Origin of the sequence: Bacillus sp. DU-106, assembly GCF_004799705.1 — a bacterium.
Lineage (GTDB): Bacteria > Bacillota > Bacilli > Bacillales > Bacillaceae_G > Bacillus_A > Bacillus_A cereus.
In genome coordinates, this window is record NZ_CP026607.1 from 4,306,611 (window position 1) to 4,537,296 (window position 230,686).

Sequence of the window (230,686 nt, forward strand, 5' to 3'; positions counted from 1 at the left end):
AACGTTTTTCATGCATTTGTTGTTTGACAATATGCAGTGCATTTTCACGATTCATACAACCCATTCCTCTCGATATATACCTGTACTTTTTCGGGAAGTAAATATTTACACGTTTTCTTCTCCTTATATCTCTCACGTAATAAGGATGAAGAAACTGCAAATTCCGGAATTTCCACTGTAGTAATCTTATATGGTGTATGCAATGTATACCCAGGTCTTGCAACTCCAACAAACGTTACAAGATTAAATAAAGCTTCAATGTTATACCACTTCGGTAAATACTCAACCATATCCCCACCAATAATAAAGTGAAACTGCACATCCGGATACTTCTTCGTCAATTGTAACATAGTGTCATACGTATAAGATGGGCCCTTCCTACTTAGCTCTTCTAAACAAATAGAAAAGTGCTCTTCTGCCTCAGTCGCGAGCTCTAACATATGTAAACGACTTTCTACACTTGTAATATTCCGCCCTTGTTTATGTGGCGGAATCTGGTTTGGCAAGAACCATACTTCTTCCAAGTTCAAAGCGTGATATACTTCATTTGCAATTAGCAAATGTCCATAGTGAGGCGGATCAAATGTACCGCCAATGATGCCAATTTTTCTCAAAAGAAACGCCCCTTCCTTTTACATACAGCAACTCTCCTCTGTTAGGAATGAAGAGAGTTGCTATTAATAAAAGTTCAATTGGTTTCGCTCTCTACATCATTACGCATAAACGATAAAAATAGCGCATGCTAGTCTTTTTATCGAGGAAGCTTAATTTGTTTATTTTCTCTTGATTCTTTGTATAAAACGATTGTGCTTCCAATTACTTGAACGATTTCAGCACGTGCACCTTTTGCAAGTTCTTCCGCAACCTCACGGCGATCAAATTCACAGTTTTGTAATACACTTACTTTAAATAACTCACGAGCTTCTAAAGTATCTGCGATTTGTTTAATCATATTTTCATTTACTCCGCCTTTTCCTACTTGAAAAATTGGTGTTAAATGATGTGCTTGTGCACGTAAAAATCTTTTTTGTTTTCCTGTTAACATATATGTTAGCCTCCAAGCTTTTCTATAACTAATTGTTTCATTCTCTCGATATTTGGCGTGCGTCCTGTCCACATTTCAAATGCAAGTGCTCCTTGATAAACAAACATATCAATACCATTTTGAATGATTGCACCTTGCTCTTTTGCCTCACATAAAATTTTCGTTTCAAATGGATTATAAATTATATCTGATACAATCATTCCTTTTTTTAACGAACAAATTTGTAATGGCGTATGTTCTACGTGTGGATGCATACCTATCGTTGTCGTCTGAATGATAATATCATAATTTCCTTGTTCTTCTGTCGCTTTTTCTAACGACAAAGCAACAGAATTAACATCGGCCGTACGTGCAGCAATAAGTTCCTTTGCCTTATCTACTGTACGATTGGCTACATCAATCTCTTTTACACCTACATCAGCAAGAGAAAAATAAATAGCTCGGCTAGCACCACCTGAACCAAGTAACAAAATACGTTTCCCTTGAAGTGGTTCATTACTAATTGACTGCAGCGCTCGAACAAAACCAATCCCGTCTGTGTTATAGCCAATTAATCTTCCATCCTTATGAACCACTGTATTTACTGCACCGATTTTCCTTGCCAATGGGTCAATCTCATCCAAATACTCCATAATAGCAACCTTGTGCGGAGTTGTTACATTAAATCCTGAAATACCTAATGCTTTTAAACCTCTTACTGCTTCCCCTAGCAATTCCTCTTCAACAAGGAACGCATGATAATGGGCATCCATATTCAAGTGTTCAAATGCATCGTTATGCATAACGGGTGATAATGAATGTCCAATTGGATTTCCGATTACACCATATAATTGTTTCATAAATCCCTCTCCATATTAAATTAAAGATTTACGTAGTGAAACACTTACTCCTTTTGGTACGTGTGCAACAATTTTTGCTCCTGGTTCGTTCACAGTAACCCATCCTAATCCAGAGAATACAACATCCGTTTTAGGTTCACGAATATTAAATTCGTATTTCACTAGCTCAGGCATATTTGCTAATTCTTCTGGCGTTGGTGGGCTTAGTAAATCCCCGGCATGATTTTTATATAATTCATCTGCTTTCTCAAGCTTTGTACGATGGATTGTTAAGCGATTCGAGAAGTGACAAGTAAATGCACGACGACCACCACTTACATAATCAAAACGTGCCAATCCACTAAAGAATAACGTTTGTTCTTCATTTAATTGGAATACCATCGGCTTAATTTCTTTTGTTGGTGTAATAAGCTTTAAGCTTTGCTTTCCAACATAATGAGCCATTTGGTGGTGGTTAATAATACCTGGCGTATCATATAAAGAAGACTCTTCGTCCAATGGAATATCAATTAAATCAAGTGTTGTTCCTGGGAAATGAGATGTTGTAATTACATTTTCAGTCTCATCACTAAATTCTTTAATCATACGATTAATAAATGTCGATTTCCCTACATTCGTACATCCAACAACATAAACATCTTTGCCGCCGCGATAATACTCAATAGCATCTGCTAGTTCAGCGATTCCTTGTCCCTTCGCTGCACTAATTAAAAAGACATCTTCTGGTTTTAATCCTAGCTGCTTTGCACTATAGCGCATCCAATGTTTTACTTTATCATGTTTTACTGACTTTGGAATTAAATCAGCTTTATTTCCAACAAGTAATACTTTATTATTCCCTACGAAACGATGTAAGCCAGGTAACCAGCTACCATTAAAATCAAAAATATCTACAATTTTGACTACTAATGCATCTGATTTTCCAATTCCATTTAAAATGCGTAGGAAGTCATCATCTGTTAACGATACATCTTGAATTTCATTGTAATGCTTCAAGCGAAAACAACGTTGACAAATAACTTGTTCTTTCTCTAAAGATGAGGCAGGAGCATACCCCACTTCGTTTTTATTTTCTGTTTGAATTTCTACACCGCAACCAATACATTTAATTGTTTCAGTCAAACTTTATTCCTCCCAGTTAATTAAACCTTTTTTCTTCATATTTTTCATAATTCTTCGTTCAATTTTTCGATTAAAGCGCGTTACTAATCCGTCCGTTTGTGCTACCGGTACAACTAAAATTGTATGAAGGCCTACTCGGTTGCCACCAAGCACGTCCGTCAGTAACTGATCTCCAATTACTACAACTTCATCTGGCTGCAAACGCATCTCTTGTATCGCACGCTTAAATGCGCGAACAAATGGTTTACGTGCACTATGAATAAATGGAATACCTAATGGATCAGCAAAATCTTTTACACGTTGCTCATTATTATTTGAAACGACCGTTACTTGAATGCCTTGCTCTTTCATTTCCAAGAACCATTTTTCAAGTTGCGGTGTTGCATTGGGACGATCCCATTCAATTAAAGTGTTATCTAAGTCAGTAATAACGCCTTTAATCCCACGTTTTTTTAAATCTTCTGGTTGAACATGATATACATTTTTCACATATTCATTTGGTAAAAATAGTTTCAATTTCTTTCACCTCTTTGAGGATTTTTCATAAAATTTTTCGACAACATTTTTCGATATATAACCTGTGGATAAAATTGTACACATTTTCCACATTAATTTTTCAGTTAATTTGGAATTTACTAACAAACTATACACACTTTATCCACCTAGGTATGTGGATAACCACTCGTTTGTGACTGTCATATTTTTTTGGTACATTAAATGCATCAACGAATCAATCCTTATATTATTAGGAGGTGACTCACCTTGAAAACAAAACATATGGAACAGTTATCCACTGAGTTACTCACTGAGTCTTATTATAAAGCAAAAGAACTAAAATTAAATCCCGACTTCATTTTACTTATAAAACAAGAAATCATTAGACGCTCATTAGAGGACAAGCTTGTCAAATCATCTTGATTACATATAAAGTGAAAGTTTAATCAGCCCTTACCAATTAAACAGTTAAAGGATAATTTATTGGATGCCCTGTAAAAAGAGCCATCCTACGATGGCTCTCGAATAAACAAGTACTCCCATCTAGGGGATTTCATCATTAAGTATCTTTGCCCATAACTCTTACTTACGGTTATAAAAGCTTTTCTTTATTTATGAGCTAAGCGAGTAGCTATTTTTTGACCAAGACGAAGCTCTTGTCCACTCTTTAATTCCTGCACTACTTCTATCATATCTTTTTCAAACAATAACACAACTGTTGAACCAAATGTAAAGTATGCCATTTCTTCACCTTTTTGAACAGTGTCTCTCTCATGCAAAAGCTCAATACTATTAACAAACATGGCACCTACTTTTACAAGAGCCATATGCTCGCCATCACTGCTTACTTCTGTAACAGAACGATAATTTTTTGACAGTGGTTCTTTCCCGTATTCCATACCAGCTGCATTTACCGGATATGATTTTCTACCGAGTACAAATCTTTCAGTCACAGAACCAGAAAGCGGACTATGAATGCGATGATAATGACTTGGACTCAAATAAATTACCATATATGTACCGCCTGCATATCGCGTTGCACGTTCTTCATTACCTAGCATATCCACAATTGAATAGCGCTTTCCTTTAATATCAAATGTTTTTGTATCCTCAATAGGACCTTGATCTGCAAAAACACCATCAACAGGACTAACGATACTCGATGCATCTGTATCAATACTACGCTTTCCTTCTTTTAGCTTACGCGTAAATAATTCATGCAATGTTCTATATTCCTTCAAACCCTTTTCCATCTCATCTTGATTAATTTGAAAAACTTTCGCATACGATGGAATAATGATAGAGCTCAAACGAGATTGTGCAAATTTACGTAATATATAAGAAGTAAAGCGACCATTTGTAAGTTCTATCATAAGTCGATATAATGTACGTCGCAAATTGCGAAACCCCCTAATCAGTCTATAACTTTAGTTTTCCCTTCTTTTCTTTCTATATCATATGTAAAATTGGTTCTTATTCCCACATATCATATAAAGCAACCTTATTATACATACAGAAAACTAAGTATGGTATTATTCTTAAATTATTTAGCACCTTCTAATATTACAGATAGAATCCGTCATTTTCAACAGTGAACATGTATTTCTTCTTAGCATAACGCGTTTTCTTTTCTTATTTACAATAAGAAAAGCAGCCCATTTTAAATATGGCTGCTTCTAATACACTTTACTCTTTCGCTTTTTTCTCTTTCTCTGCCCTTACAAACTCGTGGAACATTTTCATTAAAGCACGCTTTTCAATCCGTGATACGTAGCTTCTAGAAATACCAAGCGCCTTAGCGATTTCCCGCTGTGTTTTCTCCTTATCTAGCCCAAGTCCAAAACGTTTCACAATCACTTCTTTTTCTCTTTCGTCTAAAATATCGATATACTCTTTAATTTTTTCTAACTCCATACTAAGCTGAATCATATCAATTACATCTTCAGACTCTGATTTTAATATATCAATAAGCGATATTTCATTGCCCTCTTTATCTTGCCCGATCGGATCATGAAGTGAAACATCTTTTTTCGTTTTCTTTAGTACACGTAAATGCATCAAAATTTCATTTTCAATACAGCGTGCTGCATACGTCGCAAGCTTCGTTCCCTTTCCAGCAGAATAGCTCTCGATCGCTTTAATGAGCCCGATCGTACCAATTGAAATTAAATCTTCTGCATCTTCTCCTGTGTTCTCAAATTTTTTAACGATATGAGCTACAAGCCGTAAATTATGTTCAATTAAAAGATTTCTCGCTTGAGCATCACCTTGCTCCATTAACTCTAAGTACTTTCTCTCATCATCTGATGATAACGGCTGCGGGAACGCATTATTCTTCACATAAGAAACAAAGACAAACACTTCTCGAACCATATATCCAATTGCGGCGAATAGACTCAAACCTTTCACCTCCGCCAAAATAGTGGTCTTTATTATGTGTATGTGGGCGTGAGGTTGTTTGTGTCTGTACAGTTTATTTATAAAACTCAACACTTCCAACATTTAAAATAATTTATTGTTATATTATAATTATATAAAATTGTTATTTATATATGAATATGCTATTAAAGGGGACATTATTCATGATTACATTAGAACGATTATTAAATGTAACAATTTATTTAGGAGTATTTTTACTTTTCATTTCGTTCATTACTTTTGTTATTAAAAGAGGGCCTGATTTATTATTTTTTCAATTTGGAATTTCTTTATTTTTTGGAGCTCAAATTATAACTGGAATAAAATTTTTTCATAACTATGGTTTCTCGTTTCACTCAAAACTAGAACTACTTATCTTTATTTTCTATGTAATTGGAATTATTACATGTATACTATTGTTCTTTCATTTTCAAAATCTGTATCGAATTTTTTTATTAATTTGTAGTTTTTTATTTTTAACTGGATCCAATTATTACTTTAAAGAAACATTAAATTTTAGTAAAAAAATTCCAAAGCAACATAAAACTTTTTTAAGTACACAAGAAGACTCTTTTCCAAAAGAAGTCCGTAAATTTTCAGAGGATTACAATAACATAATAAGGAATGACTTTTATGAAATACCGATGATTCCTACTGAATTACAGATTACAAGCAAAAAAGATTCTTCCCATAGTACATCTTTCTTAGTTGAACTTCATAATAGCGAGAATGAAATTACTGATGACTCTGTACAATTAACTCCATCAGACCGTTTTTATGTGCTGTTAAATACACAAAAAACAAAAATATCAAAAATAGTATATGAAGGGCAGAATTTTTTCACATTTACAGTCACACTAAAGGCTCTTAATTTACAGCAAGAACCAGAAATTCATAATATGTTTTTAGAAATAGATAAACGTAGAGCGATAAATCTTCTTAATTTTGAAATTAAAGCCCATACTAAAGAATGGAAAGTAATATTTAAAAGTGATAGTTCTCATTCCAATCTTCCTATCACATTTACTTTTGAAAAGCGAACAGGCAAATTATAAAAATAAAAAGAGTTATTTTCTTTGAAAAATAACTCTTTTTATTTTACTTACTCCAAATCTTTCTCCCAGTTTGGGCATCAATATAACGAATTTCCCGACTACAATCAAAAGGTTCTTTATATTTTTCATCTGTCGTTTGTTTGTACAGTAGTTTGTATTTCGTTTCCTCTGCATCATGATCTACAAACCATTCTAATTTAACTCGGATAGCCGCTCTGTATATTTCTAACGCTTTTTCTTTTGTTACTTTTGGTGTTGTTTCATATGTAAGTAATTTTTTTATAAAGTTGCTAGACTCCCCCGAGTAGTGCATAACAGCACCATTTTCTGCATTGATGTTGATCATAAATTGGTTATACTCTGCCGGAATATCATTTATATATACAGAAAAGATAAATCTTTCAATCCCATCTTCTTCTGCTTCACGTTCCTCCCAAAGACGCAGATATTGTTTGATATCTGGAATAACTCGTTCTAAAAATTGAAGTGCTTTTTGTAAACATTCCTCTCTAGACAGTATTTGCTTTACTTCTTTATCATCTGTCAGTTTTATAAAACCAGTTAATTCATTGGTTAATTTATCAATTGTAACGCTAACTAAATTATTATATTTCAACATCGGTAAATGCTTGTTAAAGAATTCATTCATTAAATATGGATTCTTTTCTTCTTTCTGTTTTTGTAATTCCTCTTTCGGAACAAATTTCATCCTTATTTCATCATCATTTTCCGTCTCATCTACTTTTGTAAAACCTTCTTTATTCCAGTCAAATAATTCGAATACGTCACCTCGTTGGCTACCCCTTTTTTGTTTTCTAACAGCCACTGTTGGCGGTAATTTATAATGATCTGGTCCAAATAAATCTTTACCTGTACTTGCATCAATAAATACATGACTAGGTTCTGGTACATACACAAGGTGGTACCCTTTTACTTCTTCTCCATTTTCATATTTACATAAAGAATGTGTTAAATCTACAAATACAAGCCTCATATCTTGTTTAGCCTTTAAGTTGTCTAAAACGATATTCTCCTCAACAATCTCACTTGGCCATAACGGCTTTTCTTTTATGCTTTCTCGTCCGTTATAATGAAAATTCACAACATTCCCTGAAGGATGCACTTGCACCACACATCCTGTATCCGGTAATGGATATCCATTTACTTCTTGCATATAATTTATTTCTTTCCAGCCACGCCAATCATCCTGGATAGTTACATATGTATAAAACTCTAATCCTTCTTCCACGTGTTTTTTTATAAATACATTTGCAATCTCTCTTACCCTATTCTCCTCTATAACTTCCTTATCACTCGAAAAATAATTTCCATCATCTATCCTAAATGCAATTAAATTACCAGTATGTCTATTCAATGTAATTTGTATCGTTCTCTCCTGATCCTCTTTATGCTCCCACCATAATAGATGATACGGGTCATCAACCCCTTCTTGATCATCTACAACAAGACTATATTCATCTGGAATGTTAATAATATGAGCCACTCGCTCTTTTCTTTCTTTATCTTTTTGATTCATCATACCGCTCCCCTTATTACATTTTAAGGTAATTATAGCAAACAAAACCAAGGAACTATAAAAAAAAGACTAGAGATATCTCTAGTCTTTCACTTCGTCTCACGATGTAACGTTACTCGCTTTAATCGTGGACAATATTTTTTTAGTTCGATGCGTTCTGGATTGTTTCGTTTATTTTTCTTAGAAATGTAATTACGATCGCCGCACTCCGTACAAGCTAATGTAATATTTACACGCATATTTAATTCTCCTTTCTTTCAAAGATCGCAACTAAAACGTAATGATTACGATTTATATATTATAAAACTTCATTCTATTTGTCAATTGCAAAAACAAGAAGATTCCATTTAGAATCCCCTTGTTTTTATAGTTAAATCAATTTTCTCCCGCATTAACGGGCAGTAAGACCCCCACTAATTAAAAGTTTCACTTTATTAAAACGATTCGTATGTAACAAATTCACTAATCGGCTTTCGATATCCTCGTGGGCGAGTTTTAGTCATATCACTTTTTCCTATCGTAATCATTAAAACAGGTACTATATGCTCCGGCATATTTAATTCACTTTGTACTGCTTTTTCATCGAAACCAATCATTGGACATGTATCATAGCCATAATATTTAGCTGCGTACATAAAAGTCATCGCGCTTAACGAAGCATTTCTAATCGCTTCATCCTCCATGAAACGCTCTCCTTTTCCTTCATATAAACCTTTCGTTTGCCTAATTGTATCTTCATATTCACATTCATCAATCATTTTTAAAACTTTCATACCGAAGTAAATATTTTCAACATTTTGGTATGCTTTTTTATCACCACAAACGAGCACTACCGCTGATGCACTCGATACTTTATATTGACCGAAAGCTAATTCTTTTAATCTTTCTTTTCGCTCTTGATCACGAATTACAACATAATGTGTGTGCTGCAAATTATAGCAAGATGGAGAAAGCTTAGTTAACTCAAATATTTTTTTAAAATCCTCATTAGGGATTTCTATACCTTGTATAAATTTCATTGCAGAACGTCTAGCGATTGCTAATTCTTCAAAGTTCACCATATATCCTCCTCAATAACTATAAATTCAAATATACATTAATTTATACAAATAGATAAATCAAATAAAAACACTTTAAATCCGAATAATAATTATGATTAACAGCAAAAAAGACAAAAAGCTGAAACAATTAGTTCATACGAAATTCACACGAATCTATTACTATAGAAACTGTACATAGTGAACTTATTAACAATCACGTTTATTTATATAAAATCTTACTCGAAAGGAGTTGAAAGTATGAAAACTAAATATCGCTTTATGATCTCATCATTTGCTGCTTGCGCTTATATGATTTGGTATTTAGTATAATAACGACCTCACTTGCAAATAGGAAAAGGTGTGTATATAAATGGAATATAATCAATCAACAGTTAACTACTGGAAAGCTTTTGTATTACCATATACATTTGCTTTAGAAGAGTTAAAAACTAAATTTGAAATTATGAACCGGGAAGCTCAATTTCTAGAGGATTACAACCCGTTTGAACATATAAAAACAAGACTAAAACAACCTGAAAGTATTATTAAAAAACTAGAGCGCAAAAGCTTATTACCAACAGTTGAAAACGCTCAAACACATTTACAAGATATTATTGGTATTCGTATTACATGTTGCTTCGTAGAAGATATCTATCATTTGAAAGAAGTCATTCAAAAACGCGAAGATATGGAAGTCATAGAAGTAAAAGATTATATCGCTAACCCAAAACGAAACGGATATAAAAGTTTACACATGATTATTAAATACCCTTTATCACTAAATTCTGGTACAAAAGATGTATTTGCAGAAATTCAGTTACGTACACTAGCAATGGACTTTTGGGCAAGTTTAGAACACAAACTTTATTATAAATATGAAGGGAAAATACCGGAGTATTTAAAAGATGAACTACATGATGCAGCAATGAAAGCTGAAGATCTTGATAATAAAATGGCCACAATCCGTCAAGATATTGATGATATTGAGGCATGCTCAAATCAAATTATGCTACCACTATAAAAAAAGGTTCTCGCCAATGAGAACCTTTTTTCTACCATTTTGGGAAGTACGACTCCTACACTTATTAAAGTTTCACGTTATTTTTTCTCTATTGTTCGAACCTCTTCAATCTTCCATTTATCCTCTTCTTTTCCAAGGGCATACTGTACTTTCTTTTGAAGAGTGATACTGTCGTCTACTTCCTTTTCTTTCGTTTCAACAATAACATACCCTACTTTACTAACTTTCATATCTATATGTTCCAATTCAATTTTCTTATTTCCCTTTTGAAATGCGGCTTCTTTTTGTGTTTTTAAGTCTTCAGCACTAGGCATCTTCTTTGAAAATAACTCCATATGTTCTGCAAGATTTTTTTCATTCGTCGTTCGCACAAATGTATGAATAACATCTTGAATAGATCTCTCTTCTTCTTTTGTTATTTGTACCTTTTCCTCAGTTTTTTTAGTAGTAGATTTTTGTTCTACATTATTCTCTTCTTGTTGACATCCAACTAGTAATACTACAAATACTAAAAGGAATCTTAATTTCCTAAATAAATTTTTCATATTCCCAACTCCTAAAAAGAAAAGTGAGGCATTTCGCCTCACTTTCGCTCTTAATTAGCGTCTTCCTTTATTCGGATCGCCGCCGCCAACAATATCAAAGACACGTTTCGCTATATTTGTATTCTCTTGAACGCCAGAGAACAAGTATTTACCTGGACCAAATGCATATACGTTCACATCTTCCCCTGTATGTCCACCCGTTGTCCAGCCTGTAACCGAGCGCTTATTGAAAATATCTTCAATTGCATTATCAATCTTTGTTACATCTTTTGAAGGAGCTATATCATTTACAGCTTGAATTTCTTCTGGAGTTAATTGTAAATCAATATACTTTTTCAATGTTTCTTCTACATTTGCACCTTTTGCAATCTCATTTGCCATAAAGTCTGGTGTACGCTTTGCAGCTTTAATTGGATCTACTTTAAAGTTATACTCACCATTGGCACCTAAAGATAATCCACCAGTAGCGTGATCTGCCGTTGCAACAACTAACGTATTTTTATCTTTTTTCGCAAACTCAATCGCTGCTTTGAAAGCTTTTTCGAAGTCTTCCATTTCACTCATTGCACCAACAATATCATTATCATGTCCAGCCCAGTCGATTTGACTTCCTTCCACCATTAAGAAGAAACCATTTTTATTTTTGTTCAAACGCTCAATTGCTGCATTAGTCATTTCTTCTAATGAAGGTGTTTTCTCATTACGGTCAATCATTTTATCTAATCCACCTGGTGCAAATAAACCAAGAATTTGATCATTTTTATCATTTAACAATTGATCTCGATCCGTTACATAGCTATAACCAGATTTCTTGAACTCTTCTGTAAGATTACGATCTTTTCTAACAAAGTTCTTTACGCCGCCGCCAAGCATAACATCTACTTTATGCTTCCCTTTAATTTTCTCATCAAAATAATCATTTGCAATTGCGTCCATATTCTTACGGCTAATGTCATGCGCACCGAAAGCAGCTGGTGTTGCATGTGTAATTTCAGAAGTTGCAACGAGTCCCGTTGATTTCCCTTTTTCTTTCGCTTGCTCAAGAACTGTTTTCACTTCCGCTTTATCATTATCAACTGCAATTGCAGCATTATATGTTTTAATCCCTGCTGACATAGCTGTTGCTGCCGATGCAGAGTCTGTAATATTTTCATGTTCATCTTCTGGGTATGTTTTTTGTGTTCCTACAAGATGCTTATCAAATTCTGTAGATTCCATTTCAAAGGTTTTTGGATTATCTTTCATATAACGGTGAGCCGTCATATATGAAGGGCCCATACCATCCCCAATTAATACGATAACATTTTTAATCTTTGCATTGCTTCCGTTCTCATCTGCATTAACCTCACTAGAACGAGTAAAATTCCATGTTGCTACCGAAGTAACTGCTAATGATGCCACAACTGCAAATGGCCATGCTTTTTTCACAAACTTTTTCACTGTCTTGTCCCCCTAATTAGGTTATTCATTTCCCACTATCAAATTTAATGGAAGACTATTAAGAGAAAATTAGCTGTATGTAAATTTTTTGTTAACTTATGTAAATATCAGTTATAATTTGTATAACTTTGTCTTTTTGTATCAATCATCTCGCCCTTTACAATTTAAATATAAACAAGTTGGATTTCATTTAACGTAAATCTCTTTTTTTACATTTTGACTCTATTTTTATGAAAATAAATAGAAATGCGGTGAGCCTTTATGAAAATAGTAAAGCTAAATGAGTCTTTTATTTTTGAATTACTTAATCTTTGCAAATCTGTTGGATGGTTACACGATGAAATTTTTATGAAAAAACAATTCGAAATGTATCTTTCTATCGGCACACTTGTAGGTTACATTCATGAAAACAAACTCATTGCGACTGGAGGAGTATTTCCCTTTCCAAGTAACTTCGCTTCCATTGGTATGTTAATCGTTCACCCTAATTTTCAAGGACGCGGATTAGGGCGCATGTTGCTAAATCATTGCTTGGAACAAATTCATCCAAAACAACCCATTGCACTTATTGCGACAAAAGCTGGCGAACCTCTATACACATCATGTGGATTTCAAACAGCAACAACGATTCATCGTTTTGAAAAGCAGACTATTAAGACGTATCCTTCTCACTTACAACAAGTACAAGAAGAAGACCTTATATCTCTTACTTCTCTGGATCAAATTGCAACTGGTATGAATCGTTCTCTACTTTACTCTTTGCTATTACCAAGGGCCGTATACTCTTTTAAAATTGAAAGAAATAACTGTATAGAAGCTTTTTCATTATGCATACAAAAGGGCAATATATTATGTATCAATCCACTTATCGCCAAGCAAGAAGAAGATGCTATCCAATTATTAAAAAAGATATGTGAATGTTGGAATGGTATAGTACGAATTGATGTTCCACACTCACAATTTACATTTCGTCAATTTCTTCAAACAGAAAATTTCCAAGAAACGCTCCTTTCACCTCTTATGATAAAAAATGGTAGCCAACTTCCTGGAAATCGTAATATGCTATTTGCTATGATAGATACAGCGTTATGTTAGAAAGGAGACACCTAATTGAAGCGATTTAGCTATTTTATGGTAGGTTGTCTTACTCTTACACTATTAGTAGGATGTAGTGCAGCAGAAAAGCCAGTAGAACAAGTAAAACAAGTTAAAAATACAATTACAGCGAAACTAGCTACCGAGGAAAAAATGGTAGAAATAGATGGTCAAACCATTTACTTTAAAAAGATTGGTAATGAAAAACCACCTTTACTTATGATTCATGGCTTTGGAGGGTCATCAGATGGTTTTCAAAAGATTTACTCCGATTTAGCAAAAGATCATACAATTATTTCTGTAGATGCTTTAGGATTCGGGCGCTCATCTAAGCCAATGGATTTTTATTATTCTTTTCCAACTCATGCAAATTTGTATTATAAATTAATGAAAAAACTAGGGTATGATTCATTCGCAATACTGGGGCATTCCATGGGGGGAGAAATTTCTCTAAATTTAACATATTTATATCCTGAAGCAGTTACTCACCTTATTTTAACTGATGCTACAGGTGGTCCTCATACATTCGTTACTAAACAAGGCTCACCAAAACCACAATTGCCGACTGATTTAAATGCCGTTTCTTCTATTACTGATTATGATGAGAGCAAAGTGAAATTCAAACGTAACGATGAAGAGCATTATAACAAAATGAAACTATGGCCTAGACGTCTTAAAATTAATGCGAATGAAATGAAACAGCCGACTTTAATTATATGGGGCAGAAATGATAGTAGCGTTTCTTGGAAAGAAGGAGAAACGTATCATCAATTCTTAAAAAATAGCACTTTACATATTATTGAAAAAGGTTATCATGCACCATTTCGCCAAGAACCACAAGAATTTGTCGGGTATGTACAAGACTTCTTTAAGAACAATCCGATCAAAGTTGAAAAATAACATAAACGGGTATCTCATTTTGAGATACCCGTTTTCATATATTAAGCAGCTTGCTTTTGGCGTTTTTGAGTTTTTGATCCTAATACTTTCGGGATAACAAAGCCATCCATTCCAAATTTCCCAGCGTTCATACCGGCAACAAGAACAAACATAGATAAGATAACCATCTCAGGGTTCACACCAATTGACCCACTAAACATATAGGAAAAGTTCATTACAAGACCAAAAAAGACCGCTGTTTTTGTTAAACAGCCTACAATTAAACCAATTCCGACTAAAATTTCTCCCCATGTTACAAGCGTATTAAACAAATCTACATTTGGAATTGCAAATTCTTGTAAGAATGATGCCCACCAAGATTGAACAGCCGGTTGTGCACCTTTAGATTTTTCAATTGCGCCTTGCAAATAACCTGTTGCATCGAATCCTTTTCCTTGTAGTTTACCGATTCCAGCCATTAACCATGTGTAACCAAGATATACTCGAATTACTGCTAATACAAAAGAAACTGCTTTGTTTTCTCTTAAAAATTGAATAACCATATCTTCCTCCTAAAGTTGTAATTAAGTTAGTTACAGTTAATATAATAACATTAGTTACTCATTTTTCAAACGTTAATTATGAATAATTCATGACATGTGTATGAAACATTAAAAACTAACGTTTATATAGTAACTTTTATTACCTGTAAAAACTTGAACATATCATACCACAGGTGATAATCATTTTCATTGAAAAAAATGTAAAAAAATTGTGAGTTAAATGTGAAACACGTTTATTCGAATATAGAATAAACGTGTTTCATACTAATTATAGAATCGAAATGTATGTGTCTCCTCATCAATTAAACTCGCTTCTTGAAAGGCTTCTTCTAACGTTTTCCCATGGTTAATAACCCCATAAAATAAGCGTATAGTAAACATAAGTGCTGCATTTCCATCTACATAATCAATCGATCCAATATATGATTTCGCACCACTATGTAAAAAAGATTTTGCTAGATTTTGCTCCCCTAACGTGCACCCGCTATTTACAATATGTGTATTATGCAATTTTGCATATTTATAAATTTCTTCTGTACCAAAATACCCTCTCGGTTCATCTTGTTCATATACTTCTTCGCCTAACTCTTCCATGACAAACTTCCCTTCTTCACCATGAAAGCAAAAAATAATATAATTAATATCGTTAAATAAGTTCTTTCCAGAAAGAACTTCCACAAAATCTTTCGGTCTACCAATCCAATATGTCACAACCCTTGCACCAAAATATTCAAGAGATGCTCGGATTGATTGCGCCTCTAAATCCGAATTAAAACCAACTACTAATGCAATATTCAACATACAACCCCCATCCTATAATCAGCCCTTATCAATCAGAATTTTATGGGATAAATCCATTTCATATATGCCCGTTTCTTTCAAAAAATCTGATCTAGTTAAAACGACTTTCTGTAAATATTGCCTATATGCTGTAATTGTTCCATCGTGAGATACAATGCAAATTCTTTCAGCACCCAGTTCATAACACCAAAGAAGAAATTTATCTACTATTTGCTGAAAACTATTCTCTGAAATAGTGTTTATACCTTCCTTCCATAACTGATTATTTGAGCTTTTCTCTATCGAAAAATGCGGAAATAACTTTGTTATCATTCCCTGATCTACTATATAATCGCACGGTAATGTTCTCGCTTCTTCTCGATAAGGAAAAATACGCGGAGATACATATGGATGAACGATTTTTTGACAAGCAACTTTCGCACTCCATATTGTCGCCGTTTGCAAAGTTCTAAGTGTAGGACTAGCAATTAATATATCCGCCTCTTGTAATGGCACATTGCATTGAAGTAATTTAGCCTGATTCCTTCCTTCATCCGTCAATGGCGGATGAAGCACTTTTAAACTTGATGGCAAATCCCTTGTATGTTCTCCTTCCCCGTGCCGAACAAAGACGATTTTCATCCCCTTCCTCCTCTCATTATGAAATCCTCTTACATATTTCTTCCCTATCTCATACTTTATTCCTGCTATATGAAAACCAATATGTAAAAAACATTTGACATGAAACTTTGTAAAATATTACAATATTATATGTAAAAAACTTTTTACATATAAAGGAGAATTACATATATGAAATGGATAATTGTCTTTATTGGAATGATTGTATGGGGATATATAAACGGCTTCTTTAGTAGTGATAAAACTGCTAATCCTTGGATTACAGATGATGAACGTGAAACAAAAATTAAGCAAAAAGCAATTACGGCAAGCTGGTCCGGTGTTTTTATGTTTTGTACCATTAGCCTCTTAAATAAATGGTTAGGTTTAAGCACAAACGATAAATCACCGTACTTACCAGACACTATCGCAGCTATTTTAAAAGAAAATGTAGAGTTACAAGTTTTACTCATGCTATTTGTTATGTATGGAATATTTTACTTACATTATCGAAGAAAATTAAGTGCCTAACTTCTAACTCATGATTATCCTCCTAAATGGTTATAGTAATCATGACAAAATGAAAGGAGAGATATAAACATGAGTAACTCGAATGAATTTTTAGATACACTACATGAAAAACAAGCAAAAGATGAACAAAATAGAAAACGTCAAGGGAACGGAAACCCAGCGAAAAAGAAGCCAAATAAAACACATAAATAACAGTAAAAAACTGCCTAAAACGATCTTTTAGGCAGTTTTTTATTCTTCTTTCACCGAGATAACATTTTCCCAATTCCATTTCTCATAATACCACTCTGGTATATCTACATTTTCAATCCACTTTTTTTCATGTTTTCCATCACTATGAGCTATCCATATATTAGCTTTCTTACGATCTGAACGTATCCATATTAATTGATTGCTCTTCTTCATGAAAATTGGATGATAATCGCCTTGCTTATTAGATGACTTTGTAATTTGATATTGTTTATCGCTTGTGCTATTTATCTCATATAAAGATGGGAATGGCCTTTTTTCTGGCAGAGTTTCAAACCCTGCCTCTTTTGCTCGTGAAACGATAATTACTCTATCGTTCTTCCATACAAAATCCCAATCAACATATCCTTTCGGCGTAAATATGTTCTGCTGAAGTGCTGGCAATTCCTTTACTTTTAAATGTTTATTTTCTAATGCAACTCTTCCGCTCCCTTCAATATAAGCTAATATATTTTTTGATGGTGCCCATTGAAACCATTGTGCGTTTAATAACATTTGATCTACTTTTTCAAACCGACTGCCGTCTGCACGAACTAAGCAAAGCGTATTACTATCAGCTGACCATGAAGCTGTCGGTACTGCTAAAAATGAAATCCACTTTTGATCTGGTGACCACTTAAAGCCACTTGCTACTAGCGCTAGGAAATCATCGTGTTCATTTGGCAATGCATACAAATGCTTCATTTTGTGAGGATTCATATGTGCATCTTTTTGCACTTCATATAGCTGAGCCCCTGTCCATCCTGTTGGAAGTAAGTGCGCTTCAGAGGATACAAGAAAGTTCTTTCCATCGGGGTACCATGCATAATCCCCTACACCAGCCGATACATTTTCAAAATCTGCATTCTTTTTTTCTACATCAAATGTATGTAATGTACCTGTAAATATAAATGCAATTATATTTTCTGTTGGTGACCATTGATAATTCGATGCTTCTGAGTGAAACGGCGTAACTTTCTTTCCATCTTTCAGCCGATATAACTCAAGAATATTTTGTTTCTCCCCTTTTACATATGCCAGCCATTCTCCATCATGTGACCACTTTGGCCCTGTTATGTTCTCTCCTTTTGTAAGTTGTTTTTCTTTCCCATCAACTTTAATCCAAAGGTTATGATGACGAATAAAAGCAACTTTCACACTATTATTTTCTGCGCTAGTAATAGCGATAGAACATAAAAACATAAACAACACTACACTACTACTTACTATTAGCCTTTTCATACCATCACTCCATTTCCCTCATAGCATTCCTCACTTTCTTCCTACAATATGTGAAAAATATCGATTCGACATAATCAGAAAAAATTCCCCAAGAAATTTTCAATTCATAGAGGATTGGTATGAATTATGTCGAAAGTATAGTTTAGCCAACATTTATATGTATAAGTTCTAACTAAAATGTAAGATTATATTTCTGAATATTGGCACTTTTTATTAGGGGGAGTATCAATGAAAAAAACTACATCTACACTATTAAGCATGGCGCTTGTCTTTTCTAGTTTTGGAGCTTTAAGCGCTCATGCTGAATCACTACAAAAGGAGAAGCAATTTAGTCCACAATTAAAAACAACGATTGAACAGTGGGGAGAACATAAAATTGCTCAAAATGTTGAAACGAAAACAACAAAAGAAATATCAGTAATTGTAGAATTGCAACATGCACCTCTCGCTGCTCAAAGTAATATTCAGCATGCTCCAGATTTACAAAATAGTAATGCGCAGTCTTATCATGCTGAGCTCAAAAAAGCACAAGAAGATACGACTAAGAAAATAAAAGAAAAAGCACCTGGTGCAAAAATTAAAGAAGTGTATAATACGTTATTTTCCGGATTCTCTATTTCAGTTCCTGGAGATCAAATTACCTCTCTTGCCTCTTTACCTGAAGTAAAAGCAGTCTATCCGAACTTAACATATAAATTGCATGAAACATCAAAAAGTACTACTAACGAAGAAGCACCAAATATCGGTGGACCGACAATTGGTGCACCTGAAGCGTGGAATTTAAAAGATCCATCTGGCAAACCGCTTGATGGAAAAGGCATGAAAGTAGCCATTATCGACTCTGGCGTAGACTATACACACCCTGACTTAAAGGCAAATTATATCGGTGGATATGACACGGTTGATGAAGATAGCGATCCAATGGATGGTAACGTACATGGTACTCATGTAGCTGGAATTATTGCTGGTAACGGAAAAATTAAAGGCGTTGCTCCAAACGCTTCTATTCTAGCCTATCGTGTAATGAATGACGGTGGAACTGGTACAACAGATGATATTATCCAAGGGATTGAGCGAGCGATTCAAGATGGTGCGGATGTGTTAAACCTCTCCCTTGGGCAGGATTTAAATGTACCTGATCAGCCTGTAACATTAACGTTAGAACGAGCAGCGAAACTTGGTGTTACTACTGTCGTTTCAAATGGAAATGACGGACCAAAACCTTGGTCTGTTGATGCTCCCGGTAACGCAAGTAGTGTCATTTCTGTTGGAGCATCTACGGTTTCTATCCCGTTTCCAACATTCCAAGTAGCTGGTTCCAGCAAAACATATCAAGGGTTACCGTTATCAAAATCCGATTTTCCAATAGGAAATGATTCCCCTCTTGTATACGTTGGTTATGGCAATCCAAGTGATTATGCAAAACAAGATGTGAAAGGGAAATTCGCACTTATTTTACAAGGTACTTCTAGTACATTAGTAAAAGCAGAACAAGCGAAGCAAGCTGGGGCACTTGGTGTGTTATTAATCTCTAGCGAAAAAGAAATTAATATGATGCCGGAATATTTTTCACGTGAACATCTAGCTGTCCCAGTAATGCAATTATCAAATACAAATGGGGAAGAATTAAAAACTTTAATTACAAAACGAAAGAAAAATATAAAAATTGGACAACCAAAGCAAACAGAACTTATCGGTAACTTTAGTTCAAGAGGACCATCACAAGGAAGTTGGCTAATAAAGCCTGATGTTGTTGCACCTGGAGTACAAATTACTAGTACAGTACCGCGAGGCGGCTATGAATCGCATAACGGAACAAGTATGGCTGCTCCGCAAGTAGCTGGAGCAGTTGCCCTCTTGCGTCAAATGCATCCTGATTGGACGACAGAACAATTGAAAGCGGCTCTTGCTAACAATGCAAAAACATTACATGATGTCAATGAAAATACATACCCTGTTATGGCACAAGGATCAGGTTTAATTAACATTCCGAAAGCAGCTCAAACAAATGTATTAGTAAAACCTAACAATGTCAGCTTTGGTCTTATTAAGCCAAATAGCGGAAAAGTAAAACTGACGCAAAATGTTACATTACAAAACCTTTCTAGTAAAAAGAAAAGTTTTTCAACTCGTGTGGAATTACTAGATGCAAACACAAACACAAAAGTAAGAGCTTCTGTCCCTTCATCGATTAGCATACAACCAAATAGTAGTACCGAAAAACCATTTACTATCAATGTAGATAGCTCACTACCACAAGGTGTGTATACTGGAAATGTATATGTAAAAGAACAAGGGGCAAAAGAAGAAATTCGAATTCCATTCACATTTAGTATCGATCCTAAAGATTATAAACGTATCGATGGACTTGAAATTATTAATTCTACTTTTAGCCCAAATGGCGACCACGTACTAGATGATAATCTCATCAACTACTATTTAGTTGCGCCTGTGGATGATGTCACATTGCATGCAAATTTAGTTACGAAAGAACGTGTAACGTATCAAGGGATTATCCATCAAGCTAAAAATGCAACTCCTGGATACAAACCTTTCAAATGGAATGGTACAAAAGCCGATGGCACTCCTTTAGCTGACGGGCTATATCAAATCGAAGCAGTTGCTTCTAATTCTGGCGGAGAAACAAAACAAACAGCTGCTGTATTTCTTGATCGAACTGCACCTAAGTTAACATACGAAGTTGACCAAGAAAATCTCGTAATTAAAGGAAAGGTTGATGATATTCTACTAGATTGGATGTCAGAATCTGGTTGGATAGCACCTGGTATTCCAGTGAGAATGCAATATGAAATTAATGGAAATGGTGTATGGGACCAGGCATTCCTGAACCCTTGGGAGAAAAGCTATGACATTTATTTCGATCGTACTCAATTACAAGAAGGAAAAAATACTATTCACATTGTAGCAACTGATGCAGCTGGCAATACCTCTAATTTAACTGTTAATTTAGAAGTGAAATAAAGTGAAACTTTAATCAGTGGAGATTTCGTTCATCCCCACTGATTATTAGCCTTCACCAATCGGGAGTTACGGGCAGTTAATCTCCCCTCTCACTTCTTTACTCCAACCGAATTTTGAGGTAGGAATTTTACTGCTCATTAACACGGGATAAAAAATTTTTGTTGACAATTTTTTTAATATAGTTTTATAATACAAAACATAGTTTAGTTGAACGAATTATATATCGGCTTTGAAGGAATACTAGTAGCGACTTATATCACTGTCTCAGAGAACTGATGGTTGGTGCGAATCAGTACATATACAAGCGTGAATTACAATTCTGGAGCTTCTTTCCCGTAATGCTTTTTATGCATGAAGAGAAAGACGGATCTTTCCGTTATCGTAAAGTGAGTGGTAAACAATTAGTTGTTTACAAATAGGGTGGTACCGCGATTTTTATCGTCCCTATCGGATTTTCCGATAGGGACTTTTTTGCGTCCATCCTCTTACACAATTTCATATATACGCGTTGAAAGAATCGCAGTAGTATCTTATATCCCTGTTACAGAGAGCTAATGGTCGGTGGAAATTAGCACATATATAAGTATGAATTACAATTCTGGAGCTTCTTTTTCGTAGTGCTTTTATGCATGAAGGAAAAGACGGAATTTTTCCGTTATCATTAATTGAGATGTAAGTATATTTTCACTTACAAATAGGGTGGTACCGCGATTCTTTCGCCCCTATCGGACTTTCCGATAGGGGCTTTTTCTATTTCTCACAGAAACAGATGTTAAATAATTCCGAATCTTATGATAAAATTTTATAAGCGCTTACAAAAATGAAAGGAGGTGATACAAGCTATACGAAATCGATATTCAATTTTATTGAAAAAAAGGAGGATGTCTAAATGACAAAGAAAACAGAAATTCCATCACATTTAAAACCATTCGTATCCACACAACATTATGATCAATACACACCGGTGAATCACGCTGTGTGGCGTTATATTATGAGACAAAATCATAGCTTCTTAAAAGACGTTGCTCATCCAGCCTATGTGAACGGACTACAATCATCTGGTATTAATATAGATTCAATTCCAAAAGTAGAAGAAATGAATGAGTGTTTGGCACCAAGTGGCTGGGGTGCTGTAACGATTGACGGACTTATTCCCGGCGTAGCATTCTTCGATTTCCAAGGACACGGATTACTACCAATCGCAACAGATATTCGGAAAGTAGAAAATATCGAGTACACACCAGCGCCAGATATCGTACACGAAGCCGCAGGACACGCACCGATTTTACTTGATCCTACATATGCAAAATATGTGAAACGTTTTGGGCAAATTGGTGCAAAAGCTTTCTCTACAAAAGAAGAACATGATGCATTTGAAGCTGTTCGTACATTAACGATAGTAAAAGAAAGCCCTACTTCTACTCCTGATGAAGTTAAGGCTGCTGAAAATGCTGTAATTGAAAAACAAAACTTAGTTTCTGGTTTATCAGAAGCTGAACAAATTTCACGTCTTTTCTGGTGGACAGTAGAATATGGATTGATTGGAAATATAGATGATCCAAAAATATATGGTGCTGGTCTCCTTTCTTCTGTTGGCGAAAGCAAACATTGCTTAACAGACGCTGTAGAAAAAGTTCCATTTTCTATCGAAGCATGTACAGGGACAACTTATGACGTAACAAAAATGCAACCACAACTATTCGTTTGCAAGTCCTTTGAAGAATTAACAGATGCGCTTGAAACATTTTCTAAAACAATGGCCTTTAAAACAGGTGGAAAAGAAGGTTTAGAAAAAGCAATTCGCTCTGAGAACTATGCAACAGCTGAGCTAAATAGCGGATTACAAATTACAGGTACATTTAGCGAGACAATTGAAAACGATGCAGGTGAATTAATTTACATGCGAACAAATTCGCCAACGGCATTAGCACTTCATAATAAACAGTTAGCGAATCATTCTACTTCTGTACACAGTGACGGATTTGGAACACCAATTGGATTACTCACTGAAAATATTGCATTAGAAAATTGTACAGACGAACAACTACAATCATTAGGAATTACAATTGGAACTATCGCTGAGTTTACTTTTGCAAGTGGTATTCATGTAAAAGGAACAGTAACAGATATTGTAAAAAACGATAAGAAAATTGCTCTTATTTCCTTTATCGATTGCACAGTTACTTATAACGCCCGCGTTTTATTTGATGCTTCATGGGGCGCATTTGATATGGCTGTTGGCTCACAAATCACTTCAGTATTCCCAGGTGCCGCAGATGCAGCAGCATTTTTCCCAATGGATGAAGAAGTTCAAGAAATTCCTGCTCCACTTGTACTGAATGAACTTGAACGTATGTATCAAACAGTTCGAGATATTCGAAGTGAGGGGATTTTACACGAAGCGCATATCGATCAATTAGTAGCAATTCAAGAAGTATTAAATAAATTTTATGCGAAAGAATGGTTGCTGCGCCTTGAAGTATTAGAGTTACTTTTAGAGCATAACAAAGGGCATGAAACATCTGCAGCATTACTACATCAACTTTCTACTTTCACAACTGACGAAGCTGTAACACGCCTTATTAACAATGGTCTTGCGTTACTTCCAGTAAAGGATGTGAAAAATGATGCTAAGATTAACTGAAGAAGAAGTTCACGAGGAATTATTGAAGGTAGATAAATGGATGGTAAAAGATGAGAAATGGATTGAACGAAAATATATGTTTTCCGACTACTTAAAAGGAGTCGAATTTGTCTCTGAAGCCGCCAAACTATCAGAAGAACATAATCACCATCCATTTATCCTTATCCAGTATAAAGCAGTTATTATTACTTTGTCATCTTGGAATGCAAAAGGTTTAACGAAACTAGATTTTGAGCTTGCAAAACAATTTGATGAACTATTTTTACAAAACGAAAACGCAATTATAAGAAAATAAAAAAGAGAAGCCTTTTTAGGCTTCTCCTTTTATTTTGAAATGGATACAATGTCCAAATGGATCCTCGACTTGTAATATTCCATCTTTGTACGTAGCAATCTTGCCAATATTTTTTAAGCTTTCACATACTTGCTCTTTTTGTTTTTCATCCGCTAGTACAATTGTGAAATATTTTAAACCAACAGAACCTGGCATTTGCGGTGGTACCCCTTCACCTTGCCACGTATTTAAACCGATATGGTGATGATAACCACCTGCTGATACGAACAACGCTCCATTACGAGCTGGGATCGTTACTTCAAAACCAAGACCATCAACATAGAAACGTTTCGCTTCCTCTAAATCAGCTACATGGAAATGAATATGCCCCATCACAGTACCAGCTGGAAAGCCATTCCATGTACTTCCTTGCTGTAATAATTCTTCACCAGCTAACGGGTTACTAACAAATGGGAGTTCTCCATTCTCATCACGCCAAACTTCTTTTTGTCGATCATGATAAATTTCAATCCCGTTTCCATCTGGATCAGCTAAATAAAGAGCTTCACTAAAGTAATGATCGGCTCCGCCATGTAGTGGATATACCATCTCTACAAGATGACGAAGAACATTCGCTAAATCCTGCCTACTTGGTAATAAAATTGCGTAATGATATAATCCTGTTCTTCCTCTTTGTTTCGGAAAAGCTTCTTTCTTTTCTTCAATGATAAGAAGTGGTTCATCATTTTCATTCCCAAATGTAACGACTGCTTCTTCTTCTTTTAGCACCTTCATACTTAGTACTTCCGTATAAAACTCTAGTGATTTCTTTACATTAGATACGTATAAATGAACAACATCAAGTGTTGTATCGGGATGAAGTTGAAAACTCATCTTGTTAGCCCCCCCATTTAAATTAGTTCTTCTTTGACATTTTTTCTTTTAAGAAATTATCTACAAAACCATCAGCTTTTGCAACAAATAAATATGCACCCATTGCTAATAATGCAAGTTCTAATTCGAAACCAGGATTTTTTCCATCTCCCAATAAACCAGCTGACCATTTCACTTTTACGATTGCTCCAACCATAACAAGTGCAAATAATAATCCAATATATCTTACACCTAAACCTAGAATTAATAATAGGCCTCCAACTAATTCAAATGTTGCTACACCGTATGCAAGTCCTCCTGGTAAACCAATGCTTGTAAACCACCCTGCAATATTGTCAATTCCTGATTGGAATTTTGTTAAACCGTGCATGAAGAATGTTACCCCTAACACGATACGAATAATTAAGTTACCAATATGTTGATTCATTTCTTTCTCTCCTTTATAGTTTTCTTATACAAAACTTTTATTCACATTACAAAACATACACTAATTTTTTTTATTCGTCAATTCATTTTCACTGGGAAAAAATATATTTTTTTTGCTATGATACAAATAGTTGTTTACAAAAAGGAGCTTGATTTTATGAATATTGGTTCTGCAATACGTGAAATTCGTCAACGTAGGGGCATAACAATCGCACAAATTTGTGAGGGAACAGGTCTTTCTAAAGGATTTATGAGTCAGGTTGAAAATAATAAAACATCACCATCTATCTCAACTTTAGAAACGATCTCCAATTTTTTAAACGTTCCCCTTCCCTATTTATTGTTAGAGCAAAAAGATCGATTAAAAATTGTCAAAAAAGAAGAACGGAAATACAGTGTATACGGCAAAGATGAGCAAAGAATTGAACATGTTGCGGAGCAAGGGGGCCTTCGCCTATCTTTAGTAGAAATCCCTACTGGATTCCCGAAAGAAAATTCACCAAATGCCCATGAAGGGGAAGAATGTCACCTTGTATTACGCGGAAAATTAGAAGTTCAGCACGGTGAAGATATTGCAATTGTAGAAGAAGGTGATTCTTTCTCATGGAATGCATGCGTTCCTCATATTGTTCGTAATATAGGAGAAGAAACTGCATTATTACTCATCTCTAGTTATGCGGAAAATCGAAAACGTGTTTATTAAATAATAAAAAAAAAGAAGCCTGTTAAACAGGCTTCTTTTTTATCCCCTTATAATTCCATAACTTGTCCCAACTAGTACAGTCTTTTCATGCTGATTGCGATAAACTGACTCGATTGAAACTTTTTTATAGCCTTCCATTTGCTCAACATTTGTTAAAGTTAGTTCACAAGTGATCGTATCTCCTGTGAAAACTGGTCTAATAAACTCACTTACTAATTCTCTTGCTATGTAATGTAACTCTTCTCCCACTTTCGTTCCAATGCTAGCAGTCAATAAACCATGAACCATTAATCTTCCATTTTCATCGTATTCCACATGGTGTCTACCTTTATCACCGGTAATATTTGCAAAATCAAAAACTTCTTCCTCAGTAAATCTTCTTTCATATTTAAATACATCCCCAGCTTTTACACTCATTTTTATCCCCCTAATAATAAACAGAATTTTCTTTTATTTTATCATAAAACGAGCCTCAATCCATTCTCTATTATCAAAAGTCTCAAAATTACCTCGCTATACTTTTTTACTTTCCATTCATTTATCGGTGACCATCTCTTTTCGCGACTTGGTATCCATAATACGCACATGTTCCATTTCTCGATAGCTCTCTAACTTCAAATCCACAACTTCTATAAAAATCAAAATTGTTCGCTGATGTATGCGCAAACCAATCACCGTGGGGAAGTTTTTGCAGGCAAAGAGCTACAAGCTTCTTACCTAATCCCTTCCCTCTATATTCACACTTCACAACTAAATTTACTATGTTCGCAATCATAATTCCATCAGAAATGACTCTAACCATCGCAATCATCTCTTCCTCATCCCAAATTGTGAAAGCCCATGTTGAATTTTCGAATGCTATCGTAAATTTTTCAAATTGCCAAGAAGGGATATTATCATTACTCCAACCGGCATCTTCAAATAAAGCTTTAATTGCATATGCTGGTACACTACTCGTTCCCTCACGAATAATAAGTCCATTATGATAAATGTACATGTAACCCCTCCCTTTATTTTCATATACCATTCTTCAAAAAATGCAATTTACCTTTAAAAAAGTAATTTTTTCATCCAACACGCTTAATAGAATAAACTAGAGCATCGATTCCATGAAATGACGTTGTTTTCTCGTAGCTGAGCCCAGTTTTTCTAGCAACAAATATTGAGGCAGGATGATTCGGATTAATAAGAGAAATTAATTTATTCATTCGTAATGCTTGGAAACCATAGTCACGAAATGCTGCCGCCGCTTCTTTTGCATACCCTTTTCCCCAATACTGAGGAAGTAACCAATAACCAATTTCAATTTCCTCTTTTCCATCTATTTTCTGCTTTACCAGCCCTGCATGACCAATTCTTGTTCCCGTTTCCTTTTCAATCAATACAAATAAACCGAGACCGTTTTTATAGCTAGGAATCACCCATTCCTCCAGACTTTTTTTACACTGCATATATGTTTTTAATGTCCCATTTCCAATATAACGCATTACCTTCTCGTTCCCCCATAGTGAAGCGTAGAACTGTAAATCATCCATTGTATATTTGCGAATTTGTAAACGTTCTGTATGAAACATGCTGGCACTCCTTTCCACTAATTTATTCTTCATTTCACGATCATGTTTTGTATGTATACGGTATGTTACTATTTATTATAAAGTGAAACTTTAATCAGTGGGGAATTTTGTTCACCCCACTGATTATTAGCCTTTACCAATCGGACGTTTACGGGCAGTGGATCTCCCGTCTAACTTCTTTGCTTTAACTGAATTTTTAGGCAAGAGTCTTACTGCCTGGAAAATAGCGGGATAAATGAACCAACGATAAAATACACAATATTCATTCCAAATAACTAAAAAAAGCAGTAGACAAATATTGTCCACTGCATCCATATCATAACTAGCATAAAGAAAACTACAATTGAGGGGGGTGTAGGATTTTCAAATATACTAGATACTTATCCCGTTCTAACGGGCGGTAAACTTTCCAATTGTTTCAAGTGAAAAGTTTACCGCTCATAAGAACTTCCTTCGTTCATTAAGATAGTATTGCTAGATAATCATATACACGCTTAGATTTCTCTCCACCCATTCGTGCATGTTGAAGAAGAGAAATACCATGAGGGCCAGATGCACGCAATGCTTCTGGTTGAGCTACTAAAATAGCTTGTACAACTTCTAATTCACCAAGCATAGCTGCTGCAAAAATATCCATCCGAGCACCCTTTTCTAGTAAATAAAGAGCAATATCTTTACGACCTACATGTGCCGATGCGCCTAACGCACTTTCCCAATCTGATCCACCCCAATTATAAGAAGCGTGAAGTAAGCTTGGTGATTCAACCAATAGCTCTTGTACTTTCTCTAAATCCCCGTGAGCTGCCATAACAAATTCTCTTACTAATTCAGTGGTAATACGCTCTTCTGTTTGCATCGCTCTTCTCCCCTTTTAGAAATTCGTTTCGGTGTAAAAAAATGCTTGTCACTTCCCTGAAAAATATCTACATCTATGCCAAATACATGTTGAAACATTTCATGGCATAGTACTTCTTCTGGTATACCATCATACTGAATCTTTCCTCGCTTTAATACAAGTAAACGATCACTATATTGAGCAGCTTGGTTAATGTCATGTAAAACCATTATAATTGTCATTCCAAACTCCTCATTTAATCGTTTCACAAGTTCCATTACTTCCAACTGGTGAACGATATCTAAAAAGGTTGTTGGTTCATCCAATAATAAGACATTTGTACGTTGCGCTAGCGTCATCGCAATCCAAGCACGTTGCCGTTCCCCTCCTGATAAAGAATGTAAAAGACGATATTCATACCCTTCAAGATTTGTAACAGACAATGCCCAATCAACAATTTCTTCATCTTCTTTATTTAAGCGGCTACTCCATGATTTATGTGGACCTCTTCCGAACTCAATTAGTTCTTTCACTGTTAAGTCTAATTGATGATCATGCATTTGTGGTAACATTGCTAATTGCTTCGCTACATCAGCACTCTTCATCATATGAATATTTTTCCCATCTAAAATGATGTCCCCTTCGCTTTGTTTCAGTAGCCTTGCTATTAAACGAAGCAAAGTAGATTTTCCCGATCCATTCGGACCAATTAAACTAACGATTTCTCCAACCTTAATATGTACATTCATATTTTGCATTTGAAATCTTTCAGAGTGTGCGTAAAACACTTTGTTAACGGAAATCACTTTGTTTTCCTCCTCTATGAATTAAATATAAGAAGAACGGACCACCTAAGAAGGACAGTAAAATACCAACAGGCAATTCGATTGGGTCAAACCAACTTCGAGCTATTGCATCCGCAAAAACAAGTAATACCCCGCCGCCAAGGCATGATAAAGGTAGCAAATATCTATAATCATTTCCAACTAATAAACGTAGCATATGTGGTACGACAAGACCGACAAATCCAATAAGACCAGACACACTTACTGCAATTCCAGCTAATAATGTACTTACTACGATTAAATAAAACCGACTTTTTTCCACATTATGTCCTAATAACTTTGCCATTTCATCTCCAAGCATTAACACTCGAATATGCTTAATACCAAAGAAAGCTAGTATAATGGCGACTATTGCATAATAAATAATCATGTTTAAATGTGCCCAACTTACACCACCAATACCGCCCGCTAACCACGGTAACACCGATTGTACTTTGTCACTATGTAATAACATTAATGCTGACGTTGCTGCACCAATTAATGCATTGATCGACACCCCTACTAAGACGATCCTTGAAGGTGGTGCCCCTTTTTGCCATGATAAAGCATAAATAACCATCGCTGTTATGAAAGCTCCTAAAAACGCCCCTAGTGGTAAAAAAGCTATATGCTGTGGGAATAAAATCATGATGACAATTGCTACAAAGCCTGCTCCAGATGAAACTCCGATAATACCAGGATCTGCAAGAGGGTTTCTCATAACCCCTTGTAGCAGTGTACCAGATGCAGCTAAACATGTTCCTACTATAAACCCAATAAGCACTCTCGGTATGCGAAGATCCCATACAATTCGATGAACTGTCGAACCTTCCTCTTGTATACCTGTTAAAATATCTCGTATAGAAAAGGATAAACTTCCTGCGAAAAGACCGTACAAGAGACCTAGGATTGTTAATATAACTAAAGTAACTGCTATTATCCATCTTTTTTTCGCAAAAGGATGTTCCTTTTCTCTTACTACTTCACTACTTTCCATACGTATCATTTCCTTACATCTTGTATACTTTTATACATAAAGTCCATTGCTTCTGTAACTTTTGTACCAGGATTAGATCCAAATAAATCAGGTGGCAAAATAACTACGCGGTTTTGTTTTACTGCCTCTAAATTTTTCCACGCTTCATTTTTCATCATTTCGCCTTCGAATGCTTTTTTCACACTTTTTGGATCTCCGTGTGTAATTAAATAAATCACATCTGGATTCGCCTCAATAATACGTTCTACACTTAGCTGTGCATATTGCGGATATTCTTTCGTTTCTGGAAAATCAGAAGCAATATTTTTTCCGCCTGTTTTTTCTAAAATATCACCTGATAAAGATGTTGGTAATGCCGCTAAATAAGTACCTGGTGCGCCATACACTAGCAATGCTTTCACATCGCTCTTTTTCTCATATTTCTTCATTTGATCATTCATTTTTTGATTAATTTCTTTTGCTTTATCTTCTTTCTTCATTACCGTTCCATATAATTCAATATTCTTTTGAATATCTTGTACAGAATTCGCAGAAGAAATGATAACTTGCGTTCCTTGTCCTTCAACCGTTGGCACATTCTTTTGGAATCCATTGTTAGCAACAAGTACATCGGGCTTTAAACTAGCAATTTGCTCAAAATTCGGTTGATGTGCATTCCCAATTACTTGTGCTTTCTTTAACTCCTCTGGAAGAGTTAATTTCGTATCCGGGCGACCTACTATTTTTCCACCTAAAGCATGAATAATATCCATGTCCCCCATACTTAATGTTGCAAAACTTTCTGGCACTTTATCGAATGTTACCTTTCTTCCTGATAGGTCGGTAATTTCGATTTTCTCTTTTCCTTTTTCTGTTTTGGTTGCAGACGCTTTTTCGTCCCCTTTGGCACTGCAACCTATTAACAAGAAAAAAATAGATAAAATCGCTGTAAATAGCGTAATAGATTTTTTCATTCCTTCACCTCTAATTGATAATGATAATCATTAACTACTATTCTACTTTAATTGATAAGGATTATCATTGTCAACACGAAACGCATACATTTTTCTACAAAAAACAAAAAGCGTGACAAAAAGATTTTTTCTTTTCGCCGCGCTCTAGTTAACAATATTATTCACATTCATTTTCCTCTAGCTGGTCACGCATCACTTTCACACGCTGAAAGAAAAAGAACGATAAACTTAAAAATATAACGATGCTCCCCATCATAACAAAAAATTGGATTGTCTCTTTTTCTCCATTCGGAATCAACAAGCCAACCATTAACAATGTACTTACAGCGAGAAGAATTTGTCCGAACCGAGTATAGTCTTCTATTTTTCCTTTTAATTCTTTCATTATATTCTCACTCCTCCATTTCACTGTATCATATTCTATGAAACTGAAAGACCAGTAAATACAGGCATTCTGGGAGATGTTTTCCAATAAAAAAAGAGCCGCTTTACTGCGGCTCTTTTTTAATCATTATTCACCTTTATATGCTTCCATATAAATTTCTTTCAGTTCTGAAATAAGCGGCAACTTTGGATTAGCAGTTGTACATTGATCTTCAAAAGCTCTTTCTGCTAATACTCCAACAACCTCTTCAAATTGCTCTTTATCTACTCCTTGTCCTGCAATACTCATATTAATATTTAAGCTTTTTCCAAGCTCAATAATTGCTTTGACGAGTGATTCCACCCCTTCTGCTGCCGAGCTTGCTGGAAGCCCGAGCATTCTCGCTATATGTGCATATCTTTCATCTGCCACAAAGTGCTCATATTTTGGGAACAATGCGTGTTTTCTTGGCTTAATAGCATTATAGCGGACTACATGCGGCATTAGAATGGCATTTGCGCGTCCGTGCGGAATATGGAATTCTGGTCCAATTTTATGTGCTAAGCTGTGATTAATACCGAGGAAAGCATTTGCAAATGCCATACCTGCAATTGCAGAAGCGTTATGCATTTTTTCTCTTGCTTCTTCATCATTTCCATCTTTATATGCTCTCAGTAAATATTTGAATACGAGATCAATAGCTTTTAATGCTAATCCATCTGTATAGTCATTTGCCATAACAGACACATACGCCTCAATTGCATGTGTTAAAACATCCATACCAGTATCTGCTGTTACATGTGGTGGTACTGTCATTACAAATTGCGGATCAACAATTGCTACATCTGGTGTTAATTCATAATCTGCAAGCGGATACTTTATATTATTTTTCTTATCTGTAATAACCGCAAATGGTGTCACTTCTGATCCCGTTCCTGATGTCGTTGGAATCGCAACAAACTGCGCCTTATTTCCTAATTCCGGATATTTACATGTACGTTTTCTTATATCTAAAAACTTCTGTTTAATGCCATAGAATGTCGTTTCTGGATGCTCATAGAATAACCACATTCCTTTTGCTGCATCCATAGCTGAACCACCACCAAGTGCGATAATTACATCTGGCTTAAAGCTTCTCATCATTTCCGCACCTTTAAAAACAGTTTCATCTGATGGATCTGGTTCGACCTCAAAGAAAACTTCAACTTTCACATCATTTGCATGCTTGTTTAAATAGTGCGCGACTGTATCGACATAGCCATGTTCAACCATTCCAGGGTCCGTTACAATAAATGCACGTGAAATGTTAGGCATATTTGCTAAATAAGCTGTAGCATGTTTTTCAAAATAAATTTTTGGTGGCAATTTGAACCACTGCATATTCTTTTTTCTATTTGCCAGCCTTTTTATATTTAATAAATGAGTGGCTGTTACATTTTGGGAAACTGAATTCTTTCCGTATGAACCACAACCAAGTGTAAGTGATGGAATAAATCCATTATATATATCCCCTATTCCACCTTGTGATGAAGGTGCATTTACAATGAGACGGCAAGCTTTCATACGTAACCCAAATTGCTTTTGCACATCTTTATTTGTAGAATGGATAACTGCTGAATGTCCTAAACCACCGAGGTTCAACATTTCTTCGCAATATGTAAATCCTTCTTCTAATGAATTCGCCTTCACACAAGCTAATACTGGACTCAGTTTCTCACGAGATAACGGATATGCTGCTCCGATACCTTGAATTTCAGCTACAAGCATTTTTGTATGTTCAGGAACAGTAATCCCAACTAAATCGGCAATATACTGTGCTGATTTCCCTACAATATCACTATTTACTGCACATGTATTTTCATTTATAACAAGCTTTTCTAATTTTTTTCTTTCTTCTTCTGTTACAAAGTAACAATTGTTTTCAATCATTTCTGTTTTAACATCATCATAGATTTCTTTATCGACAATGATTGCTTGTTCCGATGCACAAATCATACCGTTATCAAATGTTTTCGATAAAATTAAATCATTAACAGCTCGTTTTACATGTGCTGATTTTTCTATATAACACGGTACATTACCAGGCCCAACGCCTAACGCTGGTTTTCCAGTAGAGTAAGCTGATTTCACCATACCAGCGCCTCCAGTTGCTAGAACGAGTGCTACACCATCATGGTTCATTAATTGTTTCGTCGCTTCAACAGACGGTCTTTCAATCCATTGAATACAGTGTTTTGGTGCACCAGCTTTCATCGCTGCATCATATACTGTTTTCGCCGCTGCCACAGAACATTTTTGTGCGGAAGGATGAAACGCGAAAATAATTGGATTTCTTGTTTTTATCGCAATTAACGCTTTAAACATTGTTGTCGACGTTGGATTCGTTACTGGCGTTACCCCAGCTACTACACCGACAGGTTCCGCGATTTCTATTATTTCTTCATGAGAATCTTCGTGAATAATTCCTACCGTTTTATCTTGCTTTATACTATGCCAAATATATTCAGTGGCAAAAATATTTTTAATGCATTTGTCTTCATATACACCACGGCCAGTTTCTTCAACTGCTAATTTTGCTAGCGGCATATGTTGATCAACACCTGCTAATGCCATTTCATGAACAATGTTGTCAATTTCCTCTTGTGTAAAACTTTCTAATGCTTGTAAAGCTTGTTGACCATTATTTACTAGCGTATCAATCATCTTTTTTACTTCCTGCATTTCATTTACAACTTTCTCTTTGACTACCATGTAAATTTCCTCCTATTCTACTATCACGGTCCTTATATGTCCCTATAGGTCAAAATAAGTCCCAATTAACATAAAAAAATAGAGATGCTTTCCTACATGAATTTCATTGTTTGTGAAATATTTCACAAATTTGTTCGTGAGTAACATTTCCTGAATTCAATATACATGAAATCATTTCGTTTGTGTATGTCTATTTTGTGAAATATTTCACAAAATAATGTAATAAAAAAACGCACTGCTAATATAGAGCAGTGCGTTTTTTTATTATGCTAGCGCTTGTGCTAAATCTTCAATTAAATCTTCACCATCTTCAATACCGACAGAAATACGAATTAATGTATCTGTAATTCCTAATTCTTTGCGGCGATCAGCTGGGATTGATGCATGTGTCATTTGAGATGGAATAGAAATTAAACTTTCTACTGCTCCTAAACTTTCAGCAAGTGTAAAGTACTGCAATTTCTCAAGTACTTTATTTAATGTCTCTTCACTATCTACATCAAATGAGATAATAGCACCAAATCCATTTGCTTGTTCTGTTGCTAATTCGTGGTTTTGATGTGATTCAAGACCTGGGTAATATACTTTATTTACTTTTGGATGATTATTTAAGAACTCAGCAATAGCGCGTGAATTCGTTTCATGTTCTTCCATACGAATTCCTAACGTTTTTAAACCACGAAGTAGTAAGAAGCTGTCTTGTGGCCCAAGAATACCTCCTGTTGAGTTTTGTACAAAGTGAAGATCTTCTGCTAGTTGTGGGCTATTTACAACTACTAGACCTGCAACTACGTCACTATGACCTCCTAAATATTTCGTTGCACTATGAAGCACAATATCTGCTCCTAAAGAAATCGGCGACTGCCAATATGGCGTCATGAATGTGTTATCAATAATTGTTAATAAGTCTTTCTCTTTAGCAAGAGTAGATATTTTCTTAATATCAGTAATTTTTAGTAGTGGGTTCGTTGGTGTTTCTACATAAATTGCTTTCGTATTTGGACGAATCGCTTCTTCAACTTCCTCTAAGTTTGTTGTATCTACAAATGTATGCTCAATACCGAAACGGTTTAATACTTTCGTAATAACGCGGTATGTTCCGCCATACACATCATCTGTTAAAATAACGTGGTCACCTTTTGAGAACAACATAATTGTCGCTGTAATAGCAGCCATTCCTGAACCAAATGCAAATCCAGCATGCCCATTTTCTAATACAGCAATCATTTCTTCTAAAGCTGCACGTGTTGGGTTACCTGTACGTGAATATTCATATCCTTGATGCTTACCAACTGCTTCTTGTTTGTACGTACTTGTTTGATAAATCGGTACGTTTACAGATCCAGTTGAAGGTTCTCCTATGCGAATACCATGAATTAACTTTGTCTTTGCTCTCATTTTTTATTCCCATCCTTTGTATATGTCTTTACTTAAATAGCGCTCACTGCTATCTGGAAAAATGGTTACAATATTTGTACCTGGTGCTGCCTTCTCTGCCTCAAGTAAGCTCGCATGAAATGCTGCTCCTGAAGAGCTTCCAACGAGAAGTCCTTCTTTTTGCGCTAATTCTTTCACTCGTAAAAATGCATTTCGATCAGAAATCGTATGAATTTCATCAAAATAAGATGTCTTCAAAAATGGGGGGATAAATTCCAGTCCAATTCCTTCGGTCTCATGTGAACCAGCCTTACCACCATTTAAAATAGATCCTTCTGGCTCTACGATAACTGTTTTAATATCTATATTTTTTTCTTTCAAGTAAGATGCAGTCCCCATAAACGTACCGCCAGTTCCTGCTCCAGCAACAAATATGTTAATCTCTCCATTCAATGCGTCCCACAGTTCAGGTCCTAATGTTTTAAAATATGCACGAGGATTTGCCTCATTTGCGAACTGACTTGGAGAGTATGAATTCGGTATTTCATTTACTAATTCTTTTACTTTTGCAATTGCACCGGTCATTCCTTGCTCAGTCGGTGTATGCACGACCGTTGCACCTAGTGCTTTCATTAATTCTTGTTTTTCAATACTAAATTTCTCTGGTACACAAACGATAACACGTAAATCATGTTCTAATGCTGCAAGTGCCAGTCCAATACCAGTATTCCCAGCAGTCGGTTCAATAATTGTTCCACCTTGGGTAACAAGCCCTTTTTCTAGCGCATCTTCGATTAATTCTCTTCCTAAACGATCCTTAACGCTTCCGCCTGGGTTATAAAATTCAAGCTTTGCAAATAAGCGGACCCCTTTCGGAAGTGAAAAACGAGTAATTTCTACAATTGGTGTATGACCAATTAACTCATGAACTCCACGATATACATTCATCGTGTTCTCCCCCTTGTTTGCCAATAAAGAAAAGGCAACTGTATGTATTTTCTTTATATGAGACAGTTGCCTTTTTGTTACATTACTTTAACTCTTCTAACACTTTTACGATAAAGTTTGTAGAATGAAGAGCTGCTTGATCTAAAAACTGATCAAATGAAACATTTGATTCTTTACCAGCAATATCAGAAAGTGCGCGAATGATAACAAACGGAACTTCATATTGGTGGCATACTTGTGCGACAGCTGCTGCTTCCATTTCTACCGCATAAAGATTTTCAAATTTATCACGGATGGCTGCAACGCGATTCGGATCACTCATAAATGAATCGCCTGTTGCAATCATGCCTTTTACAACTTGAATATTTTCTTCAGTTTGCATACATTTCTCAGCTAATGCAACTAACGCCTCATCAGCTTTAAATCCAGGCGGCATTCCTGGTACTTGACCATATTCATAGTTAAATGCTGTTACATCTACGTCATGGTGACGAACTTCAGTGGAAATAACTACATCACCAACGTTTAGAGAATGATGGAATCCACCAGCTGAACCAGTATTAATTACTTTTTCAGGCTTATATTTTTCTAATAAAATTGTCGTTGACATCGCTGCATTTACTTTACCAATACCAGACTTTAACAAGATTACTTCATGTCCTGCTAATAGTCCTTTCGTAAATTCACAACCAGCAACCGTTTCTGTTTCTGCTTGTTCTAATTTGTCACGTAAAATACGTACTTCTTCTTCCATTGCTCCAATTACAGCAATTCTCAATCTAATCCCTCTTTCTATTGCTTAGTTGCCTCCATTACCCAAACGAAATGATTTAATCTCGTAAACGTTACATGGAAGCCATTGTTTTCAAAAATAGTCTGCATAACTGGAATACGTGTATAGTATTCCGTTTGCAAATCGTTTGCTAACTGGTGAAAACCTCTTTGTTTTGCTGTTTCAACAGTCTTATCATATGCATCTTGATCTGCAAATATCGTATCAGCAAACACTATTTTACCACCTTTGTTTAGCAATTGACTATACTTCGCAACCGCTACATTTTTTTCATCATCTGTTAAATGATGAAATGCATAGGTGCTTACAATGGTATCAATTGAATTTGGGACTTCAAACGAAAGAAAATCACCTTCTGTAATCGAAAATTCTTTTGGCAATTTCTCTTTTGCAATCATACGCATTTCACGCGACGGTTCTATACCGTAAACTGTGCGGCCAGCAAGTAATAATTTATTTGTTAAATTACCTGTACCGACACCAAATTCTAATACATTACCAAATGACTTGTTAACTACATCCTCTAGAATATCCTCATAATGGGCGAAAACTTCTTTATATTGTATATCCTCGCCTTGTACGAATGAGTCGTACGTATGAGCCCACTCATCAAATAAACCATTAAATTCTGTGCCCATAAAAATTCCCCTTTTTCTTATCGGTTTTATCAGTATGATATTCCCTCTTTCTAAAAATGTCAATTGAAATGTACATGGTATTTCCTTCTTTTCTTTGTTACACTATAGTTGATTACATAGGAGAGGGGCCGTCTTCATGTCATTTACCTTTGAAATGTTAGAAGATAAAGTAGAATTTTTTGAAGCGGGAGACTTAGCTTCTTTAGAACGAAAAATTAGTGAACAAATCGATAATAATAAAGCACTTATGCTTGAAGTTCATCACATCTCTCATCAAATGGTTATGGATCCTGAAAGCAAAAGACCGTATTATAGCGCGGTTGTTCATTTTAAATTAAAGAAATTGCGTTAACAAAAAAGAGAAGCTCCTAAGGAGCTTCTCTTTTTTAGTTTAGAGTTTGAACAAGTACTGGTTTCCAGCCCTCATTGTCTACCCAATCAATATTTACGTAATATCTTTTCCCACTTTGCTTATCTTGAACATCACCATAAGCTTTGCTCTTTCCAGTTTTGTCTCTTCCAACAAAATGGAATACTAATTGCTCTTTCGGTATCTCAACACCTGCAGCAATTGCACTTTGCATCTCATTCCAATCTGATGACCCTTGTTTAAACGTCATCGCCGGTGATGAACCTTGTTCTGTTCCTACAGCTTTCCAAGAAGGTTTTGTGTAAGCCTCTTTTGCCTTAGATACAGTTTTTTCAGCTGATACTTTCTCGTTAGCTTTCGCTTCTTCTTCAGCTTTTTTCTGTTCTTCTTCAGCCTTTAGCTTCTCTTCTTCAGCTTTTTTCTTAGCTTCTGCTTGCTCTTGTTCTTTTTCTTTTTTCTTAGCAGATTCTTTATCTTCTGATTTTCCAGCTTTCTCATTCTTTGTTGTTTGTTGAGAGACTTTCTTATCAGTAGAAGATGCTTGCTCTTTCGTACTAGGAACGAACAATTGATATGCTACAATAGCTACTAATAGTAATACAATAGCGATTGCAATATTTAAAACACCGTTTTGACGACGTTTTTGTTGTTTCTGTTGGAATCTTGATCCTCCTGCCATTCTCCAAACCTCCATGCAGTTTTTCCTAATTGCTATTGTAACATTAAATCTAGAAAGGTTGAACATTTACAATGATATTTTCATGAAATGAAGACATTTCACTATAAATTGCAAGATTACTTTTCATTCTCTAATTGATAGATTGCTCCCACCATATCTTTAAAAGTAGGTGTAACTTTATTCACTTTGCTATCAGTCTCTAGATCAACAACAACTAAAGCATATCTTGGATTCTCATACGGAAAATAACCTGCAAACCAGCGATTCACCCTCGTCCCTTTCCCCGTTTGCGCTGTCCCGGATTTTCCAGCGACACTTAGTGGCAACGAACGGAATGCCGTTCCTGTTCCTTTCTCCCTTGTTACAACGCCTCTTAATAACTCTTGTAATGTTTTCACTGTTTCATACGAAAGCTGTTTTCCATTTAACGTATGGCTCTCAAATGTAAAAAAATCCGCTCCATTTTTATATACTATTTTTTCAACAGCTTTCACTTCCATCTTTTCTCCATTCCTCGCAATCGTCGCCATCATATTTGCAATTGCTAGAGGTGATATACGTACATCTTTCTGTCCAATCGCTGTTTGTTCTACCGCTTTTTTATTACTTTTATTTTCTTCATCCCCCCAAATAGTAGTGCCTTTCTCTTCTGGCATTTGCTCAAAATGAGGTGTATGAAATACAGAACCTTTCCATCCAACCTTTTCATTTGCTCCTAGAGCTGCTACGTATGTTTCTAACACCGTCCTATCCTTTTGTAATAGCTCGTTACCTAACTCGGAAAATGTCCTGTTACAGCTCCTAGCAAAGCTCTCTTTAAAGTTAAGCGTACCCATCCTAACTTGCGGGTCGTTTTCACCATATAAATCTTTATTACAGTTAAATGTCCGATTAAACAAATTTACTTTTTGATCAATGACTGCAGCTGCAACTACTGTTTTAAAAACAGAGCCTGGAAAATGTGGCGTTAACATTTGATTTTCAAGTGTAGTTTTATATAAATTCTCATCCCTTACTTGTAAAGACGGCTTACTAACCATCGCTAATATTTCATTTGTCTTTACATCAAGTAATACTAATCCCCCCTTCTTTATTTCGTTTGCTTCAATCACTTCTTCTGCTTTTTGCTGCAACTCTTTATGTAAAGTAGTTTGAATCCTAACTGGATAAAATGGATTTCCTGGTGAAGTGTATTTCGCTTGCTTTCCGAAAATTGGTTCTCCTTGCCGATCTACTTGATATAATACTTTTGCCTCTCCATCAGTCAATAGAAATTCATCAAATGATTGCTGTAATCCTGAAATACCTATCGGCGTTTGTTTTGAAATTTTTTTCAATTCTCCATATCGCTTTTGAAATTCTCTTTCGTTCTCCCCTACATCACCAATTAAATGACTTATCTCTCCAGTTTGTTTTAATCGCACTTCAGCTGCTACAATACCTAATACATGTAATTCATTTACCTTCTCCATCTGTTCTCGTGTCACTCGAAATGGAGCAGTTTCTCCTTGTAGGGTAAATGCATTTTTGTTATTTTTCATTTGTCTTCTAATCTCTTGTCTCGACACACCAATGATATGCGCGATTTTCTCTAACATGTCATTTTTTATTTGTAAAAATGGAAAAATAATTAAAACAGGATATTTTTCCTCACCTATTTCTTTACCATTACGATCTATAAACTGCCCACGTCCATCGTCTACTGTAATGGATTGTGTGCGTTGCGTAACACTTTTTTCAATTAAATTTATTTTGCGATCAGTAAATGATTCTGTATCTATAATTTGAATTTGGATTAAACGACAAAGCAATAAAAACATAACGCTCATAAAACAAATTAAAACAATTGTAATTCTCCGTTTTATTTTCATAAAAAACACCTCGTCTATTGTAGTTTAGACGAGGTACTATTTTATTTATACAAGCTCCAAAACAAAAATAGATATTATATAAAGCTATTATTGTTTTTTTGGCTTCTCTAAAAATTTCGTAAGAAGCGATTTAAATTCAGTTTCATTCACTCCAGTGTTTTTAGCAACTTCAATTACAGTAGTTGTTACATTAGCCGCTACTTTTAAATAGTCCTTACTGAAATTATCCATTTCATTTCTTTTTTCTTTTGCATTCTCAACTGTTACAGAATCAATACAAGTAATCATCTTATCTACAATATGTAAATAATTATTTTGTGCATCTATTATTTTTTGAACGTCATCTTTATTACTTACTTTCGATTGTTTTAAATATGTATATGCTTGATTCACTTCATCTTTTAAAATTTTATCATTATTTTTCGCCTGTTCTTGTAACATATTCTTCATATCATCTATTGTTTTTTGATCCATCGAATCTCGCAATAAATAATCTGGATTCCCAATCGCATAATCGTACTTAATCGTTACATCTTGAAATATTTTCATCACAATAGCTAATTGATACGCTACATCAAAATCATTGAATTCCTTTTTATCTTGTGGATTTGCTAAGGCTTTTGAACTCTCAGTTGCTTTAATATCCTGTTTTTCTTCTTGCTTCACTTTTTCTCCCTTTGATGATGTAGTTTCCTCTTTCGTTCCGCAGGCAGCAAGTCCTAATATAGAGATACTACAAACCAATCCTGTAAAGATTTTATGTTTCATAATTAGCCCCTTTTCCCTTTTAAAACCTATATTCTCCAATTATGATATCAAAGTTTAAAATGTTTTTTTGACATTTTTTGTCGAATCACTCTAAGGTTTACACAATTTTTTCTATTCTACAGATAAAGTGAAACTTTAATTAGCCCTCACCAAGCGGGCGTTTACGAGCAGTCCGACGCCCACCTAACTTCTTTACTTCCGCTGAAGTTTGAGATAGTGGTCTTACTGCCTGGCAAATAGCGGGATAAAAAAAAGATTCTCCCGATAGGAGAATCTTTTTTTTTATTTTACAGAGACAATCTCTACTTGCATTTCTCCGCCTGGTGTTTGGATTGTTACTTTCTCACCAATTTGCTTACCTAATAAGCTTTTTGCGATTGGAGAATCGTTAGAAATTCTTCCTTCAAATGGGTCAGCTTCCGCGCTACCTACGATTGTGTACGCTTCTTCATCTCCATTTGGTAATTCTTTAAATGTTACTGTTTTACCTAATGTAACAACAGTAGATACTTCGCCAGTATCTTTAATGATAACTGCGTTACGAATCATATTTTCTAATTGTGTAATACGTCCTTCTACGAACGCTTGCTCATCTTTCGCTGCATCGTACTCAGAGTTCTCAGAAAGGTCCCCGAAGCTACGTGCGATTTTAATACGTTCTACTACTTCTTTACGTCTTACTGTTTTTAATTGCTCAAGTTCGTTCTCTAGTTTTTGCTTACCCTCTTGCGTCATAGGGTATGTTTTTTCTGTTGACATATTTTCCACTCCTTTTATATACCAATCCCCCGAAAAAAAGAGGAGTTCCATATGAAAACTCCTCCGCTTCCATTGTTAGCGGAGGTTTCTAGTACCCTTGCACTAGCGGAGTTGTCACATACAACCCCGTATTTCCAATTCTTCTTTATATAAAGAAGATATGTATGGAAAGTTGATATAAATATGCCCTCACCTATATATAGATGAGGTTGCATGTTTCATTGTATTCGATAGGAAGGGAAAAAATCCCTTCCTACCGTATATCTTTTACTATGCTATTACAAATTTACTTTTTGTTCAAGAATTGTTGCAATTTTTGTCACCATAATATCAATTGCAACGTGGTTTTGTCCACCTTCAGGGATAATAATATCCGCAAATTTCTTAGAAGGCTCAATAAATTGATTGTGCATTGGACGTACAACATTTACGTACTGATCAATAACTGAATCCATCGTACGACCGCGCTCTTTAATATCACGCTGCATGCGACGCAGAATACGAAGGTCAGCATCCGTATCAACGAATAATTTAATGTCCATTAACTCGCAAAGACGTGGGTCTTCTAAAATAAGAATTCCTTCTAAAATAATTACATCTTTCGGCTCAACTGGAATAATTTCTTCTGAACGCGTATGCAATGTATAGTCATATACAGGCTTATCAATTTGCTCATATGCAAGCAACTGCTGCAAATGTTCAATTAACAGATCATTATCAAACGCAAGCGGATGATCATAATTTGTTTTTAAACGCTCTTCCATTGGTAAATGGCTTTGATCTTTGTAATAATAATCTTGCTCTAAGATTAAAATAGAATGACCTTTAAAATGGTCAAAAATCGCTTTCGTTACACTCGTTTTACCTGATCCCGAACCACCAGCAATTCCAATTACAACAGGCTTATTCGTCCCCATTCGACTATCACTCTTTCTTATTGAAGTATGCTTTTGCGCATCATATTATTCACATACACTCGTTGATCCACTTTGAATTTCACGATTTGCAACGGATGTCTCGCTGCATCTAATTCGTTTCCATCCTCATCCCAAATTTTCTCCACCGTTTGCGTAAAGTTTTCTATTTCTGGTCCAAAGAACTCCACTTCATGTCCTGGTTTGAAATGATTACGTTGCTCAATCGTTACGATGCCCGTTTCTTCATTATAATCTAACACTAAACCAGCAAAATCATACGTTGTTTTCTTACTATGATTTCCAAACATTTGCTCTTGATGTCCTGGAACCCCTTCAAAGAATGCAGGAGCTGTATCACGATTTGCACATTTATCAAGCTCATCTAACCATTCTTGTTTAAACTCAAAGTTATCTGGATCCGCACAATAAGCATCAATTACTTTACGATATACAGTTGCTACAGTCGCTACGTAATGGATTGATTTCATACGTCCTTCTACCTTTAAGCTATCGATTCCGATTTCAATCATTTTCGGAATTGATAAAATTAAATTTAAATCTTTTGGACTCATCGCAAAGTGAGCATCTCCTTCTTGGAATAGAGGAAGCTCTTTTGCATCTTTATGTTGTGATACTGTTTGAACTAAATCATAATCCCAGCGGCAAGATTGGCAACAACCACCACGATTAGAATCACGCGCTGTCATATGGTTACTTAATGTGCATCTTCCTGAATATGCGATACACATTGCACCATGTACGAATGCTTCAATTTCAATATCCACTTTTTCTTTAATTTCTTTCATTTCTTCATAGCTTGCTTCACGAGCTAATACAAGACGATGTAAACCTTCTTCTTTCCAATACTGTGCTGCTTTCCAGTTGGATAGTGATTGCTGTGTGCTTAAATGCACCTCAACAGAAGGCGCTACGCGTTTACAAGTCTCAATGATAAGCGGATCAGCAACGATAATTCCCGTTACGCCAGCTTTTTCAATCCCTTTTAAATATTCCTCTAGCCCGTCCATATTTTCATTATGTGCAAAGATATTTGTTGTTACGTATATTTTTGCTCCATACTTCTTTGCAAACTCAACGCCTTCTGCCATTTCTTCTAGCGTAAAGTTACCTGCATTCGAACGAAGACCAAATTCTTGTCCACCTAAATATACAGCATCTGCCCCGTAATGGATAGCTACTTTTAATTTTTCTAAGTTACCCGCAGGGATTAACAGTTCAGGTTTCTTCACAATAACACGTTTGCCATCGATCACTCGTGAAATTTCTTGTACAGTCATTTCCTACACCCTCCTCGTTTAGTAAACCGTTTCTTTAAAGAAGAATCCTGTATCTAACGGACGATTTACTGGTTGCATTTCTTCTATTTCTTTATATAGATCATCTTTCACGTCATAATATGCATCACGATCTTCTACGCATAAATCAATCGCTTGACGATATTTCTTCGTTACTTCAATAATGTATTCAGAGCTTTTTAGTACACCGTCGATTTTTAAGCTATCAACTTCAGCTTCGATTAGTTCCTCTAATTCATCGATGAAACAAATATCATTCGGACTCATAATGTGAGTACCATTTTCATCTTCATAAATTGGATATTTATTGTTACGCTCTGGGTCATATAAGAACATATTCTCTTCATATTTTTTCTTTTCAATGTCAAGATTACGTCCTTGATACTCAAAGTAGTTTCCTACTAATGAACGCTTCGATTGGAACATACAAGTCATACCGTGAATTTGTACTTCTAGTTCCACTTCAGCATTTTCTTTTAAATCAACAATTTCATCTAAGCTCAGCTCACGAGCTAATACAGCGCGCTTCGCTCCTCTTTGTCCCCAGTAGTTACAAGTGAACCAGTTTGTTGCTGTCGTTTCTGTATTCCAGTGCAACTGCATATTTGGTGCTACTTCGCGAACAGCCATTAATACCGCTGGATCTCCGAAAACAATTGCATCTACATTTACTTCGTTTAAAAATGAAACGTAATCTGTTAATTCTTCTACTTTATCGTTGTGGAACATAGCGTTCATGGCTACGTATACTTTCACACCATTTTCATGTGCAATCTTCACAGTTTGTTTTACATCTTCACGTGAAAACTCCCCTGCTAAACGTAAACCAAACTTTTGCTCACCGATCATTACCGCATCTGCTCCTGCTTTCGCAAGAGGTTCGATATCCACCACCGCTCTTGGCGTTACTAACAATTCAGGTTTCTTCATACCTTGGTCACCCTCTCTTTTTACTAACAGCTACTCCATCACCAATTGGGAAAATCGTTGTATCATATCCTTCATGATTCATAAGCCACTCATTGTACGTCTTAATACGACGGATTAAACCACGTGTACGTCTGTTTTCAATTTTCTCTTTTGTCGTTACAAGACCGTGGTACATAACATTATCTGAAATAATTACTCCACCAGGATTTAATAACGGTTCATATAAGTCAAAAAAGCGACGATACTGTCCTTTTGCTGCATCAATAAAAATAACGTCAAATGTCCCGTGTTCTTTTACTTGTTCACCTGTCTCTAACGCATCACCGTAAATAACTGAAATACGATCTGTTACTGGGGAACGTTCTATATATTCAAGTGCTTTTTCATATCGCTCACGATTGCGCTCAACTGTCACAATACGTGAATTTGGAATAGCTTGCATCATACGAATACTAGAATAACCGATTGCTGTTCCAAGTTCTAAAATGCTTTTCGGTCCAATTAAACGTAAAAATTGCAGCATAAATTCCATTCCAAGTCGATCCATAATCGGCACATGATTTTCTGTTGCATATTCTTCCATTTCAAGAATTAATTTATCTTTCGGATCAATAAATGATAATAGGTACTCGTTAACTGCATCCTCCATAAATGGTCCTCCTTATTTACATGGAGAAGTGCCTCTATGACGTCTTTTCACACATAGAATGCAATAAAAATACAAGCCAGCTTTACCCTTAGCTTGTACGTCCCGTTTTGATATTAAAAACGATTCTTCTGCCAGTTTTTAACCCGATATATTTTACCACAAAAAAGAGGGATGTGCGACTTTTTTCGCTATCCCTCCCCATTTCACTGTTTTTTTGTAATGTATTTTTGCTTTAATGCATTATGCTCTTCTAATGTTTTCGCATAATACACTTCACCACTTGGTGCAGCTAAGAAATAATAATAATCTGTTTGCGCAGGTTCTAACGCAGCTTCCACTGAATGTTTACCAGAGTTTGCGATCGGCCCTACCGGCAATCCTTTTACAACATACGTATTATACGGTGAGTTGACCTTTAAATCTTCGTATAATACACGTTGCTTATGCTTTCCAAGTGCATATAATACCGTTGGATCCGTTTGAAGTGGCATACCTTTTGTTAAACGATTATAAAAGACACTAGAGATCTTTTGACGATCTGTAAAACCAGTTGCCTCTTCTTCAATAAGTGAAGATAATGTTAAAAGCTGATGAACATCCCAATTCTTCGCTTTCATTTTCGCCTCATTTTGAACAATGATTGCATTTGTTTTCTCAAGCATTGGAATTACAATTTCTTCTAACGTTGTATCTTTCTTATAAAACGAATACGTTGCAGGATATAAATAACCTTCTAATGGGTATTTAATATTACTATCAAAGATTTTATCCGTTAATAACTTCGGATACTTTTGCTGCATTTTTTGAATAAATGCTTTATCGTTTAATTGACGCGTAACATCATCTTTATTCCACTTTAGTTCTGTCGCAATCGTTTCTGCAATTTCAGTTACTTGCGCCCCTTCTTTAATCGTCACTTTATAAAGAGCTGGACGATGCACGTTGCCAGATGACATTTGTTCGATAACATCTTCAGCATTCATTGAAGGATTTAATAAATATGTACCTGCTTGTAAACTTTTCGATTTAGCCTTTGTATAAAAACTAAAAACTGTACCGTTTTTTACAGCGCCTTTTTCTTCTAAAATTTCTCCAATTTTACTTGTAGATGATCCTTTCGGAATTTCTACTTCAATCTCTTTTTTATTCCCGCTATCAACTGGTCCTAATGCGGATGAAATATACGCATAGACTGAACCACAAACTAAAAGCAGTGCAATAATCGAAAATAAAAAGATGCGTCTACGCTTCTTTTTCACTTGATTCTCTATCAAAACATTTCCTCCTTACTTAATTGTAGACCGTATGTACACCTTTCTATACAGCACGATGTAAAAACGCAACAAATTCACTTATCTTTTTTAATTGACACTTTATTTTTCTACAATCCGTCTCATTATACTACAAAGACTTACACAGTTTCGACAAAAAATCTTTCATTTTACATATAAATACAAAAAAAGATGGACTGTATGTCGTCCATCTTTTCAGTACTTATTATTCAGCTTCTTGCTCATCAGCTAGAGTGTTGAACATTTCTTGTACCATTTCCCACTCTTCTTCAGATTCGATTGGAAGTAAAGTTCCGCCCTCTTCTTCATTTTGCTCATAAGCCATTGCATCATAAATTTGGTCTCCATCTTCGTCTACTTCACCGATTGGAGAGAAGACTACGTATGATTTTTTGCCAAATTTTTCAGCGTCAAAAGTGAAAATAATTTCACATAAATGTTCGTTACCTTTTTCGTCTACAATTGTAATTTGATTTTCTTCCATTTTGGTCACCTCTTATTTACTATCTAAAAATCCTTGTAAGATTACGACTGCAGCCATCTTATCAATTACTTGCTTTCGCTTCTTACGGCTTACATCGGCTGAAATGAGTAGACGTTCCGCTGCCATTGTTGACAAACGCTCGTCCCACATTACAACGTCTAATTGTAACAGCTCTCGTAGGTTTTCTGCAAATTGTTGGCACGCTTCACCACGTGGGCCAATTGTACCATTCATATTTTTAGGTAAACCTACTACTATTTTGTCCACATTGTACTGCTTTACTAACTCAGAAATACGATCAAAACCAAAGTGACCTCGTTCTTCGTTAATCTTAATTGTTTCTAATCCTTGTGCTGTCCAGCCCATCTCGTCGCTAATTGCAACTCCGACTGTTTTTGTACCTACATCTAAACCTAATATCCGCATAAACTACTCCTCACGATGATGTTTCAAGTAAGACTTCACAAGCTCTTCAATTAACTCATCACGTTCAAGCTTGCGAATGATGCTACGTGCATCTTTATGGCGAGGTATGTATGCTGGGTCTCCACTTAATAAATAACCGACGATTTGGTTAATCGGATTATAGCCTTTTTCTTGAAGTGCATCATACACAGTTAAAAGTACATCATTTACATGGACACTCTGTTTTTCATCTTGAATGCTAAACTTCATTGTTTTATCAAAACCGTCCATTTCAAGCACCTCACTTATATAGTAAGTATAGGGAGAAGAACTTCTCCTCTCCCTACCATTGTACACTACTATCTCTTTATTTTGAAACAGATTTAACGTACTCTTGTACAAATGCTAAAGCTTCTTCGACTTGAGCTGGGTTTTTACCGCCTGCTTGTGCCATATCAGGACGGCCACCACCGCCACCGCCGCAACGAGAAGCTACTTCTTTCACAAGTTTACCAGCATGGTAACCTTGGCTAATTAAGTCTTTCGTTACACCTGCTAGGATGTTTACTTTATCGTCATTAACAGACGCTAATACAACAACTGCTGACTCTAATTTATTTTTCAGATCATCCATCATCGTACGTAAGTTGTTCATATCTGCAACATTTACTTTCGCTGCTAATACATTCACACCATCAACTGTCATTACAGAATCAGTTAAGTTTCCAGCTTCGATATTGCTTAATTTCGCAGCAAGAGATTCATTTTCTTTTTGCAGTTGTTTCACTTCAGCAAATAGACCATCAACTCTTGTTAAAATATCTTTCGGATTTGTTTTCATTTTTCCTGCTGCTTCTTTTAATAAACCTACTTGATCGTTCATTAATTCGTATGCAGACTTACCAGTTACTGCTTCAATACGACGAGTTCCTGCACCAATACCAGACTCAGCAACGATTTTGAAAATACCGATAGAAGCTGTATTATCAACGTGACAACCACCACAAAGCTCTAAGCTGTAATCGCCAACTTGTACAACGCGTACAACATCTCCGTATTTTTCACCGAATAATGCCATTGCGCCCATTTCTTTCGCTTCTTCGATTGCTTTTTGAGAAATCTCAACATCAATACTTTCCCAAATTTTTTCGTTTACCATACGCTCAATTTTTTCTAATTCGTCAGCTTGTACTTGACCGAAGTGAGAGAAGTCAAAACGTAGACGTTCAGAAGTTACAAGAGAACCTGCTTGGTTAACGTGTGTTCCAAGTACGTCTTTTAATGCTTGGTGTAGTAAGTGAGTTGCTGTATGATTTTTTACAATGCTACTACGGTTTTTCGTATCGATAATAGCTTTTACAGCCGCATCTTTCGTTAATGTACCTTCTTCAACAACAACTTTATGCAAGTTTTGGCCGTTTGGTGCTTTTTGTACGTCTTTTACAAGAACTTTCACACCATCTGCAAGAAGGTAACCACGGTCTGCAATTTGTCCACCACTCTCAGCATAGAATGGTGTTACATCAAGAATTAACTGTCCTTCTTCACCAGCTTGTAAGCTGTCTGTGTATTCGCCGTTTTTCACAAGTGCAACAACGTTACTTTCTGTTGCAACTGTACCGTAACCAACGAATTCGCTCGCTACTTTAATTTCTCCAAGGACACCACCTTGAACTTGCATAGAATCAACGTCTTGACGAGCAGCACGTGCACGCTCACGTTGTTTTTCCATTTCATTTTCAAAGCCTTCATGATCAACTGTCATGCCAGCTTCTTCTGCATATTCTTCTGTTAATTCAATTGGGAAACCGTATGTGTCATATAGACGGAACGCATCTACTCCAGAAATAACAGTTGTTTTTTCTTCTTTTGCTTTTGCAATTACTTCAGCTAAAATCGCTTCACCATCATGAAGTGTTTCATGGAAACGCTCTTCTTCGTTCTTCACAACTTTCGCAATGAAATCTTTCTTTTCAAGTACTTCTGGATAGAAGTCTTTCATTACTTCTCCAACAACCGGTACTAATTCAAACATAAATGGACGGTTGATGTTTAATTTCTTCGAATAACGAACAGCGCGGCGTAATAAACGACGTAATACATAACCACGGCCTTCGTTAGATGGAAGAGCACCGTCACCAACAGCGAATGTTACTGTACGGATATGGTCAGCAATTACTTTGAATGCCATATCTTTTTCTAAATCGCCATTACGATATTTTTCACCAGAAATTGTTTCTGTTGCACCAATCATCGGCATGAATAGGTCTGTATCAAAGTTCGTAGGTACATCTTGAACGATAGATGTCATACGCTCTAGACCCATCCCTGTATCAATGTTTTTCTTAGGAAGTGGTGTATATGAACCGTCTGGATTATGGTTAAATTGAGAGAATACAAGGTTCCATACTTCTAAGTAACGCTCGTTTTCTCCGCCTGGATATAATTCTGGGTCACTAAAGTCATTACCGTAAGCTTCTCCGCGGTCATAGAAAATCTCTGTATTCGGTCCACTTGGTCCTTCACCGATATCCCAGAAGTTTTCTTCTAAGCGAATAATACGCTCTTTTGGAACGCCCATTTTCTCATTCCAAATTGTGAATGCTTCTTCATCTTCTGGATGGATTGTAACTGATAGTAATTCTTTATCGAATCCGATCCATTTGTCGCTCGTTAAGAATTCCCAAGCCCATGTAATTGCTTCTTCTTTGAAGTAATCACCAATTGAGAAGTTTCCTAACATTTCAAAGAATGTATGGTGACGAGCTGTTTTCCCTACGTTTTCAATATCGTTTGTACGAATTGATTTTTGAGCATTTGTAATACGTGGATTTTGTGGGATTACACGTCCATCAAAATATTTTTTTAATGTAGCTACACCACTATTAATCCATAAAAGAGATGGATCTTCATGCGGAACTAGTGATGCACTAGGTTCTACTGCATGTCCTTTTTCTTGGAAAAAGTCTAAAAACATTTGACGAATTTGTGCGCCTGTTAGTTGTTTCATTGTATTTTCCTCCTTAAATATAAAAAACTCCCGTCCCTATAAAAGGGACGAGAGTTAACTCGCGATACCACCCTAATTATGAATTGATTACAATAACAATCAATTCATCACCTCATGGTGCCGTAACGTGGCAAGACGGCAGTGATTAGCTGCTCTCAGGATTAGCTTTCTGTTACCCTTCATTTAAAGCTTCTTTCAGCCATATGGAAGCTTCTCTCTATAAATGGACTGTAACGTACTTGTTCCGTCATTGATTTAATGTATTATATGACTAAATATAATAGAATTCTCTTAAGTTTGTCAATGTAGATAATCATTTATATTGTATTAATTGCTTATTAATCATAGGTATTCTACTATTCATTCTTAACAGCCTTTTCATATATTATGCGTTTATTAACAAATCGGAATCTCCTTATAAGAATGATTTATAAAAATTCCTAAATATTACTTTTTTTGCTACAATTAAATTATTGTTAATAAAATAAAGGAGCGATCACAATGACAACCTTACTTAGCAAAGCTAAAAACATATTAGCGACTGACGAAACGATATTATTTTACGCAGCATGTTCATTAGACATATTTATTTATCGTTCCGTCGCAAGGCCAGGATTGCTAATTTTAACGAACAAAAGACTATTCTTTTATGGGCCAGATGTAAGTAAGAATCCAATATTTGAAGAGTACTCTTTCGCAAAAATTTCTAATCTAAAAGAACAAAAGCGTCTTTTCAACAATCAAATTATATTTATGTATGATAACGAATGGAAAAAAATAAAACATATTCAAACAAATGATGTGAGCTCCCTCGTTCAAAAAATACACGAGCAACTTTCTAAATAAATATATGATTAGCCCTCTATTTCTTACATAGAGGGCTTCTATACTTACACATCTTCTTTTTTCAAGAGCGGTCTCACATGAACAATGACAGTGCGAATAACTGCTAAAACCGGAACCGATATTAGCAATCCTACAATCCCAGCTACCTCTCCCCCAACTAGTAAGGCAAGCATAATAATAACGGGATGCATACGAAGTGACTTACCAACGATGTAAGGCGATAAAATGTTACTCTCCACAAATTGCAAAATCGCAATCGTGATCCCCGCCTTAATAAGTAAACTCGTTGATACTGTTGCTGCAATCATTAACGTCGGGATCGCTCCTAAAATAGGACCGAAGTATGGGATTATATCCGTTACCCCAATAATAATGCCAAGCAATAATGGATATTTCATACCGATAAACCAAAAAGAAAGAGCTGATACTCCCCCTAATACTAAACAAACAAATAACTGTCCTCGAATATAGCTTCCAAGTGACTTATCAATTTCTTTCGCAAGCATTTGCCCCGTACCTCGCCATTTACTTGGGACTAGTTTCCAAAAGATATGATAAAACTCACCATAATCTTTTAATATGTAAAATACAATGAACGGTATTAAGAAAATAATGAGCAATGAATCGAGTACACCACGAGCTGTACTCATCACTTTATTTAAAAGCGCTTGAATCTTCGTTTCCACACCCACAAAAAGTTGTTTCACCTTTTCATGAATGAACGAAGGGAAATTCGCTGTTTGTTCTGTAACGCCATCCATCCACGAATCGTACATCTTTGTAAACTGGGGAAATTGTTCATTAATCTCTTGTAACTGTTTAATAACGACTGGTGTTCCTTTATAAATCCCATAACCAATTCCGCCAAAGAAAAGGATATAAATGAGCAAAATGGCAAGTGTACGGGGCATCCCTTCCTTATGAATTTTTTCAATTAAAGGGTGCAATAAATACGCAATAAAACACGCGATAAGAAACGGCGTGATTGCTACTTTAAATACAAAAATAATCGGTGCCCATAGCGGCTTAATTTTTAAAAAGACGAGCAGACAAAGAAAAACAAGTAACAATAATCCTAAACGATATATCCAAATGATTTTAAGATTCTTCACATGAAAAACCTCCTCCACCTTTATTTTGAAAATAAATGGGGTAGGTTATGTGCGAAACTTTTAAAATCTTTTCATACGGACCATACTGTTTTTTAAAGACGTACATATAAATAACATAACAAGGACAACCACCCCTGAGAATACAGCATGAATTAATATAATCAGGAGGGCTAATTATGGTTTTGTTTATGCTTGGATTATCAGCACTTTTTATGATTCTTGAATGGATTTGTATCGGGTTCGGTATTTGGAAGGGGTTCTTTATTCATTCCTCACGTAAAGAAAAAGCGAAGCAATTATGGCAGTATGGAATACTTGGCGTTGGCTGCTACGGTCTATCTTATCTTTTCTCAGAGATCGGACTTTTTTATTTGCATATGGGTGCATAAAAAAACTCCCTTGTCTACAAGGGAGTTTTTCAATTTATCGAAATGATTATAAGTAAGACTTAATCATCTTACGTGCTTTTTTCATATTGCGTTTTGAAAATACATCTTGTTTACGAGCATATTGATATGCTGCAGCTCCAACACCTAATGCGATTAATGAATTGCGTAGATTCAAAGTAAATCCCCCTTTTCGTTATCCGATCGTTCTTTCATTCTCATCAAATAAATCATCAAGAGAGCTTAATGAACCGTCTTCCTCAACTTGATGTGTATGGATTTTCCCCTTTGAAACCGATAATTCGATATAACAATTCCAGCAATAAAATTGGTTGACACCTATTTTTCCAATGTCTTTCCCTTTGCAATTTGGACAAATGAACATATGGCTTTCATCTCCTTACAGTCTCCCAGATTCTATTCGCCATTATGTCCAAACTGCATTCATTTATACATTACTGGAGCCTTTCAACGCTATGCGTTTGAAAGTTTCACTATATAATTTCACCTTGTTACATGAAATCATACGGTGAAATGTTTTCCACGTCCATTTCCTCGCCATTAACTGTGACCATCTGTACTTCTCCTTGTGATTCTTGCAAGCGACTAGCTAAAGTTGTTTGACGCATTGCATCATCAAGGCGATTTACACCAGATTGGAAAGCTGCTTCCTCCCCGCAAATAATAAGGAACTTCTTACTTCTTGTAATACCCGTGTAAATTAAATTACGACGTAACATACGGTTGTAACTTTTCACGATTGGCATAATAACAATCGGAAATTCACTACCTTGTGATTTATGAATGGAACAACAATATGCATGCGTAATTTGATTTAAATCGGGCTTCGTATACGTTACCTCAATTCCATCAAATGAAACGATAATCATATCTTGTTGCTCAACGTTTTCTTTTGCATAAAACACCGAAACAATTTCCCCAATATCACCATTAAACACTTGGCTCTCCGGCTGATTCACGAGTTGCAGTACTTTATCACCTCTTCGGTACACAACATCACCGTAAGCAATTTCTTTACTCTTTTCCCTCTTCGGATTAAATACTTGTTGCAGCGCTTCGTTTAATACATTAATACCAGCAGGCCCGCGGTACATCGGTGCTAATACTTGAACATCCCTTGCACTAAAGCCTTTTGTTTTAGCATTTTCGCAAACTTTTTTCACAACCTCAACAATTTGAGCCCCTGTACAGCTGATAAACGAACGATCTTTTTTGTTTTGCGCTAAATCTGGTGGTAGAGTTCCATTTTTTATCGCATGGGCAAGTTGAATCACTGATGAGCCTTCCGCTTGACGATAAATTTCAGTAAGCTTCACTGTCGGAACTGCGCCTGCATTTAATAAATCTTTTAATACTTGTCCAGGTCCTACAGATGGCAACTGATCTTCATCACCTACAACGATAACTTGAATATTCGTCGGCAACGACTTAAATAGCTGATTTGCAAGCCAAATATCAACCATTGAAAATTCATCGATAATAAGGAGCTTACCTTGGACAGGATCCGTTTCATTACGCTGGAAAGATCCTTCTGGCGTCCAACCAAGTAAACGGTGAATTGTGCAAGCTGGAAGTCCTGTCGATTCACTCATCCGCTTCGCTGCTCTTCCTGTTGGAGCTGTTAATAGTATTGGAAATGGATTATCATCACTGTATTCATTCGGATTTAACGATAATCCGTGAAGTGACGCATACATTTCAACAATCCCTTTAATAACTGTTGTTTTCCCTGTTCCTGGTCCACCTGTTAATAACATCATCGGTTTATGAAGTGCCGTTTGAATTGCTTCTTGCTGAAACGGTGCATATTGTACGTTCAGTTGTTCTTCAATTTCACCTAACGTTTTTAACACTTCCGCTTCTGGAAATGAAGGTGTTTCTTCTTGATTCATAAGCCTGCGAATAGACTTTACAACACCTTTTTCAGAGTAGAATAACGTCGCTAAATACACTCGTTCTTCTTCTATGATGACTTTCCCTTCACTTTGCATCGTTTCAATACAACCTATAATATCTTCCTCAGTCACTCTTCCTTCTTGATTGTTTAAAAGTGACATCGTTTCTCTTACAAGTTGATCTTTCCTCATATAAACATGACCAAGTTGTAATGAGACATTCTCTAATGTGTAAAAACATCCCGCTCGTACACGGTCGTCATGATTACCCGATATCCCTAACGCACGCCCTATATCATCCGCTCTTCCAAAACCAATCCCGTCGACTTCTTCAATAAGTTGATACGGATTATTACGAATCACTTCTAATGTCATCTCTTTATATTGCTGGTAAATCTTAATAGAAAGTTTCGTTCCAAAACCGTAGCCATTTAAAAAGCTCATTACTTTCTCTAATCCTTGATGTTCAACAATTGTCTCATATATTTCCTGAGCCTTTTGTTTATTAACAACACCATTTAATGCCTCAGGGTCATCCATAATTTTAGAAATAGCATGTTCTCCGAGATGGTCCACAATTTTTTCAGCTGTACGCTTTCCTATCCCTTTAAATAAATCACTCCCTAAATATTGCACCATACCTGCTTTTGTTTGCGGCAATTCTTTTTTAAATGTTTCAACCATATATTGTTTTCCATACTTTGGATGGTCCTTAAAATGACCAGTCAATGTAAACACTTCATCTTCATGCATGCGGGGAAAATGACCGTTTATCATTACTTTCTTTTCGTCATACGTTTCATTCGTTTCAATGACTTTCATACTGACAACGGAATAGAGGTTTTCTTCGTTGTGGAAAATGGTATGAAGAACTTGCGCTTTTATAAACTTTTTCTCTTCCTCAAACAAATCCATTGCATGTTGATTTCCCATCTTTCCTCTCCTTTCCGATATTTTCACTTTAATGAGCAGTACATCCCCCACCTTTTTAGATGAGGGATAACTACCCATTAAACTATATTTTTATCTTATTCAGCTTCTTGCTCTAATAAACGAATGCCATTACCCGCTAAAAAGTGATCTGGCTGAATTTCAGTTGCTTTCTTAAATAAAGCGAGAGCCTTCTCATTATTTTCCTCAAATACGTACGCAACACCTAAATTGTAATACGCATCTGCATGCTCTTCATCCATTTCTAATACCTTTTCAAAATAAGGTTTCGCCTCTTGAACATGTTCTAATCGCGCGAAGCAAAGTCCGCACTGGAATACAGCTTCTACATCGTTTTCATCTAATTCTGTTGCTCTTTGTAAGAATGGTAGTGCAAGACGATCATTTCCAAGCTGTACATGTGTGATACCTAACATAAATGTTACATCAGCTGATTGTAATCCAGCTTGCATTGCTTGTTCAAATACAGCTTTCGCCTCAGTAAATTGCTCTTGGCCATAATATACATTTCCTAAACCATAATAGGCAGCTGCAGATTTATCATCTAACTCTAGTGCGCGTTTATAAAATAAAATCGCTCGCTCGCTATCACCTAATACGTCTAATAAATTTGCAAAATTAATGTATCCAAGCGCATCTTTCGGATTTTCTTCGATTGCTTCTGTAAAATTTTTAGCTGCTTCTTCCCAGTTTCCTTCTTGCATATATTGAATACCTGTTTCAAGTTTGTTTGACATGTCCTTCACCTCTACAACAAATTATAACAAAGAATGTATTTTCCAAGCGAACGAAAATTCGCTTTATGTAAAAGAAACCTCTAACCGCTAATCGGCAGAGGCTTCTCGTTTATCCTAAATAATCCAATTTCTTACCACTACGGTATACTTCATCAATTGTAGCACCGCCTAAGCACTCATCTCCATCATAGAAAACGACTGCTTGTCCTGGTGTAATTGCACGAATTGGCTCATCACAAAGAATACGAACTGTATTTTCATCAACGATTTGAACCGTTACTTTATTGTCTTCTTGACGATAACGGAATTTCGCCGTGCACTTAAATTCTGTTTCTTTTTCTTTGTTACTTACCCATCCTACATTCGTAGCAATAACTTCATCACCATATAGAAGTTCGTTATGGAATCCTTGATCAACATATAAAATGTTTTCTTTTAGATTTTTCCCAACAGCAAACCATGGATCACCATTACCACCAATTCCAAGGCCATGACGTTGTCCAATTGTATAATACATTAAACCGTCATGCTTCCCTTTTACTTCACCAGATAATGTTTGCATTACACCTGGTTGTGCCGGTAAGTAGTTACTTAAGAAATCTTTAAAGTTACGCTCACCAATGAAGCAAATACCTGTACTATCTTTTTTCGCCGCTGTCGCTAAGCCAGCTTCTTTCGCCATTTCACGAATTTGCGGTTTCTTTAATTCACCTAACGGGAACATTGTTTTTGATAATTGCTCTTGGCTTAATTGATTTAAGAAATATGTTTGATCTTTATTGTCATCAACGCCGCGAAGCATTTTATATTCGCCGTCCATATAAGCAACGCGTGCATAATGGCCTGTTGCCACATAATCCGCACCAAGCGCAATTGCATGCTCTAAAAATGCTTTAAATTTAATTTCTTTATTACACATTACATCTGGGTTTGGTGTACGACCAGCTCGATACTCATCTAAGAAGTACGTAAATACTTTATCCCAGTATTGTTTTTCAAAGTTTACTGCATAATACGGAATACCAATTTGGTTACACACTTCAATTACATCATTGTAATCTTCTGTTGCTGTGCAGACACCATTCTCATCTGTATCATCCCAGTTTTTCATAAAAATTCCGATTACATCATAACCTTGCTCTTTTAATAAAAGTGCTGCTACAGATGAATCGACGCCACCGGACATTCCGATGACAACGCGTGTTTCGTGAGGTAGTTTGTTCATCATGTCACCTCCCATGCTAATTTTGTGTTAATCGCTTCACGATTTTCACTGTTTCGTACGCCGCTTTTTCAATTTGCTCTTTCGTATTTCCAAGTCCAAAACTAAAGCGTACGGATGAACGTATTTGATCGGAGTCTTTTCCAAACATCGCTACTAATACATGTGATGGATCAATCGAACCAGCTGTACAAGCAGAACCGCTTGATACTGCAATGCCAGCAAGGTCTAAGTTCACAAGAAATGGTTCAATGTTCATTCCTGTAAAACTTACATTAAGTACATGCGGTAAGCGATGTTCTAAGTTTCCGTTTACCTCGAAAGTAATGCCTTCATTTTTGAAGACAGATACCATTATATCTTTAAACTCTTCATATTGGGCATTTTTTTGCTCACGAGTTTTTTCAGCTATAAGAATTGCATGCTGAAGCCCAGCAATACTAGGCACATTTTCCGTACCAGCACGGCGTTTTCTTTCTTGCTCTCCGCCTATTAATAACGGTTCAAATTTCACATTTGCACCAGCGTATAAGAACCCTACACCTTTTGGCCCATTAATTTTATGAGCTGAAATTGATAATAAATCAATTCCAAACTCTTTCACATTAATTTCTACTAAACCGTAAGCTTGTACCGCATCTGTATGGAAATAAGCTTGATGATCTTTTAGCAACTTTCCTATTTCCACAATTGGTTGCATTGTCCCTACTTCATTATTCCCAAACATAACAGATACAAGAATCGTCTCTTCTGTTAATGCCTTTTGTATGTCAGAAACTTGAATAAGCCCTGTTTCATCGACAGGTAAATATGTCACTTCAAACCCTTCACGCTCTAACAATTCGCACGTATGCAAAATCGCATGATGTTCAATTTGCGTCGTTATTATGTGGTTACCTTTATGACGGTTCGCACGTGCTACACCGATAAGCGCTAAATTATCAGCTTCTGTACCACCGCTCGTAAATATAATTTCATTCGGATTCGCATGAATGCTGCGTGCACACACTCGTCTCGCCTCATCTACTGCATGGCGAGTTTGACGTCCATAAAAGTGAATACTAGACGGGTTCCCGAATATTTCTGTCATATATGGAATCATCTTTTCGACCACTTCTGGGTGAGTCGGAGATGTCGCAGCATGATCTAAGTAAATGCGTTCCATTAAATCTCCTTCTTTCCAAATCGTTTCACAAGGAATTAAATGTAAAACATATAGCCCCCGTGATTTTCTTCCTCATAACGTACTAAATCTTCTAACGTTGTACTATCTAACACTTCTTGCACCGCATCACGAACACGCATCCATAACTGGCGCTGTGCTGGCTCTTCTTCTTCTATCATTTCTACAACACTAATCGGTCCCTCTAATACACGGATTACATCCCCAGCTGTAATGTTAGCCGGTTGATCAGATAATACATATCCGCCGTATGCCCCGCGCGTACTCTTTACAAGACGAGCGTTACGAAGTGGTGAAATTAATTGCTCTAAGTAATGCTCGGATAAGTCATGCGCCTGCGCAATTGATTTTAATGAAATCGGACCTTCACCAAACTTTTTTGCAAGATCAATCATAATTGTTAAGCCATAGCGGCCTTTTGTTGAAATCTTCATCTATTTTGCACCTCTTTTCAAATTTTCACTTCTATTGGTTATATCTTATTTATAAAAAGAACACAATTTAAAATCCTATGAAATTATAGCATAATATAGTATTATAAGAAATTTCAACTTGTGTATCAAAATGATAACATAAAATCACATTGAAAAACTCGGAAATTATTACAATTGAAAGAAAAATGAAAATATTAACCTTCATTTTTCCCATAAAACAGCATCCTATTTCAAATTCCGTAGAAAAAAATGATACGATAGAACGAGATTATATATTAAGGGAGACGGTCCAAATGAAACAACCACTCGCACATCGAATGCGCCCTACAAATATTCAAGAAATTATTGGGCAACAACATTTAGTTGGTGAAGGAAAGATTTTATGGCGAATGGTCCAAGCCAATCATTTTCAATCTATGATTTTATACGGTCCTCCAGGTACAGGAAAAACATCCATTGCCAGTGCAATTGCAGGAAGTACCGGTACCCCGTTTCGTCTATTGAACGCTGTTACTCACAATAAAAAAGATATGGAAGTTGTCGTACAAGAAGCGAAGATGCATCGACACCTCGTTTTAATTTTAGATGAAGTTCACCGTCTAGATAAAGCAAAGCAAGACTTTCTATTACCTCACTTAGAAAGCGGACTTCTTACTTTAATTGGTGCTACGACAAGTAATCCATTCCATGCAATAAACTCCGCTATTCGAAGCAGGTGTCAAATTTTCGAATTACACGCACTAACAGAAGAAGATATATTAATTGGGTTAAAAAGAGCTTTAGAAGATAAAGAAAAAGGGCTTGGAGAATATGCAGTAACGGTAACAGATGAAGCACTACATCACTTTGCAAACGCCTCTGGTGGTGATATGCGTTCCGCTTATAACGCACTTGAGCTTGCTGTATTATCTAGCTTTACTACAGACGATCAAGCGGCTGAAATCACACTCGAGATTGCAGAAGAATGCTTACAAAAGAAGAGCTTCGTCCACGACAAAGGCGGCGATGCTCATTATGATGTATTATCAGCATTTCAAAAATCAGTGCGCGGAAGTGATGTAAATGCAGCACTCCATTATTTAGCACGCCTTATTGAAGCAGGTGATTTACAAAGCATTGGCAGACGCCTTCTTATTATGGCTTATGAAGATATTGGACTTGCTAGCCCACAAGCTGGACCACGTACACTAGCTGCAATTGAATCAGCTGAACGAGTTGGATTCCCAGAAGCACGCATCCCACTTGCAAATGCCGTTATCGAGCTATGCTTATCACCAAAATCAAATTCAGCTTATAAAGCACTTGATGCTGCATTACACGATTTACGCAACGGTCAAACAGGTGACATTCCAAGCCATTTAAAAGATAGTCATTACAAAGGCGCAGAATCACTTGGAAGAGGCATTGGATATTTATATCCGCACGACCATCCAAACGGCTGGGTAAGGCAACAATACTTACCTGATAAAATAAAAAGCAAGCAATATTATAAACCGAAAACGACAGGAAAATTTGAGCAAGCACTTTCTACTGTTTATGAAAGATTACAAACTTCGAATAAAACGAAAAATAAAGGGTAACATAAACGAAAACGTCACCATTATGGAGGCTTCGCTTATGAAAACACGTCAAGATGCATGGACAAAAGAAGATGATCTCCTTTTAGCAGAAACTGTTTTACGACATATTCGCAGCGGAAGTACACAAATAAAAGCATTTGATGAAGTTGGCGATGCGTTGAACCGGACTTCAGCAGCTTGCGGCTTTAGATGGAATGCTGAAGTAAGACCGAATTACGAAGATGCGGTGCAGCTTGCAAAAAAACAACGTAAAGAATTAAAACGTTCTGAAGCTAATATAGAAAAAAATCGGTTCACGAAAACGAAACAACTCGTAATTGACGCCGATTTTTCAGAAGATATTACGCCAAGTAAACAAGATCTTACAATGCAAAATGTCATTTCATTTTTACAAAATTTAGAACATAAAAATCCTTCACTTGCAAAGTTGCAAACTGAAAATGATGTATTACAAGCTCAACTCACCTCTCTGCAAAAAACGAATCATGAACTTGAAACGAAATTAGCGGTACTCACAAAAAAACAACAAGCAATCGAAGAAGATTACGCGATGCTTGTTCGAATTATGGATCGTGCTCGAAAACTTGTTTCGGTTGAAGAACAAGAAGAGCAAATTGCCCCGATTTTCAAAACCGATCAAAATGGGAATTTAGATATTATTTATTCTGCAGAGAATTAAAAACAGGGATGTCACTTTTTAACTGAGTGACATCCCTGTTTGTTTTCGGTGAACCATATATAGATATCGGTAAATGAAATTATATTAACGGTTTTTCGAATATATCTATCACAACTTGCAATATATCAACGATTTTTCAAATATATCTATCACAACTTACAATATATCAACGATTCAATAAAGGATATCGATTTAACGACAAAGATTGACAATAACATTCCTCCTTGTCATACAAGGAAACTCCTAAAACGTATTGGATATTTTTTACTAAAATGTTATTATAAACATATACCTTTAAAGGGAGATGGTTGCTATTTCATTAATAATCTTCAAAATAACTCTTGGCCTTCTCGTCCTAACTTTAGCTCTTTTCACCATTAACAGTCTAAAAAAGACATCCGCCTATAAATCAGATAAATATGATTATTGCTTACTAACCTTACTTACATTTGAACTAGTAGTGATGCAAATATTCATATTTCTTTAATACATATAAAAAAGCATATATCCAAAATGGATATATGCTTTTCTTTTATTCTTGCCCTACACGTTTCACTTCTACGTTTTTAATGCGTTCACGTACAACGTGACTTGCCATAATTAAGCCTGCCACAGATGGTACGAATGCATTTGATGAAGGCGGTAATTTCGCCTTACGAATTTTTGCATTCTCGTCTGGTACAATTTCTTTACGTACTTCTTCACGAATTACGATTGGGTTTTCGTCAGAGAAGACAACTTTTACACCTTTTTTAATACCCTCTTTACGAAGCTTCGTACGAATGACTTTCGCAATTGGATCTGTATGTGTTTTAGAGATGTCCGCAATACGGAAACGAGTTGGGTCCATTTTATTCGCTGCACCCATACTTGAGATAATTTTAATTTTACGACGTAAACATTGTTTAATTAAATGAATTTTGAACGTAATCGTATCAGATGCATCCACTACAAAGTCTAAACCGTACTTAAAGAACTCTTCATATGTTTCATCTGTATAAAACATTTCTAGTCCAATTACTTCACACTCTGGGTTAATGTCCGCGATACGCTCTTTCATTAATTCTACTTTTGAACGTCCTACAGTAGATACTAAAGCGTGAATTTGACGGTTTACGTTTGTAATATCTACAACGTCTTTATCAACTAATACGAGACGTCCTACGCCAGAACGTGCTAACGCTTCAGCTGCAAAAGAACCTACACCGCCAATTCCTAAAATACCGACTGTACTATTTTTTAATATTTCAAGTCCTTCTTTACCGAAGGCTAATTCATTACGTGAAAATTGATGTAACATTCAGCTCTACACTCCTATTACAAAAATGGTCTACCATGTATTCTAGCGTTTTTCCGACTATTTGTATAGAAAAAGTTATAGAATTCCTAAAAATACATATTTCGAGAATGAAAACATAGACCAGAATTTTATTTCTTCCTAAATACACGTTTAAAAAAGAGGATTTAGAGAACCGAGCAGATCGAGGCGCTGAAGCCAGGAGGAGCGCAGTGTAGAAACACTACTCGAGCACCGGACTGGCGAAGCAACGATGAGATGCGACAGTTATCTGAACCAGACTTTTTAAACTTCCTTTCAATACAGGTTTAAAAAGGAGGATTTAGAGAACCGAGCAGATCGAGGCGCTGAAGCCAGGAGGAGCGCAGTGTAGAAACACTACTCGAGCACCGGACTGGCGAAGCAACGATGAGATGCGACAGTTATCTAAACCGGACTTTTTAAACAACCTCTCAAAAAAAGTCTAGACGGTTATAGTATAACCATCTAGACCCTATTCTTACTTCTCTTCTTTCAAGCTTAATTTTAAGTTCAGTTCTTCAAGCTGCGCTTCTGCAACTGGGCTTGGAGCTTCTGTTAATAAGCAGCTTGCGCTTGCTGTTTTCGGGAATGCAATTGTATCACGAAGGTTTGTACGGCCTGCAAGTAACATAACAAGGCGATCTAAACCTAATGCGATTCCGCCGTGTGGTGGTGTACCGTATTCGAATGCTTCTAATAAGAATCCGAATTGCTCTTGCGCTTCTTCTTGTGAGAATCCAAGTGCTTTGAACATTTTTTCTTGTACGTCACGCTCGTAAATACGAAGTGATCCACCACCAAGCTCATAACCGTTTAATACAAGGTCATATGCTTGTGCACGTGCTTTTTCTGGTGCTGTTTCTAGTAACTCAACGTCTTCACGGAATGGCATTGTGAATGGGTGGTGAGCTGCGAAGTAACGATCTGCATCTTCATCGTACTCAAGTAGTGGCCAATCAGTTACCCATAGGAAGTTAAATTTACTTTCATCAATTAACTCAAGCTCTTTACCTAGACGTAAACGAAGTGCGCCTAAGCTATCTGCAACAACGCTCTTCTTATCTGCTACGAATAGTAATAAGTCGCCAGCAGTAGCTTCTAATGTGCTCATTAACACATTTGCATCTTCTTCACCGAAGAATTTCGCAATCGGTCCTTTTAGGCCGTCTTCTTCAACTTTAAGCCAAGCTAGACCTTTTGCACCGTATACTTTCACGAATTCAGTTAATGCATCGATGTCTTTACGAGAATATTTACTTGCAGCACCTTTTGCATTAATTGCTTTTACTTGTCCGCCGCTTTCTACAGCACTTGTAAACACTTTAAAGCCACAATCTGCTGCAAACTCAGATAAGTCTGTTAGTTCCATTTCAAAGCGTGTATCTGGCTTATCAGAACCGTAGCGAGCCATTGCATCAGCATATTTCATACGAGGGAATGGTGCACTCACTTCTACACCTTTTGCATCCTTCATAACTTTCGTCATCATACGCTCCATCATATCTAAAATTTCATCTTGTGTTAAGAATGAAGCTTCGATATCGATTTGCGTGAATTCTGGTTGACGATCCGCACGTAAATCTTCATCACGGAAACAACGTGCTACTTGATAGTAACGCTCAAATCCGCCGACCATAAGAAGCTGTTTAAATAACTGTGGTGACTGTGGTAATGCATAGAATTCACCATCATGTACACGACTTGGCACTAAATAGTCACGAGCTCCTTCTGGCGTGCTTTTCGTTAAAATTGGTGTTTCTACTTCTAAGAACTCTTCTGTATCTAAGAAGTTACGAATTGTTTTTGTTACATCGTGACGCATTTTGAATGTGTTGAACATTACAGGACGACGTAAGTCTAAATAACGATATTTTAAACGCACATCTTCTGATGCATCTGTATCATCAGCAATGATAATTGGCGTTGTTTTCGCTGCATTTAGTACATTTACTTTTGTTGCTTGTACTTCAATACGACCAGTTGCCATATTGTCATTAATTGCGCCTTCACCACGTTCAACAACTGTACCTTCTACGTGTAATACGTATTCGCTACGAATTGTTTCTGCTACTTCTAACGCTTCTTTTGATGTTTCTGGGTTAAATACAACTTGTACGATACCTGTACGGTCACGTAAATCGATAAAGATTAATCCACCTAAGTCACGGCGTTTTTGTACCCAACCTTTTAATTGAACTGTTTGTCCAACAGCTTCTACTGTTACTTTTCCACATGCATGTGTTCTTTCAGCCACTGTAAGTTCCCCCTATATTAATTTCTCTGCTACGTATGAAGCAAATACATCTAACGCTACTTCTTCTTGTTCACCTGTTGCCATATCTTTTAAGTTAATGATGCCTTTATCTAGCTCATCTTCTCCTAATACAGCTACAAATTTCGCCTTTAGACGATCTGCTGATTTAAATTGTGCTTTCATTTTGCGATCTAAATAATCTTTTTCAACTGACAATCCAGCTTTACGAAGATCGAACGCAACTTTTGCAGCATGGTCTTTCGCTTTTTCGCCAAGCGCTACAACGTAACAATCAATGCTATGTTCAAGTGGTAATTCAATGTTTTCAGCTTTTAGCGCCATAATTAAACGTTCAATACTCATTGCAAAACCGATACCTGGCATTTCTGGTCCACCGATTTCTTGTACAAGTCCGTTATAACGGCCACCACCGCTTAATGTAGTGATCGCACCGAAACCTTCTGCCTCACTCATAATTTCAAAAACAGTGTGTTGATAGTAGTCTAAACCACGCACTAAGTTCGGATCTTTTTCAAATGGAACATCCATCATCGTTAATAGTTCTTGAACTTTGTCATAGTATACTGCTGAATCTTCGTTTAAGTATTCTGTAATAGATGGTGCTGTTCCCATTAATTCATGGTTACGGTCTTTCTTACAGTCTAAAATTCGAAGTGGGTTCTTTTCTAAGCGAGATTGACAGTCAGAACAGAATTCGCCGATACGTGGCTCAAAGTGTGCGATTAATGCATCACGGTGTGCTTGACGGCTCGCTGCGTCACCTAAACTGTTTAATACAACTTTAATATTTTTTAAGCCCATGCCGCGGTAAAATTCAACAGCAAGTGCAATTACTTCTGCATCAATTGCAGGGTCATTACTGCCGATTGCTTCGATACCGAATTGTACGAATTGACGATAGCGACCTGCTTGTGGTCTTTCATAACGGAACATTTGACCGATATAGTATAATTTCGTTGGTTGTGTCGCATCACCAAACATTTTATTTTCAACGTAAGAACGTACAACAGGTGCAGTACCTTCTGGACGTAATGTTAAGCTACGCTCTCCACGATCTTGGAATGAGTACATTTCTTTTTGTACGATATCTGTCGTATCACCAACACCGCGTAAAAATAGCTCAGTGTGTTCAAAAATTGGTGTACGAATTTCTTTATAATTGTAACGACGGCAAATTTCGCGTGCTTGCCCTTCGATATACTGCCATAACTCAACAGTGCCTGGAAGAATATCTTGCGTTCCGCGTGGGATTTGAATAGACATATTCAGTTCCTCCTCAAATTGTTTTAATCTTAATAAAAATAAAAAAACTCCCGCCTCTACTGTTTAAACAGTAGGGACGAGAGTATTATACCCGTGGTGCCACCCTAATTGAAGCACGTATGCTTCCACTTTTTTAATAACGCTTAAATATGCGTTCATCCCTACTAAGCATATATGCCGTTCAAGTTGAAACCTCTAGAGTGTCATTCAATCAGTCATCATGCAGAAATGTTTTCAGCCTAAGACATTCCTTCTCTTTCCATGTGTGTCTCATTTACTCTTCTCTATCAACGGTTATATTCATATGTAAATATAAAATTACTATACGTTTGTTAAGTAGGATTGTCAAGTGCTCTAAGAACGTTCAATCTGCTTCTTTAAACGCTTTACATCTTGAAGAGAAATCCCAAACTCCGAAGCAAGCTCCATTGAAGTATTGTTTTGCTCTTTTGAAATAAAATCATGAAAATTCACGTTAAACAGTTGATTTGCACCATTTGTAACAGAATGCCCTTTTTCATTCATACGCATACGTATATCCCTCACATTCAATATGGATGTTTTACTTTTTATTGTTCCATATTGATGAGAGAGTTATACATAACCGAAACTGCTATTGATTCCAAATAAATGAACAAAACATACAACAATGTATAAAAAAGAGAGGATTATATAACCCTCTCTTTTTTATGAACACTATTTACTTTCTACAATTAAGGTCACCGGACCATCATTGATTAAAGAAACGTCCATCATTGCTCCAAACTTCCCTGTTTCCACATGTAATCCTTGTTTACGAACTTCTTCATTAAAGAAATCGTATAAACGCTCTGCATAATCAGGTTTCGCAGCATCCATAAAGTTTGGACGTCTGCCCTTGCGGCAATCTCCGTATAATGTGAATTGCGAAATAGATAGAACTTGTCCTTCTACATCAAGTACAGAATGATTCATCTTTCCGCTCTCATCTTCAAAAATACGTAAGTTTGCAATTTTTTCCGCAATGTAAGTTGCATCTTTTTCTGTATCTTCGTGCGTAATGCCAACTAGTAATGTTAAACCGAACGGAATTTGTCCTACGATCTCACCGTCTACTGTGACAGACGCTTTCTTTGATCGTTGTAAAACAACTCTCATCTTTCTACACTCCCTATTAATGCATCATGCGTCGTACTGCATAAATTTCTGGAACGCGTTTAATGCGTTCTACTACTTTTTTCAAGTGTTGTAAGTTACGAATCGAGATTGACATATTAATTGTTGCCATCTTATTACGGTCACTTCTACCAGAAACAGCTGAAATGTATGTTTTCGTCTCTGTAACAGCTTGCAGTACTTCATTTAATAAACCGCGGCGATCGTAACCTGAAATTTCAATATCAACGTTATACTCAATTTCTTTTTCAGGGCTACCTTCCCACTCTACCTCTAATAATCGTTCTACAGCTTCTTCTGTATGAACATTTACACAATCACGGCGGTGAATTGATACACCTCGGCCTTTCGTAATATACCCAACGATATCATCGCCCGGAACTGGGTTACAGCATTTCGATAAACGGATTAATAAATTATCAGCACCGCTTACCTTTACACCAGAATCCCATTTTCGAATTTTCATCGGTTTACGGACTTCTTTAACTTCAACAATTTCTTCTTCTTCGCGTTGTTTGCGGAACTTGTCCGTTAGTCGCGTAACAATTTGCGAAGCTGTAATTCCGCTATATCCAACTGCTGCAAACATATCTTCTTCATTTGCAAAGTTAAATTTCTCAGCGACGCGTTTTAAGTTATCCGGCGCCAATACTTCTTTCATCTCATACTCTAGACCACGTACTTCCTTTTCAACAAGTTCACGGCCTTTTTCAATATTTTCGTCTCTACGTTGTTTCTTAAAGAATTGACGAATTTTATTTTTCGCATGAGATGTTTGAGCAAGTTTTACCCAATCCTGGCTTGGGCCATATGAATGTTTCGACGTTAAAATTTCAATGATGTCGCCTGTTTTTAATTTATAATCCAGCGTCACCATTTTCCCGTTTACTTTTGCACCAATTGTTTTATTCCCAATTTCCGAATGGACACGATACGCGAAATCAATTGGAACAGATCCAAGTGGTAATTCCATTACATCGCCTTTCGGTGTAAAGACGAATACCATGTCAGAGAATAAATCAATTTTTAATGACTCCATAAATTCTTCTGCATTAGAAGCTTCATTTTGCCATTCTAATATTTGACGGAACCATGTGAGTTTCTTCTCTAATGTACCTGTTGTTTCTGCTGTTTTTCCTTCTTTGTATGCCCAGTGTGCCGCGATCCCAAATTCTGCAATTTCGTGCATTTCTTTCGTACGAATTTGCACTTCAAGTGGATCACCTTTCGGTCCAATTACAGTCGTATGAAGAGATTGATATAGATTTGCTTTTGGCATTGCAATATAATCTTTAAAACGACCTGGCATCGGCTTCCAGCACGTATGAATAATTCCAAGCACAGCATAACAATCTTTAATACTATTTACAACGACACGTACAGCTAATAAATCGTAAATTTCATTGAACTGCTTATTTTGCAGTGCCATTTTACGATAAATACTGTAAATATGTTTCGGTCTTCCAGAAATCTCAGGTTGAATTGCAACTTCTTTTAATTTCTCACGAATACCAGTCATTACTTCGTCTAAATATTCTTCACGTTCTGCACGTTTACGCTTCATTAAATTTACAATACGATAATATTGTTGTGGATTTAAATAGCGAAGTGACGTATCCTCTAGCTCCCATTTAATAGTACTAATTCCGAGTCTATGTGCCAAAGGTGCAAAGATTTCTAACGTTTCATTCGCTATGCGACGCTGCTTCTCTTGAGGCAAATGTTTCAATGTACGCATGTTATGAAGACGATCAGCTAGTTTAATTAAAATAACTCGAATATCTTGAGCCATTGCAATAAACATTTTGCGATGGTTTTCTGCTTGTTGTTGTTCGTGAGATTTATATTTGATCTTCCCAAGCTTTGTAACGCCATCAACAAGCATAGCAATTTCTTTGTTAAATTCCCGTTCAATATCTTCTAATGTAATCTCTGTATCTTCCACTACATCATGTAAGAAACCTGCTGATACCGTAGCTGGATCCATGTGTAAATCAACTAAAATACCTGCAACTTGAATCGGATGAATAATATACGGTTCACCCGATTTTCTATATTGTTCGCTATGCGCATCACGTGCATATTCATAGGCACGTGCCACTAGCTCAATATCTTCATCCGCTAAATATTGACTTGCTTTCTCGAGTACCTGTTCAGCTGTTAGTACCTGCTCATTTGCCATCGAATCACCTTTTATTGAAAATTGACTTTATCTTTATTTAATAGAATAAATTATATTCTATCATTATAACCCAATGATTGTGAATTGTGAAAAGGAAAAGATTTTACTGACATTTCACCATAATTTTTTGTTCAATTATACAAAAGTACCCGCTCCTCTCCAAGAGATTCACGGGTACTTTTTATCACCGTAGTTTTACCTATATAGTGATTAGTATTTTTCTAATACTAATACATCGTAACCATCTAACATTTTACGACCATCTAAGTAAGTAAGTTCTACTAAGAATGCAATTCCTGCTACAACTCCGCCTAGCTCTTCAACTAACTTAATTGTCGCTTCGATTGTTCCACCTGTAGCTAATAGATCATCTGTAATTAATACGCGTTGACCTGGCTTAATTGCATCTTTATGGATTGTTAAAACGTCTTTACCATATTCTTTACCGTAGTCAACTGTAATTACTTCACGTGGTAATTTTCCTAATTTACGAACTGGCGCAAATCCTACTTCTAACGCATAAGAAACTGGGCAACCGATAATGAAACCACGAGCTTCTGGTCCTACTACAACATCGATATCTCTTTCTTTTGCGTACTCAACGATTGCGTCTGTTGCTGCTTTGTATGCTTTACCGTCATTCATTAAAGGTGTAATGTCTTTAAACACAATACCTTCTTTCGGATAATCCGGTACAATTGCGATATGTTGCTTGAAATCCATATTTCTGAATCCTCCTCAGATCTAAAAGGTTTGTAAATACAAATCCTTTACCCTAACTGTTCTACTTCTTTATGATTACGAATCGTTTCAAACCATGTATATAGTTGCTGATATGTGCTATAAACCAATTCTTTTTCTAATTGTAAGTGGTTCATTTTCTCACGATATGTGTTCGATTCAATTAAATCACGCTTTTGTTTTTTGTCTGCCATAAAAATGACGCCATCTTTTATTGTAACAAATTCTAACTCAAAAAACACCTGTGTCATGAAATTTACTGTATCTTTTGACCAACCTTTATGACGACATAGTTGTTCTCCATATTGTCTTAAAGAAAATGGTGTTTTTTGGCTTAAGAAAGAATAGTACCATTTAAAGTGTTCTCTCGTCGGAACTGTACTAAATAAGTGGTTATTCTCTTGATAAAATAGCGTATAAATTCGCGCTGGGAATCCTACCTTAAATAGCTCACGTAATTCATCTGTTCCTTTTGGTAAATCAAGTAACACGATATATTGATCATCTAAATGCGTTACTTCTGAAGCATGCATGAGCTTTTCTTTATAGCTCTCTAAAGAAAATTTATTCAATACCTCTTCAGAAAAATACACCATTGTTATTTTTTCTTTCGGAAGTTCTGCTAAATTTGCTTCTGCATTACGCATACTACGCCAATCAAATAATTGCCACGCCTCTACAGCAATATCTTGTACCATTAGTTGTGGCTTCTTAAAGTTATTCCATTCATTAATAGACGCTTCTCCTATTACAGATACTTTTGCAACTGGAGAGATTTCTTTCGCATATGCACCAAAGCCAAATCCAATTGTATCCAGTGTTGCTTGTCCATCACGAAGAGCCATTTTTAAATGAGAGCCATCTGATCCGATTGCGCGAATGCTTTCTAACTCTGCATCTTTTACTGCAATACGTGGTTTCGGATTTCCAACACCAAACGGGGCTAGTTTTTGCATATCTTCAATTGCCGCTAGCGTTACATCCTCTACTTTACAAAAAACATCAACTGCTGTAATTGGAATAAAATCTTCTTCTGTTAAAATTGCATCTGCTTGTTCATTTAAGCGGCGACGTAATTCATCTACATCATTCATATGTAGCGTCATTCCCGCTGCCATCGGATGCCCTCCGAAGTGTGGTAATAACTCTCTACAATCTGATAAATTTGCAAACAAATCAAATCCTGCAATACTACGTGCTGAGCCTTTTGCTGTTTCTTTTATAGGATCAATGCTTAATACAATCGTCGGACGATAAAAACGTTCAACTAATTTCGAAGCAACAATTCCAATTACCCCTGGGTTCCAGCCTTCTTTCGCAAGTACTAATACTTTATTTTCTTCTGGTGGGAAGTTATTTTCCACTTCAGCGATAGCCTCTTCTGTAATTTGCTTTACAATATCTTTTCGCAGTTTGTTCAGCTCATCAATTTCTTCAGCTAGCTCTTTCGCTTCCTCTGGATCATCTGATAATAAAAGGTGTACAGCCGGCGCAGCATCTTCTAAACGCCCAACCGCATTAATACGAGGTGCAATTGAGAAACCAATACTCTCTTCGGTAATTTCACTTTGCGAAACGTTAGCAACTTTAAACAATGCCTTCAAACCAATATTTCTCGTCATACGCATATGTTTTAAACCGCGTTTCACTAGCAACCTATTTTCACCATGAAGTGATACTAAATCGGCTACTGTACCAATTACTGCGATCTCTAATAAATGTTCTGGTACACGGCCTAATAGTGCATGCGCAACTTTAAACGCAACACCTACACCAGCTAAATAGTGAAACGGATATACACCGCCATCTAATTTCGGATGTATAATCGCAAGTGCTTCTGGCAATTCTGGCGGTGGCTCATGGTGATCTGTAATAATTAGATCTATTCCAAGCTCTTTCGCTACATTCGCTTCATGTACCGCTGCAATACCAGTATCGACAGTAATAATTAGCGAGAACCCTGCGCTATGCGCCCAACGAAATGCTTCTTCGTTCGGTCCATACCCTTCTGTAAAACGATTTGGAATGTAAAATTCTACTTCTGCACCTAATTCTTGAAGAGCAAGATATAAAACTGTCGTACTACTTACTCCGTCCGCATCGTAATCACCAAATATTAATATTTGCTCTCCATTTTGAATCGCCTTATTTACACGTTCTACCGTTCTATCCATTCCTTTTAATAAAAATGGATCATGAAATTCTTGATTTTCTGTATTTAAAAAATCTAAAATCTTATCTTCTGTATCGAGTCCTCTACCGAGGAATAACGAAACGACAAGTGGCGATAACTTTAATTTACTTGCTAATTCACTCACTCGCTCGTCATTATATTCTTTTTCTTTCCAACGCGTCTTCGGTTGTAACACGAAATCACCCCTTAACCTGTTCATTATACAAGACAGATTAAGGGGTGACAATATAATGCAAACTACGATGCAATATCTATATACTAAAATGTTAATGATGTTTAATTTGGAGAATACGGATTTATATGTACGAATACATTTTGTACATTATCTTGTTTCATAAGTATTTCTTTCACATGTTTTCCAATACGGTGTCCTTCTTCTACAGTAATGTATGGATCTACGGACACTTTAATATCGACAATAACATAATGACCATGCTCCCGTGCATATAAAGAACCAATTTTTTTCACACCATCTACTTGAAGAACTGCTTCTCTAAGCGGAATAACATCCTCCTCATGAAGAACATGGTCAAGCGTTGCATGAATTGCTTCCGCTCCAATGCTCCATGCCATTTTTACAACAAGAAGTGAAACAACTAATCCCGCAATTGGATCAGCGTATACAAGCCAGTCTATACCAAGCTTACCACCTATTATAGCTGCACAAATACCGATTAAAGCTGCAATTGAAGAAAATACATCCGAACGGTGCTCATATGCATTTGCAATAATTGCATCACTGTTTACTCTTTTCCCTAATCGGAATTTATATTGAAACATTCCTTCTTTCACGACGATTGAAAGAACAACAGCAAATATCGTAATTCCTTTCGGCGGTTCTAGTTCTTGCGAAAAAGCTTTTATAGACGAAATCGCGATTTCAAGTCCCACAATAAATAATAATACCGCAACAATAATCGCTGAAATCGATTCCGCTTTACCATGACCATACGGATGATCCTCATCAGGTGGCTGCTTTGCCGCTCGCAATCCAAAAAGTACAGCTAGCGAACCTATTACATCTGATGCAGAATGCACGGCATCCGCTAATAGCGCTTTACTGTTCCCAATATAACCAATTACCGCCTTTACAATCGCTAATATAATATTACCAACGATCCCGACAATAGCACCAAACTCGGCCTGTTTAAAACGTTCATCTTTTTCCATAATTAAAATCCCTTCTTTTCTTAACCTATCTTTTTATTTTAACAAAAACAGCGATAACACCACCACTTTCTTCCATCTTCTTTCTGTTAAAAAGTTGCTATCTTATTGTATCCACAAACGAAAAAAGAGATGCCTCATAAAGAGACATCATCTTTTCTATACTTGCGGTTCAGATTCTACTTTCTCAACCTTCTTCTTGTTTCTTCCCTTTTTCAAACGACGGTTTTCAAGCATTAACCAAATTTGAGAGGCAACGAAAACAGAAGAGTACGTACCTACAATTAATCCAACAAGTAGCGCAAACGAGAAGTTACGTAGTGACTCACTACCGAAGATAAGCAGTGCAATTACTGGGAATAACACTGTTAATACGGTGTTAATCGAGCGACCAAGCGTTTGGCGAATACTTGCATTTACGATTTCTTCTAGATCTTTTATATCGCGCACTCGTTTTTTCTGTTTGTATAATTCACGGTTTCTATCAAATGTAACAATCGAGTCATTAATAGAATAACCGATGATTGTTAGTACTGCAGCAATAAACGTTAAGTCTACCTCTAGTTGGAAAATACTAAACATAACAATCATAACGAATGCGTCATGTAATAATGCAAGTACTGCAGATAACGCATACGTAAATCGGAAACGAATACTTACGTATAAAATGATAACCGCAGAAGCAATCAGTACTGCGATAAATGCATTTCGTGCAATTTCTTTACCGATTGTCGGTGAAACTGTACTTACGTTTGGATCTGTACCATATTTATCGTGGAAGAATGTTTTTGTTTTCGCAATTTCATCTTTTGATAAAACACCTAATGTACGAACTGCGAAACCTTTATTGTCATCTCCAGTCGGTACAATATTTTCTTCCTTCACATCAATGTTCAATTCTTTAAAATCTTTATGAACATCAGACACAGTAACGGCTTGTTTTGATTGCAAGTCGATACGTGTACCACTCGCAAAGTCAATACCAAGATTCAATTTGAAAATTGGTAAGATAATTGCACCCGCAATTACAACTACAATCGAGAAGATAAGGAATTTATGACCGATATTTACGAAATTAATACGATCAAATCTTGTTGGCGGATGTACTACACCTTTTGTTAATGGAATAATATCCTTTTGTTTCACACCAAAATATCCTGGTTTTTTATCAAAGTAACGGCTCTTTACAAGTAGACCTAGTAAGAAACGAGTACCGAATACGTTCGTAATAAAACCAACTAAAATACTTACGATTAAACTTGTTGCAAATCCTTTTACAGAGCTATTACCATAAACGAATAACACACCAGCTGCTGCAAGAGTCGTAACGTTTGCATCTAGAATTGTTGCTAATGAACGATGGTTACCAGCACGGAATGCCGACATCATTGACTTACCAATTTTCAGCTCTTCTTTCAGTCTCTCGTACGTAATAATATTTGCATCAACTGCGATACCTACCCCGAGCACTAACGCTGCAATACCTGGCAACGTAAGAACTGCATGCATCCAGTTAAAGACAAGTAATGTAACGAAAATGTATAACCCTAACATAATAACCGCTACAAGTCCTGGTAAACGGTAGAATACAAGCATAAATAAGAAAATAAGAGCGATACCAATCGCACTAGCGAAAATCGTTTGCTCTAACGCTTGTTGACCAAATTTCGCTCCAACAGATGTTGAATACATTTCTTTTAAATCAACAGGAAGTGCACCTGCATTTAATAAAGATGAAAGTTGTTTCGCACTTTCAACTGTGAAGTTTCCACCTACGATAGATACTTCAGCTTGGTTAAATACTTGGTTTACTGTTGCTGCTGATAAGAATTTCGGATTCGGTTTTGCAGATTCTGCTTTATACGAATCTTTTCCTTCTTCAAAGTCAAGCCAAATTACCATTAAATTCGTTGGTGGTGGCATTTTAGAAATTTTTTCAGTTACTTCACGGAATTTTTCAGCACTTTTTAGTGTAAGACCTACGCTCGCACGGCCTTGCTCATCAAATGTTTGCTTCGCTCCGCCGCCTTTTAAATCCGTTCCATCCATAAGAAGGTTATCATCCACATCACGGAATGTTAATTTCGCTTGTGTTGATAACATTTCACGTGCTTTTTGCTGATCTTGTACACCAGCAAGCTGTACACGAATTCGATCTTGCCCTTCGATTTGAATGTTCGGCTCACTTACACCGAGAACATTGACACGATTTTCAAGAGCACCTACTGTACTTACAAGTACATCTCGATCGATTTTATCACCTTTTTTGGCTGGTTTTACTTCATACAGAATTTCAAAACCACCGCGAAGGTCTAGTCCTAGACTAATTCCTTTTGCTATGTCTTTTCCTGCCGCACCAATTACTCCACCGATTAATAAGACGATGAGGAAAAAGGCGGCAATTCTCGTACCACGCTTTGCCATATGTACCCTCTTTCTGCTACTAACACTTTCAATAAATCTCTTACGATTCACTGCTATACGTGTGCATACGCCTAGTTAGTAGACTTCCTTTCTATAATTTTTGCTAGTTCATCACTAGCTCTATAGGTAAGCTTTTACACTACCTACACTTCCATCATTTATTTTCCTCTTCACTACCTCCTTTATATATAATCTTAGACATAATTATTTCCTCTTTATCAATACATATCATTATACTGCAAAAGGAAGAACAAACCAATTGCAGTCGGTTATTTATTTTCGTACTCATCAAATGACCAAAGTGGCGCTTGGTAAGCTTCAACAGTTAAATATGTCATATATTCATTAGCTGTTACTGTTAATACGTCATTAACTAATTCATACAATCTAACATCGCTGTCTATCTTCTTCCACTTTTTCACTTTAAGAAACTTCCAAATGTCATCATCTGTCACTCGGTCGTAACCGAACATTTGAAACTCTTCTACTTTACTTTCTAAAACGACTTGTAACTGTCCGCGGTATGATTCTACCAAAGCCTCTCTATCTAACATCTATAAACATCTCCTTCTTATTTCAGCACGAAAAAGTCGCTTTAATCCCGCTCTAATGGACAGCAATAACTACTTTCAAGAGCACTATCATACTTCACTCTCTTAAATGCTTGTCATTCTTGTCTCGTACGTGCATATAAATTATTGTAAATCATTCCATTGATTTTGAGAAGGTAGGAGAAGAACATGACGAGACAAAGCTTTTTAAAAGGCGCATTTATTTTAATGATAGCCGGCTTTATTACAAAAATACTCGGCTTTATCAACCGCATAGTAATGGCACGTATTTTAGGAGAAGAAGGCGTTGGTCTTTATATGATGGCCGTTCCTACATTCATTTTAGCAATTACATTGACACAAATTGGTCTTCCTGTCGCAATCGCAAAATTTGTAGCAGAAGCGGAAGCTGTGAACGATAAACAAAGAGTTAAAAAAATATTAACCGTATCACTAGCTGTTACATCCGTTATTAGTATCATTTTAACAATCGGAATTATGTTCCTCACACCTATTTTAGCAAAAACATTATTAACCGACGAAAGAACCTACTATCCATTAATGGCCATTTTGCCCGTTGTTCCTGTTATTGCTGTTTCTTCTGTGTTGCGTGGTTACTTTCAAGGGAAACAAAACATGAAACCTAGCGCTTATGCGCAAGTTCTAGAACAAGTCGTCCGCATTACCATTATCGCTATATGCATTCAATTATTTTTACCTTACGGCATAGAATATGCTGCAGCCGGCGCTATGTTATCAGCTGTTCTCGGTGAAGTTGCATCCTTATTATTTTTACTCACGTTATTTCAGCGAGAAAAACATTTATCAATACGCTCTGGATTTTTCACTACTGTAAAGGAAAGCAAAGGGACATTTTATTCTCTGATGGATATTGCCCTTCCAACTACAGGAAGTCGTTTAATCGGCTCCGTTTCATATTTTTTTGAACCTATTGTCGTTATGCAAAGCTTAGCAATCGCTGGTGTCGCTGCTTCTGTTGCAACCCAGCAATACGGTATATTAAACGGTTATGCATTCCCGCTCCTATCACTACCTGCCTTTATTACATACGCTCTCTCTACAGCGCTCGTTCCTTCTATTAGTGAAGCAATGGCAAAAAGACAACATAAATTAGTAGAGCACCGTTTACAACAAGCACTTCGAATTTCATTAATTACCGGCGGATGGTCTGTCGTTATATTATACGTATTCGCTTCTCCTGTTTTAACTCTTATGTATGGATCAGACAGCGCAACAGCATTCATTCAACTTCTTGCGCCTTGCTTTTTATTTCATTATTTCCAAAGTCCACTTACCTCTGTTTTGCAAGCTTTAAACTTAGCAAGAGCCGCAATGATGAATACATTTATTGGTGCCATCGTGAAATTAATCGTTATTTTTGTACTAGCATCAAGGCCAGAGTTTCAAATGATGGGGGTTGCACTTGCTATTGCTGCAAATATTGTAACAGTAACATTTCTTCACTACGCTACTGTTTTAAAAAAGATTACATTTACCATTTACGCAAAAGACTATATTTTCGGCGGACTTGCCATCGGTATCGCAGGCGCCTTCGGTTTTTATCTTCATAAATATATTATTTTCTCTCATTCCCTTGGCATACAAACATTATGGGAAATCACTTTAACAACAATTGTTTATATCGTACTTCTCTTCACTTTCAAACTCATTCGAAAAGAAGAGTTAAGTCGTCTCCCTATCATTCGTAAGCTTTCATTTTTGAAATAAGGTGAAACTTTAATCAGTGGGGTAATCTCCACTGATTATTAGTTATACTAATCATCCTTACTCTTCCAAAGGATAAGTCTCTAATTTTCTTTTACATCAACAAAAAATTGTCCATTTTGAAAACTACAGTATAAAATTTGTGTTATATCGTTATAACCTAAGTTTTTTAATTTCTCAATAAGCCATTCATCTGTATGCTCAATCATTTGTAAATGACTAGATTGAATTTCTCCATCAATAATAAGAGGAAGCGTAAACTGCAATGTATCTTGTTTATTTTTTTGTTTTTGAAAGACAGATAACTTCCCAGACGGTTCCAAAATAGCATATTCTACATCCCGAATATCTCCAACTCCTTGTTCCCTTAATTGCATCATTAAATCATCAATATTATATCGTTGGTTTCTCATCTTTTTTTCATCAATCTTTCCCGCATTAATAATAATTGCTGGTTCACCTTCTATTAAATGCCGAAATCGTTGAAACTTTAATGAAATGACTGACAAAATGATTTGTATGCACATAAGAAAAGTCATCGGAACTAATTGATGCAAAAGTGATTTATCGGTATTTTCAATTGCTACTACAGCCATTTCTCCAAGCATAATAAATACGACTAAATCTAATACACTTAGCTCTCCTATCTCACGTTTACCCATAAGACGAAAAATAATTAAGATGATGATATACAAAAGCATTGTCCGTCCAATTACCGATATCCATTCCATTTCTACATCTCCTTTTTTACGTATAGACTCCCCTATAAAAAAGAAACTAGTCTAACTTGAGCAAAAGGAAAATATGCTTGTATTAAAAAGGGGGAATGCATAAATGGATGGAACGAAAAAATTATCAACTGCAATTGGCTTCGGTATTGTTACGCTACTAATTCTCGCATCTATTACTAGTATGATTATGGCTCTTTTATTAAAGTTTACGAATATAAATGAAGGGACATTAACCGTTACTATTTTTATACTCGCTCTTTTATCTATGCTTATGTCTGGATTTACTGCCGGCAAAAAGGCTCAAGGAAAAGGTTGGCTAGTAGGTTTCACAACAGGGCTCACGTTCACTATACTCGTCTTTCTAGTTAACTATTTAGGCTTTTCTCAAACCTTATCGAACTCACAATTACTATATCAATTAGCATTAATGGGGGCGAGTACACTCGGTGGTATTTTCGGTGTAAATATGTCAAAGCAAAGTAACTAAAAAAGGCCCTGCACATTTCATGCAGGGCCTTCCACATTAGTTTTTCACAACTTCACGAATCGCATTGCGATCGAAAGTTAAGTGTGAACCACCAGATTTAATAACGATTTTTGTCTCATCTACTGATTCGATTGTACCGTGTAAACCACCGATTGTTACGATAGCATCACCTTTTGCTAACTCACTTTGCATTTGAGCAACTGCTTTTTGACGTTTTTGTTGCGGGCGAATTAATAAGAAATAGAAAATCGCAAACATCGCAACGATCATAACGATATTCATCATACCTGCATTCATCTTTTGTTCCTCCTTTTAAATTATGTATTAGAAGTTTTTAGCATTCGGTTTATTAAAGCCATACTGTTCAAAGAACTCTTCGCGGAAATCGCCAAGACGGTCTTCACGAATAGCTTGTCTCACCTGCTCCATTAAGTTTAACAGAAAATGAAGGTTGTGATAAGACGTTAAACGAATTCCGAACGTTTCATCACATTTCATTAAGTGACGAATGTACGCACGTGAGTAGTTTTTACATGTGTAGCAATCACAGTTTGGATCAAGCGGACCGAAGTCTCTTGCGAATTTCGCATTTTTTACAACAAGGCGACCTTCACTTGTCATACATGTACCATTTCGAGCGATACGAGTTGGAAGTACACAGTCAAACATATCAATACCACGAATTGCGCCATCGATTAACGAGTCAGGAGAACCTACACCCATTAAGTAACGAGGCTTATTATCTGGAAGAAGTGGTGTTGTAAACTCAAGAACACGGTTCATAATATCTTTCGGTTCACCAACAGATAAACCACCTACAGCGTAACCAGGGAAGTCCATTGAAACAAGATCTTTCGCACTTTGACGACGAAGCTCTTCGTACTCCCCGCCCTGTACAATACCGAATAAACCTTGATCTTGCGGACGTTCATGCGCTTTTAAGCAACGTTCTGCCCAGCGGCTCGTACGCTCTACAGATTTCTTCATATATTCAAAAGTAGCTGGGAATGGTGGACACTCATCAAATGCCATCATAATATCTGAACCTAATGCATTTTGGATTTCCATCGCTTTTTCTGGTGATAAGAATAATTTATCTCCATTTAAGTGATTACGGAAGTGAACGCCTTCCTCTTCAATACGACGGAAGTCACTTAAACTGAATACTTGGAAACCACCAGAGTCTGTTAAGATTGCACGATCCCAGTTCATAAATTTATGCAAGCCGCCTGCTTCACGAATAATTTCATGACCTGGACGTAGCCATAAATGATACGTATTACTTAAAATAATGCCAGAATCCATTGCTTTTAATTCTTCTGGTGACATTGTCTTAACTGTTGCAAGTGTACCAACTGGCATAAATGTTGGTGTATCAAATGAACCGTGCGGCGTATGCACACGACCTAAACGGGCACCCGTTTGTTTACATGTCTTAATAAATTCATAACGAATTGCTGTCATAACTTACTCCTTTTATTTGTTTCTCATTTTAGCGTGAGATGCAACGAACATTGCATCACCGAAGCTAAAGAAACGATATTTTTCTTTTACTGCTTCATTATAAGCATGAAGTACATTATCTCTATTTGCAAATGCACTTACAAGCATAATTAATGTTGATTTCGGTAAATGGAAGTTTGTAATTAAACCATCAATTGCTTTAAATTCATATCCCGGATACATGAAAATATCTGTCCATCCAGAAGCGGCGCAGAGCTTACCGTCATGATCTGTTGCAATTGTTTCTAACGTACGAGTTGATGTCGTACCTACAGTAATAATACGTCCACCATTCTCTTTCACACGATTTAATAATGCCGCTGTCTCTTCAGACATATGATAATATTCTGCGTGCATATGGTGTTCTTCAATCGTGTCTGCAGAAACTGGTCTAAATGTTCCAAGTCCTACGTGAAGTGTAATGAATGCTAACTGAACGCCTTTTTGCTTTAACTTCTCAAGTAACTCTTCTGTAAAGTGAAGTCCCGCAGTCGGCGCTGCTGCTGAACCGATTTCTTTCGCATATACTGTTTGATAGCGATCGCGATCTTCCAGCGTCTCTTTAATATATGGAGGAAGCGGCATTTCCCCAAGTTCATCTAAAATTTCATAGAAGATGCCATCATATGAAAATTCAAGCTGGCGTCCACCTTGATCTGCAGTTCCTGTGCAAGTTGCTTTTAATTTCCCTTCGCCAAAAGAGATAACAGTTCCTTCTTTTACACGTTTCGCTGGCTTTACAAGCGTTTCCCACTTATCACCTTCTTCTTGTTTTAAAAGAAGTACTTCAATGTGCGCGCCTGTATCTTCTTTCACACCGTGCAAACGAGCAGGCATAACTTTCGTTTCATTTAAAACTAAGCAATCCCCCTCATGTAAGTAAGAAAGAATATCCGTAAAATGTTTATGCTCAATATCACCTGTTTCACGGTCTAACACCATTAATCTTGATGTTTCACGATCTTCTAACGGGACTTGTGCAATAAGTTCTTCTGGTAAATGAAAATCAAACAGATTTATATCCATAGCTATATCCACCTATTTCTTATTTAAATCGATTTATTATATACATAATAAAAGATAATACAATACTTAACACAATACATGTAATGATAGGAAAATAAAAGGTAACGTTTCCTTTTTTCACAAAAATATCGCCTGGAAGCCTTCCAATGAACTTCCAAGCTAATCCAACAACGATGAGTAAGATCCCGGCTGTAATAAGCAGCTTTGGCATCTCCGTCATACTTTTGGTATCTCCATTCCGAAATGTTCATACGCAAGCGGCGTTACAATTCGGCCCCTTGGCGTTCGTTGTAAAAAGCCAATTTGTAATAAATACGGCTCATACACATCTTCAATCGTATGAGATTCTTCTCCAATTGTTGCTGAAACCGTTTCTAATCCAACTGGACCGCCACGGAATTTCTCAATAATACCAAGCAGTAATTTATGATCAATATGATCTAGACCTAATTTATCTACTTGCAGTAGCTCTAATGCCATTTGTGTAATTTCCATCGTAACCGTTCCGTTACCACGAACTTGCGCGAAATCACGTACACGTCTTAAAAGACGATTCGCAATACGAGGTGTACCACGAGCACGTCTTGCAATTTCTAATGCAGCTAACGAATCGATTTCAACTTCAAATACTTCTGCTGTACGTTCAACAATCGCAGAAAGCTGATCTACTGTGTAGTACTCTAACCTTGAAAGTACACCGAAGCGGTCACGAAGCGGTGCCGATAATGCTCCAGCACGTGTTGTTGCTCCAACTAATGTAAATGGCGGTAAATCTAGGCGTACAGAACGTGCTGAAGGCCCTTTTCCAATTACAATATCAAGGCAAAAGTCTTCCATCGCAGGATACAATACTTCTTCAATTGATCTATGCAAACGATGAATTTCATCAATAAATAATACATCCCCTGGCTGAAGCGCTGTTAATACAGCAGCTAAATCTCCTGGTCTTTCAATTGCGGGACCTGAAGTTGTTCTAACATTAACGCCCATCTCATTGGCAATAATATTCGCAAGCGTCGTTTTACCAAGACCTGGTGGTCCATATAAAAGCACGTGATCTAACGTTTCTTCACGCATTTTCGCCGCTTCAATAAATACTTCTAAATTATGTTTTGCTTTATCTTGGCCAATATACTGACGGAGCGTCTGTGGCCGTAATGAATATTCTAAATCCGCATCTTCATATGCAGATTCCCCTGAAAGGAGACGTTCGTCCATTATACTCACCTCTTACCATTTAGTAAAAGACTAAGTGCCTTTTTAATATACTGATCCGTCGTTAATGATTCTTTTAATAACTCTGGTACAACACGAGAAACTTCGCGTTCTGCGTATCCAAGTGCGCGGAGAGCTTCCAGTGCCTCATCAAGCTCAGCTGATGAACCTTTCTTCTCATCAAAACGTTCTGTGTCTGAGAATAAATCAACAAATGCATCTGGTACGACATCTGCTAGTTTTCCTTTTAAATCTAAAATCATTTGGCGTGCTGTTTTCTTTCCGACGCCTGGGAATTTCACTAAAAACTTCTCATCTTCATGCTCAATCGCTTGAACGACCTGTCCTGTTTGACCAGAAGCTAAAATTGCAAGAGCTCCTTTTGGCCCAATGCCAGACACGCCTAACAACTTTGTAAATAATAAACGCTCTTCACGTGTTTTAAACCCGTAAAGTGCCATAATATCTTCTCTCACATAATGATATGTATAGACACGGATTTCTTGCTTACTTCTTTGAAATACATACGGATTTGGTGTGAAAATTTGATAACCAATTCCATTATGATCAATTACGACATATTCCGGCCCTACATACTCCACGTAACCTGTAACATATTCAAACAAAATACGATCTCTCCCTCTTAAATCATGTATTCCATTTTAACATATTTAATGATAGAAAAGCGAGACTACCCCAACAAATGTTCTCCACTTGAAACTTCTGTTATTTTCCATTGACAGAAAGGTTAAAGCACCTTAATATACAGAAGTCGATAATGATTATCAATACTAATTAAAGGGGTTACATCAGGATGAAACGTAAGCTATTTATTTTATTTACTATTATGCTCGTTGTTCTTTCTATCGTTGGCTGTTCTTCTCAAAAAGAAGAATCGAAGGCAAAAGAACAACCGAAAACAAAAGTTGTAAAACATGCTAAAGGTGAAGCTACAATTCCAGTAAATCCAAAGAGAATTGTTGACTTATCTGGATCAACAGAAGAACTATTACTTCTTGGACACAAACCTGTTGGTACAGCAAATACATATAAAGATAAAATCCAAAATCACTTAACAGACAAGTTAGATGGAGTAAAAGCAGTAGGTTGGTACTGGGCACCTAAAGTTGATTTAGAAGCTGTTACTGCTTTAAAACCAGACTTAATTATTTTAAACAACCGTCAATTAAAAATTTATGATCAACTAGAAAAGGTTGCACCTACAGTTGTTCTAGAAACAAACTTAGAAGACTGGCGTGGTAAGTTTAAAGAAGTAGGTAAGCTATTTGACGAAGAGAAGAAAGCAGACAAATGGATTGCAGACTACGATAAGAAAGCAGACTCTTTATCTAAAAAAATTAAAGAGAAAACAAAAGATGAGAACTTTATGTTCGTTGCAGTTACACCACAAAACTTCCGTGTATACGGTAGCTTCGGATACGGTGACATCATCTTTAATGACTTAAAACTTCCAGCAACAAAAGGTACGGATTTAAAACAAACGATGGCGCAAGTATCACTAGAAGGTCTAGTTGCATTCCAGCCTGACCAAATGTTTATTGTAAACTTCGGCGGCGAAGCTGATAAAGTTTACGAAGACTACAAAAACAGTGCCGTTTGGAAAGACAATAAAGCAGTTAAAAATAATCACGTATATGAAGTATCAAATGAAGTCTTCAATACGAAAGCATTCAATCCAATCGGAAAAGATATGCTAATTGATGAAATCGCAAAAGAAATTTTAGCTAAAAACAAATAAGAAAAAAAGCAGCTCACCATGAGCTGCTTTTTTTCTTACTTTGAACTGCGTATTGCTTCATTTTTTCAATCGTCTTCACAAAACCTTCTTTTGATTTAATACGAATGCCACGTTTCAATTTCGCACGTTCATAGCTCTCAAGCTTTTTCATATCAATTTGAAAGAAAGAATGGATCGCATTATCACTTTTCGGTACACCTTTGAAAATTTGTAATATCCCTTCCTCTGAAACACCAAAATACCCGCTCGTTTTCAATAACGGAGAAATATCATCAACTTTCTTTTGCAATACAATTTGTACATCATCACGATCAACGAGCTGCCATTCTTTATACTGCTGTAAAAACTTTTCTAAATCCGTCACTTTTTCTGTAAGTATTTCTTCGCTTACTTCGCCATCAACATACATACGCTCTAATAAAATTGTAACCTCAGGTTCTTTTTTCGTTACTTCTGATACTGGCCCTTCCGCCTTCACATTCGTTCCATAAACGAAACAAAACATCATAACGAAAGCTTGCATCGCAATCAGTATCCATTTCATTTCCGTTCACCTCTTTTAGGCAAGATCATACTTTCATTAGTAGTTTTTCCGGAAATGGGGGTTTTATCCATATTACATTTCTTTCGAAAAATAAAAAATGCAGATAAGGGTTTACCTCATCTGCATGTATCATTTACTTTTATATAAAATGAAAGACGCCTGCAAAGCAGGCGTCTTGATGCGTTTACGGCGAGAGACCAGGCGACCACATTCGCGTGTTTAGCACTTAAGCATATCTCTCGTCTTACGTAAATTAGCTCATCGCTTTGCTAATATAACATTAATAAAGTATAAGTGCAACATGTTTATAAAAATATTTTATTTCCTCTTTCATCCAAATTATTTTATGTAAATTATAAATTGATAATTGTAATATATATGTTACAATTAATGTGACAGCGAAATCATAATAAGCAGGGGATGAATATTATGAAAAAAATAAAGGATGAACGCCTCATTCTTCAAATGTTAAAAAACATACGTATTGTCTTTCTTTTTCAATACATTGGCGTAGTTGGAATTTTAGGCTATATCGGTTTCACTGAAGGCATTGATCAAATTACGAAATCTCCATTGTGGCTATTATTTATGTTTACAAGTATTTTACTTGCTTATTTACAGTTAAGTGTTTCAATCGATGTAGAAGAAGGCGAAAAGGAAATACAGTTAACTCCTTATTACAAACTTGTCTTCCACTCCCTTATTGTAGGAATCGTTACGGCTATTATTTATATTATTTTCAGTCCAGAAAGACCTCTATTTGAAGCTATTTCAACAGGTAGTATTCTTTTCATATGCTTTTTAGTTTCTTATTCCGTTAGTTATTTTATTAAAAAACGTCGCTTACAAGACAACGATGAATAAAGAGGAAGGGCTATCCCTTCCTCTTTTGTTTTGTTATCGCACTGTACCAGTTAAACCGTAACGAATGTCTCGGAACATATTCACTATGTCACGATTAAAATCGTTTGTAACTGTACCGTTACGTAGACGCGTACTCATTGCATCGACACGAGTAAACATATCATTTCTTACAGAAACATATACGTTTCTGTTTCCAACTTCATTTGCAACAGCTTGACGAATTTCGTTAGCCATCGCCGTTTCATTTGTCACTGTGTTACGTGGTTTTACCGCAATCGCTACATCGTTTCCATATACAACTGTAGACACACGGTCTACGTTATTCATACGTTTCACACGATTTGTTATTCTTTCAGCTGTTTTACCATCATTGTTAATGTATGAATTGTTCATTGTAATATTACGAGTTGGATGCGGATTAGCAATTTGTCCATTGTAATTTACATCTCGATAATAATTGTATCCTGTATCGTTACGACCATTTCTATATGTTACATAATCTGTATAACGATCATTACGTGTCACATTATCACGATACTGGTGTGTATCATTATAAGATGTACGCTCGTAATTGTAGTTACGTCCATCCATTGCATTGTTATCTTTCGGTGTACCACATGCAGCTAATGCACTGGTAACTAACAAAGAAGCAGCAATCACTTTTACTTTCGTATTCAATACAAAAACCCCCTCTGTTAGAATGAGCTTCTCTACTGAAAAGCTCCCTCTTATGATGAGTAACCGAGAAGGTTTTTACACTGTTAATATTTCACTGGGAATTTTCTAGCACTTCATAAAAAAACTTCATTTTCTTAATTAACAGGAATGTAAAAAAGGCGGGAATACTCCCGCCTTTTTAAACTTCTTCTTCGTCCTCTTCTTCTGAAACGGGCTCTCCAAATACATTCGGTGGATCTGGTTGATAATACATCGTTCCTGGCTGTGGTGCATATGCAGACTGAGTTGGTTGGTAATATAAAGGATTCGCATATTGCGGACCGCCTGGTTGTGGACTATATAGTCTACTTTCTCCTCCGCATCCACAATCTTCCTCACCCTGCACAAGCGGCGGCATATTATTATCCATTGGCATCATATTCTGGTTGGGCATAGACGTATATTGCGGTCCAAACGGCGCTCCTTGCTGATATGGCATTTGATATGGATTTGGTTGTTGATAATACGGATTCGGCGGCATCATGGGCTGTTGATACGGCATTTGATAGGGCATCATATTGGGTGGTTGATTGTTATCCATAATCGGCATCATATTCGGCATTTGATTGTTATCCATAATCGGCATTATATTCGGCATTTGATTGTTATCCATAATCGGCATCATATTCGGCATTTGATTGTTATCCATAATCGGCATCATATTCGGCATTTGATTGTTATCCATAATCGGCATCATATTCGGCATTTGATTGTTATCCATAATCGGCATCATATTCGGCATTTGATTGTTATCCATAATCGGCATCATATTCGGTATTTGATTGTTATCCATAATCGGCATTATATTCGGCGGCTGGTTGTTATCCATAATTGGCATTATATTCGGTGGCTGGTTGTTATCCATAATTGGCATTATATTCGGTGGCTGGCTGTTATCCATGATTGGCATTATATTCGGTGGCTGGTTGTTATCCATGATTGGCATTATATTCGGTGGTTGGTTGTTATCCATGATTGGCATTTGAATATTTGGCGGTATGACTTGTGGAATAACCACATTTTCTTTCGATACATTTGGCGATACTATATTCCCTACGTTTTCTTTTTTCACTTGCGGTGACACTATATTCCCTACATTTTCTTTTTTCACTTGCGGTGACACTATATTCCCTACATTTTCTTTTTTCACTTGCGGCGATACTATATTTCCTACATTTTCTTTCTTCACTTGTGGCGATACTATATTTCCTACATTTTCTTTTTTCACTTGCGGCGATACTATATTTCCTACATTTTCTTTCTTCACTTGTGGCGATACTATATTTCCTACATTTTCTTTCTTCACTTGCGGCGATACTATATTTCCTACATTTTCTTTCTTCACTTGCGGCGATACTATATTGTTTTTTTTCGTTTGCGGAGAAATGATATTGTTAGGTTTCATTTTACTAATTTGAGGAGCAATTAACTCGCTTCCTTTTTTTATTACATCTGAAATTTTATATTCTTTTTTCGGTTTTATTGGTGGTTGTGGCGGCTGCGGTAATACATTTACCGAAAACTTCGTGTTTTCTTTTTCCGCCGGTTTTTGTTTTTCTATCACAGGTGGTTTTTGAATAACAGACGGTTTTTCAACTGGTTTTTCTTTTTGAATTGGCTGTTCTTTTTGCACCTCTTTTTGCGGTTTCACCTGTACTTCTTTTTGTGGCTTTACCTGCATCTCCTTCTGTGGTTTCACCTGTACTTCTTTTTGCGGCTTTACCTGCATCTCCTTTTGCGGTTTTACTTGCACTTCTTTTTGTGTTTGTTGCATAGCTGGCTGCTGTGTAATTGGTGCTGATTGATACGTAACTTCTTCTTCATCTTCTATTCCAAGCGGAGTTGGTGTTGCTGCAAATTCTTTTTGCTGCACTTCTTTTACGTATTGCTTTGGAGGCGCTGAACCTGCTCCAGCCTGTTGTTTCATGTGAACACTCTTGGATGGCACTTTAATTTTCATACCTGGCATAATTAAATCTGGATTACTAAGTTGTGTATTTGTTTTTTTCAACGTGTCAAAATCCACTCCGTACTTTTTCGCAATTTTCCAAAGGGTATCCCCTTTTTGCACGATATGAATTTTCAAATTTTCCCCCTCCTGTATAACTTATCTATAAGTAACAAATCTCATGAAGTAACTCTTTCTAAATAACATTAACTTCTTTTCACTTTTATCACTTCTTCGATTTTCAATATCATTCGAAGCGGAATAAGCATAAAGAACCACAATGATTTCTTCAAAACAATGTATGCCCATTTCGTTCTCGTTATGATTATATGTATGAAAAAAAGCAACAGGAATACCGTTGCTTTACACACGCTCTAACATACGATTTAATGCAAGAACCGCTTCTGCCGTTACTTGTTTGTCTACGCTAATAACGTTAATTTCTTCTCCTCTTTCTATCGTTTCAAGTGCCCATAATAAGTGAGGCAGATCAATTCGGTTCATCGTTAAGCACGGACACATAAATGGATTAAGTGAAACAATTTCTTTATCTGGATGTTGCTGAATAATTCGGTTCACTAAATTCATTTCTGTACCAATCGCCCATTTGCTACCAGATGGCGCTGATTCAATCATATCAATAATATATTTCGTTGAGCCTGCATAATCTGAAGCAGCTACAACTTCATAGCAACATTCTGGATGTACAATAATATTCATATCAGAATGATTTTTTCGTACGCTCTCAATGTTCTTCACTGTAAAATTTTGATGAACAGAACAATGCCCTTTCCATAAAATTACTTGAATTTCTTCTATATCCCCATCGTACTCTAATGAATCTGTGTGTGGGTCCCATACTGCCATTTTATCTAACGGGATACCTAAATCGTACGCTGTATTTCTCCCTAAATGTTGGTCTGGTAAAAAGACGAGACGTTCTTTTTGAGTAAACGCCCAAGATACCATTTGCTTTGCATTAGAAGATGTTACTGTTGCTCCTCCGTTACGACCACAAAACGCTTTAATTGCAGCTGTAGAGTTCACATATGTTAACGGAATCATCGTATCTCCAAATAATTTCGTGAGCTCTTTCCATGCTCTTTCTGTTTGTTCAATATCTGCCATATCCGCCATCGAACAACCTGCACGCATATCTGGTAAGATGACAACTTGATCATCTGTCGTTAACATATCTGCTGTTTCCGCCATAAAGTGCACCCCGCAAAACACAATATATTTTGCGTCTTTATTGCTCGCTGCAACTTGCGCAAGCTGAAGTGAATCCCCTACTGCATCTGAAAATTGTACCACTTCATCTTTTTGATAATGATGCCCTGGAATGAATAACATTTTCCCCATTTTCTCTTTAATTTCACGAACACGCTTTTCCATATCTTCCGTTGACATCGTGTAATAACGCTCTGGTAACATCGTTTCAATTGGCTGTACTTGTTCTAAAATACTCATATACGTTTCTCCCCTCTAAGCCACTTTCCTTATCCTTCAATATTGAAACTAATATCAAGTGCTTTCACTGAATGTGTTAACGCTCCAAGTGAAATATAATCTACTCCTGTTTTTCCGTATTTCGGTAAATCTTCAATTGTGATGCCCCCTGAAGCTTCTGTAACGATAGCACTTGGTACAATTTTTGAAAACTCCCGGATTTCATCTAGCGTACGATTATCGAACATAATAATATCAGCACCAGCAGCAACAGCCTCTCTCACCTGTTCCTCATTTTCTGTTTCTACTTCTACTTTCACCATATGTCCTAACTTCTCTTTCACTGATGTAACAGCTTTTGTAATAGAACCAGCAAACGCAATATGATTGTCTTTAATCATGACACCATCATATAAACCGAAGCGATGATTAAATCCACCGCCGCACACGACTGCATGCTTATCAAACATACGTAGTCCTGGCATCGTTTTTCGCGTATCACAAATGCGAGTATGACTGCTATCTAAAGCAAGAACCGCTTTACGCGTCATCGTCGCTATTCCGCTCATACGCTGAATAACATTTAATATAACGCGCTCTGCTGTTAATAACGATGCAATTGGACCTTGCACAGTTGCAATGATTTCGCCTTTTTCTACAAGGTCCCCATCTTTTTTATGAAGCTCTACTTCAATTCTCTCATCAATTAATTTAAATCCTGATTCAATTACTAAACGTCCTGCAAAGACCCCTGTATCCTTCGCAAGAAATGTTCCTTTCGAAAGCAAGTTATCTGGAAAAATAAGCTGAGATGTTACATCTCTTTCCCCTATATCTTCTAAAAAAAATCGATTTAATGCTTCTTTAACTTTTATCGTGTTCATAAAGCCCCTCTTCCCCTCATCACACAAGTTGTCGTTTTCTCTTTACTCGAACAATCTCTTTCTTTCCTATATTTCTATCTGGATAATCACTCCTGTAATGCCCGCCAATACTTTCTTCTCTTTGCAAGGCTGACACAACTATAAGCTCACAAACCGTTAACATATTAATAAGCGTTATCTCTTCATTCGTAAGAACATCATGTTGTAATATCATATTTCGAACACCATACTTACTAAGCCATCTCTTCGCATAAGATAAACTTTGCTCTGTTCGCACAATCCCAACATATTTCATCATGCATTTTTGTATTTCTTCTTTCGTCGGTAAATGATTCAGAACGATAAACTTTGCTTCCTTTTCGGCTAGCATGTTCACCTTTTCTTTTGTCTCTCTAGATAAAATGTGTCGTCCGATTCTTTTTCCAAACACAAGACCTTCTAATAATGAATTACTCGCTAATCTATTTGCACCATGAACCCCGTTACAAGCTACTTCACCGACTGCGTATAAGTTCGGAATAGACGTCTCTCCATCACAGTTCGTTTTCACGCCGCCCATGTGAAAATGAGTACCAGGCACGACTGGAATAAGTTTTTTATTTATATCGACTCCATTTGTTTTACATATCGATGACACGGTCGGAAAGCGTTGTTCAAAGTTTTGAATCATTTCGATGTTTAAGTACACTTTTTCACCCGCAAGTAGCTGTTCATGAATAGCCCTTGCGACTACATCACGAGGCGCTAAATCCTGTTCGGAATGTATATCCATCATAAAGCGCTGCCCTTTTCCATTTACAAGGACAGCTCCTTCTCCGCGAACAGCTTCGGACACAAGACCAGAACAACGCCCACCCGCGTATAACATCGTCGGATGAAATTGTATAAACTCTAAATCTACAAGCTCTCCGCCTGCACGGTACACCATTGCAAGTCCATCGCCTGTAATCGTCTCATCATTAGAAGTAAAGGCGTATAAACCGCCAATACCGCCTGAAGCTAACACCGTATAATCTGCATTGTAACGTTTCAATTCTCCTTTATTGTTGCGAGTTAAAGCCCCAACACATTTATCTTTTTCTATAATAAAATCGAGCACCATTTCCTGTTCCACTACCGTAACGTATGGAGCTACTTCTTGAATAAGATGCTCTAATAAATTCTTTCCTGTTGCATCGCCACCTGCATGTAAAATACGACGTTTTCGATGCGCTCCTTCTTTTCCAAGATGAGGACCTGTTTCATCTCCATCAAATTTCATTCCATTTTCAATAAGGTTATTAATTTCTTTCGGTCCTTCCTCGACTAAATAACGGACCACTTCTTCATTGTTATAATGACACCCTGCTACTAGCGTATCTTCAAAATGATCATTAGGATTGTCGTATGTAGCTACCGCTGCGGCAATTCCACCTTGGGCTAAATGTGTATTATTATTACGTTCCGTCTCCTTTGTGATAATAATCACATTCTTTTCGTGACAAATCTCTTTTGCAACACGAAGTGCCGCAACGCCACTTCCAATAATTAAGACATCTGCGCTTGGCATAATTGTTGCCTCCTACTTTACACTTTTCAACTGTCTTGACACCTATATTTACATAGTTTTAAAATAATGACAAGAGTTTTTTTATAATTCTTATTTTCACTACCATTTAAAAAGTAAAAGAAATGTAACTCTTACTAGAGAGAGGAACTTACATGATGATATATCTTGACTATGCAGCTACTACACCTATGAGCGAGGAAGCGTTACAAACATATATGAAAGCAGCATCGCAATACTTCGGAAATGAACAAAGTTTACATGATATTGGAGGAACGGCTTCTTCTTTATTACAAGTTTGCCGAAAAACATTTGCGGAAATGATTGGAGGCAAAGAACAAGGAGTATTTTTCACAAGCGGTGGATCGGAATCGAACTATCTTGCGATTCAATCACTTCTAAATGCCCGAAATAAGAAGCATATTATTACGACACCTATGGAACATGCATCCATTCGAAGTTATTTTCAATCTCTAAAATCAAAAGGCTATACGATCACTGAAATTCCTGTTGATAAAAATGGACTCATTTGTTTAGTAGATTTAGAGGCAGCTATTACGGAAGATACTGTGCTAGCAAGTATACAGCATGGAAACTCTGAAATCGGAACCGTTCAAAACATTACAGAAATCGGGGCACTTTTAAAAAAATATAATGTTTTATTTCATACGGATTGTGTGCAAACGTTTGGTAAACTGCCTATCCATGTTTTTGAGATGGGGATTGATAGTCTTTCTGTTTCAGCACATAAAATATACGGACCAAAAGGTGTCGGCGCTTGCTACATAAATCCGCAAACTCGCTGGGAACAAGTATTTCCAGGAACTTCTCACGAAAAAGGATTTCGCCCAGGTACAGTGAACGTTCCCGGCATCGCATCTTTTTTAACAGCTGCTGAAAATATATTAAAAACTCAATGGGAAGAAAGTTTACGTTTTAAAGAGTTACGATCCTACTTTTTAGAGCAAATACAAACACTTCCGCTAGAAATTGAAGTAGAAGGTCATTCTACTTCTTGTTTACCACATATTGTTGGGGTTACAATAAAAGGAATAGAAGGTCAATATACTATGCTAGAATGTAATCGCCATGGTATCGCCATTTCCACCGGAAGTGCTTGCCAAGTCGGTAAACAAGAACCTTCGAAAACTATGCTTGCAATTGGAAAAACGTATGAAGAGGCAAAACAATATGTCCGCTTCTCTTTCGGACAACAAACAACGAAAGATCAAATTGATACTACTATTCATGCACTACACACAATTGGAAATCAATTTTATAGAGGTGTTAAATCATAATGAAACAAAATGAACAAAAAAAGATTTTAGGTGAAGAAAGACGACAACTTATCCTCCAGTGGCTTCTTGCTGCAAATGAACCGTTATCGGGGAATGAACTATCGAAAAAGACGAACGTAAGTAGACAAGTTATCGTGCAAGATATTTCCTTGCTTAAAGCACGAAACGAACCAATTATTGCGACTGCTCAAGGTTATTTATATTTAAAGCCACAAGAGAAGCAACAAACTTTTGAACGCGTAATCGTATGCCAACATAAACCAGCAGAAGTACGTCAGGAACTTACAATGCTTGTTGACCATGGCGTTACGATTAAAGACGTAAAAGTTGAGCATCCTGTATACGGTGACTTAACAGCCTCCATTATGGTAAGCAATCGCTTTGATGTAGAGCAATATTTACAAAAAATCGAAAACACAAATGCTTCCTATCTTTCACAACTAACAGATGGTATTCACTTACATACAATCGAGGCAGATTCTAAAGAAAAATTAGATGCTGCTTGTGAGGCGTTAGATAAAGCAGGATTTCTCGTTTATTAATGTAAAGCACAGAGTTTTTATCATTCTCTGTGCTTTTTTAATGCTATAATATTGTAATCAATCGTAAAGGAGATCAAATATGGGAATTGAACTCGTTCACTTTAGCATTGGCAAACCGAAACAAATGAAATATGGCGAAGATAAAGAAATGATAACAGGTATATGTAAAGATCCTACAGAAGAGGCCTTTCTCTCAAAAGACGGATTTCGTGGTGATGACGTAGCGGATTTAAAACATCACGGCGGACCTGATCGCGCTGTTTGTGTGTACCCACACGAGCATTACGCACTATGGGAAGAGGAATTTCAAACTACGCTTCCCGCTTCCACATTTGGTGAAAACATTACCGTAACAAATATGTTAGAGCATGACGTATGCATCGGAGATACATATCAACTAGGCGAAGCAATCATTCAAGTAACGCAAGCTCGCGTACCTTGTAGCACAATTTCAAAACGTCTTGGCATCCCTGGCATACTGCCGCGTATTGTAGCAACTGGATTTACTGGCTACCTATGCCGCGTTCTTCAAGAAGGTACTGTACGTAAAGATTCAAAAATTACATTACTAGAACGTCCATCAAGCAATGTTTCTGTTTTATTCTCTAACGAAATTTATTTTCATAATAGAAAAGATAAAGATGGCATCGAGAAGATTCTTGCTGTTCCAGAACTAGCTGATATTTGGCGTGGTCAATTAGAAGATCGTCTTGCGAAGTTAAAATAAAGTGAAACTTTAATCAGCCCTCACCAATCGGGCTGCCCGGCAAATAGCGGGATAAAGAATCCCACCTTTTGCAGGTGGGATTTTATTAATCTATCAAAAAATATACTAGGCAATGAAATGATATGGACGATTAGGCAAATACAAATATTCCATCTACATCTTACAACCAATAAGAAGAATAACTCCCCAGTACAGTAACAGAAAAACCGAGTGCTTCAAGTTCCATCGTTACGCCTGGCAATAATACGTCATCGTATGCTTTATCGACATCGATTAAGAAAAAGTAATTTCCAAGACCTGTTTTCATCGGACGCGATTCGATTTTTGATAAGTTTAATTTTCTCCATGCGAAAGCTGATAACACTTGATATAGGGCACCTGCATAATCTGCAGGTAACGTTATCATAAGCGTCGTTTTCTCTCCGCGGTTCTCTCCGTTATTCGGGAGTACTGCTTTCTTTTTCTTATGGAGTACTAAGAAACGTGTGTGATTATTTTTATGCGTATGAATACTACGTCTCACAATTGTTAATCCGTATTTTTCTGCAGCCGCTTCATTTGCAATAGCGGCAATTTTCTCTTCAGGATGTTCTTTCACATATTGTGCAGCAGCACTTGTAGATGTCATATCTCGAACAGTTACTCCTTTTAATTCTTCATTTAAAAATTTATGGCACTGTGCAATGGCATGCGGATGAGAATGCACTGCATATACTTCTTCCCACACTTCTGCATACTGCGGATGTACAAGTAAATGCTGCTGAATTGGTACTGTAATTTCTCCTACAATGGAAAGCGGCTGCTCATGTACAAGGTAATCAACCGTTATATTCACTGAACCTTCTATTGCATTTTCTAACGGTACAACTGCGAAGTCTACATTTTCATTTGCAGCTGCATCTATACAATCTGGAATCGTTCGATACGGTACATGCTCTGCTTCCGGAAAAAAACGACTCACCGCCATATTTGTAAATGTTGCTTCTGGTCCTAAATATCCTACTCGAATCATCGTCTTTTCCCCTCTTTTTCGTTTTCTTACTGTTATACCATACTTTTTTATATTCTTCTATGTAAATTTCGAATATTTAAAAAAGACTAGCATTCGCTAGTCTAAATGTTTCTTATACTCTCTTTGAGCGAAGAAGAAATAAATGATACATGCTGCGATATAAAACAGAATGAACAAACCTACTTTTCTGAATGATCCATCCATAAAAAGCGTATTATGAAACGTATATAATGCAACTGCACTATGCATACTCCCTACTATAATTGGCGCAAAAAATAGCATACATAATTGCCAACGAGAAATTTTCCATACTTCTTCCTTCGTCATTCCAAGTTTAGAGAGTGCACCATACTGCTTTCGGTCCGATGCAATATTATGGAACCATTTAAAATACACGATACTACATGAAGTGAGAAAGAATAATATACTAATAAATGAGCCTACAAATAGAGTAATATCGCCGCCTTCTTTCATATTTACATACAACTCCATATTGCTTCGAAATGCATTATTATTATCTTGTTTTATATGTCTCCGTAAATCTTCATTTAATTTCTTCGTCTTTTCGATATTTGATAATGTGTAGCCTCTATATATCATTTTTTCAGAATCAGGAACCTGATTTGCTATACTGTCAAAATCTTCATCATTCATAACGAAGAACAGACCATTAATGTACGAAGGGTGATGGTTAAATTGAACCCCTTCTTTCTGACCGTTAAATACGAATTGATATGGTTGATTCATTACTTGCAATTGAATCTCTTTTTGATTATATACATTCGAATTATTGTATTTATTATAATAAACGAGTGTCACTGTACCTTTTTTAGGACGATACGTTTTCTGTCTTTGTTTCCTTGCTTCTTGGTTATATTCACTTTCTTTTATAAGCGGTACTATTGTTGTTTCTCCCTTATTAGACTGAAAGGATGCATAAACTCCAACAAAACTCATATATTGAAAATCATCATACTCATATTGATGCAGTAATTTTTCAACCGCACCTTCCTCAAAGACTTCATGAGTAGAAATACCTTTTTCTATGTACGAAAACGAGTGTACCCCTCCAGTTCGCCACATATCTTGCATGCTAGAAAAATATAAGAACACCGTACCTGTTGCTGTAACTACAAACGTCGTTGCCATAGACATCAGAAAGAAAAAGCGACCATTTTCCTTCATTCGATGTGACAATTGATTCACTATAAATAAATACGGATATGTATACATAATCTTTTTATTTCGCTTTATCATTTCTAACACTTGGGTAGCTCCATGTGTAAAAGAAAAGTACGTTCCAAAAAAGACAAGTATAGACACAGGGAAAAAGTATATTGCTATCGTAGTCATCGTCACTTGTAGCGCCAACGCATACCCGCCCACTAAACAAGCAAAACCAAATAAACAAAGCCACTTTGATGTTTTCTTCTCTTTTTTATCTGTTCGAAATTCTTTCAATAACCGAATGATTTTTATATTCCATATACGTAAAGCACTTATAAAAGATAACAAAATAAAAACGACCATATATGTAATAAATGTTACACCAATCGCCCTTACGTCAAATATCACAGGGAGTTCTTTCGGAAGCCCCAGTAACATACTAAATACCATGAAGAAGAGCTTTAAAAAGATCAAGCCCAGCCCTATACCGAAAATATTAGCAAAAATTCCAATTAATATTTGCTCGGTCATAATTACTCCTATTACGTTAGACTTCGTTGCTCCCATTAACATATATAACCCTAATTCTTTCTTACGTGCTTCTATGAAAATAGAAGTAGAGTACAAAATAAATATGACGAAAAAAGAAATGATTATAACATTACATATGATAAGTCCCCAACGTACGTTTTGATACCACATCGTCTCTTGCATATACGGATGCACAATGACAGACATATATGCGTAAGAAGCAAATATTGCAAAACAACTACTTAAGAAAAACACTTTATAATTACGCCAATTTCCTTTTATATTTTGCAGCGCTAGTTGCCAAATGTTCATCTATCGTCCTCCTGTAACTTACTACATAGGCAAAAAGCTAGAGGTTCCCCTAGCTTTTTACGTGTTTTAAATATCCTCTTTGCGCGATCATAAAGTAAATGGCAGAAGCTAAAATGTATGCTCCAATGACAAGCGCACCTGATTTCCATAAATCAATATAAAGCATTTTCCCTAACGTATGAAGAGCAACTCCACTATGAATGGAACCGATTAAAATTGGGATAAAGAAGATAACTCCCATTTGTCGAATCGCAATTTTGCGAATTTCTTTATCTGTCATACCGATTCTCTTTAACGATTTAAATTGAATACGATCTTGTTCTTTATCGTTAAACCATTTAAAGTATGTCATACTACAAGCGAAGAAGAAGAACAGTACCGCTACGAAGAAACCGATGAACATTGTAATTGCTCCACCTTCTCTTATATCCTTATACGCAAACACTGAATTTCTCAATTCTCCTTGCTTTTCTGGTGCAATTTCATTTTTCAAATCTAATACAAGATTTTCTGTATTTTTCCAATCCTCGATATAATAACCGTAATATTTCGTCTTTTCTTCATCTGGTACGAGTTTTGCATATTTCTCAAAATCTTGATCATTTACAATAAGATATTCACTATCATTAAAAACAGAATACTGCGTTGGATTATTTAATTGAACAGACTGCTTTTGCCCGTTAATTGTAAATTCATACGGTTTCGTACGATCTATCTTCATCAGTTCATTCGACATATCAACCATAACCATCGTTGCACTACCTGGTGCATTATGAACTTCTGTAGGTTGCTCTCTCTTTTGTTTGCGCACTTCTGCATTATATTCTTTTTCTGAAATAATCGTCATCGGTACTTCATGTTCACTATTAAACAACGTTATTTTCTGTGTTGCCGGTAGTTTAACGTAGGTTACTTTTCGCGCATCTTCAAACCCGTGTCTCTTCACAAGCTCCTGTACCTTTTCTTCATTAATAAGATTATGCGTATTTAACCCCTTTTCCTCATATGAAATAGCATGTGGTGTAAGTTCTACCGTTTTCGCACTCATATTTTCAAAATATACGTACAGTGTACCTACTGCTGAAGATACTACCGCCGTAATAATAGAAATTACAAATAGAAAACGAGCATTATCTTTCATTTTATAAATAAGATTGCTAAGAACAAACATATTTGGATACGTATAGAAAGATTGCTTTCTTTTTTGTAATGCTTTTAATACAACTGTACTACCTTGTGTAAATAATAAATACGTTCCGCCAATTGTCAGTCCTACCACCGGTAAAAAGAGGATGAGGAAATTCAGAAACGTTACTTGGAAGCTAAGTACATATGCAGCAATAATACATCCTATACCAACTACACATAACCATGTAAATGCAAACGGCTCTACTTTTTGCTTTCTAGCTTCTCTTAATAAATCAATAATTTGCAAGCGTCCTACCGTCCAAACGCTAAACAATGATAGGATTAAAAATAGGATAAAGTATACGCCAGCTGTAATAAGAACTGCTTTACTATTCCAAACAAGTGGAAGTGTCTTATCTATTTTCAATAATACGCTTAACGCTTGGAAAAATAATTTTGAACAAAGCATTCCAACCCCAATACCAATTACAATTGCAATACTACCTAACATCAGTTGCTCTAATATAATCATTCGGCCGAGCTGCGATTTCGTTCCGCCTATTAATGTTAGTAGACCAAACTCTTTTTTTCTTGCTCGTAAAAACGTTGAATTTGCATATAAAATAAAGAGTGCCGAGAAGATGACCACAATATAATTCATCGATTCTAATCCTTTTGTGATCATCTTTCTCATACTAATATTACCGCTTACGACATCTGGATGATAAATAAAAGAAGCATACATGAAAAATACGACAATCGATAAACAACTACTTATAAGAAACGCTTTATAGTTACGCCAATTTCCTTTTACGTTATTAAGCGCGAGCTGGCGAAAGTTCATGATATTCTCCTCCTAGCATCGCAAGTACGTCCAGAATTTCTTGGAAAAAGGCTTGTTTCGTTCTTCCTTTATGTATTTCCGAGAAAATTTCCCCATCGCGTATGAAAAGGATACGTTCACAATAACTAGCCGCTACTGGATCGTGCGTAACCATTGCAATCGTTACTTTCTTTTGCTCATGTAAATCTTGCAGAGCGCCCATTAGCGATTTCGCTGACTTCGAATCTAAGTTTCCAGTTGGCTCATCTGCTAAAATTAACGTCGGTTCATGAATGATTGCTCTCGCTGCTGCTGCACGTTGTTGTTGTCCCCCAGATACTTCGTATACTTTTTTATTTAAAATTTCTTCGATGTTTAAAAACTTCGCAATTTCCAGTACTTTCGCATCGATTTCATTTACAGATTTCTTCGCCATTACAAGTGGTAAAATAATATTTTCTTTAATCGATAGCGTATCAAGTAAATTAAAATCTTGAAAGATGAACCCTAAATGTGTACGGCGAAACTCCGCTAATTTTGCAGCACGCATTTGATTAATTTCTTCACCATTTACAAGCACATGACCTGAAGTTTGCTTATCAATTGTTGCTAATAAATTTAAAAGCGTCGTTTTCCCGCTTCCTGAAGGACCCATAATCCCTACAAATTCGCCTTCTTCTATTTTAAAATTTATATCGTTTAAAGCAGTCGTCGCTACTGAACCTTTTGATTGGTACACCTTCGTTAATCCTTTTACTTCAAGAACACTCATTTCTAATCCCCCTACGTGTTTTCTTCTTACATTTACTATAAGAAAAATAAGAAAAAGAAACGAGTGATTTCCCTTACAAAACGTTTTGTTATCTTACAGTTTTGTCATTTTTCTCATCAATGTATGATATTCTTCATCTTTTGCAAATTGGAACGTGAATGTTGTCCCTTCTCCTTCAGCCGATTGAACATACATTCCATGATGTAAATTATCGCAAATTTCCTTCGTAATATATAAACCCATTCCAGTCGCTTCTCTCGTTTTACGGCCATTTACCCCCGTAAAGAATGGATCAAATATACGCTTTACATCTTGCTCTGGAATACCGATTCCATTGTCCTTAATATGTAATAACACCTTTTGGTCTTTCTCTTCAATTTGAAATTGAATTTCTTTTTTCTCTGCCGCTGAAATTTTTGTATACTTAATTGCATTTACAACAATTTGACCTATAGCAATACTTAGCCATTTTCTATCAGAGGCAACCATACAAGTATCTTCTTCAAACATCACTTTCGGAAATACAGACGATTGAATGAAGGATTTCCGATTTTCATTAATAATACCTCGCACGACATCTATAACATTTACTACTTCTACCTTATAATCTTTCGCAAACTGCTCTAGTCTTGCCATATGTAACGCTAAATCTAAACCATTTAGTATACGATTATTTTCTTCACGAATACTTTCAACTGTTGCTCTTGCCTCACGATGCTCTTTGCCAAACTTTTGCAGCAATAATTCAATAACAGATACTGGTGTTTTCATTTGGTGAATCCATTGGTTCATAAATATCATTTGCTGTTGCTCTTTCGCATGCTGTTTATGAACTTCATTCATATATTGCTGTCTTAATAACGTAAAAGATTCAACGACCATTTCTTGCTCTGATGTATAAGATTCATCAATAAGTAAAGAGTCATGTAATGTATTTCCACCAGTAACATACTTTTCGATCCTCTTTAAAAACACACTCCGTTTTCGGTAATCGTAAATGAGGTATACAGTAAACACAACTGTTCCTAATAAAAGTCCATATAACCATGTACTCCAATCAATGGATCGCTTTTCTAAAAGACTTTGCAACTGTAAAACGAGCCCAAATAAACAAAGGCTAACAATATAAGAAAGAATTAAAGAAAAGCGGTCCATGAGGTAAATTTTAACCTTCATGCCCTTCGCCCCACTCCGTAAGAAGCGCATAACCATATCCACGTTTCGTTACAATTGCATTTTTAATGCCTAACTCCTCTAGTTTCTTCCTTACACGTTTTACATTTACGGTTAATGTATTATCATCCACAAATGCTACTTCATCCCATAGAGCTTCTAACAGTTCTTCGCGCGTTACATATTGATTCACCTGTTTCATTAAACACTCTAATAAGTAAAACTCATTTTTTGTCAGTTCAGTTTGTTGTCCTTGCCACTCAACAATATGCTGAGACGGGAATAACAACAGTCCATTTACACCTAAACAATCACTCTCAGCAGCAGAAGCATACTCTCCGTAACCACGGCGAAGCGCACTCTTCACCTTTGCCATTACGATATCTAAATGGAATGGCTTCGTAATATAATCATCGCCGCCATTTTCAATCGCCATTACTTGGTCCATTTCTCCTGTTCTTGCAGAAACAAAAATAATTGGCGCATTCGATACAGTACGAATTTGACGACACCAATAAAAACCGTCAAAGTACGGTAAATTAATATCAAGTAACACGAGATGAGGATTCACTTTTACAAACTCATCTTTTATTTGACGTAAATCACTTGCTCTAAATGATTGATAGCCATATCTTTCTAAATGCTCTTCTAATATTCCCGCGATTTTCTCATCATCTTCTACAATTAATATTTTATACATGTTCGTTTTCTCCCCATAAAAAATTCTTCTAAAAACCACTCCCTTTTTATTATAAATTGAAAATTTAATTAGTGGGGATTTTTTCCTATATAAATCCGATTTTTACGATATAAAAAAAGACTGCCGTATTTCGGCAGTCTTAATCGATAAATTCAAATTCATATTCAAGAATTTTTACAATATCTCCGTCTTTTGCACCACGTGCACGAAGCGCTTCATCAATACCCATTCCGCGCATTTGACGAGCGAAACGACGTACAGATTCATCACGTGAGAAGTCTGTCATCTTGAATGTTTTCTCGATATCGTAACCAGAGATAACAAACGTGCCATCACTTTCACGTGTAATTTCAAATTTAACACCTTCAGTATCAAATTTGTACATTACACTTGTATCAGACTCATCCGCAACTTCATGTATTGGGAATTCTGGTGTTGTTTCTATTAAGTTCGCTACTTCAAACAGTAAGTCACGAACACCTTGTCTTGTTACAGCTGAGATTGGGAAGATTTTTACTTCGTCTCCCACTTTCTCTTTAAATGCTTGTAAGTTTTCTTCTGCATCTGGCATATCCATTTTGTTTGCAACAACAACTTGCGGACGCTCAGTTAAGCGAAGATTGTATTCTTTCAATTCATTATTAATCGTTACGTAATCTTCATATGGATCACGGCCTTCTAAACCAGACATATCAATAACATGCACGATTACACGTGTACGCTCAATATGACGTAAGAATTGGTGTCCAAGTCCGACGCCAGCATGTGCGCCTTCAATTAGTCCTGGAAGGTCAGCCATAACGAAGCTGCGGTTATCACCAGTTTCAACAACACCAAGATTCGGAACGATTGTTGTGAAGTGATACTCTGCAATTTTCGGACGCGCTGATGATACAACAGATAATAATGTAGATTTACCTACACTTGGGAATCCAACAAGTCCAACGTCTGCTAGTACTTTAAGTTCTAGAATAACATCACGCTCTTGACCTGGTTCCCCGTTCTCAGCGATTTCTGGCGCTGGGTTCGTAGCTGTTGCGAAACGTGAGTTACCACGGCCACCACGGCCACCTTTTGCAATTACAGCAGTTTGTCCATGCGTTACTAAATCGGCAAGAATTTGACCAGTTTTTTCATCTTTTACTACTGTTCCTGGCGGAACCTTTACAAGTAAATCTTCAGATTTACGTCCGTGCTGACCTTTACTCATTCCGTGCTGACCGCGATCAGCTTTGAAATGACGTTGGTAGCGGAAGTCCATTAATGTACGTAAGCCTTCCTCAACTACGAAAACAACATCTGCACCTTTACCTCCGTCGCCACCTGCTGGGCCACCTTTTGGTACATACTTCTCACGACGATACGCAACCATACCATTACCACCGTCGCCGCCTTTTACATATATCTTGACCTGATCTACAAACATTATTTCACCACACTTTTTTCAATTGGTTGTAATATAACTGAGACTTCTTCGTCTCGCACTGTATAAGAAATGGAATACCATTTATTGTTTTGGGTCGCAAGCCAATTCTGTAGTTCTTCTACACTCGTTAGCTTACCACGAAAATCAAAAAAGAAACGAGCATTATCCGCGTCACATTCAATTGTGATACAAACATAATTTTCAACATATACGTCTAAACTATGCTGAAGCATCGAGAAAAATTGATTCGTCCATGTACATACAGTCTCATCTAAGTGAGATAAGTTATGTAATTTCCCTAATACTTCGTACTCCAATAAGCACGGCTGCTGTTTCCAATTATATGTTAAAATCCACTCTGAAAATAAAGGCATTGATAGCCCCATCAGATTGGATTCTTGTCTCGCTTCTTGGACAAAACGATCGATGAGACTATGAATTTCTTCCACTTTTCCAAGGGAAAGGTTTCCTTTCACCATCTGCATACGATTGAGCCAATCATGTCTTGAATGGCGCAATGCATCTATAATTGTCCATTTTTCATTCATTTAGATACCCCTTAATATAGAAAAACTCTAACCTGCACTCAGGTTAGAGTTTTCCGTGAGTTCTTATGCTTCTTGAGCAACAGGATATACGCTCACTTGTTTGCGGTCACGACCAAGACGCTCAAAGCGTACTACGCCGTCAACTTTCGCGTATAAAGTGTCATCGCCACCACGACCAACGTTAACACCTGGATAAATTTTTGTACCGCGTTGACGGTAAAGAATTGAACCACCTGTAACCGTTTGACCATCTGCGCGTTTAGCACCAAGACGTTTTGACTGAGAGTCACGACCGTTCTTTGTACTACCTACACCTTTCTTAGATGCGAAAAACTGAAGATCTAATCTTAACATACGTTACACCTCCTGCACTTTTTCTATTAAACGGATATACTTTCCGTAATCAAGTTCGATCGTCTTAAGCGAAACAACTAATCCTTCTAAAAGCGTTTGTGCTTTTTCTGCTGCATGAACGTCTAAATCATTAGGCAATTCATACGTTAAGAATCCGCCATCACTTCCGAGTTCAATAGTTGCTTGCACATTACAAAGTTCTTCCACTGCATTTATAGAACCAAACACAACCGCTGTAGTTCCAGCACAGACAAGGTCTTGTCCATGTGGCGCATAATCGGCATGTCCAGTCATTTTAAATGATTGGATACTTCCTAATTTCGTGCGACTTATCGTAATTTTAATCATGTTAACCAGAATTAAGCGTTGATAGCTTCAACAACTAGCTTAGTGTAAGGTTGACGATGACCTTGTTTCTTACGATTGTTCTTTTTCGCTTTGTATTTGAAAACGATGATTTTCTTAGCGCGACCTTGTTTTTCAACTTTCGCAGTAACTGTTGCACCTTCTACAACTGGGCTACCAACTTTAACGTTTTCGCCACCAACGAAAAGAACTTTGTCAAAAGTAACAGTTTCACCAGCTTCAACATCTAATTTTTCAATGTAGATTGCTTGACCAGCTTCAACTTTAATTTGTTTTCCACCTGTTTCGATAATTGCGTACATACTTGCACCTCCTCTTAATTACTAAGACTCGCCAAAAACGAGGTAGACATAAATGCCTTTAGGGAACCTGTCTTGTGCGGTTGTAGCATATAGCCGTTTAGGTGCTATAAACTATAACATAAAGATGTTATCATGAATCATAGACGGTTGTCAATAAATGTTCTGCTAACTATTTTTTCCGTTCTACAATTTCTTTTTTACTTCCAAAACGAACGATAGCATACTTTTCGATAATATCATCTTTGAAATAAATTTCAAATGGAATATTTTTTTGTAATCCTTTTTGCAAAAACTGTTTTTGCAGTTCTTTAGGCGCAGCGATTAATACTGCTTCATCTTCTATATTGCCATATGTGATTAGTTCTCTCTCTAACTCATACGCAATTGTTTCATGCGACATCACATAACCCGTCGCTTTGCAAGGTACACACTCTTTTAATAATACGTCCCGTAAAGAATGCTTTTTACGTTTACGTGTCATTTCCAAAATCCCTAGCTCCGTAAAGCCGAGCACCCTTGTATATGTTCGGTCATCTTGCATAGCAGCTATGAGACATTCTCTTACCTTTTCTTTATCTTCTCTTTTTTTCATATTAATAAAATCAATTAATATCATACCACCAATATCACGAAGTCTTAATTGGCGTGCAATTTCTTCAGCGGCTAGCTCATTTGTGCGAAGTACTGTATCTTGTAAATTTTGTTTTCCCGTAAACTTGCCCGTATTCACATCAATTACAGTCATCGTCTCCATTTGTTCTACAATTAAATAAGCACCATTTGGAAGCCAAACAATTTTTTGGAGTGCTTTCTCAATCTCACGCTCTATTCCAAAATGGTTAAACATCGAAGACTTTTCATTATAAAAAGATACTTTTTCTTTTCCAACTTTGTCTTCTAATTCCTTTACTATACTTCTTGTATCTACAACTACTTTTTCAATTGTTTCAATTGGGTTCTCTTGAAATACACGATCTAAAAAGGTCGCCGGTCGATGAAGTAATAACGGCACCTTTCCTTGACCCTCTTTTCTTTTTAACTCTTCATACAACTGTTGTAATCCTTGCATTTCAGCTTGTATTTCTTCAATTGCTCCTTTTTCAGAAGCAGAACGGAAAATGTACCCCCCCGTTCCCTCTATTTCAATTTGGAGTAACTGTTGTCTTCTTTTATTATTTTTTATTTTTCGAGAAACAGCGCGCATCTCATCAAACGGCATATAAACGACATATTTCCCGGTAAATTCTATATTCGCTGTCAATTTAGGCCCTTTCGTATCAATTGCCTCTTTCACAACTTGTACGAGTATCGCTTGCCCTTCATGTATACGATAAGAAGATGGTACATCATCGTATGAAAGGTAAGCATGTTTTTCTAAACCGATGTTTACAAAAGCTGCATTCATTCCAGCAATTGTTCTTACGACACGTCCAACATAAATATGCCCAACAATCTCTTGCTCTTCATTACGTTTCCATAAAAACTCAACAATCTTTTTCTTCTCTTCAATTGCAACGCGCTTTTCCGAACCAGCGTAATTCACATATAACGTTTTCAAAATTATTTCCTCACTTTATAATCTTCTTTGCTTTTACAATAATAAAAGGTTAGTGCTATCGTCAACACTAACCGATTAATTCTTCAACTGATGAAGTTGTTCGTTTTTCAGTAAAATATGCATAGAGCAATTCATTTTCATCCAATGTGTAATGCTCTTTATATTTTCCACGGACGATAATAGAATGCTTATATCCTCTACGAAATTTTGTGAAAATCGTATATAAACGATCTTCCGTTTGCACTTCAATAGGTGCAATCTTTTCGATTCCTCTTTTGTTTCCATAATAACGTTCTAATAAAAAACGCATAAATGCATACCGTCTTTGTTTCCACTCTTGATATAATGACACTGCTAAAAATATGAGTAGTACCCACATCATAATATTGTTACTATTCCAAAGTAACTGCCATCCTAATATTACACTAAAAAAAACACATGACAATTGCATCATCTTTTCATGTGCTTGTAAATAAGGGAAACGATATGATAATACATTAAACAATACTTTCCCGCCATCTAACGGCCAAATAGGAAGTAAATTGAATGCTAAAATAATTATATTATTCCACATGAAGAAATAATATAAATCTGCATTCAGCCAACCAGCTTTGAACAACATATAACCTACCAGCATCATCCAAACATGTTGAATCGGTCCTGCAATTACGACAACAAGTTCCTCTTTCAATGACTTATTACCATGTTCCTCAAGCTCGGCAACGCCACCAAACGGCAAAAGCTGAATTCTTTTTATACGCCAATTATAGTGTGCTGCTGCAAAAGCATGCCCAAGTTCATGAATAAGAACAATACAAAATAACAGTAGTAACTCTTTAAAACGCGCAGTAAAAATACCAATGACAATAATAACCCAAAATAATGGATGCACGGAAATTTTCGTTAAAACGTCCCTATATTTAATCAAATGATATCACCTGGATCGGATCAATAAATTTCTCATTCTTTTTTATCGCGAAATAAAACTTTCCATTTTTATCATTTGTATCATTACTCACCGTTCCAATTTTTTGTTTCTTTGAAACGTAATCATATAATTTCACTGACATATCGTTTAAGTTTGCATACCATGACTCCGTACCATCTGCATGTTGAATTTGAACTGTATTTCCAAGTTCCTCTTTCTTGCCTGCAAAAACAACTAACCCTTCATTTACTGACTCCACTTTTGCATTTGTAGCTGTTTGGACAAATACACCTTGGCCATTTTTTTGAAACCCTTGCATTACCTTTCCAGAAGCAGGAATTGCATAATCTTTTTGCTGAATACTTCCTTCTTTTTTCTCGTTCGGCGAATAGAATACAAGCGGTTTTCCAAATTGCTTTTCGTACCATTTCGCTACAGTAGCAAACTGAAATTCCTCTTTCATTACTTTTTCTGTAACAGCTTTAGCTCCATTGAATGAAGAAGGAGCATTCTTATATAAAATAGCAACCGAAAGAACTAATATTGCTGATAATAAAACTTTGAAGAAAAAGACTTCCTTTCGAAATAAAGGATGCATTTCCTTTTCTCCATCTTCAATAAATACTGCTTCACTATCAAAATTCCCTCCGTTAAAATACTGCTCTTCCTCCATCCTTTCTTGCTCGGCCTTCCTTTTTGCAATCCGCTTTTTAATTTCTTCTACGCGTCTATTCTTCATACTGTCTCCTTTCTTTCGTTAAGCTAATTTCATTAGAAACAGTTGTATACAGTTTGTACATATGTATGAGCTAAGAAAGAAAGATATTCGTGTGAAGAAAAAAGAAAGCACCTCGCATATGTGCGAAGTGCTCTTAACGGATTCCAAAGAAGTTTTTCACCTTTGCAAATACCGATACCTTTTCTTGTTCAAATGCTTGTAATGGTACATTCTCACCTAACAAGCGTCTTGCAATATTACGATAAGCCAACGCTGCTTTTCCGCTTGGTTGCAACGCCACAGGTTCACCTGTATTTGTAGCTCGAATAACTTCATCGTCATCTTCGACAACACCAAGAAGCTCGATTGACAATGTACGTACAATTTCATCAACATCTAACATATCCTGTTCATGAAGCATATGACTACGTACACGGTTAATAACAAGTTTGGGTGGTTCAATATCCTCTTTTTCTAAAAGCCCAATAATACGATCCGCATCGCGCATTGAGGATACTTCTGGAGTCGTAACAACGATTGCTTTATCCGCACCAGCTACCGCATTTTTAAATCCCTGCTCAATCCCCGCAGGACAATCGATTAATATGTAATCATAATCTTGACGTAATACTTGTATTAATTCATCCATTTGTTCAGGTGTTACCGCTGATTTATCACTCGTTTGTGCTGCAGGTAATAAATAAAGATCATCAAAACGTTTGTCTTTAATAAGAGCCTGAGGTAAACGGCAACGCCCTTCAACGACATCAACAAGATCAAATACAATACGATTTTCCAGCCCCATTACTACGTCTAAATTTCGAAGACCGATATCTGTGTCAATTAAGCACACTTTCTTTCCAGATAACGCTAGGGCCGTACCAATGTTCGCAGATGTAGTAGTTTTACCTACTCCGCCTTTTCCAGATGTAATTACTATTGCCTCTCCCACAGCTATACAATTCCCCTTTCTAACTTTGTTAAATTAGGTCTAAGATGAGTGAGAAGTTGCAGGCGATCGACAACAATGTGATTGTTCTCATTAATATACGCACATTCTGCCGCCTCCGCTCCGTCTTCTTTCTCTTCCGGAGCCCGCATTGCCACATCACTAATTCGAAGTTGCATCGGGTTCATAACAGATGCAGCGATTACAGCATCCGAATCCCCATAATACCCAGCATGTGCAATTCCTCTTAATGATCCTACGACAAAAATATTCCCCCCAGCGATAACCGTTCCGCCTGGATTAACATCTCCAATTAACAACAAATTTCCTTTTACATGTAAAACTTGTCCAGAGCGAACAATTTTGGAAATAGGGACAATTTCTGTTTCTTCTTTCCAAGCTATTGCTTCTGCTTTAGTGATAACATCACTTTCAATTGAATCCACAACAAGATTCTTTTTATTACGAATTAACGTACGAATCTCTTCTTGTTGGACTTCTGTTAAATAACGATTTCCTACTTTCACATGCACTTCAATTAAAGAGCGCCCATCACCATCGTAGTAATGTGTAGAAAGTTTTTCGTCTAATTCCATCAATAATTCTGAGAATGAACAACAATCATCTAAATGAAGCGTTATCCCATCTTTTGTCCCTTTTATCGTTACATTTTGTTGCTTTTTTTCTTCCACTAAAGTTCACCCCACCGATTCAATTCGACATAAAATTAGAAAATCCTTTTTTCTTTTTCTTCCATCGCTTTTGAAAGACGCACTATATATCGTCTCAGTGGGAAACAAACTATCAATAAGAAAATAGCATTTAACAATAAAGTAGAAAGGAGACGATCTGTGAAAAAGACATACGCTGGCATATGAGTACGTCCTAATAAAGTTAAGAATCCATACACATAATACTCTAGTGCTACAACGCTAGCTAATATGATAGAAACAACAATAAATAAATTCAATTGTAGTACTTTCATCACACTATATACTAAATAAGCTAAAATCGGATAAGCAAAAATATATATCCCGACAAGTTCTGTGTATACGGTATCAAATAAGAAGCCAAATAATAGTCCGTAATAAATCCCTTGGACCGGACTATAATACACTGTAATAAAACATAAGACGATTATAAAGAAATGCGGTGCTGCTATGCTGTCTTTCCAAAATACATCCGTTGGAACAACAGTAGCAAACATATTTTCAAATAGAAACACAAAAAGGAGCAAAAGAGGAAGAGCTGCTCTTTTTAATATCTTCATCATCTCTTCTTCTCCTCCTATTCTAATGGCGCTGAAGGTGTTGCACGTTTAGCAACCGTAATATGCTCTACGTCATTTAAATCAGCGGCAGGTTTTACATAAGCTGTTTTTGTTAAGCCATATGCATCCGGCTGAACTTCAACGATTTTTCCAATTACAAGACCTTTCGGGAAAATATCACCCAGTCCAGATGTTACAACTAGTTGATCTTTCTCTACCGGTGCATCAGAGCCAATCTTTGTGAAAAGAAGTAATTGCTTTTCTTTGTCATAACCTTCAATCAATCCAAAGATTTTCTCTTGCCCTTGTACAATAGCAGAAACGCGATTTGTTCGGCTCATAGAACTTAGTAATTCTACTGATGATGTAAACTGAGATACACTTTTCACTCTTCCAACTAACCCTTGTGAAGTTACTACAGCCATATCTTTTTTAATTCCTTGCTGTGCCCCTTTATCAATTCCAATTAAATCGTACCATTTATCTGGATTACGAGAAACAACAGTAGCTGGAATTTCAGTATACCCGCTATTTAACTCTTTTTTACCAGTTAGCTCTTGTAACTTCTTGTTATCATCTTCTAATTGTTTTACTTTCCCTGATAGACCTGCATAATTATCTAATTTTGCTTTTAATTCTTTATTCTCTTCATACGTGCGCTTTACATCCTCTACATTTTCGAAGAATCCAGCTACGTATTTCGCTGGCTTTTGGAATACACGTTCTACAACACCGACAGTATCTTTAACAAACTGCTCTGGCCATGTTAAACTGTTCCGTTCTTTCAATGAGATTCCAATCAATGCCACGAGAAGAATAATACTAACCAACAAAACAATTAATCTTTTGTTTAAGAAAAACTGTGGCACGTTCACACCCTCTTAATTTCACTGATTTTTATTTTGCAATATTATCGAGCAGCAGTTTTGAAAAGATCGATATTGTCTAATGCTTTACCTGTTCCAATTGCTACGCAATCTAATGGATCTTCTGCAACAAGAACTGGCATTTTCGTTTCTTCACTAATTACTTTATCTAAATTACGTAGTAATGCCCCGCCACCTGTTAATACGATACCGCGGTCCATAATATCAGCCGCTAATTCAGGTGGAGTTTTTTCTAACGTATTTTTAACTGATTCTACAATCGCATCTACTGTATCTTTTAATGCATCTGCAATTTCTTCTGGCTGAATTAGTACTGTTTTTGGTAAACCACTTACTAAATCACGACCGCGAATTTCCATAGGCTCGATACCTTCTGGCTCGCCTGCAGAACCAATTTCTAATTTTAATGCTTCAGCTGTTCTTTCACCGATCATTAAGTTATAGCTTTTCTTAATGTACTGAATGATTGAATCGTCCATATCATCACCAGCAACACGGACTGACTGGCTTGTTACAATACCACCTAGAGAAATAATTGCAACTTCTGTTGTACCGCCACCGATATCAACAACCATACTACCAGTTGGTTCCCAAACAGGTAAGTTTGCACCAATTGCTGCTGCAAATGGCTCTTCGATAGGATAAGCATCACGAGCACCCGCTTGACGAGTCGCATCGATTACTGCACGTCTTTCTACAGCTGTAATACCAGATGGTACACATACCATTACATACGGCTTACGTGAGAAGAAACCGTTTGATTTTTGAGCTTGTTGAATGTAATATTTCATCATTGTTGCAGTTGTTTCATAATCAGCAATTACACCGTCTTTCATCGGGCGAAGTGCCACAACGTTCCCTGGTGTACGACCAATCATTTGTTTTGCATCGCTACCTACAGCAACGATTTGTTTCGTATCAGTTTGTAACGCAACTACTGAAGGTTCACGTAAAACTACACCTTTTCCTTTTACATATACAAGCGTGTTCGCAGTTCCTAAGTCTATTCCAAGATCGCGAGTAAATCCACCAAATCCAAACATATTATTTATCTTCCTTTCTTGTTTTCACGGACTCATTTTTTCTTACTTTATATTATAAAAACAGTACGTTTTTTATATCTTTATCCTTTTTGTAGATAAATTTCTACAAAAAACTCATAAATCACATTATAAAACAAAATAAGTAAAAAGCATAGTCTTAAATATGACCTTTTTCCTTTAAACTCACGAATTTATGGTCACCTATTATAATATGATCAAGCACTTCAATTCCGATAATCTGGCCGCATTCTACTAAGCGTTTTGTTACTGCAATATCTTCACGGCTCGGCGTGGGATCTCCTGAGGGATGGTTATGAAGACATATGATAGAGGCTGCTGCACGACGGAAGGCTTCTTTAAAAACTTCCCTCGGGTGTACAATTGACGTGTTTAAACTTCCAATAAAGATCGTTTGCCTATGTATAACTTGATTTTTTGTATTTAAATATAAACAAACAAAATGCTCTTGTTGTAAAAAACGCATTTCTTCCATCATGTATTTCGCACAATCTTCTGGACTTCGAATACTATATCTATTTTGATATTCTAAACGTACCATTCTTCTGCCTAATTCAAAGGCTGCCATAAGTTGCGATGCCTTTGAAATCCCAATACCATGTATACTAATTAGCTCTTCTAATGTTGCATCTTTCAACATACGTAAGCCATCAAATTGATGTAAAATTTTATCTGATAACTTTAAAACTGTTTCTTCTTTAGAACCTGTTCTGAGTAACACTGCGAGAAGCTCTCGATTTGATAAACTTCCAGCACCTTCTAACAATAAACGCTCCCGTGGCTGTTCTTCTCTTACAACATCACGAATACCGTTCATCTCTCCACCCCTTTATTTGTTCTCTCAAAGAAAACCCCATGCAATTTTACGCATGGGTTACATCAATATCAAATTGTTTTAATTCCCGAACGAGACGTGCAATTGGTAAGCCAACTACACTATAGTAGTCCCCTTGAATATTTTGAACGAAAATAGATCCTTTACCTTGAATCCCATAACTACCGGCTTTATCAAGAGGTTCTTTCGACGCGACGTATGTATCAATTTCCTCTTCTGTTAACTCCCAAAATGTAACTTCTGTACGCTCATAAAAAGTAACCGTTTTTTCTTTTGCTATAATTGCAACACCTGTATACACTTCATGTGTTTTCCCTGATAGTAATTGCAACATCTCTTTCGCCTCATCCTCATTAGAAGGCTTACCAAGAATACGCGACTCATATGTAACAATTGTATCTGCACCTAACACAATGTGATCACTATTATTTTCTGCCACCGCTGATGCTTTTTGCAAGGCAAGCGACATTACAATATCAGAAGGCGATGAATATGCACCAATTGTTTCCTCTACTTCACTTACAACGATTTCAAATGGCACACTAGCTAACTCAAGCAATTCCTTCCTCCGAGGTGACCCTGAAGCTAAAATTATTTTTCTCATATTTTCTCCTTCCTTTCTCACATGAAGCAGAACAATTTATATTAATCGTATCAAAGGAATAGTTTGTCCACAAATGAAAGAAATATTAATTTCTCTAACTAAAATAACACTTCTTTATTGCATACGATTATATTCCTGTCATAGAGAAAGCACTTTGCTCTAAATTCAAAAGAAAAGAAAGAAGTACATGTACTTCTTTCTTACTCATTTTATTATCCTATCATTTCACTTTCTACGAAACAATTTTTTCATACGAGAGTAAACCATCAATAATAACTTGATTTAATTTCGCCAAAGATTCCTTATCCATCTTCCCATCTTTTACTGTTTGTACAGCTACCGACGTATACATATACAGTTTCTTTGCTTCTTCTTGTTTCATACTTTTCCCTTCTTTTTCAACCTTTTTCCATTCTTTTTCAATTACTTCTATATCTTTTGCGCTGCTTTTTCCACCAACTTGTACGCTAGAAGCATATTTTGCTAAATGAGTGTATAATGGCTGCACTTTTGTTAAAAATGTTCCTACTTCTTTATCATCTTTCAGCAATGCTTTATCTGTTATATCCCAGTTCTTTTTTAAAACGGAGACACCATCATTTTTATACTTAGTCATTAATTGATTTATAGACTGTTCATCGCTAGCAATACCAACAACTATTGCATACTTATCACCGCTCGGTCTTAAAGCACCAATGCCCCCATTGCCTTTCCATTCTTCAAGAGCTGCCTGTCCCTTTTCTTCAGAAGAATAAAGCCCCCCTTGAACAAAAAATAATTTCATTGGATCCAATGACGTTCCTGCTTGTGCTTTTTGTTTTTCTTCTTTCGGTGCTGGTGTTTGTTCTGCCGTTCCACCCACCTTTGATTCTCCATTTCCAGTCGGCCTTGAAGCTGTCACTTCACTTCCTCCTGTCGTTCCTTGTCCAGTAAGTAAATGAAGCATCCCCATTCCAAACGCCGTACCGATAATGATTGCAGTTGCAACGATTACAATTAATGTATTACTCCACTTCTTTCGGTATTTTTCCACAGACATTGATTTCCCTTTTTGAAACGGAACAACATTTTTCGGTCGTTCATTTTCTACTACCATCCATTCAAATTCATCTTTCTTTTTTTCCTCATACTTCGCTTCTGTTCCATTCACTTTCACTGAGATCGTTCGTGATTGCTTGTCCATACACTCACACCTCACCTCTTATCGTTGTCCGCATCATATCATATTCATTTCATAAAAAAACGAGATATTTGTCAGAGGAATTCGCCAAATAACCCTATATATTTATCTTATATGTATGCATTTGACTTCATTTGTAGAACAAAAAAACTAGATAGCAAAGACTATCTAGTTTTTCTCGCAAATATATTTTCGTACTTCAGAAATGAAATAAAGAGAACCTGTTATAATAAAAACATCATTTTCTGCTATCATTTCAACTTTTGTATCAATTGCCTCTTTCCAATTTTCAAAAACTAATTTTGATTCTTTCTGTGAATATGATGCAAGCTTATCAGCAGAAATAGCACGATCAAAGGCGAATGTTGTAAAAATAATTTCATCTGCAATGGTTTCTAATTGGCCTACCATGTTATGTAATTGTTTATCACCAAGGGCAGTAAATAACACTATTACATTTTTATCTTTGTAATGCGCTTCTACTGTTTTCACAAGGCTTTCGATACCTTCTGGATTATGAGCACCATCTATAATAATATCTGGATTACTTTGCAGTTTTTCAAAGCGCCCCACCCAATACGCTTCCTGTAATCCAGTTCTTATTTCTTCTTCCTCAATTAAAAATGATAAGTATGTTCTTACATACATGACTGCCATAAGCGCAAGTGCTGCGTTTCCTACTTGGTGGCTGCCTTTCATTGTGATTCGCACATCTTCAAAAGAGGCGAAAGGACAAGTGAAATCGAACTGTTCTCCATCTTCACTAGACTGTTTATGTAATGCTGTAAAATGGTTGCCCATCTCGTATAAGTTTGCATGATTTTCCTTTGCAACATTTTGAATGACTTGCAAAGCTTCTTCATCTTGTACACCAGTAATTACCGGCACGCCAGACTTAATAATCCCCGCCTTTTCATATGCAATTTCTCCTAGTGTATTTCCTAAAATATGCATATGATCGTGACCGATATTCGTAATAATCGTGAGAACAGGGTGTATAACATTGGTAGAATCAAAACGTCCACCAAGCCCTGTTTCAAATAAAACAACATCACAGAAATTGAATTTGCCGAAATAGCAAATCGCCATAACAGTAATAATTTCAAACTCTGTCGCTTCCCCTAAATCCGTTTCATCTAGTTTTTCCACGACTGGTTTTACCAGCTTTACAAGTTCAGTAATCTCTTCGTCTGCAATTGGTGTTCCATTCACACTAATGCGTTCATTAAATGATTCGATGTAAGGAGAGGTAAACGTTCCTACCTTATATTTCGCGCCTTCTAACATGTAACGCATATATGTTAACGTTGAACCTTTTCCATTTGTACCAGCAAGATGAACACATTTGATATGACGCTCTGGATTTCCAAGTTCTTCTAACATCCATCTCATTCTTTCTAATCCTGGCTTAATTCCAAATTTCAATCGGCTATGGATCCACCCTATCGCTTCTTCGTATGTATGTATCACGTATATTTTTCCCCTTTCAAAAGACAACTTTCATAGTTCTATTATACGCAAAGAAAAGAGACTCACCAATATAGTGAGTCTCTAAAAACATTTTTACTTTTCAAGATCTGCTAGACGTTGACGAACTGCTTCGCGTTTTTCTAGGTAATCTTGCTCTTTCGCACGCTCTCCTTCAATAACCGCTGCAGGAGCTTTCGCTACGAAACCTTGGTTAGAAAGTTTCTTCTGTACACGTTCTACTTCTTTATCGAACTTCTCAAGTTCTTTCTCAAGACGAGCTCTCTCTTCATCAAGATTGATAAGATCAGCTAACGGTAAGAATAACTCTGCACCTGATACGATTGCAGTCATTGCCTTTTCTGGCGCTTGTAAGTCTGTTTGAATTGTTAATTCGCTTGGGTTACAGAAACGCTCAATGTAAGAGCTGTTTTTCGTAAGTTGAGCAAGTACAGCCTCATCTTTTGCTTTAATTTGCATTTGAACTTTTTTGCTCATTGGCGTATTTACTTCTGCACGGATGTTACGAACAGAGCGAATGATATCAACTAGAAGGTGCATTTCTGCCGCAGCCTCCGTATCTTGTAAATCTTCGCGAACTGTTGGCCACGCAGCTACTGTAATAGACTCGCCTTCATGCGGTAAATGTTGCCAAATTTTCTCTGTTACGAATGGCATGAATGGGTGTAATAGACGCATTGTTTGATCTAATACGTAAGCTAAAATAGAACGAGTTGTTTTCTTAGCTGCTTCATCTTCACCGTATAGTGGAAGTTTCGCCATTTCAATATACCAATCACAGAAATCGTCCCAAATGAAGTTGTATAATGAACGACCAGCTTCACCGAACTCATATTTATCCATGTTACGTGTTACGCTTTCGATTGTTTCGTTTAAGCGAGTTAAGATCCACTTATCCGCAACTGATTTTTCGCCAGTTAAATCGATTTCTTCATACTTCATATCATCCATGTTCATTAATACGAAACGTGATGCGTTCCAAATTTTATTAATGAAGTTCCAAGTAGATTCTACTTTTTCCATGCTGAAACGTAAATCTTGACCTGGTGCACTTCCTGTTGATAAGAAGAAACGCATCGCATCTGCACCGTACTTCTCGATAACATCCATTGGATCAATACCGTTACCAAGAGATTTACTCATTTTACGACCTTGCTCGTCACGAACTAAACCGTGAATTAATACATCTTTAAATGGACGCTCGCCTGTAAACTCTAAACCTTGGAAAATCATACGAGATACCCAGAAGAAGATAATATCATAACCCGTTACTAGTGCATCTGTTGAATAGTAACGTTTGAAGTCTGCTGAATCTTCATTTGGCCAACCAAGTGTGGAGAATGGCCATAATGCTGAACTGAACCATGTATCAAGTACATCGTTATCTTGATTCCAGTTTTCAATATCTGCTGGTGCTTCTGTACCTACGTATACTTCACCAGTTTCTTTATGGTACCAAGCTGGAATACGGTGTCCCCACCATAATTGACGAGAAATACACCAGTCATGAATATTTTCCATCCAACGTAAATATGTGTTTTCAAAACGCTCTGGTACGAACGTTACTTTTTCTTCTTCTTTTTGTTGAAGCGCTACTGCTTTTTCAGCAAGTGGAGCCATTTTTACGAACCACTGTGTTGATAAATAAGGCTCAACAACCGCACCGCTACGCTCACTATGACCTACTGAATGCATATGTGGCTCGATTTCTACTAATACGCCAGCTTCTTGTAAGTCTTTTACTAATTCTTTACGGCATTCGAAACGATCCATACCGTTATACTTACCAGCTTTTTCGTTCATCGATCCATCTTCGTTCATTACTAAGATGCGTGGTAAGTCATGACGGTTACCTACTTCAAAGTCATTCGGGTCATGAGCTGGTGTAATTTTTACAACGCCCGTGCCGAAATCTTTTTCTACGTACTCATCAGCAATAATCGGAATCTCACGGCCTACGATTGGAAGTGTAACTGTTTTTCCGATTAAATGTTTGTAACGATCGTCTTCTGGATGAACTGCTACTGCTGTATCACCAAGCATCGTTTCTGGACGAGTAGTAGCAAGACGAATGTGACCAGAACCATCTGTTAACGGATAGTTCATATGGTAGAATGCACCTTGAACTTCTTTATGAATTACTTCAATATCAGAAAGAGCTGTACGTGTTGCTGGATCCCAGTTGATGATATATTCACCACGGTAAATTAAGCCTTTTTCGTATAATTGAACGAATACTTTATTAACCGCATCTGATAAACCTTTGTCTAATGTGAAGCGTTCACGAGAATAGTCTAGTCCTAAACCAACTTTCCCCCATTGTTGACGAATGTGAGAAGCGTACTCTTCTTTCCACTCCCAAGCTTTTTCAAGGAATTTTTCACGGCCAAGATCGTAACGTGAAATACCTTCTTCACGAAGTTTTCCTTCTACTTTCGCTTGTGTTGCGATACCAGCATGGTCCATTCCTGGAAGCCATAGTACATCGTATCCTTGCATACGCTTCGTACGAGTTAAAATATCTTGAAGAGTTGTATCCCAAGCATGACCTAAGTGTAACTTACCAGTTACGTTCGGAGGTGGAATTACAATTGTATACGGTTGTTTCTTCTCGTCTCCTGTTGCTTCAAAATATTTGCCTTCAAGCCACCATTGATAAAGGCCTTCTTCAACGGACATATGATCATATTTAGTTGGTAAATTCTTTTCCGTGTTTGACATTATTTTCCCTCCTTAAAATAAAAAATGTCCCTCATCCAAAAAGGACGAGGAACATCGCGGTACCACCTTTATTTACAAACAAATTCATAATTTGCTTATACTCTTAATTTGATAACGGACAAATCCGTCTTTTCCTAATAAGAACTATTCCGTTCAGAAAAGATGCTCCAGGGCTACCTTCTAACATAACTATCTAGAGAATCTCCCAGCTAATGATTCTCCTCTCTGAAGACGTTTCATGTTATACTCTTCCCCTTCAAGGCATTTATATGATTGTTAATTATTATATACAATAGTGTAAAAAACGAAACCTTATTCGTCAAGATAAATTTAAAACTACAGCTTTTGGTGCCAAAAAGAAGATAAGTAGAATCCTCTACTTATCTTCTTTACCCCGCTATTTGTGGGCAGTAAGACCTCCACCTCAAAACTCAGCTGAAGCAAAGAAGTTAGATGGGAGCCCTGGTGCCCGTAAACGCCCAATTAGTGAAGGCTAATCATCAGCGGGGAATGTTTACTTTATCCGTTCCCTTGCTGGGCAGCTTGTAATTGTGACAGGAAATATTCTATATTGCTAACGAGCCAATGCGATTGTTGCAAACTCTTTACTCCGCGCAGTTCATTTTCCTCGTTACGATTATCTCTTCTTTTCTTATAAGACTGGATTTGCCGAATAAATTGCGATGGATACGTCATATACGCAAACATAAGTAGTTGCTCTTCTTTCGTAAAAGGGAAATTTTTTTGATACATTTGAAACCATTCAAACCGATCACTTCTTGCGATTGGATATGTGTTTAAAGACCGTGAATAAAAACCTACTATATCTTGCACAGGCGTTGCAAACTTCGATTTTTCTAAACTAATAAAATAGCCATTCCGTTCATAGTCAAATAAAAAATGATTCAGTGACACATTACCATGCACAAAAGTAATACGCGTTTTCTCCTTTTCTTTCATCGCATCGTTCCACTCATTTAATTGCTTCGTTGCAAATTCACGCGCTCTCATTACATGATGATAGTACGTACAATATTGCAATTCAAACGGGGACATATACCATTTTGATTCAGATTCTACGAGAAACTCTTCTAACATCTCACCATCATTTTCCCAACGATCGGATATACTTGTATAATGTTTTTCTAAATCTTCTTCCGTATACGTTTCTTCCTTCACAGTTTTTTGATGCAACGTTCCAAGTGTCTGAAACATTTTATGGTATTGATCATTGTCCTCACCGTTTCCTTCTGCACGTTCTAACCAAGGCATTAAATAATAATTATACGTCCCGTCACTTAAAATATAACTTCCATCCGTCGCATGATATATAGGTACATAATTTGAAAAACCTTTCTCCTTCAAATATTGAATATGATGCAGAAAGTTATTCCGCTCTAACTTTCTGCCTTCTATTTTCTTGAGTGCATATGGACCTTGATTCGTATAAATTTTCATTACATTTCCGTGCTCTTCCATATGCTGCGTATCCAATCTATATTGCCTCACGATAGGTTCATAGTGATTTCGCAACTCAATATCCATACGAATAACCCTTTCTATTCAAAACATAGCCTCTAAGAAAGGAAGTGAGTGAAAACACTCACTTCCTTATTTCGCCTTTACCCTTGAAACGGGAATATAAATAATTTGCCCCGTATTTAAAAATATATCTTCTGTTTGATTGACACGGTATAAATTTTGTACAGACGTTTCATAACGGTCTGCAATAGATTCAATTGTATCCCCTTCTTGCACGAAATACATTCTTAACTTTGTAAATTCTTCTTCCGGTTCTTTCGTAAATAGTTTTGTTAAATAAAGCGCATTTTCATCTCGCTGTGAGTACTCTTCTTCTTGTTCTTCCTGCTTTTTCGCTTTTTCTTTCTTGAAATCTTTTCGTCCGAACAGTTCAAATTGCGGCGTTGTTTCTTGCTCCTCTTCACGTTCCACAAATTCATGTTCTTCTATTTTCTCTTCTTCTAATTCCTGCTCTTTTCTTTCCTCTAATTGGAACGGTTCAAATGCGTAATCTTCCCACTCATCTGATTCCTTATATGCTGGTTCTTCTACATGCGGCGCCGGTCTATTTTCATCCTCTTGCGCTGAATCTTCTTCTAACTCAGCATACACCGTTTCTTCCTCTTCAACTTCATCCTCGCTTCTCTCTTCATCACACAAACCGGTAATAGATATATCCGCTAATAATTGTAAGCAACCATTTTCCTTTAATTCATAATCAAATTCCTCGATTGATACATATAGCTCTTCAATTACTTTCACTCGATTTCTCGGAATTGATATTTCAAGTGGAAAGGAATGAACAAGTTCATTAACCCCATCTTCTCTTGTTTCTACATAATCAATTGACTTTGCTGGCGATAGTTCTCTTAATGAATACGCGGAATCATCTTTTCGTGCAACATACTCTCCCGTTAAATCTAATTGTCCTCTCACGATTACTTCATGATCAAGCTCTTCTATCTCAACGTCTGGATCTAACGAAATTGACAAAAGTTCTTCGACTTCCTGTCCTTTTTGGAACCACACAGATTCTTTTAATGAAAATCGTAATGAATGATCTGTAGCCACTTCTTTTCCCCCTCCCAAACTATATGTCATTACAGATTTATGTGTGGGAAGCTTACTTTATGAATAAAAAAAATCGCTCCCCTTATGGAGAGCGATTTTCTCTAATACACTACGCTTTTAATTTTGACATTGCAATTTCAGCTGCTGCAATCGTCGCTTCAATATCTGCATCACTATGTGCTGTCGATAAGAATAAACCTTCGAATTGAGATGGTGGTAAGAATACACCTTGTTCTACCATTTCACGATAGTAAGCCGCAAAGAATTCTAAGTTTGAAGATTTTGCTGCATCGTAATTAATAACGGGTTCATCTGTAAAGAAAATACCAATCATAGAGCCTGCACGGTTAATATGATGCGGAATGCCATGTTTTTCAGCTGCTTTACGTAATCCAGCTTCTAACATTTCAGCTTTACGCTCAAATTCTACATATGATTCTGGCGTTAACTGTACTAACGTTTCATAACCTGCCGCCATTGCAAGTGGATTACCTGATAAAGTACCAGCTTGGTAAATCGGTCCGCTTGGCGCAACTTGGCGCATAATTTCTGCTTTACCACCGTATGCTCCTACCGGTAAACCACCACCGATTACTTTACCTAGGCATGTTAAATCAGGCGTTACGCCATAATAACCTTGGCCACAATTATAAGCTACTCGGAACCCTGTCATTACTTCATCAAAAATAAGCAATGCACCGTTTTGTTCTGTTACTTCACGAAGACCTTCTAAAAATCCAGGCTGCGGAGGAACAACCCCCATATTTCCTGCTACTGGTTCTACAATTACACAAGCAATATCATCACCGAATTGTTCAAACGCGTATTTTACGCTTTCTAAATCGTTATAAGCTACTGTAATCGTATTTTTCGCTACACCTTCTGGTACACCAGGACTATCTGGTAAACCTAAAGTCGCCACACCAGAACCAGCTTTAATTAATAACGAATCACCATGACCGTGGTAACAACCAATAAATTTCAAGATTTTATTACGACCTGTATAACCACGAGCTAAGCGTAGTGCACTCATTGTTGCTTCCGTTCCAGAGTTAACCATACGCACAATCTCAATTGATGGCACGCGCTCAATAACAAGTTTTGCCAATTTATTTTCAATTTCTGTTGGTGCACCGAAGCTTGTACCTCTTTCAGCAACAGATTTTAACGCTTCTACAACACGATCATTTGCATGACCATGAATTAAAGGACCCCATGATAATACGTAGTCGATGTATTCATTCCCATCGATATCATATACTTTAGAGCCTTTTCCACGCTCCATAAACAACGGATTCATCCCAACAGACTTAAAGGCACGAACCGGGCTATTTACGCCACCAGGCATTAAGTCTTGCGCCTCTTCAAACGCTGCAATTGACTTATCAAACTTTTTCATTATTTAGCGCCTCCTTCTTGTAACCATCTTGCTGCATCTTTTGCATGATACGTAATAATTAAATCTGCCCCTGCACGTTTCATACTAATTAATTTTTCAAGAACAACTTCTTTTTCATTAATCCAACCATTTTGCGCTGCCGCTTTAATCATCGAATATTCACCACTTACATTATAAGCGACAACTGGTAAATTAAAGTTATTTTTCACATCACGAACGATATCTAAGTAAGAAAGAGCTGGTTTTACGATTAAGAAATCTGCACCTTCCATTACATCTGATTCTGCTTCACGGAATGCTTCCATACGGTTTGCCGGATCCATTTGATATGTTTTACGGTCACCAAATTGCGGTGCACCGTGCGCAGCATCACGGAATGGTCCATAAAATGCTGATGAATATTTCACAGCGTACGACATAACTGGCACGTGTCCAAAACCATTTTCGTCTAATGCATGACGAATTGCTGTTACGAAGCCGTCCATCATGTTTGATGGCGCAATAATATCCGCTCCTGCTTTCGCTTGACTTACAGCTGTTTTCGCAAGAACTGCAAGAGACTCGTCATTTAAAATAATCCCATCTTCAATTACACCGCAATGACCATGGCTTGTAAATTGACATAAACATGTATCTGCAACTACTACTAGCTCAGGGAAATCACCTTTAATTTGCTGAATAGCACGTTGTACAATTCCATGATCACAGTATGCTGATGATCCAACTTCATCCTTTTCAGCAGGTAAACCAAATACAATAACAGAAAGAATACCTAAATCAACAACTTCTTGCATTTCAGCTTGCAATAAATCTAAAGACATTTGATATACGCCCGGCATAGAAGGAACTTCATTACGAACATTTTCACCTTCTAATACAAAAATAGGGTAAATAAAATCTTCCGTATGTAAAAACGTTTCACGCACAAGTGCACGCATGCCCCCGCTTTGTCTTAAACGACGATGACGATTAAATTGTAAAGAGTTCATAGATTTCTATCCCCATTCTTTCATTTTATAGATTCACAAACATATTGTAGTAATGCTTCTACAGTGTACTCTTTCGGCACAATAACAGACGAAAAATAAAGACTTGCCTCTTTTTCCGTAATAGGTCCTATACAAGCAATTGTACATTTTTTTGTCCATTCTCTCCAGTTTGTACCCTCAAGTAAACGAACAAAACTAGTAACAGTTGAAGGGCTCGTAAATGTAATAATGTCTACTTTCCCTAACTTCAATGCTGCTATAAGTTCTTGCTTTTTTTCTATATTCACTTTCGTACCGTATACGATTAGCTCATCTAGAGAAACACCAATTTCCCGAAGTGCAACCGGAATTACCTCTCTTGCTAAATTCCCTTTCGGAAATAAAATACGTTCGTTTCCACTTAATTCTTTTAGAAACTCTTCTGCAAATGCTTCTGCAACAAATGAAGTCGGAACAAAATGAACTTGATAGCCCCTTTTTTCTAACTCTAATTTTGTTTTCACACCTACCGCAGCGATTCTAATGGTTAGCGGTAGTTTCTTTTTTAAACTATCTAGAAAAAAAGCTACACCATTTCTGCTCGTAAAAATAACCCAGTCGTATGAATGTAGCTGCTCTTCAATATGTTGAATTTGCCTATGAGACATACCTTCCATACGCAAAAGCGGAATTTCCAATGGAATTCCGCTCTTTTCTTTCACTGCTACACTCATTTGTTTCGCTTGATGCTGGGCACGTGTAATCAATACCGTTTTTCCAGCGAGAGCGTTCATATTTATTGTTGCTCCTTATTTGCAGCAAGAATGAGTTCTTTGGCGCCTTGTTTAATTAAACGGTCCGCGGCCTCTAACCCTACTTCCTCAGGGTTAGTACCCACTACTGTCTCTTTTAATAAAACAGAGCCATCCATAGAGCCGACAAGAGCTGTTAATTCGATTGCATCGTTTTCTGTAAGGGTTGCATATCCAGCAATTGGAACTTGGCATCCACCTTCAAGTTTATGAAGAAATACTCGCTCCGCTGCCACTGTTCTTTCTGTTATCGTATCATTAATATGCGCTAACAACTGCAATAAATCCTTATCATCCTCACGACACTCAATCGCTAATGCACCTTGTCCTACAGCAGGTACACATAACGTATCATCTAAATGTTCTGTAATAACATCATTATCCCAGCCCATTCTTTGTAATCCAGCTGTCGCTAAAATAATCGCATCGTAATCTTCTTCTTTTAATTTACGTAAACGTGTATCGATATTCCCGCGAATCCACTTCACTTGTAAATCTGGTCTCGCAGCGAGTAGCTGTGCACTACGTCTTAAACTACTCGTACCTAAAATAGCACCTTCCGCTAACTCTTTAAACGATGCTCCATTTTTTGAGATAAAAGCATCACGAGGGTCAACACGCTTTGGTGTACAGCCAATCATTAAACCTTCTGGAAGTACGGCTGGCATATCTTTCATACTATGTACAGCCATATCGATTTCTTTCGTAAGTAACGCATGCTCAATTTCTTTAACGAACAAGCCTTTTCCGCCTACTTTTGAAAGAGTAACATCTAAAATAACATCACCTTTTGTGACAATTTCTTTCACTTCAAATTCATATGGTAGACCTAGGGCTTTTAACTGATCAATAAACCAGTTTGTTTGCGTTAATGCTAGTTTACTCTTTCGTGACCCTACAATAATTTTGCGCATAATTCTCTCTCCTCATTATAAATACCAAAAGTGGAAATTGGACAAACTGCTTAATAGAAAAATGTTTACTAGCATTACGAGAAACGATCCGATATTCCACTGTACAATTTTCTTACCTTGCAACACATCTGCCGCTCGTAAATATAAACCTGTGCAATACACAAATAGAACGACAAAAGATCCGATTACTTTCGTATCATACCAATGGAAATTATCCAATTTTGTATATCCCCATATACATCCTAATAAAATTGCTAGTAAGAAAAATGGAACAGAAAATAAATTTAATCCGTAAGACATAGATTCTAGCTTCGGTAAATTCCCTAACCTTCTTAATCTCGCATTCCATTTTTTCTTTTTTAATAGGCGATATTGCAATAAATACATAATAGAAAAAATGAACGATACAGTAAACGTTGCGTAAGAAATAATTGCCATACCGACATGCACGTATACAAGTTCTGAAACTAATTGTTCCGCAAGTACTGGCGACATCTTTCCGAGCGGTGTAAAAATAGAAAAAGCGCTTACGCCAAATGCTACAACATTTGTAAAAAAGACTAAAAAGTCAATTCTCATAAATCGATTAATAACTAACGACATCGTAATCAATAACCAAACATAAAAATAAATCCCTGATAATAAAGTTAAAATAGGATTCGTTTCTGAATCTGTAGCTCTAAGCAACATAAAAATAGACTGCAGGACCCATACAATCGCAAGTAACCAAAAAGCAAATCGGTTCGCCTTTCGGTTACTTTGGAAATAATCTATAAAATATAAACTAATGCTACAAGCATATAAAATAATTGCAATATGATAAATAATACTGTTATTTAAAAAACTCATCCGATCATCCTTCCAAATTATAAAGATGGAACGGATGGTGTCCACACTCTTTTATGTTCTACTTCTTCCGCACGACTCTCTACTTCTTCCGTTTCTAAATCAAAAATCTTTGCAAATAACGCTAATTTTTCGCTCGCTCCCTCTTCAGCAGCTATTTCTTTCGCTACTAAAATTGGGTCTTTTAATAATTGATTAATAATACTTTTCGTATGCTTACTAATAACTTTTTTCTCACGATCACTAAGGTTTGGTATTTTTCGCTCTAGGCTTACCATCGTTTCACTTTGGATTGCAAGTGCCTTATCACGAAGAGCTGATATTAATGGAACAACACCAAGTGTACTTAACCACGTTTTAAACAGAACAATTTCCTCTTCAATCATAAATTGAATTTTCTCTGCCTCTTTCAAACGCTCAGCACGGTTTGCCTCCACTACTCCTTGTAAATCATCAATATCATACAAGAAAGAACCTTCTAGCTCATCAATCGCTGGATCAATATCACGCGGCACTGCAATGTCAACCATAAATAATGGACGACCAGAGCGCATTTTCTCCACCTTTGTCATCATCTCTTTCGTAATGACATACTCAGATGCACCAGTTGAACTAATTAAAATATCTGCTTCTAATAATGCACATTGTAATTCGCTTAACGATTTTGCATGTCCCATATATTTCTCAGCCATTACTTCTGCTTTCGAAAGCGTCCTATTCATAACTGTTACTTTACGAGCACCACTTCCATATAAGTTTTGTAGTGCAAGTTCGCCCATTTTACCAGCACCAAGAATAAGCACATGACAATCTGTTAACTCGCCAAATATTTTCTTTCCAAGCTCAACAGCAGCATAACTAACAGACATTGCACTTTCCCCGATTGTTGTTTCTGAGTGGGCACGTTTTGCTAATGTAATGACTTGCTTAAACAATTCATTAAAAATTGTGCCTGTTGCTTTAACTTGTTGCGCTTCTAAAAAGCTATCTTTTATTTGACCTAAAATCTGCGTTTCTCCGACTACCATTGAATCTAAACCGCACGTTACGCGGAATAAATGATCTATTGCGCCATCTTGTTCAAAAATAGTTAAATATGGCGCGACTTCTTCTATTTCAAGCTGAAACCAATCAGCTAAAAACTTCTTAATATAATACCGTCCCGTGTGTAATTGATCGACAACAGCATAAATCTCAGTGCGATTACAAGTTGACACAATGACATTCTCTAACACGCTCTTTTGATTTTGTAATGTAGTCATCGCTCGCTCTAGTTCTGCTGCCTGAAATGTGAGTTTCTCACGAAATTCTACAGGGGCTGTTCGATAATTTACACTAACAACAAGAATATGCACGCAGCATGTCCCCCTTCACCCGTTTTATCACTTTATCTACTATCATAATACAACTTTCCTCTTATGAATCTGACAATCGTGTGAACAACCGATTATTTTTTTATTTATTCTCCGTATGTAATAAAGGAGATTCAGTAAAACGAATAAAAATTTTCTACTTTATAATGATTATAAATTAATAACTCTATTTGTACGTTACCAAAAAAAGCCCTCATAATCAAGTGATGGAAACTATTCCATATGAATTATAACATCATCTTTCCTATCTTCTTTCATCATGAAGGAAAATATGTATGATTGTTCCAAATTGTAGCACGAACTTTCTCAATACAATGTATTTGACATTGTATTTCTTTTTCGTTATATTGGTTTTACAAAATTAAATTGTTCACAATTTAATAAGGAAGGAGTTATGTATGGTAGATAATTCTTTACATCTAGATAACCAACTTTGTTTTTCTATTTACGCCTGTTCTAGAGAGGTTACACGCTTTTACCGACCGTATTTAGAAGAAATGGGCATTACGTATCCACAGTACATTACTTTACTCGTACTATGGGAGCAAGATGGACTCACAGTAAAAGAAATTGGAGAACGTCTATTTTTAGATTCCGGTACGTTAACACCTATGTTAAAACGCATGGAATCATTAAACCTTGTAAAACGCGTTCGTTCCAAAGAAGATGAGCGAAAAGTATGTATTGAATTAACAGAACAAGGTAAAGATTTACAAGATAAGGCTTGTTCATTACCAACAACAATGGCAACAAATTTAGGAATTACAGAACAAGAATATCGTTCTTTATTAATTCAATTAAATAAACTAATTGAAACAATGAAAACAATTAATGATAGAAAAGGGGAATAAACATGGATAAATTATATACTGCTTCAGTAACTGCTACAGGTGGAAGAAACGGAAAAGTAGTCTCAGATGATGGCATATTAAATCTTGATGTGAAAATGCCGAAAGCACTAGGTGGTGCAGGCGGAGAGGCAACAAATCCAGAACAACTATTTGCTGCTGGTTATGCCGCTTGTTTTGATAGTGCATTACAACTTGTCATTCGTACAAAACGTGTGAAAGTAGAAAGTACAGAAGTAACTGCTCACGTTTCTATCGGAAAAGATACAGATGGTGGTTTCGGCCTATCCGCTGTACTTGATGTACATGTCGCTGGCGTTTCACATAGCGAAGCACAAGAACTTGTAGAAGCCGCTCACGGTGTATGTCCTTACTCGAAAGCAACACGAGGAAATATTGAAGTTACATTAAACGTACGCTAAAAAATTTAGCAAAACAAAAACGCGCGACATTCGTCACGCGTTTTTTGTTTTTGTAAATTTATGAATTGCTTTCCACGCTTCTTCTTTTCCAAGTCCTGTTTCAGAAGAGAATAGAACAATTTCATCGCCAATTTCAACAGCAAGCGTTTCTTTTACAACTTTTAAATGCTTTTGCCATTTCCCTTTCGGAATTTTATCGGCTTTCGTCGCAATAATAATTGTTGGGATTTCATAATGCTTTAAGAAATCATACATCATCACGTCATCACTTGTTGGTTGGTGACGTAAATCAACTACTAATACAGCTGCGTCTAATTGTTCACGCGTTGTAAAGTACGTTTCAATCATTTTCCCCCATGCAGCGCGCTCCGATTTAGATACTTTCGCATATCCATAACCTGGAACGTCAACAAAGTGCATCATCTCATTGATTAAGAAAAAGTTCAGCGTTTGCGTTTTTCCTGGTTTAGAAGAAATACGTACTAACTTTTTACGATTTAAAATTTTATTAATAAAGGAAGACTTCCCCACATTTGAACGACCTGCTAATGCAATTTCTGGTAAATCACTGTCTGGATATTGTTCTGGTTTAACAGCACTAATTACAATATCTGCTTTTGTTACTTTCATTGTTTCACTCCTACTAATGCGTGCTCCAATACTTCATCTAAATGAGATGCAAGCACAAACGTAAGGTTTTCTTTTACGCTCTCTGGAATATCATCTAAATCTTTCTCGTTTTCTGCTGGCAAAATAATTTTTGTTAAGCCTGCGCGGTGAGCACTTAATGTTTTTTCTTTTAAACCACCAATTGGTAATACACGACCACGAAGTGTAATTTCACCTGTCATACCGACTTCTTTACTTACAGGAATACCTGTTAGCGCAGAAATAAGTGCCGTTGCCATCGTAATACCTGCTGACGGTCCGTCTTTTGGAACTGCTCCTTCTGGAACGTGAATATGAATATCATTTTTCTCATGGAAATTCGGATCGATCTGAAGCTCTTCTGCACGAGAACGTATATAACTAAACGCAGCTTGTGCTGATTCTTTCATAACATCCCCAAGTTTCCCTGTTAAAATTAGTTTCCCTTTTCCTGGCGCTACAGAAACTTCAATGGCAAGTGTATCGCCGCCTGCTGCTGTGTAAGCTAGACCTGTTGCCATACCAACTTGGTCTGTTTTTTCAGCTTGCCCATAACGGAATATGTGTTTACCAAGTAAATCAACAATCTTTTTCTCTGTCACAACGATACGTTTACGTTCTGCTGTAACGATAATCTTCGCTACTTTACGGCAAACTTTTGCAATTTGGCGCTCTAGCGTACGAACACCAGCCTCACGTGTATAATAACGAATAATCTCAAGCAGCGCTTCATCACGCACTTGTAAATTACCTTTTCGTAAGCCATGTTCTTTTAATTGTTTCGGCAATAAATGCTCACGAGCAATGTGTACTTTTTCAAGTTCTGTATAGCCAGCAATCGAAATGATTTCCATACGGTCAAGTAATGGACCTGGAATACTTGAAAGTGTATTAGCAGTTGCTACAAACATAACTTTTGATAGATCATATGGTTCTTCAATGTAATGATCACTGAAGTTATGGTTTTGTTCTGGATCTAATACTTCAAGTAATGCCGCTGATGGATCTCCACGGAAATCGTTAGACATTTTATCAATCTCATCTAATAAGAAGACTGGATTAACTGTTTTCGCCTTTTTCATACCTTGAATAATGCGTCCTGGCATTGCTCCAACATATGTACGGCGGTGACCACGAATTTCAGATTCATCACGTACACCACCAAGAGATACACGGACGAAGTTACGATTCAATGATGTTGCAATTGAACGCGCTAACGAAGTTTTGCCGACCCCAGGAGGGCCTACTAAACAAAGGATAGGTCCTTTTAATGAATTCGTTAACTTCTGTACAGCTAAATATTCAAGTACACGCTCTTTCACTTTTTCAAGACCGTAATGATCGTTATTTAAAATCTCTTCCGAATGAGCAAGATCAATTATATCTTCTGTTGCCTCTGTCCACGGAAGCGCTAATAACCAATCAATATAATTGCGAATAACACCACTCTCCGCAGAACTTGCTGGTAACTTTTCATAACGATCTAATTCTTTCAGCGCAGCCTTCATTGTTTCTTCCGGCATTCCTGACTGTTCAATTTTCTCACGAAGTTCTTCTACTTCTCCGCCCTTGCCTTCTTTGTCGCCAAGTTCAGTTTGAATCGCCTTCATTTGCTCACGTAAGAAATATTCTTTTTGCGTGCGCTCCATGGAACGTTTCACTTTTTGCCCAATTTTCTTTTCTAGGCTAAGTAACTCTTGTTCATCTTGAATAATTGAAATAAGTGTTTGTAATCGTTCTTTTACAGATACAATCTCTAGAATCTCTTGTTTCTGCTTCGTTTTAATCGGCAAGTGAGAAGCAATTAGATCAGCTAATCTCCCTGGTTCTTCCACATCAGCTACCGTTGCAAATGTTTCATTTGAAACTTTTTTCGAAACTTTAATATATTGTTCGAAATGCTCCAGTAACGTACGCATAAGAGCTTTCTCTTCTAAATCATCTTCTACTTCTTCAGTTACCGTTTTAATCGACACTTGTACTACATTTTCTTCTTCGATAAACTCTATTACTTCTGCTCTATGTAAACCTTCCACAAGGACACGAAGCGTACCGTTCGGCAATTTTAACATTTGCTTCACTTTCGCCACCGTACCTACACTATATATGTCATCTTCTTTCGGATCATCGATATTCATTTCTTTTTGCATTGCTAAAAAGATGATATTTTCATCCATTGCCGCCTGCTCTAGTGCTTGTATCGATTTATCACGTCCTACATCAAGATGCAAAACCATCGTTGGATATACGAGAACGCCTCTTAATGGTAGGAGGGGCACGATTCTTTCGTTCGTATTCATACTAGACATAGCACCTCCATAATAAATTAAACTCCTGTTCAACTATTTTATATTACAATACACCTAGATGCAATTGCTGAGATTCCGCGCAATTGTAAATAGCTTGTTTTTCTACCTCACGAAAAGAAAAAAGACTCCGATTAAGCATACAAACTTAAACGAAGTCTGGCAAATTTTATTATTGTTTATTTTTACATAGATTGTGCATCAGTTTCGTCTACCTTAGTATGTACATCTAGCTCTCTATGCATATTTTCTTGCATAAACGTTAACTCAAATACTTCTTTTAACTTACGGACAGGAATAATTTCAATTCCCTTGATCGTATACAAAAATGGTTGCATATTTTCAGCAGGAATAATGACTTTCTTAGCTCCCGCTTTTTTCGCAGCTTTTATTTTTGCGTACACGCCACCAATAGGTTTTACTTCTCCGTGTATACTTATTTCCCCTGTCATCGCTACTTCATTATTTACATACGTGCGGTGCACCGCAGAATATACACCTGTTGCCATAGCGATTCCTGCAGAAGGGCCATCAATCGGGATACCACCTGGAAAATTAATATGTATATCATATCCTTCTGGCAACACATCTAAAGAACGAAGTACTGTTAATACATTATCAACAGAGCCTTTCGCCATACTTTTACGACGAATCGATTTCGTTTGACTACCAATACTTTCTTCTTCCACAATTCCGGTAACATTTACCGATCCTTTATCTTTCGCCTTGATTGCTGTTACTTCAATTTCTAATAACGCACCTGTATTTGGTCCGTATACAGCAAGACCATTTACAAGACCAATCCTTGGAATCGGATAAATGCGCTTTTCATATTTCGGTGTAAGCTGACTTGAGTGAACAACCCACTCTATATCTTCATCCTTAATGAAAGAACGTTCTTCATTTATCGCCATACCAGCAGAGATTTGCACGAGATTAATCGCTTCTCGTCCATTCCTTGCATACATCCCGATCATTTCAATACCATTTTCACCTATTTGCATTTCCACTTTTTCCGCGGCATTTTTCGCTACTTTTTGAATTTCTTCCGTATCTAATTCACGGAAAAATACTTCTAAGCAACGTGACCGAATAGCAGGAGGAATTTCCTCTGGCGAACGTGTCGTTGCTCCAACTAAGCGAAAATCTGCCGGTAAGCCTTTTTGGAAAATATCATGTATATATGTTGGGATCATCGTATTTTCTTCACTATAGTACGCACTTTCTAAAAATACTTTTCGATCTTCTAACACCTTTAACATTTTGTTCATTTGAATCGGATGGAGCTCGCCAATCTCATCAATAAACAAAATACCACCATGTGCATCTGTTACAGCACCTTTTTTCGGTTGCGGAATACCTGCTTGCCCCATCGCCCCAGCACCTTGATAAATCGGATCATGCACCGAACCTATTAAAGGGTCTGCGATACCACGTTCATCAAACCGAGCTGTTGTCGCATCAAGTTCAATAAATGTTGCATTCGTACGAAATGGAGATTTAGGATTTCGTTTCGCTTCTTCTAATACAAGACGTGCTGCCGCTGTTTTCCCAACACCTGGCGGGCCATATATGATTACATGTTGCGGATTCGGACCACAAAGAGCCGCTTTTAACGACTTAATTCCGTCCTCTTGCCCTACAATATCTAAAAAGGTTGTAGGACGCACCTTTTCTGCTAGCGGCTCTGTTAAAGAAATCTCACGCATTTTACGAAGCTGTTCTAATTCTTTTTTCGATTCTCGATCAATTGAAACTTTTTGTGTTCGTTGATTTCGAAGTAAATGCCAGAAATACAATCCGACAATTACACCAAAAACAAGTTGAACAACTAAAAATATATTTGTCCAGCTCATTATTTATTTCCTCCCGCAATATTTTATCTCTTAGTATTTCCGCGGAGGAACGTAGCTAAACATAAAGAAAAACAGCAATTATAAAAATTGCTGTTTCCCTTTCGCATTATGCAGATGTTTTTGTATCAAGTACAGTACCGTCTTGTAACACCAATTTTGGCGGCTCATTATCAGCTACTGTTTCTTTTGTAAGAATACACTTCTCGATATCTTTACGAGATGGAAGTTCGAACATTACATCAAGCATTAAGCCTTCAATAATAGAACGAAGTCCACGAGCACCCGTTTTACGTTCAATTGCTTTTTTCGCAATTTCGATTAGTGCACCTTCTTCAAACTCTAACTCAACATCGTCAAGCTCCAATAATTTTTGGAATTGCTTAACAAGTGCATTTTTCGGTTTCGTTAAAATATCAACAAGAGCATCTTCATCAAGTGGCTCTAGGTTCGCAATAACTGGAAGACGACCGATAAACTCTGGAATTAAACCAAATCTTAAAAGATCCTCTGGTAATACGTGAGATAAAACATGCTTCTCATTCACATCAGCATTTTTCTTCTCAGAACCAAATCCAATTACTTTTTCACCAAGGCGACGTTTAATAATCGGCTCAATGCCATCAAACGCTCCACCACAAATGAATAAGATGTTCGTTGTATCAATTTGAATAAACTCTTGGTGCGGATGCTTACGACCACCTTGAGGTGGAACGCTTGCTACAGTACCTTCTAAAATTTTCAGAAGTGCCTGCTGCACACCTTCACCAGATACATCACGTGTAATTGATGGATTTTCGGACTTACGTGCCACTTTATCAATCTCATCAATATAAATGATTCCTTTTTCCGCTTTCTCTACATCATAATCAGCTGCTTGAATTAATTTTAGTAAGATATTTTCTACATCTTCCCCAACATATCCAGCTTCTGTTAAAGATGTTGCGTCCGCGATTGCAAATGGAACATTTAAAATACGCGCTAAAGTTTGTGCCAGTAATGTTTTACCACTACCTGTTGGCCCGATAAGTGCGATATTACTCTTCGCTAATTCTACATCATCAATTTTGCTGTTAGAATTAATGCGTTTGTAATGGTTATATACCGCTACCGCTAGTGCTTTTTTCGCGCTATCTTGCCCGATGACATACTCATCTAAGATTTCACGAATTTCTACCGGTTTCGGTACATCTTTGAATTCTACTTCTTCGTCCTTCGCAAGCTCCTCTTGTACAATTTCAGTACAAAGTTCGATACACTCGTCACAAATGTAAACACCTGGACCTGCCACTAACTTTCGAACTTGCGTTTGTGTTTTACCACAGAAAGAACATTTTAATTGCCCTTTTTCATCATTAAATTTAAACATATTTTCACACCCCTTACAAAGTGCTAACCTCTTGCCTTCGTATGTACACGATAAATGTATCGTATGTAAATACATATTATGTCACTACGTGGCGAGAAATACAAATAATATGACTAGTTATGTACAAATAAAAAATTTTTAAAACTTTTGAAATATGTATATTCGACTTGTAAAGGAACTTTTCCTTCTCCATCGAAAAGTTTTATAAATATATTTCTATATTTATAAAACAAGGCACGATTTTAATCGTGCCTTGTTATTTTATTATGCAGCGTTTTCTACTAAGAAGTCTACAGCTTTACGCACTTTAAGATCTTCAGCTAAAGCGTCTACGCTTCCAAGAGCTTGCTTGATAGCGTCTACTGGCATACCGTACATTTCAGCCATTTTTTCAACTTCTGCAGTTACTTCTTCTTCAGTAACTTCGATGTTTTCAGCTTCAATGATAGCTTCAAGAACAAGATTGATTCTTACACGTTTTTGTGCATCTTCTTTCATTTGCTCTTTTAATTTGTCAGCATCAGTACCTGTGAATTGGTAGTAAAGCTCAAGGTTCATACCTTGTTGGCTTAAACGTTGCTCGAATTCACGAACCATACGATCTAACTCAGTGTTGATCATAGCTTCTGGAATTTCGATTTCAGCGTTAGCAGCAGCTAATTCTACTACTTCGTCACGTACTTTGTGCTCAGCTTCGTGCTTTTTGCCTTCTTCTAAGTTTGTGCGAAGTTTTGCTTTTAATTCATCAAGAGTTGCAACCGCTTCGTCTGCTTCTTTAGCGAACTCGTCGTTTAACTCAGGAAGTTCTTTTGTTTTGATTTCGTGAATTGTTACTTTGAATGTTGCTGGTTTGCCAGCTAATTCAGCAGCATGGTACTCTTCTGGGAATGATACTTCAACGTCTTTAGACTCACCAGATTTAAGACCGATTACTTGCTCTTCGAAACCTGGGATGAATGTACCAGAACCGATTGCTAGAGAGTAGTTTTCGCCTTTTCCGCCTTCAAATGCTTCGCCATCAACGAAACCTTCGAAGTCGATTACAGCTGTATCACCGTTTTCAACAGTTCCTTCTTCTTTAACAACTAGTTCAGCTTGACGTTCTTGTAAAGATTTTAATTCGTTCTCTACATCTTCGTCAGTTACAGTTGTTTCAACTTTTTCTACTGCTAAACCTTTGTACTCACCTAATTTAACTTCAGGTTTCACTGTAACTTTTGCAGTGAAGATAAGGTTAGCATTTTTTTCGAACTTCTCGATGTCGATTTCAGGATGATCAACTGGGAAGATACCAGCTTCTTCAATCGCTTCACCGTATGCTTTTGGTAAAATGATATCTAAAGCATCTTGGTATAAAGATTCAATACCAAAGCGTTGTTCGAATAATGGACGAGGCATTTTTCCTTTACGGAAACCTGGTACGTTAATTGTTTTTACTACTTTTTTGAACGCAGCGTCGATAGAGTTGTTTACTTCTTTAGCATCAACTTCGATTGTTAAAACGCCAACGTTACCTTCTAATTTTTCCCATTTTGTAGACATTTATTCTTTCCCTCCAACTATAATAATGTATGCACATACCTCTATAGATTAAGATCTTCATTATCTCTTTTTTGAAATAACAAATACACAAATAATCCTCTAGCAAAAGCTTTCAGATATAATGTTCCAATCTACTAATTGCCCAGAAGACAACTACGGTATATTTTGTTCGAGAATAATATGAAACATATTAAGTAAGAGAATTACACTTCTCTTCTCTTACAAACAGGCAGTTTTCTGCCTTTTGCAACCCTTACATTATAACATAGAATATGCTCGTTTCAAGAACTGAACGATTCTTTTTCATAATTATACGGGCAAATATCCTTCTCTTTCAACACGTAATAACCATTGATAGGCAATATGAAACTCTTCCAATTCGATATTGTATGCTGCCATAAGCTCTTCTTCATCAATAGCCAATCCGAAACGCTTTCTTCCAATTCTCTCTAAAACAGCTGACCAAATCTCTTCTTTATCCATTAATAGAGCAAATGGGAAAACACTAATTTGCAATTCTTTCCAATATGTAACCATTGCTTCAAATATATCGGGATAATTTTGCTCTAATCGACTTGATAATTTATGTATAATGTTATTGGATTGCTCCTCATTATGACCTGTAAATGCTGGAATTACCTTAATCGTATTCCCAAACTTTTCTACCTCTATTTCCTCTTCTACCTGACTTTCTATCATTTTATACAAAATAGAAGTTTTCAAATAGGGGTGTTGCTCTTCTTCTATTAAAAATTTCTTTAAAACAGGTAATGCAAGATCTAAGTCTTTTAACGAAAGTCGCTGAATCGCTCTTAGCTTCTGTCCAAAGTTTTCTCCAAAAATTTCATTAGTAAACTCATCCAACTCAAAATTTGAATCCACTAGCGATGCGTCTCCCTCATTGAGCATACCTTCTGCAAATAAAGCAAGTTGCGCTAATTTTTCCTTTTGATCAGGCATTATATCTTTCGTTTGTAAAACCTTTTCAACAGTTTCAATAACACCTTCATAATCATTTGTTTGAACTAAAATAGTCACGTACGTTTCAAGAATATCACCAAATAAGACAACTCCTGTTTTAAGCAACTGTTCACATTTGTCTTTCGCTTCTTCCATACGTTTTAATTCGAGTAAACAAATAACTGAAGCTAATTCCGTTTGTTCCGTTTCCGCATTATACTGACGTAATATTTCAAAGCAGCGCAATGCATCTTCGAACTTCCGCTCTTTCAGCGCTAAAAAACCTTCATCAATATAGCGCTCTGATAGTTGTGGAAACAATACGACCGTATTTTCTTTTTTATCCATACGTCCGCCTCTTTTTCTTGATTTTAATTATGTTCAAAGTAAATATATCAAATGCGTAATGAGAACACAACATCCCAAAACTATTTGTTTGAAATATAAAAATATTTAATTTTTACATTCCAATACGAATAAATCTCTACTAAAAATTAAAATTGTACAAATAAAAATCCCCAGCAACAAGCGCAGAGGATTCATCATTAATGGAAAGCTTTTATAATTGTGGGGTATATTACAAGGGTAATAATTTGGAGAACAATAATTGCCATAACAATCATGCTAAAATAGAAGATTGGTTTACTTCGCTTCATTAAAAACATAATAATAAGCATCGTACAAGCAAACAAACTTAAGAAGAACAAACTTGTTGTCGAACTAAGTATACCACTTGGGACAAAGAACAATAACACTACACTACAAGTACCTATAATTCCAAATAACCATTCCATTCATTCACTCATTCCCTTTCCCTCTCATGGCTGTTTTCTCTAAGCAATCAAATGTTTCACAACATCAACTACATACGTTAATTTCTCATATGCTACAAATCCAAAAGCAACCGTTAAGCCCGTTACAACTAATCCTTTCATCATTTCTGCCTCCTCGTTTTATCGTTGTTATCTTCATTATAAAAGATTAGCAATTTGTTACCATCGAACTACCTTACAGTTACCTTACAGAATTGTAAGATTTCAAAAGAGGATAGAAAAACACCTCACATAGCTTGAGGTGCTTTCACGGAATTTCTCTATAATCACTTGCAAAATTAACTTTTTTCTCTTGGTTATTTTTCGGAGAATCCAATCTTAAACTAATAGATTTACTAAATAATTTAGGATCAAAATAATTATTCATTACTTTTCTTAACTTACCTTCAGATATTTTCGTATTACAAGAAAACAAAGGATGAAAATGATGTTAATATATTTTTATACAATTAAGAATTTAATTTACAAGGGGGATTATATATGTTTAAAAAAATGGCCGCAGATGTATTAGGACTAAGCGATGTAGGTTCTGTTATTACACCTAAAGACTATGATAAGGTCGATGCCGATGATTATGTAATGCATGAAGATGGAGAGAAAATTTACTTTCTAATTAAATCGAAATCAGATGAATATTGCTTCACAAACAAAGGGTTAATTCACTTAGACGGTACAAGCGCAACAAGTAAAAAACGTACACTACGCCGCTTTCGTTATAGTAAATATCAAATTAAAAACGTAGCACTCGAAACTGCAGGAACGATTGATTTAGATGTAGAAATTAAGTTTCAAATGGGCGATGAACATTACTCAATTGATGTTCATAAAAAACATATTGAAGAATTAAAAGATTTATATAAGGCTTTACTTAAAATCGAAGAAATTTCATACGACAACGATATTACATTACAATATGCACATAAAAGTTTAGATATGGCATCTAATGCCTTTAGCCGCATTTCAAACGCACAAGTAAATTTAGCAGAGCAATTTAAAGAAATGAACGAGATTGCCTTTAACTGGCTTGTTGATACGAAGAAACAATATAATGTGAAAGATTATGGTTTTGTATTTGAGAAGTTTATTAACAACTAATTTAAAATACACAAAAAACCTTGTTATCAAGAGATAACAAGGTTTTCTTAGCGTCCCAGGAGAGATTCGAGCTCCCGCTCCGCCCATTTCCGTACTATTTTATATATTTTGATCGCAGTCTTAATATATCTTCTCCTTCGCGAATGCCTGCCGATCCCTTCCTCACATTTTTTACGACAGTCCAATTCGGGTTAGTTTCATCACCGATGTTCTGTACTGTAAAATTGCCATCACCATATTTTCGGTGGCCTTCTGCCAATTTCTCCGTTAAATCATTCTCATTTGATCTCGCCATCTTTGCGCCATCTCCCTTTTTTATACGACCTTCTTAAACCATCTAACCAATCACAGGTCCAGTCAATTGGAGATTCTCATTTTCCGCTTCTATTAATTGTAACACACTGCCGGGGATAAGTTCCGATAACTGCTGCTCAACCGTACTAGAATGGTAAAGAATTTTATAATATTGCAAGTAAACAATTAAGAGAATCTGGATATGGATTTGAGTTCCATCATAAACCTATTAATTCTTTAAATTAAATAAGATGAATAGGGCGCATAAATGGCGCTCTTTTTATTTAAGAAAAAAAGTACATATGCAACTGCTTAATATCAAAGGAAAGGTCGCAAATATTAAGCATGAACTACACTTATAACCCAAACATCAAATTTTAGACAAACAAAAAACCTTGTTATCTTTTGATAACAAGGTTTTTTTAGCGTCCCAGGAGAGATTCGAACTCCCGACCCGTCAATTACCTACGATATATAAACGATTTTTCCATCGCTTGCTGAACGTTCATTTGGGCGGTCAACTGACCGTTTTTGTTAACTAATATTATACGCTATATAGCAGCTCTACGTCAATGCTAAACGTACTCTTACTCCACCGATTCACCTATCGGTAATTCTGACGCACTTAGACGATACTATACTCACGAAATAAAAGATAATCGCCTAGAATCATTAATCTCGGCATTGCTTCAATATAAGACATAAAAAAGAGAGTGACTATATTAAGCCGCCCCCTCTTCGTTTTTATGTGATTTATCTAGCGCTTGTTTTATAGCTCTAGCTCTATCGTATTTAGCTTCGTAGCATCGCTTACAAATCGGCTTAAATCCACCTCGCCCATTTCGATAATAGCTATCTAGCGGAAACTTTTCATCGCAGTATTTACATTGCTTTACTTCGATTTCCTCGCCGTCTATCTCGATAAATTCCGTTAATGTATACGCACCCGTTGTGCGTGCCTTTACGTTACATGACTTGCATCGTGATTGCAGCCCATCGGGTGATTTCGTCTCTTTGTGGAAACCATCCGTAGTTGATTTTACCTTTCTACAGTATGTGCATTGCTTCATTTTTTCCTTTTTCATTTTAATTCTCCCTCTCTCTTCATAGTTAGATGAATAAAAAAGCGAAGCTATTAAGCTGCGCCAAAAATCGTGGTATCTTCATCGCAGCCGTTTCGAGCTATATAAGCAGTCATGCCGCCGTCACCTTTCACAATTTTCTTTTGCGCCTTCCATTCATCTGCGTTGTAATCGTACATGATTAGGTACCCGTTTTCTCCGAACTCCTTGCGAGCTGCTTCGATTACTTTTAATACCGCTGTTTTTTTCTTGTCTATTTTTCGTTTACTAGTCATTTTCCTTCGTCCTCTCTCTTCGCTTATTGTCGTTATGACTATCGTTTTTACTTATCGTTATGTAGATATAAAAAAGGCGGGCAATAGTCCGTAGACCTCGCCCCAGTCTCTAGCCCTTTCTTCCTGTCCCACCGCCAGCTATAAACATATCGTTTAACTCGTCTAGCGTTTTATGATCTTTTTTCATATTCGCTTCCCCTTCTGCATTATTCGCTAAATAAGTCGTGTCCGAATCGCTCATGATTCTCGATTTTCTTTTCTACTAATGCGGCTGTGTCTGCGTGGTCTTCGAAGTATTTAGCAGGTTCATTTACGTATTGCCCCGCAGTATGTCCGAGATTTTCCGTAATAGCCGCTTGTACTTGTCCGACTGCGAATGATGCCGAGCGCATATGATTAATATTATCTAGCTGCTCTTTAATTTGGTCGAAGTTCGGTACTTGCGATGCATTCGTTAGTTTTTGGCTCATACCTAATAAGAGCGGGCGAATATGTGGCAAGTTTTCACCTTTGCCGACTAGTTCCGCTAGTTGTCCCGTGAAATAGCCCTGTAATTCATGTGCCGTCTTGCCGTTCTTGCTCGCTACATCTACCATTCTCTCTAGGTATTTCATAGCTGTATCTTGATTAGGCGCTAGTAACACCTTTGTTTTTAAGTCGCTGATTTCAGCATCATATAAAATACGGTCGGCTTCGTTGAGGTCTTCGAATTGTGGCATTAATAACGTTCGTGTTTGCCTCTCGGCTTCGTCTAATAGCGCATTATACTTGCTTCGGCGGTCTTTCATTTCTTCTAGTAATACGTGTGTTGCTACTCTCTTAATGCGTCCTTTTCTTGCTGCCTTGCCTTCGAATGATAGTTCTCGATTTTCTCCTGTTTTGCGAATTTGCTCGTTAACTCCGCCATCTGACATTAGTAACTCACGTACGTAACTTGCTGTACCTGCTTTAATTTCTCGTGCCTCGTGCATTAGTTCTACTGCTGTTTTTGCGTTTGTCATTTTTTCATTTCCCCTTTGTTTGCTAGTTTAGTAGTTTATATAAACGGCAATACCGTCGATAACTTGCGTTATTATTTGACTAATAAGCCCAGTCGGCGTATAAATCCCGTCTTCTTATCACGCATTGTTTTAAAGAATTGTTTTAACTTCTCTCGTGCTGATCTTTCTTTTGTTTCTTGCTTTTCTTGCGCCTCGACCTCGTTAATATAAATGTCGTCTAGCGCCTCTAGCGTTCGTAAGTCGTCCATAATTACGGCACATTCGTTACACGCTGATTTAGGTTTCATTTCTGCTAATACATACGCACTAGAAAGCACTTCTTTGTATATATCTTCATTGCATGTATGTAAGTCATATGCAACAGGCGTTTCTCTATCGCAGCTCGCTTCGACTATTTCGGTAATCTTTCTAGCTAGGCTCTTTATTTCTTGCATAGGCGCTATAATCTGCCCTACTGTCTTGCCCCTGTCATATACATGAGCCACTAAGAACGAGTGACCTCGATACTCTTTAATATCGGCTATTACTAGCGGTCGATTTACTTTCCTTTGTATGCCCGTCTTTCCTTGTGCTGCGTCTTGAATAACATCGTTAATCATCGCTTAACCTCTCCTTTCTTATCGTTTACTCTTTTTCGTAGACTGTCCGATGCTTCTAAAAGCGGCAGGTCATACAGTAACTTCGATTGAATTACTCGTAAGTTATCACTTCCTATTAAACTCTCGATTCTCTTAATGTTTTCTTTTTTTGGCTGTGTATGTCCCTTCTCCCAACGATTAACCGTGAGAAGTGCCACGCCGAGCAACTTAGCGAATTCAGTTTGATTAAGTCCAGTAAGTTGCCTAATTGTCCTAATATCTTGCGGTTGCATTTTTATCATCCTTTCTTAGTTGTTTAATTTTTCATATCGAGGATATGATTTTTTCAACATACAATTTTAAAAAAAACATAATATGTGGTGACGCAGACAAGAGAAATGCAATGCCATTAGCTACGCTGCACATAACGCCTAACGCCACGATTGGGAAGATTCTAAACACCAGTGTTAGAAAAAAGATCCGTTGGTAGTATGATTAGTACCACCACAAATACGCTAGGGAACGATGCCCTTGCATATGTCTATTGAGCTATAGACTACATAACTATTACGTTTTCTCTAATAAAGATTGGAACGAATCTTAATGCGATAGAGAGCGAGAAAGGAAAGCAAGTGTGATACCGCTAGCTATCCGATACCACAAACCGACAAAGCTGTATGAGCTGCGGGCTATCCTGCCACTAACTTTTACTTCTCGCCTATATGTACGGCTAGAGCCTCATTTCTTGTATAGTGGAGCGCATTTTAAACTTATCTGTAACATTTCGGTTTACAGCGGGTTACATCTTACACCGCACTTTTAACGCCTTACACCCTTATAGGGGCATCAACCCGCCAAAACGGGTCACTTTTACGCACATTTCCCGCTATTATGCTGCTTGTAAAGCTCGGCAATAAATAGCGCACCTTCTAGCGTTACTTTCAGCGTTCTGTATCCCACTTCATACGTTACGACTTTGAAATACTTCTCGTATCCCTTTTTATACATATGAACCCCGTCCACTTTCTTTTTGTATAGTACGTTTTCTTGAATTAGGAATTTATTTAGCGCATTAGCGGAAACACCGTCTACATATGATTTCCCTACGCTTGTTAATGTTAAAAGCCCCGCCTGTTCCGTTACAAAGTCGAATTTCCCCGCCTTCTCTTCGTACTTTGCTGCCTTTTCTTCGGCTTCTTTGGCTCTAGCGTCTTTGTATTCCGTATATGCTGCGATTGCCTGCGCCTGCTTAATCGGGTCTTTAGCACGGATAATATCTAAAAGTAGTAATCCGTCTTTGTCGATTTCTTGTGTACGCTGCTCATTTGTCACATGCTCTTCGATGTTTAATAGCTGCGTCCGAACTTCTTTAGCGATATCGCTATCTTGTAAAAGCATTCCGATACGGAGAATTGCACGTTTCGGGAATATGTATGTACCACGCTTCGATACGCCATATTCTAATAAAGATGCATAGTGCGTCTTTATTGTTTCTTTGACTTCTCTATACTTTGCTAGGTACATTCCGTCTTGCTCTAATTCGTCGCTATTTCTTTGAATTACGGCTTTTAACGTGCTGTGTGATACCTCGTAGAATTGTGCAACTTGCTTAGTAGTCGCCATTTCCATACGTGGCAGTAATAGCAGCCCTTTGACTTTGCTTAACACTTCGACTCTTTCTATATATTTCTCACGCTGCGCCACGTTTGACGGGTCTGTGAATACGTCCGCTTCGTGTGTTACTGCTGTTACCTCTTGTTTTACGCCTTGTTTCGGTGTTACCTCTCCGAAATTGTCCTCGATTACGATATCTTTTGCTTTGATTCTCATTTGTAATACCTCCGATTAGTTATTTTTGTAGTTAATAGCTTCGTAGTCCCATAAGTCTGCGCCGCCGTTAAACTCAATCGTTATACGATCTTTTTTATTTTTCTTCGTCTGACTATGCAAACTTTCACGTTTTAGCTTTTTATTTTCTGCCTCTTCCTTTCCGTCCTCGCTATCCACCTTCTTACGCCGACGCATGCGCCTTTTCTTACGCATTAGCTCCTGTTTCTTCTCTTCGGGCATGTCTAGGTATCTTGTAGCGCTCTTTGGTATCTCGATATATCCTAAAAACATCGCTCTCACTCCCATTCGGCTTCCTTATCTTGCTTTCTCTTCTCGTCACGTCTTCTTATCTTTCTTACTGCCTTCTCATGTTTGACGTACCTTTCTAGTGCCTTCGGGTATCTTTCGAATAGTTCCCGAGGTGTTAGGGGCAATAGCGGGCGATATTCGTTATTAGCTCCGATACCTGTACGCCTTACTTGAAGTAACCCGACACTTCGCAGTATTTTTAGATTGTGATTAATAGTGCGGACGCTCTTGCCTATCTCCATTGCTAGGCGATATTGTGATGGGTATGCTTTCTTTTCTTCCTTATTGAAATAGTCGATAATGAGCTGATATAGCATCATTGCGCTCTCTGTCATGCCGTAGTCAGACATATACGAGTAGTAGCGCAGATTTGTAGGCATCTTGATAAAATCTAGCGTTCTATCGCCTTCCTCGGGCTTCACTGACTTATCAAATACTGGCTGCGCACCGTGAATCTTGCTTCTCTCCTTCGTGATTGCTTCAGCTGGCTTCTCGTAGTCCGTCCGCTCCTTTATCGTCTTTATGTAATCATCGTAAGCCGTTTCGTGTATCGGCTCTCCGTTTAGTAGTGTTTCGATTAGATGTTTGCTCATTTTAACCTCTCCTTTGGTGTAATTATTTGTAAGGCAATAGACTGCGTACGGTTCGGCAATAGCCTTCATATGATTAGGCAATAACCTTCATGTATAAGCGAGCAGCCTACTTCATGGTAATTAGATTTATTAATAACTAGATTTATAAACAAGATGTATATAACGAGAGTTATATATGTCTTACTTCGTAAGAGCGTACTAACGTAACGCATTAATAGTGATAGCGTAATAACTTATAAAAGAAATACGCAGTAATAGAAATAATGAAAAGCGAAGGTCTTAAAGATAATCCCCGCCGCTGATCTTTCTTGCTGCGTCGTTTTGTTCTTACAAAGAGATAGGCACACTCGACGCTATTTTTTGGTATGATTCTGCGATATTTCTTTAAATTAATTTTTAACGTCTTCTTATGTATAGGTGCGTTAACAGTTGAGGAAGAGGCGATTCTATAAAAATTACTTTCTCTCTCATTGCCCGCTCGTTTTCATAGGCGCTACTACTCGTTGTTTTTGGCATGCATTTAAGAAATTAATTCTTCACTAGCGTGAAGGCTCTACAAAATAATAAGGGCGATTCCCTATTCAATTAGGTTACGTTTTGCCCTTACACCCTTGTAGGCGCACTAGTAGGCTGTTATTGGTACGATATTTAAAACATTTCTAAAAACATAGGCGCACGGCTGCTTATATTCGGGTAATGAGTTCGGCAAACTACTGCGTCATATAATAGAAGAAACTAGCGAAGACAAAATGCAAAGTCATTAGTGAAAGTCGATAGAAGTCTAGTACGTCGATTAGACGCAGTTTTGTATGTATTAACATAAACGCCTTGAGTTAAAAAATTCGCATATAAATTTTTCTAGACGTGAAGGTTTCGAGAAATAGGCGGGGGTGGGTTGATTAGCTTCGATAGACTTCGTGAGGGATAATGCGCAGGGGCTTCGGTATGAGTTTCGATAGAGAGTGCGGAAAGTGTGGGCGACTGTTACACCCCGAGTTAAAAATTTGTGTATATAATTTGTTAGGGGTTGTTGTACGGCTTGTCGGGGGTGGCTTGGAGGGTCGGGCGAATTTCGATTGGGCGTTGTAGCTTCTTTGTACCTTCGTTGCGTTTTAACTTCGCAGATTCGCAGCAAGAGACGCTTTAAAATGAACGTTCTTTTCTTCCTTTTCTTTTCTTCGCAGAAACAAAACGAATAACAATTCAATTCGATTCACTTAGCGAACTCAATGTAATTCAATCGAATGAACTCAACTCACTTCAATTCGAACTCTTTACGCTTCAAATACAATTTACAAACGAATCACTTCACGAACTTAATCACAACAAAGAACAAACAAAGATTCTCAATGCTTTAATTCACAAACGAAACAACAAACGAAATCAATTGCAACAAAGAAAGATCATAAAGAGAAAAGCAATAACAAACTAATTGAACAAACTTACGAAGATACATATAGTAGTAGGTAGTGTGCTGGTGGTGTGTAGCCCGCTGGTAGTGTGCTGGCTTATAGGCTGCGTACAATGGTAGGCTGTGACGTACCTAGCGCTTTAGCTATCACCTTCTAGTAACATTGCAGTAAAAGGATAGAGAAGTATATAGCGACTGTATCTGGCTGTCTGGTATGGCGTAGTAGTGTGGTGTTAGTGCGGGGTATGTGTGTCGGGTATTGTGTCTAGGTATTGCCGTATGGTCAAAGTACATATGCCCTATTAATCGTAGGTAATGGCGGCGGGTATATCGGGGTAAGAATGCGCAGACATATGTAGGGTTGTTTCTAAACTAATGCGATAGTGGACAAATAAATAACGTATTCTTTTCTTTCGAGTATTGAATACACTTTTACAATGTGATAAGATAGGCACACGAGATGTATTCAAAACATGTATTCTTTATTCAACGCAGAATAAATAGAAAAGGATGATAACATATGACAGTATATGGGTACGCACGTGTTAGTACAGTAGGTCAAAAATTAGAAGTGCAAGAAGAGACGTTACATAATGCGGGATGTGAAGTTATTTATTCTGAGAAGTTCACGGGAACAACGAAGGAGAGACCGCAGTTTATCGAATTAATGGATAAAATTAGCGAAGGTGATACGCTAGTAGTTACGAAGCTAGACCGCTTTGCACGTTCAACAAAGGATGCGATAGAACTTGTAACAGAATTATACGAGCGAGGCGTAATTGTTAACGTGTTAAACCTCGGCGTTATTGATAGAAGTACCGCAGCAGGAAAGCTAATGTTTAATGTATTCGCTGCGTTCGCTGAATTTGAAAGAGATATGATTGTAGAGCGTACACAAGAAGGAAAAGCGGCAGCTAGACAAAAAGCTGATTTCCGAGAAGGGCGTCCAACGATAGCAAAAGCGCAGATAGATACGGCTATGATGTTATTGAAAGATAACTCTATTCGTAAAGTGGCGCAGATGACAGGGCTATCAGTATCGACAATACAACGTTATAAGAAGAAAAGAGAGGCGGCGCAGTAATTGGCGGTGTCTTTTTATGTTTAGATGCGTAAAAGCTAACCCCCCGAGATTTTAAAGGCACGCCCAGCAGAACTGGCAGCAGTTATATAGCCGCCTTTCGCTTCGTACACTATGCGCCCGTATACATATTTCACAGCGCTACACACGCCAATCTGACGATTCCCCCCGTGATATCGCTTATTTTGTAAATAAATGTACACATATTTCCGATACCTACCAACGCAACTATAGTTGTTACATCAACGTTCTTTATATTACATTCAACATATAAGATGTAGTTTACATTAGTGTACGGTGTATTCCGAACAATAGCGCAGATGTAACGACAATCATACACATATAATTCAGATTTATAAATTTAGTCCAATCCGTAGAATTATCGGAAAGAGGGCGCATGTAGTGTATATTCCCACAATAAGAGTGCCACCAGCATTTTGAAAAAAACTCACGCTAAGCAATAATCCAATAAGCCGCCCATATGTGGTGTTATTCCATTATTTATGTAATCCCTTTTTCCTAAACTCTCTCCATATGTCATCTATAAAAATTTTCGGATGAAAATAACCAGCATGACGTAATAATTCTCTATAACTCGGATTATCTTCGAAAAATTGAGATGAATAGACTCTTCTACGTGAATCATTCGTAGCATCCTTAAATTTCGGATCTGCAAAGATACGTTCTTTTAATTCGTTTACTTCTTTATCAATTTTATTCTTACGTTGAGTCTTAATCTCTTCTAACTTTTCTTCTGGGGTCTCTTGCACTACTTCTTCAACAATTATATTCACCATATCTTCATATTCATAAAGGTCGGCAATTTCTTCTCTTTCTGTAACGTTGAAAAATAAAAACCCTTCCTTTATATAATACATGAACACAGCTGAAGGCTTATCAAAATTAATTTCATCTATCATTCTATTATATTCATTGATTTTTCTACTTACTTGTTCTTGGATTTCATTTTCATACTTTTGGTGGTACTCATCAGGAATTATATAGCTCTCCTTAGAATCATGGAAATAAGAGTAAAATAGTAATTTATTTTCTACATGTACATGAAAATCTAGGAACTCCTCCAGATTAGGTATCTCTATTTGAGTGCCTTTTTCTGAATTTATATGAGTTCTTCCATTAATCAGGGAAAAACTTCTTGTTTCCGCTATATTTTTCAAGTTTTCTTTAAGCCATAGTTGATATTCCATAGTAAACCCTCCTTGCTAAAATTAAGATTTATCTCTATGATAACCCCAATAAGTGGCAGTACGCCATCGCTATTAAGTTAAGAAACACAAAATCCCCATTTAGGAGGCACCTTAAAATCTGAGCTTAATAGGTATGTGGCAATGCTCCCAAGCCTACATTAATATTCATATTGCATTTTTAAAATGTAACGTATAAATAAAAAGAAGCTGCGATATATCCAACGTGAGAGAGCGCTGGAACACAACTACATAGACTGCTTCTACTAGACGTACAAACGCTATTAGAAGTGCTAGAAGACTATTATATAATTTCGTACACTATGAAGCATAGTAAGTCATGATTACTTGAGATTCATTTTTAATAGTTTCAAAATAAAGATAGGTTTTTTGTCTAAAAAATAACTTTTGGAATCTATAACCAAGATAGGTTATAATACGAATATACGAAAAAAGCCCGTCGTATTGGTAGTACGAAAGGCTTCGCAAGGTGGTGAATACATATGGATGCACTCACCGTTACTGCGGTTTGCTCTTTACTCATGGTCGTTATGGGAATGATTAACATGAGCAAAGGAAAGAAGTAATATTTTATCGAAAGTCTTTCAGTGTTGGTAGCACTCGAGAGACTTTTTCTTTATATAGTATTCCACGCAAAACTAAAATTATTACACATTTACACATTTACACATTTACACATTTACACAACTTCTATCACTATTATAACGCTGTGCTAGCGCACATTTCAATACTTAACATAAACTTAACGTTAACACTGACAATTCATTCTGTACTTGCTACATATGCGCAGTCATAAAAAGACGCTAAGATGGTTAGTCCTAGCGCCATTTAATACGATGTATCCTTTTATAATACGGCAGGTGGTTTTCTTTTTTGTTCCCTTTAAAAATGGTAAAATTGGAAATAGGCAAATAGAATAATTTAAAAGGGAGATCGAGGTCAATGCAGAAAAAGTTACAGGTTTTTATTTCATCAACGTTTACTGACTTACAGGAAGAAAGACAAGCAGCAGTACAAGCGGTATTAAATGCGGGGCATATTCCAGCAGGGATGGAGCTTTTCAAAGCAGCAGATACCTCCCAAAAAGAAACCATTAAAAAATGGATAGAAGAATCTGATGTTTATATGCTTGTTTTGGGTGGGAGATACGGGTCAATCGATCATGAAACAGGCTTAAGCTACACACATTGGGAATATGAATATGCTGGAAAACTGAAAAAACCTCGATTTGCAATTGTAATAAATGATGATGCGTTAAATGAAAAAGTAAGTAAATACGGTGCAAATGTTTTAGAAAGAGAAAACTACCCAAATTATGTAGAATTTAAAAAAGAAGTACTTAGCAAAATTTCAAAATTTTATTCAGACGTCAGAGATATTAAAATCGCTGTATTAGAGTCTCTAAAAGAGTACGAAAAAGATAAAAAACTAACTGGATGGGTTTCTGGATTAGAAATTAAAGATGCTAGTAGTCTTATGAAAGACAATTATAATTTAATTAAAGAAAATACAAAGTTACAAAAACAGGTGCAACAGTTGCAAATTAAGCTAGATAAAAAAAATGAGATAGACGGTATGTCATTTGAGGAAGTTAAGTCTTGCTTGGAACAGAAGATACTTCGTCCTGATAAACATGGGGTAACTGCTGAAAATATGCAGGGTAAAAAATTTAGCGTTTATGAATTATTTACACTAACAAGTAATTTCTTTGCATCAGGCATAACCAATAAAGCTGGAAATGATGAAGTTGAAATATTTCTATATCACAGAGTTGCCCCTATACTTATGCAGTTTAGTCTAGTAGAAAAAATAAAGTTAGCAGGAGTTGAATACCAGCGGATTCAAACTAGCAAGGTTGGCTTGAAGTTTCTAAGATTAGTAACTTTGGAAAAGAGTAAGCAAACTGTCTAATATAATCGGAAGTAGTAAATAAGTCTATTTTGTTAAAGCACCCAAATCGGGTGTTTTTTCGTCTAAATTATTAATTCCACTTTCCCTATCTCCCAATCATAACTCCTCCTCCGATCTATCAGTGTATTGTCTCGTTATTTCAGCTTAAACTTAACGTCTGCTTTACTCCTTTCCTTTTCCGCAAAAAATCTCCAATAAACGTATTTCTTTGTCTCACTTATCGTTCATTCTTCTTGCGTCGCCTACGTTCTGTTAGAATCGCTGCACCTATCGCAGTAGATATCACCTATTATTATCGTTATACTCTCTTACCTTATCTCTACAGCGCAACGCCGTTTCCGTAAGCTGTGCGGCTATGACAGATAAAGCGAATAGTGCCGAAAATAATTGTACGTAAAAGCTATCCGATACATTCAGTAGCCACAATGCGAATAAAGCTAGCGTAAGCAATATAATAGACGGTTTCCGCCCCTTCTTAATCTTAATTCGAAACACCGTAAGCCCTCCTTAATAAAGAGAAAAGCGCTAGAGTGATTAATCCTCAGCGCCTTCTTGTATAACGGCTAATGCCGTCCTGTGGTGATATGTATTATCAGCATGACTGCGCATGTCCTGCGCCAGTGGTGAGCCGAAAAATATAATATAAATCAGTTATATTAAATGTACAATAGCTACGACACAATACCGCCGATTGTTCTACAATTAATATTATATAAGTCTATAATTTTCCACACAACACGAATACACGTTCTAATCAAATGCGTGCGTATGATCTTTCTTGATAATCTTAGCTCATGCTATTGTTCTGCGTTCTCCTGCGCTTCCTTCTCTTCCATTTCTTTTAATTCGTCCTGCCACTTATCGCCGATACCACCGCTAGGCGTATTCCAACGTTTTTCTTGACGGAGGATTCTCGCCTTATCTTCCTCGGTCATTTCATCTTGGTATTTTTTCGCTTCCTTACGTTGCTGTTCTTCATAATCTCTTTCCTGTTGCTCTAGATGTCTTCGGTGTGCCTCTTCATCAATAATCTTATCGCAGTCATGCTCTGGTTCCTTCGTTTCATCGTGTCCGTGTCCGCAATAATCGTTCGGAATTTTAGTACTAGATTTCGTAGCAGGTTTAGAATTACCTGTTGTACGTTCTTCGTTAGCTTTCGCATCTTTAACCGCAGCATTTCTAAGACCGTCTTGTTCTTTCTTCGTTACACTTCCATCAGGATTAAACGTTATAGTCATCGTACCTTCTCCACCCTGACCTAAATATCCGTAGATAGAGAAAGACTTATATTTTTCGATAAATCTAGGCGCACCCGCTATTTCTTTAACTTTATTCGCAGACATTCCAACATTAATTCCTTCATACTGTTCTAACGATACGGTTGGTGCATCATTATTCGCATCTTTATAATATGGACGTCTGTCGTTAATCTCCTTATCTTCTTTCGTTGTTCCCTCCACTTGTTGTAACTTCTCGTCCTTCGCAGGTTCTTCGTCAACCTTCTCGACTTTAGTCGGATTGGACGTTTCCTCTTCTCCTTGCGCAGTTTCAACAGATTCGTGTTTCTTATACGGCTCATAGTCCGCTTTTTCTTTCGTAGAGCAGGCACTAAAGATTGACGTTGTCGCCACACCTAATAAAACTACTTTCTTCAATGACTTCATAGTAATTCCCCCAGTGTTGTTTAATGCATATTAATCAACCTATGTTAATTCACGATATATTAATAGTAGATTTCATAAAGGGCACTCAACTTCCCATACGTAACGCATTTCGATATTACCCTTTATGTATTATCCCGATACATTCTACTCTTTATTTTACCGCACACAGTAAATTTATGTAATTAATAATTCACTGAGACACAACCCTCTTTCGTTTTATAAACGAGCGTACCGCCCCTCTAGCACTACCAAAAGAGCGACCTGTTTTCTTCGCCAATCTTCTAGCAATATCACATGTACTTTCTATGTGATCCGTATCAAAAACGATATCTACTATTAGCTTATCTACCTCTCTATCGCAATGCTTCTCGTAAAATTCTCCTCTTACTACTGCGTCTAGCGCTTCCCCTTCCACATCTATAGCTGTATCTATTCTATCTATTGCGTTCACTTCTTTGCCTACTAGCTGCAATGCCTTGCGCTTTTCTCCCCTATTTCCGCAATAATGACGTAATCCTTGCTGTAATAGCGCATATACCCTACCGCTAAAATCCCCCCGCTCTTCATTAAACGACCTTACTGCGTATTCAATTCGTCTATAGCAATCTTCAATAAAATCCGCTTCGTTATTCATCTTGTACCAATTATCCTGCGTTAACCTCTCTATATATCCCATATAGTACACCTTAACTTCCCACATCTTCGCATTATCCGCCTTGGCTGCGTTTGCTAGTGCATTTAGTTCTTCATTTATCATTCTTTCCTCGTCCCCTTGTTAGTGGTAATTATCTATATTTTCCTCTAGCCGTGGTTAGTGGTAGTAATTTCTTTTAAATCTCTTGACCTTATGTTTTTCGGTTTTTATCATGCCGCAGCGAAGTTAGGAAAACGGCTGGCTGGCAGATTTATCCCCTAGATTTCGAAGTTAAAAAGTAACTAAGAAAGCTAGAGAGATAAGTGTCTTCGGTTAATGCCATGCCTTGCTTCGTCAGTGTTCCGTATGTATTAGACCCCATTCACTTAATGACTTTCGCCATATGCATCCTTTTACGTAGGCTTGTCCGCATAATATCGTCCCTATGCGACAAACTGAATGCATTCCCTAGCGCCGTAACGCTAACGATAACCTCCCGAACCTTTTAGACTAAACATCTAGGTAAGTTCTCACCTTCCCGCAGCATACGAATAGGAATACACTACGGGGCGCTATCCTTGTAAAAGTATACTAAGTACTTTCCGCACGACCGATAGCAAGCCAAGCCGTAATTATCCTTGCGTTATACATGTCCATAATTACGGTAATCAGTTTTTTACGTGGTTTACAGGCAGTTCCACGTTCGGAAATCCTGTAACTCATCACCTAAAAATGGCAGCACTTAAGAAGCCTTGCATTACTCGAATTTTTTCGATAAAATGAAGGTACTGAATGACAAGATTGTCCGTTATTTAGTTTTTGATTTTAATTTTGAATTTTTTGGGTCACGGACTGCGCCAACAGTCTACCCTACGAGGAGCATCCGCCAAGATGCTCTTTTTTATTTACAAGAAATTCCTTAGACTTTCCGCTACTTCGTTCTTATCTAAATGTAGATAACGTGTTGTAACGGATATATCGCTATGCCCTAGCGCTTTAGATATCAACGCAACGTTTGCACCTTTCTTTAAGAGATTCTTTGCAAAACCTCTACGTATAGCATGCGGATTAATATTTTTAAGACCGTATTCTTTAGCGTGTTTAGTCATTCGCTTTGATATGATATTATTCGTCGGACTAGTTAAGACACTTCCACCACTCTTCGTAATAAAGAGATAATCATTTTTTACGTTGTATTCTCTTCGAATGATTTCATTTTGTTTCATAAGAACGTCTAACAATCGTGCAAGAGCGTCGTCAAACGGTAGATATATTGATTCATGATTCTTAATAATACCGCCGTCAACACTTAATACTTTTGTATCTAAATCGACGTGTTTATGCTCGAGCTGCGCCAATGTGCCGACACGTATTCCTGTTTGATACATAAGTAAGATAGCAGTAGCATCTCGTAAATCTAAGAATCGTGTTAAGTCAAGTACCGATAACAAGATATTAATTTCACGATCTGTCGCACCTTCTTTAACAGGCGTATCCACTTTTATCTTCACATTGCGCCAAAAGTTAATATCAATCCACCCGTTATCGTGGCAACGTCCTAGAAACGCCTTTAAGCACTTTAAACGAGTTAATTTCGTTTGATTACTAACGTTCATAGACGATAACCACTCGTAAATATGATTAACGTTTAATTCTTCTAAGTATTGCGTATCTGTTATCTTCGTAAAGTGATTAACGTGTAAATAGTAGTCATTTATCGTACGCTCACGTAACCCTGTCGCCTTCATTTGACGTACAACTATTTCGAGTGCTTTGTCGATTGTTAAATTAAAGGTATAACGACCCTCTGCGGTCTCTTTCTTCCGTGGATCACTTTTCAATCTGTCGCTAAAAACATCCGATAAGTCTTCGCTAATCATTAAAGAATCACGTCTTTTTGACATAAAAAAATAAGCCCCCTAACTCGTTAGTGACCGCACATTGTACGATTCAACTTACGAATTAGAGAGCTTATATATTGCGGATTTTGACGTCACCGCAAAAGGTTTTCTTAGCGTCCCAGGAGAGATTCGAACTCCCGACCGTACGCTTAGAAGGCGTATGCTCTATCCGGCTGAGCTACTGGGACATGGAGCGGGTGAAGAGAATCGAACTCTCGACCAGAGCTTGGAAGGCTCTTGTTTTACCACTAAACTACACCCGCATATGTTATTTTCTTTTCTTCGTTAGCGCCGTTTCCCTATCGACAATATTTATTATATGTATAACCACACATAAAGTCAACACCTTTTTTAAAAGAGGATAAATTTTCTTATCCTCTTTTAAAAACTGCCTGTTCAACTAGTTGTCCGTCTAACGTTTCAAAACGAACTTCCATTTGATTTTCATCCATTTCTAATAAAGCAAATGTCTTTTCTACACGCTGACGTGGTAATAAAATACTGCCTGGATTAATAAATAAAACGCCCTCGATTAATTCCGCACCTAATACGTGAGAATGTCCGAAGCATGCAACTTGCGCTCCCACTTCTTCAGCATGGTACGCTAGCGTTTGTAATGTCATTTTTACATTATGTCGATGCCCATGTACAACTAAGAAGCGAATTCCATCTACATCAGTTACAATTTCATCTTGAAAGTTAGCATAATCACAATTTCCTTTTACAACATGGAAACCTTGCAGCTCTTCATGAGCAGGCGTTAGCTCTGAATCACCGCAATGAATCATGATATCTACTTTCCCTTCATACTTCTCTTTTAACTGCTGTAATTCCTTCACAGAGCTATGACTATCGCTTACGATTAAAGCTTTCATCAATCTCTCTCCCTTATTCTCCTAAAAACCATTCAGGGATTTTTTCTTCTAGCTTACGAAGAGCACGTCCGCGGTGACTAATAGCATTTTTTTCATCTGAACTTAATTCCGCCATTGCTTTTTTGTATTCTTCCACATAAAAGATCGGATCGTATCCAAAGCCATTTTCTCCGCGGCGTTGTTCTAAAATAAATCCTTCACATGTCCCGTTTACAATGACAGGCTTTTTATCACCTTCAGGGAAAGCTACTGCTAATGCACAGTAGAAGCGAGCTTTACGCTTATCAAACGGTATTTCATTTAATTCTTGTAAAACTTTATCAATATTCGCTTGATCATCTTTTGGCTCTCCAGCAAAACGAGCTGAATACACGCCTGGTTTCCCGTTTAACGCATCTACAATAAGACCTGAATCATCCGCAATTACAATTGCATTCAACTGTCTACTCAAACTATCCGCTTTTAAGATCGCATTTTCTTCAAATGTTTCACCAGTTTCTTCGACTTCTTCAATATGAGGAAAATCGTGTAATGATTTCACTTCTAAATCAAATCGCTCAAATAACTCAGCAAATTCACGTACTTTCCCCATATTTTTTGTCGCTACAACAACTTGTTTCATACTTTCCACCTCTACTCTATATGAGATACGATGTCACCTAACGCTTCTTTTTGCATATCAATCAGTTGGAAAATGCCTTGTTCTGCTGCATCAAGTAATTCATTTAACTGCGCTCTACTAAACGTCGCTTCTTCTCCAGTTCCTTGCACTTCAACAAACTGACCTTTTCCAGTCATAATTACATTCATATCAACGTCTGCTTTAGAATCTTCTGCATAGTTTAAATCTAAAACAACACCTTGCTCTTCAACAATCCCTACTGACGTTGCTGCTAAATAATCTTTTACTGGAATTTTAGATACTTTTTCTGCTTGTAATAACTTCTCAAACGCTAATACCATCGCTACGTATGCACCTGTAATAGAAGCTGTTCTCGTTCCACCATCTGCTTGGATGACATCACAGTCAATCCAAACTGTTCTCTCGCCAAGCGCTTCTAAATCAACTACCGCACGTAATGCTCGTCCAATTAAGCGCTGGATTTCCATTGTACGCCCTGTTACTTTCCCTTTGCTTGACTCCCTAATCGTACGTTGTTCTGTTGCACGCGGAATCATCGCGTATTCAGCTGTTACCCATCCTTTTCCTTCTCCACGCATAAACGGTGGTACACGCTCTTCAATTGTTGCTGAGCAAATCACCTTTGTATCCCCAACTTCAATTAATACAGATCCCTCTGGATGTTTTAAATAATTCGTATGAATATGTATATGGCGTAATTCTGTTTTCTCTCTACCATCTACTCGCATAAAAATAACCTCCTCTTAATTACTACTCGTTAGTATAGCCAAATTTAAATGTATGATATGTATACAATAAAAGAAGGAGAACCCAAAAAGCAATTCTCCTTTCTTACTTAAGTATATCAAATTATTCAAGATTAAAAACTACCTGTATTCACGTTTTCTGGACGATCTACAGGTTTTATTAACTTTCCGCCCTTTTCATCTATAAGATTTGCTTTTCCATTCACTTCAATAGAAATATTTTTCACACCTTTCTTTTCTGTTAAAGATAAAACTAACGACTTCAATACGTAATTTGAGATCATATTTTTATCTGGGTTTACAAATATATTTTCATTAAAGTTTAATGTAAGATTTCCGTCTTGTAATTTCGGATTCGTAATAAGCTTAACGCCTGGATTAAAATCATTCAGGAGCGATTGATGGATCGGACCTTTTACAAGTTCATCTATAATTGCTGCATAGTCATTTTCTTTACCTTCCGCAACGCGGCGTGTGACTGGTACGTAGTATTGCTGTTTATTATTATTTTGCGCCATAAAATACAGTGTGACTGGTTTTGTATTTGTTACATCTGCTACTTGTTCATCATCGAAGTTAATACCATTTGCACGGCTCACTCCTTCACCAAGCGGTGTACCACCAACCGGCATCTTTGCCAATTTCTCACCATTTATTTGGAACTGCACTTGTTTTATCTCTGTAAATTGCGTCAACGTCCAAGCTATAGATTCAACGATTTGACGCTCTTCTTCTTTCGCATAGTTTTTCATTTCTTTAGAGAAATCAATAACTGCCGTTCCGTCCTTTTTCAAATCTAAAGTCATCGTTGTATTCGCCGGAATGACTGCACGAAACCCATTCGGTAATAAATTCGTTACCGGTCCATCTTTCACAAGGTATTCTAACGTTTGCTTCACAGTCTCATTTGCTTTCGGAGTAGGTATAGCTAACGTTTGTGGTACAACATAACCATTTTTATCAACAAGGTATAGTTCTCTGTTTACCATTTGCCCTTGCTTATCTTTTTTAGCTACTTCTTTCTTCCCACCCTCTGTATACGTAACTTGTTTTGGCGGATCAATTTGTTCAGTTGCTTTCTCTTGATTTATAAAGCCACACCCTGTTAGTAAAACAGCGCTCACAGTAGCACCAACAACCCATTTAAAAGTGGATTTAGGCATGCCATTCCCCCCTAAAATCTAAGTTTGTACTATTATGTATACGAGCTGTTTCATGTTTTAGAACAAGCTGCGCCTCTTATAAATTGAAACTTTAATCAGTAGGGGTCTTACTCCCCAGCAAATAGCAAGATAAAACAAAAACTCCTGATTTCTCAGGAGCTCACTTATATAAATTCTACTATTATTCTTTTTCTAAATGAATATGCTTCACATTTTCAATCGGTTGACCGAACCATTTTGATGCAATTTCTTTAAACAAGCCTATTTTTCCTGTTGTTAAGAAGAGATGATCGCTTTGTTCTTCTCCTTCATTCAACATTTTACTATGATATAAGATTGTACTTACTTCACGTGCTGTTTCATCACCAGAACTAATTAGTTGCACTTTATCTCCCATTACTTTTTTAATAACAGGTCCTAAAATCGGATAATGTGTACACCCTAATATAAGTGTATCAATATCGGTACTTTTCAGTGGTTGCAACGTTTCTCTTACAACTTCATACGCCATTTCACTTTCGAAATTCCCACTCTCTACAAGTTCAACGAAAGGTGGACAAGCTAAACTTTCTACCATAACACGGTTATTAATAGACTTTAACGCCTCTTCGTATGCACCACTTTTCACCGTTCCAATCGTTCCAATAATCCCAACGTGATACGTGTTTGTCACTTTTAAAGCTGTACGTGATCCTGGGTGAATAACTCCTACTACTGGAATTGGTAATTGTTTTTGCATCTCTTCTAATACAACTGCAGTTGCTGTATTACACGCAATAACTAACATTTTAATATTTAAGTCTAGTAAATGCTCTGTCATTTCCCACGTAAATTGACGTACTTCTTCTCGAGAACGTGGACCATAAGGACAACGTGCTGTATCTCCTAAATATATGATACGCTCTTTCGGCAACTGACGAATTAATTCCTTCGCTACTGTTAAACCGCCAACTCCTGAATCGATAACACCGATTGCTCTATTCAACTTCATCACCCGTTTTCTCATTCATCATCTTTTATGTTTATCATTATATTTTACACACTTTAAGTTCGCTCACTTCAAATGCTTCTGTATGAAAATTTTCATTTTCCCATGTATAGACTAGGACCTTTTTTATTTTGCTCCTTTTTTTCGTAATTTGCAAGATAGAAAAATAACCGACCTTCTATAAGAAAGTCGGTTTCTTCTATATAAAGTGCATATTCATTGCTCCATCTTTTTTTGAAAAGAAGACATTCCCATTAATAAGAAGAAATGAGCAGCAATTAAAATGACGATCAAAATAAAATTCAATCGATAACTATTTGTAGATTCCATAATTTTGCTCGCTACAGCTGGTCCAAATGCCATACCGAAAAAGTTAATTAAATTATATAAACCAAGACCGACTCCAACTTTAGCTGGATTTAATGTTTTCGGGATAAATGTGTTTAATGATACTTGAATTGCCGAATAACTCATAAATGTTAAAATAACCGCAAATAAAATAAAGAGTAAGTTCCCGTCCGGAATAATCCCTAAAATTAAAAAGCCAATGATCATAACTACAGAAGCTACATACATCATCTTCACATTCCCAAACGAAGGAATAATCTTTCCGGTAATAAAACTAGATACAATACCAAAGAGAGATGCAATAAACAATACAATTCCAATAACGAATGGAGACAATCCATGTCCTCTTCCTAACAGTAATGGTAATAATAATAAACTAGCACATAACGCCACATTAATGATAAATCCGACCGCTATTAAACGAAGTAATGGTTTATTTGTAAATAACTCAATATCAATAAACGGCGACTCCGTTCTCTTCATATGAGCCTTAAATAAAAATAGAAAAACAACAGATAACACAAAAAGCCAACTATTAATATTGACCCCTAATAAAATGGTCGTAATCAATACAAATAATAAAACTGCTCCAATGAAATCAAAGCGAAACACTTCATCTGTATGTCGCGCCTCTTCTGGCATAAATTTTACGAGTAAGAAAATACCAATCATTGAAATAACCATAAATAAAAATAAATACGGCCACCCTAACGTATTTGTAATTGCCCCACCTACTAAAGGTCCAATACCAACCGCTAATGCAATAGAAGAACTAATCATTGCTAACGCACCTGGTTTTTTAGCTGGAGCAACTAATTTCGCCACCGCAATCATACTAAGCGCAATAAACGCTGCTCCGCCGCTCGCCTGCACTAACCTTGCGAAAATGATAATTTCATAAGATTGATTCACAAATCCAACAATAGAACCAGCTACAAATATGATAATAGAAATAATTAATAGTCTTTTTACACTGTAACGATCAGCCAGCTTTCCATATATTATCGAACCAATACCGACAACTAAGGAATACCCTACTACAACCCAGCTTACTTTCGATTGACTAATTGATAAATCATTGGCAATATCCTCTAGCGCTACATTAAATAACACAGCGTTCATCGGTCCTAACAAAACAATAAAACATAATGTAAAAACAAACCATTTCGAATGGTTTCTTATATCTTTCCCCATGTGTAACACTCTCCTGATTGCAATTTTAAAACTATCAAACTATAGATAAAAAAATGAACTTATTTAAATGTTGTATCACCACTAAACAACTTCATTAAATGTATAAATGGTGCTAATTTATCGCGCGATAAATTGAATTCGAAACGAAACACGTATGTTGTTCGATATTCATGGAACTATCATAGTTTCAGCATTACAGTTTGTCAACGAAAAATATACAAAGTAAACTAATTAAGTCTTTTTAGTTTACTTTGTTCAAAAGTTATTATACACTAATTTCGAAGCCGATATAAGGAGGACTGGCATGATTATTCAAATTTACATTTTTTAACTTAATAAAATGAAACGCATACAGAACTTTTATATAAAAGAGACATTATAGGAGGATTATGATGAAGAGAAAAATGTTAGTTGTATTAACAAGCGTAGAAAAATACCCAAATTTAAATAGGGCTACCGGACTTTGGCTTGGTGAAGCTGTACATTTCGTAAAAAAAGTAGAAGAAGCGGGTTACGAAGTTGATTACGTCAGTCCACAAGGCGGTTATACACCAATTGATCCACATAGTTTAGCAATGGCGGAGAGTATCGATTGGGAATGGTATCAAAAGAAAGAGTTTATGAATCGCCTCGGTTCTACAATGAAACCAAGTGAAGTGAATCCAGAAGACTACGCTGTTATTTATTACGCAGGTGGCCACGGGGTTATTTGGGACTTCCCAGAAAATAAAGAACTTCAAAATATTAGCCGCAATATTTATGAAAACGGCGGAATTGTTTCTTCGGTTTGTCATGGAGCTGCTGGTTTATTTCATATTACATTAAGCAATGGGGATCGTTTAATTAGCGGTAAGAAGGTAACAGGCTTTTCAAATGAAGAAGAAAAATTAGCTGAATTAGATCAATTCGTTCCATTTTTAACAGAAGATAAACTCATTAAAAATGGAGGACTTTACGAAAAAGCCGCGCAACCGTGGGAAGCTTATGCTCTAGAAGATAATCGTGTTATCACTGGTCAAAACCCAGCTTCAGGTGGTCTAGTAGCCGAATTAGTATTAAAACAGTTGCAAAAATAATATGTACTAAAAAAGCAGATTCTCCTCTATTAAGGGAGATCTGCTTTTTTACGAAATCATTTGCAAAATAGCAATAACTTCTTTTTCAATTTCAGAATCATCAATTGCTTCTATATACTCTGGTTTAAAAAGTTGATACTTCTTTAATTGATAAAAATCAAGTATCGCTTTCTTTAACGTAATATCGTACTGAATACAAAAAGAATGATCTATAATACGTCTTAACATCACATCATCTTGTACCATAAATAATTGTGCATTCATTTTATTAAAATAACCTTGTTCCATACCCGCTTCAAAAAACATTTGCAAATTATGGTTACGATTTTGTTGGGCAGCGACTAATTGATCCGACAAATGCGGATATGCTTCTTTCAAATCTTGCAAAAAAACATCCGAAATATATGTCACACATTTTAAAGAATGGATAAACGTCTTTTGGAAACGTTCTGTAAATGACATACTTTCATCTTGATTATCCGCATCACCTTCGAGTAGATAGTTCATGAAATCCTCTACTACCGCCTCAATAATTTCATCTTTCGAAGAAAAACGTTTATATAAAGTAGCTTTACTAATATCCATATATTTCGCAATTTCATCTATTTTCAATTGGCTAAAACTTGTCTTTCTAATAATGGGCTTTATTTTATTAATATAAGTATTTGCACATGCGACTTTTCTCATTTAAAAGAGCCTCCCCTTTTGTCCATACAAAATAGTATAGCAAATTCACGAATGATTATAAATGAAGTTATTATACTCACTATGCCTTTTTAGTTTATTACATTTTCATATACTATACATAAAAAACTATAATCAATTATTACCAACTGGACGGTTACAAACCAATTTCGAGGCGGGAATTTTAGAATACAGTGAAACTTTAATCAGTGGGGGGGGGCGTTCATCCCCACTGATTATTAGCTCTCACCAATCGGGGGTCCTACTGCCCGGCAAATAGAGGGATAAAAATACCCACTACCTTTGTTAGTAGCGGGTACTTTTTCTATAATTTATTTACAGCCCTTTTTATAGCCTTACCTATTTCCACGCTAGACTGTGGATTTTGTCCTGTAATTAAATGACCATCTACTACTACATGCGGCGTAAAATTGGGGGCTACATAAAACAAAGCTCCTTCTTCTTTCAACTTACTTTCTAGCAAAAACGGAACGCGCTTTTCTAAATGTACAGCTCTTTCTTCATCGTTTGTATAACCTGTTATACGCTTACCCGCAACAAAAAACGAGCCATCCTTATTTTTCACACCGACTAAAGAGCTTACTCCGTGACAAACAGCCGCTACAATCCGGTTATTGTTATACATATTCTCAATCAAATTTGCTACATATGGATTACCTGGAAAATCTACAATCGCCCCGTGCCCACCACCAAATAAAACCGCATCATAATCCGAAAAATGAACATTTGAAATCGGCTTCGTATTTTGCAATAAAGAAGCTACATGCTTGAATTCGCGAGGTATACCATTCGGAATAGACACTCTATCTATAGGTACTCTCCCGCCTTTTATTGACACAATATCAACATCAAACTTAGCCTTTTTTAATACATGATAAGGAGCTGCGAGCTCTTCAAGCCACAAACCAGTCGGGTGTCCATTCATATCATGAGCACTTGTTGAAACTAACAGTATCCTTTTCAACATATCCCCTCCTTATTACCTATTTATGTATGAAACGTTTTTATCATTCATATAGCAAGTGAAGCAAACAAAAAAATAGCCGACTTTTATATAAAAGTCGGCTGCTTTCTTATAATTCGAGCTCTCCCATACGAAGAAGCTCCACAACTGCTTGTGAACGTCCTTTAACCCCTAGCTTTTGCATTGCGTTTGAGATGTGGTTGCGAACTGTCTTTTCACTTATAAAAAGTTCACCTGCAATTTCCTTCGTTGTTTTATCTTGAACCAGCAATTCAAATACTTCTCTCTCTCTCTTTGTGAGTAAAGGTTTAGATTGATACGCTTTTTCCTTCAACTGGTATAACCCTCCTTGCTTAAGCCAGAGCTGTGTATGTGTAAGTTGGGTGTTTATTTAGTCAAGATATTGTATGAACGAAATGTGCAGGTGGTGAATGAAAATGGGCTTTATTTCCTATGTTATTTTAGACTTTTATACAGTGCGTACACTCTTTTTATCCACTTACTTTCCAACGCGCCATATTTGTTCTAGCAATATACTTACAACCGTACCTACAAATAAGCCATTACCGAATATATATTGCATAACAGACGGCAAGGATTGGAGTGCTCCAGACGGTAAAAACATAACGCCGCTGCCAAATAATACTGCAACGCCTAAAATCGTTACATTCCTTTCACTCATCGGCACTTGTTTTATATTATTAAATCCAATTCCAATTAACTGTACGAACGAAGCCATTAAAACAGCCGATGCGACAGCTGATGGTAAAGATGCTAAGTAACGAATAATACTTGGAAAAAGAGACATTACGACTAGTAACGCACATGCCATTAAGAACGATTGGATATATTTTTGTTTTGTTAAACGTATAAATCCTGCCGTTGCTGGTAACGGAACGACACCTACAGTTGAAAATACAGAAGAGATGATATGCGAAATCCCCCCAACCCATGTTCCATCTTTCAACTGTTTTTGTTCAATAGTCGCTTTATGAATAGTTGCTTGATTAATTGCTATAATAGCTGCCACCGTATTCGAAACTAAAATACACACCATAACGAAACTTGATACAGCCATACCTGTATTCCATTTTGGAAGTCCCCAAGCAAATATATGTGGAAGTTGCACAAAATGAGTTACTTGAGATGGGATTGTCACTTTTCCTGCAATGAGAAAAATAATCCACCCACTAATTAATCCTATTAAAACTGCATAACTTTTGACAAAGCCTTTTCCAAAATTAGATAGTATAATAACGAACAGAAATATACTAAACGCGATCATTGCTGTAAATCCGTCGATTTGAGAAATAGTAGCTGTAATTCCTAACATTCCTTTTAAAAATACACCACTTAATTGTACACATAATAAAAGTAAAAACGTCCCTGTCACAAGCGGCGTAAATAAAAATAAAATACGTCCTATAAAACCAGTTACTCCTAATCCTATTAAAATAATACCGGAGATTATCATTCCTAATTCTAAAATTTGCAGTGTACTATGTAATTGATCTTGTCCGGCCGTTGCATAAGCAAGTACGGTAAATACACCAACCCAAGATCCAGCCGGCCCATCCGCAATTGGTAGTCTATGCCCAAGCCATCCTTGTAAAAAAGAAGATATACCAACTACAAAAAACGTACGCTGCATTAAATAAAATATTTCTTCCGTCGTAAGATGAAATAATCCGCCAACGACAATTGGTAGTGCGATTGAATTTGCTAATAAAAATATAAACCATTGTAAAGTTCCCATAATATGATTTTGGTTATGTTGATTGTCCAATTTTTTCATCCCTTCTAGCTTTCCTATAAAAATATATTGTAAGAATAAAAAAGAAGAGTTCTATACTCACCATTAGAACCCTCCTCAAAATATTTAAACGATTCTTCTACACAAGATTATTTAATTCCACCTCATTTAAACTTCCAACAACAATATTTCCTTTATACACGACTAAACGTTTTTCTGTTTGACGCGCTACTGCTTCAGCAGCGCATGTCGCATTCGTCAAAACAAAGCTCGCTTCATCCCCTACATTCGGCCATACTCGCTTCCCTTCCTTATTTAACGTTTCTTTTCCTCCTGTAATAAAGCGGAGTGCTTTTCCTAAAGACCTTTCGTCACTCCACCCAAAACGCTCTGCTAATCGATTCGCCTTTTGAAGCATATCACCTGTTCCAAACGGTGACCAATGATCTGTAATGCTATCATTGCCTAATGAAACCGTAACACCTTTTTTATCTAATAACGGAATTGGGATTACTTGTTTACCAATTGGCACTGTTGAAGTAATATCAATATTTACATTTGCGAGTCTTTCTGCCACTTCTTCAGCCTCTTTATCAGTAACACCACCAAGTCCAAGTGCATGACTAATCGTTACACGGCCTTGCCATCCTGCTTCTTCTGTTAAACTTGCCAATCTCTTCATCGTAAACGTTCCAAGATTATTCGCATCGTGCAAATGAATATCAACATCCGCATTAAATTCTACTGCGATATCCATAATTGTATGTAATGACTTTTCAATGTCATTATCCACTGTAGCTGGATCTACTCCTCCGACTAGATGAGCACCCATACGCATCGCATCTTTCACGAGTTGCACAGAATTACTGCGCAATAATCCATGTTGCGGAAACGCAACAATTCTACTAAATACTCGATTTTTATATGTTTCTAATGCCGCTAACGTCGCCTCCAAATTACCAAGCCCAATAATTGGATCAACATTACAATGCGTTCTAATATTCGTTGCACCATTTTGCAGTAGTAACTCTAGCATATTTTCCGCTCTATTTTGAGCAGTCGCTAATTGCTTTGGTAAAATTTTTTCTTCTTCATTAAAACGTGTAAAAATACTTTCTGCTGGCATACAAGCTTTCCATGGGCCACTATAATATGTTTTATCAATGTGAATGTGCATCTCTTTGAAAGCTGGCAACATTAATAAGTTCTTAGCATCAAAAGTTACTATATCTTCCTCTTGAACAATCCCTTTTATAATTTTTTTAATTCGACCATCTTCAATAAGTAAACTGCATAATTCTGTTTCTGTTTGTGAAATTCTCTCTTCTTCATATGTATATCCTGATTCAAGCATTACGTTAGTCAACCAATATACTGTCATCTCTATTTCCCCACCCTTTATTAAAAATCACCTCATAACTACAAGTTTAATATCCACTGAAAATTAAGACAATTAATACGATCGCTTCTCACAAAAAAAATGTAATACAACCCCATAGTCTTCTCATAAATTTCCATATAGAATAAAAGTATGCAGTTTGATATAAAAAGGAGTTGATTGGAATATGTCAAAAAGGTTATGTAAATCCGAAACTGATAAAATGCTATTTGGTATATGTGGTGGTTTAGGAGAATATTTTGATATTAGCTCTACTCTTATTCGTATCATTTGGGTTATTGCTGTTTTATGTTTTGGGACAGGATTTTTAGTTTATTTCATTTGTTTATTACTTATGCCACGTTCGTACTAATGGCATCATTTCACATACTTAAGAAGAGCAAATCACCTATAGAATCCTATAGGTGATTTTTTCATGAAGAATATTTCATCGTTAAATGTAATACCGCCACTTCTTCTTCTTCATTTTTATAAATATGCTTCTTATTCGCTTCAAATTGAATGGAATCAAACTCATTTAATTCGTATACATCATTCTCCACTTGAATAGACACTTTCCCTTTCATTACCGTTACAAGCTCAATCGCACCTTCATGATGAGCTTCTGGCTCATATATACTATTTGATCGTAAACAAGCACGGTGCATTTCCATCCCTGTTTCTTTCGTATAACGGAACATCGTTTCTAAATGCCACGCTTGTCCTTCATCTACTGCAAATCCTTCTCCACAGCGCGCAACAGCTACAGGTTCTCCAGCAACCATTAATCTGGATAAAGGAATTGATAACCCTTTCGTTATTTTCCAAATGACAGCTAGTGTCGGATTTGTTTCCCCTCTTTCTATCTTTCCTAATGTTAATTTACTAACTCCTGTTTTATGGGCTAATTCTTCTAAACTTAATTTCTGTTCATTTCGAATTTGTCTCAATAACTGTCCAACTTGTTGAATGACTTCTTTCGTTTGCATATCTTCATTTTCTTTCATATATAAAACCACCTCAAAGTATAAAATAGTTTACTTTTAACAAATGAAAGTATATCATACTATACATAATTATTTATTTTCGAAAGGAGTGCTATACTTCATGCGCGCAATTTTATTAGGTCTTTTATCATCGGCCTTTTTTTCTGCAACCTTTATTATTAATAAAGCAATGAATGTATCTGGAACGAGCTGGGCTTGGACAGCTTCCTTCCGTTTTTTATTTGCTCTTCCTATTTTATTCCTTATCGTTTTATTTCGCAAAAACTTTAGGGGATTATGGGAAGAGTTAAAAAAACATCCATTGGCATGGATCGGATGGGGTTCTGTTGCCGGTATTGGTTTTTATTCTTTATTAAGTTTCTCAGCTGTCTTTTCTCCAGCTTGGCTCGTTGCTGGAACTTGGCAAGTTACGATTTTAGCTGGTTTACTACTATCACCACTATTTTTCGTGAAAATAGAAACAAAATCAGGTACGAAACTTGTACGCGGAAAAATTCCACTTCGTAGCTTATATGTTGCATTATTTATTTTACTTGGTGTAATTTGTATGCAAGCAACTGCCGCAGGCCATATTACAATGACTCAGTTCATTTTAGGTTTTTTACCTGTCGTATTAGCCGCTTTCTTATATCCGTTCGGTAACCGAAAAATGATGGAGCTTGTTGGTGGACGCCTTGATACGTTCCAACGTGTATTAGGAATGGCAATTGGAAGTCTTCCTATAACAATCTTGCTTGGTATATACGGATTTTCTACTACTGGCATTCCAACATCCAACCAAATGCTTCAAGGATTTTTGTTAGCATTATGTTCCGGCGTTATTGCAACGATGACATTTTTCTTTGCTACTGACTTAGCAAAAGATAACCTCGCTCTACTTGGAGCTGTTGAAGCAACACAAGCTGGAACGATGGTCTTTACCGTACTTGGAGAAATCATTTTCTTAAATGGTTCACTCCCTGGAGGACTTTCTCTCATCGGAATGATTATTATCATGTTAGGAATGGTTGCAAATAGTATTTTAAACCGTTCTGTTCCAGTCGTTAAACAGAAAAAATCGGCATAAAAAAAGGGTATGGTTCTATAGAGATGAACCATACTCTTTTTTATTGTCCCCCTATTTTGCCTTATCAGAATAGTATTTCATTGGCTGTTTATACTAAAACTTATGTTATAATACGTTTCATGTGCATTAATAGGAGGTAAATTATGTTAAAAAAAGCAATCGCTGAATTTATTGGTACATTTGTACTTGTATTATTCGGAACTGGAGTAGCTGTCACTGGCGGCGGAATTGAAGGAATTGGAACATTAGGAATCGCTATGGCTTTCGGCTTATCTATTGTAGCTATGGCATATAGCATCGGAACAATTTCTGGATGTCACATTAACCCAGCAGTATCAGTAGCTATGTTCATCAACAAACGAATGAACGCTATGGAACTTTGTTATTATGTATTAGCTCAAATTTTAGGTGGTTTATTAGGAACTGCAACGTTAGTAACAATTTTAAAATCTGCTAAAACACCTTTAGATAATTTAGGACAAAATGGTTTCGGAACTCTTGGTTTATCTGGAGCATTTTTAGTTGAGTTCATTTTAACTTTCGTATTTATTTTAGTTATCGTTGCTGTAACAGGTAAAAAAGGAAGTTCTTCTTTAGCTGGACTAGTAATTGGTTTCACATTAGTTTTAATTCACTTATTAGGAATTCCGTTAACTGGAACATCTGTTAACCCAGCTCGTAGTATCGCACCAGCTTTATTTGTTGGTGGAGAAGCACTTTCTCAACTATGGGTATTCATCGTAGCACCAATTCTTGGTGGTATCTTCGCAGCTATCGTAGGTAAATTCATTTTAAATACTGAAAAATAGAATTTTCAATATTTCTGAATAAAAAAATGCGAGCCCTCATTATGAGGAAGCTCGCTTTTTTTATTCTTTCATTTTAGACTTTAAATTTGTAACTAATTGATCTACCGTTACATTTGCAAGTACGTTTTCCATCGCTTCTTGCGCTTGCATTAAAATAATTTCTAATACTGATTGAATATTAGCTCCTACTGGACATTCAATGTTGGGATTTTCATGGAAGGAAAATAGTTGTCCTTCTTCTACAACTTCCACTGCTTTATATACATCAAGTAATGTAATTTCTTCTAAATCTCGAGCAAGTGTCGTACCACCTTTACCAGCTTGTACATCAACAAGTCCTGCTCTCTTCAACATTCCTGTAATGCGACGAATCACAACTGGATTTGTATTCACACTACCGGCAATCCATTCAGAGGTACAGCGAGAGTTTCGATCTATCGCAAGTAATGTCAGCATATGAACACCTACTGTAAAACGACTACTAATCCCCATCTGCACACCCTCCTTTTTATTCATTCTATTAAAAGACGACTCTTATTATTATATACTATTTTTAATTTATACATAAAGAAAAAGCATGATTTCAATAGGAAATCATGCTTTTCTCTCATTATTGACGCTTTATAAATTTCGCTAAATCTTTAAATTTCACTTTATCTGAGTAATTCATTACGCCGTTTACGTAAATGCGGCTTGTAACAGCATTTAATACTGCAATTGTCGCCAATAAGACTGCTAATGTTATCGTAATTTCTAGCATACCTGCTTCACCAGCTACAATACGTGAGAAGGTAACCATCGGTGTAAAAAATGGAACGTAAGAACTTACAACAACGATAGTACTATTCGGATCACTTAATGATTTAATACTAATAAAGAATGCAGCCATAATTAAAATCATTACCGGGAAAGATACAGCTTGTAAATCCTCCGTCTTAGATACGACAGCTCCAGCAGCAGCATACATCATCGCATAAAGTAAATATCCCGTAATGAAATAAACAAGAAACATGCTGATAACTTTTGCATCTAATTTTGTAAAGTCAATTGGAATACCAAATAGTGAGGCACTTTCTAAATCGACCCAACCTAACAAATATGGAATAAGATAACCACACGCCAATACGACAAGTTGCAATAACGCCGTTGAAACAACCGCTAAAATTTTCGCATACATCATCGTAAGAGGCTTCACTTTCGGAAGCATTACTTCCATTACACGTGACGCCTTTTCAGATGCAATATTCATTGCGATTGTATTTCCGAACGCTACAATAAACATATATAAAGCAAATGTAAAGAAATAGGCAATTCCGAAAGAAGATGTACGATCTTTTATCGCTTCTTGCTTCACTTGAATTTCTGTTTGTAATTGCTGTGCAATTTCTGGTGAAACATTATTTTTGGCAATCGTTACCATCGTATATTGTTGCTTTAAATATCCTGCCATAATTGCAGAAGTTGCTTGGCTTGGAAATCCATTATACATATATGTAATCGATGGAGCCCCACCCTTTTCCGTCACATGTAATAGACCATCTAAATCGCCTTCTTCTACTTGCTTATGCAGTTTATCAAAATCATCCTTTGAACCAATTGTTATTTTTGCTGATGGCAATAGCTTATTTAGCTCATCTTTTTGTACTTTATATGTGGAACTCTCTACTACAACTGCAATTTTATCTTTATCCTTATTTTTATCATCGCCTGAAGTAAAATGATTAAATGCAAAAATCCCAAACACAACTAAAAATAAAATCGCACTCGTAATTAATGATTTCTTAGATAAAAACGCTTCCCTAAAATAAAATGAAAATACGTGAGAAAATTTATGCATCGTTATTTCGCCCTCTCTACAAAGATTTCGTTTAACGTCGGCTCTAACATTTTGAATTGTCGTAAGCTAACACCTTGCTCTTGCAACTGTTGCAAAATCTTGAGAGCTTCCGCATCGTCTTGTACTTTCACATAAAGAAGGCCTTGTTGTTTTTCATACGATACATGTATAGCTTCTAATCCCTTTTCATTCTCTACTGTATCTTCAATCGTTAAATTACGGAAACCGTATTCTTTCTTAATATCACTTAGCTGTCCTTTTACGACTGCTTCACCTTTTTTCAAAATACATACATGTTGGCAAAAAGCCTCTACTTGTTCCATACGATGACTTGATAAAATAATCGTCTTTCCGCTCTGTACTTGTTCTTCAATAATACTAGCTAACATCCCAGCATTAACTGGATCAAGGCCGCTGAATGGTTCATCTAAAATGAGAAGTTCCGGATTATGAAGAAGAGCAGCAATTAATTGGATTTTTTGCTGATTCCCTTTTGAAAGCTCTCCAGCCGTTTTAAATTTATATTCTGGTATCGCTAAACGCTCTAACCAGTGATCAATAGCGTGATCCACTTCTTTCTTCGACATTCCTTCTAATCTACCAAAATATCGCAGCTGATCTATTACTCTACTTTTTGTATATAAACCTCTTTCTTCTGGTAAATACCCAATTGTTACACCACTATTTCCAAATGCTTTTCCATCCCATGTAATCGAACCTTCATTAGGCGTTAATAATCCGAGAAGCATTTTGATTGTTGTTGTTTTCCCTGCACCATTTCGTCCAAGTAACCCTAGTACTTCACCTTTTGGTAACGAAATTTGCAAACCGTTAACTGCTTTTGATTCCCCAAATTGTTTCGTTAAGTTTTGAATTTGTAAACTCAAGTATAAAGCCTCCCCTTTAGTATCATTCGTACTCTCTTTCAAAGACTATGTTTATTCAAGACAAAATATAGCACCACGCTTCATCCTCTTATATGTAAACATCGTCATGAATCCATCATTTGTTCTATTTAGTTAAAATTGTAAATAACAAAGTTCTTTTTGTCAATTATAATTGTCATTACGACAATAAAACTTGTCAAAACAGCTATTATTATTTTGCTCATCTTTCTAATATAGGACATACTACTATATATACAAAAGACAATATGCAAATGTTCATATAAAAATATTATATTTTAATATATAATATAAAATGATTTTCTAACATCAAGGAGGATACATATGAAGATGAAGAGGGGCATTACCACTTTATTATCTGTAGCGGTTCTATCTACATCACTTGTAGCATGTTCAGGAACACCAGAGAAAACAGTGGCGAAAGAAGAGAAAGTAAAATTAACAGAACAACAATTAATGGCTGATTTATGGTATCAAACAGCCGGTGAAACGAAAGCACTTTACTACCAAGGGTACAACATTGGTCAATTAAAACTTGATGCAATTCTTGCAAAAGGGACAGAGAAAAAACCTGCTATCGTGCTTGATTTAGACGAAACTGTTTTAGATAACAGTCCTCATCAGGCAATGAGCGTAAAAACAGGCAAAGGCTATCCTTACAAATGGGATGATTGGATTAAAAAAGCTGAGGCTGAAGCCCTTCCAGGCGCAATTGATTTCTTAAAATATACAGAGTCTAAAGGTGTAGATATTTACTACATCTCAAATCGTAAAACGAATCAACTAGATGCAACAATTAAAAATCTTGAGCGTGTAGGTGCTCCTCAAGCAACGAAAGAACATATATTACTACAAGATCCGAAAGAAAAAGGAAAAGAAAAACGCCGTGAACTCGTTTCTCAAACCCATGATATTGTCTTATTCTTCGGTGATAACTTATCTGATTTCACAGGTTTTGATGGAAAATCTGTAAAAGATCGTAACCAAACAGTAGCAGATTCAAAAGCACAATTTGGTGAGAAATTCATTATTTTCCCGAATCCAATGTATGGCGATTGGGAAGGCGCTTTATATGATTATGATTTCAAAAAATCAGATGCAGAAAAAGATAAAATCCGTCGCGACAACTTAAAATCATTTGATGTAAAATAAAAGAGGATGGCATTCGCCATCCTCTTTTATTTTACTTTCTCTGTTAAAGGCAAGATAAATACTTCCACACGTCTATTCTTTGCCTTTCCTTCTTGTGTATCGTTTGGAGCAATTGAACGGTATTCTCCGTATCCAATCGCACTAAATTTTTCTGGTTGTAATTCTTTATTTTGCAGTAATACTTGCATAAAATTAACTGCCCGCTGCGTACTTAATTCCCAATTCGACGCAAACTGCGCATTGGCAATAGGGACATTATCCGTATGACCCGATACTGTAATTTCACGAGGTGACGCTGAAACAAGTAAGCTAGACATCTCTTTTGCAATCCCTAAAGATTCTAATTTCACATCTGCTTTCCCCGAATCAAACAGTATATTTTCTAATATTGTCACCATTAATCCCTTTTCAGTTAATTTAGTTTGAAAAGAAGAAGATAATTGTTTTTCATTAATATATTGATCAATCTTTTTTTGTAATGCTTTCAATTCATCCATCTCTTTTTTTTCTTTAGCTCTAGCTTCTTCTTGTTTTTTTGCTTGTTCTGCCTCAAGGCTACTTGCTGATAATTCTTTTTCATCATTTGGCTTTTGATCACTTAAAAATTCTTTGTTACCTGTTCCCCCAGCTAATTCACTTCGAAAAGCAACTGCCATCTGTTTAAACTTCGCAGCATCTATACTACTCATTGCGAATAAAACGATAAACAATGCAAATAACAACGTTAACATATCAGAATATGGGATTAACCACGTTTCATCGATATGCTCATCATGTTTTTTCTTTTTGCCTCTTCTATTTTTCTTACTCCGCATTTTTTTCTGCTCCTTTTTCTAGCTTTTTACGCTCAGTTGCAGAAAGTGCACCTAAAATGCGGTTCTTCATAATAAACGGATATGTACCTTCTTGTAACATTAATAAACAATCAATGATTAAACGTTTTTTCTCAATTTCAGCTGAAGATTTTTGCTTTAACTTATTTGCAAATGGATGCCATAATACGTAACCTGAAAAAATACCAAAAATCGTTGCAATAAACGCACCAGAAATAGCATGACCTAACTTTTCAATATCAGTTAAGTTACCAAGCGCAGCTACAAGACCGATAACAGCACCTAAAACTCCTAATGTCGGTGCATACGTACCAGCTTGTGAAAAAATAGCAGCTCCCTTTGCATGTCTTTCTTCAATTGCCTCTAATTCAGATTCCAAAATCTGCTCTAAATCTTCTGCGGATACGCCATCAATCACAAATTTCATACCGCGCAAAAGAAATTCATCTTGAATTTTGTCTAATTGTTGCTCTAAAGACAAAATACCGTATTTTCTACTTTCAGATGTCCAATGAACAAATAATTCTAGCAACTGTTCATAACTTAAATCCTTTTTATTTGAACCAAAAAGAACTTTAAATAGTTTTGGAACCCTTTTTAGTTGATTCATCGGAAATGCAATACATACTGCAGCAAATGTACCAATAAAAATAATTAATGCTGCGGCAGGATTTAATAAGGCTGTTATGTCAGCGCCCTTGACGACCATCCCTACTACCACTGCTACAAATCCTAAAATAAGTCCAATAATTGTTGCAAAATCCATTCCCATTCACTCCTAGTCTATACAAGAAGTTCTTTATTCTCGATAATCGCTACATCTTCTTATGTATATATATTACATAAAAAATGCAAATCATGAAAGATAAGAAATGAATTATATAAAAAAATACTACAAATTCACACATTTTCTGACATTTTCTTTGCATTTCTATTACGTTATGACTCTTATATTCCTTTTCCAACAAACTAGATTTATAATAAAAAAACAATACACATTTTATGAAGAAGGGACTGTGATTACAAGGCATCATGAAAAAGATAATAATTATTTCTGCCACTACTATTGTAATCGGGATCACATCTTTCGCTTACTTTGGTTCTAAAACACCACTACATAATGAAGCAAAAGCTGTCGAAAGTCAAAAGCATAATAACCATAAAAAAGAAGAGATTCCTGCTTTTCCAAAAGCTGATCATAATGCAAAGAAAATAGACAATGACTTTTCAGTTGTAACAAATCCAAAATCTAATCTTGTCTTAATTAATAAACATCGAAAACTACCAGATGGATACATTCCTGAAGACTTAACGAGACCAAATGTACCATTTATTAGTCCAAAAGATAAAGAAAAAACATTGCTGCGCAAAGATGCTGCCGAGGCACTTGAAAACATGTTCAAAGCTGCGAAAAAAGAAGGGCTTGATCTTACAGCTGTATCTGGTTATCGTTCATACAAACGCCAAAAATCGTTGCATGATACATACGTTAGACGTCAAGGAAAAGCCGAAGCTAATTCGGTAAGCGCAATTCCTGGTACAAGTGAACACCAAACGGGTTTAGCAATGGATATTAGTTCAAAATCAGCTAAATTTCAATTAGAGCCTATCTTCGGAGAGACAGCAGAAGGAAAATGGGTCGCGGAACATGCTCATGAATTCGGCTTTGTCATTCGTTACTTAGAAGATAAAACAGATACAACAGAATATGCCTATGAACCATGGCACTTACGCTACGTTGGTAATCCATACGCTACATACCTATATAAACATCACTTAACATTAGAAGAAGCGATGGAAGACAAAAAATAAGAGAGCAAATTGCTCTCTTATTTTTCTTTCACTCTATTATTGTAGTAATTTCTTCTTCCATTCTTCAGGCCATGGTTCGCCTCTTCCTGTTTTTTTCGAAGCTTGAACCATCATTCCACGACCTACTAAACAAATCTCTCCTTCTGCATTCTTCACCATATAATGTAAATCTAAAGAAGAATTCCCGACCAATCCTGCCTTTACATACACCTTCAGCTGTTCATCAAAATATATTTGCTTAATAAAATTACATTGTAAATCCGCAACAACGATCATCGTTTCTGATGATGCATGTGTCCACTCTTGCATAAATCCAAGTTCTTTAAACAACGCAATACGAGCTTCTTCAAAATAAGTAAAAGCAACGACATTATTTACATGTCCAAACATATCTACTTCACCAAAACGAACCTTTACAGGGTTGTAAAACGAAAAACCACTTTCCCATTGCTCAAAGTCTTCAATATAAGAAATCCTCTTCATTGTTATCTCTCCTTTTCATCTTGAAATAAACAGAATAAACAGAAAAATATAGTTATAAATATTGCCTCTTCGATATGAAGAGGCAATATTTATTAATAGTTATTATCGCTACCAAAGAAATCTTTGAACGATTGAATTGTTGTATCACGGTTTAATGCCGCAATTGAAGTTGTTAAAGGAATACCCTTCGGACATGATTGCACACAGTTTTGAGAGTTACCACAGTTTGCTAGTCCTCCATCTCCCATAATTGCACGTAAGCGATCTGCTTTATGCATTTCACCCGTTGGATGTGAGTTGAATAAGCGAGCTTGTGATAACGGTGCTGGTCCAATAAAGTCAGACTTACTGTTTACGTTTGGACATGATTCTAAGCAAACACCACATGTCATACATTTTGAAAGCTCATAAGCCCATTGACGCTTTTTCTCAGGCATTCTTGGTCCTGGACCTAGGTCATACGTACCATCAATTGGAATCCACGCTTTAACGCGTTTTAGAGCATTAAACATGCGACTACGATCAACTTGTAAGTCACGTACAACCGGGAATGTCTTCATCGGTTTTAAGCGAATTGGTTGCTCTAATTGATCAATAAGTGCCGTACATGATTGACGTGGTTTTCCGTTAATCACCATCGAACATGCACCACATACTTCCTCTAAGCAGTTCATATCCCATGCAATCGGAGTTGTTTGGTTCCCTTTTGAATCAACAGGATTACGACGGATTTCCATAAGTGCTGAGATAATATTCATATTCGGACGATATGGAATTTCAAATTCTTGGTCAAACGCTTGCGCATCTGGCCCGTCTTGTCTCGTAATGATGAGGCGGATTGTTTTCTCAGACATGTTGTTTATCCCCCTTCTCTTCACCCTTAGCAGCTACATCGTGTTTTGAAGAATAATCACGTTTACGCGGTTTAATTAACGAAATATCAACGTCCTCGTAATGGAATGCTGGTGCATTTCCTTCTCCCTCAAATTTTGCCATCGTAGTTTTTAAGAAGTTTGCATCATCACGATTTGGGAATTCAGGTTTGTAATGCGCCCCACGGCTCTCATTACGGTTATATGCGCCAATTGTAATAACACGTGCTAACTCAAACATATTTGCAAGTTGGCGTGTAAATGAAGCACCTTGGTTACTCCATCTTGCTGTATCGTTAATGTTAATACGTTTGTAACGAGCCATTAATTCTTCAATTTTCGCATCTGTTTCTAATAATTTTTTATTTTCACGAACTACTGTAACGTTATCTGTCATCCATTCTCCAAGCTCTTTATGAAGAACATACGCATTTTCGTTACCATCCATCGTTAAAATATTGTTAAATTTCTCTGTTTCGATTAATTCATTTTGCTCATATACAGTAGATGAAACAGCATCAGATGATTTAGAAAGACCTTTCATATACTCAATTGCGTTTGGTCCTGCTACCATACCACCATAAATTGCTGATAATAGTGAGTTCGCGCCAAGACGGTTACCACCGTGCATAGAATAATCACACTCACCTGCTGCAAATAAACCTGGAATATTTGTCATCTGTTTATAATCAACCCATAGTCCGCCCATTGAATAGTGAACAGCTGGGAAGATTTTCATCGGTAGTTTACGAGGATCATCCCCTGTAAATTTCTCATAGATTTCAATAATTCCACCTAGTTTAATATCTAGTTCTTTTGGATCTTTATGAGAAAGATCTAAGTACACCATGTTTTCACCGTTAATACCTAGTTTTTGCTCTACGCAAACATCAAAGATTTCACGCGTTGCGATGTCACGAGGTACAAGGTTTCCGTAAGCCGGATATTTTTCTTCTAAGAAGTACCATGGTTTACCATCTTTATATGTCCAAACACGTCCACCTTCACCACGTGCAGATTCACTCATAAGACGTAATTTATCGTCTCCAGGAATTGCCGTTGGGTGAATTTGAATGAACTCACCGTTTGCATAATATGCGCCTTGTTGATATACAGCAGAAGCTGCTGTACCTGTATTGATAATGGAGTTTGTTGATTTTCCGAAAATGATACCAGGGCCCCCTGTTGCCATAATCACGGCATCTGCTCCGAAACTTCTAATCTCCATAGTTTGTAAGTCTTGTGCAACGATTCCTCGGCACACACCTTCATCATCAACAACAGCTCGTAAGAAATCCCAACCTTCATATTTCGTTACAAGTCCTGCTACTTCGTGACGACGTACTTGCTCATCTAATGCGTAAAGTAATTGCTGTCCAGTTGTTGCACCAGCAAATGCTGTACGGTGATGTTGCGTTCCACCAAATCGACGGAAATCAAGAAGTCCTTCTTCCGTACGGTTGAACATAACACCCATACGGTCCATTAAATGAATGATACCAGGTGCTGCTTCACACATTGCTTTAACTGGTGGTTGGTTCGCTAAGAAGTCCCCACCATAAATTGTATCGTCAAAGTGGATCCATGGAGAATCCCCTTCACCTTTCGTATTTACGGCACCGTTAATTCCGCCCTGAGCACATACAGAATGTGAACGTTTTACTGGTACTAAAGAAAACAGTTCAACATTTACTCCTGCTTCTGCCGCTTTAATCGTTGCCATTAAGCCAGCCAAGCCACCGCCGACTACTATAAGTTTCCCTTTCATGCTCTCCCACTCCTTACTGGTTTGCTAGCTGTGGATCGATGAACGCTAATAATGCACTCACACCTACATAAGATAAACCTAAGAAAATAGCTAATGTTACATAAGTAGAGATTCTTTGTGAACGTGGAGATACTGTAATTCCCCAGCTGATGCAGAATGTCCATAGTCCATTTGCAAAGTGGAAAATTGTTGAAACAACACCAACTAAGTAGAATGCAAACATAGCTGGATTGTTTAAAATATCTGCCATCATATCATAGTTTACCTCTTTACCTAACATTGCTTGAATACGAGTTTCCCAGACGTGCCAAGAAATGAAGATCAGCGTAACGATACCTGAAATTCTTTGGAAGACGAACATCCAGTTACGGAAATAACCGTAAGAAACCGCATTGTTCTTAGCTGTAAATGCAATATATAAGCCATATATAGCATGGTACAGTATCGGTAAAAAGATGATGAAAATTTCTAGCGCATACCGGAATGGAAGGAGCTCCATAAAGCCTGCAGCTTTGTTAAAAGCCTCTGCTCCTCGTGTTGCAAAGTTGTTTACAATTAAATGTTGCGTCAAAAAGACACCAACCGGGATGACCCCCATTAATGAGTGCCACTTACGAAACGTATACTCGCGGCCTTTCATGTCCCCATTACCCCCCTTGAATGTTTGACTGCTGTTTTCAGATTAGTTTATGACAATAATGTTTTTTCACTATTGGCATAAGAAAAACTGAAAAAATTATTCGAAATATTTCAGCATAATTTGATACCAAGTTCATTTTACTCCTATTTTTGTCGAAGCGTCAAGAAAACGTATACATAATTTGCATATAATTTGCCAATTCTTTTTTTCTTCTTATATATTCAGATTTTCCTAAAGAAAAATCTGTTTTTATAAATGTGAAATGTTATATAATAATCCCTATAGAAAGAGGGGAATATTGTGAGTAAAAATACAATCGATACAACATCTTTAGAAGATGTTTCATTGAACGCCTTCGCTTATGAATTGCTACGTGAAGAATTACTACCTGATTTAATCGGCAACGATTTAGATGGTATTTTATACTGGTCTGGTAGAAACCTTGCAAGAAAATATCCGCTAGAAACAATTGAAGAAGTCATTCAGTTCTTTGAAAAGGCTGGCTGGGGCACTTTAAGCATTGTTGAACATAAGCGTCGTGAAATGCAGTTCCAACTTAAAGGCACACTCATCGCAGAACGTCAAAAACAAAAACGACATTCTTCTTATCAACTAGAAGCCGGATTCATCGCTGAACAAATCCAAAAGCAACGGAACGTCGTTGCAGAGTCATACGAAGAAAAGAAAAAACGTTCTGACTCTATTACATTTCTTGTAAAATGGGATATAAAAGATCTCATTGAAGTGTAAGCATTACCTACAGTCAACTAGACATATCAGTTTAGTTGACTTTTTTGTATTTTCATTCAGATGAGTTTATTTTAAATCTTCAGAAATTATACCAAAAAACAGAAGACGTTGTAAACTACAACGTCTTCTTATCTGTTAAATACGTATAAATCGTCTCCGCGACATTTTTCGGCATACCCGCTTCGACAAATTCCTCTATAGAAGCTTCTTTCATCTTCTTTAATGAACCAAAATGTTTTAACAATACCTTTTTCCGTTTATCACCGATTCCTGGAATATCATCCAATGCTGATTGAATGACAGATTTCCCATGTAATTGACGATGGAATGTAATCGCAAATCGATGCACCTCATCTTGAATACGCTGCAATAAATAAAATTCTTGGCTATTTCTCTCAAGCATCACAGGTTCCGGTGGATCCCCAATAATTAAATGGGAGGTTTTATGTTTATCATCTTTTACAAGACCTGCCATCGGAATATATAATCCGAGCTCATTCTCTAAAATATCACTTGCAGCCGCTAGATGGCCTTTTCCTCCATCAATAATAATCAAATCAGGTAAAGGTGAATTTTCTTTAAGCGCCCTTGTATAACGGCGCCTCACAACTTCTCTCATAGACTCATAATCATCTGGCCCTTGAACCGTTTTAATTTTATATTTTCGATACTCTTTCTTCGCCGGTTTCCCATCGATAAAAGCAATCATTGCAGAAACGGGATTTGTTCCTTGAATATTTGAGTTATCAAACGCTTCAATACGATACGGCGTTTCAATCCCAAGCTGCTTCCCTAAATGATCTACCGCTTTAATCGTTCGTTCTTCATCACGTTCAATTAAGTAAAACTTCTCTTCAAGAGCAATCTTCGCATTTTTATTTGCCAATTCTACAAGGTCTTTTTTCTTACCACGTTTCGGCTGCGTCGCTTCCACTTCTAAAAAGCGCTCTACTAATTCCGAGTCTATACTTCCTGGAACGACAATTTCCTTCGGCTTAAAATGACTACTGTTTTCATAAAATTGGCCGATAAACGTTAAAAAACCCTCTTCTGGTTCATCGTAAATTGGAAACATAGAAACATCACGTTCAATTAGCTTTCCTTTTCGAACGAAGAAAACTTGAACACACATCCATCCTTTATCCACTGCATATCCAAACACATCACGATCCACTAAGTCACTCATAATCATCTTTTGTTTTTCCATAATCGCATCAATATGAGCAATTTGATCACGCAACTCTTTTGCACGTTCAAACTCTAGTTTCTCTGAGGCCTCATACATTTTTATTTCTAGTTCTGAACGAACTTCTTTATGTCCACCATTTAAAAACTTAATAATTTCATCTACAATTTCTTTATTTTGTTCTTCCGTCACTTCTTTCACACAAGGCGCTAAACATTGACCCATATGATAATACAAACACACTTTATCTGGCATATTCGTGCATTTCCGAAGTGGATACATACGATCTAGCAGTTTTTTCGTTTCATGAGCAGATTGTGCATTTGGATAAGGACCAAAATATTTCCCTTTATCCTTTTTTACGTTTCGAGTAATGAGTAAGCGCGGTTGCTTCTCCGCCGTAATTTTAATAAAAGGATATGTTTTATCATCTTTTAATTGAATATTATATTTCGGATCATATTTTTTAATTAGATTTAACTCTAAAATAAGTGCTTCTAAATTCGAAGAGGTTACAATATATTCAAAATCAACAATTTCTCCTACAAGCCGCAGTGTTTTCCCATCATGTGAACCAGTAAAGTACGAGCGCACACGATTTTTAAGCACTTTTGCCTTTCCGACATATATAACCGTTCCTTGCTTATCTTTCATCAAATAACAACCAGGTTGATCTGGTAAAATAGCCAACTTCTCTTTCAAATGTTCGTGCACTCGTCTCCCTCCATTTCTACATACTTAGCATTTTTATTTTCCCTTGAAAACATACTATGCCCAAACACCCAACATACGTTCTTTTATTGTAACGGAAAGACTGTAAAAAAGAAAATAAAAAAAGCTACCAAATGGTAGCTTTTTTTATTTTAGAAGTGTTTAGAAACTAATTCTACTAACGCTTCTTTCGGTTTGTAACCTAACGCTTGATCAACTACTTTACCGTCTTTTAATACGAAAAGAGCTGGAATGCTCATTACTTCGAATTGACGAGCAGTTTCTTGGTTTTCATCAACGTCTACTTTTACTACTTTTACTTTTTCGCCTAGTTCTGCATCAATTTCCTCTAATACAGGAGCGATCATTTTACAAGGTCCACACCAAGGTGCCCAGAAATCTAATAATACAACACCTTCGCTAGTTTCTGCTGCGAAGCTTTGGTCATTTGCGTTTACAATTGCCATTTTATTTCCTCCTTCAAGTATATTCTACCAAGAGTATATCATTAACTTATATACGTGGCGAATAATATGTATCGTTATGTATTGTAACAAAAAAATGTTCCTTTATACTATATAAAAATACGGATTAAATACTAAAAAGATGAGAGACAGGGGATCTCTCACCTTTTTCTATATATAGGGGTACTTCACTTGGAACTCAAGGGTACTTAAATCATGAATGTACTTTTAACTTTTTAAACTCTTCTGTTAAAAGAGGTACAACTTCGAATAAGTCACCGACAATACCATAGTCAGCTACTTTAAAGATACTTGCTTCTGGATCTTTATTAATCGCAACGATTATTTTTGAGTTAGACATACCTGCTAAATGCTGAATCGCACCAGAAATACCACATGCAATGTATAAGTCTGGCGTAACAACTTTACCAGTTTGACCAATTTGTAATGAGTAATCACAGTATTCAGCGTCACAAGCACCACGAGATGCCCCAACAGCGCCGCCTAGTACGTCTGCTAACTCTTTTAATGGCTTAAAGCCTTCTTCACTCTTCACACCACGTCCGCCAGCGATAATAACTTTTGCTTCAGAAAGATCCACACCTTCTGCTGTTTTACGGACAACATCTTGAATGATTGTACGTAAATCTTTCACATCAACTGTAATAGAAGATACGTCACCGCTGCGAGACTCATCTTTTTCCAGAGTTGCAATATTATTTGGACGCACTGTCGCAAATAAGATGCCGTCTGTTACAATCTTCTTCTCGAATGCTTTACCAGAGTAAATTGGACGAGTGAAGATAACATTTCCACCTTCAACCTCTAAAGCAGTTACGTCAGAAACTAAACCAGCTTCAAGCTTCGCTGCTAATTTTGGTGATAAATCTTTACCAAGTGCTGTATGTCCAAAAACGATACCTTCTGGATTTTCTTCAGCATGTACAGCTAAAAACGCTTGTGCATAACCATCAGATGTATATGATTTTAATTTATCATTTTCAACTGTCACAACGCGATCTGCACCGTAATGAATCAATTCATTTGCAAAAGAGGCAACGCTGTCTCCAATTAGAAGACCTACTACTTCACCGCCTTCTGCAATTGTTTTTGCTGCTGCTACCGCTTCAAAAGAAACGTTACGTAGCGATCCATCACGAACTTCACCCATTACTAATACTTTACGAGCCATAGATTTTCCCTCCTGCATATATAATTTCGTATTTTATTAGATTACTTTCGCTTCTGTATGGAGCAACGATACAAGTTCTTTTACTTGATCTTGCAGCTCGCCTTGTAACACTTTTCCTGCATCTTTCTTAGGAGGCAAATAGATTTCAATTGTTTTTGTCTTTGCTTCCACATCATCTTCTTCTAAATCTAAATCATCTAATTCTAATTCTTCTAGCGGCTTTTTCTTCGCTTTCATAATACCTGGAAGCGATGGATAACGCGGTTCATTTAAACCTTGCTGTGCTGTTACTAAAACTGGTAATGAAGTTGCAATCACTTCTGTATCACCTTCAACATCACGCTCAATCTTCACATTTGTACCGTCAATTTCAAGTTTTGTAATTGTCGTTACATATGGAATATTTAACGCTTCAGCTACGCGTGGCCCTACTTGTCCAGATGCACCATCAATTGCAACGTTTCCGCCTAAAATTAAATCTGCATCTTTATCTTTTAAATACTCAGCAAGTACTTTTGCTGTCGTGAACTGGTCACCATTTTCTACATCATCTTCAATATTAATTAATACCGCTTTATCACAGCCCATTGCTAATGCAGTACGAAGTTCTTTCTCACTATCTTCGCCACCGACTGTTACAACTGTAACTTCTCCACCTTGTGCGTCTCTTACTTGAATTGCTTCTTCAATTGCATATTCATCGTAAGGGTTGATGATGAATTCCGCTTCGCCATCGTAAATTGCACCGTTTTTAATTACGATTTTTTCTTCTGTATCAAATGTTCGTTTCATGAGTACGTAGATGTTCATTCCATTTACCCCCTTGTTTTTCAGAAAGATTCTATCAATTTTAATTTTCTGTTAATTTATATTAAAAAAATAATTGAACTACCTGCCACTAAATGAAGGTTTACGCTTTTCTAAAAATGCGGCTACACCTTCTCTTCCATCTTCACTCGTAAATACTTCACCAAAAATTTGTGATTCACGTTGTACACCTTCATAGTAATGAGACGATTTTGTCGTTTGCAATAACTCTAGTACAGCACGAGTTGTTGCTGGACTTTTTCCAGCAATTTGTTTTGCAACTTTAAGCGTATCATCTAAAAGAGATTCTTCAGAGAACAATCCGTTAACAAGTCCCCACTTTAATGCTTCTGCACCAGTAATTGGTGTACTTGTTAACATCATTTCACAAGCTTTCGCTTTCCCAACATAACGTGGTAAGCGCTGTGTACCTGCAAAGCCAGGAATTAATCCAAGTGTTAATTCAGGTAAACCAAGTTTTGCACTTTCAGTTGCAAAGCGCATGTGGCAAGACATAGCAAACTCAAGGCCGCCGCCCAGTGCCGCTCCATGAATTGCCGCAATAACTGGTTTTGAACATTTTTCAACACGCTCAAACGTAACTTGTCCAAGCTGTGCTAATTCTGTTGCTTGCTTCGCTTCAGTAACAGATGTAAATTCTTTAATATCTGCTCCCGCTGAGAAGAAACGTCCTTCACCGTGAATAACAACAACACGAATGTTATCATCCTTTTCCACTTGATCAATTAATTCAGTAACATCATGCATAACTTGTGAAGACATCGCATTCGCTGGTGCGTGATTTAATGTCGCCACCGCGATATGATCTTCAACTCTTACAGATAGGAATTTCAACATGATCCCTCCCATTATTGACGATAACCACAAGCTGCAATAAGTAGCCCGTGTACCGTTTTTGAAAGTGCGACCAGATCATACTTATGATCGCTCATTACCCAATTGGTCACAACTTCATCTACTGTTCCAAAGATCATTTGTCTTGCCACGCGAACATTTAAATCTGCTTGAAATTCACCTTGTTTTATACCAGTCTCTAAAATCTCATCCATAACTTGTAAGTAGCCTTTTAATACTTCATTTATTTTAAGGCGCAAGTCTTGATTGGACTGCCTTAGCTCTAATTGCGTAACGATAGCAAGAGGATCATTTTGCGACAACAGCAAGAAGTGCGTTTCTACCAACATGAATAACTTCGATACAGCGCTTTCAATTCCTGCTGTTTTTTGACGAATTGTTTCGACAAATTCTCCCATCTTCTCTTGGAATAAGGATATTAATATATCTTCTTTATTTTTAAAATATAAATAAATCGTGCCATCAGCTACCCCAGCTTGCTTTGCGATTTTAGAAACTTGCGCTTGGTGGTACCCATTCTCCGCAATCACAATGACTGCCGCATCAATAATTTGATTGTATTTCGGTCTATTTTTCTTCACTTTACTGTCCCCTTCAAGAAGATGACTGAATGAATAGTCATTCATATTCTTATAATACTGACTATTTAGAAAAGTGTCAATCCTATTTTTTCAAAAAGAAAGGGCCTTAGCCCGTTTGCTCATCCTCATTCTTTCTCTTCTCTTCATCTATTAGAACACGGCGTAAAATTTTCCCTACTGTCGTTTTTGGCAATTCATCTCTAAACTCATATACTTTCGGCACTTTATAAGCCGCTAAATATTTACGTGCAAACTGATTTAATTCTTCCTCAGAGCACTCCGTACCTTCTTTTAACACAACAAATGCTTTAACCGTCTCTCCTCGGTATGGATCTGGAACTCCAATTGTCACTACTTCTTGCACTTTTTCATGCTCATATAATACTTCTTCAACTTCACGAGGATACACATTAAATCCACTCGCGACAATCATATCTTTCTTGCGATCTTTTACATAGAAGAATCCATCTTCATCCATGTAGCCAACATCACCTGTATGGAGCCAGCCATCTTGCAATACAGCCGCTGTTTCCTCTGGCTTATTCCAATATCCTTTCATAATTTGAGGGCCTTTCACTACAATTTCACCTATTTCTCCTGGCGGTAATGCCTCACCAGTTTCAAGCGACATAATGATTGCTTCTGTATCTGGCCACGGAACTCCGATGCTACCTGGCACTCGCTTTTCCCATAAAAAATTACTATGTGTAACCGGAGAGGATTCTGTTAAACCATATCCCTCTACTAGTTTACCACCTGTAACTTTTTCGAACTTTTCCTGTACTTCTACTGGCAGTGGTGCTGATCCACTAATACAAGCACGAATAGAAGAAATATCGTATTCTTTTAAAAGCGGACTATTTAAAAGAGCGATATAAATAGTTGGTGCCCCTGGAAACAATGTCACTTTATGCTTCTTAATCGCTTCAAAAACCATTTTCATATCAAACTTTGGAATAAGGACCATTTTGTATCCTTGCATAATACTTAAATTCATAACAGCTGTCATACCATAAACATGGAAAAATGGAAGAACCCCAAGAACGACTTCTTCTCCTTCTTTGCAATTATATAACCATTGAACTCCCATTAACGTGTTAGAGACGAGGTTTTTATGCGTTAACATAACTCCTTTCGGAAATCCGGTTGTTCCTCCTGTGTACTGTAAAAGAGCTAGATCATTTTCAGGATCACAAGGCACCTCAACATTCGTATTCACTTCTTTTTCTACTGAATTCCAAAGATGAATCGTTTCACTCTCTGATACTTTCACAACTAAATTCGACTGTTTTTTCTGCACAAATGGATACAATAGATTTTTAGGGAATGGTAAAAAGTCTGCAATACGAGTTACGATAATATGCTCAATTTTTGTAGCAGATTGAACATTCGTTACTCTTGGAAACACTAAATCGAGACAAAGAATTACTTTTGCTCCCGAGTCATGAAGCTGATATTCTAATTCCCTTTCTGTATACAGTGGATTGGTTTGTACTACGATACCTCCCGCAAGTAATGTACCGTAATAACCAATTACAGCTTGCGGACAATTCGGCAACATAATAGCAACTCGATCACCCTTTTCCACACCGAGCTTTTGAAGATAATTTGCAAACCGCTTCACCTTATCATGGAAGTCCGAAAACGTAATATCCTTCCCTAAAAAGTGAAGCGCTTTCTTTTCTGGGTAGCGAGAAGCCATCTGTTCTACATATCTATGAAGCGGCTGAATATCATAAGAAACCGTACTCGGAATTTCCTCTGGATAACTTTTCAACCATGGTTTTTCCACCTTCATTCCCCCTTCAAATACATAAAAAATAAATGAATGTTCATTCATGATGGTTATTTTCATTATATTATAGTCACCATAGCGTTACAATCATAATATTCTGACTTTTATATAACTATGCTTTACTTCATTAACTTCTTATTATATGTAGAAACTCTCTTAATCTTAAAAGAGTAAAAGAGTTATGGCTTAGCTCAATCTTATTATCGTTAACACTGCTCCTGGGGTAGTTGTTGATAATGTTGCGACAGCTAACAAACCAAATAATTGTAAACTAATAGCATCTCCTGCTGCAAGAGTTGTAATAATTGTTGCACTAAATGATGTGGTTGCTACCGCAGGAGAATTTATCGTCCCAGCAAGTGCCCCTCCATTAATTGTAATCCGTGAACTGACTAATAATGAAGCCGTTATATTAATTGTATATGAAATATAATAATTACCAGCATTTGCAACCGTAAATACTGTGTTTCCACCAGAAACAGTAATTCCTGGACCGGTGTTTTGATTATTTGGAAGCGGGACATTCGTTCCACCAAGAACTACCGATATCGCTGTTCCCGACGTATTATTTGCAAATGCATATGTCGCCGTGATACTTGTACCTGTAGCCCCGGTTGAACCCGTTGAGCCCGTCGCTCCTGTTGCTCCTGTCGGACCTGTTGAACCCGTCGTTCCCGTTGGACCGGTTGAGCCTGTTGCTCCCGTTGGGCCTGTCACTCCTGTTGAACCCGTCGCTCCCGTTGCCCCGGTTGAACCTGTTGCTCCCGTCGGACCCGTTGCTCCTGTTATTCCTGTCGCTCCCGTTGGACCCGTTGAACCTGTCGCTCCCGTTGCCCCGGTTGAACCTGTTGCTCCCGTTGGACCTGTTGAACCCGTCGCTCCCGTTGCCCCTGTTGAACCTGTCGCTCCTGTTGGGCCTGTTGGACCCGTTGCCCCTGTTATTCCTGTCGCCCCCGTTGGGCCTGTTGCCCCTGTTATTCCTGTCGCTCCTGTTGGACCCGTTGCCCCTGTTATTCCTGTCGCTCCCGTTGGGCCTGTTGCTCCTGTTATTCCTGTCGCTCCCGTTGGACCTGTGTCGCCTGTTACTCCTGTCGCCCCCATTGGGCCTGTGCCACCTGTTGCTCCTGTTGCTCCCGTTGGGCCTGTGCCACCTGTTGCTCCTGTTGCTCCCGTTGGGCCTGTGCCACCTGTTGCTCCTGTTGCCCCCGTCGGACCGGTTGGACCAACCTTAGGAACTGTCCCATCGCAACTAAAACAGCATGAATCAACATGTACACCATTTTGATTATTACACCCACAATATCCATTTACGTTATTGCTCCATGAAGACATGTTGATCACTTCCTTTACATTCGATCTTTTTAGCGCAATCACCGACTTAAAAAACACCTATCTAAATAACAAAGAAATACTTTGCCTAGTTGGGGATAAAACACAGATTTCCTCCATACATTCTAGTAATTATTACATGCGATTCACTCTCCTTTTGCTTGTACTTTCGCCTTATCTCCACAGACTATTAACAATACACATTACACTATCGTACACAGCCACTTTCCCATTTAAACTTTCCACATTCGCCAATATTTTTAGTAAAGAGGCTTATTCTTCATAAATAGCGACTATAATATATAAAAATCCGTATAGTTCGTTATTTTTCGTCAAAATTTTAAAAATATATTGACACTTAAAATATCCTCATAGTATGATTTGGGTGTTGTAATTGATAACCATTTTCACTTATGGTACTAGTTACAAAAAACACTTAATTTGGGGGCAGAAGATGAAGAAAATTCTCAGTATTTTCATAGTAGTTCTTCTATTCGCTGTTGGATGCGGACAGCAAAAAGAGGAGAAAAAAGAAACAAAAGCGGACAATAAAAATCAAGCTCTAACAATTAAACACGCTGAAGGGGAAACGAAGTTAGATAAACCAGCAAAAAAAGTAGTTGTACTTGAGTGGGTATATTCTGAAGACTTATTAGCACTTGGTGTTCAGCCAGTAGGGATGGCAGACATTAAGAATTATAATAAATGGGTAAATACAAAAACAAAACCGAGTAAAGATGTTGTAGATGTAGGGACACGTCAACAACCAAACTTAGAAGAAATTAGCCGTTTAAAACCAGACTTAATTATTACAGCTTCATTCCGTGGTAAAGCAATTAAAAATGAATTAGAGCAAATTGCACCAACAGTTATGTTTGATCCATCAACAAGCAATAACGATCACTTTGCTGAAATGACAGAAACATTTAAACAAATTGCAAAAGCAGTTGGAAAAGAAGAAGAAGGTAAAAAAGTATTAGCTGATATGGATAAAGCATTCGCTGATGCAAAAGCAAAAATTGAGAAAGCAGACTTAAAAGATAAAAACATCGCAATGGCACAAGCATTTACTGCTAAAAACGTACCAACATTCCGTATCTTAACTGACAATTCTTTAGCTTTACAAGTTACAAAAAAATTAGGTCTAACAAATACTTTTGAAGCAGGAAAATCTGAGCCAGATGGTTTTAAACAAACAACTGTAGAATCATTACAAAGTGTACAAGATTCAAACTTCATTTACATTGTAGCGGATGAAGATAACATTTTTGACACGCAACTAAAAGGCAACCCTGCTTGGGAAGAATTAAAGTTCAAAAAAGAAAACAAAATGTATAAATTAAAAGGCGACACTTGGATTTTCGGTGGTCCTGAGTCTGCAACATCTTTAGCAACACAAGTAGCAGATGTAATGACAGCGAAGAAGTGATTACACAATGAATAGCTTACAACATACACTTCGAGCAAGTCTTGTATTCGGAGGAGGAGCAGCTCTCTTGCTCCTCCTTTTCTTTATTCATATCGGACAAGGTCAAGCAAACATTTCCTATAGTATGATTATTGATGCTCTTATCTCACCGAACCAATCACTAGAACATCAAACTTTAATTATGCTTCGATTACCTAGAGCTGTAATTGCCATTTTAGCTGGAGGCGCTCTTGCTGCATCAGGGGTTATTTTACAAACGTTAACGAAAAATCCACTTGCTGAATCCAGTACAATGGGTATTCACTCTGGCGCATATTTCTTTCTAGTAGCGGCTACAATTTTCTTACCGAAAGATTTACAAATTAATTCTCTTCTGTTCACATTTATCGGCGGTGCTATTACTGCTTTATTTGTATACCGTATTTCTGGTGGAAAAAAGGGAACCCCACTTAGAATGGCATTAGCTGGTATGGTCGTTACATTAATGCTCTCTGCCTTTACCGGAACGATGCAGCTTTTCTATGAAAATGAAACAGCTGGTTTATTTTTATGGGGAGCTGGCTCTCTTATTCAAAATAACTGGGATGGCGTTCAATTTGCTTTTCCATTTATCATTATTTCTTTCCTAGTTTTACTATTTATGTCTCGTAAACTCAACATTCTCTTACTTGGTGATGATGTTGCTATTTCTCTTGGTGAAAAAACAGCAGTAACACGTCTTATCGCCTTCATTGCTGCAATCTTTTTAACAGCAGTAATTGTTACTGTTGTTGGACCAATTGGCTTTGTCGGCTTAGTTGCACCTCATTTAATGCGCCTTATCGGATACCGTCAACACTTTACTCTTCTTCTCTCTTCTTTCTTATGGGGGGCAGTATTATTGCTTGGAGCAGATGTTGTCGGTAGATTAATAGATCCAACCGGTGCAGAACTTCCTGTTGGGGCAGTCACAGCAATGATTGGATCTCCTTGGCTTATTTACTTAGTGTATCGAATGATGAAATCGAAACAATATATGAATGATAACGGTGCGAATGCAGCTGGAGCTAGTTCCCGCTATTACTCTTATAAAAAGGTAATCATTATATCTATCACACTTTGTATTGTGACGATTGCTCTTGGTGTTACAATCGGTAGTAACGCTTATATCGAAAGCATTACTAATGTTATATCAGGTCAATTAACACAATTTGACAAAAATATGATGATGAATCTTCGTTTACCAAGAATGCTCGTTGCTGCTATTGCTGGCGCATGCCTTGCAATAAGTGGGCTTGTTTTCCAAAGTATATTACGAAACCCACTTGCCGATCCTTCTATTATTGGTATTTCATCGGGAGCTGGTGTCGGTGCTTTAACGATTATGTATGTCTTTCCTGCACTTCCTGGTTTCTTCCTACCAATTGGTGCATTTATTGGCGGACTACTTGCAGTTGGAATTGTCCTCTTCTTCTCTTGGAAATCAGGATTTAGTCCAACAGCTCTCGCTTTAATAGGGATTGGTATTTCTGCGCTTGGCTCAGCAATTATTCAAATCTTTATCGTTAGAGCCAATTTGAATGTTGCCGCTGCTTTAACATGGTTATCTGGCAGTACGTATGCAAGAGGGTGGAATCACTTAGAAAATATCATTCTATATCCATCTCTAATTCTTGTATTCATTATCTTTTTCTTAATAAAACAACTTGACGTTCTCGTACTGGGAGACGATTTAGCAACTGGACTTGGGCAACCAGTAAATAAAACACGTCTTGCTCTAATTGTGCTAGCGACACTACTTGCGTCAGTAAATATCGCTGCTGTCGGTACAATTGCCTTTTTAGGCCTTGTCGCACCTCACTTAGCAAGAATTGTTGTTGGTATGAACCATCAAAGACTATTCGTTTGCTCAGCACTGTTTGGAGCAATTCTTCTTTCCATTGCTGACTTACTCGGCCGAACAATTGCATATCCGAAAGAAATTCCTTCTGGTCTTGTCGTCGCTGTACTTGGAGCACCTTATTTCTTATGGTTGATGAGGAAGAGTGGGAAGAAAGTTAATTAAAAAGGAGGCTTCTTGTTAGAAGCCTCCTTTTTATATACTAAATAAAGTGAAACTTTAATTAGTGGGGGGGTTCTTCATCCCCACTGATTATTAACCCAAACCAATTGGGCTTTTATGAGCAGTGGATCTCCCACCTAACTTCTTTGCTCCAGCCGAATCTTGAGGTGGGAATTTTACTGCAGGTGAATAGCGGGATAAATTACTCTGATCTCACTAATTTCACAGATTCAGTACTCCCCATAAACTCATGATATACAGTTAATGTGTTCTCCTCAATTTTCAAATCAGCCTTATGCTTTATTTCCCCCACTAAAAATACAAGCTCTACAGAAATAATCCCTTGGTCCACACTTAATATTCGAAAGTCTCCTATAGTAGTCCCTTTCCCAAAAATATTATGTTCCATAAATTCTCCGCCTGTTTTCTCACTATTAATAGATTCTATTTCCAACCCAACTGGCCTGTCTGTACTTTCTGATGACATCCAAGACCCCTTTAACTTTCCAATATCAGCCTCTTTTTTCTTTTCATTTTTTAACTCTTCCTCTTTTTTCTTAACTTCTGCTTGTTGAGTTAGTAAGCCATCTATTTGCTTATTCAGCTCTTCGGCCCGTTGATTTTCCGAAATAAATTGTTGATTTTGGCCAGTATCGTTAACAATTTTATTTACTATCCCTTTAGCCTCTTCATACTTTTTATCATTCTTTAACTTCTCTGCCTTTTCCAATTGACCTATATATTGACCTTTTAACTCTTTATGCTCTATGAGCGAATCTTTTTGTTCTTTCGCTTGACTTTGAAGGATTGCGGAACCATCTTTCATCTTTTCTACTTCTTGAAACAAACCTATTGCTTGTTCTATATTTCCACTCGATTTCTCTTTTATCGAACTTATCATCTTAGTAGTTTGGTCTTTTAATACCTTTGCTTCTTTATCATCCTTTTTCTCTTCTAATGCTAGCTCAAATGATGCTACTGCCGTGTCATATTCTTTACTCGCTAACGCCAATTTCCCTTGATCCATTGCTTTTTTATAGGTTTCATTGCTACATCCTACCATTAAAAATAAAATTATGATTCCTAAAATCAATCTTTTCATAATATCCCCCTGAATTAATATAATTCTATATACACTCAATAGTATCATAAAATTTATATATAAAATTTTAAATACCATTATTAAAACATAAAGGGAACTTGTCATTTCTTCTCGAACTTAATCTATGAACATAAGTAGAGGGGGATAACAATAATGTACCAAACAATTGAAGGCTTCTTGCAATCATGGACATACGAAGCAGAGTCTACTCAGAAAATGCTTGATTCATTAACCGATGCATCTTTATCACAAGAAATTGCACCTGGACATTGGACGTTAGGAAGAGTCGCTTGGCATATCGTGACGGCAATTCCTGTTATACTATCTGGCACAGGGCTAAAGTTTGAAGGAGAAACGAAAGATTATCCTGTCCCAACTTCTGCAAAAACAATTGCAGATGAGTACCGTAAAGTGAATGCGGCTTTTGTTGAAGCACTTCAAAGTAAATGGACTAATAAAGATTTAGCAACTATTAATGACTTCTTTGGTCGCCCTATGCCGAATTCTATATTTTTAATGACACTTATTAATCATCAAAATCATCACCGCGGGCAAATGACGGTTTTAATGCGACAAGCCGGCTTAACAGTTCCTGGCGTATATGGCCCCGCAAAAGAAGAATGGGCTGCGGCTGGAATGGAAGCTCCTAAAATGTAACGACAAAAAAGACAAGGTGTTTACACATCTTGTCTTTTTCTGTAACTTGTTTCATGTGAAACTATTTTTTCTAAATGGTTGTTTTATGGAATATATAGGTTAAAATGAATACATATTACGAAGAGGGGTAACCAAATTGAATACAAAAAATAAAAAAATAGCTATGGGAACTATTTTACTAACTTCTATTATTGGAGTTATTAGTGTATCTCTTTATTTCACCTATTATGGTACCCCTTGGGGAAAACAAACAGCAATTACGGAATCAAAAGAGTATATTACAAAATATTTTAATCTAGATGCAGAAGTCAAAAACACTTCTTACGATGCTAAAATGAATAGCTATGCAATCGCCTTTGAAACAAATAAAGACGGAGAGTTTACTATCGAATATAAAAGTCCTAATAACTTTAATATTTCTCCAGAAGTACAAGCGTATTTAAGCAAACACTCCAAATTTACAGAGTAGTAACGAAGCATACATATACAAAAAAGGAGTTAGTATAACACCAACTCCTTTTACGTATTCTTATCATACTGCTATATCTTCCTTCTCTATATTTTTAATGCCGTAATACGCAATCACAACTCCAATTGCTGCGAGTGCTAGTTGAAGGGGAAGAAAAGTTGCTGTAGAAAACTCTGGGTTGCCATTCATTGCAATTGTGACAACGATAAGAGATGAAACAATTGTAGTTGGCACGGAGCGTTTACGCATTCCGAAATATAATGGGATTAAACTCATCCCCGCAGTTGCAATGGCTAAAGGAACTAGTTTTATTCCTTCTTGCATCAATTGATCTACTGTAAATGAATTAGGAAGAATTGAAAAATAGCTATCTATACCAAAGAAAACTCCTACTACTAAAATGTTAGATACAATAACTGTTATAAATGTTACTATCGCTGTAATAGCCAACTTACTAGCCATCATTTTCTTCCGATTAATAGGGTAAGAAAACATAAGTAGTATTGTTTTATTTTTATATTCACCAATTATTAGCCTTGCGATTAATACACTACCAAAAACAATAAACGTTGCTCTTACTATTGTGCTAGCCATTAACAATATCGTCTCTGGATTCCTTATTTCTGCATCACCTTCTACTTGAGCAATGATGCTCACAAAGATCATTAATGCCAGTATAACAATATTTGCAATAATTGCTCTCTTCACGTACCAACCAAGCTTAAACTTTTTCAATTCTAGCTTCATTAAATGTAGCATGATAGTGTCCTCCTTCCTCCTAAGATTTAATCAATATAAATGACTCCTGTTTCACTTAAAATCTTCGCTTCATTTTTTACATCACCAATCGTTCCTACTTTTATTTTTTCTGTATTTTTATCTTTCTTAAGTCCTTTTAAATCCACTATTACGTCAGCCGAATTACTTTTAGCCATAAGCTTCAATGATGCCGGGACACCTTTATACCGTACGCCAATATCCCCTGATTTTGTTTCTATAAATAATGATTTTCCTTCTGTCATACCTTTCAGCAATACTTCCCCAAATGTTGAAGTGATGTTCATATTTGAGTTACTTACATTTGTTATATAGTTATCACCAGTCGTAGACTTTATATTTAATTCTTGTACTGAACTATCTTTTACAACTAACTCTCCACTTTGCGATATGAATTCACCTTTCTCGGCTGATAGTCCTACAATCATTCCATCCCCAGATTTACCTTTCGTCACGATACTTTTTACTACTATATCTCTTATTTTCACATCACCTGATTTATTATTTAATACAATTTTATCTATTTCTTTCTTCGGAATAGCTATACATATACTATTCTTCTTCCTAAACGTAAAACCATTAAAAAATTTGTTCGCCTCTTGTTTTTGCTTAACCATAATTTTATTTTCATCATTTTCTATTTTGACGGGATCTATCTCTTTATCTGCTTGTTCACCTTGAGCGGAAATTATTATTTTATTAGCGTCTGTACTTTTAAATTCAAGATTCCAGTTTTCATTGTCTACTTCTATTTCTTTTATATTATTTATCTCAAAAGACTTTTCTTTCTTAAAATCTTTCCCCTGAAATATCTTAAAACCAAAAACCGCACTAGCAATTGTAATGAATAATATTGCAATTACTATTATTTTTTTCACTATTCATACCCCAGTTCGTTTTCGTTTTAAGCTTGCTTCACGCCACATCGATCTTGTCGATTTTACGAAACGATAGATAACTAATGAAAATTCCTAATAAACAGAGCACGATTGGGATAGCTATAAAATCAAACATACTTACTTGACCGTTTCCAGGACCATAGTTACCACTAATCAGCAAGCCAATTATTACTGCTGAAGTAATCGTTGTCGGTGTCGATTTCTTTCTCATTCCAAAAAATAAAGGAATTAAACTTATACCAGATATCATAAATGCACTTATAATAGTACCTGGAACCATAGCTATTATTTCACCTATCGTAGCAGGTGTTTCAATCAGTCCCATCATTGGACTCACAAAATATACGAGCAAGCTAATAATGAAAGTCGCGATAATCGTGCTCACAAAACAAAAACAGAAAACAATTGTTAATTTCGCACTCATTAGCATTTTCCTTTGTAGCGGATACATAAATGATAGTTGTATCGTTTTGTTCTTATACTCATCAATTACTAAACGTGATAAAATGACTGAACTAAAAATAATGAATGTTATCCTAATAAAAATATTTACTAAAGCCATGTTCTGTGTGAAGTCAAAGAAGAGCACGTCTCCCTCGGCTTTCATTCCCCATGCCATAAGGCTTACTGCAGCGAAAATTGCTATAATACAAATTGCTACACTTTTAAAGTAACTAGATAATTGATGTTTCTTCCATTCGAGCTTCATTAATTTAAACATATAAACCACGCCTCCATTCTTTATATACCTGTCTCTACGCTGCTAACATTCTAATTCCAGCAGTAACGAAGCTTAACATTCCTATCACTAGTAGGATTAACAACCATTTCCGCTCTGGTTTTCTATAATATAAAATTCCACTTACTAGCATTACGATAAATCCACTTACCAGGTTCAGCCACAGTCCATTAAGCATGAATGCCCTCTCCATCCATTACATTTAAGAAATATTCTTCTAAGGAACTATGTTTCTTATTAATACTTTCAATTTCCACATCGTTCATAATAAGTGCTTTGGAAATGGCTTGCTGTGTCACCGCCACTTCATAAACCCGAATCATGTTTCCACTCATTATTTTGTAGTTTTTTATACCAAGTTTATCTTCTAAAATATAAGCTGCACGCTTCACATCAGGAACAGTAATTTCAATGTACTCTGTTTGTTTTCCGTTAATACTCTTCATTGAAACTTCTTTTATTAGTTTTCCATTTTGAATGACACCAATTGTATCCGCCATTAATTCCATCTCACCTAAAATATGGCTAGAAACTAATAATGTAATGCCATATTCTTTGCAGAGCATTTTAAATAAGTCTCTTAATTCTTTAATACCAATTGGATCTAAACCGTTAATGGGTTCATCTAAAATGAGTAATTCTGGCTTTGTTACGATTGCCCTTGCAATACCGAGTCGTTGTTTCATTCCTAATGAAAAATCTTTTACTTTTTTATTATCTATACCTTGCAGCTTCACTAAATGTAAAGCATGGTCAATTTCATTTTTATCGTAATAGCCCATATATTCACAATGTAATTCTAAGTTTTCTTTCGCCGTTAATTTATCATAAAAGATTGGATATTCAATAATCGTCCCCATTCTCTTTAATACTTCATAAGATGTATCTGTTAACTTCTCACCGAAAATTTCAATCTCACCGCTCGTCGGTTTTATTAAATTTGTAATCATTTTCATAATCGTTGTTTTACCAGCACCGTTTGGTCCTAAAAAACCGTAAATTTCTCCTTTTTTCACATGCATGTTAACACCGGAAATAACTTCTTTCCCTTTAAACACTTTCGTTAACTGATTTGTTTTTAATATATATGTCATGTTACTTTCCCCTTTCGCAATACTCTATATTTCTATAATAGACAACGGAAATCTCTTTTTTCTTACCCGTTTCTTACAAATTCCTTACGCTGAAAAAAAGCTTGTAGAATCTACTGCTCTACAAGCTAAAACTGTATCTTTGTTAATACAATTGTAAAAATTGTTTTTTCATACGGTTTACTAGAAAGATGGATTTTTCCATCCATCGCTTCCACCAGTCTTTTCGTAATCGTTAACCCTAAACCGCTTCCTTGGTACAATCTATTTCTCGAATCTTCAAGTGTGTACATACGCTCAAACACTTTATCAATATGAGATTCATCAATCCCTTTTCCTGTATCCCATACGTCTATATACACATTCGTTTCATCATCTCTTAACGTCATACCCAGTATCTTTCCATCGTCTCCATATGTAATTGCATTTGATATTAAATTGTTCAATACCCTACCTAATACTTCTACATTTCCAAGTGCATATATATTTCTTTCTGGTATATCAATATGAACTTGAAACCCTTTCGCCGTCACTAAATCATAAAAAGATAAAATCTTCTCACGACAAACTTCATTCATATTTACTTTTGTCATTTCAATTGCTTTGTCACCAGATTCTAATTTTGCCAAGTCAAAAAACTTATGAATTAACTCCATCACTTCTAGTGTTTTCGTATGCACTTTTTCAAGTAATATTTGTTGTTCTTCTTTATTTATCGTTTTATCCTTATTTAACATTTCTGTATATCCAAGAATAACTGTTAGTGGTGTTTTCAAGTCATGCGAAATATTTGAAAGCATTTTTCTCATCGAAATTTCTACTTTTGCATGATCTGCATTCGTTTTCTGTTTTGCATCTAATAATTGATTAATTGCCACTAATAATTTTTGCAATTCTAGATCATCTGTCATAACGAGTAACGTCTCGCCTGTTTTGTCATTTACAATACTTTCTAACTTTTCATATGTGTATCGTAAATTTTTACTACTATTTTTTCTCATTTTATATTGTATGTAAATGACACATAACAATATAAAAATAATACTTATTAACAAATTGACCATATTACATCACTTCCAACTTATAGCCGATACCCCATAACGTTTTAATATATTCTGGATTAGATGGATCACTTTCGATTTTCTCACGCAACCTTCTCATATGAACATTAATAACGTTATCGTCACCGTAATACTCTTCGTTCCAAATTAGTGTATATATTTGTGCTTTTGTAAATACACGATTTTGATTTTTTACAAACAATTTTAGAATCTCAAATTCTTTTAAAGTAAGTTTGAGAGGCTTCCCGTTTTTTTCCACAGTAAAATTAATTGGATCAATCGTTAAATCACCAATTTGAATCATCTTTTCTGTTGTTTCTGTAGCCGAATATTTCGTAGATCTTCGAATACCTGCCTTTACACGTGCAGCTAATTCAATCATAGAAAATGGCTTACAAATGTAATCATCTGCTCCAAGTCCTAATCCAACAGCTTTATCAACATCTGTATCTTTTGCCGACATCATTAAAATCGGAACAGCACTTTTTTCTCGAATGATTCGTACAACCTCTAAGCCATCTAGCTTCGGCATCATAATGTCGAGGATAATCAAATCAAATGAACCTTTTAAATATGTGTTCACGCCTTCTTCTCCATCAGACGCAATTGTTACTTGAAAGCCCTCTTTTATCAAATACTTTTCCACCATCTCTTGAATTGAGAGATCATCTTCAACTAATAAAATATGATGTGACATATGTCTATCCCCTTTTTACAAACGTTAACAACTCAATTGTATCGTAACTACTACAGACTTGAAACAAATATATGAATTTTCAAACCAACTTCCCTTCCTTCCTTAACAATGATATGATGAAATTCACTACGATTGTTCATAATTAACTTTATATAAAGGAGACTTATCATGTCAGAAAACAAAAAAGTAAGCTTAGCTGATTTAATGCGCGAACAACTTGCTAAGAAAAAGCAAGGAAATGGAAATGGTCAAAATGCAAAAAATCAAAGCCAAGAAACGAAAAAATTACAAAACCAACAAACAAAGAAAACAAACAACCAACGTAGACGTACAGGTGTGTAAATGAACGGACAAAAACGTTCTAATATCGCGCCCGGTCTTGAAGTTGATATTGTATTAAAACAAGATCAACGAACAGGCAAATTAACACGTGGAATTGTAAAAGATATTTTAACAAACTCCCCTTCCCATCCGCATGGCATTAAAGTGCGATTGCAGGACGGACAAGTCGGTAGAGTACAAAATATCGTTCAATAAGAAAAGGAGCTCAAGTAAACTCGAGCTCCTTTTCTTTATTAACCTTTAATTTTCTCGATGAAAACTACTTTTAAGTAGTCTCCTTCTTTAAATTGATCAATGGTACGGAAATCTTCTGGTAAAGAATGTTCTTCTAATATTTTATATTTGCCATTCATTTCTTTAAAGGCTGTATCGATAAAGCCTTTAAACTTTTTCATATCGAATGCGCTACAATTTGTAGAAGCAACGATAATACCGTTATTTTCTGTAATAGCAATTGTTTCTTTTAATAAATTTTTATAATCTTTTGCTGCACTAAATGTATATTTTTTTGAGCGGGCGAAGCTTGGAGGATCAAGTACGACCATATCAAATTTCATCTTTTTCTTAGCTGCATATTTGAAGTAAAGAAATACATCTTCTACAATAATATCTTGTGCTTCATAATCAACTTCATTTACACTAAACTGCTCAATCGTTTTACTTAAACTACGATTTGCAAGGTCAACACTCGTCGTTTTACTTGCTCCGCCAAGCGCTGCAAATACAGAGAAAGCACCTGTATAAGAGAACATATTTAACACTGTTCTTCCCTTTGCATATTTATCACGAATTTGTTTTCGAACGTTACGTTGATCTAAAAATACACCAACCATTGCCCCATCATTTAAATAAACCGCAAAGTTCACACCGTTCTCTTTTACGATAAGTGGGAACTCGCCGCGCTCTCCTGCTACGAAATCATCACCCTCAATATATTTCCCTTTCGTATCAAAACGCTTTTTCTCATAAATACCTTTAAAGTTTGCTACTTTTTGAAGAGCGGCTATAATCTCATCTCTGAAAGTGTAAATCCCTTCACTATACCAACTTACTACGTAGTAGCCATCATAATAATCGATAATTAGTCCTCCAAGACCATCACCTTCACCATTCACCACACGGAATGCTGTCGTATCACTTGATTTATAAAATTGCTTTCGTTTATGTAGGGCAGATTTGATTTTACTTTCAAAGAAAGATTGATTAATTTGTTCACTCTCTTTTCTCGTTAAAATCCAGCCGTATCCTTTATTTTGCTTTCCATAATAACCTTTTCCGACAAAGTTGTTCTTCTCATCTACTACTTTGATGATTGTTCCTTCTTCACGAACATCATTTAAATTTTGAATCGCATCTTTTAAAATAAGCGGATATCCACTTTTAATTTCTTTTATAAATTTCGGTTTTATTTTTACAGTTACTTCTAATCGCATATAATAACTTCCTTTCCATTTGCATGCTTTCTCTACAGGAAGCATTTGAAAAACGAGACTGAAAAAACAGCCTCGTTTCACTATACCATATTATTGCTTTGCTAGTACAACTAGCTCATTCTCGCACTTAACCGCCACATATTTACTATGTTTTGAAATGAAAATCTCACTGTCCAAAATAATAGAAAAAAACTTATATATTTCACATTTACCATTGACAATGATAATGATTTTCATTATCATTTGATGTATATGAGTTCTTGAAAATATAGCTACATTTATAGGAGGAATAAACATGATTATTGTTACAAATACAGCTAAAATTACAAAGGGAAATGGGCATAAATTAATTGAGCGTTTTAATAAAGTAGGTAAAGTTGAAACGATGCCAGGCTTTTTAGGTCTAGAAGTTCTTTTAACACAAAATACAGTTGATTATGATGAAGTAACAATTAGCACTCGTTGGAATGCAAAAGAAGATTTCCAAGGTTGGACAAAGAGCGCTGCATTTAAAGATGCTCACTCACATCAAGGCGGAATGCCAGAATATATTCTTGATAATAAAATTGCTTACTATGATGTAAAAGTTGTACGTATGCCAATGGCTGCAGCACAGTAAGAACAGTCCTTTTTTAAAGTATAGAATATGAGAAGCGTTATCTATCACTTCTCATATTCTATACTTTTTTCTTTAATTTCTTTTTACTAATTTTGCGTGTACAACTAGCCTTCCAGCCTCTGGATCAAGAGCATAATCACAAGTAGAAAGTGTTACGATTTCATCATTAGCCGTCAATTCCGTATCCGTTTTGTACAGTGATTTTTCTTGAATTTCCTTTAAGAACGATGCATATGCCGCATCATTTCCAAAATCCGTTTCAATGTAATAAAAGTCCGTTGTTGTCGTGTATACTGAAAAAACTTCAACGTCGTATCCTTCAAATAATGTATCGTAATATAATTTACGATGAGACATAAAAAAGTCTTCATCCAACATTTTTTTTAAACTACCAAACATAGAACCATCTTTCATACGATGGCCATATAAAATCGTATTTCGATTTTGAGATTTCACATCATTACGATGGTCCATAAAAATGCTTCCCGCTCTCATATCTTCACCTTTATAATTACGAAATAAATAGTAATCATTATCTTTTGCTTGAACGATTGGATAATTAATTTGTGTATCATCCATCGTAATCCATCCGACTATCTCTGGATTAATTTTCTGGAGATCCTGAAACTGTTTACGTACCTCTCCATTTTCTGATTTTTCTTCCATTGGACTTCTTTTATAAATATGTTGTGCCTCAGCCATTACTTTACGATTTTCATAATAATCCATGAAAATCCCGCCCAACTCATACATTGAATAGAAAAAGATTCCTAAAAACACAATTGTAAGTATGCGTTGAAAAAAAGAATTCTTTTTCCGTCCTTTCTTACTATTCAAATTATCACCTCAAAACGGATTATGCTCAGCCTTTAGATTCCCATAGGTACCATGTACAATCCGGTATCTTCATCCTGCTTTACAATGACATCTACACCATATATTGCTTTAACCATTTCTTCTGTTATTACATCATTAGGAATACCTTTCGTAATGATTTCTCCATCTTTCATAACGATAATATGGTCGCTATAACGAATGGCTTGATTAATATCATGTAATACCATTACAATCGTTAGTCCATGCACTTCATTTAACTCTTTCACTAACTCTAATATTTCTAACTGATAGTAAATATCTAAATATGTGGTCGGCTCATCTAAGAAGAGCATTGGTGTATTTTGAGCTAATGTCATCGCGATCCAAACTCGCTGCCTCTCTCCACCAGATAAAGCATAAATTGGCTTATCACGCTTACTTTGTAAATTCGTACATACTAGTGCACGCTCAATCGCTTCTCTATCTTCATCTGTTTGCGGAGAGAATATATTTTTATATGGCATACGCCCGAAGCTTATTAGCTTTTCCACTGTAATATCTGCTGGAGCCTCATTTTGTTGATGGACAACTGCTAGCTTTCTAGCAAACTCTTTCGGTTTATATTCACCAATCGCTTTCCCATCAAGTATTACTTCTCCACTGCTAGGAGCGTGGTTTCTAGACATGACACTAAGTAATGTTGATTTCCCACATCCATTCGGTCCAATGATTGTTGTAATTTTCCCAATTTCTATTTCACTACTAACAGACTTTAAACGATTTGTTACGTTATCGTATGAAAAGGTTACATTTTTAATTTCCATGAACTTTATCACTCTTTCTAAGCAAAAATATTAAGAATGGACCACCAATAACCGCCATAATTGTTGCTGCTGGAATTTCGTTAGGTGGCACAATTAACCTTCCAATTGTATCTGCCGTCAAAATTAATAACGCCCCTGCAAGCGCAGAAAATGGAATTAATACTTTATGGTCTGAACCGACTAATTGTCTTGAAATATGCGGAACTAGTAATCCTACAAAAGCAATAACACCTGCAATCGCTGTTGATACTGCCGCTAAGAGTACTGCAATGGCAGAAATAATAAGACGAACTCTCGTCACGTGCAAGCCTAAGTTTTTCGCAGTCTTATCTTGTAGCGATAATAAGTTACACCAAGCTCCTACGAACAGAGCAAGAATAAGACCAATCGTTCCATAAGTCACCATTATTTCTACATCGCCCCACGTCTTCATTGTTATATTAGAAGTCGTCGTTTGCTTAATACTCTTAATAAAATACCCACAAATCGTAACGAATGATTCATTTAATCCAGTAAACATTGCATTAATGGCAATACCAATTAAAATAATGCGAAGCGGGCTTAATCCTGATTTCCATGAAAACGAATAAACGAGATAACATGCAAGCGCACCACCTAAAAAGGCGAATACGGGTGTCCAGAAAAAGAATTGCGGAAACAACGTAATAATAACGAGTGTCATAAAACTTGCTCCTGAAGATATACCGATTACCCCAGCATCGGCGAGTGGATTTTTCATAACAGCTTGAAAAAGCACACCTGAAACAGCGAGAGCCGCTCCAGTGAACAACGCAATAATAATACGCGGGAAACGTAAATCTTTAATGACTTCAACATCTTCATTTCCACCTGTAAATATCCCTTGTACGAGTTCAACAATACCTACTTCTAAACTCCCTTTCATCGCTGACAATGATGTCATAACAATAAGCAATGCAGTAACAATGAGGAAACTCCAAGTTTTTTTATTCATTCTACTCTTCCTTTATATTAAAATGCATCACGGATACATCATTTTTTTCAATTCATCTAACGCTTCAATTGCTGCTAAATTGCCTGTCGTTCCAAATAAACGCTCTTCTAAATCGTAAACACGGTTATTTTTAACCGCAGCAAAGTGTTTCCAAATATCATTTGTTTTAAATTCTTTATCAAACATTTTTACAACTTCATCAGGCATACCATGAGCTGCTCGTAAAATAATATCTGGATCAGCTTTCTTTAAATACTCTGTATTAGAAGCTAAATATTCTACTTGTTCACCTTGCACAATATTTTTACCACCTAGTTGTTTCACTAAATCTCCAATATAAGAATGCTCTGTTGCTACTAAATAACTTCCCGGCACACCTAATAAAATAAGTACTGTCGGTTCTTTCTTTCCTTTTACTTCTTTTTGAATGCTAGCAACCTTTTTATCTAATTTAGTTACTACTGCTTCGGCCTGTTTTTCACGCCCATATTTCTTACCTAAATGGCTAATAGAACTTTGCATATTTTTCAAACTCGTTAAATCTAAAAAGTTTGCTTTCATACCCACACCATCAAAAACTGGCTTTAATTCATATTCAAGTGTTGTCACAGATAACACTTCTGAAGGCTTTAATGACTTTACCTTTTCCATATCTGGACTCATTGGATTCCCAACTTCAGGTAAACCTTTATATCGCTTCGGTAAAGTTTTAGAGCTTGTTGGAACGCCAACTAAATCTACTTCTAACGCATCCATAATTTCAGTAACAGCCACTGTTGTTGCAACAACGCGCTCTTTACTCTCACTCTTTACCTGCTTTGCTGTTTCTTTTTTTGGTGATGAGCACCCAGCTATACTCATTAACAAAATGATAGCCATTAGTACACTTGCAATTTTCTTCACTCTCAATCACCACTCCTTTCCATACAATATGAAACAAGTCTTGATGCACGCGAATATGCATCAAGACTCCAAAAATTACAATCTACCTGCTCTATATTTACGAACTAGTAAAGCAAGTGAACCTAGCAGTAACACCATATATAAACCAAGTTGTGCTGTATCTGCAGTTTTTGAGTTTTTCTCTTTTTTCGAATCATTTTTTGTATCTTCTTTTTTCTTCTGACCATCTGCATTTCGGTTAAAATCAGGAGTACCTACTGTTTTTACATTATCTACTTTCGGTGTAGTCACTGGATTTTTCGGTTCATTTTTCGGTTCCTCTTTAAGAGTTCCTAACGCGCCGATATTATTTGTATCAAATTGAATTTGCACATCGTAGAAATGATGGTAGTTCATCTCATCGATGTCTACCTTTACTTTTGCGTTTAATTTTTTAAATAGATCTTCTACTTCAAACTGTACTACTCGCGTATTTACATTTTTATCTTCGCTTACTACTTTCGCATCAGCGAATAGTTCATTGTTTTCCGTTTGGAATTTCGTAATCCACGCACTATTTTTCAGCGTCATCTCAATATATTTTTTACCATCTTTTACGATTAATTTCGCTGGATTTACAACATAGTCATTCATCTTTGAAATCTCATCTGTTTTATCTTTTAATACTTTAAATGTAATATCATATTGGCCATCTACTAAATTTTTCGGATCAACTATTACTTTCGGGTTATTATTTCCACCTTGGTTGTTGTTTCCGCCTTGGTTGTTGTTTCCGTCTTGGTTGTCGTTTCCGCCTTGGTTGTTGTTTCCGCCTTGGTTGTCGTTTCCGCCTTGGTTCCCTAAGGCTTTAATACTGTCTTGATCAAATACAAATTGAACATCATAAAAATGGTGATAATTCATTGAATCAATATCTACTTTTACTTTTGCATTTAATTTTTTAGACAAATCGTTTACTTCTACTTCTACTACTCTTGTATTTTGTTCTTTATTTTCACTTAACACTTTTGCATTAACGAAAGAACCATTTTTCTCAAATTCAAATTTCGTAATCCATGTACTATTTGTTAATGTAAACGATACGTATTTCTTACCATCTTTTACTTTTAATACACCTGGGCTTTTTGTGTATGTGTTCATCATTGAGATTTCATCTGTTTGATCTTTTAACACTTTAAAGCCAATTCTGTATTCACCATCTTTAAGAGCTTTTGGATCAATTGTTGTGTTATTATCTTGGTTATCATTTCCACCTTGGTTGTTGTTTTCACCTTGGTTGTTGTTTCCACCTTGGTTGTTGTTTCCACCTTGGTTGTCGTTTCCGCCTTGGTTGTTGTTTCCGCCTTGGCTATCTAACGGCTTAATGCTACCTTTATCAAATGCAAATTGAATATCGTAAAAATGGTGATAATTCATTGAATCGATATCTACTTTTACTTTTGCATTTAACTTTTTTGATAAATCTGATACTTCCACTTCCACTACGCGTGTATCAGCTTTTTTATCTTCACTTATTACATGTGCATCAACAAACGAACCATTTTTCTCAAATTCATATTTTGTAATCCAAGAACTGTTCGTTAACGTAAATGATACATACTTCTTACCATCTTTTACTTTTAGCACACCTGGACTTTTTGTATATGTGTTCATCATTGAAATTTCGTCTGTTTGATCTTTTAATGCTTTGAAATTGATGCTGTATTCACCATCTTTAATTGTTTCAGCATCTGGTTTTTTATTTTCATCTGGTTTTTCTGCTTCCGGTTTTTCTGCTTCCGGTTTTTCTGCTTCCGGTTTTTCTGCTTCCGGTTTTTCTGCTTCCGGTTTTTCTACTTCTGGTTTTTTCTCTTCATTTTTAATTTGTTCAAGTTTATCTTGTTCAAATAAAAGTTGTACATCATGCATTTGCTTATAATTTCTTGATGCCATTTCGATAAATACTTTTGTATTTAGTTTTTTAGATAAATCGTTTACTTCAAACTCTACTACTCTTGTATCTTTTTCCTTATCCTCACTCACTACTTTTGCATCAACAAATGCGCCATCTTTTTCCGTTTGGAAATTTTTAATTAATGAGCTACTTTTTAGTGTTACAATTGCTTTTTTCTTACCGTTTTCTACTTTTAATACTCCTGGATTTACCATGTAACTATTCATCTTAGATTCTTCATCTGTTTGATCTTTTAACACTTTAAATGGAATGCTGTACGCACCATCTGTAATTGTGTTAGAATTTGGTTGTTGATCTGGGTCAGGCTTTTGGTCGGGCTTCTGACCTGGATCGGTAGTTTCATTTGGATCTGGCTTATTAGCTGGGTCCTCTTTTTCATTTGGTTTTTCTACATGAATTGGTGTAATGCTATTTTGATCAAATGCAATACGAACGTCGTACTCATGATGATAATTTAAAAAATCAATATCTACTTTTACTTTTGCATTTAATACCTTCTCTACATCTTCTACATCAAATTCTACTACTCTTGTATCTTTTTCTTTATCTTCACTAATTACATTTGTCGCAACTAGCTTACCTGCTTTTTCTGTTTCAAATTTCGTAATCCATGAACTATTTGTTAATGTAAAGGATACTTTCTTTTTCCCATCCTTCACTTTTAAAGTTCCCGGACTTACTGAATATTGATTCATCATCGATTCTTCATCTGATGTATCTTTTAAAACTTTGAAGCCAATTGAATATTCACCGTCAGCCAACTTGGTAGCTGCTTGAACTGCAAGTGGTTGTAATGTTGATACGAATGTAAATATCATTAAAAACATAGCAACAATAATTTTTGTATACCTGTTCAATGGAACGACTCTCCCTTTTGAAAATTATTTAATACTGTTCCCATCAAATACAAAGCGAATATCATACGAAGCATTATAATTAATAATTGGAATATTAATTTTCACCTTGCCATTTAGTTTTTTTGACAAGTCAGCAACTTCAAATTCTACAACTCTAGTATTATCTTTTTTATTTTCACTTAACACGGTTGTTTCTACAAATTGACCATCTTTTTCTACTTGGAAACTTTTAATAGAAGCACTATCTTTCACTTTAAATGAAACATATTGTTTTCCATTTTTAACTGTTAATGTTGCTGGGCTTTCAAAATAACTATTCATTCTAGACGATTCATCTTTATCGCCTTTCCATACAGTAAAAGCAATATTATATTTTCCATCAGCTAGTTTTGTAGCAGCCTTTGCATCTTGTAAACCTAGTGTTGCGATAAATGTAAATAAAACAGCAAATACGGCAATAATCATTTTAAATTGTTTAAACATATATTCATCACCCTTCAAAAGATTTATTTACTCAATTTCACTTTACGAATTAAGAAAGCACCTGAAATAAGAATTAACGCTGCAAACAATCCAATACGTGCTTCATCGCCTGTTTTTGGGTTATCTGTTTTTTCAGCTTTTCCATTTTCATTTTTTGTTTCTTTATTCACTTCTTTAGCTGTTTTCTTACTCTCTACTTTTGTTTTCTCTTCTTTTACTTGTGTATCTGTTTTCGCTTGATCATTATTTTTTGTTGTAGCAGCTACGCCATTATCGCCACCTACAGCTTTTACATTTGCATCAAAAGCAAAACGAATTGTGTAGTGGTGGTCATAGTTTGCACTTGGTACAACAACATGAATTTTTACAGCTGCCGGTTTGGATAAATCATCTACTTTAAACTCTACTGTTCTTTTATCTGCCGATTCATCTTTACTAACAACTTTCGCATCAACAAAATTCCCGTTCTCTGGTGCTTTAAATTCTGTAATCCAAGCACTATGATTCATCGGAACTTGTACTCTCATCTCACCGTTTTTCACTATTAATTTTGCCGGCTTTTCAAAATAGTCATTTGCCATTGAAGCTGAATCATTTTCCGCTTTTTGAATTACGTAATTAATATCGTAAGTACCATCAGCTAGTTTTGCTGAAGCATTCCCGTATGGCATTACAAGAAAAGCTAGCATACATACGAACGTTATAATAAAAGCGGGTAATACAGAAACCTTTTTCATTTTTCTTGTTTCCTCCTTGGCTATCTTTCATTTCACTTTTTATGAAAATGATAATTATTCTCAATTCATAAGAAAAAAATAATCTCTTCTACCTATTATTTAATTAGCATTCTTTTATGTAACATAAGCGTTATTGATTATCATTCTCATTGGATATTAAAAATAATATCTCACCCTATTCCTTATACGAAGGCATAGAAACTGAGAAAAAATTATAAAACGTATTTATTGATTATCATTCTCAATATAAGTCGAAAAAAATAAACTTTCTCTTCTCCTCTTCTTTCACCTCTTCCCATAACAACACTATAGTTATAGAAACCCCGTTTCCCTCACTTCCCTTCCAATATTTCCACAACTAAGTCAATCTTAGCCTACTCATAAATTTTTTGTCAACTATATTACGTATAAAATTTTTAATATCTAAATTTCTCTATATACGGCTTTTTTTACAAAAAAAGAGACTTTCTATTATAGAAAGCCTCTTTTCTCTATTTTTCTACAGCAATTTCCTGCTTTTGAAACTTAGAAACTATATAACCAAATCCTATACCGATTATGCCTGGAACTAACCAACCAATTCCTACACTATATAATGGAATCTTATCTAAAATAGGTGCTAGCGCTGCAATTTGAAGGTTTGCATTGTGTAACCCATCAAAGAAACTTATTGCAAATGCTCCTACAATCCCGCCCACATACATCGCTAATGGAAGACGAACGTAGTTTTCAACAAGTGATAATACGATAAGTACGATTCCAATTGGATAAATTGCGATTAAGATTGGTAATGCTAATGCATTTAACTGAGTTAACCCAAGGTTTGCTACCATAAATGCTAATACACAGAAAATGAAAACGACTTTTTGATAAGAAAGCTTTGGTAATAAAGAAGAGAAGTAATCACCACAAGCTGCAACAATACCTACAGAAGTTGTTAAACATGCTGCTGTAATTGCGATCCCTAGTAATAAAGTTCCGTAGCTACCAAATAAATGATTCACGACATTTGTTAAAATAATTCCTCCGTTTGCGCCCATTCCAAGTGACACACTAGAAGCTCCAAGATAAGCAAGTGCTAAATACACAAGTAGTAGACCAAGCGCTGCAATAAATCCTGCAAAGATTGTTACTTTTGCAATGCTGTTTTTATTTGTAATGCCTTTTTCTTTTAACGCATGAATTACAACATTTCCGAATACCAGTGCTGCAAGTCCATCTAAAGTTAAATATCCATCAATAAATCCTTTAAAAAGAGGGGCACTATACGCTTCTGTCGGTGCACCAAATTCTCCAATTGGTGTAATAAGTGCTTTACCTACAATAATTGCAATAACAGCTAATAATATTGGAGTTAGCACTTTACCAATACGACCCACTAATTTCGATGGGTTTAAAGCTAAATAGAAAGTGACAGCAAAGAAAATGAATGTAAAGATAACAAGTGGATACGATTGACCAGCTATCTCACTTGGTAAAAACGGTGCGACACTCATTTCATAAGCAACAGTTCCTGTACGTGGCACACTTACGAATACGCCTAAACATAAATAAATTGCAGTGATAAAAACAAGTGCGAATATAGGATGTACACGTCCTGCTAGCTCATTAATATCTCCCTTTAAAGCTATAACAATTACTCCTAATAAAGGTAGTCCAACGCCTGTTACGATAAAACCAAACAACGCAATCCATACATCTGTTCCAGCGCCTTGTCCTAATGCTGGTGGAAAAATCATATTACCCGCACCGAAAAATAGTGCAAATAACATTAAACTTATTGCAAACATCTCAGAAAACTTTAAAGATGATTTCATTTTTACTAACCTCCTAAAATAATAAATTAACAAAATATTCTGAATTAAAATCCGTCACATATCCTCTTTCAAGCATACTTCCCCGTAAAAGAACGCAAAAAACACCCGTCCCTAATAAAGGGACGAGTGTTGAAATCGTGGTTCCACCCTTATTCTAATAAAATGAATTTATAACGAAATAAGCTCATTTTATAGCTCGTGTAAATTGATAACGGTTTTATCCGCCAAGAATTACAATGCATCATGTATGCAGTTCACTCTTGAAGTTTAGAGGTGGTAAGCTTGTCTTTTCGTATTAGGAAGCTCACAGCCTAAGGCTTCCCTCTCTGAGAATCGTAAAATACAACTCATGTCCTCATCATTACTTTTATAAAATATCTTGTCGAAACTTGTTGTTTTTTATTATATGGGCTATTTTTTAAAAAATCAATAGTTTTATTTTTTCTGACAAAAAAATATAGGGAGAAAATTTTTCCTCCCTATAACTGCCCTATTAAAATTTCTAACTCTTCAGCTGTAACGCTCCGCCACTTTCCAACTTCAAGCTCATTTAGCTCTATATTCATAATGCGTACTCGCTTTAGCTTTATTACAGTAAATCCGAAAGCACGACTCATTCTACGAATTTGCCTGTTCATTCCTTGCGTTAAAACGATACGAAATGTTGATTGATCGACTCTTGTCACTTTGCACGGCTTCGTCATTCCATCTTTAATCTTTACACCGCGGGACATCTCATCAATAAACCAGTCCGTAAAAGGTTTATCGACTGTGACAACATATTCTTTCTCGTGCTCATGATCACCATGTAAAATTTGATTCGCAATGCCGCCGTCATTCGTTAATAAAATAAGTCCTTCTGATGCTTTATCTAATCGCCCAACTGGAAAGATTCGCTCTGGGTAATTGATATAATCAATAATATTATCTTCAATATGATCGGCTGCTGTACAAGTAATTCCGACTGGTTTATGAAATGCGATATACACTTTTTCTTTCTCTTCTTTTACAATAACTTGCCCATCAATCGTTACCCTATCACCATCGCTTACGAGTGCACCGTGCGTACATATTTCGCCGTTAATAGCCACGCGTCCAGCTTTAATGAGACGATCTGTTTCACGTCTGGAGCATAATTTTGCTTCGCTTATGTATTGGTTGATTTTCATGTTCTATTCCTTTTCACATATATTAAAAGCGTCAATCTATGGCAATATCATTCTGCCACGATTGACGCTTTTTCACTTCGCAAAAACAACTAAATAAATAACCCCAATCACCAAAAATATTCCACAACAAGCTAACAATACTTTTGCAAGTTTGTCCATAAACATATAATGGTTTCCCCTTTGTTTCGTTGTTTTCTATTTTAATTCGACAACTGTTACGCCTAGGCCTCCCTCGCCCATGTCACCGTAACGGAAGGTTTTTACACCGCGATGCTTCTTCAAGTAATCTTGTACACCTTGGCGAAGTGCTCCTGTCCCTTTACCGTGAATGATTGATACGCGAGGATAGCTTGCAAGCTGGGCATCGTCTAAGTATTTCTCAACGCGCGCCATTGCATTTTCAAATCGTTCACCACGAAGATCAAGTTCTAATGAAACGTGATAGTCTCTACCTTTTACCGTTGCAACTGCTTTTTTCTCTGTTTGCTTCGGTGTGTTAATGTATTCCATATTAGATTCTTTCACTTTCATCTTCAGAATACCGATTTGTACGCTCCACTCTGTATCGCTTACTTTTTCAAGTAGTTGACCTTTTTGACCGAACGTTAATACTTTCACTTCATCACCTGCACGTAACTGTTGTTTCGGTGCAGTATTTTTCACATTTACTTTTTGTTTCTTAACAAGCTTTGGCGCTGCGCCTTCTAGACGACTCTTCGCTTCAATTAGCTCGTGGTCTTTCACATTTGCAAGCTGTGCTTTACGCAATTGACGAAGTTCTTGAATAATGCCTTCTGCTTCTTTCTTTGCAGCTTCGACTTTTTCTTCTCCTTCTTTTTGCGCTTTTAATAATCGTTCATCACGATCTTCGTTAAATTCAATGATTTGACGTTGTAATTCACGATGCAGTTTTTCAGATTGTTTGCGAAGCGCTTCTGCTTCGTTCCAGTCACGCTCTGCGTTCTTCTGGCTTTCTTCTAACTTCGCAATCATATTTTCAATTTTATTCGTATCTGTACTAATGTGATTGCGTGCTTGCTCAATAACGCGATCAGATAATCCAAGACGTTTCGAAATTTCAAAGGCATTACTACGGCCTGGTACACCGATTAATAATTTATAAGTTGGACTTAATGTATTTACATCAAACTCAACACTCGCATTAATAACTTGCTCACGGTTATATCCGTATGCTTTTAATTCTGGATAATGCGTCGTTGCAACAACGCGAGCACCGCGATTACATACTTCATCTAAAATTGAAATGGCAAGTGCAGCCCCTTCCTGTGGGTCTGTTCCAGCACCTAATTCATCGAATAAAACTAAGCTTTCAAAATCAGCTTTTTCTAAAATATCAACGATGTTCACCATATGTGAGGAGAACGTACTTAAACTCTGTTCAATCGATTGCTCATCACCGATATCAGCAAAGATATTTTTGAATACACAAATCTCTGACTCATCCATTACTGGAATGTGAAGGCCAGATTGTGCCATTAACACACAAATACCAACTGTTTTCAGCGTAACTGTTTTACCACCTGTATTCGGTCCTGTAATAACAATTGTCGTGAAATCTTTCCCTAACATAATGTTATTTGGCACGATTATTTCTGGATCGATAAGCGGATGGCGTGCTTGTCTTAAGTCCATGTAACGCTCGTTATTTACAATCGGCTTTGTCGCTTTAATTCGCTTCGCATAAAAAGCTTTCGCAAAGATGAAATCAAGATTTGCAACTACTTCTACGTTTGATAAAACGATATCCGCTTCTACTGCCACTTCTTCTGTTAACATTAATAAGATGCGTTCGATTTCTTGTTTTTCTTTCACACGTGCTTCTTGCAGTGCATTATTTAATTCTACAATGACTTGTGGCTCAATAAATAACGTTTGTCCAGAAGCCGATTGATCGTGAACAATACCACCATATACGCCGCGATATTCTTGTTTTACTGGGATTACGTAACGTTCGTTACGAATCGTTACAATCGAATCAGACAGCATCTTTTGCGCGTTTGAAGAGCGCGTCATATTTTCTAACTTTTCACGAATACGACTTTCCGCAGTACGAATTTGAGTACGAATACCACGCAGTTTATCACTTGCGCTATCGACTACTTCACCGCCGTCACCGATGCAATTTGTAATTTTCTTTTCTAAATCATATAAAGATACAATTTGAGCGACGTGAGTTTCTAAAATCGGAAGCTCGACACCGTTATCAGCCATATCTTCAATGAAGCGTTTCATATTACGACTACCATACATCGTATTTGCAATATCAAGTAATTCATTTGGACTTAACATACTCCCAATTTTTGCACGCTTCACATTTGAGCGAATATCCGTAATACCACCTAATGGTGCACTACCTTTTAAACGAATAACTTTCGCTGCTTCATCCGTTGTATCTTGCATTTCTACAATTTCTTCAAAATCAGTGCTCGGCACTAAATGCTTCACTTTGTCACGACCAAGTGAAGATGCTGTATGTTCAAGTAATTGTTCTTTTACTTTATTGTATTCTAATACACGCAACGTTCTTTCTAACATGTTGCAGGTCCCCCTTGTATTACTTATTACGTTTAATATAGTCTAATAAACGTTCAATATCCCACGTGTTAATCACGTTATCTTTTTGAATCCAACCTTTACGTGCTGCTGCTACACCTGTTTCCATATCTTCTAACATTTCAAGCGTATGAGCATCCGTATTAATCGCTACTTTCACACCAGCATCTTGTGCTTGTTTTAATAATTTCGCGCTTAAATCTAGACGGTTCGGATTCGCATTTAATTCTAAAACTGTATTTGTCTCTTTTGCTAGTTCAATTAATAAATCTGTATCTACATCATAACCCTCACGACGCCCGAGAAGACGTCCTGTAGGATGGGCAATCATTGTGACATGTTTATTCTCAAGTGCAGTACGTAGACGCTTCATAATCGTTTCACGGTCTTGTGAGAAGCTAGAGTGAATCGCTCCAATGACATAATCTAATTCTGCTAATACTTCATCATCAAAATCAAGCGAGGCATCTGGTAAAATGTCCATTTCAATTCCGCGTAAAATTGTAATGTCTGGATACTTTTCATTCATACGTTCAATTTCTTTCGCTTGCTCACGAAGACGCTCTTTCGTTAAACCGTTCGCCACTTTTAAGTATTGCGAGTGATCAGTAATCGCCATAAACTTATATCCACGAGCACGGCACGCTTGTACCATTTCTTCAATAGAAAAAGCACCGTCACTCCAAGTTGTATGCATATGTAAATCACCTTGTATATCGGAAAACTGAATTAAGTTCGGATACTCTTTAATTAATTCAATTTCTTTTCCATCTTCACGCACTTCTGGCGGAATAAATGGCAAACCGAAATGAGCAAAGAAGTCTTCTTCAGTCTCAAATGTTTTCACTTCACCTGTTTCCAAGTTCTCTACACCGTACTCACTAATTTTCTCGCCTTTATCTTTTGCGATTTGACGCATTTTTACGTTATGATCTTTTGATCCTGTGAAATGGTGAAGAGTTGTAATAAACTCTTCTGGTTTTACTAAACGGAAATCAATTGAAATATCATATTCATATTGCAGACGGACAGAAACTTTCGTATCTCCACTTGCTATTACTTCAATCATATTATCAAATTGTAGTAAATGCTCACGTACCGCTGCTGGTTCTGTCGTTGCAATGATAAAATCTAAATCTTTCACTGTTTCACGAACACGGCGCAAACTACCAGCGCGAGAGAAACGAATTACTTCAGCAATATTCGACAATTTCTCCTCTATTTCCCCGGCAATAGGCAATACCATCGCAATTGGTAAACGCTCTGGACGAGAGCCTACTTGATCGATTGCTTCTAATATTTTCTCTTCTGTCTTCTTACCGAAACCAGCTAAAGCTTGTACTTTATTTTCCTCACAAGCAGCTTTTAACGTCTCCATATCAATAACGCCTAGCTCTTTATATAACTTAGCCACCTTTTTACCACCAAGACCTGGTAGTTTTAATAACGGCAATAAGCTACTTGGTACTTCTTTTTCAAGTTCTTGTAATACTTCAGATGTTCCCGATTCTATATATTCTTGTATAACGGCTGCTGTTCCTTTTCCGATTCCTGGAATCTTTGTGAAATCTTCAATTTCAGAAAGACTACGATCGTCACTTTCTAATGCTGCTGCCGCTTTACGAAATGCAGATATTTTAAATGGATTCGCACCCTTTAGTTCCATAAAAAGCCCGATTGTCTCTAATAATTTGATCACTTGTTTTTTATTTACTTTCATCATTGCCCCGCCTTTCTTTCATAGAAAAAAACTTCTCTTTCCGAAAAAAGAGAAGTTATACTCTGCTACCTGTCTGCCATAGTTCCTTCACCTTTTCAGATAGAATCGGTGTATCGTCTACAATTATTTTGCTAATTGATGATTTTTGTAATGGTGTTTGTACTTGTTCAATCGGAAGAATATTTCCAATGATAATTAAGACAAACAAAATAATATATACTTCTAAAAATCCGAGGATTGCCCCCGCAAACGCATTTACTTGCTTTAAAACCGGTATTTCTGCAAACATATTTAACAAATTACCAAGTAATGAAAGTGCAATTTTAGTGATAATAAACAATATGATAAACGCAAGCGCTTGATAAAATACTGTCTCAATATTATTTGCATCAATCCATTCTGGAACAGATACGTTTTTATCAAATGGATACGGAATAAATTTCGCAAGTGCTGGCGCTAAATCTTTACAGTACCAGTATGCAACAAGGTATGCGATAATAAAGCTTGTTAACTTTACAAGTTGCAGAATAAACCCTCTGCGTAAGCCGAGGAAAAATCCCATAACAAGCAGTAAAATGATAATAATATCAATCATGTTATTCCATTCCTTTTTTTGTCATACTTTCTTTCAATTTCTCATGTTCTTCTTTTAATTTTATGTAATCGTGTATGACGTTTACCGCCGTCAATACCGCTAGTCTACTCGTGTCAAGCGAAGGATTCTTGGCATTGAGTTCGCGCATTTTATCATCCACAATCGCTGCTACCATGCGGATATGACTTGTACTTTCATCGCCAACAACTGAATATTGCTGACCATAGATTTCTACATTAATTCGACTTTTCTTTCCCTTTTGTTGTGACAACTCACCGGCCTCCAATCACGTACAGAATCCTAAAGTTTATCATACCATGAACCTTCATAATATGGAAACAGAAAGAACAATCCGATATGATAAAAATAACAATATAAAAAAAGGGGCGACCATTATGTCAAATTCTATCGTAATTCAAACAAATTCTACAGTAATTGAAGACATGAAACAACAATATAAACATTCGCTTAGCCCAAAAACTCCGCAAGGCGGGATCTTCATGGCAAAGGTACCATCTTGCACGATTACAGCGTATAAATCTGGAAAAGTAATGTTCCAAGGAGGCCGCGCTGAAGCAGAAGCTTCTCGTTGGCAAACTGTCTCTCAAACACCGAAAACAGCTGTAAAAAAATCTGTCGATTCCCATCGTTATGCGCCTCCTGCTTCCATCGGTACAATGTCTATTGTAGGGTCTGATGAAGTTGGTACGGGAGATTTCTTTGGACCGATGACAGTCGTTGCTGTATATGTGGATGCAAAGCAAATTCCACTACTAAAAGAACTTGGTGTAAAAGACTCTAAAAACTTAAATGACGATCAAATTACTGCCATTGCGAAACAACTTCTACACGTTGTTCCTTATAGCTCTCTTGTCCTTCATAACGAAAAATATAACGAGCTATTTGATAAAGGAAACAACCAAGGTAAGTTAAAAGCCTTGCTACACAATAAAGCTATTACAAACTTATTAGCTAAAATGGCACCTACAAAACCTGAAGGCGTCTTAATCGACCAATTCACACAACCTGATACATACTACAAATATTTAGCAAAACAAAAACAGGTACAGCGTGAAAATGTTTATTTCGCAACGAAAGGCGAAAGCGTCCATTTAGCTGTAGCCGCTGCCTCCATTTTAGCTCGTTACTCATTCGTAAAACAATTTGATGAACTAAGTAAAAAAGCTGGTATGCCGCTGCCAAAAGGTGCCGGTAAACAAGTTGATATCGCCGCTGCTAAATTAATTCAAAAGCTTGGTAAAGAACGATTACCTGAGTTTGTGAAACTGCATTTCGCTAATACGGAGAAGGCGCTTCGCTTATTAAGATAGTATCGACAAAAACAGGAGCCTACAAACTCCTGTTTTTTGTTTCACCCTACTATTGTCCTTATAGTTTTGTTACAATTATAATATACAGATTATTCTAACATAGGAGGGGATCCCCATTGCTACTTCTACAAATGATTCTAAATATTTTACTAGGCGATCCACACGAAAGGCAGTTTGAAATTAGGGAAAATATTCAGCTACTAAGTGAACAACGAGCGTTCAACGATCTAATAGAGCGTTATGGTCGCTCTTTCTTATTAAACTTTCGGATTCGAAGATTTATCGGGAAACACGATGCTCGCTCGTTAATACATAATCCAGCAAAACTACAACACTTCTGTGAGGAACTTGAATGTATGATTAGAAAAAGGAGGTTTTTCATATGAACGCTGTAAAAGTTAAAAAGATATTATATGTTTTCGTACACCTCGTAGGCCCACTTTCTTACTTCACTATTTCTACCATTTGAGGAGCTTTTTTCACTACTAAATCCACATTCGAAAATATATCTGATAATCTTGGCGTGATGGCCATCTATTACGTGTTCATGAGTTTACTGTGGTTTTTCTATTTAGATCGATTAGGCAAAGACATAAATAAGATTACAAAAGAAATTAACGATAAGAAGATGTAATACATGAAAAAAGGAGAGTCGCCAAGACTCTCCTTTTTTATGTTAGCTTCGTTTCTGCTTCTTATTTGATGAAGGTACTTTATGTGAACCTGTTTCATGTGTCGTCGTTCCTTGTCCTTCTACTTCTGGAGAACCTAGGCCCGATCTTGAATGATCTTTTTTCACTTTTTTACTCATTTATATTCACCCCTTCGCGTTACTTTTTGCTACAGGGTAATAAACTATGCAAAAGAAAAAGCGAGAGGAAATCCTCTCGCTTTTTTCACATTTTAGAACTCAGAAGAACCTGGAGTTCTTGGGAATGGAATTACGTCACGGATGTTAGCCATGCCAGTGATGTACATTAGGAAGCGCTCGAAACCTAGACCGAATCCAGCGTGTTTTGTACCGCCGTATTTTCTAAGTTCTAAGTACCACCAGTAATCCTCTTCGTTCATACCTAATTCTTTAATTCTGTCTACTAAAACGTCCATTCTTTCTTCACGTTGGCTTCCGCCGATTAATTCGCCGATGCCAGGAACTAGAAGGTCAGTAGCAGCTACTGTTTTACCGTCTTCATTTAAACGCATGTAGAATGCTTTAATGTCTTTCGGATAGTCAGTTACGAATACAGGGCGTTTGAAGATTTCTTCTGATAAGTATCTTTCGTGCTCTGTTTGTAAGTCAATTCCCCATTCTACTGGGTATTTGAAATCAGCACCTGATTCTTGAAGCACTTTAATTGCTTCTGTATAAGTGATGCGACCGAAGTCAGAGTTAATTACGTTGTTCATGCGCTCAAGAACTGTTTTATCAACGAAGCTGTTGAAGAATTCCATTTCTTCTGGTGCATGCTCTAATACGTATTTCATTGCATATTTCAGCATATCTTCTGTAAGGTTCATTACGTCCCCTAGTTCAGCGAATGCAATCTCAGGCTCAACCATCCAGAACTCAGCAGCGTGGCGAGTTGTGTTTGAGTTTTCCGCACGGAATGTAGGTCCGAATGTGTATACATCACGGAATGCTAATGCATAAGCTTCAGCGTTCAGCTGTCCACTTACTGTTAAGTTTGTTTCTTTACCGAAGAAGTCTTTTGACTCATCAACTTTTCCGTCTTCACCTTTTGGTAGGTTATTTAAATCTTGCGTTGTTACGCGGAACATTTCGCCAGCACCTTCTGTATCACTACCAGTGATGATAGGTGTATGAACATGTACGAATCCACGCTCTTGGAAGAATTGGTGAATCGCAAATGCTGCGATAGAACGTACGCGGAACGTTGCAGAGAATGCATTTGTTCTTGGACGTAAGTGAGCGATTGTACGTAAGTATTCAAATGTATGACGCTTCTTTTGAAGTGGGTAATCAGAATCTGATAAGCCCTCGATATCAATTTTTTCTGCTTTAATTTCAAATGGTTGCTTCGCTCCAGGCGTTGCAATTACTTTACCTTCTACTTTAACTGAAGAGCTAAGTGGAAGTTTTGCAATTTCTTTGAAGTTCTCTAATTCTGTATCGAAAACGATTTGAACGCTTTTGAAGAAGCTACCGTCGTTTAATTCGATGAAACCAAATGCTTTTGAATCACGTAAGTTACGAATCCACCCTGATACTTGTACTGTTTGATCTGCATACTTTTCTGTATCTCTATACAGACTTTTTACTAATGTGTTTTCCATAGTGAAATTCTCCTTTGCTCATATATTTAAATACAAAAAAACCTTTCATCCATAAAGGGACGAAAGGTTAAACTTCGCGGTACCACCCAATTTGTCATAAAGACCAACTTTAACTCGTATGTAATACATACTTCCCGGTTTGTAACAGGCCGGATTCCCGTCTAAGTCTACTCTTGAATACAAGATTCAATTTCGGTTAGCAACTCCAAGGTGTTCTTCACATATACCGCCTCATCAGGCTCTCACCGTCCCTGACTCGCTTTGGATTATAGTATATACTACTTTTCCTTATCATCGTCTTTCATTTTGTTAAACTAAAATTAATGTACTACATTCGAGAGAAAGATGCAAGGTGTCGGAAAATATATGAGCGATTTTTGTAATATATCGACTTACCGACAGTGTCCGACAACTAACCCAATAAAAAAATTGCCGGAATATATCCGGCAATTTTCTAATTACTTACGTAACTCCGCACCGAATTTCTCTTCTACCGTTGTTAGTACACGGTTATGTGCTTCTGTTACTTCTTCGTCTGTTAATGTACGTTCTGCATCGAAGTAAGTCATAGAGAATGCAAGTGATTTCTTGCCTTCTTCCATTTTTTCACCTTCGTATAAGTCGAATAGTGTTACGTCTTTCAGAAGTTCTCCGCCAGCTTCAGCAATGACTTGCTTCATTTCACCAGCTTTTGTTTCTTTTGTTACTACAACAGCCATGTCACGTGTCATAGATGGGAAACGTGGAATTGCTGCGTAGTAAGTTTCTTCAGCGTCTGCACCGAATACTTTTACAAGAGATAATTCAAATACGAATGTATTTTTCACATCTAATTGTTTTTCTGCTTCTGGGTGCAATTGACCGATGAAACCAATTACTTCGCCATCTAATACGATGTCAGCTGTACGGCCTGGGTGCATACCTTCGCGTTTTGCTGGTGCATATGTGATTTGGTTTGCAACGCCAAGTACGTCGAATAGTCCTTCTAGTACACCTTTCACAACGAAGAAGTCTACTACTTTCTTCTCACCTTGCCATGCATGGTGAAGAGCAAGACCTGTCATAACACCTGCAAGATGTTGTTCTTCTTTCGGAAGTTCTCCTTCTTCTGTCGGTAAGAAGATAGAACCTACTTCGTATAAAGCAACGCTGTCGTTTTTACGAGCGACATTGTATGAAACTGCTTCTAGTAATTGCGGTACTAAGCTTAAACGAAGTTGGCTACGTTCTTCACTCATTGGAAGCGCAAGACCTACAGGCGCCTTTTCGTTTGGCTCAACCATATATTGTTTCGCTTTGTCAGCGCTTGTTAATGAATACGTGATTGCTTCATATAAACCAGCACCCTCTAAGAAGCGGCGTACTTTACGACGTTTCGTTTGTGCTGATGTTAATTTACCACGAGTCATCGTTCCAGAAGGTAATGTAACTGGAATGTGGTCATAACCGTATAGACGGCCCACTTCTTCTACTAAGTCTTCTGAAATTGTAATATCAGGACGACGTGCTGGTACATTCACGTGGAATGTTCCTTCTACTTCTGTGAATGGGAATTTCAAGTTTGTGAACATTGTACCCATTTCACTCGCAGAAATATTTGTACCTAATACACGGTTTACTTTTTCAGCAGTAACAGATACTGTACGCTCTTGTACTTGTAAGTTGTCAGCTTCTACTACACCTTCAAGTGCTTCACCGCCAGCATATTTCGCCATTAAAGCAGCTGCGTGTTGAATTGCTTCAAATGTACGTGTTGGGTCGATTCCTTTTTCGAAACGTGCACTTGATTCACTACGAAGACCTAAGTCTTTTGATGTACGACGTACTGTTTGACCTGCAAAATATGCAGACTCAATTAGAACGTTTACTGTCTCATTTGTAACTTCAGAATCCGCCCCGCCCATTACACCAGCAACAGCTAAAGCTTTCGTGCCGTTTGTAATTACAAGGTGGTGGCTTTGTAATGTACGCTCTTGATCATCTAACGTTTCAATTTTTTCGCCTTCTTTTGCAAGACGAACAACGATTTCTTTTGAACCTAATTTATCGTAATCGAATGCATGTAACGGTTGACCGTATTCCATTAAAATGTAGTTTGTAATATCAACTACGTTGCTAATTGGACGAATGCCAGCTGCCATAAGACGAGTTTGCATCCACATTGGTGATGGACCAATCTTTACGTTTTTAACCATTTTTGCAATGTATAATGGGTTTTCTTCTTTCGCTTCTACACTTACAGAAATATAATCAGAAGTTTTTTCTGCTGTTTCTTGTAAGTCGATAGCTGGAAGCTTTACTTCGCGGCCATAAATAGCAGCTACTTCGTAAGCAACACCTAACATGTTTAAGCAATCTGCACGGTTTGGTGTTAAGCCAAGCTCAAGTACTTCATCGTGTAAGTTTAAAATTTCAAGTGCATCTGCACCAACTTCAGCGTCACTTGGGAAGATGAAGATACCATCTGCGTATTCTTTTGAAACTAACTTTCCATCAATACCAAGCTCTTGAAGAGCACAAACCATACCGTGAGAAGCTTCACCGCGTAGTTTTGCTTTTTTGATTTTGAAGTTACCAGGAAGTACAGCTCCAACTTTTGCAACTGGTACTTTTAAACCTTTTGCAATGTTAGCAGCTCCACAAATAATTTGAACTGGCTCTTCTTCACCGATATCGATTAAGCATTTGCTTAATTTATCAGCTTCTGGGTGTTTTTCACATTCTAATACGTGACCAACTACAACACCTTTTACACCTTTATTTAATACTTCAACGCCTTCTACTTCAATACCACTTTTCGTGATTTTGTCTGCTAGTTCTTGTGCTGTTACATCTTTAATATCTACATACTCTTGTAACCAACGATATGATACGAACATACTTATCCTCCCCTTCCCTTACGCTCGTTTGAATTGTTGTAAGAAACGTACATCATTTGTATAGAAATGACGAATGTCATCTACTCCGTATTTCAACATTGCGATACGCTCTGCGCCCATACCGAATGCGAAACCTTGATATTCTTTTGAATCATAACCAGCCATTTCAAGTACGTTCGGGTGAACCATACCTGCGCCTAGAATTTCAATCCAGCCAGTTCCTTTACAAGTGCCGCAGCCTTTGCCATGACACATCATACAAGAAATATCCATCTCTACAGATGGCTCTGTGAATGGGAAGAAACTTGGACGAAGACGGATTTCACGATCTTCACCGAACATCTTTTTCACGAATACTTGCAGTGTACCTTTTAAGTCACTCATACGAATGTTTTTATCAATTACAAGACCTTCAATTTGCATGAACTGATGTGAATGCGTCGCATCGTCGTCATCACGGCGATACACTTTACCAGGACAAATAATTTTAATTGGGCCTTTTTCTTTATTATTTTCCATCGTACGTGCTTGCACAGAAGATGTATGTGTACGTAGTAACGTTTCTTCTGTGATGTAGAATGTATCTTGCATATCACGCGCTGGGTGATCTTTCGGTAAGTTTAGTGCTTCGAAGTTGTAGTAGTCTTTTTCTACTTCTGTTCCTTCAGCTACTTCATAACCCATACCGATGAATACATCTTCAATTTGCTCAACAACAGCCGTTAACGGATGGTGACAACCTGTTTCAACAGGACGACCTGGCAATGTAACATCAATTGTTTCAGTAGCTAATTTCGCTTCAATTACTGCTTTTTCTAAGTTACTAATTTTGTCGTCTAGACGCGTTTGAATCGCTTCACGTACTTCATTTACTAATGCTCCCATACGTGGACGCTCTTCTGCTGATAATTTTCCCATGCCGCGTAATACTTCTGTAATTGGACCTTTTTTTCCTAAATACGCTACGCGTACGTCGTTTAAGCCTTTCAGCTCTTTCGCTTCTTCAATAAGCTCTAACGCTTTTTGCTTTAGCTCTTTTAAACGTGCTTCCATTTTGGAACCCTCCTAATTTTAAAAATAAAAAAACCTCGCTCCCAAAAAGGGACGAGGTAAATTCGCGGTACCACCCTAAATTGACAGAACATGTCTGCCCACTCATTAGTTATAACGATCAATTCTGACCGGAACGCCTTTACATATACATGGTCCTGGCGTCAACTCCAGAGGTGAATTCACTTTCGTCTACCATAAGAATGCTTTCAGTCTACGACATTCTCTCCCTATATGGCGATTTTGTAAGCTACTCTTCTCTATCAACGTTTTTCGTTATTTAACTTTTAATATAATGTACTTCAACTTATTATAAGAAGTTTTTTATTTGTTCGCAACCGGGCTTTGCAAATAATACGTTAAAATCCCTGCTGCAACCGCAACATTTAATGATTCTGCCCCGCCGTAAATCGGAATATACAAGTTTTGATCCGTTTTTGCAAGAATTTCTCGGCGTACGCCATTTCCTTCATTTCCTACAATTAATGCAAAACTGCCAGCCGGCGTTACTTCACCATACGGAACTCCATTTTCAAGAGCTGTTCCATATACAGGAACGTTATTTTCTTTTAACTTGTCTACCCATTCTTCTAAGTTCCCTTTTACAATTGGTAAGTGGAAAATAGAGCCTTGTGTAGAGCGGAGTACTTTACTATTGTAAACATCAACACAACCTTCTCCAAGCACAACGGCGTGAATACCAGCTGCATCAGCTGTACGAATAATTGTTCCTAAATTACCTGGGTCTTGCAGGCCATCTAATAAAAGGAATTTCCCATCAGTAAGAGCTACTTCTTTCTCATGCTTCTCACAAACAGCAAATACACCTTGCGTCGTTTCTGTTTCACGAAGTATTTTTACAATCGCCTCAGGTACGATGTACATTTCCACATCATTAACTGTCCAATCTTTCGGAAGGTCTGTCTGATCTGAAACGATAAGTTCTGTTACAATTCCTGTCTTCAAAGCTTCCTCGACTAAGTGGAATCCTTCTACAAAAAATAAACCTTTTTTATCGCGTTCTTTTTTCGTTTGCAGCT

230 protein-coding genes, 2 tRNA genes, 3 pseudogenes and 9 other annotated features (2 of these 244 only partly in view) are annotated in these 230,686 nt (G+C 36.6%); of the genes and pseudogenes, 46 read left to right on the top strand and 189 right to left on the bottom strand.

The window, feature by feature from the left end:
* The 6 genes from yqeK to C3Y97_RS21925 form a co-directional block, all read right to left on the bottom strand.
* Window positions 1–55 carry the 5' portion of a bis(5'-nucleosyl)-tetraphosphatase (symmetrical) YqeK gene (gene yqeK / locus C3Y97_RS21900; protein WP_001078477.1) on the bottom strand. 515 nt of this gene lie to the left of the window's left edge, so the window shows 55 of its 570 coding nt (coding positions 1–55); the start codon lies at window positions 53–55; the stop codon falls past the left edge of the window.
* Window positions 45–614 (bottom strand): nicotinate-nucleotide adenylyltransferase, encoded by a 570-nt coding sequence (nadD, locus tag C3Y97_RS21905; protein WP_001226046.1) that lies wholly within the window; start codon window positions 612–614, stop codon window positions 45–47. The genes yqeK and nadD overlap by 11 nt, the downstream gene beginning before the upstream one ends.
* A 137-nt stretch (window positions 615–751) precedes the next feature.
* Entirely contained in the window at window positions 752–1,045 is a 294-nt protein-coding gene (gene yhbY / locus C3Y97_RS21910; protein WP_000955224.1) for a ribosome assembly RNA-binding protein YhbY, read from the bottom strand.
* Window positions 1,046–1,050: 5 nt separating this feature from the next.
* Window positions 1,051–1,884 carry a shikimate dehydrogenase gene (gene aroE / locus C3Y97_RS21915; RefSeq protein ID WP_000812075.1) on the bottom strand — a complete coding sequence of 278 codons (834 nt, stop codon included), beginning with the start codon at window positions 1,882–1,884 and terminating at the stop codon, window positions 1,051–1,053.
* A 15-nt stretch (window positions 1,885–1,899) separates the two neighbouring features.
* The gene (gene yqeH, locus C3Y97_RS21920; protein WP_000140799.1) at window positions 1,900–3,006 is read right to left on the bottom strand and encodes a ribosome biogenesis GTPase YqeH; all 1,107 of its coding nucleotides are present in this window, start codon (window positions 3,004–3,006) and stop codon (window positions 1,900–1,902) included.
* Between the two features lie 3 nt (window positions 3,007–3,009).
* Window positions 3,010–3,522: a YqeG family HAD IIIA-type phosphatase gene (locus C3Y97_RS21925; RefSeq protein ID WP_000765314.1), complete on the bottom strand. Its 513-nt coding sequence runs from the start codon at window positions 3,520–3,522 to the stop codon at window positions 3,010–3,012.
* 246 nt (window positions 3,523–3,768) lie between these two features.
* On the opposite strand from C3Y97_RS21925, the gene sda reads away from it, so the two are divergent.
* Window positions 3,769–3,924 (top strand): sporulation histidine kinase inhibitor Sda, encoded by a 156-nt coding sequence (sda, locus tag C3Y97_RS21930; RefSeq protein ID WP_000850094.1) that lies wholly within the window; start codon window positions 3,769–3,771, stop codon window positions 3,922–3,924.
* A 185-nt stretch (window positions 3,925–4,109) separates the two neighbouring features.
* On the opposite strand, the gene C3Y97_RS21935 is transcribed toward sda, so the two are convergent.
* Window positions 4,110–4,898: a phosphatidylserine decarboxylase gene (locus tag C3Y97_RS21935; protein WP_001255003.1), complete on the bottom strand. Its 789-nt coding sequence runs from the start codon at window positions 4,896–4,898 to the stop codon at window positions 4,110–4,112.
* 289 nt (window positions 4,899–5,187) lie between these two features.
* The gene (gene sigK, locus C3Y97_RS21940; protein WP_000051382.1) at window positions 5,188–5,901 is read right to left on the bottom strand and encodes an RNA polymerase sporulation sigma factor SigK; all 714 of its coding nucleotides are present in this window, start codon (window positions 5,899–5,901) and stop codon (window positions 5,188–5,190) included.
* Window positions 5,902–6,053: 152 nt separating this feature from the next.
* Here sigK and C3Y97_RS21945 point away from each other — a divergent pair, with 152 nt between their 5' ends.
* Window positions 6,054–6,974, top strand: a complete 921-nt coding sequence (locus C3Y97_RS21945; RefSeq protein ID WP_002198192.1) for a hypothetical protein — start codon at window positions 6,054–6,056, stop codon at window positions 6,972–6,974.
* 43 nt (window positions 6,975–7,017) lie between these two features.
* Here the strand turns inward: C3Y97_RS21945 and C3Y97_RS21950 are convergent, their stop codons facing one another.
* The 3 genes from C3Y97_RS21950 to C3Y97_RS21960 all read right to left on the bottom strand — a co-directional run bounded on the left by C3Y97_RS21950 (window position 7,018) and on the right by C3Y97_RS21960 (window position 9,572).
* Window positions 7,018–8,514 (bottom strand): YcdB/YcdC domain-containing protein, encoded by a 1,497-nt coding sequence (locus C3Y97_RS21950; RefSeq protein ID WP_136363640.1) that lies wholly within the window; start codon window positions 8,512–8,514, stop codon window positions 7,018–7,020.
* Window positions 8,515–8,600: 86 nt separating this feature from the next.
* Window positions 8,601–8,750: a 50S ribosomal protein L33 gene (gene rpmG / locus C3Y97_RS21955; RefSeq protein ID WP_001265617.1), complete on the bottom strand. Its 150-nt coding sequence runs from the start codon at window positions 8,748–8,750 to the stop codon at window positions 8,601–8,603.
* 195 nt (window positions 8,751–8,945) lie between these two features.
* Complete coding sequence (locus tag C3Y97_RS21960; protein ID WP_000245983.1) at window positions 8,946–9,572, bottom strand: nitroreductase family protein; 627 nt, start codon at window positions 9,570–9,572, stop codon at window positions 8,946–8,948.
* Between the two features lie 349 nt (window positions 9,573–9,921).
* Between C3Y97_RS21960 and C3Y97_RS21965 the strand changes: the two genes are divergently transcribed.
* The gene (locus C3Y97_RS21965) at window positions 9,922–10,572 is read left to right on the top strand and encodes a GTP pyrophosphokinase (RefSeq protein ID WP_000456230.1); all 651 of its coding nucleotides are present in this window, start codon (window positions 9,922–9,924) and stop codon (window positions 10,570–10,572) included.
* Between the two features lie 77 nt (window positions 10,573–10,649).
* Here the strand turns inward: C3Y97_RS21965 and C3Y97_RS21970 are convergent, their stop codons facing one another.
* Window positions 10,650–11,117, bottom strand: coding sequence for a hypothetical protein (locus C3Y97_RS21970; RefSeq protein WP_000792894.1), 468 nt, complete (start codon window positions 11,115–11,117; stop codon window positions 10,650–10,652).
* A gap of 54 nt (window positions 11,118–11,171) precedes the next feature.
* Window positions 11,172–12,557 carry an alkaline phosphatase gene (locus C3Y97_RS21975; RefSeq protein ID WP_000714912.1) on the bottom strand — a complete coding sequence of 462 codons (1,386 nt, stop codon included), beginning with the start codon at window positions 12,555–12,557 and terminating at the stop codon, window positions 11,172–11,174.
* Between the two features lie 261 nt (window positions 12,558–12,818).
* Here C3Y97_RS21975 and C3Y97_RS21980 point away from each other — a divergent pair, with 261 nt between their 5' ends.
* Both C3Y97_RS21980 and C3Y97_RS21985 read left to right on the top strand, forming a co-directional pair.
* Window positions 12,819–13,652 (top strand): GNAT family N-acetyltransferase, encoded by an 834-nt coding sequence (locus C3Y97_RS21980; protein ID WP_000706687.1) that lies wholly within the window; start codon window positions 12,819–12,821, stop codon window positions 13,650–13,652.
* A gap of 15 nt (window positions 13,653–13,667) precedes the next feature.
* Window positions 13,668–14,552 (top strand): alpha/beta fold hydrolase, encoded by an 885-nt coding sequence (locus C3Y97_RS21985; RefSeq protein ID WP_000819813.1) that lies wholly within the window; start codon window positions 13,668–13,670, stop codon window positions 14,550–14,552.
* Window positions 14,553–14,593: 41 nt separating this feature from the next.
* Here the strand turns inward: C3Y97_RS21985 and C3Y97_RS21990 are convergent, their stop codons facing one another.
* The 3 genes from C3Y97_RS21990 to C3Y97_RS22000 form a co-directional block, all read right to left on the bottom strand.
* Window positions 14,594–15,094 carry a DoxX family protein gene (locus C3Y97_RS21990; RefSeq protein ID WP_000236608.1) on the bottom strand — a complete coding sequence of 167 codons (501 nt, stop codon included), beginning with the start codon at window positions 15,092–15,094 and terminating at the stop codon, window positions 14,594–14,596.
* 264 nt (window positions 15,095–15,358) lie between these two features.
* The gene (locus C3Y97_RS21995; protein ID WP_000931925.1) at window positions 15,359–15,895 is read right to left on the bottom strand and encodes a hypothetical protein; all 537 of its coding nucleotides are present in this window, start codon (window positions 15,893–15,895) and stop codon (window positions 15,359–15,361) included.
* Between the two features lie 18 nt (window positions 15,896–15,913).
* A complete protein-coding gene (locus tag C3Y97_RS22000; protein WP_000706238.1) occupies window positions 15,914–16,516 on the bottom strand; it encodes a histidine phosphatase family protein in 603 nt (200 codons plus the stop codon).
* A gap of 168 nt (window positions 16,517–16,684) precedes the next feature.
* On the opposite strand from C3Y97_RS22000, the gene C3Y97_RS22005 reads away from it, so the two are divergent.
* Together C3Y97_RS22005 and C3Y97_RS22010 are read left to right on the top strand one after the other, a co-directional pair.
* Window positions 16,685–17,023: a hypothetical protein gene (locus tag C3Y97_RS22005; RefSeq protein WP_000871150.1), complete on the top strand. Its 339-nt coding sequence runs from the start codon at window positions 16,685–16,687 to the stop codon at window positions 17,021–17,023.
* Window positions 17,024–17,092: 69 nt separating this feature from the next.
* The gene (locus tag C3Y97_RS22010) at window positions 17,093–17,215 is read left to right on the top strand and encodes a DUF4023 domain-containing protein (protein WP_000071866.1); all 123 of its coding nucleotides are present in this window, start codon (window positions 17,093–17,095) and stop codon (window positions 17,213–17,215) included.
* Window positions 17,216–17,254: 39 nt separating this feature from the next.
* On the opposite strand, the gene C3Y97_RS22015 is transcribed toward C3Y97_RS22010, so the two are convergent.
* A complete protein-coding gene (locus tag C3Y97_RS22015; protein WP_000825730.1) occupies window positions 17,255–18,493 on the bottom strand; it encodes a TolB family protein in 1,239 nt (412 codons plus the stop codon).
* Window positions 18,494–18,721: 228 nt separating this feature from the next.
* Here C3Y97_RS22015 and C3Y97_RS22020 point away from each other — a divergent pair, with 228 nt between their 5' ends.
* The 3 genes from C3Y97_RS22020 to C3Y97_RS22030 all read left to right on the top strand — a co-directional run bounded on the left by C3Y97_RS22020 (window position 18,722) and on the right by C3Y97_RS22030 (window position 24,414).
* Complete coding sequence (locus tag C3Y97_RS22020) at window positions 18,722–21,475, top strand: S8 family peptidase (protein ID WP_000754163.1); 2,754 nt, start codon at window positions 18,722–18,724, stop codon at window positions 21,473–21,475.
* Between the two features lie 220 nt (window positions 21,476–21,695).
* Window positions 21,696–21,924: a binding site (T-box leader), on the top strand.
* Between the two features lie 50 nt (window positions 21,925–21,974).
* Window positions 21,975–22,202, top strand: a binding site (T-box leader).
* Window positions 22,203–22,364: 162 nt separating this feature from the next.
* Entirely contained in the window at window positions 22,365–24,119 is a 1,755-nt protein-coding gene (locus C3Y97_RS22025; protein WP_000163213.1) for an aromatic amino acid hydroxylase, read from the top strand.
* Complete coding sequence (locus C3Y97_RS22030) at window positions 24,100–24,414, top strand: 4a-hydroxytetrahydrobiopterin dehydratase (protein ID WP_000979538.1); 315 nt, start codon at window positions 24,100–24,102, stop codon at window positions 24,412–24,414. The genes C3Y97_RS22025 and C3Y97_RS22030 overlap by 20 nt, the downstream gene beginning before the upstream one ends.
* A 15-nt stretch (window positions 24,415–24,429) precedes the next feature.
* Here the strand turns inward: C3Y97_RS22030 and C3Y97_RS22035 are convergent, their stop codons facing one another.
* Both C3Y97_RS22035 and C3Y97_RS22040 read right to left on the bottom strand, forming a co-directional pair.
* A complete protein-coding gene (locus C3Y97_RS22035) occupies window positions 24,430–25,287 on the bottom strand; it encodes a VOC family protein (RefSeq protein ID WP_000009840.1) in 858 nt (285 codons plus the stop codon).
* A gap of 22 nt (window positions 25,288–25,309) precedes the next feature.
* Window positions 25,310–25,714, bottom strand: coding sequence for a DoxX family protein (locus C3Y97_RS22040; protein ID WP_001071553.1), 405 nt, complete (start codon window positions 25,712–25,714; stop codon window positions 25,310–25,312).
* Window positions 25,715–25,870: 156 nt separating this feature from the next.
* Here C3Y97_RS22040 and C3Y97_RS22045 point away from each other — a divergent pair, with 156 nt between their 5' ends.
* A complete protein-coding gene (locus tag C3Y97_RS22045; RefSeq protein WP_001020693.1) occupies window positions 25,871–26,416 on the top strand; it encodes a helix-turn-helix domain-containing protein in 546 nt (181 codons plus the stop codon).
* 39 nt (window positions 26,417–26,455) lie between these two features.
* Here C3Y97_RS22045 and C3Y97_RS22050 read toward each other — a convergent pair whose 3' ends face one another.
* The 13 genes from C3Y97_RS22050 to C3Y97_RS22120 all read right to left on the bottom strand — a co-directional run bounded on the left by C3Y97_RS22050 (window position 26,456) and on the right by C3Y97_RS22120 (window position 38,470).
* The gene (locus tag C3Y97_RS22050; RefSeq protein ID WP_086407786.1) at window positions 26,456–26,833 is read right to left on the bottom strand and encodes a hotdog family protein; all 378 of its coding nucleotides are present in this window, start codon (window positions 26,831–26,833) and stop codon (window positions 26,456–26,458) included.
* 121 nt (window positions 26,834–26,954) lie between these two features.
* Window positions 26,955–27,413: a GNAT family N-acetyltransferase gene (locus C3Y97_RS22055; RefSeq protein WP_086407787.1), complete on the bottom strand. Its 459-nt coding sequence runs from the start codon at window positions 27,411–27,413 to the stop codon at window positions 26,955–26,957.
* Between the two features lie 70 nt (window positions 27,414–27,483).
* Entirely contained in the window at window positions 27,484–28,023 is a 540-nt protein-coding gene (locus C3Y97_RS22060) for a GNAT family N-acetyltransferase (protein ID WP_004408018.1), read from the bottom strand.
* 427 nt (window positions 28,024–28,450) lie between these two features.
* The gene (locus C3Y97_RS22070; RefSeq protein ID WP_001192766.1) at window positions 28,451–28,846 is read right to left on the bottom strand and encodes an ankyrin repeat domain-containing protein; all 396 of its coding nucleotides are present in this window, start codon (window positions 28,844–28,846) and stop codon (window positions 28,451–28,453) included.
* Window positions 28,813–29,631: an ABC transporter ATP-binding protein gene (locus tag C3Y97_RS22075; protein ID WP_136363641.1), complete on the bottom strand. Its 819-nt coding sequence runs from the start codon at window positions 29,629–29,631 to the stop codon at window positions 28,813–28,815. Before C3Y97_RS22075 ends, C3Y97_RS22070 begins: the two co-directional genes overlap by 34 nt.
* The gene (locus tag C3Y97_RS22080) at window positions 29,618–30,646 is read right to left on the bottom strand and encodes a FecCD family ABC transporter permease (protein WP_136363642.1); all 1,029 of its coding nucleotides are present in this window, start codon (window positions 30,644–30,646) and stop codon (window positions 29,618–29,620) included. The genes C3Y97_RS22075 and C3Y97_RS22080 overlap by 14 nt, the downstream gene beginning before the upstream one ends.
* 5 nt (window positions 30,647–30,651) lie before the next feature.
* A complete protein-coding gene (locus C3Y97_RS22085) occupies window positions 30,652–31,599 on the bottom strand; it encodes an ABC transporter substrate-binding protein (RefSeq protein WP_000748457.1) in 948 nt (315 codons plus the stop codon).
* Window positions 31,600–31,756: 157 nt separating this feature from the next.
* A complete protein-coding gene (locus C3Y97_RS22095) occupies window positions 31,757–31,984 on the bottom strand; it encodes a YrhC family protein (protein ID WP_136363643.1) in 228 nt (75 codons plus the stop codon).
* A gap of 126 nt (window positions 31,985–32,110) precedes the next feature.
* Window positions 32,111–34,714 carry a bifunctional acetaldehyde-CoA/alcohol dehydrogenase gene (adhE, locus tag C3Y97_RS22100; RefSeq protein ID WP_136363644.1) on the bottom strand — a complete coding sequence of 868 codons (2,604 nt, stop codon included), beginning with the start codon at window positions 34,712–34,714 and terminating at the stop codon, window positions 32,111–32,113.
* Window positions 34,715–34,978: 264 nt separating this feature from the next.
* Window positions 34,979–36,112 (bottom strand): bifunctional cystathionine gamma-lyase/homocysteine desulfhydrase, encoded by a 1,134-nt coding sequence (locus C3Y97_RS22105; protein WP_001201908.1) that lies wholly within the window; start codon window positions 36,110–36,112, stop codon window positions 34,979–34,981.
* 3 nt (window positions 36,113–36,115) lie between these two features.
* Window positions 36,116–37,039: an O-acetylserine dependent cystathionine beta-synthase gene (locus C3Y97_RS22110; RefSeq protein WP_136363645.1), complete on the bottom strand. Its 924-nt coding sequence runs from the start codon at window positions 37,037–37,039 to the stop codon at window positions 36,116–36,118.
* An 82-nt stretch (window positions 37,040–37,121) separates the two neighbouring features.
* Complete coding sequence (mtnN, locus tag C3Y97_RS22115; protein WP_001217027.1) at window positions 37,122–37,817, bottom strand: 5'-methylthioadenosine/S-adenosylhomocysteine nucleosidase; 696 nt, start codon at window positions 37,815–37,817, stop codon at window positions 37,122–37,124.
* 14 nt (window positions 37,818–37,831) lie between these two features.
* On the bottom strand, window positions 37,832–38,470 hold the full coding sequence (locus C3Y97_RS22120; RefSeq protein ID WP_000536323.1) for a class I SAM-dependent DNA methyltransferase: 639 nt from the start codon (window positions 38,468–38,470) through the stop codon (window positions 37,832–37,834).
* 136 nt (window positions 38,471–38,606) lie between these two features.
* Between C3Y97_RS22120 and C3Y97_RS22125 the strand changes: the two genes are divergently transcribed.
* The gene (locus tag C3Y97_RS22125) at window positions 38,607–38,822 is read left to right on the top strand and encodes a YrzA family protein (RefSeq protein WP_000010984.1); all 216 of its coding nucleotides are present in this window, start codon (window positions 38,607–38,609) and stop codon (window positions 38,820–38,822) included.
* A gap of 34 nt (window positions 38,823–38,856) precedes the next feature.
* On the opposite strand, the gene C3Y97_RS22130 is transcribed toward C3Y97_RS22125, so the two are convergent.
* The 13 genes from C3Y97_RS22130 to alaS form a co-directional block, all read right to left on the bottom strand.
* Window positions 38,857–39,519, bottom strand: coding sequence for a YrrS family protein (locus C3Y97_RS22130; protein WP_000897098.1), 663 nt, complete (start codon window positions 39,517–39,519; stop codon window positions 38,857–38,859).
* A gap of 116 nt (window positions 39,520–39,635) precedes the next feature.
* Window positions 39,636–41,390, bottom strand: a complete 1,755-nt coding sequence (locus C3Y97_RS22135) for a peptidoglycan D,D-transpeptidase FtsI family protein (RefSeq protein WP_136363646.1) — start codon at window positions 41,388–41,390, stop codon at window positions 39,636–39,638.
* An 87-nt stretch (window positions 41,391–41,477) separates the two neighbouring features.
* The gene (locus tag C3Y97_RS22140; protein ID WP_000680871.1) at window positions 41,478–42,158 is read right to left on the bottom strand and encodes a hypothetical protein; all 681 of its coding nucleotides are present in this window, start codon (window positions 42,156–42,158) and stop codon (window positions 41,478–41,480) included.
* Between the two features lie 282 nt (window positions 42,159–42,440).
* Window positions 42,441–42,917: a transcription elongation factor GreA gene (gene greA / locus C3Y97_RS22145; RefSeq protein ID WP_000102591.1), complete on the bottom strand. Its 477-nt coding sequence runs from the start codon at window positions 42,915–42,917 to the stop codon at window positions 42,441–42,443.
* 278 nt (window positions 42,918–43,195) lie between these two features.
* A complete protein-coding gene (gene udk / locus C3Y97_RS22150; protein ID WP_000537078.1) occupies window positions 43,196–43,834 on the bottom strand; it encodes a uridine kinase in 639 nt (212 codons plus the stop codon).
* Window positions 43,835–43,851: 17 nt separating this feature from the next.
* The gene (locus C3Y97_RS22155; RefSeq protein WP_000217974.1) at window positions 43,852–45,132 is read right to left on the bottom strand and encodes a peptidase U32 family protein; all 1,281 of its coding nucleotides are present in this window, start codon (window positions 45,130–45,132) and stop codon (window positions 43,852–43,854) included.
* Between the two features lie 18 nt (window positions 45,133–45,150).
* Window positions 45,151–46,080, bottom strand: coding sequence for a peptidase U32 family protein (locus C3Y97_RS22160; RefSeq protein WP_136363647.1), 930 nt, complete (start codon window positions 46,078–46,080; stop codon window positions 45,151–45,153).
* A 7-nt stretch (window positions 46,081–46,087) separates the two neighbouring features.
* Window positions 46,088–46,729 (bottom strand): O-methyltransferase, encoded by a 642-nt coding sequence (locus C3Y97_RS22165; RefSeq protein WP_000389102.1) that lies wholly within the window; start codon window positions 46,727–46,729, stop codon window positions 46,088–46,090.
* 203 nt (window positions 46,730–46,932) lie between these two features.
* Complete coding sequence (mltG, locus tag C3Y97_RS22170) at window positions 46,933–48,003, bottom strand: endolytic transglycosylase MltG (protein WP_000572139.1); 1,071 nt, start codon at window positions 48,001–48,003, stop codon at window positions 46,933–46,935.
* A 223-nt stretch (window positions 48,004–48,226) separates the two neighbouring features.
* Window positions 48,227–48,505, bottom strand: coding sequence for a DUF1292 domain-containing protein (locus tag C3Y97_RS22175; protein ID WP_000392247.1), 279 nt, complete (start codon window positions 48,503–48,505; stop codon window positions 48,227–48,229).
* A 12-nt stretch (window positions 48,506–48,517) separates the two neighbouring features.
* Window positions 48,518–48,931: a Holliday junction resolvase RuvX gene (ruvX, locus tag C3Y97_RS22180; RefSeq protein ID WP_001221193.1), complete on the bottom strand. Its 414-nt coding sequence runs from the start codon at window positions 48,929–48,931 to the stop codon at window positions 48,518–48,520.
* 3 nt (window positions 48,932–48,934) lie between these two features.
* The gene (locus C3Y97_RS22185) at window positions 48,935–49,201 is read right to left on the bottom strand and encodes an IreB family regulatory phosphoprotein (protein WP_000348590.1); all 267 of its coding nucleotides are present in this window, start codon (window positions 49,199–49,201) and stop codon (window positions 48,935–48,937) included.
* 76 nt (window positions 49,202–49,277) lie between these two features.
* Window positions 49,278–51,920 carry an alanine--tRNA ligase gene (gene alaS, locus C3Y97_RS22190; RefSeq protein ID WP_071741128.1) on the bottom strand — a complete coding sequence of 881 codons (2,643 nt, stop codon included), beginning with the start codon at window positions 51,918–51,920 and terminating at the stop codon, window positions 49,278–49,280.
* A 40-nt stretch (window positions 51,921–51,960) separates the two neighbouring features.
* Window positions 51,961–52,180, bottom strand: a binding site (T-box leader).
* 241 nt (window positions 52,181–52,421) lie between these two features.
* On the opposite strand from alaS, the gene C3Y97_RS22195 reads away from it, so the two are divergent.
* Window positions 52,422–52,766 (top strand): PH domain-containing protein, encoded by a 345-nt coding sequence (locus C3Y97_RS22195; RefSeq protein WP_000209578.1) that lies wholly within the window; start codon window positions 52,422–52,424, stop codon window positions 52,764–52,766.
* A 44-nt stretch (window positions 52,767–52,810) separates the two neighbouring features.
* On the opposite strand, the gene C3Y97_RS22200 is transcribed toward C3Y97_RS22195, so the two are convergent.
* Window positions 52,811–53,878 carry an AI-2E family transporter gene (locus tag C3Y97_RS22200; protein ID WP_000793131.1) on the bottom strand — a complete coding sequence of 356 codons (1,068 nt, stop codon included), beginning with the start codon at window positions 53,876–53,878 and terminating at the stop codon, window positions 52,811–52,813.
* 176 nt (window positions 53,879–54,054) lie between these two features.
* Here C3Y97_RS22200 and C3Y97_RS22205 point away from each other — a divergent pair, with 176 nt between their 5' ends.
* Window positions 54,055–54,267, top strand: coding sequence for a hypothetical protein (locus C3Y97_RS22205; protein ID WP_000242535.1), 213 nt, complete (start codon window positions 54,055–54,057; stop codon window positions 54,265–54,267).
* A 46-nt stretch (window positions 54,268–54,313) separates the two neighbouring features.
* Here C3Y97_RS22205 and C3Y97_RS22210 read toward each other — a convergent pair whose 3' ends face one another.
* From C3Y97_RS22210 to cymR, 7 genes are all read right to left on the bottom strand, one after another.
* Window positions 54,314–54,442, bottom strand: coding sequence for a YrzQ family protein (locus C3Y97_RS22210; protein ID WP_001053553.1), 129 nt, complete (start codon window positions 54,440–54,442; stop codon window positions 54,314–54,316).
* A gap of 18 nt (window positions 54,443–54,460) precedes the next feature.
* Window positions 54,461–54,649 carry a hypothetical protein gene (locus C3Y97_RS22215; protein ID WP_000469281.1) on the bottom strand — a complete coding sequence of 63 codons (189 nt, stop codon included), beginning with the start codon at window positions 54,647–54,649 and terminating at the stop codon, window positions 54,461–54,463.
* Between the two features lie 127 nt (window positions 54,650–54,776).
* Window positions 54,777–57,113: an SF1B family DNA helicase RecD2 gene (recD2, locus tag C3Y97_RS22220; RefSeq protein ID WP_136363648.1), complete on the bottom strand. Its 2,337-nt coding sequence runs from the start codon at window positions 57,111–57,113 to the stop codon at window positions 54,777–54,779.
* 95 nt (window positions 57,114–57,208) lie between these two features.
* A complete protein-coding gene (locus C3Y97_RS22225) occupies window positions 57,209–57,868 on the bottom strand; it encodes a tetratricopeptide repeat protein (RefSeq protein ID WP_000066408.1) in 660 nt (219 codons plus the stop codon).
* 109 nt (window positions 57,869–57,977) lie between these two features.
* A complete protein-coding gene (gene mnmA / locus C3Y97_RS22230) occupies window positions 57,978–59,093 on the bottom strand; it encodes a tRNA 2-thiouridine(34) synthase MnmA (RefSeq protein WP_001038010.1) in 1,116 nt (371 codons plus the stop codon).
* A 16-nt stretch (window positions 59,094–59,109) separates the two neighbouring features.
* Entirely contained in the window at window positions 59,110–60,255 is a 1,146-nt protein-coding gene (locus C3Y97_RS22235; protein ID WP_000439881.1) for a cysteine desulfurase family protein, read from the bottom strand.
* A 35-nt stretch (window positions 60,256–60,290) separates the two neighbouring features.
* Complete coding sequence (gene cymR / locus C3Y97_RS22240) at window positions 60,291–60,707, bottom strand: cysteine metabolism transcriptional regulator CymR (protein ID WP_000704116.1); 417 nt, start codon at window positions 60,705–60,707, stop codon at window positions 60,291–60,293.
* A 293-nt stretch (window positions 60,708–61,000) separates the two neighbouring features.
* Between cymR and C3Y97_RS22245 the strand changes: the two genes are divergently transcribed.
* Together C3Y97_RS22245 and C3Y97_RS22250 are read left to right on the top strand one after the other, a co-directional pair.
* The gene (locus C3Y97_RS22245) at window positions 61,001–62,287 is read left to right on the top strand and encodes a replication-associated recombination protein A (RefSeq protein WP_000812943.1); all 1,287 of its coding nucleotides are present in this window, start codon (window positions 61,001–61,003) and stop codon (window positions 62,285–62,287) included.
* 37 nt (window positions 62,288–62,324) lie between these two features.
* Window positions 62,325–62,966: an RsfA family transcriptional regulator gene (locus C3Y97_RS22250; protein ID WP_071741127.1), complete on the top strand. Its 642-nt coding sequence runs from the start codon at window positions 62,325–62,327 to the stop codon at window positions 62,964–62,966.
* Window positions 62,967–63,498: 532 nt separating this feature from the next.
* Here the strand turns inward: C3Y97_RS22250 and C3Y97_RS22260 are convergent.
* The 11 genes from C3Y97_RS22260 to C3Y97_RS22305 all read right to left on the bottom strand — a co-directional run bounded on the left by C3Y97_RS22260 (window position 63,499) and on the right by C3Y97_RS22305 (window position 78,239).
* Window positions 63,499–64,266, bottom strand: coding sequence for a tRNA threonylcarbamoyladenosine dehydratase (locus C3Y97_RS22260; RefSeq protein ID WP_000903179.1), 768 nt, complete (start codon window positions 64,264–64,266; stop codon window positions 63,499–63,501).
* Between the two features lie 496 nt (window positions 64,267–64,762).
* Window positions 64,763–66,538: an aspartate--tRNA ligase gene (gene aspS, locus C3Y97_RS22265; protein WP_000840891.1), complete on the bottom strand. Its 1,776-nt coding sequence runs from the start codon at window positions 66,536–66,538 to the stop codon at window positions 64,763–64,765.
* 12 nt (window positions 66,539–66,550) lie between these two features.
* On the bottom strand, window positions 66,551–67,822 hold the full coding sequence (hisS, locus tag C3Y97_RS22270) for a histidine--tRNA ligase (protein WP_000027084.1): 1,272 nt from the start codon (window positions 67,820–67,822) through the stop codon (window positions 66,551–66,553).
* Window positions 67,823–67,891: 69 nt separating this feature from the next.
* Window positions 67,892–68,122, bottom strand: a binding site (T-box leader).
* Between the two features lie 54 nt (window positions 68,123–68,176).
* Window positions 68,177–68,353 carry a hypothetical protein gene (locus C3Y97_RS27915; RefSeq protein ID WP_001242605.1) on the bottom strand — a complete coding sequence of 59 codons (177 nt, stop codon included), beginning with the start codon at window positions 68,351–68,353 and terminating at the stop codon, window positions 68,177–68,179.
* Window positions 68,354–68,518: 165 nt separating this feature from the next.
* Entirely contained in the window at window positions 68,519–68,959 is a 441-nt protein-coding gene (locus tag C3Y97_RS22275) for a D-tyrosyl-tRNA(Tyr) deacylase (RefSeq protein ID WP_001266965.1), read from the bottom strand.
* A 16-nt stretch (window positions 68,960–68,975) separates the two neighbouring features.
* Window positions 68,976–71,159, bottom strand: coding sequence for a GTP diphosphokinase (gene relA / locus C3Y97_RS22280; protein WP_001262795.1), 2,184 nt, complete (start codon window positions 71,157–71,159; stop codon window positions 68,976–68,978).
* Between the two features lie 210 nt (window positions 71,160–71,369).
* Complete coding sequence (locus C3Y97_RS22285; RefSeq protein ID WP_000346215.1) at window positions 71,370–71,882, bottom strand: adenine phosphoribosyltransferase; 513 nt, start codon at window positions 71,880–71,882, stop codon at window positions 71,370–71,372.
* 47 nt (window positions 71,883–71,929) lie between these two features.
* Window positions 71,930–74,269 carry a single-stranded-DNA-specific exonuclease RecJ gene (gene recJ / locus C3Y97_RS22290; protein ID WP_136363649.1) on the bottom strand — a complete coding sequence of 780 codons (2,340 nt, stop codon included), beginning with the start codon at window positions 74,267–74,269 and terminating at the stop codon, window positions 71,930–71,932.
* Window positions 74,270–74,370: 101 nt separating this feature from the next.
* Window positions 74,371–75,264, bottom strand: a complete 894-nt coding sequence (locus tag C3Y97_RS22295) for a cation diffusion facilitator family transporter (RefSeq protein WP_000409743.1) — start codon at window positions 75,262–75,264, stop codon at window positions 74,371–74,373.
* A gap of 156 nt (window positions 75,265–75,420) precedes the next feature.
* Entirely contained in the window at window positions 75,421–77,685 is a 2,265-nt protein-coding gene (gene secDF, locus C3Y97_RS22300; RefSeq protein WP_001119067.1) for a protein translocase subunit SecDF, read from the bottom strand.
* Between the two features lie 269 nt (window positions 77,686–77,954).
* A complete protein-coding gene (locus C3Y97_RS22305; RefSeq protein WP_000886980.1) occupies window positions 77,955–78,239 on the bottom strand; it encodes a post-transcriptional regulator in 285 nt (94 codons plus the stop codon).
* A 186-nt stretch (window positions 78,240–78,425) separates the two neighbouring features.
* On the opposite strand from C3Y97_RS22305, the gene spoVB reads away from it, so the two are divergent.
* Window positions 78,426–79,985 carry a stage V sporulation protein B gene (gene spoVB / locus C3Y97_RS22310; protein ID WP_000198301.1) on the top strand — a complete coding sequence of 520 codons (1,560 nt, stop codon included), beginning with the start codon at window positions 78,426–78,428 and terminating at the stop codon, window positions 79,983–79,985.
* An 80-nt stretch (window positions 79,986–80,065) separates the two neighbouring features.
* On the opposite strand, the gene C3Y97_RS22315 is transcribed toward spoVB, so the two are convergent.
* On the bottom strand, window positions 80,066–80,713 hold the full coding sequence (locus C3Y97_RS22315) for a DUF421 domain-containing protein (protein WP_000454833.1): 648 nt from the start codon (window positions 80,711–80,713) through the stop codon (window positions 80,066–80,068).
* A 103-nt stretch (window positions 80,714–80,816) separates the two neighbouring features.
* Between C3Y97_RS22315 and C3Y97_RS22320 the strand changes: the two genes are divergently transcribed.
* Complete coding sequence (locus tag C3Y97_RS22320) at window positions 80,817–81,200, top strand: TIGR04086 family membrane protein (protein WP_000349148.1); 384 nt, start codon at window positions 80,817–80,819, stop codon at window positions 81,198–81,200.
* A 36-nt stretch (window positions 81,201–81,236) separates the two neighbouring features.
* On the opposite strand, the gene yajC is transcribed toward C3Y97_RS22320, so the two are convergent.
* Genes yajC through ruvA form a run of 6 tightly spaced genes read right to left on the bottom strand, consistent with a single transcriptional unit; the run spans window position 81,237 to window position 85,570 of the window.
* Window positions 81,237–81,497, bottom strand: coding sequence for a preprotein translocase subunit YajC (yajC, locus tag C3Y97_RS22325; protein WP_000991115.1), 261 nt, complete (start codon window positions 81,495–81,497; stop codon window positions 81,237–81,239).
* Window positions 81,498–81,524: 27 nt separating this feature from the next.
* Complete coding sequence (tgt, locus tag C3Y97_RS22330; RefSeq protein ID WP_000125365.1) at window positions 81,525–82,664, bottom strand: tRNA guanosine(34) transglycosylase Tgt; 1,140 nt, start codon at window positions 82,662–82,664, stop codon at window positions 81,525–81,527.
* 12 nt (window positions 82,665–82,676) lie between these two features.
* Window positions 82,677–83,729: a tRNA preQ1(34) S-adenosylmethionine ribosyltransferase-isomerase QueA gene (gene queA / locus C3Y97_RS22335; protein ID WP_000354014.1), complete on the bottom strand. Its 1,053-nt coding sequence runs from the start codon at window positions 83,727–83,729 to the stop codon at window positions 82,677–82,679.
* 19 nt (window positions 83,730–83,748) lie between these two features.
* Complete coding sequence (locus C3Y97_RS22340; protein WP_000138162.1) at window positions 83,749–83,949, bottom strand: DUF2905 domain-containing protein; 201 nt, start codon at window positions 83,947–83,949, stop codon at window positions 83,749–83,751.
* Window positions 83,946–84,947, bottom strand: coding sequence for a Holliday junction branch migration DNA helicase RuvB (gene ruvB / locus C3Y97_RS22345; RefSeq protein WP_000344449.1), 1,002 nt, complete (start codon window positions 84,945–84,947; stop codon window positions 83,946–83,948). The genes C3Y97_RS22340 and ruvB overlap by 4 nt, the downstream gene beginning before the upstream one ends.
* Window positions 84,948–84,952: 5 nt before the next feature.
* On the bottom strand, window positions 84,953–85,570 hold the full coding sequence (gene ruvA, locus C3Y97_RS22350) for a Holliday junction DNA helicase RuvA (RefSeq protein ID WP_000464511.1): 618 nt from the start codon (window positions 85,568–85,570) through the stop codon (window positions 84,953–84,955).
* A gap of 188 nt (window positions 85,571–85,758) precedes the next feature.
* Here ruvA and C3Y97_RS22355 point away from each other — a divergent pair, with 188 nt between their 5' ends.
* A complete protein-coding gene (locus tag C3Y97_RS22355; protein WP_000823606.1) occupies window positions 85,759–86,703 on the top strand; it encodes an iron-hydroxamate ABC transporter substrate-binding protein in 945 nt (314 codons plus the stop codon).
* A gap of 13 nt (window positions 86,704–86,716) precedes the next feature.
* Here the strand turns inward: C3Y97_RS22355 and C3Y97_RS22360 are convergent, their stop codons facing one another.
* Window positions 86,717–87,247 carry a BofC C-terminal domain-containing protein gene (locus C3Y97_RS22360; RefSeq protein ID WP_136363650.1) on the bottom strand — a complete coding sequence of 177 codons (531 nt, stop codon included), beginning with the start codon at window positions 87,245–87,247 and terminating at the stop codon, window positions 86,717–86,719.
* Window positions 87,248–87,676: 429 nt separating this feature from the next.
* Between C3Y97_RS22360 and C3Y97_RS22365 the strand changes: the two genes are divergently transcribed.
* Entirely contained in the window at window positions 87,677–88,111 is a 435-nt protein-coding gene (locus tag C3Y97_RS22365) for a hypothetical protein (protein ID WP_000721223.1), read from the top strand.
* 33 nt (window positions 88,112–88,144) lie between these two features.
* Here the strand turns inward: C3Y97_RS22365 and C3Y97_RS22370 are convergent, their stop codons facing one another.
* The 5 genes and pseudogenes from C3Y97_RS22370 to nadB form a co-directional block, all read right to left on the bottom strand.
* Complete coding sequence (locus C3Y97_RS22370; protein WP_001093536.1) at window positions 88,145–88,789, bottom strand: YhcN/YlaJ family sporulation lipoprotein; 645 nt, start codon at window positions 88,787–88,789, stop codon at window positions 88,145–88,147.
* 1,968 nt (window positions 88,790–90,757) lie between these two features.
* Window positions 90,758–90,914, bottom strand: a pseudogene (safA, locus tag C3Y97_RS28500) (SafA/ExsA family spore coat assembly protein); the annotation flags it as partial.
* 225 nt (window positions 90,915–91,139) lie between these two features.
* Window positions 91,140–92,246 (bottom strand): quinolinate synthase NadA, encoded by a 1,107-nt coding sequence (gene nadA, locus C3Y97_RS22380; protein ID WP_000025342.1) that lies wholly within the window; start codon window positions 92,244–92,246, stop codon window positions 91,140–91,142.
* Between the two features lie 29 nt (window positions 92,247–92,275).
* Complete coding sequence (gene nadC / locus C3Y97_RS22385) at window positions 92,276–93,109, bottom strand: carboxylating nicotinate-nucleotide diphosphorylase (RefSeq protein WP_121868086.1); 834 nt, start codon at window positions 93,107–93,109, stop codon at window positions 92,276–92,278.
* 19 nt (window positions 93,110–93,128) lie between these two features.
* Window positions 93,129–94,658: an L-aspartate oxidase gene (nadB, locus tag C3Y97_RS22390; RefSeq protein ID WP_100655102.1), complete on the bottom strand. Its 1,530-nt coding sequence runs from the start codon at window positions 94,656–94,658 to the stop codon at window positions 93,129–93,131.
* 152 nt (window positions 94,659–94,810) lie between these two features.
* Between nadB and C3Y97_RS22395 the strand changes: the two genes are divergently transcribed.
* From C3Y97_RS22395 to C3Y97_RS22405, 3 genes are all read left to right on the top strand, one after another.
* Window positions 94,811–95,953, top strand: coding sequence for an IscS subfamily cysteine desulfurase (locus C3Y97_RS22395; RefSeq protein ID WP_000973777.1), 1,143 nt, complete (start codon window positions 94,811–94,813; stop codon window positions 95,951–95,953).
* The gene (locus C3Y97_RS22400; RefSeq protein WP_000812275.1) at window positions 95,953–96,495 is read left to right on the top strand and encodes a transcription repressor NadR; all 543 of its coding nucleotides are present in this window, start codon (window positions 95,953–95,955) and stop codon (window positions 96,493–96,495) included. The genes C3Y97_RS22395 and C3Y97_RS22400 overlap by 1 nt, the downstream gene beginning before the upstream one ends.
* A 79-nt stretch (window positions 96,496–96,574) precedes the next feature.
* Window positions 96,575–97,222: an MOSC domain-containing protein gene (locus C3Y97_RS22405; RefSeq protein ID WP_000510666.1), complete on the top strand. Its 648-nt coding sequence runs from the start codon at window positions 96,575–96,577 to the stop codon at window positions 97,220–97,222.
* Between the two features lie 160 nt (window positions 97,223–97,382).
* Here C3Y97_RS22405 and pheA read toward each other — a convergent pair whose 3' ends face one another.
* From pheA to hemA, 32 genes are all read right to left on the bottom strand, one after another.
* Entirely contained in the window at window positions 97,383–98,234 is an 852-nt protein-coding gene (gene pheA / locus C3Y97_RS22410; protein WP_000621705.1) for a prephenate dehydratase, read from the bottom strand.
* A gap of 96 nt (window positions 98,235–98,330) precedes the next feature.
* Entirely contained in the window at window positions 98,331–100,244 is a 1,914-nt protein-coding gene (locus C3Y97_RS22415) for an ABC transporter permease (protein ID WP_001028683.1), read from the bottom strand.
* A gap of 49 nt (window positions 100,245–100,293) precedes the next feature.
* Window positions 100,294–102,216: an ABC transporter permease gene (locus C3Y97_RS22420; protein ID WP_001011410.1), complete on the bottom strand. Its 1,923-nt coding sequence runs from the start codon at window positions 102,214–102,216 to the stop codon at window positions 100,294–100,296.
* A complete protein-coding gene (locus C3Y97_RS22425; protein WP_000114529.1) occupies window positions 102,191–102,967 on the bottom strand; it encodes an ABC transporter ATP-binding protein in 777 nt (258 codons plus the stop codon). Before C3Y97_RS22425 ends, C3Y97_RS22420 begins: the two co-directional genes overlap by 26 nt.
* Before the next feature lie 93 nt (window positions 102,968–103,060).
* Window positions 103,061–104,143 (bottom strand): HAMP domain-containing histidine kinase, encoded by a 1,083-nt coding sequence (locus C3Y97_RS22430; RefSeq protein ID WP_000865181.1) that lies wholly within the window; start codon window positions 104,141–104,143, stop codon window positions 103,061–103,063.
* Window positions 104,133–104,840, bottom strand: a complete 708-nt coding sequence (locus C3Y97_RS22435; protein ID WP_000276723.1) for a response regulator transcription factor — start codon at window positions 104,838–104,840, stop codon at window positions 104,133–104,135. The genes C3Y97_RS22430 and C3Y97_RS22435 overlap by 11 nt, the downstream gene beginning before the upstream one ends.
* 139 nt (window positions 104,841–104,979) lie before the next feature.
* A complete protein-coding gene (obgE, locus tag C3Y97_RS22440; protein ID WP_000497128.1) occupies window positions 104,980–106,266 on the bottom strand; it encodes a GTPase ObgE in 1,287 nt (428 codons plus the stop codon).
* Window positions 106,266–106,814, bottom strand: a complete 549-nt coding sequence (locus tag C3Y97_RS22445) for a sporulation initiation phosphotransferase B (RefSeq protein WP_001003584.1) — start codon at window positions 106,812–106,814, stop codon at window positions 106,266–106,268. Before C3Y97_RS22445 ends, obgE begins: the two co-directional genes overlap by 1 nt.
* 63 nt (window positions 106,815–106,877) lie before the next feature.
* Window positions 106,878–107,168, bottom strand: a complete 291-nt coding sequence (gene rpmA, locus C3Y97_RS27975; RefSeq protein ID WP_000944958.1) for a 50S ribosomal protein L27 — start codon at window positions 107,166–107,168, stop codon at window positions 106,878–106,880.
* A gap of 3 nt (window positions 107,169–107,171) precedes the next feature.
* The gene (locus C3Y97_RS27980) at window positions 107,172–107,516 is read right to left on the bottom strand and encodes a ribosomal-processing cysteine protease Prp (protein ID WP_001973720.1); all 345 of its coding nucleotides are present in this window, start codon (window positions 107,514–107,516) and stop codon (window positions 107,172–107,174) included.
* Between the two features lie 11 nt (window positions 107,517–107,527).
* Window positions 107,528–107,836, bottom strand: coding sequence for a 50S ribosomal protein L21 (gene rplU, locus C3Y97_RS22455; RefSeq protein WP_000270907.1), 309 nt, complete (start codon window positions 107,834–107,836; stop codon window positions 107,528–107,530).
* A 14-nt stretch (window positions 107,837–107,850) separates the two neighbouring features.
* Window positions 107,851–107,928, bottom strand: a sequence feature (ribosomal protein L21 leader region).
* A 77-nt stretch (window positions 107,929–108,005) separates the two neighbouring features.
* Complete coding sequence (locus C3Y97_RS22460) at window positions 108,006–109,394, bottom strand: Rne/Rng family ribonuclease (protein WP_000855491.1); 1,389 nt, start codon at window positions 109,392–109,394, stop codon at window positions 108,006–108,008.
* Between the two features lie 67 nt (window positions 109,395–109,461).
* A complete protein-coding gene (spoIVFB, locus tag C3Y97_RS22465; protein WP_000599058.1) occupies window positions 109,462–110,322 on the bottom strand; it encodes a stage IV sporulation intramembrane metalloprotease SpoIVFB in 861 nt (286 codons plus the stop codon).
* Window positions 110,315–111,061 (bottom strand): stage IV sporulation protein SpoIVFA, encoded by a 747-nt coding sequence (spoIVFA, locus tag C3Y97_RS22470; protein ID WP_000797471.1) that lies wholly within the window; start codon window positions 111,059–111,061, stop codon window positions 110,315–110,317. The genes spoIVFB and spoIVFA overlap by 8 nt, the downstream gene beginning before the upstream one ends.
* A gap of 133 nt (window positions 111,062–111,194) precedes the next feature.
* Window positions 111,195–111,992, bottom strand: coding sequence for a septum site-determining protein MinD (gene minD / locus C3Y97_RS22475; RefSeq protein WP_000503309.1), 798 nt, complete (start codon window positions 111,990–111,992; stop codon window positions 111,195–111,197).
* A gap of 2 nt (window positions 111,993–111,994) precedes the next feature.
* On the bottom strand, window positions 111,995–112,681 hold the full coding sequence (gene minC, locus C3Y97_RS22480) for a septum site-determining protein MinC (protein ID WP_000391521.1): 687 nt from the start codon (window positions 112,679–112,681) through the stop codon (window positions 111,995–111,997).
* 35 nt (window positions 112,682–112,716) lie between these two features.
* Complete coding sequence (mreD, locus tag C3Y97_RS22485) at window positions 112,717–113,262, bottom strand: rod shape-determining protein MreD (RefSeq protein ID WP_000975766.1); 546 nt, start codon at window positions 113,260–113,262, stop codon at window positions 112,717–112,719.
* Between the two features lie 14 nt (window positions 113,263–113,276).
* Window positions 113,277–114,128, bottom strand: coding sequence for a rod shape-determining protein MreC (gene mreC / locus C3Y97_RS22490; RefSeq protein WP_001135488.1), 852 nt, complete (start codon window positions 114,126–114,128; stop codon window positions 113,277–113,279).
* Window positions 114,129–114,169: 41 nt separating this feature from the next.
* Window positions 114,170–115,189 carry a cell shape-determining protein MreB gene (gene mreB / locus C3Y97_RS22495; protein ID WP_000466736.1) on the bottom strand — a complete coding sequence of 340 codons (1,020 nt, stop codon included), beginning with the start codon at window positions 115,187–115,189 and terminating at the stop codon, window positions 114,170–114,172.
* Window positions 115,190–115,346: 157 nt separating this feature from the next.
* Window positions 115,347–116,024 (bottom strand): RadC family protein, encoded by a 678-nt coding sequence (gene radC / locus C3Y97_RS22500; RefSeq protein WP_001013390.1) that lies wholly within the window; start codon window positions 116,022–116,024, stop codon window positions 115,347–115,349.
* Window positions 116,025–116,070: 46 nt separating this feature from the next.
* Window positions 116,071–116,646 carry a Maf family protein gene (locus C3Y97_RS22505; RefSeq protein WP_001226291.1) on the bottom strand — a complete coding sequence of 192 codons (576 nt, stop codon included), beginning with the start codon at window positions 116,644–116,646 and terminating at the stop codon, window positions 116,071–116,073.
* A gap of 232 nt (window positions 116,647–116,878) precedes the next feature.
* Window positions 116,879–117,829: a stage II sporulation protein B gene (locus C3Y97_RS22510; RefSeq protein ID WP_136363652.1), complete on the bottom strand. Its 951-nt coding sequence runs from the start codon at window positions 117,827–117,829 to the stop codon at window positions 116,879–116,881.
* Window positions 117,830–117,994: 165 nt separating this feature from the next.
* Window positions 117,995–119,296: a bifunctional folylpolyglutamate synthase/dihydrofolate synthase gene (locus C3Y97_RS22515; protein WP_136363653.1), complete on the bottom strand. Its 1,302-nt coding sequence runs from the start codon at window positions 119,294–119,296 to the stop codon at window positions 117,995–117,997.
* Window positions 119,297–119,389: 93 nt separating this feature from the next.
* Complete coding sequence (locus tag C3Y97_RS22520) at window positions 119,390–122,035, bottom strand: valine--tRNA ligase (RefSeq protein ID WP_000072244.1); 2,646 nt, start codon at window positions 122,033–122,035, stop codon at window positions 119,390–119,392.
* Between the two features lie 37 nt (window positions 122,036–122,072).
* Window positions 122,073–122,304: a binding site (T-box leader), on the bottom strand.
* Window positions 122,305–122,554: 250 nt separating this feature from the next.
* Window positions 122,555–123,580 carry a spore coat protein YsxE gene (gene ysxE / locus C3Y97_RS22525; RefSeq protein ID WP_000350658.1) on the bottom strand — a complete coding sequence of 342 codons (1,026 nt, stop codon included), beginning with the start codon at window positions 123,578–123,580 and terminating at the stop codon, window positions 122,555–122,557.
* 66 nt (window positions 123,581–123,646) lie between these two features.
* Window positions 123,647–124,657, bottom strand: a complete 1,011-nt coding sequence (gene spoVID, locus C3Y97_RS22530; protein ID WP_002024850.1) for a stage VI sporulation protein D — start codon at window positions 124,655–124,657, stop codon at window positions 123,647–123,649.
* Between the two features lie 79 nt (window positions 124,658–124,736).
* Window positions 124,737–126,026: a glutamate-1-semialdehyde 2,1-aminomutase gene (gene hemL, locus C3Y97_RS22535; RefSeq protein ID WP_000712943.1), complete on the bottom strand. Its 1,290-nt coding sequence runs from the start codon at window positions 126,024–126,026 to the stop codon at window positions 124,737–124,739.
* A complete protein-coding gene (gene hemB, locus C3Y97_RS22540) occupies window positions 126,026–127,015 on the bottom strand; it encodes a porphobilinogen synthase (RefSeq protein ID WP_136363654.1) in 990 nt (329 codons plus the stop codon). The genes hemL and hemB overlap by 1 nt, the downstream gene beginning before the upstream one ends.
* A 20-nt stretch (window positions 127,016–127,035) precedes the next feature.
* On the bottom strand, window positions 127,036–127,788 hold the full coding sequence (gene hemD / locus C3Y97_RS22545) for a uroporphyrinogen-III synthase (protein WP_071740488.1): 753 nt from the start codon (window positions 127,786–127,788) through the stop codon (window positions 127,036–127,038).
* A gap of 2 nt (window positions 127,789–127,790) precedes the next feature.
* Entirely contained in the window at window positions 127,791–128,720 is a 930-nt protein-coding gene (hemC, locus tag C3Y97_RS22550; protein WP_001226407.1) for a hydroxymethylbilane synthase, read from the bottom strand.
* Between the two features lie 15 nt (window positions 128,721–128,735).
* Window positions 128,736–129,569, bottom strand: a complete 834-nt coding sequence (locus tag C3Y97_RS22555; RefSeq protein WP_000008991.1) for a cytochrome c biogenesis protein — start codon at window positions 129,567–129,569, stop codon at window positions 128,736–128,738.
* 17 nt (window positions 129,570–129,586) lie between these two features.
* Complete coding sequence (gene hemA / locus C3Y97_RS22560) at window positions 129,587–130,921, bottom strand: glutamyl-tRNA reductase (RefSeq protein WP_000547868.1); 1,335 nt, start codon at window positions 130,919–130,921, stop codon at window positions 129,587–129,589.
* 416 nt (window positions 130,922–131,337) lie between these two features.
* On the opposite strand from hemA, the gene C3Y97_RS22565 reads away from it, so the two are divergent.
* Together C3Y97_RS22565 and C3Y97_RS22570 are read left to right on the top strand one after the other, a co-directional pair.
* Window positions 131,338–131,790 carry a MarR family winged helix-turn-helix transcriptional regulator gene (locus C3Y97_RS22565; RefSeq protein ID WP_000228198.1) on the top strand — a complete coding sequence of 151 codons (453 nt, stop codon included), beginning with the start codon at window positions 131,338–131,340 and terminating at the stop codon, window positions 131,788–131,790.
* Between the two features lie 2 nt (window positions 131,791–131,792).
* Window positions 131,793–132,209, top strand: a complete 417-nt coding sequence (locus tag C3Y97_RS22570; protein ID WP_000359781.1) for an organic hydroperoxide resistance protein — start codon at window positions 131,793–131,795, stop codon at window positions 132,207–132,209.
* Window positions 132,210–132,242: 33 nt separating this feature from the next.
* Here the strand turns inward: C3Y97_RS22570 and ysxC are convergent, their stop codons facing one another.
* The 7 genes from ysxC to C3Y97_RS22605 all read right to left on the bottom strand — a co-directional run bounded on the left by ysxC (window position 132,243) and on the right by C3Y97_RS22605 (window position 141,681).
* Window positions 132,243–132,839, bottom strand: coding sequence for a ribosome biogenesis GTP-binding protein YsxC (gene ysxC, locus C3Y97_RS22575; protein ID WP_000869116.1), 597 nt, complete (start codon window positions 132,837–132,839; stop codon window positions 132,243–132,245).
* Complete coding sequence (gene lon / locus C3Y97_RS22580) at window positions 132,836–135,166, bottom strand: endopeptidase La (RefSeq protein ID WP_000097289.1); 2,331 nt, start codon at window positions 135,164–135,166, stop codon at window positions 132,836–132,838. Before lon ends, ysxC begins: the two co-directional genes overlap by 4 nt.
* 182 nt (window positions 135,167–135,348) lie before the next feature.
* Complete coding sequence (lonB, locus tag C3Y97_RS22585) at window positions 135,349–137,019, bottom strand: ATP-dependent protease LonB (RefSeq protein WP_000119176.1); 1,671 nt, start codon at window positions 137,017–137,019, stop codon at window positions 135,349–135,351.
* 106 nt (window positions 137,020–137,125) lie between these two features.
* Window positions 137,126–138,385 (bottom strand): ATP-dependent protease ATP-binding subunit ClpX, encoded by a 1,260-nt coding sequence (gene clpX / locus C3Y97_RS22590; RefSeq protein WP_000472289.1) that lies wholly within the window; start codon window positions 138,383–138,385, stop codon window positions 137,126–137,128.
* 264 nt (window positions 138,386–138,649) lie between these two features.
* Complete coding sequence (gene tig, locus C3Y97_RS22595; RefSeq protein ID WP_000105215.1) at window positions 138,650–139,927, bottom strand: trigger factor; 1,278 nt, start codon at window positions 139,925–139,927, stop codon at window positions 138,650–138,652.
* Between the two features lie 309 nt (window positions 139,928–140,236).
* Window positions 140,237–141,235 carry a hypothetical protein gene (locus C3Y97_RS22600; RefSeq protein WP_000358277.1) on the bottom strand — a complete coding sequence of 333 codons (999 nt, stop codon included), beginning with the start codon at window positions 141,233–141,235 and terminating at the stop codon, window positions 140,237–140,239.
* 197 nt (window positions 141,236–141,432) lie between these two features.
* Window positions 141,433–141,681 carry a hypothetical protein gene (locus C3Y97_RS22605; protein WP_001983650.1) on the bottom strand — a complete coding sequence of 83 codons (249 nt, stop codon included), beginning with the start codon at window positions 141,679–141,681 and terminating at the stop codon, window positions 141,433–141,435.
* Between the two features lie 519 nt (window positions 141,682–142,200).
* Here C3Y97_RS22605 and C3Y97_RS22610 point away from each other — a divergent pair.
* Window positions 142,201–142,815, top strand: coding sequence for a PH domain-containing protein (locus C3Y97_RS22610; RefSeq protein ID WP_000473863.1), 615 nt, complete (start codon window positions 142,201–142,203; stop codon window positions 142,813–142,815).
* A 94-nt stretch (window positions 142,816–142,909) separates the two neighbouring features.
* Here C3Y97_RS22610 and C3Y97_RS22615 read toward each other — a convergent pair whose 3' ends face one another.
* Window positions 142,910–143,110, bottom strand: coding sequence for a hypothetical protein (locus C3Y97_RS22615; protein ID WP_000124460.1), 201 nt, complete (start codon window positions 143,108–143,110; stop codon window positions 142,910–142,912).
* 152 nt (window positions 143,111–143,262) lie between these two features.
* On the opposite strand from C3Y97_RS22615, the pseudogene C3Y97_RS28505 reads away from it, so the two are divergent.
* Window positions 143,263–143,355, top strand: a pseudogene (locus C3Y97_RS28505) (DUF6572 domain-containing protein); the annotation flags it as partial.
* Window positions 143,356–143,831: 476 nt separating this feature from the next.
* Here C3Y97_RS28505 and C3Y97_RS22620 read toward each other — a convergent pair.
* From C3Y97_RS22620 to C3Y97_RS22655, 9 genes are all read right to left on the bottom strand, one after another.
* A complete protein-coding gene (locus C3Y97_RS22620; RefSeq protein WP_000711791.1) occupies window positions 143,832–144,194 on the bottom strand; it encodes a hypothetical protein in 363 nt (120 codons plus the stop codon).
* 50 nt (window positions 144,195–144,244) lie between these two features.
* Window positions 144,245–144,466 (bottom strand): hypothetical protein, encoded by a 222-nt coding sequence (locus C3Y97_RS22625; RefSeq protein WP_000202172.1) that lies wholly within the window; start codon window positions 144,464–144,466, stop codon window positions 144,245–144,247.
* 109 nt (window positions 144,467–144,575) lie between these two features.
* Complete coding sequence (locus C3Y97_RS28285) at window positions 144,576–144,707, bottom strand: hypothetical protein (RefSeq protein ID WP_255257854.1); 132 nt, start codon at window positions 144,705–144,707, stop codon at window positions 144,576–144,578.
* Window positions 144,673–145,467, bottom strand: a complete 795-nt coding sequence (locus tag C3Y97_RS22630; RefSeq protein WP_136363655.1) for a hypothetical protein — start codon at window positions 145,465–145,467, stop codon at window positions 144,673–144,675. Before C3Y97_RS22630 ends, C3Y97_RS28285 begins: the two co-directional genes overlap by 35 nt.
* A 71-nt stretch (window positions 145,468–145,538) precedes the next feature.
* Complete coding sequence (locus C3Y97_RS22635) at window positions 145,539–146,066, bottom strand: hypothetical protein (RefSeq protein WP_136363656.1); 528 nt, start codon at window positions 146,064–146,066, stop codon at window positions 145,539–145,541.
* On the bottom strand, window positions 146,063–146,338 hold the full coding sequence (locus tag C3Y97_RS22640) for a helix-turn-helix domain-containing protein (RefSeq protein WP_103653382.1): 276 nt from the start codon (window positions 146,336–146,338) through the stop codon (window positions 146,063–146,065). Before C3Y97_RS22640 ends, C3Y97_RS22635 begins: the two co-directional genes overlap by 4 nt.
* Window positions 146,339–146,915: 577 nt before the next feature.
* On the bottom strand, window positions 146,916–147,875 hold the full coding sequence (locus C3Y97_RS22645) for a phage antirepressor KilAC domain-containing protein (protein WP_136363657.1): 960 nt from the start codon (window positions 147,873–147,875) through the stop codon (window positions 146,916–146,918).
* A 15-nt stretch (window positions 147,876–147,890) separates the two neighbouring features.
* Window positions 147,891–148,166 (bottom strand): hypothetical protein, encoded by a 276-nt coding sequence (locus C3Y97_RS22650; protein ID WP_002181059.1) that lies wholly within the window; start codon window positions 148,164–148,166, stop codon window positions 147,891–147,893.
* Between the two features lie 5 nt (window positions 148,167–148,171).
* Window positions 148,172–148,777 (bottom strand): helix-turn-helix domain-containing protein, encoded by a 606-nt coding sequence (locus C3Y97_RS22655; RefSeq protein ID WP_136363658.1) that lies wholly within the window; start codon window positions 148,775–148,777, stop codon window positions 148,172–148,174.
* 1,931 nt (window positions 148,778–150,708) lie between these two features.
* Between C3Y97_RS22655 and C3Y97_RS22660 the strand changes: the two genes are divergently transcribed.
* On the top strand, window positions 150,709–151,272 hold the full coding sequence (locus C3Y97_RS22660) for a recombinase family protein (RefSeq protein WP_136363659.1): 564 nt from the start codon (window positions 150,709–150,711) through the stop codon (window positions 151,270–151,272).
* A gap of 494 nt (window positions 151,273–151,766) precedes the next feature.
* Here the strand turns inward: C3Y97_RS22660 and C3Y97_RS22665 are convergent, their stop codons facing one another.
* Window positions 151,767–152,477 (bottom strand): hypothetical protein, encoded by a 711-nt coding sequence (locus C3Y97_RS22665; RefSeq protein WP_136363660.1) that lies wholly within the window; start codon window positions 152,475–152,477, stop codon window positions 151,767–151,769.
* 960 nt (window positions 152,478–153,437) lie between these two features.
* On the opposite strand from C3Y97_RS22665, the gene C3Y97_RS22670 reads away from it, so the two are divergent.
* Entirely contained in the window at window positions 153,438–154,406 is a 969-nt protein-coding gene (locus C3Y97_RS22670) for a DUF4062 domain-containing protein (protein WP_136363661.1), read from the top strand.
* Between the two features lie 282 nt (window positions 154,407–154,688).
* On the opposite strand, the gene C3Y97_RS22675 is transcribed toward C3Y97_RS22670, so the two are convergent.
* From C3Y97_RS22675 to C3Y97_RS22730, 12 genes are all read right to left on the bottom strand, one after another.
* Entirely contained in the window at window positions 154,689–154,901 is a 213-nt protein-coding gene (locus tag C3Y97_RS22675) for a hypothetical protein (protein WP_136363662.1), read from the bottom strand.
* A 302-nt stretch (window positions 154,902–155,203) separates the two neighbouring features.
* Entirely contained in the window at window positions 155,204–156,070 is an 867-nt protein-coding gene (locus C3Y97_RS22680) for a hypothetical protein (RefSeq protein WP_098770539.1), read from the bottom strand.
* Window positions 156,071–156,260: 190 nt separating this feature from the next.
* Entirely contained in the window at window positions 156,261–156,827 is a 567-nt protein-coding gene (locus tag C3Y97_RS22685) for a hypothetical protein (RefSeq protein WP_136363663.1), read from the bottom strand.
* A gap of 782 nt (window positions 156,828–157,609) precedes the next feature.
* Complete coding sequence (locus C3Y97_RS22690) at window positions 157,610–158,608, bottom strand: tyrosine-type recombinase/integrase (RefSeq protein WP_136363664.1); 999 nt, start codon at window positions 158,606–158,608, stop codon at window positions 157,610–157,612.
* Window positions 158,609–158,719: 111 nt separating this feature from the next.
* A tRNA-Arg gene (locus C3Y97_RS22695) sits at window positions 158,720–158,793 on the bottom strand.
* Window position 158,794: 1 nt separating this feature from the next.
* Window positions 158,795–158,868: transfer RNA gene (locus tag C3Y97_RS22700), tRNA-Gly, on the bottom strand.
* Between the two features lie 108 nt (window positions 158,869–158,976).
* The gene (locus C3Y97_RS22705; RefSeq protein WP_000645488.1) at window positions 158,977–159,480 is read right to left on the bottom strand and encodes a metallophosphoesterase; all 504 of its coding nucleotides are present in this window, start codon (window positions 159,478–159,480) and stop codon (window positions 158,977–158,979) included.
* Window positions 159,481–159,493: 13 nt separating this feature from the next.
* Window positions 159,494–160,102: an XTP/dITP diphosphatase gene (locus C3Y97_RS22710; RefSeq protein ID WP_000815939.1), complete on the bottom strand. Its 609-nt coding sequence runs from the start codon at window positions 160,100–160,102 to the stop codon at window positions 159,494–159,496.
* 11 nt (window positions 160,103–160,113) lie between these two features.
* Window positions 160,114–160,851 (bottom strand): ribonuclease PH, encoded by a 738-nt coding sequence (gene rph / locus C3Y97_RS22715; protein ID WP_001261765.1) that lies wholly within the window; start codon window positions 160,849–160,851, stop codon window positions 160,114–160,116.
* A 131-nt stretch (window positions 160,852–160,982) separates the two neighbouring features.
* Entirely contained in the window at window positions 160,983–162,032 is a 1,050-nt protein-coding gene (gene gerM / locus C3Y97_RS22720; RefSeq protein WP_001126746.1) for a spore germination protein GerM, read from the bottom strand.
* A gap of 181 nt (window positions 162,033–162,213) precedes the next feature.
* Window positions 162,214–163,023, bottom strand: coding sequence for a glutamate racemase (gene racE, locus C3Y97_RS22725; RefSeq protein ID WP_000774005.1), 810 nt, complete (start codon window positions 163,021–163,023; stop codon window positions 162,214–162,216).
* Between the two features lie 213 nt (window positions 163,024–163,236).
* Window positions 163,237–164,562 (bottom strand): MFS transporter, encoded by a 1,326-nt coding sequence (locus C3Y97_RS22730; protein WP_000513857.1) that lies wholly within the window; start codon window positions 164,560–164,562, stop codon window positions 163,237–163,239.
* A gap of 392 nt (window positions 164,563–164,954) precedes the next feature.
* Here C3Y97_RS22730 and C3Y97_RS22735 point away from each other — a divergent pair, with 392 nt between their 5' ends.
* Window positions 164,955–165,638 carry a type 1 glutamine amidotransferase domain-containing protein gene (locus tag C3Y97_RS22735; RefSeq protein WP_000823849.1) on the top strand — a complete coding sequence of 228 codons (684 nt, stop codon included), beginning with the start codon at window positions 164,955–164,957 and terminating at the stop codon, window positions 165,636–165,638.
* 48 nt (window positions 165,639–165,686) lie between these two features.
* Here C3Y97_RS22735 and C3Y97_RS22740 read toward each other — a convergent pair whose 3' ends face one another.
* The 5 genes from C3Y97_RS22740 to C3Y97_RS22760 form a co-directional block, all read right to left on the bottom strand.
* Entirely contained in the window at window positions 165,687–166,325 is a 639-nt protein-coding gene (locus C3Y97_RS22740; protein ID WP_001233006.1) for a TetR/AcrR family transcriptional regulator, read from the bottom strand.
* Window positions 166,326–166,647: 322 nt separating this feature from the next.
* The gene (locus C3Y97_RS22745) at window positions 166,648–167,310 is read right to left on the bottom strand and encodes a type 1 glutamine amidotransferase domain-containing protein (protein ID WP_000919607.1); all 663 of its coding nucleotides are present in this window, start codon (window positions 167,308–167,310) and stop codon (window positions 166,648–166,650) included.
* 106 nt (window positions 167,311–167,416) lie between these two features.
* On the bottom strand, window positions 167,417–167,641 hold the full coding sequence (gene gerE / locus C3Y97_RS22750) for a spore germination transcription factor GerE (RefSeq protein ID WP_000659484.1): 225 nt from the start codon (window positions 167,639–167,641) through the stop codon (window positions 167,417–167,419).
* 165 nt (window positions 167,642–167,806) lie between these two features.
* A complete protein-coding gene (locus C3Y97_RS22755; RefSeq protein ID WP_086407793.1) occupies window positions 167,807–169,102 on the bottom strand; it encodes a purine/pyrimidine permease in 1,296 nt (431 codons plus the stop codon).
* A gap of 97 nt (window positions 169,103–169,199) precedes the next feature.
* Entirely contained in the window at window positions 169,200–170,441 is a 1,242-nt protein-coding gene (locus C3Y97_RS22760) for an amidohydrolase family protein (protein ID WP_000219557.1), read from the bottom strand.
* Window positions 170,442–170,625: 184 nt separating this feature from the next.
* On the opposite strand from C3Y97_RS22760, the gene C3Y97_RS22765 reads away from it, so the two are divergent.
* On the top strand, window positions 170,626–170,811 hold the full coding sequence (locus tag C3Y97_RS22765) for a PspC domain-containing protein (protein WP_000044334.1): 186 nt from the start codon (window positions 170,626–170,628) through the stop codon (window positions 170,809–170,811).
* 61 nt (window positions 170,812–170,872) lie between these two features.
* Here the strand turns inward: C3Y97_RS22765 and C3Y97_RS22770 are convergent, their stop codons facing one another.
* Window positions 170,873–171,445, bottom strand: a complete 573-nt coding sequence (locus C3Y97_RS22770; RefSeq protein ID WP_000661920.1) for a helix-turn-helix domain-containing protein — start codon at window positions 171,443–171,445, stop codon at window positions 170,873–170,875.
* Between the two features lie 100 nt (window positions 171,446–171,545).
* Here C3Y97_RS22770 and C3Y97_RS22775 point away from each other — a divergent pair, with 100 nt between their 5' ends.
* Both C3Y97_RS22775 and C3Y97_RS22780 read left to right on the top strand, forming a co-directional pair.
* A complete protein-coding gene (locus C3Y97_RS22775) occupies window positions 171,546–172,511 on the top strand; it encodes a DMT family transporter (protein WP_086407794.1) in 966 nt (321 codons plus the stop codon).
* A 143-nt stretch (window positions 172,512–172,654) separates the two neighbouring features.
* Complete coding sequence (locus C3Y97_RS22780; protein WP_000913213.1) at window positions 172,655–173,320, top strand: aquaporin; 666 nt, start codon at window positions 172,655–172,657, stop codon at window positions 173,318–173,320.
* 60 nt (window positions 173,321–173,380) lie between these two features.
* Here C3Y97_RS22780 and C3Y97_RS22785 read toward each other — a convergent pair whose 3' ends face one another.
* The 3 genes from C3Y97_RS22785 to C3Y97_RS22795 all read right to left on the bottom strand — a co-directional run bounded on the left by C3Y97_RS22785 (window position 173,381) and on the right by C3Y97_RS22795 (window position 176,044).
* Window positions 173,381–173,812 (bottom strand): Rrf2 family transcriptional regulator, encoded by a 432-nt coding sequence (locus tag C3Y97_RS22785; protein WP_000512998.1) that lies wholly within the window; start codon window positions 173,810–173,812, stop codon window positions 173,381–173,383.
* Window positions 173,813–173,930: 118 nt separating this feature from the next.
* Entirely contained in the window at window positions 173,931–175,157 is a 1,227-nt protein-coding gene (locus tag C3Y97_RS22790) for an ABC transporter permease (protein WP_136363665.1), read from the bottom strand.
* A 2-nt stretch (window positions 175,158–175,159) separates the two neighbouring features.
* A complete protein-coding gene (locus C3Y97_RS22795) occupies window positions 175,160–176,044 on the bottom strand; it encodes an ABC transporter ATP-binding protein (protein WP_000058117.1) in 885 nt (294 codons plus the stop codon).
* A gap of 342 nt (window positions 176,045–176,386) precedes the next feature.
* Between C3Y97_RS22795 and C3Y97_RS22800 the strand changes: the two genes are divergently transcribed.
* Window positions 176,387–177,214, top strand: coding sequence for a 5'-nucleotidase, lipoprotein e(P4) family (locus C3Y97_RS22800; protein ID WP_000782764.1), 828 nt, complete (start codon window positions 176,387–176,389; stop codon window positions 177,212–177,214).
* A gap of 26 nt (window positions 177,215–177,240) precedes the next feature.
* On the opposite strand, the gene motB is transcribed toward C3Y97_RS22800, so the two are convergent.
* Complete coding sequence (gene motB, locus C3Y97_RS22805) at window positions 177,241–178,029, bottom strand: flagellar motor protein MotB (protein ID WP_001256734.1); 789 nt, start codon at window positions 178,027–178,029, stop codon at window positions 177,241–177,243.
* Window positions 178,019–178,813 (bottom strand): flagellar motor stator protein MotA, encoded by a 795-nt coding sequence (gene motA / locus C3Y97_RS22810; protein WP_000344853.1) that lies wholly within the window; start codon window positions 178,811–178,813, stop codon window positions 178,019–178,021. The genes motB and motA overlap by 11 nt, the downstream gene beginning before the upstream one ends.
* Window positions 178,814–179,079: 266 nt before the next feature.
* On the opposite strand from motA, the gene C3Y97_RS22815 reads away from it, so the two are divergent.
* The gene (locus C3Y97_RS22815) at window positions 179,080–179,859 is read left to right on the top strand and encodes a M15 family metallopeptidase (RefSeq protein ID WP_000720201.1); all 780 of its coding nucleotides are present in this window, start codon (window positions 179,080–179,082) and stop codon (window positions 179,857–179,859) included.
* 36 nt (window positions 179,860–179,895) lie between these two features.
* Here C3Y97_RS22815 and C3Y97_RS22820 read toward each other — a convergent pair whose 3' ends face one another.
* The 4 genes from C3Y97_RS22820 to sdhC all read right to left on the bottom strand — a co-directional run bounded on the left by C3Y97_RS22820 (window position 179,896) and on the right by sdhC (window position 183,622).
* Window positions 179,896–180,342, bottom strand: a complete 447-nt coding sequence (locus C3Y97_RS22820; RefSeq protein ID WP_000822731.1) for an acyl-CoA thioesterase — start codon at window positions 180,340–180,342, stop codon at window positions 179,896–179,898.
* 92 nt (window positions 180,343–180,434) lie between these two features.
* A complete protein-coding gene (gene sdhB, locus C3Y97_RS22825) occupies window positions 180,435–181,196 on the bottom strand; it encodes a succinate dehydrogenase iron-sulfur subunit (RefSeq protein ID WP_001291827.1) in 762 nt (253 codons plus the stop codon).
* Window positions 181,189–182,982, bottom strand: coding sequence for a succinate dehydrogenase flavoprotein subunit (sdhA, locus tag C3Y97_RS22830; protein ID WP_000676750.1), 1,794 nt, complete (start codon window positions 182,980–182,982; stop codon window positions 181,189–181,191). The genes sdhB and sdhA overlap by 8 nt, the downstream gene beginning before the upstream one ends.
* A 13-nt stretch (window positions 182,983–182,995) precedes the next feature.
* Complete coding sequence (gene sdhC, locus C3Y97_RS22835) at window positions 182,996–183,622, bottom strand: succinate dehydrogenase cytochrome B558 (protein ID WP_000678354.1); 627 nt, start codon at window positions 183,620–183,622, stop codon at window positions 182,996–182,998.
* Between the two features lie 300 nt (window positions 183,623–183,922).
* Here sdhC and C3Y97_RS22840 point away from each other — a divergent pair, with 300 nt between their 5' ends.
* On the top strand, window positions 183,923–184,372 hold the full coding sequence (locus C3Y97_RS22840; protein WP_000042226.1) for a YslB family protein: 450 nt from the start codon (window positions 183,923–183,925) through the stop codon (window positions 184,370–184,372).
* Between the two features lie 115 nt (window positions 184,373–184,487).
* Here the strand turns inward: C3Y97_RS22840 and uvrC are convergent, their stop codons facing one another.
* The 8 genes from uvrC to C3Y97_RS22880 all read right to left on the bottom strand — a co-directional run bounded on the left by uvrC (window position 184,488) and on the right by C3Y97_RS22880 (window position 193,316).
* Window positions 184,488–186,272: an excinuclease ABC subunit C gene (gene uvrC / locus C3Y97_RS22845; protein ID WP_000544296.1), complete on the bottom strand. Its 1,785-nt coding sequence runs from the start codon at window positions 186,270–186,272 to the stop codon at window positions 184,488–184,490.
* Window positions 186,273–186,421: 149 nt separating this feature from the next.
* On the bottom strand, window positions 186,422–186,736 hold the full coding sequence (trxA, locus tag C3Y97_RS22850) for a thioredoxin (RefSeq protein WP_001018943.1): 315 nt from the start codon (window positions 186,734–186,736) through the stop codon (window positions 186,422–186,424).
* 211 nt (window positions 186,737–186,947) lie between these two features.
* Window positions 186,948–187,925, bottom strand: a complete 978-nt coding sequence (gene etfA, locus C3Y97_RS22855; RefSeq protein ID WP_000101945.1) for an electron transfer flavoprotein subunit alpha — start codon at window positions 187,923–187,925, stop codon at window positions 186,948–186,950.
* 36 nt (window positions 187,926–187,961) lie between these two features.
* Complete coding sequence (gene etfB, locus C3Y97_RS22860; protein ID WP_001029028.1) at window positions 187,962–188,735, bottom strand: electron transfer flavoprotein subunit beta; 774 nt, start codon at window positions 188,733–188,735, stop codon at window positions 187,962–187,964.
* 78 nt (window positions 188,736–188,813) lie between these two features.
* Window positions 188,814–189,590, bottom strand: coding sequence for an enoyl-CoA hydratase (locus tag C3Y97_RS22865; RefSeq protein WP_000911292.1), 777 nt, complete (start codon window positions 189,588–189,590; stop codon window positions 188,814–188,816).
* Window positions 189,591–189,601: 11 nt separating this feature from the next.
* On the bottom strand, window positions 189,602–190,189 hold the full coding sequence (locus C3Y97_RS22870) for a fatty acid metabolism transcriptional regulator FadR (protein WP_000742223.1): 588 nt from the start codon (window positions 190,187–190,189) through the stop codon (window positions 189,602–189,604).
* Between the two features lie 106 nt (window positions 190,190–190,295).
* On the bottom strand, window positions 190,296–191,981 hold the full coding sequence (locus tag C3Y97_RS22875; protein ID WP_000414746.1) for a long-chain-fatty-acid--CoA ligase: 1,686 nt from the start codon (window positions 191,979–191,981) through the stop codon (window positions 190,296–190,298).
* A 189-nt stretch (window positions 191,982–192,170) separates the two neighbouring features.
* The gene (locus tag C3Y97_RS22880) at window positions 192,171–193,316 is read right to left on the bottom strand and encodes a BclA C-terminal domain-containing protein (RefSeq protein WP_136363666.1); all 1,146 of its coding nucleotides are present in this window, start codon (window positions 193,314–193,316) and stop codon (window positions 192,171–192,173) included.
* Window positions 193,317–193,767: 451 nt separating this feature from the next.
* Here C3Y97_RS22880 and C3Y97_RS22885 point away from each other — a divergent pair, with 451 nt between their 5' ends.
* Both C3Y97_RS22885 and fhuB read left to right on the top strand, forming a co-directional pair.
* A complete protein-coding gene (locus tag C3Y97_RS22885) occupies window positions 193,768–194,742 on the top strand; it encodes an ABC transporter substrate-binding protein (RefSeq protein WP_000722826.1) in 975 nt (324 codons plus the stop codon).
* Between the two features lie 7 nt (window positions 194,743–194,749).
* Window positions 194,750–196,786, top strand: coding sequence for a Fe(3+)-hydroxamate ABC transporter permease FhuB (gene fhuB, locus C3Y97_RS22890; protein ID WP_001087088.1), 2,037 nt, complete (start codon window positions 194,750–194,752; stop codon window positions 196,784–196,786).
* Between the two features lie 199 nt (window positions 196,787–196,985).
* Here fhuB and C3Y97_RS22895 read toward each other — a convergent pair whose 3' ends face one another.
* Window positions 196,986–197,885, bottom strand: coding sequence for a tetratricopeptide repeat protein (locus tag C3Y97_RS22895; RefSeq protein WP_000825580.1), 900 nt, complete (start codon window positions 197,883–197,885; stop codon window positions 196,986–196,988).
* A gap of 153 nt (window positions 197,886–198,038) precedes the next feature.
* Between C3Y97_RS22895 and C3Y97_RS22900 the strand changes: the two genes are divergently transcribed.
* A complete protein-coding gene (locus C3Y97_RS22900) occupies window positions 198,039–198,542 on the top strand; it encodes a DinB family protein (protein ID WP_000284980.1) in 504 nt (167 codons plus the stop codon).
* Window positions 198,543–198,678: 136 nt separating this feature from the next.
* Entirely contained in the window at window positions 198,679–199,011 is a 333-nt protein-coding gene (locus tag C3Y97_RS22905; protein ID WP_001093296.1) for a YfjL-like protein, read from the top strand.
* A gap of 63 nt (window positions 199,012–199,074) precedes the next feature.
* Here C3Y97_RS22905 and C3Y97_RS22910 read toward each other — a convergent pair whose 3' ends face one another.
* The 7 genes from C3Y97_RS22910 to C3Y97_RS22935 all read right to left on the bottom strand — a co-directional run bounded on the left by C3Y97_RS22910 (window position 199,075) and on the right by C3Y97_RS22935 (window position 204,275).
* Window positions 199,075–199,770, bottom strand: a complete 696-nt coding sequence (locus tag C3Y97_RS22910; protein ID WP_000902926.1) for an ABC transporter permease — start codon at window positions 199,768–199,770, stop codon at window positions 199,075–199,077.
* Between the two features lie 26 nt (window positions 199,771–199,796).
* Window positions 199,797–200,666 (bottom strand): DUF4097 family beta strand repeat-containing protein, encoded by an 870-nt coding sequence (locus C3Y97_RS22915; RefSeq protein ID WP_088322125.1) that lies wholly within the window; start codon window positions 200,664–200,666, stop codon window positions 199,797–199,799.
* Window positions 200,667–200,703: 37 nt separating this feature from the next.
* On the bottom strand, window positions 200,704–201,408 hold the full coding sequence (locus C3Y97_RS22920) for an ABC transporter permease (protein WP_000475552.1): 705 nt from the start codon (window positions 201,406–201,408) through the stop codon (window positions 200,704–200,706).
* A 34-nt stretch (window positions 201,409–201,442) separates the two neighbouring features.
* Window positions 201,443–201,604: a hypothetical protein gene (locus C3Y97_RS27920; protein ID WP_000931817.1), complete on the bottom strand. Its 162-nt coding sequence runs from the start codon at window positions 201,602–201,604 to the stop codon at window positions 201,443–201,445.
* Window positions 201,597–202,520 carry an ABC transporter ATP-binding protein gene (locus C3Y97_RS22925; RefSeq protein WP_000221069.1) on the bottom strand — a complete coding sequence of 308 codons (924 nt, stop codon included), beginning with the start codon at window positions 202,518–202,520 and terminating at the stop codon, window positions 201,597–201,599. Before C3Y97_RS22925 ends, C3Y97_RS27920 begins: the two co-directional genes overlap by 8 nt.
* Window positions 202,521–202,645: 125 nt before the next feature.
* A complete protein-coding gene (locus C3Y97_RS22930; RefSeq protein WP_000247686.1) occupies window positions 202,646–203,581 on the bottom strand; it encodes a HAMP domain-containing histidine kinase in 936 nt (311 codons plus the stop codon).
* 1 nt (window position 203,582) lies between these two features.
* On the bottom strand, window positions 203,583–204,275 hold the full coding sequence (locus tag C3Y97_RS22935) for a response regulator transcription factor (protein WP_000018056.1): 693 nt from the start codon (window positions 204,273–204,275) through the stop codon (window positions 203,583–203,585).
* 168 nt (window positions 204,276–204,443) lie between these two features.
* Between C3Y97_RS22935 and C3Y97_RS27925 the strand changes: the two genes are divergently transcribed.
* A complete protein-coding gene (locus tag C3Y97_RS27925) occupies window positions 204,444–204,617 on the top strand; it encodes a hypothetical protein (RefSeq protein ID WP_001293578.1) in 174 nt (57 codons plus the stop codon).
* On the top strand, window positions 204,618–204,812 hold the full coding sequence (locus tag C3Y97_RS22940) for a YwbE family protein (protein WP_001014310.1): 195 nt from the start codon (window positions 204,618–204,620) through the stop codon (window positions 204,810–204,812).
* A 38-nt stretch (window positions 204,813–204,850) separates the two neighbouring features.
* Here the strand turns inward: C3Y97_RS22940 and C3Y97_RS22945 are convergent, their stop codons facing one another.
* A complete protein-coding gene (locus tag C3Y97_RS22945; protein ID WP_001235507.1) occupies window positions 204,851–206,050 on the bottom strand; it encodes a class I SAM-dependent rRNA methyltransferase in 1,200 nt (399 codons plus the stop codon).
* A gap of 295 nt (window positions 206,051–206,345) precedes the next feature.
* On the opposite strand from C3Y97_RS22945, the gene isdG reads away from it, so the two are divergent.
* Window positions 206,346–206,669: a heme oxygenase gene (isdG, locus tag C3Y97_RS22950; protein ID WP_000587818.1), complete on the top strand. Its 324-nt coding sequence runs from the start codon at window positions 206,346–206,348 to the stop codon at window positions 206,667–206,669.
* A 72-nt stretch (window positions 206,670–206,741) separates the two neighbouring features.
* Here the strand turns inward: isdG and srtB are convergent, their stop codons facing one another.
* The 13 genes from srtB to zapA all read right to left on the bottom strand — a co-directional run bounded on the left by srtB (window position 206,742) and on the right by zapA (window position 222,362).
* Window positions 206,742–207,506, bottom strand: a complete 765-nt coding sequence (gene srtB / locus C3Y97_RS22955) for a class B sortase (protein ID WP_001086126.1) — start codon at window positions 207,504–207,506, stop codon at window positions 206,742–206,744.
* A gap of 32 nt (window positions 207,507–207,538) precedes the next feature.
* Complete coding sequence (locus C3Y97_RS22960) at window positions 207,539–208,309, bottom strand: ABC transporter ATP-binding protein (protein ID WP_000403758.1); 771 nt, start codon at window positions 208,307–208,309, stop codon at window positions 207,539–207,541.
* Window positions 208,299–209,282, bottom strand: coding sequence for a FecCD family ABC transporter permease (locus C3Y97_RS22965; protein ID WP_001036848.1), 984 nt, complete (start codon window positions 209,280–209,282; stop codon window positions 208,299–208,301). The genes C3Y97_RS22960 and C3Y97_RS22965 overlap by 11 nt, the downstream gene beginning before the upstream one ends.
* A gap of 27 nt (window positions 209,283–209,309) precedes the next feature.
* Complete coding sequence (gene isdE, locus C3Y97_RS22970; RefSeq protein WP_033685303.1) at window positions 209,310–210,191, bottom strand: heme ABC transporter substrate-binding protein IsdE; 882 nt, start codon at window positions 210,189–210,191, stop codon at window positions 209,310–209,312.
* Between the two features lie 69 nt (window positions 210,192–210,260).
* Window positions 210,261–212,996: an NEAT domain-containing protein gene (locus C3Y97_RS22975; RefSeq protein ID WP_136363667.1), complete on the bottom strand. Its 2,736-nt coding sequence runs from the start codon at window positions 212,994–212,996 to the stop codon at window positions 210,261–210,263.
* 24 nt (window positions 212,997–213,020) lie between these two features.
* Window positions 213,021–213,479, bottom strand: a complete 459-nt coding sequence (locus tag C3Y97_RS22980) for an NEAT domain-containing protein (protein ID WP_000476164.1) — start codon at window positions 213,477–213,479, stop codon at window positions 213,021–213,023.
* 23 nt (window positions 213,480–213,502) lie between these two features.
* On the bottom strand, window positions 213,503–214,216 hold the full coding sequence (gene isdC / locus C3Y97_RS22985; protein WP_121868096.1) for a heme uptake protein IsdC: 714 nt from the start codon (window positions 214,214–214,216) through the stop codon (window positions 213,503–213,505).
* A 491-nt stretch (window positions 214,217–214,707) separates the two neighbouring features.
* Window positions 214,708–216,033 (bottom strand): branched-chain amino acid transport system II carrier protein BrnQ6, encoded by a 1,326-nt coding sequence (gene brnQ6 / locus C3Y97_RS22990; protein WP_000842640.1) that lies wholly within the window; start codon window positions 216,031–216,033, stop codon window positions 214,708–214,710.
* 115 nt (window positions 216,034–216,148) lie between these two features.
* Window positions 216,149–216,404, bottom strand: a binding site (T-box leader).
* Window positions 216,405–216,512: 108 nt separating this feature from the next.
* Window positions 216,513–217,202, bottom strand: coding sequence for a 23S rRNA pseudouridine(2604) synthase RluF (locus C3Y97_RS22995; protein WP_000700716.1), 690 nt, complete (start codon window positions 217,200–217,202; stop codon window positions 216,513–216,515).
* 195 nt (window positions 217,203–217,397) lie between these two features.
* Complete coding sequence (locus tag C3Y97_RS23000) at window positions 217,398–219,758, bottom strand: endonuclease MutS2 (RefSeq protein ID WP_100655344.1); 2,361 nt, start codon at window positions 219,756–219,758, stop codon at window positions 217,398–217,400.
* 19 nt (window positions 219,759–219,777) lie between these two features.
* Window positions 219,778–221,496, bottom strand: a complete 1,719-nt coding sequence (gene polX, locus C3Y97_RS23005; protein WP_000867515.1) for a DNA polymerase/3'-5' exonuclease PolX — start codon at window positions 221,494–221,496, stop codon at window positions 219,778–219,780.
* 55 nt (window positions 221,497–221,551) lie between these two features.
* Window positions 221,552–222,091 (bottom strand): CvpA family protein, encoded by a 540-nt coding sequence (locus C3Y97_RS23010; RefSeq protein ID WP_000565409.1) that lies wholly within the window; start codon window positions 222,089–222,091, stop codon window positions 221,552–221,554.
* Between the two features lies 1 nt (window position 222,092).
* Entirely contained in the window at window positions 222,093–222,362 is a 270-nt protein-coding gene (gene zapA, locus C3Y97_RS23015) for a cell division protein ZapA (protein ID WP_000082701.1), read from the bottom strand.
* Window positions 222,363–222,486: 124 nt separating this feature from the next.
* Between zapA and rnhC the strand changes: the two genes are divergently transcribed.
* The 3 genes and pseudogenes from rnhC (at window position 222,487) to C3Y97_RS23030 (ending at window position 224,056) form a co-directional block, all read left to right on the top strand.
* A complete protein-coding gene (gene rnhC / locus C3Y97_RS23020; protein ID WP_000071591.1) occupies window positions 222,487–223,422 on the top strand; it encodes a ribonuclease HIII in 936 nt (311 codons plus the stop codon).
* Window positions 223,423–223,538: 116 nt separating this feature from the next.
* Window positions 223,539–223,808 (top strand): hypothetical protein, encoded by a 270-nt coding sequence (locus C3Y97_RS23025; RefSeq protein WP_000925539.1) that lies wholly within the window; start codon window positions 223,539–223,541, stop codon window positions 223,806–223,808.
* Window positions 223,805–224,056, top strand: a pseudogene (locus C3Y97_RS23030) (hypothetical protein). The gene C3Y97_RS23025 and the pseudogene C3Y97_RS23030 overlap by 4 nt, the downstream one beginning before the upstream one ends.
* Window positions 224,057–224,098: 42 nt before the next feature.
* Here C3Y97_RS23030 and C3Y97_RS23035 read toward each other — a convergent pair.
* The 5 genes from C3Y97_RS23035 to C3Y97_RS23055 form a co-directional block, all read right to left on the bottom strand.
* The gene (locus tag C3Y97_RS23035; RefSeq protein ID WP_000039588.1) at window positions 224,099–224,233 is read right to left on the bottom strand and encodes a YuzL family protein; all 135 of its coding nucleotides are present in this window, start codon (window positions 224,231–224,233) and stop codon (window positions 224,099–224,101) included.
* Between the two features lie 92 nt (window positions 224,234–224,325).
* Window positions 224,326–225,717, bottom strand: a complete 1,392-nt coding sequence (gene asnS / locus C3Y97_RS23040) for an asparagine--tRNA ligase (RefSeq protein WP_000432177.1) — start codon at window positions 225,715–225,717, stop codon at window positions 224,326–224,328.
* Window positions 225,718–225,769: 52 nt separating this feature from the next.
* Window positions 225,770–226,021: a binding site (T-box leader), on the bottom strand.
* Window positions 226,022–226,175: 154 nt separating this feature from the next.
* The gene (gene pheT / locus C3Y97_RS23045; RefSeq protein ID WP_000498186.1) at window positions 226,176–228,596 is read right to left on the bottom strand and encodes a phenylalanine--tRNA ligase subunit beta; all 2,421 of its coding nucleotides are present in this window, start codon (window positions 228,594–228,596) and stop codon (window positions 226,176–226,178) included.
* 18 nt (window positions 228,597–228,614) lie between these two features.
* Complete coding sequence (gene pheS, locus C3Y97_RS23050; protein ID WP_000388219.1) at window positions 228,615–229,649, bottom strand: phenylalanine--tRNA ligase subunit alpha; 1,035 nt, start codon at window positions 229,647–229,649, stop codon at window positions 228,615–228,617.
* 44 nt (window positions 229,650–229,693) lie between these two features.
* Window positions 229,694–229,922: a binding site (T-box leader), on the bottom strand.
* Window positions 229,923–229,970: 48 nt separating this feature from the next.
* A protein-coding gene (locus tag C3Y97_RS23055) for a TrmH family RNA methyltransferase (protein WP_002204703.1) crosses the window boundary here: on the bottom strand, window positions 229,971–230,686 show its 3' portion. It continues 82 nt past the right edge of the window; the window shows 716 of its 798 coding nt (coding positions 83–798); its start codon lies beyond the right edge, outside the window — the gene reads right to left on this strand; its stop codon occupies window positions 229,971–229,973.

Excerpts from the sequence above, each read along its gene's own strand:
- yhbY (WP_000955224.1), bottom strand. The coding sequence starts at position 1,045 with ATGTTAACAGGAAAACAAAAAAGATTTTTACGTGCACAAGCACATCAT.
- aroE (WP_000812075.1), bottom strand. The coding sequence starts at position 1,884 with ATGAAACAATTATATGGTGTAATCGGAAATCCAATTGGACATTCATTA.
- C3Y97_RS21945 (WP_002198192.1), top strand. The coding sequence starts at position 6,054 with ATGAATATGCTATTAAAGGGGACATTATTCATGATTACATTAGAACGA.
- C3Y97_RS21950 (WP_136363640.1), bottom strand. The coding sequence starts at position 8,514 with ATGATGAATCAAAAAGATAAAGAAAGAAAAGAGCGAGTGGCTCATATT.
- rpmG (WP_001265617.1), bottom strand. The coding sequence starts at position 8,750 with ATGCGTGTAAATATTACATTAGCTTGTACGGAGTGCGGCGATCGTAAT.
- C3Y97_RS21960 (WP_000245983.1), bottom strand. The coding sequence starts at position 9,572 with ATGGTGAACTTTGAAGAATTAGCAATCGCTAGACGTTCTGCAATGAAA.
- C3Y97_RS21965 (WP_000456230.1), top strand. The coding sequence starts at position 9,922 with ATGGAATATAATCAATCAACAGTTAACTACTGGAAAGCTTTTGTATTA.
- C3Y97_RS21970 (WP_000792894.1), bottom strand. The coding sequence starts at position 11,117 with ATGAAAAATTTATTTAGGAAATTAAGATTCCTTTTAGTATTTGTAGTA.
- C3Y97_RS21980 (WP_000706687.1), top strand. The coding sequence starts at position 12,819 with ATGAAAATAGTAAAGCTAAATGAGTCTTTTATTTTTGAATTACTTAAT.
- C3Y97_RS21990 (WP_000236608.1), bottom strand. The coding sequence starts at position 15,094 with ATGGTTATTCAATTTTTAAGAGAAAACAAAGCAGTTTCTTTTGTATTA.
- C3Y97_RS21995 (WP_000931925.1), bottom strand. The coding sequence starts at position 15,895 with ATGTTGAATATTGCATTAGTAGTTGGTTTTAATTCGGATTTAGAGGCG.
- C3Y97_RS22000 (WP_000706238.1), bottom strand. The coding sequence starts at position 16,516 with ATGAAAATCGTCTTTGTTCGGCACGGGGAAGGAGAACATACAAGGGAT.
- C3Y97_RS22005 (WP_000871150.1), top strand. The coding sequence starts at position 16,685 with ATGAAATGGATAATTGTCTTTATTGGAATGATTGTATGGGGATATATA.
- C3Y97_RS22010 (WP_000071866.1), top strand. The coding sequence starts at position 17,093 with ATGAGTAACTCGAATGAATTTTTAGATACACTACATGAAAAACAAGCA.
- C3Y97_RS22015 (WP_000825730.1), bottom strand. The coding sequence starts at position 18,493 with ATGAAAAGGCTAATAGTAAGTAGTAGTGTAGTGTTGTTTATGTTTTTA.
- C3Y97_RS22020 (WP_000754163.1), top strand. The coding sequence starts at position 18,722 with ATGAAAAAAACTACATCTACACTATTAAGCATGGCGCTTGTCTTTTCT.
- C3Y97_RS22025 (WP_000163213.1), top strand. The coding sequence starts at position 22,365 with ATGACAAAGAAAACAGAAATTCCATCACATTTAAAACCATTCGTATCC.
- C3Y97_RS22030 (WP_000979538.1), top strand. The coding sequence starts at position 24,100 with ATGATGCTAAGATTAACTGAAGAAGAAGTTCACGAGGAATTATTGAAG.
- C3Y97_RS22035 (WP_000009840.1), bottom strand. The coding sequence starts at position 25,287 with ATGAGTTTTCAACTTCATCCCGATACAACACTTGATGTTGTTCATTTA.
- C3Y97_RS22040 (WP_001071553.1), bottom strand. The coding sequence starts at position 25,714 with ATGAATCAACATATTGGTAACTTAATTATTCGTATCGTGTTAGGGGTA.
- C3Y97_RS22045 (WP_001020693.1), top strand. The coding sequence starts at position 25,871 with ATGAATATTGGTTCTGCAATACGTGAAATTCGTCAACGTAGGGGCATA.
- C3Y97_RS22050 (WP_086407786.1), bottom strand. The coding sequence starts at position 26,833 with ATGAGTGTAAAAGCTGGGGATGTATTTAAATATGAAAGAAGATTTACT.
- C3Y97_RS22055 (WP_086407787.1), bottom strand. The coding sequence starts at position 27,413 with ATGTACATTTATCATAATGGACTTATTATTCGTGAGGGAACGAGTAGT.
- C3Y97_RS22060 (WP_004408018.1), bottom strand. The coding sequence starts at position 28,023 with ATGAAGAATAAATTAGTGGAAAGGAGTGCCAGCATGTTTCATACAGAA.
- C3Y97_RS22070 (WP_001192766.1), bottom strand. The coding sequence starts at position 28,846 with ATGCAAACAGAAGAGCGTATTACCACTGAATTAGTAAGAGAATTTGTT.
- C3Y97_RS22080 (WP_136363642.1), bottom strand. The coding sequence starts at position 30,646 with ATGGAAAGTAGTGAAGTAGTAAGAGAAAAGGAACATCCTTTTGCGAAA.
- C3Y97_RS22085 (WP_000748457.1), bottom strand. The coding sequence starts at position 31,599 with ATGAAAAAATCTATTACGCTATTTACAGCGATTTTATCTATTTTTTTC.
- C3Y97_RS22095 (WP_136363643.1), bottom strand. The coding sequence starts at position 31,984 with ATGAAAGAATTAAAAGGAAAAATAGAAGACTATACTCGGTTCGGACAA.
- adhE (WP_136363644.1), bottom strand. The coding sequence starts at position 34,714 with ATGGTAGTCAAAGAGAAAGTTGTAAATGAAATGCAGGAAGTAAAAAAG.
- C3Y97_RS22105 (WP_001201908.1), bottom strand. The coding sequence starts at position 36,112 with ATGAGAGCAAAGACAAAGTTAATTCATGGTATTCGCATAGGAGAACCT.
- C3Y97_RS22110 (WP_136363645.1), bottom strand. The coding sequence starts at position 37,039 with ATGAATGTATATCGTGGAGTTCATGAGTTAATTGGTCATACACCAATT.
- C3Y97_RS22120 (WP_000536323.1), bottom strand. The coding sequence starts at position 38,470 with ATGGGCACAGAATTTAATGGTTTATTTGATGAGTGGGCTCATACGTAC.
- C3Y97_RS22125 (WP_000010984.1), top strand. The coding sequence starts at position 38,607 with ATGTCATTTACCTTTGAAATGTTAGAAGATAAAGTAGAATTTTTTGAA.
- C3Y97_RS22130 (WP_000897098.1), bottom strand. The coding sequence starts at position 39,519 with ATGGCAGGAGGATCAAGATTCCAACAGAAACAACAAAAACGTCGTCAA.
- C3Y97_RS22135 (WP_136363646.1), bottom strand. The coding sequence starts at position 41,390 with ATGAAAATAAAACGGAGAATTACAATTGTTTTAATTTGTTTTATGAGC.
- C3Y97_RS22140 (WP_000680871.1), bottom strand. The coding sequence starts at position 42,158 with ATGAAACATAAAATCTTTACAGGATTGGTTTGTAGTATCTCTATATTA.
- greA (WP_000102591.1), bottom strand. The coding sequence starts at position 42,917 with ATGTCAACAGAAAAAACATACCCTATGACGCAAGAGGGTAAGCAAAAA.
- udk (WP_000537078.1), bottom strand. The coding sequence starts at position 43,834 with ATGGGGACGAATAAGCCTGTTGTAATTGGAATTGCTGGTGGTTCGGGA.
- C3Y97_RS22155 (WP_000217974.1), bottom strand. The coding sequence starts at position 45,132 with ATGACTGTACAAGAAATTTCACGAGTGATCGATGGCAAACGTGTTATT.
- C3Y97_RS22160 (WP_136363647.1), bottom strand. The coding sequence starts at position 46,080 with ATGAAGAAACCTGAATTGTTAGTAACGCCAAGAGCGGTGGTGGATATC.
- C3Y97_RS22165 (WP_000389102.1), bottom strand. The coding sequence starts at position 46,729 with ATGGAGGATGCAGTTAACGAGTACCTATTATCATTTATTGATCCGAAA.
- C3Y97_RS22175 (WP_000392247.1), bottom strand. The coding sequence starts at position 48,505 with ATGGAAGAAAATCAAATTACAATTGTAGACGAAAAAGGTAACGAACAT.
- ruvX (WP_001221193.1), bottom strand. The coding sequence starts at position 48,931 with ATGCGGATATTAGGTTTAGATGTAGGTACAAAAACAGTCGGAGTTGCA.
- C3Y97_RS22185 (WP_000348590.1), bottom strand. The coding sequence starts at position 49,201 with ATGGACGGTTTTGATAAAACAATGAAGTTTAGCATTCAAGATGAAAAA.
- alaS (WP_071741128.1), bottom strand. The coding sequence starts at position 51,920 with ATGAAACAACTAACAGGCGCACAAATTCGTCAAATGTTTTTAGACTTT.
- C3Y97_RS22195 (WP_000209578.1), top strand. The coding sequence starts at position 52,422 with ATGACAACCTTACTTAGCAAAGCTAAAAACATATTAGCGACTGACGAA.
- C3Y97_RS22205 (WP_000242535.1), top strand. The coding sequence starts at position 54,055 with ATGGTTTTGTTTATGCTTGGATTATCAGCACTTTTTATGATTCTTGAA.
- C3Y97_RS22215 (WP_000469281.1), bottom strand. The coding sequence starts at position 54,649 with ATGTTCATTTGTCCAAATTGCAAAGGGAAAGACATTGGAAAAATAGGT.
- recD2 (WP_136363648.1), bottom strand. The coding sequence starts at position 57,113 with ATGGGAAATCAACATGCAATGGATTTGTTTGAGGAAGAGAAAAAGTTT.
- C3Y97_RS22225 (WP_000066408.1), bottom strand. The coding sequence starts at position 57,868 with ATGTCAAACAAACTTGAAACAGGTATTCAATATATGCAAGAAGGAAAC.
- mnmA (WP_001038010.1), bottom strand. The coding sequence starts at position 59,093 with ATGAACAAACTACCTCACGAAACACGCGTTGTCATCGGAATGTCCGGT.
- C3Y97_RS22235 (WP_000439881.1), bottom strand. The coding sequence starts at position 60,255 with ATGGAACGCATTTACTTAGATCATGCTGCGACATCTCCGACTCACCCA.
- cymR (WP_000704116.1), bottom strand. The coding sequence starts at position 60,707 with ATGAAGATTTCAACAAAAGGCCGCTATGGCTTAACAATTATGATTGAT.
- C3Y97_RS22245 (WP_000812943.1), top strand. The coding sequence starts at position 61,001 with ATGAAACAACCACTCGCACATCGAATGCGCCCTACAAATATTCAAGAA.
- C3Y97_RS22250 (WP_071741127.1), top strand. The coding sequence starts at position 62,325 with ATGAAAACACGTCAAGATGCATGGACAAAAGAAGATGATCTCCTTTTA.
- C3Y97_RS22260 (WP_000903179.1), bottom strand. The coding sequence starts at position 64,266 with ATGTTACATCAATTTTCACGTAATGAATTAGCCTTCGGTAAAGAAGGA.
- hisS (WP_000027084.1), bottom strand. The coding sequence starts at position 67,822 with ATGTCTATTCAAATCCCACGCGGAACGCAAGATATTCTTCCAGGCACT.
- C3Y97_RS27915 (WP_001242605.1), bottom strand. The coding sequence starts at position 68,353 with ATGCGTATGAATGAAAAAGGGCATTCTGTTACAAATGGTGCAAATCAA.
- C3Y97_RS22275 (WP_001266965.1), bottom strand. The coding sequence starts at position 68,959 with ATGAGAGTTGTTTTACAACGATCAAAGAAAGCGTCTGTCACAGTAGAC.
- relA (WP_001262795.1), bottom strand. The coding sequence starts at position 71,159 with ATGGCAAATGAGCAGGTACTAACAGCTGAACAGGTACTCGAGAAAGCA.
- C3Y97_RS22285 (WP_000346215.1), bottom strand. The coding sequence starts at position 71,882 with ATGGATTTCAAGCAACATATCGCAATTGTACCGGATTATCCGAAAGAA.
- C3Y97_RS22295 (WP_000409743.1), bottom strand. The coding sequence starts at position 75,264 with ATGGAAAAAGATGAACGTTTTAAACAGGCCGAGTTTGGTGCTATTGTC.
- secDF (WP_001119067.1), bottom strand. The coding sequence starts at position 77,685 with ATGGCAAAGCGTGGTACGAGAATTGCCGCCTTTTTCCTCATCGTCTTA.
- C3Y97_RS22305 (WP_000886980.1), bottom strand. The coding sequence starts at position 78,239 with ATGTTAGATAGAGAGGCTTTGGTAGAATCATACCGCGGACAGTTACAA.
- spoVB (WP_000198301.1), top strand. The coding sequence starts at position 78,426 with ATGACGAGACAAAGCTTTTTAAAAGGCGCATTTATTTTAATGATAGCC.
- C3Y97_RS22315 (WP_000454833.1), bottom strand. The coding sequence starts at position 80,713 with ATGGAATGGATATCGGTAATTGGACGGACAATGCTTTTGTATATCATC.
- C3Y97_RS22320 (WP_000349148.1), top strand. The coding sequence starts at position 80,817 with ATGGATGGAACGAAAAAATTATCAACTGCAATTGGCTTCGGTATTGTT.
- yajC (WP_000991115.1), bottom strand. The coding sequence starts at position 81,497 with ATGAATGCAGGTATGATGAATATCGTTATGATCGTTGCGATGTTTGCG.
- tgt (WP_000125365.1), bottom strand. The coding sequence starts at position 82,664 with ATGACAGCAATTCGTTATGAATTTATTAAGACATGTAAACAAACGGGT.
- queA (WP_000354014.1), bottom strand. The coding sequence starts at position 83,729 with ATGGATATAAATCTGTTTGATTTTCATTTACCAGAAGAACTTATTGCA.
- C3Y97_RS22340 (WP_000138162.1), bottom strand. The coding sequence starts at position 83,949 with ATGACGGAGATGCCAAAGCTGCTTATTACAGCCGGGATCTTACTCATC.
- ruvB (WP_000344449.1), bottom strand. The coding sequence starts at position 84,947 with ATGGACGAACGTCTCCTTTCAGGGGAATCTGCATATGAAGATGCGGAT.
- C3Y97_RS22355 (WP_000823606.1), top strand. The coding sequence starts at position 85,759 with ATGAAACGTAAGCTATTTATTTTATTTACTATTATGCTCGTTGTTCTT.
- C3Y97_RS22360 (WP_136363650.1), bottom strand. The coding sequence starts at position 87,247 with ATGAAATGGATACTGATTGCGATGCAAGCTTTCGTTATGATGTTTTGT.
- C3Y97_RS22365 (WP_000721223.1), top strand. The coding sequence starts at position 87,677 with ATGAAAAAAATAAAGGATGAACGCCTCATTCTTCAAATGTTAAAAAAC.
- nadA (WP_000025342.1), bottom strand. The coding sequence starts at position 92,246 with ATGAGTATTTTAGAACAAGTACAGCCAATTGAAACGATGTTACCAGAG.
- nadC (WP_121868086.1), bottom strand. The coding sequence starts at position 93,109 with ATGAACACGATAAAAGTTAAAGAAGCATTAAATCGATTTTTTTTAGAA.
- nadB (WP_100655102.1), bottom strand. The coding sequence starts at position 94,658 with ATGCCAAGCGCAGATGTCTTAATTATTGGAAGTGGCGTTGCGGCACTT.
- C3Y97_RS22395 (WP_000973777.1), top strand. The coding sequence starts at position 94,811 with ATGATGATATATCTTGACTATGCAGCTACTACACCTATGAGCGAGGAA.
- C3Y97_RS22400 (WP_000812275.1), top strand. The coding sequence starts at position 95,953 with ATGAAACAAAATGAACAAAAAAAGATTTTAGGTGAAGAAAGACGACAA.
- C3Y97_RS22405 (WP_000510666.1), top strand. The coding sequence starts at position 96,575 with ATGGGAATTGAACTCGTTCACTTTAGCATTGGCAAACCGAAACAAATG.
- pheA (WP_000621705.1), bottom strand. The coding sequence starts at position 98,234 with ATGATTCGAGTAGGATATTTAGGACCAGAAGCAACATTTACAAATATG.
- C3Y97_RS22415 (WP_001028683.1), bottom strand. The coding sequence starts at position 100,244 with ATGAACATTTGGCAACTAGCGCTGCAAAATATAAAAGGAAATTGGCGT.
- C3Y97_RS22420 (WP_001011410.1), bottom strand. The coding sequence starts at position 102,216 with ATGAACTTTCGCCAGCTCGCGCTTAATAACGTAAAAGGAAATTGGCGT.
- C3Y97_RS22425 (WP_000114529.1), bottom strand. The coding sequence starts at position 102,967 with ATGAGTGTTCTTGAAGTAAAAGGATTAACGAAGGTGTACCAATCAAAA.
- C3Y97_RS22430 (WP_000865181.1), bottom strand. The coding sequence starts at position 104,143 with ATGAAGGTTAAAATTTACCTCATGGACCGCTTTTCTTTAATTCTTTCT.
- C3Y97_RS22435 (WP_000276723.1), bottom strand. The coding sequence starts at position 104,840 with ATGTATAAAATATTAATTGTAGAAGATGATGAGAAAATCGCGGGAATA.
- obgE (WP_000497128.1), bottom strand. The coding sequence starts at position 106,266 with ATGTTTGTAGATCAGGTCAAGATATATGTAAAAGGCGGCGACGGTGGT.
- C3Y97_RS22445 (WP_001003584.1), bottom strand. The coding sequence starts at position 106,814 with ATGAATGAAAAATGGACAATTATAGATGCATTGCGCCATTCAAGACAT.
- rpmA (WP_000944958.1), bottom strand. The coding sequence starts at position 107,168 with ATGTTAAGATTAGATCTTCAGTTTTTCGCATCTAAGAAAGGTGTAGGT.
- C3Y97_RS27980 (WP_001973720.1), bottom strand. The coding sequence starts at position 107,516 with ATGATTAAAATTACGATAAGTCGCACGAAATTAGGAAGTATCCAATCA.
- rplU (WP_000270907.1), bottom strand. The coding sequence starts at position 107,836 with ATGTACGCAATTATCGAAACAGGTGGAAAACAAATTAAAGTTGAAGCT.
- spoIVFA (WP_000797471.1), bottom strand. The coding sequence starts at position 111,061 with ATGAAGAATAGACGCGTAGAAGAAATTAAAAAGCGGATTGCAAAAAGG.
- mreD (WP_000975766.1), bottom strand. The coding sequence starts at position 113,262 with ATGATGAAGATATTAAAAAGAGCAGCTCTTCCTCTTTTGCTCCTTTTT.
- mreB (WP_000466736.1), bottom strand. The coding sequence starts at position 115,189 with ATGTTTGGATTTGGTGGATTTACTCGCGATCTTGGAATAGACTTAGGA.
- radC (WP_001013390.1), bottom strand. The coding sequence starts at position 116,024 with ATGAACGGTATTCGTGATGTTGTAAGAGAAGAACAGCCACGGGAGCGT.
- C3Y97_RS22505 (WP_001226291.1), bottom strand. The coding sequence starts at position 116,646 with ATGAGAAAAATAATTTTAGCTTCAGGGTCACCTCGGAGGAAGGAATTG.
- C3Y97_RS22510 (WP_136363652.1), bottom strand. The coding sequence starts at position 117,829 with ATGGACAAGCAATCACGAACGATCTCAGTGAAAGTGAATGGAACAGAA.
- C3Y97_RS22520 (WP_000072244.1), bottom strand. The coding sequence starts at position 122,035 with ATGTCAAACACGGAAAAGAATTTACCAACTAAATATGATCATATGTCC.
- ysxE (WP_000350658.1), bottom strand. The coding sequence starts at position 123,580 with ATGGATATTGAGTTGCGAAATCACTATGAACCTATCGTGAGGCAATAT.
- spoVID (WP_002024850.1), bottom strand. The coding sequence starts at position 124,657 with ATGACATATAGTTTGGGAGGGGGAAAAGAAGTGGCTACAGATCATTCA.
- hemL (WP_000712943.1), bottom strand. The coding sequence starts at position 126,026 with ATGAAAAAGTTTGATAAGTCAATTGCAGCGTTTGAAGAGGCGCAAGAC.
- hemB (WP_136363654.1), bottom strand. The coding sequence starts at position 127,015 with ATGAACTCTTTACAATTTAATCGTCATCGTCGTTTAAGACAAAGCGGG.
- hemD (WP_071740488.1), bottom strand. The coding sequence starts at position 127,788 with ATGAACGCTCTCGCTGGAAAAACGGTATTGATTACACGTGCCCAGCAT.
- hemC (WP_001226407.1), bottom strand. The coding sequence starts at position 128,720 with ATGCGCAAAATTATTGTAGGGTCACGAAAGAGTAAACTAGCATTAACG.
- C3Y97_RS22555 (WP_000008991.1), bottom strand. The coding sequence starts at position 129,569 with ATGAGTTTTTTAAATAACAGTATTATTTATCATATTGCAATTATTTTA.
- C3Y97_RS22565 (WP_000228198.1), top strand. The coding sequence starts at position 131,338 with ATGGTAGATAATTCTTTACATCTAGATAACCAACTTTGTTTTTCTATT.
- C3Y97_RS22570 (WP_000359781.1), top strand. The coding sequence starts at position 131,793 with ATGGATAAATTATATACTGCTTCAGTAACTGCTACAGGTGGAAGAAAC.
- ysxC (WP_000869116.1), bottom strand. The coding sequence starts at position 132,839 with ATGAAAGTAACAAAAGCAGATATTGTAATTAGTGCTGTTAAACCAGAA.
- lon (WP_000097289.1), bottom strand. The coding sequence starts at position 135,166 with ATGTCTAGTATGAATACGAACGAAAGAATCGTGCCCCTCCTACCATTA.
- lonB (WP_000119176.1), bottom strand. The coding sequence starts at position 137,019 with ATGAGCTGGACAAATATATTTTTAGTTGTTCAACTTGTTTTTGGTGTA.
- clpX (WP_000472289.1), bottom strand. The coding sequence starts at position 138,385 with ATGTTTAAATTTAATGATGAAAAAGGGCAATTAAAATGTTCTTTCTGT.
- tig (WP_000105215.1), bottom strand. The coding sequence starts at position 139,927 with ATGTCTACAAAATGGGAAAAATTAGAAGGTAACGTTGGCGTTTTAACA.
- C3Y97_RS22600 (WP_000358277.1), bottom strand. The coding sequence starts at position 141,235 with ATGGATAAAAAAGAAAATACGGTCGTATTGTTTCCACAACTATCAGAG.
- C3Y97_RS22605 (WP_001983650.1), bottom strand. The coding sequence starts at position 141,681 with ATGGAATGGTTATTTGGAATTATAGGTACTTGTAGTGTAGTGTTATTG.
- C3Y97_RS22610 (WP_000473863.1), top strand. The coding sequence starts at position 142,201 with ATGTTTAAAAAAATGGCCGCAGATGTATTAGGACTAAGCGATGTAGGT.
- C3Y97_RS22615 (WP_000124460.1), bottom strand. The coding sequence starts at position 143,110 with ATGGCGAGATCAAATGAGAATGATTTAACGGAGAAATTGGCAGAAGGC.
- C3Y97_RS22620 (WP_000711791.1), bottom strand. The coding sequence starts at position 144,194 with ATGAAAAAGGAAAAAATGAAGCAATGCACATACTGTAGAAAGGTAAAA.
- C3Y97_RS22625 (WP_000202172.1), bottom strand. The coding sequence starts at position 144,466 with ATGACTAGTAAACGAAAAATAGACAAGAAAAAAACAGCGGTATTAAAA.
- C3Y97_RS28285 (WP_255257854.1), bottom strand. The coding sequence starts at position 144,707 with ATGAGCGATTCGGACACGACTTATTTAGCGAATAATGCAGAAGGGGAA.
- C3Y97_RS22630 (WP_136363655.1), bottom strand. The coding sequence starts at position 145,467 with ATGACAAACGCAAAAACAGCAGTAGAACTAATGCACGAGGCACGAGAA.
- C3Y97_RS22635 (WP_136363656.1), bottom strand. The coding sequence starts at position 146,066 with ATGATTAACGATGTTATTCAAGACGCAGCACAAGGAAAGACGGGCATA.
- C3Y97_RS22640 (WP_103653382.1), bottom strand. The coding sequence starts at position 146,338 with ATGCAACCGCAAGATATTAGGACAATTAGGCAACTTACTGGACTTAAT.
- C3Y97_RS22645 (WP_136363657.1), bottom strand. The coding sequence starts at position 147,875 with ATGAGAATCAAAGCAAAAGATATCGTAATCGAGGACAATTTCGGAGAG.
- C3Y97_RS22650 (WP_002181059.1), bottom strand. The coding sequence starts at position 148,166 with ATGTTTTTAGGATATATCGAGATACCAAAGAGCGCTACAAGATACCTA.
- C3Y97_RS22655 (WP_136363658.1), bottom strand. The coding sequence starts at position 148,777 with ATGAGCAAACATCTAATCGAAACACTACTAAACGGAGAGCCGATACAC.
- C3Y97_RS22660 (WP_136363659.1), top strand. The coding sequence starts at position 150,709 with ATGACAGTATATGGGTACGCACGTGTTAGTACAGTAGGTCAAAAATTA.
- C3Y97_RS22665 (WP_136363660.1), bottom strand. The coding sequence starts at position 152,477 with ATGGAATATCAACTATGGCTTAAAGAAAACTTGAAAAATATAGCGGAA.
- C3Y97_RS22670 (WP_136363661.1), top strand. The coding sequence starts at position 153,438 with ATGCAGAAAAAGTTACAGGTTTTTATTTCATCAACGTTTACTGACTTA.
- C3Y97_RS22680 (WP_098770539.1), bottom strand. The coding sequence starts at position 156,070 with ATGAAGTCATTGAAGAAAGTAGTTTTATTAGGTGTGGCGACAACGTCA.
- C3Y97_RS22685 (WP_136363663.1), bottom strand. The coding sequence starts at position 156,827 with ATGATAAATGAAGAACTAAATGCACTAGCAAACGCAGCCAAGGCGGAT.
- C3Y97_RS22690 (WP_136363664.1), bottom strand. The coding sequence starts at position 158,608 with ATGTCAAAAAGACGTGATTCTTTAATGATTAGCGAAGACTTATCGGAT.
- C3Y97_RS22705 (WP_000645488.1), bottom strand. The coding sequence starts at position 159,480 with ATGAAAGCTTTAATCGTAAGCGATAGTCATAGCTCTGTGAAGGAATTA.
- C3Y97_RS22710 (WP_000815939.1), bottom strand. The coding sequence starts at position 160,102 with ATGAAACAAGTTGTTGTAGCGACAAAAAATATGGGGAAAGTACGTGAA.
- rph (WP_001261765.1), bottom strand. The coding sequence starts at position 160,851 with ATGCGAGTAGATGGTAGAGAGAAAACAGAATTACGCCATATACATATT.
- gerM (WP_001126746.1), bottom strand. The coding sequence starts at position 162,032 with ATGCCTAAATCCACTTTTAAATGGGTTGTTGGTGCTACTGTGAGCGCT.
- racE (WP_000774005.1), bottom strand. The coding sequence starts at position 163,023 with ATGAAGTTGAATAGAGCAATCGGTGTTATCGATTCAGGAGTTGGCGGT.
- C3Y97_RS22730 (WP_000513857.1), bottom strand. The coding sequence starts at position 164,562 with ATGGGGAAAGATATAAGAAACCATTCGAAATGGTTTGTTTTTACATTA.
- C3Y97_RS22735 (WP_000823849.1), top strand. The coding sequence starts at position 164,955 with ATGAAGAGAAAAATGTTAGTTGTATTAACAAGCGTAGAAAAATACCCA.
- C3Y97_RS22740 (WP_001233006.1), bottom strand. The coding sequence starts at position 166,325 with ATGAGAAAAGTCGCATGTGCAAATACTTATATTAATAAAATAAAGCCC.
- C3Y97_RS22745 (WP_000919607.1), bottom strand. The coding sequence starts at position 167,310 with ATGTTGAAAAGGATACTGTTAGTTTCAACAAGTGCTCATGATATGAAT.
- C3Y97_RS22755 (WP_086407793.1), bottom strand. The coding sequence starts at position 169,102 with ATGAAAAAATTGGACAATCAACATAACCAAAATCATATTATGGGAACT.
- C3Y97_RS22760 (WP_000219557.1), bottom strand. The coding sequence starts at position 170,441 with ATGACAGTATATTGGTTGACTAACGTAATGCTTGAATCAGGATATACA.
- C3Y97_RS22765 (WP_000044334.1), top strand. The coding sequence starts at position 170,626 with ATGTCAAAAAGGTTATGTAAATCCGAAACTGATAAAATGCTATTTGGT.
- C3Y97_RS22770 (WP_000661920.1), bottom strand. The coding sequence starts at position 171,445 with ATGAAAGAAAATGAAGATATGCAAACGAAAGAAGTCATTCAACAAGTT.
- C3Y97_RS22775 (WP_086407794.1), top strand. The coding sequence starts at position 171,546 with ATGCGCGCAATTTTATTAGGTCTTTTATCATCGGCCTTTTTTTCTGCA.
- C3Y97_RS22780 (WP_000913213.1), top strand. The coding sequence starts at position 172,655 with ATGTTAAAAAAAGCAATCGCTGAATTTATTGGTACATTTGTACTTGTA.
- C3Y97_RS22785 (WP_000512998.1), bottom strand. The coding sequence starts at position 173,812 with ATGGGGATTAGTAGTCGTTTTACAGTAGGTGTTCATATGCTGACATTA.
- C3Y97_RS22790 (WP_136363665.1), bottom strand. The coding sequence starts at position 175,157 with ATGCATAAATTTTCTCACGTATTTTCATTTTATTTTAGGGAAGCGTTT.
- C3Y97_RS22800 (WP_000782764.1), top strand. The coding sequence starts at position 176,387 with ATGAAGATGAAGAGGGGCATTACCACTTTATTATCTGTAGCGGTTCTA.
- motB (WP_001256734.1), bottom strand. The coding sequence starts at position 178,029 with ATGCGGAGTAAGAAAAATAGAAGAGGCAAAAAGAAAAAACATGATGAG.
- motA (WP_000344853.1), bottom strand. The coding sequence starts at position 178,813 with ATGGATTTTGCAACAATTATTGGACTTATTTTAGGATTTGTAGCAGTG.
- C3Y97_RS22815 (WP_000720201.1), top strand. The coding sequence starts at position 179,080 with ATGAAAAAGATAATAATTATTTCTGCCACTACTATTGTAATCGGGATC.
- C3Y97_RS22820 (WP_000822731.1), bottom strand. The coding sequence starts at position 180,342 with ATGAAGAGGATTTCTTATATTGAAGACTTTGAGCAATGGGAAAGTGGT.
- sdhB (WP_001291827.1), bottom strand. The coding sequence starts at position 181,196 with ATGTCTGAGAAAACAATCCGCCTCATCATTACGAGACAAGACGGGCCA.
- sdhA (WP_000676750.1), bottom strand. The coding sequence starts at position 182,982 with ATGAAAGGGAAACTTATAGTAGTCGGCGGTGGCTTGGCTGGCTTAATG.
- sdhC (WP_000678354.1), bottom strand. The coding sequence starts at position 183,622 with ATGAAAGGCCGCGAGTATACGTTTCGTAAGTGGCACTCATTAATGGGG.
- trxA (WP_001018943.1), bottom strand. The coding sequence starts at position 186,736 with ATGGCAATTGTAAACGCAAATGACCAAAGCTTCGCAGCAGAAACTAGC.
- etfA (WP_000101945.1), bottom strand. The coding sequence starts at position 187,925 with ATGGCTCGTAAAGTATTAGTAATGGGTGAAGTTCGTGATGGATCGCTA.
- etfB (WP_001029028.1), bottom strand. The coding sequence starts at position 188,735 with ATGAACATCTACGTACTCATGAAACGAACATTTGATACAGAAGAAAAA.
- C3Y97_RS22865 (WP_000911292.1), bottom strand. The coding sequence starts at position 189,590 with ATGTTGAAATTCCTATCTGTAAGAGTTGAAGATCATATCGCGGTGGCG.
- C3Y97_RS22880 (WP_136363666.1), bottom strand. The coding sequence starts at position 193,316 with ATGTCTTCATGGAGCAATAACGTAAATGGATATTGTGGGTGTAATAAT.
- C3Y97_RS22885 (WP_000722826.1), top strand. The coding sequence starts at position 193,768 with ATGAAGAAAATTCTCAGTATTTTCATAGTAGTTCTTCTATTCGCTGTT.
- fhuB (WP_001087088.1), top strand. The coding sequence starts at position 194,750 with ATGAATAGCTTACAACATACACTTCGAGCAAGTCTTGTATTCGGAGGA.
- C3Y97_RS22895 (WP_000825580.1), bottom strand. The coding sequence starts at position 197,885 with ATGAAAAGATTGATTTTAGGAATCATAATTTTATTTTTAATGGTAGGA.
- C3Y97_RS22900 (WP_000284980.1), top strand. The coding sequence starts at position 198,039 with ATGTACCAAACAATTGAAGGCTTCTTGCAATCATGGACATACGAAGCA.
- C3Y97_RS22910 (WP_000902926.1), bottom strand. The coding sequence starts at position 199,770 with ATGCTACATTTAATGAAGCTAGAATTGAAAAAGTTTAAGCTTGGTTGG.
- C3Y97_RS22920 (WP_000475552.1), bottom strand. The coding sequence starts at position 201,408 with ATGTTTAAATTAATGAAGCTCGAATGGAAGAAACATCAATTATCTAGT.
- C3Y97_RS27920 (WP_000931817.1), bottom strand. The coding sequence starts at position 201,604 with ATGCTTAATGGACTGTGGCTGAACCTGGTAAGTGGATTTATCGTAATG.
- C3Y97_RS22925 (WP_000221069.1), bottom strand. The coding sequence starts at position 202,520 with ATGACATATATATTAAAAACAAATCAGTTAACGAAAGTGTTTAAAGGG.
- C3Y97_RS22930 (WP_000247686.1), bottom strand. The coding sequence starts at position 203,581 with ATGGTCAATTTGTTAATAAGTATTATTTTTATATTGTTATGTGTCATT.
- C3Y97_RS22935 (WP_000018056.1), bottom strand. The coding sequence starts at position 204,275 with ATGTCACATCATATTTTATTAGTTGAAGATGATCTCTCAATTCAAGAG.
- C3Y97_RS27925 (WP_001293578.1), top strand. The coding sequence starts at position 204,444 with ATGTCAGAAAACAAAAAAGTAAGCTTAGCTGATTTAATGCGCGAACAA.
- C3Y97_RS22940 (WP_001014310.1), top strand. The coding sequence starts at position 204,618 with ATGAACGGACAAAAACGTTCTAATATCGCGCCCGGTCTTGAAGTTGAT.
- C3Y97_RS22945 (WP_001235507.1), bottom strand. The coding sequence starts at position 206,050 with ATGCGATTAGAAGTAACTGTAAAAATAAAACCGAAATTTATAAAAGAA.
- isdG (WP_000587818.1), top strand. The coding sequence starts at position 206,346 with ATGATTATTGTTACAAATACAGCTAAAATTACAAAGGGAAATGGGCAT.
- C3Y97_RS22960 (WP_000403758.1), bottom strand. The coding sequence starts at position 208,309 with ATGGAAATTAAAAATGTAACCTTTTCATACGATAACGTAACAAATCGT.
- C3Y97_RS22965 (WP_001036848.1), bottom strand. The coding sequence starts at position 209,282 with ATGAATAAAAAAACTTGGAGTTTCCTCATTGTTACTGCATTGCTTATT.
- C3Y97_RS22980 (WP_000476164.1), bottom strand. The coding sequence starts at position 213,479 with ATGTTTAAACAATTTAAAATGATTATTGCCGTATTTGCTGTTTTATTT.
- isdC (WP_121868096.1), bottom strand. The coding sequence starts at position 214,216 with ATGAAAAAGGTTTCTGTATTACCCGCTTTTATTATAACGTTCGTATGT.
- brnQ6 (WP_000842640.1), bottom strand. The coding sequence starts at position 216,033 with ATGAAATCATCTTTAAAGTTTTCTGAGATGTTTGCAATAAGTTTAATG.
- C3Y97_RS22995 (WP_000700716.1), bottom strand. The coding sequence starts at position 217,202 with ATGAAAATCAACCAATACATAAGCGAAGCAAAATTATGCTCCAGACGT.
- C3Y97_RS23000 (WP_100655344.1), bottom strand. The coding sequence starts at position 219,758 with ATGTTAGAAAGAACGTTGCGTGTATTAGAATACAATAAAGTAAAAGAA.
- polX (WP_000867515.1), bottom strand. The coding sequence starts at position 221,496 with ATGAAAGTAAATAAAAAACAAGTGATCAAATTATTAGAGACAATCGGG.
- C3Y97_RS23010 (WP_000565409.1), bottom strand. The coding sequence starts at position 222,091 with ATGATTGATATTATTATCATTTTACTGCTTGTTATGGGATTTTTCCTC.
- rnhC (WP_000071591.1), top strand. The coding sequence starts at position 222,487 with ATGTCAAATTCTATCGTAATTCAAACAAATTCTACAGTAATTGAAGAC.
- C3Y97_RS23035 (WP_000039588.1), bottom strand. The coding sequence starts at position 224,233 with ATGAGTAAAAAAGTGAAAAAAGATCATTCAAGATCGGGCCTAGGTTCT.
- asnS (WP_000432177.1), bottom strand. The coding sequence starts at position 225,717 with ATGGAAAACACATTAGTAAAAAGTCTGTATAGAGATACAGAAAAGTAT.
- pheT (WP_000498186.1), bottom strand. The coding sequence starts at position 228,596 with ATGTTCGTATCATATCGTTGGTTACAAGAGTATGTAGATATTAAAGAT.
- pheS (WP_000388219.1), bottom strand. The coding sequence starts at position 229,649 with ATGGAAGCACGTTTAAAAGAGCTAAAGCAAAAAGCGTTAGAGCTTATT.